175 protein-coding genes, 4 tRNA genes, 2 rRNA genes, 1 pseudogene and 1 riboswitch (1 of these 183 cut by a window edge) are annotated in these 215,853 nt (G+C 62.6%); of the genes and pseudogenes, 87 read left to right on the forward strand and 95 right to left on the reverse strand.

The genetic code is table 11. The features are described 5' to 3' along the window. Nucleotides 1–96 precede the first annotated feature (96 nt). Nucleotides 97–1,764 (forward strand): formate--tetrahydrofolate ligase, encoded by a 1,668-nt coding sequence (locus NUH88_RS03285; RefSeq protein ID WP_444329685.1) that lies wholly within the window; start codon nucleotides 97–99, stop codon nucleotides 1,762–1,764. 88 nt (nucleotides 1,765–1,852) lie between these two features. Continuing rightward, nucleotides 1,853–2,770, forward strand: a complete 918-nt coding sequence (locus NUH88_RS03290; protein ID WP_257769952.1) for a methionyl-tRNA formyltransferase — start codon at nucleotides 1,853–1,855, stop codon at nucleotides 2,768–2,770. Nucleotides 2,771–2,878: 108 nt separating this feature from the next. On the opposite strand, the gene ggt is transcribed toward NUH88_RS03290, so the two are convergent. Beyond that, nucleotides 2,879–4,576, reverse strand: coding sequence for a gamma-glutamyltransferase (gene ggt, locus NUH88_RS03295; RefSeq protein ID WP_257769953.1), 1,698 nt, complete (start codon nucleotides 4,574–4,576; stop codon nucleotides 2,879–2,881). Nucleotides 4,577–4,794: 218 nt separating this feature from the next. Between ggt and pncA the strand changes: the two genes are divergently transcribed. The 4 genes from pncA (at nucleotide 4,795) to NUH88_RS03315 (ending at nucleotide 6,933) form a co-directional block, all read left to right on the forward strand. Then, nucleotides 4,795–5,424, forward strand: a complete 630-nt coding sequence (gene pncA, locus NUH88_RS03300) for a bifunctional nicotinamidase/pyrazinamidase (RefSeq protein ID WP_257769954.1) — start codon at nucleotides 4,795–4,797, stop codon at nucleotides 5,422–5,424. After that, nucleotides 5,424–5,900, forward strand: coding sequence for a type 1 glutamine amidotransferase (locus NUH88_RS03305; protein WP_257769955.1), 477 nt, complete (start codon nucleotides 5,424–5,426; stop codon nucleotides 5,898–5,900). The genes pncA and NUH88_RS03305 overlap by 1 nt, the downstream gene beginning before the upstream one ends. Before the next feature lie 93 nt (nucleotides 5,901–5,993). Continuing rightward, nucleotides 5,994–6,137, forward strand: a complete 144-nt coding sequence (locus tag NUH88_RS03310) for a hypothetical protein (RefSeq protein WP_257769956.1) — start codon at nucleotides 5,994–5,996, stop codon at nucleotides 6,135–6,137. Nucleotides 6,138–6,192: 55 nt separating this feature from the next. Then, the gene (locus tag NUH88_RS03315; RefSeq protein WP_257769957.1) at nucleotides 6,193–6,933 is read left to right on the forward strand and encodes an SDR family oxidoreductase; all 741 of its coding nucleotides are present in this window, start codon (nucleotides 6,193–6,195) and stop codon (nucleotides 6,931–6,933) included. A 60-nt stretch (nucleotides 6,934–6,993) separates the two neighbouring features. Here the strand turns inward: NUH88_RS03315 and NUH88_RS03320 are convergent, their stop codons facing one another. Beyond that, nucleotides 6,994–8,610, reverse strand: a complete 1,617-nt coding sequence (locus NUH88_RS03320; RefSeq protein WP_257769959.1) for a BCCT family transporter — start codon at nucleotides 8,608–8,610, stop codon at nucleotides 6,994–6,996. A gap of 231 nt (nucleotides 8,611–8,841) precedes the next feature. Beyond that, nucleotides 8,842–9,783 carry a LysR substrate-binding domain-containing protein gene (locus NUH88_RS03325; protein ID WP_257769960.1) on the reverse strand — a complete coding sequence of 314 codons (942 nt, stop codon included), beginning with the start codon at nucleotides 9,781–9,783 and terminating at the stop codon, nucleotides 8,842–8,844. A 120-nt stretch (nucleotides 9,784–9,903) separates the two neighbouring features. On the opposite strand from NUH88_RS03325, the gene NUH88_RS03330 reads away from it, so the two are divergent. Continuing rightward, entirely contained in the window at nucleotides 9,904–10,179 is a 276-nt protein-coding gene (locus NUH88_RS03330) for a hypothetical protein (RefSeq protein ID WP_257769961.1), read from the forward strand. A 79-nt stretch (nucleotides 10,180–10,258) separates the two neighbouring features. On the opposite strand, the gene NUH88_RS03335 is transcribed toward NUH88_RS03330, so the two are convergent. The 6 genes from NUH88_RS03335 to NUH88_RS03360 form a co-directional block, all read right to left on the reverse strand. After that, nucleotides 10,259–11,197: a DUF2806 domain-containing protein gene (locus NUH88_RS03335; protein WP_257769962.1), complete on the reverse strand. Its 939-nt coding sequence runs from the start codon at nucleotides 11,195–11,197 to the stop codon at nucleotides 10,259–10,261. A 29-nt stretch (nucleotides 11,198–11,226) separates the two neighbouring features. Then, complete coding sequence (locus NUH88_RS03340; protein WP_257769963.1) at nucleotides 11,227–11,979, reverse strand: TlyA family RNA methyltransferase; 753 nt, start codon at nucleotides 11,977–11,979, stop codon at nucleotides 11,227–11,229. Between the two features lie 5 nt (nucleotides 11,980–11,984). Then, entirely contained in the window at nucleotides 11,985–13,904 is a 1,920-nt protein-coding gene (gene dxs / locus NUH88_RS03345; protein ID WP_257769964.1) for a 1-deoxy-D-xylulose-5-phosphate synthase, read from the reverse strand. Between the two features lie 20 nt (nucleotides 13,905–13,924). Further along, on the reverse strand, nucleotides 13,925–14,812 hold the full coding sequence (locus tag NUH88_RS03350; protein ID WP_257769965.1) for a polyprenyl synthetase family protein: 888 nt from the start codon (nucleotides 14,810–14,812) through the stop codon (nucleotides 13,925–13,927). 41 nt (nucleotides 14,813–14,853) lie between these two features. Next, nucleotides 14,854–15,108 carry an exodeoxyribonuclease VII small subunit gene (locus NUH88_RS03355; protein WP_372743578.1) on the reverse strand — a complete coding sequence of 85 codons (255 nt, stop codon included), beginning with the start codon at nucleotides 15,106–15,108 and terminating at the stop codon, nucleotides 14,854–14,856. A gap of 73 nt (nucleotides 15,109–15,181) precedes the next feature. Continuing rightward, nucleotides 15,182–16,111 (reverse strand): histone deacetylase family protein, encoded by a 930-nt coding sequence (locus NUH88_RS03360; RefSeq protein ID WP_257769967.1) that lies wholly within the window; start codon nucleotides 16,109–16,111, stop codon nucleotides 15,182–15,184. Nucleotides 16,112–16,359: 248 nt separating this feature from the next. On the opposite strand from NUH88_RS03360, the gene NUH88_RS03365 reads away from it, so the two are divergent. From NUH88_RS03365 to NUH88_RS03385, 5 genes are all read left to right on the forward strand, one after another. Beyond that, nucleotides 16,360–17,481: an efflux RND transporter periplasmic adaptor subunit gene (locus NUH88_RS03365; RefSeq protein WP_257769968.1), complete on the forward strand. Its 1,122-nt coding sequence runs from the start codon at nucleotides 16,360–16,362 to the stop codon at nucleotides 17,479–17,481. Nucleotides 17,482–17,485: 4 nt separating this feature from the next. After that, the gene (locus NUH88_RS03370) at nucleotides 17,486–20,680 is read left to right on the forward strand and encodes an efflux RND transporter permease subunit (protein ID WP_257769969.1); all 3,195 of its coding nucleotides are present in this window, start codon (nucleotides 17,486–17,488) and stop codon (nucleotides 20,678–20,680) included. A gap of 243 nt (nucleotides 20,681–20,923) precedes the next feature. After that, nucleotides 20,924–22,180 carry a pentapeptide repeat-containing protein gene (locus NUH88_RS03375; RefSeq protein WP_257769970.1) on the forward strand — a complete coding sequence of 419 codons (1,257 nt, stop codon included), beginning with the start codon at nucleotides 20,924–20,926 and terminating at the stop codon, nucleotides 22,178–22,180. A gap of 156 nt (nucleotides 22,181–22,336) precedes the next feature. Next, nucleotides 22,337–22,687 (forward strand): hypothetical protein, encoded by a 351-nt coding sequence (locus NUH88_RS03380; RefSeq protein WP_257769971.1) that lies wholly within the window; start codon nucleotides 22,337–22,339, stop codon nucleotides 22,685–22,687. Nucleotides 22,688–22,775: 88 nt separating this feature from the next. Next, nucleotides 22,776–24,026 (forward strand): pentapeptide repeat-containing protein, encoded by a 1,251-nt coding sequence (locus NUH88_RS03385; protein WP_257769972.1) that lies wholly within the window; start codon nucleotides 22,776–22,778, stop codon nucleotides 24,024–24,026. Nucleotides 24,027–24,032: 6 nt separating this feature from the next. Here the strand turns inward: NUH88_RS03385 and NUH88_RS03390 are convergent, their stop codons facing one another. Next, nucleotides 24,033–25,097, reverse strand: a complete 1,065-nt coding sequence (locus NUH88_RS03390; RefSeq protein WP_257769973.1) for a threonine aldolase family protein — start codon at nucleotides 25,095–25,097, stop codon at nucleotides 24,033–24,035. Between the two features lie 101 nt (nucleotides 25,098–25,198). Between NUH88_RS03390 and NUH88_RS03395 the strand changes: the two genes are divergently transcribed. Beyond that, a complete protein-coding gene (locus NUH88_RS03395; protein ID WP_257769974.1) occupies nucleotides 25,199–25,612 on the forward strand; it encodes a DUF4870 family protein in 414 nt (137 codons plus the stop codon). On the opposite strand, the gene NUH88_RS03400 is transcribed toward NUH88_RS03395, so the two are convergent. Then, nucleotides 25,597–26,100, reverse strand: coding sequence for a GNAT family N-acetyltransferase (locus NUH88_RS03400; protein WP_257769975.1), 504 nt, complete (start codon nucleotides 26,098–26,100; stop codon nucleotides 25,597–25,599). The two genes, NUH88_RS03395 and NUH88_RS03400, sit on opposite strands and share 16 nt — an antisense overlap. A gap of 462 nt (nucleotides 26,101–26,562) precedes the next feature. Between NUH88_RS03400 and NUH88_RS03405 the strand changes: the two genes are divergently transcribed. The 4 genes from NUH88_RS03405 to NUH88_RS03420 all read left to right on the forward strand — a co-directional run bounded on the left by NUH88_RS03405 (nucleotide 26,563) and on the right by NUH88_RS03420 (nucleotide 32,504). Further along, nucleotides 26,563–28,215 carry an ABC transporter substrate-binding protein gene (locus tag NUH88_RS03405; protein ID WP_257769976.1) on the forward strand — a complete coding sequence of 551 codons (1,653 nt, stop codon included), beginning with the start codon at nucleotides 26,563–26,565 and terminating at the stop codon, nucleotides 28,213–28,215. A 107-nt stretch (nucleotides 28,216–28,322) separates the two neighbouring features. After that, a complete protein-coding gene (locus tag NUH88_RS03410) occupies nucleotides 28,323–29,258 on the forward strand; it encodes an ABC transporter permease (RefSeq protein WP_257769977.1) in 936 nt (311 codons plus the stop codon). Between the two features lie 14 nt (nucleotides 29,259–29,272). After that, nucleotides 29,273–30,427 carry an ABC transporter permease gene (locus NUH88_RS03415; RefSeq protein WP_257769978.1) on the forward strand — a complete coding sequence of 385 codons (1,155 nt, stop codon included), beginning with the start codon at nucleotides 29,273–29,275 and terminating at the stop codon, nucleotides 30,425–30,427. Between the two features lie 13 nt (nucleotides 30,428–30,440). Next, a complete protein-coding gene (locus NUH88_RS03420; RefSeq protein ID WP_257769980.1) occupies nucleotides 30,441–32,504 on the forward strand; it encodes a dipeptide ABC transporter ATP-binding protein in 2,064 nt (687 codons plus the stop codon). Nucleotides 32,505–32,602: 98 nt separating this feature from the next. On the opposite strand, the gene NUH88_RS03425 is transcribed toward NUH88_RS03420, so the two are convergent. After that, entirely contained in the window at nucleotides 32,603–33,058 is a 456-nt protein-coding gene (locus NUH88_RS03425) for a helix-turn-helix domain-containing protein (protein WP_257769982.1), read from the reverse strand. Nucleotides 33,059–33,569: 511 nt separating this feature from the next. Here NUH88_RS03425 and NUH88_RS03430 point away from each other — a divergent pair. Continuing rightward, a complete protein-coding gene (locus NUH88_RS03430; RefSeq protein WP_257769983.1) occupies nucleotides 33,570–35,123 on the forward strand; it encodes a trimethylamine methyltransferase family protein in 1,554 nt (517 codons plus the stop codon). 51 nt (nucleotides 35,124–35,174) lie between these two features. Here NUH88_RS03430 and NUH88_RS03435 read toward each other — a convergent pair whose 3' ends face one another. Further along, nucleotides 35,175–36,059 carry a fatty acid desaturase gene (locus NUH88_RS03435; protein ID WP_257769984.1) on the reverse strand — a complete coding sequence of 295 codons (885 nt, stop codon included), beginning with the start codon at nucleotides 36,057–36,059 and terminating at the stop codon, nucleotides 35,175–35,177. A gap of 211 nt (nucleotides 36,060–36,270) precedes the next feature. Here NUH88_RS03435 and NUH88_RS03440 point away from each other — a divergent pair, with 211 nt between their 5' ends. The 4 genes from NUH88_RS03440 (at nucleotide 36,271) to NUH88_RS03455 (ending at nucleotide 39,271) form a co-directional block, all read left to right on the forward strand. Continuing rightward, nucleotides 36,271–37,134 carry a helix-turn-helix domain-containing protein gene (locus tag NUH88_RS03440; RefSeq protein WP_257769985.1) on the forward strand — a complete coding sequence of 288 codons (864 nt, stop codon included), beginning with the start codon at nucleotides 36,271–36,273 and terminating at the stop codon, nucleotides 37,132–37,134. Next, nucleotides 37,131–37,934, forward strand: a complete 804-nt coding sequence (locus NUH88_RS03445; RefSeq protein ID WP_257769986.1) for a phosphate/phosphite/phosphonate ABC transporter substrate-binding protein — start codon at nucleotides 37,131–37,133, stop codon at nucleotides 37,932–37,934. Before NUH88_RS03440 ends, NUH88_RS03445 begins: the two co-directional genes overlap by 4 nt. A gap of 72 nt (nucleotides 37,935–38,006) precedes the next feature. After that, nucleotides 38,007–38,711, forward strand: a complete 705-nt coding sequence (locus NUH88_RS03450; protein ID WP_257769987.1) for a glutathione S-transferase N-terminal domain-containing protein — start codon at nucleotides 38,007–38,009, stop codon at nucleotides 38,709–38,711. An 11-nt stretch (nucleotides 38,712–38,722) separates the two neighbouring features. Beyond that, a complete protein-coding gene (locus NUH88_RS03455) occupies nucleotides 38,723–39,271 on the forward strand; it encodes a carboxymuconolactone decarboxylase family protein (protein WP_257769988.1) in 549 nt (182 codons plus the stop codon). 286 nt (nucleotides 39,272–39,557) lie between these two features. Here NUH88_RS03455 and phnE read toward each other — a convergent pair whose 3' ends face one another. From phnE to phnC, 3 genes are all read right to left on the reverse strand, one after another. Then, on the reverse strand, nucleotides 39,558–40,475 hold the full coding sequence (gene phnE / locus NUH88_RS03460; RefSeq protein WP_257769989.1) for a phosphonate ABC transporter, permease protein PhnE: 918 nt from the start codon (nucleotides 40,473–40,475) through the stop codon (nucleotides 39,558–39,560). A gap of 74 nt (nucleotides 40,476–40,549) precedes the next feature. Beyond that, entirely contained in the window at nucleotides 40,550–41,566 is a 1,017-nt protein-coding gene (phnD, locus tag NUH88_RS03465) for a phosphonate ABC transporter substrate-binding protein (RefSeq protein ID WP_257769990.1), read from the reverse strand. A 34-nt stretch (nucleotides 41,567–41,600) separates the two neighbouring features. Then, nucleotides 41,601–42,461: a phosphonate ABC transporter ATP-binding protein gene (phnC, locus tag NUH88_RS03470; RefSeq protein WP_257769991.1), complete on the reverse strand. Its 861-nt coding sequence runs from the start codon at nucleotides 42,459–42,461 to the stop codon at nucleotides 41,601–41,603. Between the two features lie 211 nt (nucleotides 42,462–42,672). Here phnC and NUH88_RS03475 point away from each other — a divergent pair, with 211 nt between their 5' ends. Next, nucleotides 42,673–43,398, forward strand: coding sequence for a tellurite resistance TerB family protein (locus NUH88_RS03475; RefSeq protein WP_257769992.1), 726 nt, complete (start codon nucleotides 42,673–42,675; stop codon nucleotides 43,396–43,398). A 13-nt stretch (nucleotides 43,399–43,411) separates the two neighbouring features. Here the strand turns inward: NUH88_RS03475 and NUH88_RS03480 are convergent, their stop codons facing one another. The 5 genes from NUH88_RS03480 to NUH88_RS03500 all read right to left on the reverse strand — a co-directional run bounded on the left by NUH88_RS03480 (nucleotide 43,412) and on the right by NUH88_RS03500 (nucleotide 48,425). After that, nucleotides 43,412–43,873 (reverse strand): MaoC family dehydratase, encoded by a 462-nt coding sequence (locus NUH88_RS03480; RefSeq protein ID WP_257769993.1) that lies wholly within the window; start codon nucleotides 43,871–43,873, stop codon nucleotides 43,412–43,414. A 10-nt stretch (nucleotides 43,874–43,883) separates the two neighbouring features. Then, entirely contained in the window at nucleotides 43,884–44,942 is a 1,059-nt protein-coding gene (locus NUH88_RS03485) for a tartrate dehydrogenase (protein ID WP_257769995.1), read from the reverse strand. A 137-nt stretch (nucleotides 44,943–45,079) separates the two neighbouring features. Next, nucleotides 45,080–46,336, reverse strand: a complete 1,257-nt coding sequence (locus NUH88_RS03490) for a M48 family metalloprotease (RefSeq protein WP_257769996.1) — start codon at nucleotides 46,334–46,336, stop codon at nucleotides 45,080–45,082. Further along, nucleotides 46,333–46,725, reverse strand: coding sequence for a hypothetical protein (locus NUH88_RS03495; RefSeq protein WP_257769997.1), 393 nt, complete (start codon nucleotides 46,723–46,725; stop codon nucleotides 46,333–46,335). Before NUH88_RS03495 ends, NUH88_RS03490 begins: the two co-directional genes overlap by 4 nt. Beyond that, complete coding sequence (locus tag NUH88_RS03500) at nucleotides 46,722–48,425, reverse strand: CHASE2 domain-containing protein (RefSeq protein WP_257769998.1); 1,704 nt, start codon at nucleotides 48,423–48,425, stop codon at nucleotides 46,722–46,724. Before NUH88_RS03500 ends, NUH88_RS03495 begins: the two co-directional genes overlap by 4 nt. Nucleotides 48,426–48,650: 225 nt before the next feature. After that, a riboswitch (TPP riboswitch) is annotated at nucleotides 48,651–48,753 on the forward strand. A gap of 82 nt (nucleotides 48,754–48,835) precedes the next feature. On the opposite strand from NUH88_RS03500, the gene NUH88_RS03505 reads away from it, so the two are divergent. The 10 genes from NUH88_RS03505 (at nucleotide 48,836) to NUH88_RS03550 (ending at nucleotide 58,766) form a co-directional block, all read left to right on the forward strand. After that, complete coding sequence (locus NUH88_RS03505; RefSeq protein WP_257769999.1) at nucleotides 48,836–49,948, forward strand: ABC transporter substrate-binding protein; 1,113 nt, start codon at nucleotides 48,836–48,838, stop codon at nucleotides 49,946–49,948. 18 nt (nucleotides 49,949–49,966) lie between these two features. Beyond that, nucleotides 49,967–50,860, forward strand: a complete 894-nt coding sequence (locus tag NUH88_RS03510; RefSeq protein WP_257770000.1) for a branched-chain amino acid ABC transporter permease — start codon at nucleotides 49,967–49,969, stop codon at nucleotides 50,858–50,860. Continuing rightward, nucleotides 50,853–52,511 (forward strand): branched-chain amino acid ABC transporter ATP-binding protein/permease, encoded by a 1,659-nt coding sequence (locus NUH88_RS03515; RefSeq protein WP_257770001.1) that lies wholly within the window; start codon nucleotides 50,853–50,855, stop codon nucleotides 52,509–52,511. The genes NUH88_RS03510 and NUH88_RS03515 overlap by 8 nt, the downstream gene beginning before the upstream one ends. Beyond that, a complete protein-coding gene (locus NUH88_RS03520) occupies nucleotides 52,508–53,227 on the forward strand; it encodes an ABC transporter ATP-binding protein (protein ID WP_257770002.1) in 720 nt (239 codons plus the stop codon). Before NUH88_RS03515 ends, NUH88_RS03520 begins: the two co-directional genes overlap by 4 nt. A 55-nt stretch (nucleotides 53,228–53,282) precedes the next feature. Further along, entirely contained in the window at nucleotides 53,283–53,969 is a 687-nt protein-coding gene (locus NUH88_RS03525) for an orotate phosphoribosyltransferase (protein WP_257770003.1), read from the forward strand. Nucleotides 53,970–54,006: 37 nt separating this feature from the next. Further along, on the forward strand, nucleotides 54,007–54,630 hold the full coding sequence (locus NUH88_RS03530; RefSeq protein ID WP_257770004.1) for a glutathione S-transferase family protein: 624 nt from the start codon (nucleotides 54,007–54,009) through the stop codon (nucleotides 54,628–54,630). A 78-nt stretch (nucleotides 54,631–54,708) separates the two neighbouring features. After that, on the forward strand, nucleotides 54,709–56,406 hold the full coding sequence (locus NUH88_RS03535) for a peptide ABC transporter substrate-binding protein (protein WP_257770005.1): 1,698 nt from the start codon (nucleotides 54,709–54,711) through the stop codon (nucleotides 56,404–56,406). A 7-nt stretch (nucleotides 56,407–56,413) separates the two neighbouring features. After that, complete coding sequence (locus NUH88_RS03540; protein ID WP_257770007.1) at nucleotides 56,414–57,382, forward strand: ABC transporter permease; 969 nt, start codon at nucleotides 56,414–56,416, stop codon at nucleotides 57,380–57,382. After that, on the forward strand, nucleotides 57,379–58,302 hold the full coding sequence (locus NUH88_RS03545; protein WP_257770008.1) for an ABC transporter permease: 924 nt from the start codon (nucleotides 57,379–57,381) through the stop codon (nucleotides 58,300–58,302). Before NUH88_RS03540 ends, NUH88_RS03545 begins: the two co-directional genes overlap by 4 nt. Next, nucleotides 58,299–58,766: a hypothetical protein gene (locus tag NUH88_RS03550; RefSeq protein WP_257770009.1), complete on the forward strand. Its 468-nt coding sequence runs from the start codon at nucleotides 58,299–58,301 to the stop codon at nucleotides 58,764–58,766. Before NUH88_RS03545 ends, NUH88_RS03550 begins: the two co-directional genes overlap by 4 nt. Before the next feature lie 39 nt (nucleotides 58,767–58,805). Here NUH88_RS03550 and NUH88_RS03555 read toward each other — a convergent pair whose 3' ends face one another. From NUH88_RS03555 to NUH88_RS03580, 7 genes are all read right to left on the reverse strand, one after another. Next, nucleotides 58,806–59,225: a hypothetical protein gene (locus NUH88_RS03555; RefSeq protein WP_257770010.1), complete on the reverse strand. Its 420-nt coding sequence runs from the start codon at nucleotides 59,223–59,225 to the stop codon at nucleotides 58,806–58,808. A gap of 272 nt (nucleotides 59,226–59,497) precedes the next feature. Beyond that, nucleotides 59,498–60,304, reverse strand: coding sequence for an ABC transporter permease (locus NUH88_RS03560; RefSeq protein ID WP_257770011.1), 807 nt, complete (start codon nucleotides 60,302–60,304; stop codon nucleotides 59,498–59,500). Further along, nucleotides 60,301–60,900 carry an ABC transporter ATP-binding protein gene (locus NUH88_RS03565; protein WP_257770012.1) on the reverse strand — a complete coding sequence of 200 codons (600 nt, stop codon included), beginning with the start codon at nucleotides 60,898–60,900 and terminating at the stop codon, nucleotides 60,301–60,303. The genes NUH88_RS03560 and NUH88_RS03565 overlap by 4 nt, the downstream gene beginning before the upstream one ends. Next, nucleotides 60,893–61,135 (reverse strand): GDCCVxC domain-containing (seleno)protein, encoded by a 243-nt coding sequence (locus NUH88_RS22250; RefSeq protein WP_308220088.1) that lies wholly within the window; start codon nucleotides 61,133–61,135, stop codon nucleotides 60,893–60,895. The genes NUH88_RS03565 and NUH88_RS22250 overlap by 8 nt, the downstream gene beginning before the upstream one ends. Nucleotides 61,136–61,198: 63 nt before the next feature. Further along, nucleotides 61,199–62,371, reverse strand: a complete 1,173-nt coding sequence (locus NUH88_RS03570; protein WP_257770013.1) for a M20 aminoacylase family protein — start codon at nucleotides 62,369–62,371, stop codon at nucleotides 61,199–61,201. 26 nt (nucleotides 62,372–62,397) lie between these two features. Next, nucleotides 62,398–63,669 carry a metal-dependent hydrolase family protein gene (locus NUH88_RS03575; RefSeq protein WP_257770014.1) on the reverse strand — a complete coding sequence of 424 codons (1,272 nt, stop codon included), beginning with the start codon at nucleotides 63,667–63,669 and terminating at the stop codon, nucleotides 62,398–62,400. A gap of 50 nt (nucleotides 63,670–63,719) precedes the next feature. Further along, nucleotides 63,720–64,634: a ribokinase gene (locus tag NUH88_RS03580; RefSeq protein ID WP_257770015.1), complete on the reverse strand. Its 915-nt coding sequence runs from the start codon at nucleotides 64,632–64,634 to the stop codon at nucleotides 63,720–63,722. Between the two features lie 68 nt (nucleotides 64,635–64,702). Between NUH88_RS03580 and NUH88_RS03585 the strand changes: the two genes are divergently transcribed. Both NUH88_RS03585 and bluB read left to right on the forward strand, forming a co-directional pair. After that, nucleotides 64,703–66,130, forward strand: coding sequence for a mannose-1-phosphate guanylyltransferase/mannose-6-phosphate isomerase (locus NUH88_RS03585; protein WP_257770016.1), 1,428 nt, complete (start codon nucleotides 64,703–64,705; stop codon nucleotides 66,128–66,130). Next, on the forward strand, nucleotides 66,127–66,780 hold the full coding sequence (gene bluB / locus NUH88_RS03590; RefSeq protein ID WP_257770018.1) for a 5,6-dimethylbenzimidazole synthase: 654 nt from the start codon (nucleotides 66,127–66,129) through the stop codon (nucleotides 66,778–66,780). The genes NUH88_RS03585 and bluB overlap by 4 nt, the downstream gene beginning before the upstream one ends. 34 nt (nucleotides 66,781–66,814) lie before the next feature. Here bluB and NUH88_RS03595 read toward each other — a convergent pair whose 3' ends face one another. Continuing rightward, nucleotides 66,815–67,402, reverse strand: a complete 588-nt coding sequence (locus NUH88_RS03595; protein WP_257770020.1) for a GNAT family N-acetyltransferase — start codon at nucleotides 67,400–67,402, stop codon at nucleotides 66,815–66,817. 206 nt (nucleotides 67,403–67,608) lie between these two features. Between NUH88_RS03595 and NUH88_RS03600 the strand changes: the two genes are divergently transcribed. Further along, a complete protein-coding gene (locus NUH88_RS03600; RefSeq protein ID WP_257770021.1) occupies nucleotides 67,609–68,226 on the forward strand; it encodes a TetR/AcrR family transcriptional regulator in 618 nt (205 codons plus the stop codon). A 2-nt stretch (nucleotides 68,227–68,228) separates the two neighbouring features. On the opposite strand, the gene NUH88_RS03605 is transcribed toward NUH88_RS03600, so the two are convergent. From NUH88_RS03605 to pobA, 4 genes are all read right to left on the reverse strand, one after another. After that, nucleotides 68,229–69,860 (reverse strand): MFS transporter, encoded by a 1,632-nt coding sequence (locus NUH88_RS03605; RefSeq protein WP_257770022.1) that lies wholly within the window; start codon nucleotides 69,858–69,860, stop codon nucleotides 68,229–68,231. 153 nt (nucleotides 69,861–70,013) lie between these two features. After that, a complete protein-coding gene (locus NUH88_RS03610; protein ID WP_257770023.1) occupies nucleotides 70,014–71,588 on the reverse strand; it encodes a tetratricopeptide repeat protein in 1,575 nt (524 codons plus the stop codon). Beyond that, nucleotides 71,575–73,230 carry a tetratricopeptide repeat protein gene (locus tag NUH88_RS03615; RefSeq protein WP_257770024.1) on the reverse strand — a complete coding sequence of 552 codons (1,656 nt, stop codon included), beginning with the start codon at nucleotides 73,228–73,230 and terminating at the stop codon, nucleotides 71,575–71,577. Before NUH88_RS03615 ends, NUH88_RS03610 begins: the two co-directional genes overlap by 14 nt. 54 nt (nucleotides 73,231–73,284) lie before the next feature. After that, nucleotides 73,285–74,475, reverse strand: a complete 1,191-nt coding sequence (gene pobA / locus NUH88_RS03620) for a 4-hydroxybenzoate 3-monooxygenase (protein WP_257770025.1) — start codon at nucleotides 74,473–74,475, stop codon at nucleotides 73,285–73,287. 156 nt (nucleotides 74,476–74,631) lie between these two features. Here pobA and NUH88_RS03625 point away from each other — a divergent pair, with 156 nt between their 5' ends. Then, nucleotides 74,632–75,537, forward strand: coding sequence for a helix-turn-helix domain-containing protein (locus NUH88_RS03625; protein ID WP_257770026.1), 906 nt, complete (start codon nucleotides 74,632–74,634; stop codon nucleotides 75,535–75,537). On the opposite strand, the gene NUH88_RS03630 is transcribed toward NUH88_RS03625, so the two are convergent. The 4 genes from NUH88_RS03630 to rpe form a co-directional block, all read right to left on the reverse strand. Next, nucleotides 75,534–77,462: a polysaccharide biosynthesis protein gene (locus NUH88_RS03630; RefSeq protein WP_257770027.1), complete on the reverse strand. Its 1,929-nt coding sequence runs from the start codon at nucleotides 77,460–77,462 to the stop codon at nucleotides 75,534–75,536. The two genes, NUH88_RS03625 and NUH88_RS03630, sit on opposite strands and share 4 nt — an antisense overlap. 91 nt (nucleotides 77,463–77,553) lie before the next feature. After that, on the reverse strand, nucleotides 77,554–78,579 hold the full coding sequence (locus tag NUH88_RS03635; RefSeq protein ID WP_257770028.1) for an MraY family glycosyltransferase: 1,026 nt from the start codon (nucleotides 78,577–78,579) through the stop codon (nucleotides 77,554–77,556). 42 nt (nucleotides 78,580–78,621) lie between these two features. Further along, nucleotides 78,622–80,244 carry a heparinase II/III family protein gene (locus tag NUH88_RS03640; protein WP_257770029.1) on the reverse strand — a complete coding sequence of 541 codons (1,623 nt, stop codon included), beginning with the start codon at nucleotides 80,242–80,244 and terminating at the stop codon, nucleotides 78,622–78,624. A gap of 26 nt (nucleotides 80,245–80,270) precedes the next feature. Next, a complete protein-coding gene (gene rpe, locus NUH88_RS03645; protein WP_257770030.1) occupies nucleotides 80,271–80,936 on the reverse strand; it encodes a ribulose-phosphate 3-epimerase in 666 nt (221 codons plus the stop codon). A gap of 128 nt (nucleotides 80,937–81,064) precedes the next feature. Here rpe and NUH88_RS03650 point away from each other — a divergent pair, with 128 nt between their 5' ends. After that, nucleotides 81,065–81,802 (forward strand): phytanoyl-CoA dioxygenase family protein, encoded by a 738-nt coding sequence (locus NUH88_RS03650; protein ID WP_257770031.1) that lies wholly within the window; start codon nucleotides 81,065–81,067, stop codon nucleotides 81,800–81,802. A gap of 4 nt (nucleotides 81,803–81,806) precedes the next feature. Here the strand turns inward: NUH88_RS03650 and NUH88_RS03655 are convergent, their stop codons facing one another. Further along, nucleotides 81,807–83,105, reverse strand: a complete 1,299-nt coding sequence (locus NUH88_RS03655) for an RsmB/NOP family class I SAM-dependent RNA methyltransferase (protein ID WP_257770032.1) — start codon at nucleotides 83,103–83,105, stop codon at nucleotides 81,807–81,809. 177 nt (nucleotides 83,106–83,282) lie between these two features. Between NUH88_RS03655 and NUH88_RS03660 the strand changes: the two genes are divergently transcribed. Then, nucleotides 83,283–84,620 carry a methyl-accepting chemotaxis protein gene (locus tag NUH88_RS03660; protein ID WP_257770033.1) on the forward strand — a complete coding sequence of 446 codons (1,338 nt, stop codon included), beginning with the start codon at nucleotides 83,283–83,285 and terminating at the stop codon, nucleotides 84,618–84,620. Between the two features lie 9 nt (nucleotides 84,621–84,629). Here NUH88_RS03660 and htpX read toward each other — a convergent pair whose 3' ends face one another. Continuing rightward, nucleotides 84,630–85,493, reverse strand: coding sequence for a zinc metalloprotease HtpX (htpX, locus tag NUH88_RS03665; RefSeq protein WP_257770035.1), 864 nt, complete (start codon nucleotides 85,491–85,493; stop codon nucleotides 84,630–84,632). A gap of 121 nt (nucleotides 85,494–85,614) precedes the next feature. On the opposite strand from htpX, the gene NUH88_RS03670 reads away from it, so the two are divergent. Continuing rightward, nucleotides 85,615–85,827, forward strand: a complete 213-nt coding sequence (locus NUH88_RS03670) for a DUF1674 domain-containing protein (RefSeq protein ID WP_257770037.1) — start codon at nucleotides 85,615–85,617, stop codon at nucleotides 85,825–85,827. A gap of 23 nt (nucleotides 85,828–85,850) precedes the next feature. On the opposite strand, the gene NUH88_RS03675 is transcribed toward NUH88_RS03670, so the two are convergent. From NUH88_RS03675 to NUH88_RS03685, 3 genes are read right to left on the reverse strand one after another with little or no spacing between them, the layout of a single operon-like run. Next, nucleotides 85,851–86,813 carry a dimethylarginine dimethylaminohydrolase family protein gene (locus NUH88_RS03675; protein ID WP_257770039.1) on the reverse strand — a complete coding sequence of 321 codons (963 nt, stop codon included), beginning with the start codon at nucleotides 86,811–86,813 and terminating at the stop codon, nucleotides 85,851–85,853. Then, on the reverse strand, nucleotides 86,810–87,970 hold the full coding sequence (locus NUH88_RS03680) for a CaiB/BaiF CoA transferase family protein (RefSeq protein WP_257770040.1): 1,161 nt from the start codon (nucleotides 87,968–87,970) through the stop codon (nucleotides 86,810–86,812). Before NUH88_RS03680 ends, NUH88_RS03675 begins: the two co-directional genes overlap by 4 nt. 5 nt (nucleotides 87,971–87,975) lie before the next feature. Next, complete coding sequence (locus tag NUH88_RS03685) at nucleotides 87,976–88,914, reverse strand: hydroxymethylglutaryl-CoA lyase (RefSeq protein ID WP_257770042.1); 939 nt, start codon at nucleotides 88,912–88,914, stop codon at nucleotides 87,976–87,978. A gap of 137 nt (nucleotides 88,915–89,051) precedes the next feature. On the opposite strand from NUH88_RS03685, the gene NUH88_RS03690 reads away from it, so the two are divergent. Together NUH88_RS03690 and NUH88_RS03695 are read left to right on the forward strand one after the other, a co-directional pair. After that, the gene (locus NUH88_RS03690) at nucleotides 89,052–89,612 is read left to right on the forward strand and encodes a YHS domain-containing (seleno)protein (RefSeq protein ID WP_257770044.1); all 561 of its coding nucleotides are present in this window, start codon (nucleotides 89,052–89,054) and stop codon (nucleotides 89,610–89,612) included. Continuing rightward, nucleotides 89,605–91,137 (forward strand): sensor histidine kinase, encoded by a 1,533-nt coding sequence (locus NUH88_RS03695; protein WP_257770046.1) that lies wholly within the window; start codon nucleotides 89,605–89,607, stop codon nucleotides 91,135–91,137. The genes NUH88_RS03690 and NUH88_RS03695 overlap by 8 nt, the downstream gene beginning before the upstream one ends. Here NUH88_RS03695 and NUH88_RS03700 read toward each other — a convergent pair. Then, nucleotides 91,057–91,668: a LysE family translocator gene (locus NUH88_RS03700; RefSeq protein ID WP_257770047.1), complete on the reverse strand. Its 612-nt coding sequence runs from the start codon at nucleotides 91,666–91,668 to the stop codon at nucleotides 91,057–91,059. The two genes, NUH88_RS03695 and NUH88_RS03700, sit on opposite strands and share 81 nt — an antisense overlap. Before the next feature lie 118 nt (nucleotides 91,669–91,786). Between NUH88_RS03700 and NUH88_RS03705 the strand changes: the two genes are divergently transcribed. Both NUH88_RS03705 and NUH88_RS03710 read left to right on the forward strand, forming a co-directional pair. Further along, entirely contained in the window at nucleotides 91,787–92,719 is a 933-nt protein-coding gene (locus NUH88_RS03705) for an SMP-30/gluconolactonase/LRE family protein (protein ID WP_257770049.1), read from the forward strand. 177 nt (nucleotides 92,720–92,896) lie between these two features. Next, complete coding sequence (locus tag NUH88_RS03710; RefSeq protein WP_257770050.1) at nucleotides 92,897–94,291, forward strand: MATE family efflux transporter; 1,395 nt, start codon at nucleotides 92,897–92,899, stop codon at nucleotides 94,289–94,291. Between the two features lie 5 nt (nucleotides 94,292–94,296). Here NUH88_RS03710 and NUH88_RS03715 read toward each other — a convergent pair whose 3' ends face one another. Next, nucleotides 94,297–95,790 carry an alkaline phosphatase family protein gene (locus tag NUH88_RS03715; protein WP_257770051.1) on the reverse strand — a complete coding sequence of 498 codons (1,494 nt, stop codon included), beginning with the start codon at nucleotides 95,788–95,790 and terminating at the stop codon, nucleotides 94,297–94,299. A gap of 183 nt (nucleotides 95,791–95,973) precedes the next feature. Between NUH88_RS03715 and NUH88_RS03720 the strand changes: the two genes are divergently transcribed. The 3 genes from NUH88_RS03720 to cysE all read left to right on the forward strand — a co-directional run bounded on the left by NUH88_RS03720 (nucleotide 95,974) and on the right by cysE (nucleotide 98,331). Then, on the forward strand, nucleotides 95,974–96,294 hold the full coding sequence (locus tag NUH88_RS03720; RefSeq protein ID WP_257770052.1) for an ArsR/SmtB family transcription factor: 321 nt from the start codon (nucleotides 95,974–95,976) through the stop codon (nucleotides 96,292–96,294). Nucleotides 96,295–96,346: 52 nt separating this feature from the next. Then, a complete protein-coding gene (locus NUH88_RS03725; RefSeq protein ID WP_257770053.1) occupies nucleotides 96,347–97,393 on the forward strand; it encodes a permease in 1,047 nt (348 codons plus the stop codon). 119 nt (nucleotides 97,394–97,512) lie between these two features. After that, a complete protein-coding gene (gene cysE, locus NUH88_RS03730; RefSeq protein WP_257770054.1) occupies nucleotides 97,513–98,331 on the forward strand; it encodes a serine O-acetyltransferase in 819 nt (272 codons plus the stop codon). A gap of 34 nt (nucleotides 98,332–98,365) precedes the next feature. On the opposite strand, the gene NUH88_RS03735 is transcribed toward cysE, so the two are convergent. Next, a complete protein-coding gene (locus NUH88_RS03735) occupies nucleotides 98,366–99,175 on the reverse strand; it encodes an IclR family transcriptional regulator (RefSeq protein WP_257770055.1) in 810 nt (269 codons plus the stop codon). A 203-nt stretch (nucleotides 99,176–99,378) separates the two neighbouring features. Here NUH88_RS03735 and NUH88_RS03740 point away from each other — a divergent pair, with 203 nt between their 5' ends. From NUH88_RS03740 to NUH88_RS03750, 3 genes are read left to right on the forward strand one after another with little or no spacing between them, the layout of a single operon-like run. Further along, nucleotides 99,379–100,440, forward strand: a complete 1,062-nt coding sequence (locus NUH88_RS03740; protein WP_257770056.1) for an NAD-dependent epimerase/dehydratase family protein — start codon at nucleotides 99,379–99,381, stop codon at nucleotides 100,438–100,440. 11 nt (nucleotides 100,441–100,451) lie between these two features. Further along, complete coding sequence (locus NUH88_RS03745; protein ID WP_257770057.1) at nucleotides 100,452–101,714, forward strand: TIGR04372 family glycosyltransferase; 1,263 nt, start codon at nucleotides 100,452–100,454, stop codon at nucleotides 101,712–101,714. Next, nucleotides 101,711–102,589, forward strand: a complete 879-nt coding sequence (locus NUH88_RS03750; RefSeq protein WP_257770058.1) for a DMT family transporter — start codon at nucleotides 101,711–101,713, stop codon at nucleotides 102,587–102,589. The genes NUH88_RS03745 and NUH88_RS03750 overlap by 4 nt, the downstream gene beginning before the upstream one ends. A 7-nt stretch (nucleotides 102,590–102,596) precedes the next feature. Here NUH88_RS03750 and NUH88_RS03755 read toward each other — a convergent pair whose 3' ends face one another. After that, complete coding sequence (locus NUH88_RS03755; protein ID WP_257770059.1) at nucleotides 102,597–103,829, reverse strand: hypothetical protein; 1,233 nt, start codon at nucleotides 103,827–103,829, stop codon at nucleotides 102,597–102,599. Nucleotides 103,830–104,183: 354 nt separating this feature from the next. Between NUH88_RS03755 and NUH88_RS03760 the strand changes: the two genes are divergently transcribed. Further along, the gene (locus NUH88_RS03760; RefSeq protein ID WP_257770060.1) at nucleotides 104,184–104,420 is read left to right on the forward strand and encodes a ChiQ/YbfN family lipoprotein; all 237 of its coding nucleotides are present in this window, start codon (nucleotides 104,184–104,186) and stop codon (nucleotides 104,418–104,420) included. Between the two features lie 90 nt (nucleotides 104,421–104,510). On the opposite strand, the gene NUH88_RS03765 is transcribed toward NUH88_RS03760, so the two are convergent. The 3 genes from NUH88_RS03765 to NUH88_RS03775 form a co-directional block, all read right to left on the reverse strand. After that, on the reverse strand, nucleotides 104,511–106,670 hold the full coding sequence (locus NUH88_RS03765) for a S8/S53 family peptidase (RefSeq protein WP_257770061.1): 2,160 nt from the start codon (nucleotides 106,668–106,670) through the stop codon (nucleotides 104,511–104,513). Between the two features lie 39 nt (nucleotides 106,671–106,709). Next, nucleotides 106,710–107,705: a phosphatase PAP2 family protein gene (locus NUH88_RS03770; protein ID WP_257770062.1), complete on the reverse strand. Its 996-nt coding sequence runs from the start codon at nucleotides 107,703–107,705 to the stop codon at nucleotides 106,710–106,712. Between the two features lie 83 nt (nucleotides 107,706–107,788). Further along, nucleotides 107,789–107,920 carry a hypothetical protein gene (locus NUH88_RS03775; RefSeq protein ID WP_257770063.1) on the reverse strand — a complete coding sequence of 44 codons (132 nt, stop codon included), beginning with the start codon at nucleotides 107,918–107,920 and terminating at the stop codon, nucleotides 107,789–107,791. A 452-nt stretch (nucleotides 107,921–108,372) separates the two neighbouring features. On the opposite strand from NUH88_RS03775, the gene NUH88_RS03780 reads away from it, so the two are divergent. The 6 genes from NUH88_RS03780 (at nucleotide 108,373) to NUH88_RS03805 (ending at nucleotide 114,328) form a co-directional block, all read left to right on the forward strand. Further along, entirely contained in the window at nucleotides 108,373–109,896 is a 1,524-nt protein-coding gene (locus tag NUH88_RS03780; RefSeq protein WP_257770064.1) for an AfsR/SARP family transcriptional regulator, read from the forward strand. 127 nt (nucleotides 109,897–110,023) lie between these two features. Then, nucleotides 110,024–110,824 (forward strand): helix-turn-helix transcriptional regulator, encoded by an 801-nt coding sequence (locus tag NUH88_RS03785; RefSeq protein WP_257770065.1) that lies wholly within the window; start codon nucleotides 110,024–110,026, stop codon nucleotides 110,822–110,824. A 118-nt stretch (nucleotides 110,825–110,942) separates the two neighbouring features. After that, nucleotides 110,943–111,686 (forward strand): hypothetical protein, encoded by a 744-nt coding sequence (locus NUH88_RS03790; protein ID WP_257770066.1) that lies wholly within the window; start codon nucleotides 110,943–110,945, stop codon nucleotides 111,684–111,686. Between the two features lie 67 nt (nucleotides 111,687–111,753). After that, entirely contained in the window at nucleotides 111,754–112,698 is a 945-nt protein-coding gene (locus tag NUH88_RS03795) for a trypsin-like serine peptidase (RefSeq protein WP_257770067.1), read from the forward strand. A 1-nt stretch (nucleotide 112,699) separates the two neighbouring features. Then, a complete protein-coding gene (locus NUH88_RS03800; protein WP_257770068.1) occupies nucleotides 112,700–113,545 on the forward strand; it encodes a C1 family peptidase in 846 nt (281 codons plus the stop codon). A gap of 66 nt (nucleotides 113,546–113,611) precedes the next feature. Then, nucleotides 113,612–114,328 carry a hypothetical protein gene (locus NUH88_RS03805; protein WP_257770069.1) on the forward strand — a complete coding sequence of 239 codons (717 nt, stop codon included), beginning with the start codon at nucleotides 113,612–113,614 and terminating at the stop codon, nucleotides 114,326–114,328. A 115-nt stretch (nucleotides 114,329–114,443) separates the two neighbouring features. On the opposite strand, the gene NUH88_RS03810 is transcribed toward NUH88_RS03805, so the two are convergent. After that, nucleotides 114,444–114,530, reverse strand: a tRNA-Leu gene (locus NUH88_RS03810). A 208-nt stretch (nucleotides 114,531–114,738) separates the two neighbouring features. Between NUH88_RS03810 and NUH88_RS03815 the strand changes: the two genes are divergently transcribed. The 5 genes from NUH88_RS03815 to NUH88_RS03835 all read left to right on the forward strand — a co-directional run bounded on the left by NUH88_RS03815 (nucleotide 114,739) and on the right by NUH88_RS03835 (nucleotide 118,826). Next, entirely contained in the window at nucleotides 114,739–115,164 is a 426-nt protein-coding gene (locus NUH88_RS03815) for a Fur family transcriptional regulator (protein WP_257770070.1), read from the forward strand. Between the two features lie 297 nt (nucleotides 115,165–115,461). Then, nucleotides 115,462–116,208, forward strand: a complete 747-nt coding sequence (gene aztA, locus NUH88_RS03820; RefSeq protein WP_257770071.1) for a zinc ABC transporter ATP-binding protein AztA — start codon at nucleotides 115,462–115,464, stop codon at nucleotides 116,206–116,208. Further along, on the forward strand, nucleotides 116,205–117,074 hold the full coding sequence (locus NUH88_RS03825; RefSeq protein ID WP_257770072.1) for a metal ABC transporter permease: 870 nt from the start codon (nucleotides 116,205–116,207) through the stop codon (nucleotides 117,072–117,074). Before aztA ends, NUH88_RS03825 begins: the two co-directional genes overlap by 4 nt. 26 nt (nucleotides 117,075–117,100) lie before the next feature. Further along, nucleotides 117,101–118,069, forward strand: coding sequence for a metal ABC transporter substrate-binding protein (locus NUH88_RS03830; RefSeq protein ID WP_257770073.1), 969 nt, complete (start codon nucleotides 117,101–117,103; stop codon nucleotides 118,067–118,069). Between the two features lie 175 nt (nucleotides 118,070–118,244). Beyond that, the gene (locus tag NUH88_RS03835) at nucleotides 118,245–118,826 is read left to right on the forward strand and encodes a YqaA family protein (RefSeq protein ID WP_257770074.1); all 582 of its coding nucleotides are present in this window, start codon (nucleotides 118,245–118,247) and stop codon (nucleotides 118,824–118,826) included. 6 nt (nucleotides 118,827–118,832) lie between these two features. Here the strand turns inward: NUH88_RS03835 and mnmA are convergent, their stop codons facing one another. The 6 genes from mnmA to NUH88_RS03865 form a co-directional block, all read right to left on the reverse strand. Continuing rightward, on the reverse strand, nucleotides 118,833–119,993 hold the full coding sequence (gene mnmA, locus NUH88_RS03840; RefSeq protein ID WP_257772132.1) for a tRNA 2-thiouridine(34) synthase MnmA: 1,161 nt from the start codon (nucleotides 119,991–119,993) through the stop codon (nucleotides 118,833–118,835). 125 nt (nucleotides 119,994–120,118) lie between these two features. Beyond that, a complete protein-coding gene (locus NUH88_RS03845; protein ID WP_257770075.1) occupies nucleotides 120,119–121,450 on the reverse strand; it encodes a methyl-accepting chemotaxis protein in 1,332 nt (443 codons plus the stop codon). Nucleotides 121,451–121,559: 109 nt separating this feature from the next. Further along, nucleotides 121,560–122,252 carry a thiaminase II gene (gene tenA / locus NUH88_RS03850; protein WP_257770076.1) on the reverse strand — a complete coding sequence of 231 codons (693 nt, stop codon included), beginning with the start codon at nucleotides 122,250–122,252 and terminating at the stop codon, nucleotides 121,560–121,562. Beyond that, nucleotides 122,249–122,569 (reverse strand): ferredoxin family 2Fe-2S iron-sulfur cluster binding protein, encoded by a 321-nt coding sequence (locus NUH88_RS03855; protein WP_257770077.1) that lies wholly within the window; start codon nucleotides 122,567–122,569, stop codon nucleotides 122,249–122,251. Before NUH88_RS03855 ends, tenA begins: the two co-directional genes overlap by 4 nt. Nucleotides 122,570–122,599: 30 nt before the next feature. After that, the gene (locus tag NUH88_RS03860; protein WP_257770078.1) at nucleotides 122,600–123,721 is read right to left on the reverse strand and encodes a cysteine desulfurase family protein; all 1,122 of its coding nucleotides are present in this window, start codon (nucleotides 123,719–123,721) and stop codon (nucleotides 122,600–122,602) included. 73 nt (nucleotides 123,722–123,794) lie between these two features. Next, the gene (locus tag NUH88_RS03865; RefSeq protein ID WP_257770079.1) at nucleotides 123,795–124,208 is read right to left on the reverse strand and encodes an RrF2 family transcriptional regulator; all 414 of its coding nucleotides are present in this window, start codon (nucleotides 124,206–124,208) and stop codon (nucleotides 123,795–123,797) included. 351 nt (nucleotides 124,209–124,559) lie between these two features. On the opposite strand from NUH88_RS03865, the gene NUH88_RS03870 reads away from it, so the two are divergent. Continuing rightward, nucleotides 124,560–125,228, forward strand: a complete 669-nt coding sequence (locus tag NUH88_RS03870; protein WP_257770080.1) for an alpha/beta hydrolase — start codon at nucleotides 124,560–124,562, stop codon at nucleotides 125,226–125,228. Between the two features lie 9 nt (nucleotides 125,229–125,237). Here the strand turns inward: NUH88_RS03870 and NUH88_RS03875 are convergent, their stop codons facing one another. After that, a complete protein-coding gene (locus NUH88_RS03875; protein WP_372743544.1) occupies nucleotides 125,238–126,350 on the reverse strand; it encodes an anhydro-N-acetylmuramic acid kinase in 1,113 nt (370 codons plus the stop codon). A 123-nt stretch (nucleotides 126,351–126,473) separates the two neighbouring features. Between NUH88_RS03875 and tyrS the strand changes: the two genes are divergently transcribed. Continuing rightward, nucleotides 126,474–127,721 carry a tyrosine--tRNA ligase gene (gene tyrS / locus NUH88_RS03880; protein ID WP_257770082.1) on the forward strand — a complete coding sequence of 416 codons (1,248 nt, stop codon included), beginning with the start codon at nucleotides 126,474–126,476 and terminating at the stop codon, nucleotides 127,719–127,721. A 15-nt stretch (nucleotides 127,722–127,736) separates the two neighbouring features. Here the strand turns inward: tyrS and NUH88_RS03885 are convergent, their stop codons facing one another. Then, nucleotides 127,737–130,859: a YhdP family protein gene (locus tag NUH88_RS03885; protein WP_257770084.1), complete on the reverse strand. Its 3,123-nt coding sequence runs from the start codon at nucleotides 130,857–130,859 to the stop codon at nucleotides 127,737–127,739. 169 nt (nucleotides 130,860–131,028) lie between these two features. On the opposite strand from NUH88_RS03885, the gene NUH88_RS03890 reads away from it, so the two are divergent. The 4 genes from NUH88_RS03890 (at nucleotide 131,029) to bcp (ending at nucleotide 137,751) form a co-directional block, all read left to right on the forward strand. Next, on the forward strand, nucleotides 131,029–134,025 hold the full coding sequence (locus NUH88_RS03890; protein WP_257770086.1) for a bifunctional [glutamine synthetase] adenylyltransferase/[glutamine synthetase]-adenylyl-L-tyrosine phosphorylase: 2,997 nt from the start codon (nucleotides 131,029–131,031) through the stop codon (nucleotides 134,023–134,025). 100 nt (nucleotides 134,026–134,125) lie between these two features. Then, the gene (gene recQ, locus NUH88_RS03895; protein ID WP_257770087.1) at nucleotides 134,126–135,979 is read left to right on the forward strand and encodes a DNA helicase RecQ; all 1,854 of its coding nucleotides are present in this window, start codon (nucleotides 134,126–134,128) and stop codon (nucleotides 135,977–135,979) included. 74 nt (nucleotides 135,980–136,053) lie between these two features. Continuing rightward, the gene (locus NUH88_RS03900; RefSeq protein ID WP_257770089.1) at nucleotides 136,054–137,202 is read left to right on the forward strand and encodes a calcium:cation antiporter; all 1,149 of its coding nucleotides are present in this window, start codon (nucleotides 136,054–136,056) and stop codon (nucleotides 137,200–137,202) included. An 87-nt stretch (nucleotides 137,203–137,289) separates the two neighbouring features. Further along, on the forward strand, nucleotides 137,290–137,751 hold the full coding sequence (gene bcp, locus NUH88_RS03905) for a thioredoxin-dependent thiol peroxidase (RefSeq protein WP_257770091.1): 462 nt from the start codon (nucleotides 137,290–137,292) through the stop codon (nucleotides 137,749–137,751). Nucleotides 137,752–137,799: 48 nt separating this feature from the next. Here the strand turns inward: bcp and NUH88_RS03910 are convergent, their stop codons facing one another. Further along, nucleotides 137,800–138,333, reverse strand: a complete 534-nt coding sequence (locus tag NUH88_RS03910; protein ID WP_257770092.1) for a GFA family protein — start codon at nucleotides 138,331–138,333, stop codon at nucleotides 137,800–137,802. Nucleotides 138,334–138,413: 80 nt separating this feature from the next. Here NUH88_RS03910 and NUH88_RS03915 point away from each other — a divergent pair, with 80 nt between their 5' ends. After that, nucleotides 138,414–139,256, forward strand: a complete 843-nt coding sequence (locus NUH88_RS03915; protein ID WP_257770093.1) for a flagellin — start codon at nucleotides 138,414–138,416, stop codon at nucleotides 139,254–139,256. A 195-nt stretch (nucleotides 139,257–139,451) separates the two neighbouring features. Here NUH88_RS03915 and queF read toward each other — a convergent pair whose 3' ends face one another. The 3 genes from queF to NUH88_RS03930 form a co-directional block, all read right to left on the reverse strand. Continuing rightward, entirely contained in the window at nucleotides 139,452–139,925 is a 474-nt protein-coding gene (queF, locus tag NUH88_RS03920) for a preQ(1) synthase (RefSeq protein WP_257770094.1), read from the reverse strand. Nucleotides 139,926–140,037: 112 nt separating this feature from the next. Next, nucleotides 140,038–142,644: a DUF4347 domain-containing protein gene (locus tag NUH88_RS03925; protein WP_257770095.1), complete on the reverse strand. Its 2,607-nt coding sequence runs from the start codon at nucleotides 142,642–142,644 to the stop codon at nucleotides 140,038–140,040. 621 nt (nucleotides 142,645–143,265) lie between these two features. Beyond that, complete coding sequence (locus NUH88_RS03930) at nucleotides 143,266–144,393, reverse strand: TauD/TfdA family dioxygenase (RefSeq protein WP_257770096.1); 1,128 nt, start codon at nucleotides 144,391–144,393, stop codon at nucleotides 143,266–143,268. A gap of 186 nt (nucleotides 144,394–144,579) precedes the next feature. On the opposite strand from NUH88_RS03930, the gene NUH88_RS03935 reads away from it, so the two are divergent. Further along, nucleotides 144,580–145,482 carry a LysR substrate-binding domain-containing protein gene (locus NUH88_RS03935; RefSeq protein WP_257770097.1) on the forward strand — a complete coding sequence of 301 codons (903 nt, stop codon included), beginning with the start codon at nucleotides 144,580–144,582 and terminating at the stop codon, nucleotides 145,480–145,482. Between the two features lie 67 nt (nucleotides 145,483–145,549). Here the strand turns inward: NUH88_RS03935 and NUH88_RS03940 are convergent, their stop codons facing one another. Further along, complete coding sequence (locus tag NUH88_RS03940) at nucleotides 145,550–146,101, reverse strand: cytidine deaminase (RefSeq protein WP_257770098.1); 552 nt, start codon at nucleotides 146,099–146,101, stop codon at nucleotides 145,550–145,552. Nucleotides 146,102–146,105: 4 nt separating this feature from the next. Next, a complete protein-coding gene (hisI, locus tag NUH88_RS03945; protein ID WP_257772134.1) occupies nucleotides 146,106–146,555 on the reverse strand; it encodes a phosphoribosyl-AMP cyclohydrolase in 450 nt (149 codons plus the stop codon). A 133-nt stretch (nucleotides 146,556–146,688) separates the two neighbouring features. Between hisI and NUH88_RS03950 the strand changes: the two genes are divergently transcribed. Genes NUH88_RS03950 through NUH88_RS03960 form a run of 3 tightly spaced genes read left to right on the forward strand, consistent with a single transcriptional unit; the run spans nucleotide 146,689 to nucleotide 150,531 of the window. Further along, nucleotides 146,689–147,537, forward strand: coding sequence for a ferritin-like domain-containing protein (locus tag NUH88_RS03950; RefSeq protein ID WP_257770099.1), 849 nt, complete (start codon nucleotides 146,689–146,691; stop codon nucleotides 147,535–147,537). Further along, nucleotides 147,534–149,360, forward strand: a complete 1,827-nt coding sequence (locus tag NUH88_RS03955) for an adenylate/guanylate cyclase domain-containing protein (RefSeq protein ID WP_257770100.1) — start codon at nucleotides 147,534–147,536, stop codon at nucleotides 149,358–149,360. Before NUH88_RS03950 ends, NUH88_RS03955 begins: the two co-directional genes overlap by 4 nt. A gap of 13 nt (nucleotides 149,361–149,373) precedes the next feature. Then, nucleotides 149,374–150,531, forward strand: a complete 1,158-nt coding sequence (locus NUH88_RS03960; protein WP_257770101.1) for a M20 family metallopeptidase — start codon at nucleotides 149,374–149,376, stop codon at nucleotides 150,529–150,531. 134 nt (nucleotides 150,532–150,665) lie between these two features. Here NUH88_RS03960 and NUH88_RS03965 read toward each other — a convergent pair whose 3' ends face one another. Continuing rightward, nucleotides 150,666–150,950: a GIY-YIG nuclease family protein gene (locus NUH88_RS03965; protein ID WP_257770102.1), complete on the reverse strand. Its 285-nt coding sequence runs from the start codon at nucleotides 150,948–150,950 to the stop codon at nucleotides 150,666–150,668. A 152-nt stretch (nucleotides 150,951–151,102) separates the two neighbouring features. Then, a complete protein-coding gene (locus tag NUH88_RS03970) occupies nucleotides 151,103–154,687 on the reverse strand; it encodes an ABC transporter ATP-binding protein/permease (protein ID WP_257770103.1) in 3,585 nt (1,194 codons plus the stop codon). A 165-nt stretch (nucleotides 154,688–154,852) separates the two neighbouring features. Here NUH88_RS03970 and NUH88_RS03975 point away from each other — a divergent pair, with 165 nt between their 5' ends. Further along, nucleotides 154,853–155,764: a LysR family transcriptional regulator gene (locus NUH88_RS03975; RefSeq protein ID WP_257770104.1), complete on the forward strand. Its 912-nt coding sequence runs from the start codon at nucleotides 154,853–154,855 to the stop codon at nucleotides 155,762–155,764. A gap of 154 nt (nucleotides 155,765–155,918) precedes the next feature. On the opposite strand, the gene NUH88_RS03980 is transcribed toward NUH88_RS03975, so the two are convergent. The 7 genes from NUH88_RS03980 to NUH88_RS04010 all read right to left on the reverse strand — a co-directional run bounded on the left by NUH88_RS03980 (nucleotide 155,919) and on the right by NUH88_RS04010 (nucleotide 162,063). Further along, a complete protein-coding gene (locus tag NUH88_RS03980; protein ID WP_257770105.1) occupies nucleotides 155,919–156,530 on the reverse strand; it encodes a pyridoxamine 5'-phosphate oxidase family protein in 612 nt (203 codons plus the stop codon). 57 nt (nucleotides 156,531–156,587) lie between these two features. Continuing rightward, nucleotides 156,588–157,655, reverse strand: a complete 1,068-nt coding sequence (locus NUH88_RS03985) for a Rieske 2Fe-2S domain-containing protein (RefSeq protein ID WP_257770106.1) — start codon at nucleotides 157,653–157,655, stop codon at nucleotides 156,588–156,590. Between the two features lie 43 nt (nucleotides 157,656–157,698). Further along, nucleotides 157,699–158,034, reverse strand: coding sequence for a TraR/DksA family transcriptional regulator (locus NUH88_RS03990; protein WP_257770107.1), 336 nt, complete (start codon nucleotides 158,032–158,034; stop codon nucleotides 157,699–157,701). Nucleotides 158,035–158,053: 19 nt separating this feature from the next. Continuing rightward, complete coding sequence (gene fliG, locus NUH88_RS03995) at nucleotides 158,054–159,076, reverse strand: flagellar motor switch protein FliG (RefSeq protein ID WP_257770108.1); 1,023 nt, start codon at nucleotides 159,074–159,076, stop codon at nucleotides 158,054–158,056. Nucleotides 159,077–159,371: 295 nt separating this feature from the next. Next, a complete protein-coding gene (locus NUH88_RS04000; protein ID WP_257770109.1) occupies nucleotides 159,372–160,184 on the reverse strand; it encodes a putative universal stress family protein in 813 nt (270 codons plus the stop codon). Between the two features lie 200 nt (nucleotides 160,185–160,384). Next, on the reverse strand, nucleotides 160,385–161,254 hold the full coding sequence (locus NUH88_RS04005; protein WP_257770111.1) for a DUF547 domain-containing protein: 870 nt from the start codon (nucleotides 161,252–161,254) through the stop codon (nucleotides 160,385–160,387). Then, the gene (locus NUH88_RS04010) at nucleotides 161,254–162,063 is read right to left on the reverse strand and encodes a 2-keto-4-pentenoate hydratase (protein ID WP_257770113.1); all 810 of its coding nucleotides are present in this window, start codon (nucleotides 162,061–162,063) and stop codon (nucleotides 161,254–161,256) included. Before NUH88_RS04010 ends, NUH88_RS04005 begins: the two co-directional genes overlap by 1 nt. Before the next feature lie 283 nt (nucleotides 162,064–162,346). On the opposite strand from NUH88_RS04010, the pseudogene NUH88_RS04015 reads away from it, so the two are divergent. From NUH88_RS04015 to NUH88_RS04030, 4 genes and pseudogenes are all read left to right on the forward strand, one after another. After that, nucleotides 162,347–162,583 (forward strand): annotated as a pseudogene (locus NUH88_RS04015) (formate/nitrite transporter family protein); the annotation flags it as partial. A gap of 188 nt (nucleotides 162,584–162,771) precedes the next feature. Further along, the gene (locus NUH88_RS04020) at nucleotides 162,772–163,161 is read left to right on the forward strand and encodes a ParB N-terminal domain-containing protein (protein WP_257770114.1); all 390 of its coding nucleotides are present in this window, start codon (nucleotides 162,772–162,774) and stop codon (nucleotides 163,159–163,161) included. A 66-nt stretch (nucleotides 163,162–163,227) separates the two neighbouring features. Next, nucleotides 163,228–163,304 (forward strand) — tRNA-Arg (locus tag NUH88_RS04025). Nucleotides 163,305–163,323: 19 nt separating this feature from the next. After that, nucleotides 163,324–164,364 (forward strand): GlxA family transcriptional regulator, encoded by a 1,041-nt coding sequence (locus NUH88_RS04030; RefSeq protein ID WP_257770115.1) that lies wholly within the window; start codon nucleotides 163,324–163,326, stop codon nucleotides 164,362–164,364. Here the strand turns inward: NUH88_RS04030 and NUH88_RS04035 are convergent. The 7 genes from NUH88_RS04035 to NUH88_RS04065 form a co-directional block, all read right to left on the reverse strand. Then, on the reverse strand, nucleotides 164,312–165,148 hold the full coding sequence (locus NUH88_RS04035; protein WP_257770116.1) for an alpha/beta fold hydrolase: 837 nt from the start codon (nucleotides 165,146–165,148) through the stop codon (nucleotides 164,312–164,314). The two genes, NUH88_RS04030 and NUH88_RS04035, sit on opposite strands and share 53 nt — an antisense overlap. 40 nt (nucleotides 165,149–165,188) lie before the next feature. After that, nucleotides 165,189–165,944 (reverse strand): methanethiol S-methyltransferase, encoded by a 756-nt coding sequence (gene mddA, locus NUH88_RS04040; protein WP_257770118.1) that lies wholly within the window; start codon nucleotides 165,942–165,944, stop codon nucleotides 165,189–165,191. A gap of 136 nt (nucleotides 165,945–166,080) precedes the next feature. Continuing rightward, nucleotides 166,081–166,971 (reverse strand): NAD(P)-dependent oxidoreductase, encoded by an 891-nt coding sequence (locus NUH88_RS04045; RefSeq protein ID WP_257770119.1) that lies wholly within the window; start codon nucleotides 166,969–166,971, stop codon nucleotides 166,081–166,083. 47 nt (nucleotides 166,972–167,018) lie between these two features. After that, entirely contained in the window at nucleotides 167,019–168,122 is a 1,104-nt protein-coding gene (locus NUH88_RS04050) for a CaiB/BaiF CoA transferase family protein (protein WP_257770120.1), read from the reverse strand. Nucleotides 168,123–168,129: 7 nt separating this feature from the next. Beyond that, on the reverse strand, nucleotides 168,130–169,287 hold the full coding sequence (locus NUH88_RS04055; RefSeq protein WP_257770122.1) for an acyl-CoA dehydrogenase family protein: 1,158 nt from the start codon (nucleotides 169,285–169,287) through the stop codon (nucleotides 168,130–168,132). Between the two features lie 11 nt (nucleotides 169,288–169,298). Beyond that, complete coding sequence (locus NUH88_RS04060) at nucleotides 169,299–169,883, reverse strand: thiamine pyrophosphate-dependent enzyme (RefSeq protein WP_257770124.1); 585 nt, start codon at nucleotides 169,881–169,883, stop codon at nucleotides 169,299–169,301. Next, nucleotides 169,883–170,419: a phosphonopyruvate decarboxylase gene (locus NUH88_RS04065; RefSeq protein ID WP_257770125.1), complete on the reverse strand. Its 537-nt coding sequence runs from the start codon at nucleotides 170,417–170,419 to the stop codon at nucleotides 169,883–169,885. Before NUH88_RS04065 ends, NUH88_RS04060 begins: the two co-directional genes overlap by 1 nt. Nucleotides 170,420–170,526: 107 nt before the next feature. On the opposite strand from NUH88_RS04065, the gene NUH88_RS04070 reads away from it, so the two are divergent. Further along, nucleotides 170,527–171,447 (forward strand): LysR family transcriptional regulator, encoded by a 921-nt coding sequence (locus NUH88_RS04070; RefSeq protein WP_257770126.1) that lies wholly within the window; start codon nucleotides 170,527–170,529, stop codon nucleotides 171,445–171,447. A gap of 72 nt (nucleotides 171,448–171,519) precedes the next feature. On the opposite strand, the gene katG is transcribed toward NUH88_RS04070, so the two are convergent. Continuing rightward, nucleotides 171,520–173,676 carry a catalase/peroxidase HPI gene (katG, locus tag NUH88_RS04075; protein WP_257770127.1) on the reverse strand — a complete coding sequence of 719 codons (2,157 nt, stop codon included), beginning with the start codon at nucleotides 173,674–173,676 and terminating at the stop codon, nucleotides 171,520–171,522. Between the two features lie 368 nt (nucleotides 173,677–174,044). Here katG and NUH88_RS04080 point away from each other — a divergent pair. Continuing rightward, nucleotides 174,045–174,120, forward strand: a tRNA-Ile gene (locus NUH88_RS04080). A 25-nt stretch (nucleotides 174,121–174,145) separates the two neighbouring features. Here the strand turns inward: NUH88_RS04080 and NUH88_RS04085 are convergent. The 7 genes from NUH88_RS04085 to NUH88_RS04115 all read right to left on the reverse strand — a co-directional run bounded on the left by NUH88_RS04085 (nucleotide 174,146) and on the right by NUH88_RS04115 (nucleotide 180,038). After that, nucleotides 174,146–174,946, reverse strand: coding sequence for an SDR family NAD(P)-dependent oxidoreductase (locus NUH88_RS04085; RefSeq protein WP_257770128.1), 801 nt, complete (start codon nucleotides 174,944–174,946; stop codon nucleotides 174,146–174,148). 30 nt (nucleotides 174,947–174,976) lie between these two features. Further along, nucleotides 174,977–175,846 (reverse strand): amidohydrolase family protein, encoded by an 870-nt coding sequence (locus NUH88_RS04090; protein WP_257770129.1) that lies wholly within the window; start codon nucleotides 175,844–175,846, stop codon nucleotides 174,977–174,979. Nucleotides 175,847–175,861: 15 nt separating this feature from the next. Next, entirely contained in the window at nucleotides 175,862–176,407 is a 546-nt protein-coding gene (locus NUH88_RS04095; RefSeq protein ID WP_257770130.1) for a carboxymuconolactone decarboxylase family protein, read from the reverse strand. Nucleotides 176,408–176,424: 17 nt separating this feature from the next. Beyond that, nucleotides 176,425–177,033, reverse strand: a complete 609-nt coding sequence (locus NUH88_RS04100; protein ID WP_257770131.1) for a glutathione S-transferase family protein — start codon at nucleotides 177,031–177,033, stop codon at nucleotides 176,425–176,427. 45 nt (nucleotides 177,034–177,078) lie between these two features. Then, nucleotides 177,079–178,389 (reverse strand): TRAP transporter large permease, encoded by a 1,311-nt coding sequence (locus tag NUH88_RS04105; protein ID WP_257770132.1) that lies wholly within the window; start codon nucleotides 178,387–178,389, stop codon nucleotides 177,079–177,081. Continuing rightward, entirely contained in the window at nucleotides 178,386–178,922 is a 537-nt protein-coding gene (locus NUH88_RS04110; protein WP_257770134.1) for a TRAP transporter small permease subunit, read from the reverse strand. Before NUH88_RS04110 ends, NUH88_RS04105 begins: the two co-directional genes overlap by 4 nt. Before the next feature lie 84 nt (nucleotides 178,923–179,006). After that, on the reverse strand, nucleotides 179,007–180,038 hold the full coding sequence (locus NUH88_RS04115) for a C4-dicarboxylate TRAP transporter substrate-binding protein (protein ID WP_257770135.1): 1,032 nt from the start codon (nucleotides 180,036–180,038) through the stop codon (nucleotides 179,007–179,009). A 147-nt stretch (nucleotides 180,039–180,185) separates the two neighbouring features. Here NUH88_RS04115 and NUH88_RS04120 point away from each other — a divergent pair, with 147 nt between their 5' ends. The 6 genes from NUH88_RS04120 (at nucleotide 180,186) to NUH88_RS04145 (ending at nucleotide 186,075) form a co-directional block, all read left to right on the forward strand. Further along, nucleotides 180,186–181,088 (forward strand): LysR family transcriptional regulator, encoded by a 903-nt coding sequence (locus NUH88_RS04120; protein ID WP_257770136.1) that lies wholly within the window; start codon nucleotides 180,186–180,188, stop codon nucleotides 181,086–181,088. 269 nt (nucleotides 181,089–181,357) lie between these two features. Continuing rightward, a complete protein-coding gene (locus tag NUH88_RS04125; RefSeq protein WP_257770137.1) occupies nucleotides 181,358–182,530 on the forward strand; it encodes a tyrosine-type recombinase/integrase in 1,173 nt (390 codons plus the stop codon). Then, nucleotides 182,496–183,458, forward strand: coding sequence for a hypothetical protein (locus tag NUH88_RS04130; RefSeq protein WP_257770138.1), 963 nt, complete (start codon nucleotides 182,496–182,498; stop codon nucleotides 183,456–183,458). Before NUH88_RS04125 ends, NUH88_RS04130 begins: the two co-directional genes overlap by 35 nt. A gap of 105 nt (nucleotides 183,459–183,563) precedes the next feature. Next, nucleotides 183,564–183,806 carry a hypothetical protein gene (locus tag NUH88_RS04135; RefSeq protein ID WP_257770139.1) on the forward strand — a complete coding sequence of 81 codons (243 nt, stop codon included), beginning with the start codon at nucleotides 183,564–183,566 and terminating at the stop codon, nucleotides 183,804–183,806. Next, entirely contained in the window at nucleotides 183,803–184,681 is an 879-nt protein-coding gene (locus NUH88_RS04140) for a bifunctional DNA primase/polymerase (protein WP_257770140.1), read from the forward strand. The genes NUH88_RS04135 and NUH88_RS04140 overlap by 4 nt, the downstream gene beginning before the upstream one ends. Continuing rightward, nucleotides 184,678–186,075 carry a phage/plasmid primase, P4 family gene (locus NUH88_RS04145; RefSeq protein WP_257770141.1) on the forward strand — a complete coding sequence of 466 codons (1,398 nt, stop codon included), beginning with the start codon at nucleotides 184,678–184,680 and terminating at the stop codon, nucleotides 186,073–186,075. The genes NUH88_RS04140 and NUH88_RS04145 overlap by 4 nt, the downstream gene beginning before the upstream one ends. Nucleotides 186,076–186,504: 429 nt before the next feature. Here the strand turns inward: NUH88_RS04145 and NUH88_RS04150 are convergent, their stop codons facing one another. Next, nucleotides 186,505–186,978 (reverse strand): hypothetical protein, encoded by a 474-nt coding sequence (locus NUH88_RS04150; RefSeq protein ID WP_257770142.1) that lies wholly within the window; start codon nucleotides 186,976–186,978, stop codon nucleotides 186,505–186,507. Between the two features lie 332 nt (nucleotides 186,979–187,310). Here NUH88_RS04150 and NUH88_RS04155 point away from each other — a divergent pair, with 332 nt between their 5' ends. Next, nucleotides 187,311–188,825, forward strand: a complete 1,515-nt coding sequence (locus NUH88_RS04155; RefSeq protein ID WP_257770143.1) for a putative sugar O-methyltransferase — start codon at nucleotides 187,311–187,313, stop codon at nucleotides 188,823–188,825. Between the two features lie 129 nt (nucleotides 188,826–188,954). On the opposite strand, the gene NUH88_RS22255 is transcribed toward NUH88_RS04155, so the two are convergent. From NUH88_RS22255 to NUH88_RS04195, 6 genes are all read right to left on the reverse strand, one after another. Continuing rightward, nucleotides 188,955–207,587 (reverse strand): phage head spike fiber domain-containing protein, encoded by an 18,633-nt coding sequence (locus NUH88_RS22255; RefSeq protein WP_308220089.1) that lies wholly within the window; start codon nucleotides 207,585–207,587, stop codon nucleotides 188,955–188,957. 2,165 nt (nucleotides 207,588–209,752) lie between these two features. Then, the gene (locus NUH88_RS04175; protein WP_257770145.1) at nucleotides 209,753–211,426 is read right to left on the reverse strand and encodes an HlyD family type I secretion periplasmic adaptor subunit; all 1,674 of its coding nucleotides are present in this window, start codon (nucleotides 211,424–211,426) and stop codon (nucleotides 209,753–209,755) included. Between the two features lie 73 nt (nucleotides 211,427–211,499). Beyond that, on the reverse strand, nucleotides 211,500–213,671 hold the full coding sequence (locus NUH88_RS04180; RefSeq protein WP_257770147.1) for a peptidase domain-containing ABC transporter: 2,172 nt from the start codon (nucleotides 213,669–213,671) through the stop codon (nucleotides 211,500–211,502). Between the two features lie 492 nt (nucleotides 213,672–214,163). Next, nucleotides 214,164–214,240: transfer RNA gene (locus NUH88_RS04185), tRNA-Met, on the reverse strand. A gap of 53 nt (nucleotides 214,241–214,293) precedes the next feature. Further along, a 5S ribosomal RNA gene (gene rrf, locus NUH88_RS04190) occupies nucleotides 214,294–214,408 on the reverse strand. 96 nt (nucleotides 214,409–214,504) lie between these two features. After that, nucleotides 214,505–215,853, reverse strand: a 23S ribosomal RNA gene (locus NUH88_RS04195) (it continues 1,394 nt past the right edge of the window).

Here is a 215,853-nt window from a genome sequence, read left to right on the forward strand (position 1 = left end):
CTTGGTATACCAATATACCAAGAACAAAGATGACGGGCCTGTTTGAAGGGCCTCGGAAGTCGCATCACGCCAGGGGAGGCCTTACAGACCATGGTCATGTCCGATATCGAAATCGCTCGCGAAGCGAAAATGAAGCCGATCATGGAGATCGGCGACAAGCTTGGAATTCCCGCTGAATCGCTCCAGCCCTACGGCCACACCAAGGCCAAGATCGACCTCGACTACATCAAGTCCCTGAAGGACAAGCCCGACGGCAAGCTGGTGCTGGTGACCGGCATCAACCCGACCGCGGCCGGCGAAGGCAAGACCACGACCTCGGTCGGCCTCGGCGACGCGCTCAACCGGATCGGCAAGAATGCGATCATCTGCCTGCGCGAGCCGAGCCTCGGCCCCTGCTTCGGCATGAAGGGCGGCGCCGCCGGCGGCGGCTATGCCCAGGTCGTGCCGATGGAAGACATCAACCTGCATTTCACGGGCGACTTCCACGCCATCGCGGCCGCGAACAACCTTCTCGCGGCAATGATCGACAACCACATCTACTGGGGCAACAAGCTCGGCATCGACGAGCGCCGGGTCTCCTGGAAGCGCTGCCTCGACATGAACGACCGCGCGCTGCGTCAGATCGCCAACTCACTCGGCGGCGTTGCCAACGGGTTCCCGCGCGAGGACGGCTTCGACATCGTCGTCGCCTCCGAGGTGATGGCGATCTTCTGTCTCTCGACCGACCTCGAGGATATGAAGCGCCGTCTCGGCAATATCATCGTCGCCTATACCCGCGAGCGTAAGCCGGTTTATGCCCGCGAGATCGACGCCAACGGCGCGATGACCGTGCTGCTGCGCGACGCGCTGGCGCCGAACCTGGTTCAGACGCTGGAGAACAACCCGGCCTTCATCCATGGCGGCCCGTTCGCGAACATCGCGCATGGCTGCAACTCGGTGATGGCGACCAAGACCGCCCTCAAGCTCGGCGACTATGTCGTGACCGAGGCCGGCTTCGGTGCGGATCTCGGCGCCGAGAAGTTCTTCGACATCAAGTGCCGCAAGGCGGGCCTGAAGCCGGCCGCCGCGGTGATCGTCGGTACCGTCCGCGCGCTGAAGATGCATGGCGGCGTCTCCAAGGACGATCTCGGCACGGAGAATATCGCCGCGGTCGTCAAAGGCACCTCGAACATCAAGCGCCACGTGGTGAACACCAAGAAGTTCGGCGTCCCGGTCGTGGTCGCGCTGAATCGCTTCATCACCGACACCGACGCCGAGGTTGAGGCGATCCGCAAGGAACTGGCCTCCGAGGGCGTCGAGGCGATCGTCTGCACCCACTGGGCCGACGGTTCCGCCGGCACCGAGGCGCTCGCGAACAAGGTCGTCGAGCTGGTCGAGGGCGGCAGCGCCGACTTCAAGCCGCTCTATGACGAGAATCTCGGCCTGCTGCAGAAGGTCGAGGCCATCGCCAAGAACATCTACGATGCGGCGGGCGTCACGGCCGACCAGAAGGTGCTGAACCAGATCAAGGACTTCGAGGCGCTCGGCGCCGGCAAGTTCCCGGTCTGTATCGCCAAAACCCAGTACAGCTTCTCCACCGACCCGAACGCGAAGGGCGCGCCGAGCGGCCATACCCTTCCGATCCGCGAGGTGCGGCTGTCGAACGGTGCGGAGTTCATCGTGGCGGTCTGCGGCGACATCATGACCATGCCGGGCCTGCCGCGGGTCCCGGCGGCCGAAAAGATCACCCTGAACGATCAGGACCAGATCGAAGGTCTCTTCTGATACATCTTGAGGAGCGGGGGCGACCGTCCCCGCTCCGTCAGTCAAACATACCCGTCCGGAGCGCGCCGGGCGGTGGGGAGGGAGCGACATGCGCATTATCCTGAACGGGCAGCAGGCCTTCGGTAAGGCCGCGCTCGAAGCCATTCTGGAAAAAGGCGAGGACGAGGTCGTCGCCGTCTATACCGCACCGGACAAGGAAGGCCGCCCGGTCGACCCGGTCAAGGAAGCCGCTCTCGAACACGGTCTCGAAGTGCGCCAGCCGGCGGACTATTCGGATCCGGCAGTGATCGAGGAGCTGAAGAGCTGGAACGCCGATCTGATGATGATGGCCTATGTCATCATCTTCATCCCGGAAGAGGCGCGGAACGTGCCGAAGCACGGCTCGCTCTGCTTCCACCCGTCCCTCCTGCCGCTGCATCGCGGCCCCTCCTCCATCAACTGGCCGATCATCTGGGGCGCCGAGAAGACCGGCCTTACGATCTTCTATCCGGATGACGGGCTCGACGAGGGCGATATCTGCGTCCAGAAGGAAGTCGAGATCACTCCGGACGACACGCTCGGCTCGGTCTATTTCGACAAGATCTTCCCGCTCGGCATCGAGGCGGTGCTTGAGAGCATCGACCTGATCCGCGCCGGCAACCCGCCGCACACCCCGCAGGACGAGTCCAAGGCGACCTACGAAGGCTGGTGCCGCAAGGCGGACGGCCAGATCGACTGGAACCGCAGCCAGGTTGAAGTCTACAACCAGATCCGCGGCTGCAACCCGCAGCCGGGCGCCTGGACCACGCTGGACGGCAAGGAGCTGCAGATCTTCGACAGCCAGCCCGCCGAGGGCGCCGGCCGCACCGGCCGGATCTGCGCCATCACCGATGACGGTTTCGTCGTCAATGCGGGCCGCGGGGGCATCCTCGTCCAGCGCGTGCGCTACGACGGCGGCAAGAAGGTCTCGGCCAAGGAATTCGCCGCCGAGATGGACCTCAAGGTCGGCTCCAAGCTCGGCACCTGACACCCTGATCTACCCCCCGGGCCACTTACCAGCCGGCCCGGAGATCCCTCTGGCCCCGCTACGGCGGGGCCTTTTCTTTTGTGGATCGCGATCCGCGGGAAAGCGATCTCAGAAGACCAGCGCCTGCCCGTCCCGGCGCGGATCGGAGGCGGCGAGGTAGCTGCCGAACGCGCCGACCTGGATCGCCCCGGCGCTGGCGCCGCCACCCCAGGGACCGACCGCGCGCACCGGCTGCCCGCGCGCCCCAAGGTCGGCGAGGACATCCTCCCCGAACCGGGACTCAGCGGTCATGTCGTCCTTGTTCTCGTGCGGATATTTGGAGCTCATGCCCGCCTGCATATGGGTCCAGCGCGGCGCGTGGATCGCCTCCGTCACCGAGAGCCCGTGATCGTAGATCGCCGAGATCAGCTGCATGTTCACCTGGACCTGCATGTCGGCCCCGGGCGTGCCGCAACAGAGGTTGAGGGCGCCGCCCTCTTCCGCCGGTCCGTCGAAGACCATGACCGGGTTCATCGTATGTCGAACACGCTTGCCGGGCGTCAGGAGGTCTGGATGACCGGCATCGAGATGCCAGTAATTCATCCGGTTGTTCAGCAGCATTCCGGTTCCCGGACACACCACCTGCGAGCCGAAATGCCCGGAGAGGCTTTGCAGTCCGTCCACCGCATTGCCCCAGCGGTCGACGACGCAGTAATGCGTGGTTTCGGAACGCGTCTCTCGCAGCCCGCCTCCCGGCGCACCGGCGGATCGGGGCGCTGCGCCCTGAAACGCCCAAGGATCGCCTGCGGCGACCTTCCCGGCTGCGCGTTCGGGGTCGATCAGCCTGCCCCGCTCGGCCGCATACTCCTTCGACAGCAGTCCCTCGATCGGCACATCGACGAAATCGGGATCGCCGAGATAGGCCTCGCGGTCGGCGAACGCGAGTTTCTTCGCCTCCGCCATGACGTGGATCGCCTCCGCCGAATGGAGACCGAGCGCGGCCATGTCGAAATGCTCGATCAGATTCAGTTCCTGCAGCAGAACATGGCCGGACGAGTTCGGCGGCGCTTCGTAGACCGTTCTCCCGCGGTAGGTCGTCGATATCGGCTCCTGCCATTGCATCCGGAACGCCGTGAAATCCTCCTTCGTCAGGAGGCCGCCGGCCTGCTCCGAAAAGGCGACGATGCCATCTGCCAGCGGCCCTTCGTAGAAGACGTCCCGTCCGTGCTCTGCGATCAGCCTGTAGGTCTTCGCGAGATCCGGATTGCGCCGAATCTGCCCCGGCTGCAGGGGCACGCCGTCCGGAGCGAAGATCGCCGCCGATGCAGGAAAGCTGTGAAGAAGATCATGGGACGCCGCGAGGCGGCACTGGAAATGGCTTTGCGGAACGCCCTCGAGGCAAAGTTCGATGGCGGGCTGGATGCAGTCGGCGAGCGGCAGGCGCCCATGACGGTCGTGCGCCGCGAGGAGCGCATCGCAGACGCCGGGCACGGAAACGGAGAGGATGCCGCTATCGACGATCCCGCCGGCGAAGCGTTCCGGCGTCGCGCCGAGCGGCGCGGTCCCGGTGCCGTTGGCGATCGAAACCGACCTCTCCTCCTTCATATGGACCATGAGGAAACCGTCGGACGCGATGCCGGAGCCCTGCGGTTCCGTGACACCGAGCGCAAAGCCGATCGCGACCGCCGCGTCGACCGCATTGCCACCATTCGTCAGGATCCGCATCCCCGCAAGAGAGGAGAGCGGATGGTTAGTCACCACCGCGCCCTGCGCGCCCATCCGCACCTGTTCCCAGGCCGCTGCATTGATCCCGGCCGGTGTTTCCATTGCGCGATCCTCTCGCCTGCAAGACTGCTATCGGATTTACCTATACCTTCCGGCACGCTCTCTTAATCGAGCGGAATGCGAACGAGTTCGGTCGAACGGACGAAATACCCTCTTTGTGACGGCTTGCGGCAACAGCCGCTTTCCTCCAGCGCTCGGAAGCCTGTAAATATAGTCCCTTCCGTACTCCCTCCCGGCTATTCAGGCGGAGACATTCAGATATGACCGGCCCCGATACAGCGCTGATCCTCATCGACATCCAGAACGATTTTTGTCCCGGCGGCGCGCTCGCCGTTGCGGACGGCGATGCCGTCGTCCCGGTAGCGAATGCGCTGATCGACAAGTTCGAGACAATCGTGCTGACCCAGGACTGGCATCCGGCGGACCATTCCTCCTTTGCCTCGAACCATCCGGGCAAGGATGCCTTTTCCCTGATAGAGATGCCCTATGGCCCGCAGGTCCTCTGGCCGCCCCATTGCATTCAGGGCTCGGAGGGCGCCGCCTTCCATAAGGACCTCGTCACCGACAAGGCGAACCTGATTGTCCGCAAGGGCTTCCGCAGCGCAATCGACTCATACTCGGCCTTCTTCGAGAACGATCATGAGACGACCACGGGTCTCGCGGGTTATCTGAAGGATCGCGGGATCAGCAAACTCGTCATGACCGGTCTTGCGACCGATTTCTGCGTCCGCTTTTCTGCCGTCGACGCGGCGAAACTCGGCTTTTCCGTCACCCTCGCCGAGGACGGCTGCCGCGCGATAGATCTCGACGGCTCTCTCGACGCTGCGAAGGCGGCGATGCGCGAGGCCGGCGTCACTCTGACCACCAGTGGCAACCTGACGTTCGGCTGATGCGCGTCCTCATCGTCGAAAATGTCGCCGGCACCGACATCGGCCGTATGGGCAAGACCCTTGCGCGGCGGAATGTCGAATTGGATATCCGCCAGGCCTTTGACGGTGCGACCCTGCCTGCCACGCCGAACGGGCATGACGCGCTGATCGTACTCGGCGGCCCACAGGACGCGCTGGACGATGCAGGCTCGCTCTGGTTCCCGGAGCTTCTGGAACTGATGCGCACCTTCGACCGTGCGCGCCGTCCGGTGCTCGGGATCTGCCTCGGTTCCCAGCTCCTCGCCCGTGCCCATGGCGGCCGAAACATCCTGGCCCAGCCGCTCGAGTTCGGTTACGAGCCGATCACGCCGAGTGTGGCAGGGCGCGACGATCCGCTGATGTCCCTGCTTGACCCCGGGGTGCCGATCTTCCAGTGGCATTCGGACACGTTCGAGTTGCCGCCCGGCGCCACTCTGCTCGCTACCGGCAATAACTAGGAGAACCAGGCCTTCCGCGTCGGCGCCGTCAGCTATGGCACGCAGTTCCATTTCGAAGTCGACCGGGAGCTCGCCGAGCGCTGGAGCTCCGCCGTGCCCGATTATCTCGACGAGTGCGTTCCGGACTGGCGCACCTCCCTCCCTGCAATGCTGGAGCGCCATGAGCCGGATGCCCTCGCATTCTGCGACCGGTTCACCGACCGTTGGATCGACCTCGTCGCCACTGAGCGCTCTTGACCCCCCGTCCGGGCTTCGCGAAGCTCTCTTGAAACGGGAGAAGGTTTGCAGACGGATGGAACGGTTCGATCTGAAGGACAAAATCGTGCTGGTTGCAGGCGCCAGTTCCGGCATCGGAGCGGCAACGGTGGAGCGCTTGCTTGCCGAAGGCGCACGGGTGATCGCCGCGGCCCGGCGGATGGACCGCCTGCAAGCGCTTGCGAAGGACCGGCCAGGCCATTGCCTGCCCCTTCAGCTCGACGTCGCCGATCCGGACTCGACCTCCTCGATGGTCGAGCGCATGCCCGAAGGTTGGCGCAATATCCACGGTGCCGTGGTCTGCGCGGGTCACGATGTCGGCGGGAGGGCACGCTTCGATCAGGCGGATGCGGAAACCTGGGCGAATATCATCGAAACGAACGTGAACGGCACGATCCGTGTCTGCCGCGCGGTGATCGACCGAATGACGGCCCGCGGCACCGGCCATATCGTTACTCTCGGCTCGGTTTCCGGACTGATCACCTATCCAGGCGGCAGCATCTACAGCGCCTCAAAACATGCCGTGCGCGCCTTCACGGACGGGTTGCGCAAGGACTACGGCGATAGCGACATCCGGGTAACGGAGATCCTCCCGGGCCTGACCCGCACGGAGTTCGCGGAGAGCCGCTGGGGCGATGGCAGCAAGGCCGAAGCCTTCTACGACAAGGCGCCAGGCCTGCTGGAGCCCGAGGATATCGCAAGCGCGATTCTCTACGCGATGACGGCACCGGAAAGCGTGAACGTCTCGCAAATCGTCGTTCATCCGACGCGGGTCTGATCACACAGAAACAAACCGCCGGACCAAAGGCCCGGCGGTTGCCGTTAATATCGCAAAAGCTTACTTCGCCTTCGGCTCGCTCATCAGCCCCTTGACCAGCGATACACAGCCGAGCAGCAGCACGACCGCGAAAGGCAGACCGGTCGAGACCGAGGCCGCCTGCAGGGCCCCGAGCCCGCCGCCGAGCAGCAGCGCGATCGCAACCATGCCCTCGAAGGTGGCCCAGAAGACCCGCTGCGGGACCGGAGCGTCGACCTTGCCGCCGGCGGTGATGGTGTCGATCACCAGAGAGCCGGAGTCGGACGAGGTCACGAAGAACACGATCACCAGCACGATCCCGATGAAGGAGGTGATCCCGGCGAGCGGCAGTTGCTCCAGCATCGTGAAGAGCTTCAACTCCAGCTGCGCGTCCGCGACCGCCTGGTAGCCGCCCTCCAACAGGGAAACTGCGGTGCCACCGAAAGCCGTCATCCAGAGCACGGAGACGACAGACGGAATGATCAGCACGCAGAACAGGAACTCGCGCACGGTCCGGCCGCGGCTGACGCGGGCGATGAACATACCGACGAACGGCGACCAGGAGATCCACCATGCCCAGTAGAACGAGGTCCAGCCCTGGGAGAAGTTCGCATCGTCCCGCCCGAACGGATTCGAGAGCGCGGGCAGATATTCGAGGTAGGCGCCAAGATTGCTGAAGAAGCCGGTCGCGATCGCAAGTGTCGGACCGAAGACGATCACAAAGCCGAGCAGCAGGATCGCCAGGATCATGTTGATCTCGGAGAGCCGCTTCACCCCGGCCTCAAGACCCGCGCAAACCGAGATCAGGGCAATGCCCGTGATCGCGCTGATCAGGACGACCTTGGAGGTGTTGTCCGCCGGGATGCCGAAGAGGAATTTGAGGCCCGCGTTGGCCTGTTCCGCGCCGATACCGAGCGAGGTGGCGAGACCGAAAAGGGTCGCAAAGACAGCGAGCGTGTCGATGACATGCCCGGTCCAGCCCCAGACCCGCTCGCCGAAGATCGGATAGAAGATCGAGCGGATGCTCAGCGGCAGCCCCTTGTTATAGGCGAAGAGGGCCAGCGCCAGTGCAACCACGGCATAGATCGCCCAGGGATGCAGGCCCCAATGGAAGATCGTCGCCGCCATGCCGAGGCGTTTCGCTTCCGCCGCATCTCCGGCGGCACCGGCAAGCGGCGCCCAACTGTCCGGCGCGCCCGCCCCCTCGGCGATAGACGAGGAGAAATGCGAGATCGGCTCAGAAACACCGTAGAACATCAGACCGATGCCCATGCCGGCGGCGAACAGCATCGCGAACCACCCGGGATAGGAATAGTCGGGTGTCGCCTCGGTCCCGCCGAGCCGGATCTTGCCAAGCGGCGAGACGATCAGCGCCAGCGTCAGCAGGACGAAGACGTTGCCGGCAAGCAGGAAGAACCAGTCGAAGCCGGAGGTCAGCGTCGGCCGGAGCCACCCGAAAAACGCGCCGGCCTGTTCCGGCAAGGCCAGCGTGTAAAACACCATCAGGATGATGGAACCGGCCGAGATCGCGAAGACCGGATTGTGGATGTCCATCCCGAAAGGACCGACTTGCGGCTGAATGTTGTGCTGGCCGATTTCGTAATCTGTATCGATGACATTCGCATCCCCGTCCGGGGTGCGGTCAGCTACGTCCGTCATTATGCCTCCCCCGACCCGCCGGCGAACCGGCAGGCCTCTCAGTGTCATAGCAGGGCCTGGACACGAAGACCGAAACCAGGCCGACACGCGTAGCCTCGCGTGCACGCGTATTAGGAAACGCGACTGCCTCCCAGAATGTTCCCGGGCAAGAGCGGCCAATGTCCGCTTTGCGACACTTTCTCTAATTCCGACGCCTGATTTACACGCCAATGGCGATTGATCTCGATCAGATCAGGAGGCTGGGTTCGCGGCGCTTGCGGTCTCCGTCGGGACCGGCTGGGCAAGCTCGGACATTACCCATTCATCAAATGCGGAGATCAGAGGATCGGACGCTTTATCTCGCGGATAGACCAGGAAGTACCCCGCATCCTCATCAATCCTGACGTCGGAAAGAGGCACCAGCATTCCATTTTTGAGCTCATCAAGGGCAAGCGCGGGCCGAGCAAGCACGGCGGCTTGGCCCGCGACCGCGACATTCAGGATGGTTGCCGCGTCATAGTAGACGGCCCCGCGCCGGAAGCGCGTCCCCCCGGCACCGGCCGCGTCGAACCAGGTGCGCCAGAAGATGGTCGTGTCCTCGTGATGCAGCGGCAATTGCGCGATCCGCTCGGGCGATAGCGGCAGATCAGAAAGCGATATCCCCTCACGCTCAAGCAGGATCGGACTGGCAAGCGGTTGCGCATATCCCGGCATGAGCAGCTTCGTGACCGTGCCCGGCCAATCGCCCCGGCCGAACCGGAACGCGACATCTACGCCGTCCGTGGTGAAATTCGAGAGCGTGACCGAGTGATGCAGATGCACCTCCACATCCGGCTCAAGTGCCGTGAACCCGGCCAGCCGCGGCACCAGAAGCTTGTAGGCAACGGACGGGGCGGAGGAGACGGTCAGCACGTGCTGGCTTGCGTCGTCGCAGATCTCCTCAACGGCATCGGAAATAGTGTCGAGCGCGGCGGAGACCGGCGCCAACAGCCTCCTGCCCGCGTCGGACGGCCGGATACTTCGTCCCGCCCTCTCGAAAAGAGCGAGCCCGAACCACTCTTCGAGCGCCCTGATCTGGTGACTGACCGCCGCATGGGTGACGTTGAGCTCGTCCGCCGCTTTCGAAACACCGCCAAGCCGAGCCGCGGCCTCGAAGGCGCGTAAAGCTGTCAGAGGGGGAAGATTTCTCGCCATAATATGTAAATATATCTAACATAAAAGGTGAGAATCAATCATTTGTTCTTTTCGCCTCGTGGTCCGATATTCCTAACCAACAACGAGAGTTGGACACCCTGTCAAACGTGAGGATAAATCATGCAAAACGCACTTTACCTGTTTCTGAACGGGGCCGGCGGCCTGACCCATGATGTGACCGTCTGGAAGGAATTCGCCCGCCACCAGACCCGCGCGCCGCACCATGCCGAACCCGTCGACAACGCGCCCGGCAAATTCGCCGGCCTCGGCGATGCCGCCGAACAGCTCCGGCGCCTGTCCCGCAACGCGAAGCTGACCGCTCAGGAGGCTAAGCTGCTCTGCAACGCGCTGACGATCGTCGAAACGGAAGCGGGTGCGCGCCGCCAGCCTGCATGACCGGAAAGACAGTCTTCAAAATCGAAAAACGGGCCGTGCCTCTCGCACCGCCCGTTTTTTCATCTCCGCTTCCGGGCATTCAGCGCTTCAGAGTGCGCAGCTCGCAGAAGGGGGAATGCTTCGAGACGATGGTCTCGGACGTGCGCGACAGGATATCCGCCTGTGCCACCGTGTAGCCCTGGACCTCGACCAGCTTCACGATCTCCAGCAGATAATCCAGATCCGCCTCAACGCGCGAAAGACGCCCCGCCGCACGGGTCAGGGCCGTACCCGCCTCGCTCAGCCTGTAGCAGGGGAGAGTCAGATCCGCCCCCGGGTCGTCATGGCTGATCCTAACGACCTTGTCGGCATAAAGCAGATTGGTGGAGAAACAATCCTGCTTTTGCGAAGAGAAGACCTTGCTGAGATCGCGGTTCGTCCGGAGCAGCCCGTATTCCTCGAGAAGCAGGATGCAGTCTCCCGTCAGTTCCCGCTCGCCGAAAAACTCGTCGGAAAGCCGGACGAGGAAATTATTGATCCGGAATTTCGCGAGGATCGCCACCCAACGGATCATGCTGCGGTTCAACATACTCATCACCCGGAAGGTTACGGGCGGTACGCTGCCGCTTTCTTCCGCCTCAAGCACGAGAAGCGCCGCCCACATTTCCTGGCCGGCCCTGTCGCCGCAATCGGCCGCCGCTTCGATGAAGCGGACGCTCCAGTCCGGGTCCACATGCCCGTCCGGCTCGGCATTGTCCTTCAGCATAGTCATGGCGAGCGAGAAGATCGCCTCGATATTCTTCTGCCGCCGCAGGTCCCGTTCATTGACGCGTGCCGCCGCCCGCTCCGCAAGTCCGTCCTCGTCACGGTCCACGCCGCCCCGCACCGCATCGAGCCAGAGTCGACCGCTCGCACCGAGGCCGTAGGCAAGCATTTCGCTGAATCGCAGGCATGCGGGATCGAAAGTCTGGGCATCCGGTTTTTTCGTCCGGCTTGCCGTCCGACGCGTGGCCGGCGTCTTGCGATCTGCTTCAGTCATACGCGGCGCCTTCCGTTGGAGCGCGAAGCCTAGCACGGTTTCCGCGCTGCAATTAAATATTCCTGATTTCCGTCAGACCCGGAAATCAGAGCATCGGCAGTTCCGACGACGGTCCACTCTGCCTCTTGTTCCAGCCAGCCCACGATCCCGTCCAGCGCCTCGCGCCGGACCGCTTCGTCACGCACGATCCCCCCCTTACCGACACGCCCCGGCCCCACTTCGAATTGCGGCTTGACCAGAGCAACCAGTGTCGCGCCCTCGCTGGCACAGGCAAGCGCCGCCGGCAATGCCAGTTTCAGAGAAATGAAACTGACGTCGGAAACGATCAGGCCCACCGGCTCTCCAAGCTGCGCGGGCGTCAGATCCCGGATATTCAGATGCTCGTAGACTGTGACCCGGGGATCCTCCCTCAGACGCCGGACCAACTGGCCGTGACCGACATCGACGGCATGAACCCGCGCGGCACCGCGTGCGAGTAGAACGTCGGTAAAGCCGCCGGTGGAGGCACCGATATCGAGGCAGATCTGGCCGGCGGGATCGATCGAGAACAAGTCAAGGGCCCCAACCAGTTTCAAAGCAGCGCGCGAAGCCCAGCTGTGGGCCGTTTCGGCAAGAGCCAAGACTTGCTCAGGGGCGACCTTCGCCGCCGATTTGGTCACGACCACACCGTCGACGGTAACCTCGCCACTCTCGATCAGATGCCGCGCGCGGCTCCTGCTCTCCGTCAGACCACGGGCGACGAGCGCCAGATCGAGGCGTTCGGAAGGCGTTTCGGAGGGCATGGGCGTCAGGCGCGGGCGGGAGCGGAAGCCTCGTCGACGCCGAACGCGGCCAGGACCGTGCCGACGATCCCCGCGGCATCGAGGCCGGCCTCGTGATACTGCCTGTCAGGCGCGTCGTGGTCGATAAAGCGGTCCGGCAGCACCAGCGGACGCACCTTGAGACCGGAGTCGAGCAGACCTTCCTCGGCGAGCGCGTGCATCACTTGGGTGGCAAAGCCACCGATGCTGCCTTCCTCGACGGTAACGAGCATTTCATGCTCCGCTGCGAGCCGGCGCAGCAGATCCCGGTCGAGCGGCTTGGCGAAGCGGGCATCGGCAACGGTCGCGGAAAGACCGCGCGCCGCCAGGTCGTCCGCCGCCGCCAGACATTCCTGCAAACGGCAGCCGAGGGACAGTAGCGCGACCTTGGAACCCTCGCGGACGACACGCCCCTTGCCGATTTCCAGCACGTCGCCGCGTGCGGGCAACTCGACACCGACACCCTCGCCCCGCGGATAGCGGAAGGCGCTCGGCCGGTCGTCGATCGCCGCAGCAGTAGCGACCATGTGCACGAGTTCCGCCTCGTCAGACGGAGCCATGATGACGAAGTCCGGCAGGCAGCCGAGATAGGCAAGGTCGTAGGCCCCCGCATGTGTCGCCCCGTCGGCACCGACGAGGCCCGCGCGATCGATGGCGAAACGCACCGGCAGCTTCTGGATCGCGACGTCGTGGACGACCTGGTCGTAGCCGCGCTGCAGGAAGGTCGAGTAGATCGCGGTGAAGGGCTTCATCCCCTCGCAGGCCATGCCGGCGGCGAAGGTCACGGCATGCTGCTCGGCGATGCCGACGTCAAAGCTGCGCTCCGGGAACGCCTTCGCGAACCTGTCAAGACCGGTGCCGGACGGCATCGCTGCGGTGACCGCGACAATGCTCCTGTCCTCCTCCGCCTCGCGGATCAGCGCGCCGGCGAAAACCGAGGTATAGCTCGGCGCGTTGGAAACCGGCTTTTTCACCTCGCCGGTGACGACATCGAATTTCGGCACCGCGTGGTATTTGTCCGCCGCCGGCTGGCCGAAGGGATGGCCCCTGCCCTTCTCGGTCACGACGTGGAGCAGCACCGGGCGGTCCCGATCCATGTCGCGCACATTGCGCAGGACCGGCAGGAGGTGGTCGAGATTGTGCCCGTCAACGGGGCCGACATAATAGAACCCAAGCTCCTCGAAGAGGGTCCCGCCTGTCACCATACCGCGCGCGAACTCCTCCGCCCGGCGCGCGGTCTCCTCCACCGGCTTCGGCAGGTTCTGCGCGATCTGCTTGGCGAAATCCCGGAAGCTCCGGAACGGCTTGGAAGAGATCAGCTGCGAGAGATGGGCGCTGAGCGCACCGACCGGCGGCGCGATCGACATGTCGTTGTCGTTCAGGATGACGATCATGCGATTGCGCAATGCACCAGCATTGTTCATCGCCTCGTAGGCCATGCCGGCGCTCATCGCGCCGTCGCCGATCACCGCGACGACGTTGAAGTCCTCGCCTTTGAGATCGCGCGCGACCGCCATGCCGAGGCCGGCGGAGATCGAGGTCGAGCTGTGCGCCGCGCCGAACGGGTCGTACTCGCTCTCCGACCGCCGGGTGAAGCCGGAGAGGCCGCCGCCCTGGCGCAGGGTGCGGATGCGATCACGGCGACCGGTCAGGATCTTGTGCGGATAAGCCTGATGGCCGACATCCCAGATCACCTTGTCGCGCGGCGTCTCGAAAACGTTGTGGATCGCCACCGTCAGCTCGACGACGCCGAGTCCGGCGCCTAGATGGCCGCCCGTGACGGCGACCGCGTCGATGGTTTCGCGGCGCAGGTCTTCGGCCAGCTGCTTCAGCTGGGCGTCGGAGAAAGATCGCATGTCGGCGGGAACGTCGACACGGTCCAGAAGCGGTGTTCTGCGGTCAGGCATATCCAAATCAGCGCGCTGGCTTAATGGGTGCGATCAACGACATAAGCGGCGACCTGCTTCAGAAGGTCTGCCCGTTCGCCGAATAAATCAAGGGCACGGGCCGCCTGATCGGCCAGCAGCTTCGCCTGGGAACGTGCCCGCTCCGGACCGAGAATGGAGACGAAGGTGGACTTTCCGGCCGCGACGTCCTGTCCCACCGGCTTGCCCGTGGTGTTCGAATCGCCCTCGAAATCCAGCAGATCGTCGGCGATCTGGAAAGCGAGACCGAGCTCCTGCGCGAAGGAATGCAGCGCATGGGTATGACGCTTTGAGCCATGCCCCATGATCGCGCCGGACGTCGCCGCAAACGCGAAGATCTCGCCGGTCTTCATGCGCTGGAGGCGGGTGATCGCTCCGATATCGATCTCCTTCTCCTCCGCCAGCAGATCGATCATCTGGCCGCCGACCATTCCGGTGCCGCCCGCCGCCCGGGCGAGCCCGGCGACGAGCTGCGCCCGGACCCATGCGTCCGAACTCGTCTCCTCCGCCGACAGCACCTCGAAGGCCAGCGCCTGTAGCGCGTCGCCGGCGAGGATGGCGGTCGCCTCGTCGAATTTCTTGTGACAGCTCGGCCGCCCGCGGCGCAGGTCGCTGTCATCCATCGCCGGCAGATCGTCGTGGATCAACGAATAGCAATGCATGAATTCGAGCGCCGCCCCGACGCGGTAGGCGCAACGCGGGTCGACGGCGAACAGCTTGCAGGATTCGACGACGATGAAAGGCCGCAGACGCTTGCCGCCACCGAGACAGGAATAGCGCATGGCCTCGAAAAGGCGCGCCTCGGCATCGTCGGCCTCCGGCAGCAGGAACTCCATCACGCGCTCGACTTCGCGGGCGCAGCTCGCGATCGCGTCTTTAAGCTCGGTCATGTCCGATATCGATCCTGCTCAGTGTCGATGGGAAAAGCGGGTCAGGCCTCGAACGGCTCGGCGGAAACCGCCCCCTCGCCGTCGGGACGCCGGATCTTTTCAACCTTCATGCGCGCTTCGTCCAGCTTCTTCTGACAATGCGCCTTCAGTTCCGCCCCGCGCGCATAGGCGTTGATGGCGTCGTCGAGCGTTCCGTTTCCGGATTCAAGCTTGCCGACGATCTCCTCGAGCTGCGCCAGCGCTTCCTCGAAGCTGAGAGCGCCGATTTCGGCGGATATGTTTTCGCTCACATGCATCTCCTCGGGACCATGCCAGACCATAATTCCCGCCCGGCTGAGAGACAAGTCCGGGCGGGCGAAAGCGCCTGCCTCAGGACGCTTTCATCAGCGTGCGGACATGCGCCGCCGTCGACTGCGCCAGCGCCTCCAGGTCGTAACCGCCCTCAAGCACGGAAACGATCTTGCCGTCACAGACAAGATCGGCAACGCGCATCAGCTCTTCGGTAACCCAGGCGAAATCCTCTTCGGTGAGGCAGAGCGACGCCAGCGGATCGTCGATATGAGCGTCGAACCCGGCCGAAATCATCAGCAGCTCCGGATGGAACTCGATCAGCTTCGGAGAGATGATCTCCGAGATCGCCGCCCGGAACTCCTCGCTACCGGCCATCGGCGGCAGCGGTACATTGACGATATTGCCGACGCCGCGTTCGTTGGCCTTGCCGGTTCCGGGAAAGAGCGGCGTCTGATGGGTCGATGCATAGAAGACACCACCGTCGGCCTCGAAGATCGCCTGGGTGCCGTTGCCGTGATGCACGTCGAAATCGACGATCGCGACCCGCCGCAGGCCGTGCGCGGCGCGGGCATGGTCGGCCCCGACAGCGATCTGGTTGAAAAAGCAGAACCCCATCGGCGTACGCGGCTCGGCATGGTGTCCCGGCGGACGCATGGCGCAAAAAGCGTTCTTCGCCGCGCCGCCGAGCACCGCATCGACAGCGGCGCACACCGCCCCGGACCCGCGCAGGATCGCATCGCCGGTCCCGGGCGTCATCACGGTGTCGCCGTCGAGATGCCGCTCGCCGCTCTCCGGAACCGCGGCAAGGATCGACTCGACATAATCCTGCGGATGGGCGCGCGCGATTTGCTCGACCGTCGCTTTCGGTGCCTCGCGCCGGTCCAGGCTCGAAAACTCATCGGCGGAAAGCGCGTTCAGGATCGACTTCAAGCGCGCCGGATGCTCGGGATGCATCCGCCCCGGGTCATGCCCGAAACAATCCGAATGGGTGTATAAGATCGTCCCCACGCCAGTCCCTCCCCAACATTTTATCTATTGCGGCGCCGCATTCTTCGCCTTCCCCGTTCTTAGCAAGAAGCGCGGACGACCTGCCAGAGTCATCTTGCCGCGCTGCGGCATGGCACCATCTTAGAATTGATTGCAGTCGGGATCGGTGCCCGGCAAAATGGCGTTAATTTTGTTCGTCGCCCCGCTGCTCTCGACGCGCTTACCGCCACGGATCGTTTCACCAAATATTGTCGGAAGGCATGTGCTCAATGTCGGCTGTCCTGATGTCACTGCGCTGCAATATTGTTCCAGCGCTCCTGCTGGCCATGATAGCCGCCGGTTCTCCGGCGAATGCACAGAGCAAGGCCAGCCCCGTCGAGGCGGACGAGGTGCGCGAGGAGCCGCTGACCCAGACCGCGCCGGCGACCGGCCGTTTCGTCGCCATCGAACTCGGTTCCGTCGCAACGCGGGTCTCAGAAAGGGTCGAAGCCGTCACGGTGCGTGCCGGGGACCGGGTCGAGAAAGGCGATATCCTCGCCCGCCTGTCCGATCGCCGGCTCCGGGCCGAACGGAGCCTCAGGGCAGCGGCGCTGAAAAAAGCCGACGCCCAACTTGAGCGCGCGCTCGCCAACAGGGCGAAGGCGGAGCAAGCTCTCGCCCGGACCGAGCAGTTGCGTGGCTCGAACGCATTCCGCAAGAACGCCCTGGAAGATGCCCAACGGGATCTGGAAGCGGCGAGTGCAAGCTTCGCCGAAGGCGAGGCGGAGACCGCGCGCGCCAGGGCCGAGTTGGATCTGGCCGAGATCGCTCTCAGCGACGCGGCGATCCGGGCGCCCTATTCCGGCGTAATTCTCGCGCGGCACGTGGTGGCCGGAGACCATGTCCAGATCGGCGAAGCGATCGTCACCATGATGAATGACGAGGCGCTCGAGATCGAAGCGGACGTCCCCGCAAATCGCCTCGCCGGACTCGCCCAGGGTGTTCTGGTGGAGGCCGAACTGCAAAACGGCCAACGCATCGAAGCAGCCGTCAGGGCCATCATTCCGGAAGAGAACCCCCGCACCCGCACCCGCGCCGTGAGGTTCACGACAGACCTCCCGGACGATGCGGTCCACATTGCGGAGAACCAGGGCGTTACCGTCTTCATTCCGGTCGGAACCGTTCGTCAGGTGATCAGCGTCCACAAGGACGCGCTCCTCCTCGACCGGGCGAAACCACGTGTCTATGTCGTCCGGGACGGCAAGGTCGAACCGCGCACCATCGTGATCGGCGAATCCCTCGGCAACAGGTTTGAGGTGATTGAGGGCCTGGCCGCGGGAGATATGGTTGTCATCAAAGGCAATGAGCGCCTGCGTCCCGGGCAGCCTGTCGCCGTCCAGGTGAAGGGGTGACGTCATGGACGGCCTGATCCGCGCCTCCATCGAGCGTCCCGTCGCCGTCATCGCCGTCGTCCTGATGGTCGTGATGTTCGGCATCGTCGCACTGGTGAATATCCCGATCCAGCTGGCACCGGACGTCAACCGTCCGGTCATCACAATCACAACGAACTGGGGAGGTGCCGCCCCGGCGGAGATCGAGCGGGAGATCATCAACCGGCAGGAAGACGAACTCCGCGGCCTGGAAGGATTGGAGTCCATGATTTCGCGCGCGGAAGACGGGCGCGGCCGGATCGAGCTCGAATTCACGCCCGGCAACGACATGGACAAGGCGCTTCTGCTGGTCGCCAACCGGCTCGACCGGGTCGGCGGCTATCCCGACGAAGCCGATGAGCCGACCTTCCAAACCTCCGGCTCCGAGGACAACGCAATCGCCTGGGCCGTCATCCTCCGGAACGACGGGAACGACACGCCGATCCACACTTTCGGCGATTTCGCGGAAGACTACGTAAAGTCCCGGATCGAGCGCATCCCGGGGATCGGCGAGGCCCGTGTCTATGGCGGGGCCGAGCGCGAGATGCAGGTCATCGTAGACCCACAGCTGCTAGCGCAATATCAGCTCACCATCCCGGACGTGCTGCAGTCTCTGCGCGAGGCCAACGCTTCAATCTCCGCAGGCGCTGTCGAGGAAGGCAAGCGCCGCTATGTCGTTCGCACAGAAGGCGATTTCGAAACGATGGAGGATGTGCACCGCGTCGTGCTCCGCTCCGTCGAGGACCCGATGACAGGGCGCGTCGCCCGGGTCACGGTCGCGGACGTCGCGGACGTCCAGATGGGCTACAAGGAGCCGGTGGCGCGGATCCGGCAGTTCGGCGTACCGGCGCTCGCCGTCCCGATGTACCGGGAGACCGGCGCCAACGTCATCGAAGTCATGGAGGAGGTGCGCGCAACCTTGCAGGAGCTGAATGACGGCGTCCTCGCAAGTCGCAGCCTCCGCATCCTGCAAGTCTACGACGAAACCACCTATATCGATTCCGCGATCGAGCTGGTGCGCCAGAACATCTGGGTCGGCGGCATGCTCGCCGCGCTGGTGCTTTACATTTTCTTGCGCAGCGGCAGCGCAACCCTTGTTGTCAGCCTCGCGATCCCGGTCTCGGTCATAGGCTCCTTCGTCGCCATGGCCGCACTCGGGCGCTCCATCAACGTAATCTCGCTTGCCGGTTTCGCCTTTGCCGTCGGCATGGTGGTAGACGCCGCTATCGTGGTGCTGGAGAACATCTTCCGGCTGCGCCAGAACGGCTTCGACCAACGCGAGGCCTCGTATCTCGGCGCGCAGCAGGTCTGGGGCGCCGTTCTCGTCTCCTCGCTCACCACCGTGATGGTCTTCATCCCGATCCTCGTCATGGAACTCGAAGTCGGCCAGCTTTTCCGGGATATCGCCGTTGCCATATCGGTCGCGGTCTGCCTTTCCCTCCTGGTCTCCGCGACGGTCGTTCCCGCGCTGGCGAGCCGCCTGCTCAAGAAAGACGTGGCGGAGATTTCAGCCTCCCGGCGGATTCCGCTGATCGACGGCTTCGCCAGCTTTTTCGTTGATGTGGCGCTGCGCCAGACCAGAGCCGTGGTGCGGAACCGGATGTTCGCCATTGCGGTCATCGCGGGCATGACCGGTGGGGGTGTGGCTGTGACCTGGGCCATGCTTCCCGAGCTCGACTACCTTCCGGACGGCAACCGGAATCTCGTGATCGGCTTCGTGCAGCCGCCACCGGGCTACAATCTCGACACCATGGCCGGTATCGCCGAAAAACTGGAGAACGCGACCAAGCCGCTCTGGGATTTCGAAGAGACACGGACCAACGCGGAAGACGGCACGCCGATGCTCTCCCGCTTCTTCTTCGTCGCCTTCCGGGCCAACGTGATCGTCGGCGCCGCCGCGGTCGACCCGCTGCAGGCAAAGGGACTGATCCCGGTCCTGCGCCGCTCCCTTTTCTCGGAACCGGGCACTTTCGGGTTCTTCCGGCAGACTTCCCTTTTCGGCCGGGGCATCGGCGGAACCAGCGCAATCGACCTCGACATCTCAGGTGGCGAACTCGAAGAACTGTCCGAGGTGGCGCAAACAACATTCCTGAGGGTCAACCAGGCATTCCCGAGAGAGAGCGGTACACAGATCCGGCCACAGCCGTCTCTCTCTCTCGGCGCACCGGAAGTGCGGGTTCTGCCGGACCGCACCCTGCTCGCCGACAACGGCGTCACCGCCCGTAATCTCGGCGTCACCGTGGATGCTTACAATGACGGGGTCAGGGTCGCGGAGATCACCGTGCAGGGCGACCGAATTGACCTCACCCTGCAGGGACCGGACAAGCATATCCTGGAAACTCAGGGGGTACGCGACCTCCCGGTCGTCACCAGCGAAGGCAAGATCGTCCCGGCGGGTTCGCTCGCCGACGTCATCGTCACGACGGGCCCGACAGAAATCCGCCATGTCGAGCGGTTGCGCACGATTACACTCGTCGTCTCGCCGCCGTCCGGAATGCCCCTTGAAGCTGCGCTCAACAAGATGCGCGACGAGGTCATCGCACCGATGCGGGAGGAAGGACTACCGCCCGGCGTCAACATTCGTATGTCCGGCACCGCCGACAAGCTGGCACAGACCTGGAATGAGATGGTGCTCGATCTCGTTATGGCCCTCGTCATTGTCTATTTGGTCATGGCGGTGCTGTTCGAGAGCTTTTTCTATCCGCTCGTGATCATTTTCTCGGTCCCGCTCGCGACCGCAGGCGGCGTGGTCGGCCTCGCCTCCCTCAATCTCTTCACACGCCAGAATCTCGACATGCTGACGCTGCTCGGGTTTGTCATCCTGATCGGTATCGTGGTGAACAACGCGATCCTGCTGGTGCATCAGACCTTGCATCATATCCGGGAAGACCGGATGGATCCCGGTGCCGCGATCATAGAAGCGACGCGAAACCGGATCAGGCCGATCTTCATGTCCACACTGACAAGTGTCCTGGGAATGCTGCCGCTCGTTATCTTCCCGGGTGCCGGCTCCGAACTTTACCGCGGGCTCGGCTCAGTGGTGATCGGCGGACTCGCGCTCTCCGCGCTCCTGACGCTTGCGATCATCCCGCCATTGCTGTCCCTGACCGTCGGGTTGCTCGAAACCGGTCACCAGCCAGCGTCCAAACCGGAAGCAGCCGCCAAGCCGGCGGGCGAATAGAGGATATGGGGCGGCGACAGCAGCCAACCGGAAATATCGGTTCTCATTAATCAATTATTATGTGCTGGCGCTATAATGTATTCCGGGTTCATTTTGTTGGGATCGCAGTCTTTTTCTTGAATGCTGCCACCTTCTTCGTGCTTCCACCCGGATCACGCGACCGCTATTGTTCCGGATGAAAATCGAAGTAATTAAATTGCGCGGTCAGAATGACTGCAAGGAAATGGGACATGGCTCTCTGAGATGACGCCGCAAGAAATCGCAAATATTCTCGACGAGCATGAAAAGTGGCTCAGTCGTGCGCAAAGCGGTGCGCGGGCCAATCTCGCGCGGGCCAATCTCGCCGGCTTTACGCTTGAGAAAGTCAACCTGAAGTCGGCCAAGATGTCCGGCGCGAACCTCGAGAAAACGATCCTCTCGGGCAGCAATCTCAGCAATACGGATCTGTTCTGCGCCGTGCTCGACGGCGCAGATCTGCGAAATGCCGATCTCCAGAATGCGGATCTGAGGGGCGCGAGCATCCGCAATGTCGCTTTCAAGGGGGCCAATCTCGTTGGTGCGGATTTCCGCGGCGGCACCCTGATGTTCGGCGCCGATGACGAAGACGGCACCCGCGACAGTCCGACCTCGAACCAGCAGGGCGCCGATCTCAGCTATTCGAACATGCCGAATGCAAGCCTCGCGGGAGCGCACCTTGCCGGCGCCAACCTCTCTGGCGTGAACCTGCGCAAATCCGATCTGAGGGGCGCAGATCTGTCAGGCTGCATTCTGGTGGAAGCGGATCTCTCCGGTGCAGACCTGCAGGACGCCAATCTGGCAGGCGCCGTGCTCGACAATACGATTCTCAAGCACGCCAATCTCTCCGGCGCCAACCTGGAAGGCTGCGATCTGGCCGCCGCCGACGTAACCGGGGCGAACATGGTGCGGCATGAGGATTCTCTGCCTTTCGAAGTCCGGGAAGTGCTCAACATGCACTATGTCTGGATCCGGGAGGACGGACGCCTCGGCGACCGGGCCATTCTCAAAGGCGCGGATCTGAGCTTTATTGACCTTTCCGCGGTAAACCTGTCCGGCGCGGACCTTCACGGCGCCGACATCAGCGGCGGCAATCTCTCGAACATCCTGCTCGTCATGTCGGACCTGTCCTCGACGAACCTGAAAGGCACCAACCTGAGCGGAGCGACTCTCGAGGGGATCAATCTGGCCAAGGCAGACATGACGGAAGCCGATCTGTCCAACGCCATCATTGCGCCGGTCGACCTCAAGGACTCCCAGGGCAATGTCACGGGACGAAAGTGGCCGGCCAACCTATCCGGAGCGAAACTGGTTCAGGCCAACCTGAAAGGCGCGGACCTGCACAACGCCAATCTCGCCGGTGCGGACCTGACGGGGGCAAACCTCTCCGGCGCCGACCTGCGCGGAGCGAACCTTACAGACGCGGTGTTTCAGACGGATCAACTCGATGCGGCGAAAACCGACGACGAAAAGGTGGCCACCTGAAATGATCACCGCATTCAACAAGCCGGTATCCGCCTCTGAACCCGTTCAAGATGGAAAAACCCTTGACCCGTCGCCCCTTCACCATGCGAATGCAGACAGCAACATGAAACCCCGTCATGCGATCGCACGGTGCCTATTGGGGATCGCCCCATATTGATGAGTGAAGAGCAAAAAGCAGAGCAGCTTGCGCATTTGAGCGGCGAGATCGAGCGTCTCATCGACCGCGTCGCCACGGATGTGCGCGAACAGCGGGGAGACGGTTACAGGCAGCGAGCCAGCGGTTTTGTAATTTACCTGCTGCACAATTCCGACAAATCGCCCGTGGAAAGCGTCTGCCTGCGGGAAGCTGGCATCGCACCGGACGACATCACGCAGACCAACGGATTTTCGGCGCTCAAAAACTATTGCGAGCGGCTGAGCCTCCACGCCCGCGTGGAGGACACCATCCGGCCGTCCCGCGGAATCGCCAATCCATGTCTCGGAATCATCGTGGATGGATGGCCATGATGACCTATGACTTGCTAGAAGCTTTCTACCAATCACAGCCGTGCCCCTTCGGTCGCGGCACCGCAGACCTGGAAAGTGGCCGGAACCGATGACGCCGGACGATATTCTCAAAGCGATCGAGAGCCATGAGCAATGGCTGAAAAGGAAGCCGGGCGGCGTCCGGGCCGACCTGTCCGGCCTCGACATCACGGGCTTCCAGCTCGCGCGCGTGAATTTGCAGTCCGCACGCCTCTCCGGCACGAATTTCTCGAACACGTTCCTTTCCGGTGCGGACCTCAGCTATGCGGACCTGTTCTGCGCCAATCTCGACAACACGGACCTGACGAACGCCGTGCTGATGCGCGCGGATCTGCGCGGCGCCACCATCCGAGCCTCCAACCTCGGCGGCGCCAATCTTAAAGAGGCCGACATGCGCGGCGGTGCGATCATCAACGATCTCTCCGGCGATCGGCCGACCTTCATCCGCTCGGACATGTCCTCGTCGACGATGGATGAGGCGGACATTAACGACGCCAACCTTTCGGGTACCGACCTAAGCGATGCCAGCATGATCGGGGCCAACCTCGAGAACACCCTGCTGTGCGGCGCCAATCTTTCCGGCGTAAATCTGGAGAGCGCGAACCTGACCGGCGCGGACCTGTCCGGAGCCAATCTCGCGAAGGCGCGGATCGTCGGCGCCAACCTGAAAGGCGCCAACCTGCGCGGCGCCCTGGTGTCGGAAACCAGTTTCGCCAATTCCGATCTCAGCAGCGCAATCCTGGAGCGGGTCAATCTCTCGACCGCCGATCTCTCCGGTGCGCAACTGGTGACCGAAAGCGGGGATCGCAGCCGCTCGCTGCGAGATATCGTGCACGACCACGAACTCTGGATCAAAGAGCAGGGACGCGGCGGCACGCGAGCGCAGCTTTCCGGCGCCACCCTGAAAGATGTCGACCTCAGCGACATCAATCTTTCGGGCGCCGATCTCCGGGACGTCGACCTCACCGGCGCGAAGATGCGCCGGACCCAGCTCGTGATGGCCGATCTCACCGGCGCCAAATTGACTCGGGCCGATCTTAGGGACAGCGATCTCTCCGGCGCCAAGCTGATCGGTGCCGATCTGAACGACGCGCAGTTGAACGGCGCCCTGCTCTATCCAGTGGAACTGAAGGACGCCAACGGAAATCCGACCGGCCGGTTCTGGCCGTCTGATCTGGAAAGCGCGCAGCTCCGCAATGCGGATCTTTCCGGCGCGCGCTTCAAGGAGGCCAATCTCGCCGAAGCGGACTTGAAAGGTGCCCGGACGGTCGGGACCCAGTTCACCGACACGGCGCTCGACCGGGCTCTGACCGATTCCTGACCGATCTCAGGCTGTCTCCATCGCCGACTTGAGAGCGCCGAGGGCGGCCTCGATACCGCTACGATCAATATCGATATGCGTCACGGCCCGCATCCTGCGCGGTCCCATCGCACCGATCCGAACCTTGTGATCCTGCATCAGGCGCGCTGACAGACCGGCCGCGTCGAGCCTGCCGGTCTCGACATCGAAATAGACCATGTTGGTCTCGATCTCGTCGACAGCGACCGAAAGACCGCCGATCGCGGCGATGCCTTCCGCAAGATAACGCGCATTGGCATGGTCTTCCGACAATCTTTGGACATGATGGTCGAGGGCATAGAGACCGGCCGCGGCAAGTATGCCGGCCTGGCGCATGGCCCCACCGAACTGGTGTTTGAAGAGCCATGCGCGATCGATGAATTCGGCGCTTCCGGCCAGCACTCCGCCGACAGGGCATCCCAGGCCCTTCGATAGATCGATCCAGACCGAGTCACAGAGTTGCCCGTAGGCCGAGGCTAGGGTGCCCGAGGCGACGACAGCGTTGAGCAGCCGGGCGCCGTCCATATGGACCTTCAGGTTATGGCTGCGGGCACATTCCGCGACCTCCGCCACGGCCGCCAGCGGCCAGACGGCGCCGCCGCCCAGATTGGCCGTGTTCTCCAGATTTACCAGCGCCTGCCGCTGCCCATGCTTGCCGCCGCGCGTGCGTATCACGGTTTCCAGATCCGCAGCCGAAAAAATGCCCCTTTCCCCCTTGAGCGTGCGGCACATCGCGCCGGCGAGGGCCGCCGGACCGCCCGCTTCGAAATGCAGAGCGTGGGCTGTTTCCTCAAGGATGATCTCCTCGCCCCGGTCAACCCAGACACGATACGCAATCTCGTTGCACATCGTACCTGACGGCAGGAAGACGGCCGCCTCCTTGCCCAGCAGCTCCGCCACCCGGTCGCAGAGCCGGTTGACCGTCGGGTCCTCCATTGCCTGCTCATTGCCGACCTCCGCCTCCGCCATCGCGCGGCGCATGCCGTCCGTCGGACGCGAGACTGTATCGCTGTAGAGATCGACTGCCGGAACCACGATTTCGTTCGCTGTCATTGCTGCTCCCCTCAGGCGTAGGATGACCGGGCTATTGAATGATCGCCCCTACGCGCCAACCTAAAAGCGGCTGGCGAAAGAACAAAGAGGCAGAACTGCACATGGCCGAAACAAATCCGAACAGCGGGCGCGAGATGACGCGGTCGCGCGCCATTCCCTTCTCTCTCGGCCTTTCGGAGAACGACCGGCTTGCAGTTCACATCGTCTACGGCCTCTACGGCGCGGCGATCGTCTTCGGCCTGCCGTCGGTCCTCGGCGTCATCCTTGCCTATCTGAAGAGAGGCGACCTTGAAGGAACGGAACTGTCGGGCCACGTCGCCTGGCAGATACGGACTTTCTGGATTCAGGTCATCACGATCGTGCTCGCTGCCGCCTTCACGGCAACTTTCATCCTGATCCCTCTGGCGTGGCTCGTCGGCGGCGCCGGCTGGCTCTGGTTTGTCTACAGGGTCGTGAAAGGCTGGATCCGCCATTCGAACGATCAGGGTATCAAGGATCCCTACGCACTGTTCTGAGCGTCACCGGTCGCCTTTGCCAACAGAGAGACTTCCTTGGTGCCGCCCTCTGTTTCCTGACGGCCGACCTCCTCGAAGCCGTACTTCAGATGAAACCGCATCGATGTTTCATTCGCGGGGCGGAGATTGACCTCGCAGGTCAACCGGTCGGCCCGCCCCGTTGCGAATTCCGCAAAGTCGTCATACAGCAGCCGCCCGACGCCGCGCCCACGCACGGCCGGGGACACGACAATGCGGTCGATATAAAGGAAAGACGGAAACTTCGACTCGAACCAGCGATAGTTGAGACTGTCATACGGCCGTCCAGGAAGAAACCCGATCAGGAATCCTGCGACCAGCTTGCCGTCGCGGACGAGGCGAAAGTAATCCGCCGTCTCCAGGAACCAGGAAAAGCCGTCGGTATCGATGCTGTTCACATGCGGTACCTCCGCCTCGTTGAGCAGACGCACCGCTCCCATGTCTTCCCTCAAAGCGTCCTCGACCCGCATGGAATGTCCTTTTTTGGATAGTTTCGACAGTCTGGAAATCCCTTCGATATCAGCCCGGAACGGTCGGCGCATTGGCTAATGTCGCATTCGGATAAAATCTTTGACATCCCCATGACCACTTGCCCATGATGACGGCCGATTGAATGAAAAGCAGCATCCTGGCGGCACGCGAACGAAGCTTCCGTGTCTCGTTGGAGAAGTAAAAAGCTGCGTTGAAAGTCGAACGGCGGGAACAATAACAAGCTAACAAAGCCCGCGCAGAAGTTCGATTTCCAGGGAACTGCTTCGGAGGCGATCAGCCGGTAGGAATGTTCATTCACCCTTGAACATCCACCACCGCGTCACGTTTCAACATTCACCGGGCAATGTCCTAAAATCGACACTTTATGCGTCGCTTTTAGATCATTACGATCCAGCCCGGATCAATTCGAAACGCGCGTTTGCACAACAGGGAGACTTGCAATGAACAGGGATTTGAAGGATCGGGCAGGACGCCCGCTCAACCCAGTCGTCAGCGATTGGGCCGTCGAGACCCGCGAAGGGAAAATGGACCGGCGCGAGTTCCTCGCGCTCGCCAGCGCATTCGGCGCGACCGCCGCGACGGCCTACGGCATGCTCGGGATGAGCGCTCCGGCCGCCGCCCAAGGCACGCCCAAGAAAGGCGGCACCCTCAAGGTCTCGATGAGTGTTCGCCGAGTGGTTGACCCGCGTATCTTCGACTGGTCCGAAATGGGCAACGTCGCGCGCCAGTTCTGCGAGAACCTGGTCTCTTATACCTCCAGCTATACGTTCGAGCCGGCCCTTCTCGAAGGCTGGGAAGTCAATTCCGACGCGACGGAATACGTGCTGAAGGTCCGCAAGGGCGTCACCTGGACCAACGGCGACGAGTTCAACGCCGACGACGTCGTCTACAATATCGAGCGCTGGTGCGAGAAGGAAGTCGAAGGCAACTCGATGGCCGGGCGCATGGCGACGCTGATCGATGCAAACACCAACAAGGCGCTGGCCGGTGCGATCACCAAGGTCGACAGCCACACCGTCAAGCTGACGCTGCCGAAGCCGGATATCAGCATCATTCCGGGTATGGCCGATTACCCGGCACTCATCGTGCATCGCGATTTCGACAAGAACGGCGCGGATCTGTCGAAGAACCCGGTCGGCACCGGTGCCTTCGAACTCGATAAGCTGGAAGTCGGCGTCTCCGCGCGATGCGTGCGCCGTACGAACGGTAAGTGGTGGGGCGGTGAAGCCTATCTTGACGCCATCGAGTGGACCGATTACGGCACCGATCCGGCAGCCGAGGTCGCGGCCTTCGAGGCCGGCGACGTCCACACCAACTACCAGACCACGGCGGACTTCGTCGAAATTCTCGACAGTCTCGACCTGAAGAAGTCGGAGGCCGTCACCGCAGCGACAATCGTCGCCCGTATGAACATCGCCAACAAGCCGTATGACGACCAGCGCGTCCGTCAGGCCCTGCAACTCGCGGTCGACAACTCGGTAGTCCTGCAGATCGGCTACGGCAATGCCGGCACCCCGGCGGAAAACCACCATGTCGGCCCGATGCACCCGGAATATGCCAAGCTCCCGGCGATCAAGCGGGATCCGGACGCCGCGAAAAAGCTGCTGGCGGACGCAGGTGCTGCCGATTTCGAGCATGAGCTGATCTCGATCGACGACGACTGGCGCAAGAACACCACCGACGCCATCGCCGCCCAGATCCGCGATGCGGGGATCAAGATCAAGCGGACGATCATCCCCTCGAGCTCGTTCTGGAACAACTGGACGAAGTACCCGTTCTCGACCACGAACTGGAACATGCGCCCGCTCGGCGTCCAGGTCCTGGCGCTGGCCTACCGTTCCGGCGAGGCCTGGAACGAGGCCGGCTGGTCCAACGAGGAGTTCGACAAGAAGCTCGACCAGGCGCTTGCCATCGCCGACGCGGACAAGCGCCGCGAAGTGATGGCCGAACTGGAGAAGCTCCTGCAGGACTCGGGGATCATCATCCAGCCCTACTGGCGCTCGCTCTACAAGCACATGGCCGAAGAGGTGCAGGGCGACAGCATGCATCCGACCTTCGAGATGCACTTCAACAAGGTCTGGCTCGACGCCTGATCGACATCCAGGGCCGTCCCGCGACATGCGGGACGGCCTTTTAACTTCCCCGAAGGAAGAACCAAGGGCCCGCAAGAGCCCGCCCGCACAAGGCAGTTGGGGGCGATATGCTGCAATTCATACTGAGGCGTCTGGCGGTCATGATCGTGACGATGATCTGCCTGACGCTGGTGGTCTTCTATCTGGTCAATCTCGAGCCGAATCTGAAAAAGCTCGCGCTTGAGCAGAACAACAACCGCATGACCGAGGAAGCGGTCGAAAGCTGGCTTGTCAAGGAAGGCTACCGGCGACCGCTGCTGGAACGCTACGCCGAGTGGATGGGCAATGCGGTGACCGGCGATTTCGGCCGCTCGACGCGCTTCCGCAAGCCCGTCGCGGAAGTTCTCGGCCCCCGCATCGGCTATACTGGCACGCTGATGTTCTGGGTGATGATCACGATGGTGCCTGCGGCCCTGCTGATCGGCGTCCTCGCGGGCATGCGGGAGGGATCGAAAACGGATCGAAGTCTCTCGGTCGTCTCCATCGCCTCAACGGCAACGCCCGAATATGTCTCGGGCATCCTCTTCACGGTGCTGTTCGCCTCCTGGCTCGGCGTCCTCAAGGGCGTCTCGAAAGCCGGCGGCATCAATTTCAACAATTTCGCCCTGCCCGTCATGACCATGGCGATCTACGGCATGGGCTACATCGCACGCATGACCCGGGCGTCCATGGCCGAGGTGATGACGGCGCAATATATCCGCACTGCCCGTCTGAAAGGACTTTCGTTCCGGGCCCAGGTGCTGCGTCACGCGCTTCGGAACGCGCTGATCGCGCCTTTCACGGTGATCATGCTGCAGTTCCCGTGGCTGCTGACGGGCGTCGTAATCGTCGAGAAGCTGTTCAATTACAAGGGGTTCGGCTGGACACTGGTGGAAGCGGCAGACAATAACGATATCGACCTGCTGCTCAGCTGTTCCCTCGTTTCCGTCGTCGTCGTGCTGCTCACCCAGCTCATATCCGACATCGGCTATGCCTACCTCAACCCGCGTATCCGCGTGAATTAGGCGGGAGAGTTCTGATGTTGGAATATATCGGTTTCTTTGAAATCTGGGCGACCGTGATCGGCCGCTTCTGGCCGGTCTGGCTCTCCCTCGTGGCGCTCCTCGGTGCGAGCTACCATTTCCGCCGCAGCCTCAGCCTCTACGGCCGCCTGTTCGACAGCCGGATCGGTATGATCGGCCTGGTCATCGTGCTGTTCTGGATTCTGACGGCTCTCTTTGCCGACATGGTCGCGGTGTTCGACCCGCTCCAGCAGTTCGCGCTGCTCAAGCGCAAGGCGCCGGGCGTCATCGACGCCGAGACCGGAAAGGCCCTTCTGTTCGGCGCCGACAATCTCGGCCGCGACCTGTTCAGCCGCATGGTGCACGGCTCGCGCTTCGTCCTGGTGATCGCGCCGGCGGCGACGCTCTTCGCCTTCATCGTCGGCATCACCATCGGGCTTCCGGCCGGTTATTACGGTGGGAAGATCGACGCGATCATGTCGTTCCTCGCCAATCTGGTGCTCGCCTTCCCGGTGATCCTGCTGTTCTACCTGCTGGTCACCCCCGGGATCCGCGAAACCCCGATCCCCGTCGCCATGGCCGGGTTTTTCTTCATCTTCCCGATCATCTTCTTCGGAGTCCTGTTCTACAGCCGCTACGCGACCCGGCCGACGCTGCTGATCGTCCAACTCATCGGCGTGTTTCTGATCGGCGGCTGGCTCTATTCCGGTCTTGTGTTCAATTCCGATCCGCTCGGGATCATCACGCTGGAGCCGAACGAGCTGAACATCTTCGCCTCGGTGGTCTTCGTGAACTCGCCGACCGTGTTCCGGATCGTCCGGGGCATCACCATGGACATCAAGACGCGGGACTATGTCGCGGCGGCCCAGACGCGCGGCGAGAACGCCTGGTACATCATGCTCTGGGAGATCCTGCCGAATGCCCGCGGGCCGCTGATCGTCGATGCCTGTCTGCGGATCGGCTACACAACGATCCTGCTCGGCACGCTCGGTTTCTTCGGACTCGGCCTCGCCCCGGAGAGCCCGGACTGGGGATCGATGATCAACCAGACCCGCGCCTTCATCCGCATCGTGCCGACGATCGCCCTGCCCCCGACACTGGCGCTCGCCATGTTCGTCCTCGGCCTCAATCTGCTGGCCGACGGACTGCGCGAGCAGTCGCTGAAAGACTGAGGAGGAAACGGCCATGACCGAACCGATCCTCGAGATCAACAATCTCTCGATTTCCTTCTTCGTCCGCGCCGGAGAGATCCCGGCGGTGATGGATTTCTCATGCAAGGTGATGCCGGGCGAGGCCATGGGGCTGGTCGGCGAGTCCGGCTGCGGCAAGTCCACCGTGGCGCTCGGCATCATGCGCGATCTCTCGAACCGGGGGAAAATCACCGCCGGCTCGATCAAATTCAAGGGCCGCGACCTGACAACGATGAGCGAGGCGGAACTTCGCAGGATCCGCGGCTCCGAGATCGCCATGGTCTATCAGGAGCCGATGGCGAGCCTCAATCCGGCGATGCGGATAGGCCGCCAGCTGATGGAAGTGCCGATGCTGCATGAGAAGGCCTCGGTCGACGAGGCCTATGACCGTGCGCTCGAAATGCTGCAGGCTGTGCGGCTGCCCGATCCCGAGCGGATGATGGATTCCTATCCGCACCAGCTCTCCGGAGGCCAGCAACAGCGCATCGTCATCGCCATGGCCCTGCTCTCGAAACCTGCCCTGCTACTGATGGACGAGCCGACCACCGCGCTCGACGTCACGGTCGAAGCCGGGATCGTCGAGCTGGTGAAGGAGCTCGGCCAGCGCTTCGGCACCTCGATGCTCTTCATCTCGCACAATCTCGGCCTGATTCTGGAGACCTGCGACCGGATCACGGTGATGTATTCCGGCGAGGCGGTGGAAACCGGCAGCGTGAAGGACGTCTTCGACCGGATGCGGCATCCCTACACCCAGGGCCTCTTCCGCTCGATCCCGCTACCGGGCGCCGACAAATACGCTCATCCCCTCGTCGCCATTCCCGGTCAACTTCCGCTGCCGCACGAGCGGCCTCGCGGCTGCAATTTCGGGCCGCGTTGCTCCTACTTCGAAGCAGGAAAATGCGATGCCGGTGAGATCCCGATGATCGATACCGGCATGGAGGGGGCGCATTTCACCAGATGCGCCAGGGTCTCCGAGATCGACTGGGACGCCCCGCTGGTGCACGAGAACGTCGTCGAGGCCACCGAGCCCGGCGAGACCATCCTGAAGATCCAGGGTCTCAAGAAATATTACGAGGTCGCGGCCAACAAGATGTTCGGCGGCGGCGAGACCCGGGTGGTGAAAGCCAACGAGGAAATCACCTTCGATGCGCGGGAAGCGGAGACGGTCGCCATCGTCGGCGAGTCCGGCTGCGGCAAGTCCACGCTTGCGAAGATCCTGCTCGGCCTGGAAACAGCAACGGACGGCACGGTTTCCCTCGGCAACAAGGAAATCGGCAGCACCGATATCGGCGACCGCGACACCAATACCATCAGCTCGATCCAGATGGTGTTCCAGAACCCTTTCGACACACTCAATCCGAGCCATTCGGTCGGGTCCCAAATCGTCCGCACGCTCGAGCGTTTCGGCATCGGCAAGACGCCTCAGGAACGCGAAAACCGGATGCTGGAGCTGCTGGACCTGGTGAAGCTGCCGCGCGAGTTCGCGAAACGCATGCCGCGTCAGCTCTCCGGCGGACAGAAGCAACGGATCGGCGTCGCCCGCGCCTTCGCCGGCGCGCCAAAGGTCGTGGTCGCGGACGAGCCGGTTTCCGCCCTCGACGTTTCCGTTCAGGCAGCCGTGACAGAGTTGTTGATGGATATCCAGCGCTCGTCACGGACGACCATGCTTTTCATCAGCCACGATCTCTCGGTCGTCCGCTATATCGCGGACCGGGTGATCGTAATGTATCTCGGCCATATCGTGGAACAGGGCACGACCGAGGAAGTCTTCGCGCCGCCTTATCACCCCTATACGGAAGCCCTGCTGTCAGCCATTCCGATCGCGGACACCAAGATCTCGAAGAAGCACATCGTGCTGGATGGCGATATCCCGTCAGCCATGAACCCGCCGAGCGGCTGTCCGTTCCAGACACGATGCCCTCACAAGAGCGAGGTGCCGGGGAACCGATGCGAGACCGAGCTGCCGGCAACCCGTACCATTGAAGGCGGGCACCGGATCAAATGCCACCTCGCGGACGATATCCTGAAACGGATGGAACCGGTCGTCGCGCTGGCCTGATCGGGGCCATCCGGTCCGCACAAACAAAAAGGGCGGTCTTCGCAGACCGCCCTGATCACTCCTTCCATGAGCCCCGCGAAGAGCCCCTGGAAGAACCCTTAAGCGTCGCCCGGCAATGCCTGGGAGACGGACTTCACCATTTCGGTGATGCGCTTGCGCACACCGACATTGGTGATGTTGTAGTACGCGCGGACAAGTTCCAGCGTTTCACGCCGAGCCATCGGGTCGTTCGGCTTCTCCTCGTACTCCGCCGTCGTCGTTCCCGCGCGCACCTTGCGCGGGGAATTGGCAGCGGTGTCGTCCGTCATGTCGTCGAAGAAGAAGCTGACGGGGACATCGAGGATCTGTGCGATGTCCCAAAGACGGGACGCGCTGATCCGGTTGGAACCGCGTTCGTACTTCTGGACCTGCTGAAAGGTAATATTCAGAGCCTCACCCAGCTGCTCCTGGCTCATGCCAAGAAGGGTGCGGCGCAAACGGACCCGCCGTCCGACATGGACGTCGATCGCGTTGTTGTTGGTCACGCGAAAGTTCGGATCGTCATTACCATTCATTGCTTGCTTTGCTGCGGCCATTATCAGTCTCTAGCAGTTTCAGTGAAGTTGATGCCCGGTCGGAAGAATCAAACATAAGACCGAGCGTGGCGGGTTTCTACAACGTCCCGGTGTTTTTTCCAACAAAAACTAAAGGATTCGTAGAATATTATCTGGTGACAACCAAGTCAATATTAATTTTCGTTAACTAATATTTTTCTCTCGACTCAAATAAAACAAAGTCTACATCAAAAATAGGTAAAGTTATTTTTAATTTCTTCTTGAATTGTCACGTTAACGTAATGAATGCGTCCTTATAGCCTGATTTCGCGGGAAGAATAAGCAAAATCAAAGAGCGTTTTTTGGCAGGGATTTTCGGAATGGCGCGGGCGCGCGCGGCACACCCCGGCAGCCTCATCTCAAAACCGACGATGCAGCCATGACTTCTGTCGTCGCTCGGCTAGACAAGAAGCCCCCCAAAAGAGGCACCATTACGGCAACAAAAAGGTCATTTCGCAGAAGGAAGACGGACATGGCAGAGGCCGGGCGCCGCACGAGACGGCGGGAAAGAACGCGGGACCGCGCTGCCAGCGAGAGCCCTAAGCAGCGGATCAAACAGAGTGTTTGGCGCCACCTCCGCTCGCCATATCCGCCGCTGCCACTGGTCTCCGAGGACGAACTTGAGGCCATTCACACCGCCTCGCTCCGCATCCTCTCTGAAATCGGCATCGATTTCCTCGACGATACAGCCCGGACCATTTTGAAACAGCACGGCGCCGAAGTGAGGGGCGGGTCCGAACGCGTTCGCCTCGACCCCGAGATGGTTTTGGAATACGTCGCCAAGGCCCCGTCCGAATTCACACTCCATGGCGGTCGCCCGGAGCGGGATCTGACCTTCGGCAGCAATCACGTCAATTTCTGCTGCATCGCCAGCGCGCCCTTCTGCAGCGATCTGGAAGGCGGACGCCGGGACGGCAATTATGCAGACTTCAACAACTTCTGCCGCCTGACTCAGAGCGCAAACATCCTCCACATGTTCGGCGGCTATCCGGTCGAGCCGATCGACCTGCCGCCGGACACGCGGCATCTCGACTGCCACTATTCCTTCCTGACACTGTCGGACAAGGTGCACCACGCCTATTCGCTCGGCCGCCAGCGCCCGTCCGACGCCATCGACATGCTCTGTATCGCCCGCGGCGAGACCCGCGACAGCATCGCCGAGCGCCCGGGCATGCACAGCATCATCAACACCTCCTCGCCGCTCCGGGTCGATATCCCGATGCTGCAGGGCCTGATGGAGATGAGCGCGCACGGCCAGGCGATCTGCGTCACCCCATTCACGCTCTCCGGCGCCATGAGCCCCGTCACCATTGCCGGTGCCCTCGCCCAGCAGAACGCGGAGGCGCTGGCGGTCATCGCCTTCACCCAGATGGTGCGCGCAGGCGCACCCGTGATCTATGGCGGTTTCACCTCCAACGTGGACATGCGCAGCGGTGCACCCGCTTTTGGAACCCCGGAATATGCCAAGGCCGCCCTCGTCGGCGGTCAGCTGGCACGGAAGTACGGCCTGCCGTACCGATCCACCAACGCCAACGCCTCGAACGCGCCGGATGCGCAGGCGGCCTGGGAATCCATGATGTCGCTCTGGCCGGTCATACTCGGCCATACCAACATGGTGATGCACGCGGCTGGCTGGCTGGAGGGCGGGCTCACCGCGTCCTTCGAAAAGTTCGTCATCGATCTCGAGCTGCTGCAGGGAATGGCGTCCTTCATCGAGCCCCTGGAGATCTCGGAGGCGAGCCTCGCCATCGACGCGATCAAAGATGTCGGGCCCGGCGGACATTTCTTCGGCACCCCGCACACGCTGGAGCGCTACGAGACCGCCTTCTACGAGCCGCTGCTCTCCGACTGGCGGAATTTCGAGAGCTGGGAGGAAGCCGGCAGCCTCGACGCCACCGCCCGCGCGAACCGGCTCTACCGCGCCATGCTGGATGCCTACGAGGCGCCGAAAATCGATCCGGCCATCGACGAGGAACTGAAGGCCTATATGGCCAAACGCCGCGAGAACCCGGGTATTCAGCAATAAAGAACGGCCTTCCCCGAGGGAGAAGGCCGCGAGAGTGCACGCGGGGAGGATCTAGAGGTGCGGATGCACCGGGCTCTCCTTCGCCCGGAAGAGCCAGTGGCGGGCGATTTCCCGATACCCTCGATAGATCCGCTCCGAGGGACGCGCGGTATTGAGCCGCCGCACCGCCTCGTAGCGTGGCAGGCGGTACCAGGGCACACCCGGCTTGTCGTGATGGGCGACATGCAGGTTGTTGTTGAGGAACAGCAGCGCGAAAGGCGGTTCCGCCTCGACGATGGCGGTCCGGTCCTCCGGCTCCGGCGCGGCATGATGCTCCGCGAAGGAGCGCAGCAGCAGCAGGCTGGTTCCGGGATAGGCGAAACAGAGCAGATAGGTCCAAAGAGACATCTCGCAGACCAGCAACACCCAGGAAAGGAGCAGCCCTGCGCCAGCCGCGTGCATGGCCCAGGCTCTAAGATCCGCCCGCCCACGCACAACCTTCAGCGCCTCCCGGCAGAGAAACAGCCCGGCCACGAAAGCGGGACCGATCAGCAGGCGCCCGGCAAGCGCGTTGACGACCCGGTGCAGAACCCGGCGCGGTGTCGAGTAAAGCGCCCACTCCCCTGGCGTCACATAGAAGGATTCCGGATCCTCGATCGGATCGGTCAGATACTCGTTCTCGTGATGTTTGAGATGGCTGTCCCGGTAGATGCCATACGGCACCCAGAGCATCAGCGGGAGCCCGGCGAGCGCGGCATTGAGCCAGCCGACCCGGGTCGGGTGGCCGTGGATGGCCTCGTGCTGGTAACTCGCATGCCAGCAGACCAGAGGCGCTCCGATCAGCGGCAGCAGCCACGGAGGCACCGCGGCATGCCACCAGGTCGCGGCTGCGAAAAGGCCGTGAATGGCCAGCCACAAGCCGACGGTCGGCCATTCCACGGCGGGTACGGATTGCAAGGAAACGGTGCGTTCCTCCCCGAGGGAACGGGCCGCTTCAGTACCTCCAAGAGGCATTCGGTCCACAGATCGCTCAAACATGCGGGCAGGCTAGCGTCCGATATTGCACCGCAACAACGAGCGTTTGCGCCATTATTGCCACAAATGTTGAAATTTCACTCTATATGCTGATAATTCAAAACATCGCTGAATTTTTACCTTGAGTGCCTCCTTGGACCGCAGAGACACAGTCGAGATCTTTCGGACCCGGCTCGCCGAGAGCATGGAGCGCGCCGGCGTGAATCGCTCCGGCCTGGCAAAACGTGTCGGTGTCGACCGTTCGACGCTTTCCCAATTGCTCTCCGCGGAGAACGACCGTCTGCCCCGCGCCGATACGGTCGCGGCGATCGCCGCTGCGCTCCAGGTCAGCCTCGACTGGCTCCTCGGGCTCACCCAGCAGGAGCAGCTCGGCGCGGAGATCCTGCAGCGTTCGATTCATGTGACCGAGGCCTCGCGCGCTGCGACGGACCGCAACATCGCCGAGTGGCACGCCGAGGCGGCGGGCTACAAGATCCGTTACGTGCCGTCCAACCTGCCCGACCAGATAAAGACGCCGGAAGTCGTCGCCTACGAGCATGGCGCCGTCGAGGATTTCGAACGCGAGAGCGCGATCGAGCGCACCCAGGACCGCCTCGCCTATACGAGACGGCCGGATACCGACATCGAGATCTGCATGTCCCGCCAGGCACTCGACGATTTCGCCGCCGGCGCCGGGATCTGGCATGACCTCGCCCCTGACCTCCGGCTAACACAGCTCGAACAGATCCTCCGGCTGCACGAGGAGCTCTACCCGCGCATGCGGATCTATCTCTTCGACGGGCGCATGGTCTATTCCGCGCCGCTGACGATCTTCGGCCCTCTGCGCGCCTCGCTCTATCTCGGGCAGAGCTTTTTCGTCTTCAATACGACCGAGCATATCCGCACGCTGACCCGTCATTTCGACCAGCTGATCCGCGATGCCGTCGTGCAAAGCCATGCCTTGCCGGATCATGTCCGGAACTTGATCCGGACATTTCCGAAAGGTGCCCCCGAATGATCGCCACGCTCGACATGTACGATCTGCCGGAGATCCGGGAGGCCACCGACGCATGGTGGCAAGCGCTCGCGCGCGGCTTCGAGGCAGAGGGTCTTACCGGTGTGCCGCAAACGCGCACCCGGCTGGCCGAGGAGAGCGACGCCTGGTCCCGGCCGGATCTTTTCTTCACACAGATCTGCGGCTATCCCCTGCGCAGGTTCCACAAGGACGGACTGACCGTCCTCGGCGCGCCCTGCTACGAGGCCGAAGGCTGCAACGGGCCGCGCTACAGGAGCGCCGTTATCGTGCAAAGCGGCGCCGGGATCACCTCGATCGAAGGTCTCCGCGGTCAGAGACTGGCCTATAACAACTCGTCCTCCCAGTCCGGGATGAGCGCGCTGCGGGCTCTGCTGGCGGAACAGGGTGCCGGCCCCGGGTTTTTCGGCGATGCGATCCGCAGCGGAGGACACCGGATGAGTGTCGCCCTGGTCACATCCGGCGAAGCCGATGTCGCGGCGGTGGACTGCGTGACCTGGGCGCTGCTCCGCAAGTACGCACCGGAGGAATGCGCCGCCGTCGAGATCCTCGCCTGGACGCCGGACGCGCCGGGCCTTCCCTATGCGGTTCGGGCGGGCGCCGCCCCAGCCTCGATCGCGGCGATGCGGCGGGGAATAGAGCGCGCGCTTGCCGATCCGTCCGCCAAGGAAGCGCGTGCCGCCTTGCTGATCGATGGCTTCACGCCGCTCGCCGATCACAATTACGTGGAAATCGACGAAATCGAGACCTTTGCCGTCGAACGAGGACTGCCTTCCCTCTTCTGACCTTGTTGCGCCCTTTCGCGCGCGGCAAGATCCGCGCCGAAGTCGATCCGCCTCAAGGGAAGGAAAGCCAACATGGCCATTACATTCTACGATCTGTCCGCGAAGAACGGCGCCCGCTTCAGCCCCTATGGCTGGCGTGCGCGCATGGCGCTTGCACATAAAGGCCTCGAAGAGGCGGCAACGGTCGAGCATGTGCGGTTCGGCGAAAAGGAAAAGCTGGAATTCAGTGGCCAGAAGCTCGTCCCGGTCCTGAAGGATGCCGACACGGTGGTCTGCGACAGCTGGGACATCGCCTGTTACCTCGAGGATACCTACCCGGACGCGCCGAGCCTCTTCGGCGGCGAGGCCGGGCGGGGCGGCGCGCTCTTCGTTACGGAATGGGCCAACCGCACGATCACCCCGCTGATTGCCGGGCTCATCGTCCACGATGTGCTGCTTGCCTGCGACGAACGCGACAAGGACTATTTCCGGGAGTCCCGCGAAGCCCGTTTCGGCCGGAAACTGGAAGAGGTCCAGGCCGGCCGCGAGGAGCGCCTGCCGGATCTGCACAAGGCACTCGCACCCGCCCGCGGAGTGATCGAGAAGCAGCCGTATCTCGGCGGCACCGGGCCGAGCTATGCCGACTATGCGTTGTTCGGAACCCTGATGTGGGCACGAATTTCCAGCCCATTCGAACTGCTGTCGGAAGAGGACCCGCTCTGGGGCTGGCGCGAGCGCCTGCTCGACGCCCACGGGGGCGCCGCACGCAAGGAAGCGCCCGTCTCGGCCGCAGCGTGAGGAACCGAGACATGGCACGAGTCCCCGCCCTCAAACCCGAGGACATGAACGACGCACAGCGCGTCATCCACGATGCGATCGTCAGCGGCCCGCGCGGGAAGGTCGAAGGCCCGCTCAAGGTCTGGCTGCACAGCCCCGCGCTTGCAGACAAGGCGCAACAGCTCGGTCAGTTCGCCCGCTACGACAGCTCGCTGGAACCCCGGCTCTCCGAACTGGCGATCATGGTCACGGGGCGCTTCTGGGGCGCTCAGTTCGAGTGGTCCGTGCACAAGCCCTTCGCGTTGAAGGCCGGTATCTCGGAAGCCGTGCTCGACGCGATCCGCGACCGCCGCACACCGCCTTTCGAGAAAGAAGATGAGCGTGTCGTCCATGACGTCTCGTGCGCCTTGCACGAGACCCACAAGATCGGCGATGCGCTTTATGCGGAAGCGCTTGAGGTGCTCGGCCAACAGAAGCTGATCGATCTGGTCGGCGTGCTCGGCTACTACACGCTGATTTCCATGACCATCAACGCCTTCGATGTTCCCCTGGAAGGCGATCAGGTCGCAGAACTGGACTAGATTCAGATACTTGACCTGCAACTTTTGAGACCATGCCGGATGACCAGATAAATTATTTTCTGAAATTCGGCATGGTTAATATTGTGTAAACGGCAGCCTGCGGGTACCCTGTCACCATTAGATAGGAGACGCGTATGACTACCGTATCGCTTGTAATCGTTGGGTGGTGCACCGTCGCTGTAATCGGCGGTATTCTTCTGGGCCGAGGCATTCGCGAGAACTGAGCCGCTTTCAACCCATTGTGTACGCGCACGTGTAAGTAGCGTTTATTTTGCGAATTCCGTTATCAGACCGGTCCGGTTCTCAGGACTATTTCAATCCCGACAATGATCGCGACCATGAAGGCTAGATAGCCGACGAACTGGGCGTGCTCCTCGCCATCGATCACCACCTTGCGCAGCCGCGCGCCGAAAATATCGAACAGCGATACCGTCAGCAGGATGATCAACAGGATCGAGGCGCCGGCCGCGTAATCGAAGCCGCGCAGCGCTTCCGAGAGCGACATCCCGATCCCACCGGCTCCGACGATGCCGAGCACGGTCGCCGAGCGAACATTGGCCTCGAAGCGATAGAGAGAGAACGAGATCCAGAGCGGCAGGACCTGCGGGATGACGCCGAAGATGATCTCCTGCAGCCGCGTGGATCCCGTGGCGCGGATCCCTTCGACCGGCCGCGGATCGATCGCCTCCACAGCTTCGGAGAACAGCTTGGCGAGCGTGCCCGTGGTGTGGATGGTCAGCGCCAGTACGCCGGCCAAGGGTCCGAGACCGACGGCAGCGACGAAGATCAGCGCGAAGACCAGCTCGTTGATCGCCCGGAAGGCGTCCATAAGACGCCGCACCGGGAAATGCAGCCAGGATGGCACCAGGTTGGCCGAGGACATAAGGCCGAACGGTACCGCCAGAATGACCGAGAGGAACGAGCCCCACACCGCCATCTGGACGGTTTCGAGCATCAGGTCGAGATAGCTCCGCCAATAGCGGAAATTCGGCTCCAGAAAATCCCCGAGCAACATCGCCATGTTGCCGCCGCCCGAGAAGATCTGGTCGATCCGGTTCATCTCGGCCGGCGCGAAACTCCAGACCAGCATCACCAGGAACGCGCCCCAGAGGATCATGTCGAAGACCTGTTCCTGGCGGGTGCGCCCCGGCACCTCGATATCCTCGAGGCGGGCACGGTGGTTGTTGGCGGCGATGTCGGTCATGGCTGGCTCCGGAAAGAAAGCGGGGGCCGTATGGCCCCCGCCGAGGACTGGCCCGGAAAACCGGGCCGGTCGGATTACTTGCGCGGGCGGGCAGCCGCCGCGGCGCGGATCTCTGCGATCTTCTTGTCGATCGCGGCGATCTTTTCCTTCTTCTCACCCTTGGACATGGTCGCGTCGCCCTCAATGGACATGCGCTGACGGATCTGGTCCATCTCGTAGAACGGCCAGAGCTGGGCGTTGGAGGACGGCACGAACGGCCCCATGTCGATCACCGCCAGGGTTTCGCGGGCATTCGCAACCTCGGCATCGGTTCCGTGACGGCCATAGGTCATGAAGAAATAGACGATCTTGGCCTTAAGGTCCTCGTTCAGCTCCGGGCGCCAGGCCATCGGATCGGAAGCGATCAGCGGCGAGCGCCAGATTTCCTTCAGTTCCGCGAAGAGCTCCGGCTTCGCCTTCTTCAGGCGGGAATACATGCCCGTCGAGGACGCAACGGCGGCATCGACCTGCTTGGTCGCAACCGAGATCAGGTTGGTCTCGTGGTTGGCGTTGCGGACGGTCTTGAAGCAATCCTTCGGGTTCACGCCTTCCTTGGCGAAAATGAAGGTCGACGGCACCAGGAAGCCGGACGTCGAGTTCGGATCGCCAAGACCGAAATTCAGCGTCTTGCCGCACTTCATGACGTCTTCGTAGGTCAGCGGCGAGTCCTTGTGGACGACCATCACCGAGTGATAGCCGTTGCCGCCCTTGCCTTTGGTGGTCTGGGCGAAGATCTCGGCGCCGGCGCGGTCGACCGCGACCATGGCGGACTTGTTGCCGTACCAGGCGATGTCGACCTTGTCGAAGCGCATGGCCTCGATCACGCCCGCGTAATCCGAAGCGAAGAACGGTTTCACCGGCATGCCGAGCTTGTCCTCGAGCGCCTTCAGCAACGGGCCCCATTTCTCGCGCTGGGCCGAGCTGGACTCAGTGGCGATGATGCCGAAATTGATCTCTTTCGGGTCCTCGCGGTCGGCGAGAGCCGGCAGGGCGCTCGTCGCGAGGCCGGTGGCCAGGACCGCGGCGGCGGTCAGGCGGGTCATGATGGTCATGGGCTCAGCTCCTCTTGGCTGCTGGGGGCAAAGGTCAGGCGGAAGCGATGAGTCGCTTTTCCGCCTGCTCATGGGCCTCGGCGAAATCCTCGGCATCGGGGAGGATCAGTTCCTCGCTCGCCTCGCCATAGATTTCGCGGAGGAAGTCGGTGGTCAGGTCGTGCGACGGGCCGTCGAACACGACGCGGCCGTCGCGCATCGCGATGGTGCGCTTGCAGTAACGCCGCGCGTACTCGACCTGGTGCAGGGAAACGAGCACCGCCGTCCCCTCGCTCCGATTGATGTCGGAGAGGATCTCCATCACCCGGCGCGCCGAGGCCGGATCGAGCGAAGCGATCGGTTCGTCCGCGAGGATCGCCTCGGACTCCTGAACAAGGCAGCGCGCGATGGCTGCACGCTGCTGCTGGCCGCCGGAAAGGGTCGAGGCGCGCTGGCGCGCGGTGAACTCGATCCCGACGCGCGACAGCGCCTGCATAGCGAGCTGCTTCTCGAGATGGGAGAACTGCATCAGCGTGCCGCGCCATTTCGGCATGCGGCCGAGGCGGCCGGCGAGCACGTTGGTCAGCACAGTCAGCCGCGGCACAAGGTTGAACTGCTGGAAGATGACGCCGAGCCGGCGGCGCATATGCGCGACGTCGCGGGAAAGTTTCCCGCCCGATTGCACCCGCTCGCCGAGCACGGTGATCTCGCCGCCCTCGCCGCCTTTATCTGCGACGACGAGGCCGGCGATATGACGAATGAGCGTGGACTTACCGGAGCCGGACGCGCCGATCAGCGCGACCATCTCGCCGGCGCCGATCTCGACCGAGACATCGATCAGCGCCCTGCGGACATTCCCAAAGGTCTTGGAGACGTTCCTGACCTGGATGACTGGCTGTATCTGAGTATCTGACATGCGGCCCCTTCCCGAAGGCCGCGAAATTACTCAGAAGCGTTGACCAGCACGCCGCAAGGGGATGACGGTTTTAAGACTCAGAAGTTACGCAATACCCACAAATTGAAACGGAAGAGTCTCCGTTCGGTCACCGTCCGAACGGGCGCCTCCCCTATTGAGAGCCGGCGCGCTACTTCCTATCTGAGTTCAGATATCAACATAGAGGTCAGGTATGAACGCGCAGAACCTTCTTGAACAATTTCTCGGCACCGGCGCGGCGCAATCGGTCGGGACGGCGGTCACGGTCGCGAGGGACAAGGTCGCCAACAACGGCATGGCTGGTGTTGCAGGGGGGCTCGCCGCGGGCGGCCTGCTCGGCGTCCTTATCGGCAACAAGAAGATGCGCAAAAAAGCCGGCAAACTCGCCGGCGGAGTGGTCGGATATGGCGGCGCCGCCGCGCTCGGAGCCCTCGCCTACCGGGCCTACCAGAACTGGCAGAGCGGCCAGCAGCCCGTCGCCGCGCCGACGGCAGCCTCCCCCGCAACTACGGAAGCACCGCCCGCGGACTCGGCCTTTCTGCCGGCAAATGCGCCGGCGAGCGACGGCCGCCCCTTCGAGCTTGCCCTGGTCCTGGCAATGATCGCGGCGGCCAATGCCGACGGGCATATCGATGCAGAGGAACAGAAACGGATCTTCGAGCGCGTCGGCGCAGCGGAGCTTGGTGCCGAGGACAAGGGTTTCGTCTTCGACGCGCTAAGCAAGCCGCCGAGCCTGCAGGATGTCGCCTCGCTGGCCGAGGGCCCGGAGCAGGGTGCGGAGATCTATCTCGCATCACGCCTATCCATCGACACGGATCACCCGATGGAGCAGGCCTATCTCGATGCGCTGGCAGCACGGCTCGCGCTTCCGGAAGAACTCGTCGCGCATTTGGAGGCGCAGGTCGCGGCTACCGAATAACCCGACGCCTTGATCACCCCCTGGCGGCCTCCTTGCGCCCAACGATCTGCGGACACTCCATTGTCATGACCGCTTCGTCGTCCTGGTTGTAGGTCGTGTATTTGAAGCGCACAAAGCCTCGGTCCGGCTTGGAGCGGGACTCCCGCTTCTCCAGCACCTCCATCTCGACGCGTAGCGTGTCGCCCGGACGCACCGGCTTCAGCCAGTGCAGCTGTTCGATGGTTCCGGCGCCGAGATTGGTCGCTTGAAGACCGTTCGCCTGCCAGGCGAGGCGGAAGCTGACGGCGAGGGTCTGGAAACCGCTGGAAATCACCCCGCCGAAATGGCTCTCCTCGGCGTCCGGGACGCTGATGTGGAAGGGCTGCGGATCGTACTGCCAGGCAAACTCGATGATCTCGGCCTCGGTCATCGTCTTCCGCTGCGAGCCGAGGACCTGGCCGATTTCCAGGTCCTCGAAATGTACCGCCTCCTGCATGGCCCGCTCCTCAGATCGCCGCGGCGATGGCGTCGCCGAGATCCTTCGTCGAGGCCTGGCCGCCAAGATCCGGCGTCTTCGGCCCGCCGCCCGAGATCACCGCCTCGCAGGCCGCGACGATGGCGTCCGCCGCTTCCTGGTGGCCGTGATGTTCCAGCAGCATGGCGCCCGACCAGATCTGCCCGATCGGGTTGGCGATGCCCTTGCCGGCGATGTCCGGGGCCGAGCCGTGCACCGGCTCGAACATGGAGGGATATTTCTTCTCCGGATTGATGTTGGCCGACGGCGCGATGGCAATGGAACCGGCCACCGCCGGACCGAGGTCGGAGAGAATGTCCCCGAAGAGATTGGAGCCGACCACGACATCGAACCAGTCCGGGTGCAGGACGAAATTCGCGGTCAGGATGTCGATATGATACTGATCGGTCTTTAAATCCGGATATTCCTTCGAGACCGCCGCGAAGCGCTCGTCCCAATAGGGCATCGTGTGGATGATGCCGTTCGACTTGGTCGCCGAGGTGACCTTCTCTTTCCCGGTGCGGCGGCAGAGCTCGAAGGCATAACGCATCACCCGGTCGGTGCCGAGGCGGGTGAAGACGCTCTCCTGCATCGCCATCTCGCGGTCGGTGCCCTCGAAGAGCCGGCCGCCGATGGCGGAGTATTCGCCCTCGTTGTTCTCGCGCACGACGTAGAAGTCGATATCCTCCGACGTCCGCCCCACGAGCGGGCAGGTCATGCCTTTCAGCATGCGGATCGGGCGCAGGTTCACATACTGCTCCATCTCCCGGCGGATCGGGATCAGGAGGCCCCAGAGCGAGACATGGTCCGGCACGCCCGGAAAGCCGACGGCGCCGAGGAAGATCGAGTCGAAAGTCTTCAGCTGCTCGATGCCGTCTTCCGGCATCATCTGGCCGGTCTTGTGATAGCGCTCGCAGCTCCAGTCGAACTCGGTGAATTCGTACTCGATGCCGAACTTCGCACCCGCCGCCTCCAGCACCTTGATGCCCTCCGGGATCACTTCCCAGCCGATCCCGTCCCCGGGAATGACAGCGAGCTTCAATTTCGACATTTGGGCCTCCTCCGCCTCATCCATTTATTTGGCCGGCATGATAGGCGGAGGGCGGCGGCTCCCGAAAGCGTCTCCTTCGGGCGGGCTGTCGTTCCGAGCAGGAACAGCGGGGCGTTGCCGCCTCCCGCCGGAGAAGTCTATTTCCCGGTAAATTCCTTGAGCGTCTTTTTTGCTTCCGCGCTCGCCATGAACTTGCGATAGAGCTTCGCGTCAGCGTCCGGCCCTTTCTTCTTCGGCTTTGCCCCGAACTTGGCCTTGGCCCCGGAACTCGCCGCGGCGCGCTTATAATGAACGGAGAAGTAATTCACCATGAATTGCCCGCGCGCGGCGCCCGACCGGTGCGTATGGCGGGTTTCCTCTTCCAGCGCCACGACGCTGTCCTTCATCGCGCCCCCAAAACCGTAAGATTCCTTGTCACCGTCCTTTTTGTCGTCCGATCCACCGCCCGTGAAGAAGCTGACGAAGGAGGTCGCCGACTCGGACGCGGTCTCCGCATTCGTTTCTTCCGCTTTCTCCGATTTCGCAATTCGCTGGTCGGCATTCTCCATCGACCGCCGGACCGCCATGAAAGACATTCCCTTGGTCTCCCATGCGCTGACGGACTTGAGCGCGCCCGTTACATCATTGGCGCCATAGCCGCAGCCCCGCATGATATCCGCGCCCAGCATATCGGCTTGATCTTCCTGAAAGCGGAGCGCGGCATTCTTCATCCGGTCCCCGCCATCCATTCCGATGCTGAGCGCCTTGTTCACGGAGTTCAGGCCCGAGAAAAGATTACTGCCGACCGTGCTCAGGAAACCGCCATTGTCCACTTTCTGGATTTGCTCCTGCACATCCTTGATGGGATCGGCGTCATGCTGCATGACCACATGCGCATATTCATGCGCAATGAAGAAGAGAATGTGCTGCGGCTCCTTGATCCTGACGAAGAGCCGCGGATCGACCAGAATGAGCCCGCTCTTCCGCGCCTCGAGCACCAGACCGTCGCCCTCGTCCCGTGGCCGGTGCGCGATCCTGATATTGACCGGCACCCGCGGCAAATCCGCCTCCAGCCTGTCGAGACAGGAATTCAGCAGGCTGTCGAGAAACCGCACGGCAGCGGGCTTGTCGAGGAATACGTTCCCATTCTTCACAGCATCGATTTCATCCTCGGTCCGCATGCCGACGAGTACCGAAGGATCGAGATTCACGTGCGAGAACTTGGTCTTGTAAACGCGGATCAATCGGTCGTCCGGTAACTCCTGATCGAGCAGTTCCCAATCCTCCTCTCCGTTTTTCAGGACCTTGACCCATCGGTCGCCGGTATTCTCGTCGACCCAGATCTCTCCCTCTTTCGACAGAGCCGCACCGGCCATGCCGAACAGAATGGCGCATGCCAGGAGCGCGGCCCTCATTGCGAGCACCCTGCGCCGAAGCCGCGCCCGGTACCGCTCGCCGCGGCCGACGCCGACGTAACCTGGGTTCGGCATTTCTGCTGAAATTCCGCATCCAGATTGGTCTCAACATCTTCCGCATAGATGAGATATTTGCCCTGACCGGGTATCCGGATCACATAGCCGGCGCCCTCCTCGACCACTTTTTCGATGGCGATGTTCGTGCCTTCAAGGTCGACGCGCAGCACGGTCTTGACCGGGTCATAGGTTTCCGGATTGAACAGGTTCAGCTCCGGCGGGATGATTTTCGATACGCTGGAGGGCATTTTTTCAGCCGCCGCGGCGCTGAGGCTCAAGGTGAGGAAGGCGACGGCAAAGGACGCCTTTCTCAAGACGCGATAAATCGTCATTGAGAGTCTCCAAATGTCTGGCGAAGGGTTCGGCGGTCCGGCGAACGCGCATAGATGCGGACCAATTTGTTCTCGAGCAGGAAAAACCAGTAAGAGCCGGTTGCGCCGCGCACGACGGCGATCAGTCCAAACAGGCCGAGCAGATTGAGCGGCGCCAGGCGGAACGCCCAGATTTGCAGTGCCGCGATCGCGAACAGGGCACTCAGGTAACCGCCATTCGCTGTCAGGAGGACAACGAGACGCCGAAGGATCGGATCGCCACCCGACTTGAGAAAGTGTGTGGTGGAGAAGGAAGTATAGGAATGAACCGCCGCGAAGAGGATGAACACGGCGTAGGAAACCGTCGAGGAGGCAAAAACGAACGGCGGTAGCCCCAGATGCTCGAACGGCGACGGCACGGTGATCTTGGAGCGCAGATAATCCGCCCCGGCCGTGTGGAGGTTCTGAAGCGCCATTGCATGCCGATAGCCTGAAGACACTGGCGGATTGGTCGGGGACTGCACGAAAGCCGACACGGCGGAGAGCGCCTGGCCGTATACGACGTCCTTGCCCTTGATCCGGTCGCCCAGCTCCTTTTCGAAGTCCACCCCACCCTGCACCCCTTCCATCAGCAAATTCGAGACCGAGATGAGCGGCATGTGCGGACAAGGCTCCGCCGCTTCGCTCATGCCTCCGGAGAGCGTTGTCGCCGCCACATCGAGAAAAATATTCGCGGACTGCGGTAGAACTCCTCGGATCGTAGACGAAACTTGTCCGAAGAATGAAAGGCCGGACGGGTCCGATCCGTCCTTTTCAGTGCTCGGATCCGGGTCGTATTTGCAGGAGGTCAGAAAATGATTCCGGTCAGAGCGAATGAGCCCCCACTGGATCTGAAGGGGCTCGGCAAATGCGTCGTCGAAAGAGCCGCCATGAAAACTCTCAAGACAGTCACCCGATTGGGCGCACCGGTCTTTGTAAAGGGCATATGCCGGCGACAGATGTCTGCGTTTGCCGAACTTTGACGCACTGCCTGTGTAGAGAAAGTAGCTGTCCTGCTGGAACGCGTTGACATCAATCTTCGTGAGGACCGGCCGGGTCAACACGTGCAACTCTTCGATTTGCCGGCGGCGCTCCTCGACCGGAACGAAGACCGGTACGGGTTTGCCGGAGACACCGCTCAGATCTCTCGTTTCGCAGTCTAACCCGGCCCGCCCCCCGCCTTCTGTCGAGCGATCCACGACACGCTTCGCCGGGTCTTTATATCGCTCCAGCGTCTTGATCAGGCACGGGAACTTCGCGTCATCTCGACTGTCGACGAAGAGGAAATCGACAAAAACCGCGCGCGGCTCGAACTGAAGAATTCGCTCGAGGACCTTTGCGTGAATGGCATAGGAAACCGGCCATTTCCAGCCCTGCCCTTTCAGATCGGCGTCGTCGATCAGAACAAGCGGGACTTCTTGATCCTTCGGAACGGAAGAATAGAACGGAGCGGAAAAGAGGTTGTAGACCCAGTAGGAATAGCGTGCGCTCACCTCCTTCAAGCCGAAGAGGTCGGTCGCGAAAGCGAGAGATCCGAATGCGAGAGCGATGCCAAGGCGGATGATCCGCTTTTCAAGCCAGTTGGGGTCTTCCGCGACTTTCTTGAGCCGATATCCCGCGAGCTGCTCCCTGATCAGCGCTCCGAATTTCCGGATCCAAGACTTTCTTGAAGCAAGCGCCATACCGTGCGCACCCCTTAACGCGTGAGAATCGCACTCTCCACAATTTTTACGCGACACCAAAGTTAACGAAATTGCTTAAGATCGAAAGAAATTCGATTTTGTTTTTTTGAATATCCATTCTTTATGGAGACGAACTCCAACTGAGGCGTTCGTTCCGGTGGTAGCAATCCCGGGTCTTGTCGTACCGTTCTTGACAAAGCGGAAACCGGTCCGCAGGTTGGACTGATCGTGATGCTGGGGTGTTTCGGGCGTCGTACCGGAACTGAGAGGATACCCATCGAACCTGACCCAGGTAATTCTGGCGCAGGGAGACGTCACCGGACCCGCCGAGCGGACCGTTCGTTGAATCTCCTCTCTCCCCGGCCGTGACTTTCGCCGTTCGAACGAACGGGTCAATTGGAGTGCCGGGAATGTTCCTGAAGAAAACCGCCCTCGTCGTCCTCATCTTTTCCGCCATCGGAACCGCCCGCGCAGAGACCCTGCCCGTACTGGTGCCGATCACCGGCTTCCTCTCGCTGGAAGGCACGGCGCAGCGCAACGGTGCGGTCATGGCCGTCGACATGCTCGGCAAAGAGCTCGGTCTCGAAACCGAAGTGACCGACACCGGCACCTCGCCGGAAGGCGCAGTCACCGCTCTCCGTCGCGCGTTGGGCGGAGCGCCGAGCGCAGCCGTAGCCTCCATGCTGGGGACGCAGATGCTGGCGATGATTCCGGTTGCGGACCGGGCAGGCATGCCGCTGCTGACCGTTTCCGGCACAGCGAAGATCACGGAGCTCGGCAGCGGCAACGTCTTCCGCTTCTTCCCGGGCGACAGCGTGGTCAAGGTCGCGCATGCGAAATATGCGGTCGAGGAACTGGGCGCAAAACGCCCCGCCCTGCTCTACCAGACGACCGCCTACGGGCAGAGCGGCGCGGCGCATTTGAAGAAAACCCTCGCCGAGCTCGGCGCGCCGCTGGTCTTCGAGGAAGGCATCGACATCTCGGTCAAGGACATGCTTCCGGCGCTCACCCGCATGCAGGCCGCAGAGCCCGACATCCTGCTACTGCACCTGCATTCCGGCTCCACCGCGCTCGTCATCCGCCAGGCGCGGGAGACCGGTAATCCGCTGCCGGTGGTGGCCGGGTCCGCCATGCATCAGCCGACCACGGCAGCACTGCTGAATCCGGAACAATTGAAGGGCGTCTGCGCCGAAAGCGCCTCCTCGCCGGTTTCCGAGCAGTCCGGACCGGTCGCGGACTTCACGGCGGCCTACCGCAAGCACTTTGGCACGGAGCCGGACGCATTCGCACTGGCGCAGTATGACGGGACGGCGATGCTGATTGCGGCCAAAAAAGCCGGCGCACAGAGCGCGGACGACGTGCGCGCCTGGCTAGCCGGCAACAGCTATGACGGCCTCGCTATGACCTACAAGTCGGACGGCAAGGGCAATATGGCGCATGACGCGGTGGTGGTTTGCTATGATGGCGCCAGCCGGGTTCCGGCCATCGCCAAGCGCTACGAGAATGTCGACGGCATCCGCTGACGCGGCCATGCTTCCGATATGACCAGCCTCGCCCTCGCGCAGATTCTGCTGAACGGCCTCGCCCTCGGCGCGGCCTATGCCCTGATCGCGCTCGGCTTCGTCATCGTCATCAATGCCGTCGGCGCGGTGAACTTCGCGCAAGGCGAGCTGGTCATGGCAGGCGGCTTTCTCTCCATCGCGCTGGCGCCGTTCGTTGGCGACGCGGCGGGCATTCCCGGCCTGCTCCTCCTGCCTCTGGTCATGGCGCTGATGGGCCTGTTCGGGATCGGATTTGCCCATCTCGCCTATTTCCCGCTGAAGAACCGGCCGCCGGTCGCCGTCTTCGTCAGCACCATCGCCATCGGTCTGGTCCTGCAGCATCTGGCCAACGCCATATTCGGGGCCGCACCGCGGGCGGGACCGCCGCTGATCGCGGGCGACGGCCCGGCGCTCGGCGGCCTTACCCTCTCCCTGCAACAGCTCGCCGTTCTCGCGAGCGCGGCCATTCTCGTCTCCGCAACCGGCCTCTTTCTCGGCAAGACACAGACCGGCCGGCGGATGCGGGCGGTGGCGCAGGACCCGGAAATGGCGGCGGCTATCGGCATCCGCCCGGCGCGAATGATCGCCCTTTCCTTCGCCCTCGCCCTCGCACTCGCGGGGGCTGCGGGCCTGTTGCTCTCGAACCAGTTCTTCGTCAGTCCGAACGACGGCGGGCTCTTCATGCTGAAGGCCTATATCGCGGTCACCATCGGTGGCTGGGGCCGGCTCGACGGCGCCGTGCTCGGCGCTCTGCTGATCGGCCTCTTCGAGACCTTGGTCGCGGCTTTCACCTCCTATCTCGCCGCCGAGGCACTGCTCTATGCCATGCTGCTCGCCATGCTCGCCTTCCGGCCGGGAGGATTGCTGCCGGAACGGACCCGCTCCCGTGTCTGACCGCCGTTCCCAGTTGCTGCTCGCCGGGGCTGTCGCTCTTGCGATCTACGCCGTCTTCTTCGCGGGCGGCTATGCCCATGACGTCCTGGCGCGTGCCGGGATCTATGCCATCGCCGCGATCGGTTACCAGCTCGTCTTCGGACGGCTCGGCGCACTCTCGCTGGCGCAAGGCTGTTTTTTCGGCCTTGGCGCCTACGCCGCCGCCCTGACGGCCCTCAAACTCGATTTCGGCTTTCCACTCACCCTGCTTGCCGGAACCGCGCTCCCGGTTCTGCTGGCCGCCGTCATCGCCGTCCCCGTTCTCCGGCTCTCTTCGCACTATTTCGCCCTCGCCACCCTCGGCATCGCCCAGCTCGCCGTGCTGGCCGCGACCAACTGGACGGACGTGACCGGCGGTGCAAACGGGCTCTACGGCGTGCCGCCTTTGGCGTTCGGCGGAATGCAGATCGAATTCGGCCTGCCGCTCACGCTTCTCGTCTGGACCTGCGTCGGTATCGTGCTCCTGTTCTCGCGCCGCCTGACTGCTGGACGGAACGGTCTCCGGGTCGAGACCTTGCGCGAAGCCCCGAAGGCCGCCGCCGCGCTCGGGATTGACGGGACTGCGATCCGCTTCCGCTTCTTTCTTGTGAGTGCCGCTTTCGGCGGTTTCGCCGGCGCGTTGCAGGCCCACGCGGTCGGCGTCGTCTCGCCGGACGTGCTCTCTTTCCACATTCTCGTGCTGCTGCTGGCGATGACGGTGATCGGCGGGCGCGACTCCCCGCTTGGGGCGGTCCTCGGCGCATTGCTGCTTGTTCACCTTCCGGAATGGTTCCGCGATTTCGCGGATTACTATCTCGTCGCCTACGGTGCCGCCTTGCTCGCCGCGATTATCTTTCTTCCCAGGGGGCTTGCCGGGCTTCTACCGAGTTCAAATCGAAGCGCGTTGCCGGTCCCCGCAACCGCTGTCCCGGCGCGGCGCAACGGCGATACCCTGTCGGTCGAAATGCTTTCCAAGAGGTTCGGCGGCATCGATGCCCTGAAAGACGTTTCGCTGACCGTCGCCCCGGGAGAGATTGTCGGACTGATCGGCCCCAACGGTTCCGGCAAGACGACCTTGGTCAACGTCGTGACCGGGATGGAGAAACCCGACTCAGGACGGGTCCGCTTCGGTCATGCGGACCTAACAGGATTGCCGCCGGAGCATATCGCCAGGGCGGGGATCGCCCGTACTTTCCAGCATCCCCAGATCGCACCGGATCTCACAGTTCGAGAAAGTCTGGATGCGGTCGGTGACGGAGATGCGGAGACATTGCTCGCCCTGGTCGGCCTCGAAAGCGGAGCTGAGACGCGCTCCGGCGCGTTGCCCCCCGCCGGGCAGAAGCGCCTGGAGATCGCCCGGGCTCTCGCCGCCGGCGCCTCCCTGCTCGCGCTCGACGAGCCTGCCGCCGGATTGAGCGATCCGGAGCGGGCGCAGCTTGCGTCCCTTCTCAAAAAACTCGCCGCGGACGGACATGCGATCCTGCTGATCGACCATGCGATGGATTTCCTCCTGCCTCTGGCAGACCGTGTCCTCTGCCTCAGCGCGGGACGGGTCGCCGCCGAGGGCGCGCCGGACGAGGTCGCGCGGGACCGGCACGCCGTCGAGGCCTATTTCGGGGAGAGTCCGCTATGAGCGCGACGGTCCTCGATTTGAAAGGCGTCAGCGTCCTGCGCGCTGGCGCACCGGCGGTCTCGGACCTCGACCTCACGGTCTCGGCGGGCGAGATCGTGGCTCTGCTCGGCCTCAACGGCGCCGGAAAGTCGAGCCTGCTGCGCGGAATCATGGGGCTCGAGCCGGTAAGCGCAGGGATAATCCAGTTTCGCGAACGCGATATCGCGGCCCTCTCCACCGCCGAACGTGCCCGGACCGGGATCGGCTATTGCCCGGAAGGACGCAGGCTCTTCCCCGGCATGACTGTATCGGACACCTTACACGCGGCCTCCGGCGCGCCCACGGCCGAGCGGGTAAAGCGGATCGCGGAACTGATCCGGCTCTTCCCCCTGCTCGACCATATTCTGGAGCAGGAGAGCTGGAGCCTCAGCGGCGGCCAGCAGCAGATCGTCGCCATCGCCCGCGCGCTCATGGGCCGCCCGGAAATCCTGCTGCTCGACGAACCCTCCCTCGGGCTCGCGCCGGTGATCTGCCGCGATCTCTTCCCCGCGATTCGGCATCTCGCGGACCGTGGCGGGGCCATCCTGTTGGCCGAGCAGAGCCTCTCCCAGGCGCTTGCTGTCGCGGATCGGATTGCCGTGATGCACAGAGGCAAACTGGTGCTCGCCGCACCGGCGCCCGAAGTCTCTCACGACCGCTTGAAACGCCTGATGCTTTCGGAGGGTGAACCCGGCTGAGGCATCGTCTATGCTCCCGGCGTTTTCAATCGCCTGCCTTGGGAGATCCCCGTCGATGGACGAGAGCCCGACCCCCGACTTCCGCCAGAGCATCGCCGAGACCGCAGCCAATATCCTGCTCGAGATCGAAGCCGTGCATATCCGCCCGGAAGAACCTTTCACCTTCACCTCCGGCCGCCTCAGCCCGGTCTATGTCGATTGCCGCAAGATCATCTCCTTCCCGCGCGCACGAAAGAAGCTGATGGAGATGGGCGTCGAGCTGCTGGCCCAGAGAGCCGGTTTCGAGCAGTTCGACGCGGTCGCCGGCGGCGAGACGGCGGGCATTCCGTTCGCCGCCTGGATCGCCGATCTGCTCGGCCTGCCGATGCTCTATATCCGCAAGAAGCCGAAGGGCTTCGGGCGCAACGCGCGGATTGAAGGCAGTTTCGAGGACGGCGCCCGCATTCTTCTGGTCGAGGATCTCGCGACGGACGGCGGCTCCAAGCTCTCCTTCATCGACGCGATCCGCGAGGCCGGCGGCGAGGTCGCGCACTGCTTCGTCGTCTTCCACTACGGCAATTTCCCGGAGAGCACGGCCTCGATGAAGGAAAAGGGCGTGGACCTGCACGGGCTTTGCACCTGGTGGGACGTTCTCGCCGCGGCCGAGAAGCGCGGCTTCACGCAGGCGCAGCTTGCCGAGGTGCGGCAGTTCCTGCGCGACCCGGACGGCTGGGCCGCGTCCCGCGAGACCATCGAAACCTGATTCAATCAAGGAAGAGCAAGGCACCGGGAGGGCCGATATGCTGAAGATCCTGGGACGGAACAATTCGAGCAACGTGCAAAAAGTGACCTGGCTTTGCGGCGAACTTTCGATCCCCAACGAGCGTGAGGATTTCGGCGGCGCCTTTGCCAATACGAAGGACGAGTATTACCTCTCCCTCAACCCGAACTCCCGGGTGCCGACCATCATCGCGGACGATTTCGTGCTCTGGGAGTCGAACGCGATCGTCCGATATCTCTGCAACAAGTACTCGAAAGGCGATATGGCGCCCGCCGATCCGCGCGATTATGCCGATGCTGACCGCTGGATGGACTGGAAGCACACGACGCTTCTGCCGCTTATCACGCCGATCTTTTGGGGCCTGGTGCGAACCCCGGAAGCCGAGCGCGACCATGCCGCGATCGACACCGCGCGCAAGGCTATGATCGACATTCTCTGGATCCTGGAAAAGCGTCTCACCGGCCGCGACTACATGATGGGCGACAGGCTGACCATGGCGGACATCCCCCTCGGCATGAACATCTACCGCTGGCTGACCCTGGTCGAGGATCGCCCGGCGATGCCGGCGCTGGAAGCCTGGTACGGCCGCATCGCGGCCCGCCCCGCCTTCAAGCAGCACGTTCTCGACATTCCGCTGACCTGATACGGCCGCGGCGCTGGAAAAGACCCGCGCCGCTTCTTATCCTCAAAGGGATCCGTTTCGAAAAAAGAGGTGAGCCAGATGCGGCGCCCGACCCGACTGTTCGTCCTCTGGCTGCTCCTCCTGACCGCGTCGCTCTCGCTTTACCGTCCCGCCGAGGCGCGCGAGCAGCTCGTCATCGGCATGACGCAGTTTCCGTCGACCCTGAACCCGATGATCGACGCGATGCTGGTGAAGACCTACGTGCTCGGCATGGCGCAGCGGCAGATTGCGATCTTCGGCCATGACTGGGAGCCGGTCTGCATCTGGTGCACCGAATTGCCGACCTTCGAGAACGGCCGCGCGAAACGTTTTCCTGTGCTCGATGCGGACGGGAAGCCGGCCGGCAAGGAAGGCGTGCGTACGACCTACACCATCAAGCCGGGCGCCTTCTGGGGCGACGGCACGCCGATCACGACGGAAGACGTGCTTTTCAGTTGGGAAGTCGGGCGTCATCCGGAGACCGGGGTCTCGGATCTCAACTCCTACCAGGAAATCGTCGATATCGAGGTGGAGGACGAGCGCACCTTCACGATCGTGCGCAACAAGATCGACTACCGCTACAACACGCCCGGCGATTTCAATCTCCTGCCGGCGCATCTGGAGCGGGACGCCTTCGCCGTTCCGCGCGATTACAAGACCCGCACGCTCTACAAGACCGCACCCGCGACACCCGGGCTCTATAACGGCCCCTACCGGGTCTCGGAACTCAGCGAGGGCGCGTATATCGTGCTGGTCCGCAACGAACATTGGCAAGGCAAGCCCCCCGCCTTCGAGCGCATCGTGGTGAAAACAATCGAGAAGACGGCCGCGCTGGAAGCCAACCTGCTGTCCGGTGCCATCGATTACATCGCCGGCGAAGCGGGCCTGACGCTGGACCAGGCACTCGGCTTCGAGAAGCGGCACAGCGAAACCTTCGACTTCATCTACAAGCCCGGCCTGATCTACGAACATATCGAGTTCAATCTCGATAATCCGATCCTGGCGGATGTAAGGGTCCGCCGTGCATTGCTGCACGCGATCGACCGGCAGGCGATCTCCGATCGGCTCTTCGCCGGCAACCAGCCGGTCGCGCATGGCGCCGTCAATCCGCTCGACTGGGCCTACCACAAGGACCTGCCGACCTATCCGTTCGATCCGGACCGCGCGGCCGCACTGCTGGACGAGGCGGGCTGGAGCAAGATCGAGGACGGCATCCGCCACAGGCCGGACGGTACACGGCTCAGCCTCGAGATCATGACCACCTCCGGAAACCGCATCCGCGAACTGGTGGAGCAGGTGCTGCAGAATTTCTGGAAGCAGGTCGGCGTCGAGGTGACGATCCGCAACGAACCGGCCCGGGTCTTCTTCGGCGAGACGGTGCGCAAGCGCGCATTCCCCGCGATGGCGATGTTCGCGTGGCTCTCCGCGCCGGAATCTCTGCCGAAGACCACGCTCTACTCCACCTCGGTCCCGACCGAGGCGAACAACTGGTCGGGACAGAACGCGACCGGTTACAGGAACGCCGAGATGGACCGGCTGATCGACGCCATCGAGGTCGAGCTCGACCGGGAGAAGCGCCGCGCGCTCTGGGCAGAACAGCAGACCCTCTATGCGACCGACCTGCCGGTGCTCCCGCTCTACTTCCGCTCCAACGCCTACATCCTTCCGAAATGGCTGAAGGGGCTGCGCCCGACCGGGCATAAATACAGCTCCACCTACTGGATCGAGCAGTGGCGCGACAGCTCGGACGCGAACTGACCGGCGCATGACTGCGTTCCTCATCCGCCGCCTCGGCCAGGCGCTGCTCGTGCTCTGGCTCATGTCCTTCGTGACATACGGGCTGCTGGTCTTGATGCCGGGCGATCCGGTCGACCTGATGCTGGCGGGCGATCCGAACGTGACCGCGGCCGACGTGACGCGGCTGAGAGCCCTCCATGGGCTCGACCGCCCGTTCATAGAGCGCTACGGCGAGTGGCTCGGCAACGCCGTGCAGGGAGATTTCGGCTATTCCCGCCTCTTTGCCGCACCGGTCACCGACATCCTTGCGCCGCGCCTGTTGAACTCGCTTCTGCTGATGGGGCTGGCCTTCGCGCTCGCCGTCGCCATCGCCCTGCCGGCCTCCGTGCTCGCTGCGAGGCATCCGGGCAGTCTGGCCGACCGTGCGATCAACCTCTTCTGCTTCGCCGGCATCTCCGTGCCGCCCTTCTGGCTCGCCCTGCTGCTGATCCTGCTCTTCGCGGTCGCGCTGGGGCTTTTCCCGGCGAGCGGCATGGCGACGATCGGCGACGGCGGGCTCGCCGACCGAGCGGCGCATCTCGTGCTCCCCGTCCTCACGCTGGCCGCCGCCAGCGTCGCGCAATATACCCGGCACGGCCGGGCGGCCATGGTGGAAGTGCTGCGCGAGGACTATATCCGCACCGCCCGCGCCAAGGGCGCCCGCGAGCGCACGATCCTCTGGCGTCACGGCTTCCGCAACGCGCTGATCCCGCTGGTCACCATCATGGCACTCGATTTCGGCGCGCTCTTTTCCGGCGCTCTGATCACCGAGACCATGTTCGCCTATCTCGGCATAGGCAAGACGATCTACGACGCGGTGATGGGGAACGATTTCAACCTCGCCCTCGTCGGCCTGCTGCTCGCCACCGCCGTCACGCTCGCGGCCAATATCGCAGCCGACGTCGCCTACGGCCTGATCGACCCGCGCATCCGGCTCACGGGAAGGAAGTCGGCATGAGCGACGAATATTTCCTCCCGCTCCGCCGGCGCGGCCCGCTCGCACGTCTCCGGGCGAACGGCGCCGCCGCACTCAGCCTCACCTTCCTCATCCTGCTCCTGCTCGCCTGTTTCTCGGCACCGCTGATCGGCGCAGCGCTCGGCCTCGACGCCACAACGCCGGACCTGTTCAGCATCTCCGCACCGCCGTCGGCCGCGCATCCGCTCGGCACCGACGAAATCGGCCGCGACCTGCTGTTGCGCCTGCTGGAAGGTGGCCGGGTCTCGCTTACGGTCGGCATCGCCGCAGCGCTCAGCGCGAGCGCCATCGGCACCCTGCTCGGCCTGCTGGCGGGCTGGCGCGGCGGCATTCTCGACGCAATTCTGATGCGGCTCGCGGACGGGGTGATATCGCTGCCGCTTCTGCCGCTGCTGATCGTGCTCGCCGCGGTGGACCCGGAGAAAGCCGGGGTGCCGGCCTCCCTCGTCCATTCGGAGAGCTTCAGCCTCTACCGGATCGTACTGATCATCGCGCTGGTCGGCTGGACCACGACGGCGCGTCTGGTGCGCGGATCCGTGCTGAGCCTGCGCGAGCGGGATTTCATCGAAGCCGCCCGCGCGCAGGGGCTGCCGCCGTCCCGCATCCTCTTCCGACACCTGCTGCCGAACGCCGCATCGCCGATCCTGGTCGCGGCCACGCTCACCATCGGCAACGTGATCCTGTTCGAGAGCGTGCTGAGCTTCCTCGGTCTCGGCGTACAGCCGCCGATTCCGAGCTGGGGCAACATGCTGACCGGTGCACAAGAGCTGATCGCCGGCGCGCCGATGCTCGCCATCTGGCCCGGCCTGCTCATCTTCGCCGCCGTGATCGCCTTCAATTTCCTCGGCGACGGGCTGCAGGAGGCGCTGGATCCCCGGGCCGGGCAAAGACGAACCCGATGAAACATCGCGCCGCATTGACGCCCCCGAAGGCGCTCTCTAGCTTCACAGCCATGACCCGCTTGCGCGCTCTCACCCTCATGCTGCTCTTCACCGCCACGCTCGGCCTTGCCGCCTGCGAGGAAGAGCAGCCTACCGTGGTCAACCGGCGCGACGCCAAGCCGCCGACCGGACAGGGTCAAACCGGTGAAGTCTGCGTGCTGGTGCGGAACCGCACGCCCTTCACCATCACCGGCCGGGTGCAGTTGAAGACGCGCGAGCGCACCAGCTTCCGGATCGCCCGCAACGGGCGGAACAAGATCTGTCTGGTCGGGACTTTGTTCGGCGGCGACACGGTCTCGCTGGTCGTGACCAACTTCATGACCCTGCCGCTCTTCTCCTGCTATGTGCGCTTCGATCAGTCGATCGACATCTATGCCCGCCCGCATCCCGACGGGGGCTGGCTCTACAACGCGCCCTGTTCGTAAGGAAGCGGGCCGAAGCGACCCGGCCCCGACCAAGAAAATTCAGGAAACCAGTTCCGGCTGCAACGTCTTCACGTGCCGGCGTACCGCCTGGATCACCGGCAGGCCGCCCAAGGCCATGACATCGACCGGGGCCTTGCCGCGGAACGGGCCGTTGGCATTGCCGGTGGTGACCCAGCAATCCGCCTCGTCCTCGTCCAGCGCCTCCTTCATATCGCGATAGAGCGCGACCAGGGAGGATGTCCGCTCGAGCTGATCGACGGAGAGAACGCCCTGCCAACTGCCGTCGCTCATCGCCGCCCAAGTGCCTTCATCGACGTTCATGAGCTTAGCCGCGGTCTTCGCGGGGACCTGCCAGAGATCGAACAAACCCGCGATGGTCCTGACCGCCACCGGTGTCAGTTCCTTGCGCTCTTTCACCCGTTGGAAACGGCCCGCCGACTGGCTGTCACCACCTGACATATTTCTGGTTGTCTCCATCTGAATGGCACCTTGCCTTTTCTGACGCCCGACCTCCCGTCGGAAGGCGCCAAAACACGATATGCCGGTCTTTTCCGATCATTCATTTTTTATCGCGAATTTTAGACTAACGGCGTAACCACCTATTTGAAAGAGAATAATATTTAGCACTTCAGCTACATTTTAACTGATATGCCTTATCTAAAATTCTTAGCTTTTTTTCTTAAATGATTGATTTTTATGAAATGGAGATCTGAACAATAATCCGGTCTCGATCAACGGTCCTTTGGCGCGGAAAGCCGGTCGAGCCGCAGCCGGTCGTGGCTGTCCGTCAAGCGCCGCTGAACGGCGAAAACCACTACCGTCACACCGATTGCCGTCGCGCCGGCGATGAGGAACATCACCAATAGTTGATATTTGACGGCTTCGACGGGATCGATCCCGGCCAGAATCTGACCGGTCATCATGCCCGGCAGGTAGACCAGCCCCGTCGCCGCCATTGAATTCACGGTCGGCGTCAGCGCGGTGCGGAGCGCAGAGCGGGTCATCGGCAGCACGGCCTGCCGGAACGACCGGCCGAGCGCGAGCTGCGCCTCGACCCCCGCCTTGCCATCCACCAGCGCCATGGTGATCGCCCGGATGGCGAGCGCGACGCCGGTCATGCAGTTGCCAAGCACCATGCCAAGCAAAGGCAGCAGATAGCGTGGGTGGTACCAAGGATCGGCCGTGACCTGCGTCGTCAGCGCGAAGCCGAGCATCAGCAGGGCGGCGAAAGACATCGCTCCGGCACCGAGGCCATATCCCCAGAAGCCTTTCAGCTTCCGGTCCTGCCGCGCCATCGCTTCGTATCCGGCAAAACCGAGCATGGTGGCGACGGCGAGACCGGTCCAGAACGGCGAGACCGTAGTCAGCAGAAAGTCGAGAATCAGCCCGATGAGCAGCAATTGCACCACCATGCGCACCGACGCGATGGCCAGGCTGCGGGCGAGGCCGAGTTCGAAGGCGATCGAGACGGCACCGTTGATCAGAAGCAGCAACGCCGCGAGCGCGAGATCCGCATAAGAGAGCGCCTCATAGGTCACGATGCCGCCTCTTCGACAAGCAGGCCGTCCTCCAGCCGGAAGCCCCGCGCCCCGACACGGGCGAACTGACTGCTATCGTGGGTGACGAATAGGCAGCAGCCCCCGGCAGCGCAATGCTCTGAGACCAGCCTCTCGACCGTTTCCGTCGCCGCATCGTCCAGCGCCGCCGTCGGCTCGTCCAGCAGGAGGCAACGAGGTTTGTTCTCGAGCAGCCGGATCAGCCCCAGCCGCTGCCGCTCTCCGGTCGAGAGCCGGGCAACGGACCAGTCGCCCGCCTCGGGGTCGAGACCGAGGCGCTCGGCAAACTCCCGGCAGGCGGACCAATCGCCGAAATGGGCAGCAACTCCGTCGGCCCACCAGCCGGGCTCGGCCGGCAGATAACCCACTTGCCGCCGCCAATCGGGTGCGGGCATTGACCCGCGATCGTTTCCTTCGAGAGCAACGCTTCCGCCGGCCGGATCGAGATCGGCAATGGCACGAAGCAACAGGGACTTTCCGGAACCGGAGCGACCGCGCAGAGCGACGCAGGTGCCGGCTGCGACGTCCAGATCGACTGGTCCGACGTGGAGGCTGGTGAGCCCCCGGATCTCAAGCACCTGCCACTCCGTCCGAACTGCAGCAGCCGTCTCCGAGCTGTATCGGGGGACAGGGGACGGTTCCATAGGAACAGAAGACGCAACAATCTCCCGGCTTCGGCTTCAGCAAAGTCCCACACCCCTTACAATCGTAGAACCACTGGCAGGCATTCAGGGGCATCGCTTCCCGCTCCCGATGCCCGCAATGCGGACAAGTGAGAACCGAATGTGTGACGATCTCTGCCGGATCAACCAACGCCTCTGGTCTCCAATGCGCTACAGCGCGGACAGACCGCCGGGCCGAGAATGCGGCTTGCGGTCAGCTTGCCCGCGGCAGGCGATCCTCGACGAGCTGGCTCCAGTAGCTTGCGCCCCAGGGCAGGGCCTCGTCGTTGAAGTCATAGCCGGCATTGTGCAGCATCTTGCCCTCGCCGCCGCCGCCATTGCCCATCCAGATATAACAGCCCGGCTTCTTCTCGAGCATAAAGGCGAAATCCTCACCTCCCATGCTCGGGGTCGGGTCGCGGACAACCTTCTCGCCGCCAACGAGGCGCTCGGCGACCTCGGCCGCCATCGCGCTCTCGGCATCGGAATTCACGGTCGGCGGATAGCGCTTCTCGTAGCGCAGCTCCGCGGTCGCGCCGAAGCCCGCGCAGACGCCATCGATGATCTGCTTCATTTTCGGCTCGATCATGTCGCGCACTTCCGGTCGGAAGGAGCGGGTCGTGCCGGCGAGCTGCACCATGCCCGGGATGACATTGTAGGCGTCGCCGCCATGGATCTTGGTGACGGAGACCACGACCGCGTCCATCGGGTCGACATTGCGGCTGGCGATACTCTGCAGCGCCGTCACCACCTGGGCGGAGACCAGGATCGGGTCGATGCCGAGATGCGGCATCGCGCCGTGGCCGCCGACGCCCTTGATGTCGAGCTCGAACATGTCGTAGGCGGCCATCATCGGCCCCGGACGGACCGCGACGGTGCCGACCGGCATGCCCGGCCAGTTATGCATGCCCCATACGCTGTCGACCGGGAACTTGTCGAACAAGCCTTCCTCGACCATCACCCGGCCGCCACCCTCGTTCTCTTCGGCCGGCTGGAAGATGAACTGTACGGTGCCGGAAAAATTGCGGGTCTCGGCGAGGTATTTCGCCGCGCCGAGCAGCATCGTGGTGTGTCCGTCATGGCCGCAGGCGTGCATCTTGCCCGGGTTTTCCGAGGCGTATTCGGCACCGGTCTGCTCTGTGATGTCGAGCGCATCGATATCGGCGCGGAGCCCGATCGCCCCGCCCTCTCCGTTGCCCTTCAGCGTGCCCACCACGCCGGTGCCGGCGAGCCCTCGGTGCACCTCGATACCGAAGCTTTCCAGCTTCTCGGCGATGAAATTGCTGGTCCAGTGTTCCTCGAAGGCGGTTTCCGGATGGCGGTGCAGTTCGCGCCGCCACGCGGTCATCTCCTCGTGAAACTCGGCGATCCGGTTGTAGATGGGCATCGGAAGACTTCCTGTACGAGACCTACTCAGAAGGCCGCGTTGGCGGCCGAGGTGAAGCGGAGGACATTGTCCGCCGGGTTGTGGGTCTCGTGCACGCCATCGTCTGTCTTGATGCGGGCCGGGACACCGTTCTTGATCACCATACGGTGGTTCGTCCGATCCGCAACCCGGTCGATATCGGCGATCGGATCGCCGTCGACGATCAGCAGGTCCGCATGCATGCCTTCGGCGACAATGCCGCGGCCCTCCAGCCCCATCAGATCGATGCCGTTCCGGGTCGAGAAAACGATCGCGTCCATCGGCTTGATGCCGATCTCGGTCATGTAGCGAAGCTCGAGCGCGTTTTCGCCGTGCAGGTTGAAGGGCGTGCCGGCATCGGTGCCCATGGCGATCTTGCCGCCCGCCTCGTAAAACATCCTGATCGACTGGATATGCCGCTCCTGCACCCGGACCGCTTTCTCGACCGCCTGCGCCGGGACGCCGTTGTCCCGGTTGGCGACGATATTGCGGACCGCCGCCAGCGTCGGCACGAGATAGGTCCCGGCGTCCAGCATCTCCTTCAGGCACTCGTCGTCCATGAAGATCCCGTGCTCGATGGAGGCGACACCGGCGCGGACCGCATTCAGAATGCCGAGACTGCCCTGCGCGTGGCTCGCGGTGCGCTTGCGGAACCGCAGTCCCTCGGCGACGCCCGCCGCCATCTCCTCTGCGGTGAAGTGCGCATCCTCGGGGCTGACGCCCGGGGTCATGACGCCGCCGGTCGCCATCATCTTGATCAGGTCGGCCCCTGCGTGGATCTGCTCGCGCACGGCCTTGATCACCTCGTCCGCGCCGTCCGCGATGCGGCCGTTGCGGTTGCCGTGGCCGCCGGTCATGCAGATCACCTTGCCGGAACAGAGAATGCTCGGACCGATCTGCACGCCGCTGTTGCAGGCGTCCCGCACGGCGAGTTCGAGGTAATCCTTGCCGCCGCAATCGCGCAGCGCCGTGATCCCGCTCATGAGCGATTGCTGGGCATGCTTGAAGGCCGCCATGGTGACCTGGCCCGGCGTCATGGACGCCTGCGCGGCGGCGGGGTTGCCCTCGCCCCCCATGGTCAAATGCACATGGCAATCGACCAGGCCCGGCAGCAGCGTGCCGCCCGTGAAATCGACACGGAACCCGGTGAAGCCCTGGAAACGGTCCAGCGGCGCCAGTTCGGCGATCCGCCCGTCCCTTACCATCACCCCATGAGCTTCGAGCGTGGCGCCGCTTCCGTCGAGAATGGTGCCGCCTTCGTAAAGGGTTTCTTCGGTCATCAGATATCCTTGGCCGGGCGCGCGAGCGCCCGCGTTGTTCTGCGTCGTATTTAAATATGAACTACGGAAGGCAGGTCGGCCAGAGCCGCATCGATCCGTGCCCCATTCAACACCGGAGACTGGGCGCCGGGCAAGGTACAGATTATACCGCTGGCGACTGTGGCGCGGCACACAGAATCCGGAAGGTTTTCCCCACGGTCGAGCGCTGCCGCCAGCGTGCCGCAGAAGGCGTCTCCGGCGCCGACCGTATCGAGCGGATGGATCGGCAGGGCCGGAACCTGAAAGCAGCCGTCTTCATGGGCGACGACGACACCCTCCGCCCCGATGGTGACGATCCCGGTGCCGCGGCAGAGCCCGGCAAGACCGCGTGCGAGATCCGCATTCTCCAGGCCGGACGTATTGCCAAGAAGGCCCATCGCCTCCTCCTCGTTGGCGATGAGGATATCGACATCCCGCAGAGCCTCTCGCGAGAGCGGACCGAGCGGCGCGTCATTCAGGATCACCCGGCAACCTTTTGCCCGGGCGCGCCGGATTGCATCCTCCGTGTCCGACTGCGGCAGCTCCATCTGCAGAAGCAGTGTCGTCTCCGATCCGAGAAGGCTGTCCGCAAGCCAATCCGACGAGACTTTCATATTCGCCCCGCTGGCCACCAAAATCTGATTCTCGCCGCTCTCCTCGACCGAGATCACCGCAGTGCCGGTGACCGCATCCACCGCATGGACATGTTCGGTATCGACGCCGGCAGCATGCAGCGCCTCCAGGCACGGCGCCGCGTTGGTGTCCTGTCCGACGGCACCGACGAAACGCACCTCGGCCCCGTCTCGCGCGGCGGCAGCCGCCTGATTCGCGCCTTTGCCGCCGGGGCAGAAACTGTAGCCGTCGGTCAGCACGGTCTCGCCAGGCCGCGGCAATTTCCGGAATGAAAAGAACAGGTCGGCGTTTATGGACCCGAAGACGACGATCATGATCTGCTTTCGCCCGGCGCTCTGTGATAGTAAGCCCCTCTAGATACGAAAAAACGTCCGGTCAGCACATGATTTATCCCGTCATCCTCTCAGGCGGTTCCGGCACCCGGCTCTGGCCGGTCTCCCGCGCGCTCTATCCGAAGCAGCTTCTGCCGATGCTGAGCGACCGGACCATGCTGCAGGAAACCGCGCTGCGCTTTCCGGAGGGCGCCGGTTACGGACCGCCTGCGGTGATCTGCAATGCTGAGCACCGTTTCGCGGTCGCCGAGCAGATGCAGGACATCGGCGCGAAACCGTCGGCGATCCTGCTGGAACCCGCCGGCCGCAATTCCGCCCCAGCCGCCGCTGTCGCGGCACTGCATATCGCGGACATCGACCCGGATGGGCTCGTTCTTCTACTCGCCTCCGACCACCGGGTCGAACGGCCCGGCGCCTTTCGTGCCGCTGTCGAGACCGGCGCGGTCGCGGCCCGGGCCGGGCGGCTCGTTACCTTCGGAATAACGCCGGACCGGCCGGAGACAGGCTACGGCTATATTCATCGCAATGGCGCGCTCGACGACATGGACGGTTGCTTTGGCATCGAGCGTTTCGTCGAGAAACCCGATCTCGCGACGGCGGAGCAATATCTCGCCGCCGGCGACTATTTCTGGAACAGCGGCACCTTCCTTTTCCGGGCACGCGATTTCCTCGCCGAGCTGAAACGTCTCGCGCCGGACATCCTCGAAGCGGCGAAAGCCGCACTTGAAAAAGGCATCGCTGATCTCGACTTCCACCGCCTCGACGGAGAGGCCTTCGCGAAGGCGCCGTCGATCTCGATCGATTACGCGGTGATGGAGAAGACTTCGCTCGGCGCCATGGTGCCGCTCGATGCGGGATGGTCCGATGTCGGCTCCTGGAGCGCGCTTTGGGCGGTCCAGGACAAGGACGCGGACGGCAATGCCGTGCAGGGCGATGTCTGGCTGCATAAGAGCACGAACAATCTCGTGCGCGCGGAATCCCGGCTGGTCACAGTGATTGGAGCCGAGGATCTGATCGTGGTCGAGTCCCCCGACGCCGTTCTGATCGCCGCGAAAGGTGCGGACCAGGACGTGAAGCTCGCGGTCGAGGCACTGAAGGAAAGCGGCCGCCCGGAGGCGATCAGCCATGCAACGACCCACCGGCCCTGGGGCAGTTACAGGAATATCGACAGCGGCGACGGCTACCAGGTCAAGCGCATCACGGTCTCGCCCGGCGGGCGGCTCTCGCTGCAGAGTCACGCGCACCGGGCAGAGCACTGGACGGTGATTTCCGGCGGCGCACGCGTCACCCGGGGCCCCGCACTTGACCGGCTCGACGTCATGCATCTCGACCCGGACGAGTCGGTCGACATTCCGCTCGGCTGGATCCATCGCCTGGAGAATCCGGGCACGGTCCCGCTCATCATTGTCGAGGTACAGTCGGGCAGCTATCTCGGCGAGGACGATATCGAACGCTACGACGATCAGTACGGACGATGACCGACGGCAATTGGGATGCCCCCGGGTTCGACGCCCCCTTTCGCGCGCGCTTCGAGGAATTGCTGCGCTGGCGCCGCGACGTCCGCGAGTTTCGCACCGAAGCGCTGCCGGACGGCATCGTCGAGAAGCTGGTCGGTTTGGCGGCGCTCGCCCCCTCCGTCGGCTACAGCCAGCCCTGGCGCTTCGTCTCGGTAGAAGACGAAGCGCGCCGCGCGGCGGTCCGGGAGAGTTTCGAGCAAGCGAACCAGGACGCATTGGAAGGCTATGGTGGCGAGCAGAAACAGCTCTATGCCCGGCTGAAACTCGAAGGCCTCGACCGGGCGCCGGCACAGCTCGCGGTCTTCACCGACCACGGGACCGAGCGCGGCCATGGCCTCGGGCGCCAGACAATGCCGGAGATGCTGGACTATTCCACCGTGACGGCGATCCACACCTTCTGGCTCGCCGCCCGGAGCCACGGGATCGGCGTCGGCTGGGTCTCGATCCTGGACCCGGACCGGGTGACGGCGGCGCTCGAGGTGCCACAAGGCTGGCATCTCACCGCCTATCTTTGTGTCGGATATCCCGAAGCGGAGGAAGACAGGCCGAAACTTCAGCAGGTCGGCTGGGAGGAGAAGGCGGCGGAAAGCCGCGCGCTTCTCAAGCGCTGAGGCCCTCTGCCGCCACGGGCATTTCCGGTTTCCGTCAAAGATCCTTGATCAGAAGCAGGTAATGCTTCGAGTCCGTCTCCCAGCCATCCTTCGCGATCAAGCGATGTTCGGTCTCCCGAAAGCCTTGCTTGCGATAGAGACGGATCGCGCGTTCGTTCAGGTCGGTCACGATGATGCTCATCCGCCGGAACCCGGCGGCACGCGCCTGACGCGCCGCCTCTTCCAGCAGCGCCGTGGCGAAACCGCGCCGCTGGAAACCGTCGTAGGTTGCCAGCACATTGACGTACCAGGTATTGAGCGCCGCATTCTCAAGTTCGATCAGCGGAACGAACAGGGCCGGCGTATCGCGGTCGATCGCCTCCGGTGCACCGCCGATCGGATAACCGACCAGAGCGCCCGCGATATCCTTGCCGGACATCGCGATCGTCGCGTTCCGGTAGGAGAAAGAGCCTTCCTCGCGCCGGGCTCGGCGCTGGCCGACATCCCAGACGCTTTCGCCTTCCTCGGCCATGCCTTGCCAGATATGGAGCGGCAGCCCCTCTCCGGCGAGATTGATGAGCTGCGCGAGCGCCCGCGCATCGTCTTTCCCGGCGCGTCGTAAATAGCGGATCTGTTCCTTCATGGTTCGGTTTCCTTCACTGCTGCTTCCGTTTGAAACGGCGCGGAGCATCAGGGAAAGCCTGCCTGCGGTATAGTGAACGCACCGTACAGTCGCGCCGTCCGGTTCCAGCTTGTGATTTCAATCACTTACAAACATGCCGCGCACGGGTTTGCCTCCCGCCGCGTCATAGCCGTACTTTCGGTACAGTAAATTCGGGAGCGCATCGGATGCGAAAGGGTGAAGCGACACGCGAAAGGCTGATGGATATCGCCGAGACGGCGATCCTCGCCAAAGGGTTCGCGGCGACCTCCATCGAGGAGATCATCGCCGAGGCGCAGATCACCAAAAGCGGCTTCTTCTATCATTTCAAGGACAAGAATGAACTCGCCCGGGCCCTTCTGAAACGCTACGTGGCACGCGAGGACGCTCTTTTCGACAAGCTCTTCGCCAAGGCAGCGGACCTGCATGACGATCCGCTGCATATTTTTCTGATCAGCCTGAAGCTGCTCGCAGACATGATGGCGGATCTGCCGAACGCGCATCCGGGTTGCCTGATCGCCTCCTACTGCTATCACGAGCGGCTGTTCGACGCCGAGGTGAAGGAGCTCAACAGGCAGGCCGTGCTCAAGTGGCGCCACCGCTTTGCCGAGGCTTTCGAGACGATCAGCAAACACTACCCGCCGCGCGACGCCGTCAGCACCGACGCCCTTGCGGACATGGTCTCTAACACTGTCGAAGGCGCGATCATCATGTCGAAAGCCCTGAACGAGCCCAAAGTGTTGGCGGAGCAGATCCTGCTGCTTCGGTCCTATGTGAAACTTCTGTTCCAGCCTCTCCCGGCCTGAGATCAGTCGCGCGTCCGGAACCGGCCTGACTGGATCACGAAAATCGCCGCCAGCGGAACAATCACCGTCAGCGCCGCTACGACGATCAAAAGCATGCCGAGTTCGCTATAATCGGCAGGCACCGTGATTTCACCCGTGGTCCGGTCCTTCACTTCCCGGGTGACCAGGAAGATCTCGTTCACATATTTCGTGCCCATCGCCCGTGCCGAAAGCGCCAGGTTCACGAAGGACGCCATCACCGCGAAAAAAGTTGCCTTCAAGTGTGACGGCGCATTGCGGGCGATCCAAGCCAGCATCGGGATCATGGAGACCTGGGCCAGCGGTGACTCGATCGCGGTGTCGAGGATGGCAATGAACCGCGCATCGACGACACCGCCTGTAAGCGGCGCGGTCCATTCGTGAAGGCCGTAATACAGCCCGATATTCGGCAGCGAGAGAACGCCGGCGAAGACCGTCAGCAGGGCAACGATATAAGCGATCGAGCGGCTCGCCATCAGCGGCCGCAGAACCACCATGCCGACCAGCGCCAGCGCGGCGCTGATCAGGGTCAGCACGGAGATGAACTGCTGGTCGAAACCGAGCATGTCGATCTCGAACCAGGTCGCCCCGGGGCCCGGCCCCGGCACCGCCCTGAAGAAGAAAACGATCGTCGAAGTCCCGATAAGGGCAAGCCTTTGCGCCGGCGCCAGTTCCGGAAGCAGCCGAGAGATCAGGAAACAGACGATCGCCATGGAGCCGGCGAACACGATCTCCTGGGAATAGGCGAGACCGCTGAGGCCGATGGAGACGGTGAAGACACCGAAGGCGAGACTGCCGCCGAAGATCCACCAGTTCGGCGTCGCCTCGCCGTCCGGCCGGAACAGCATGGCATCCACTTCGTGCGGGTCGACGCCTGCTGCCACAAGCTCCTTCGCCCGCCGGCGCAGCATGCCCCCCCCGAGAATGACCCCGGCGATGGAGATCGCGGGAACGGCGAGGGCGATCAGGTGGATATCGGCATAGATCACCGCCTTCTCCGACTCGCTCATCAGCTCGACGCCGTCGAACATGGTGATATTGATGACCGCTACCAGCGCAATGCCGCCGATAAGCGCAAAACGGCCGAGCATCTGCATCGTCGTGTGCATCGCCTTGATCTCGTCCTCGGCGAAAGGCTCGCCATCCTCGTCGAGGGCGGGTACGGCCTCGACCGTCATGGCGTCGGCGACGGCGTCCTGCAGAACGAACCCCATGGGCGCAAGCAGGGTGCTGATCACGAACCAGACGGTGGCCGGAAATATGGCGGTCATCGCCACCGTATGCGCGATCAGGCCGTACATGATCAGCAGGCTCGCCGCGATCAGCGCGGCGCCGAGATAGACCAGAGAGCCTTTCCATTTCCAGATGATGTCGACCAGATGGCCGACCGGCATCTTGAGTGCCCAGGGAATACCCGCCCAAAATCCGAGCCCCGCGAGGAACGCCGCCGACAGATCCAGATACTCCTTCACGAAGAAGGTGCCGACGATCGAGGTCAATCCGGAGATGCCGTAGGCAAGATAAACCATCAGCGGCGGCAGGTAGGACCAGCGCATCTGTTCGATCAGACCGGCGAAGGTCTCGTGCAGCCAGCCCGTACGTGAAGTGATCGTCATCGTCCCTCCTGCCCGTCCGGGACGCAGCGGGCCAACGCCGCCCCCGCATACGCCGATTGAAGAATGAAGCCCGTCAAACCAACCGCCGGGTCCGCCGTTGCATGGTATCGGAAGTTCGGTCGGAATGCCGTATCGCAAACATGCGGATATTCCCTACTCTCCGCTGCGGTGCCTGCTGGCAAGGCAATCCAGTGATCGCGCCACGTCTTCGATAACCGTCGCCCATTGACCGCGCACAAGCTGCCGGAACAGCCTGGCTCCGGGATAGGCCGGGCTGTCTTCCCGCTCCCGGAACCAGAACCAGCTGCAGCCGAATCCCTTGGGCAACAGGACCCAAACAGGGGTCTCCGTGCAGGCTGCGACATGCGCCGTGGTGTTTGCCACTGTGATGACCAGGTCAAGCGACGCCACCGTTTCAGCGAATGAGCGCGTCGTGCCGAACGGATCGAAACCGTCGACACGCTGCACCGCTGGAAAGGCGGCGAGATCCGCTTCAACCGAACCGTATTGCAGCGAGAAGAAGCGGCAGTCCCGGCAATCCAGAATCCGTGCCCAGTCCGCGAGCAAGGTCGATTTGAGCGCACCGGCGAGCGAGGCGTCGGATTTCCAAGAGATCCCCACCCGTAACGGACCGCAATCTCCGTCGGGGCGGCGCGGAGGAACGCGCTTCCTCCGCATATCCGCCATCTGTTTCGGAGTGCCAGAGAAGAACCGCCCGACAAAATCCAACGGATAACCGGCGACCGGGCGCCATTCCGGAGCGCATTCATCGGGCTTCGGAGCCCTATCGCAGAAACGGATCTCCGGATGCTGCCACTGCAGAAGCTCTAAATTTCGCCGGTCGACCACAACGATCACCCGTCCGGCCGCTGCGCGCGCGCGCTCGAGAAAGAGGGAGAACAGCAACTCGTCGCCGATCTTATCCATGCTCCAAAGCAAAAGCGCACCGCCTTCGACAAGGCCTCCATCCCAGCGCGGCAAGTCCATGATCGGCGGCGTCCACTCGGGAACCCGGAACCTCTCGAGGCGGTCCCAGCCTTCCGTCAGAGCTCCATCGGTCAGCAACGCCCGCCCGAGTTCTCCTTGCGCCTCCCGGCTCGACGGATTGACCGCGAGGGCGCGGCGGAACCACCGTGCTCCCTCGGCCGGATCGTCGAGTTTTCGGTAACGCAAACCGAGATTCCGAAGCGTGCCGAAGTCGGCAGGGTCGAGTGCGAGCGCGCGGGCGAAGGCCGCTGCACCGCCGGAGTCATCCGCGATCAGACCCTCCAGCCGGGCAAGCGCGGCATGCGTCGCGCGATCGAGCGGGCGCACGAAGGCGGCCCGGCGAAGACATACCCGCGCATTTCCGTGACGTTCGCCACGCATTTCGGCATTGGCGAGGTTGATCAGACCGGCGCCATCTGCGGGCGCCATCAGGACGGCGCGGCGAAGCGCTGCCGGGTCGTCGCAGGCGACGCCCTCGAGCGTGAAAAGTTCGCGGTGCAACGGAACAAGCAGGTGGCGGGCGATTGCCGCCCTTGCCAGCCGGGCATATCTGCCCGATCGCTCTGGATCTCCAAGCCGCGCCGATGACAGACTGAGGAAATAGGCGCCTATCGGATCAGACGGCGACGCCAGAAGGCATTTCCGCGCCGCGGCCGCGCAGTCGGACCAGGCACCGGTCGCTGCATGCTCGGACGCCTGTCCGCGCCAGTCGTCCAGAAGCCGCGTATCAGGTTCCGCCATGCCCGAACAGCATGGTGATATTGATCCGGCGGTGGATATAGCCGTCTCGGAATGAGAAGCGGTCTGTCTCGTGGAACAGGCGTGAGTCGAAGAGCAAAGCCCGGTTCTCCCGATTGGCGACGCGGATCGGATTGTGCCTGTCCTCTCCGAGCGCGGCATAGATCTCTTCCGCCGGCGCCGTGTTGTAGCGCTCGAATGTCCAGTCCTTCGGGGCCGGCTTGCGGAAGACGAGCAGACCGCCTGTTTCCTTATCCAGATTGGACTCGGCGTGATTGATCCAGAAATTCACGTTCACGGCGGCAAAATCGGCATGCGGGTTAATACCAGACATGTGCTGATCGTACTTGTAGGCCCACATCAGCTTCAGCCCGTGCGGTCCGAGGATGCGGGGCAACCGCTCCCTGAGGCCACGGCCAATGGCGAATAGCAGCGGGTCGTTGAACCCTGAACGGTAATAGGCGCCGAGATACCCGGCCCCCTTGATCTGATGCCAGATCGTTGACTCGAAACAGAAGCGCCGGATCCGGGCCAGCGCCTCCTCGTTGAGCAGCGAGTCGATGGCCACCGCCTTCGGCTCCGCATCGAGATAGCTTTCCTCGATCGCCGCCCAATCGAGATCCGGGTTCATCGGATCCTCATCGTTCCAGCCGCTCGCCGCGATATGGACGAAACGATTGTAGGAGCGTCGGATGCGATCGTAGCGCTTATCGTCGAGCATGAAGGAGACCGCCTCCCGCTCCTCATCGCTCAGACCGTCGAGCAGTTCTCGGTAGGCCTTCCATTCCTCTTCGTAATCGGCCGGAAGGACGCCCCGTTCCGTCAGGTAACGATATTGTTCGGCATCGTGCTTGAGGCGATGGCGCGCACAGACGCGCTCGACAGGCGCAACCGGTTCAACCGGGAGATCGTCATAGTCGGATGCATCGTCCAGCGGCCGTCCATGGATCAGGCGGGCGCGCCGGGCATAAGGCTCGGCCGCTTCCTCAAACCTGTCGGACTCGATTAGCGTAACGCCCAAATTATACCAGAGTTCCTGATCGTTCGGGTGGCGCTCCAGAAGTTCCCGATAGAGCTGTTCGGCTTCGGCACCGAAACCGTTCTTCATCAGCTGATAGGCACTGTTGATCGAGCGAGCGCGGTCGGACGGCTGGGCGGCGGTGAGACGCGCCACGGCCGTCTCGATCCATTTCGCGTCGTCCGCCCTGCGCGCGGCCTCAAGCAACAATCCGCTCTGCGCCGCTGGATCGATGACGAAGGCCTGCAGCGCGGCGCGCAGTGCCACATGCGACTCGCCCTGCTCCGCGGCGGCTTCGGCGCGCAGGACATAGGGCCCGGCCCCCTCGGGCGCGAGGATTGTCGCCCGCCGTCCGGCGAGAACTGAGTCATCGCGCTTGCCTGCGCGGCGGCAGGCAAGCGCCAGGTTGGAATGGACCGCCGCCACGCCGGGCAAACCCTCGGCAGCCACCGCGTAGGCCGCGGCCGCATCGCCGTTGCGCCCCTGCCGAAAGCGGATGATACCGAGATAGAATTGCGCCGCTGGATGGCGCGGATTGGCATCGACGAACGCGACTAGTCCGGGCTCGGCCGCATCGGCCTGCCCGCTATCCACCAATTTGATCAGGCTACCAAGATCTTCGCTCATACCCGGTTCTTAGCGCGGAAGCGGCCGGGCGCCAATGGGCGAAAGACCGCAGCTTCAGACCCCGCCGCTCCAGCCGAACGGAAGCCCGACATAGTTCTCCGCGACATTCCGCCGACCGGTCTCCGTCCCGGTATAGAAATCGAGATCGGCAAACTGGATTTCATGATCGAACGCCGCGCCGTCCGGGAACTTGTGCAGCAAGCTGGTCATGAACCAAGAGAAACGCTGTGCCGCCCAGATACGCTTGAGTGCGAGGGCCTCGTAACCGTCCAGCTTTGCCGTCGATCCGGACTTGTAGAAATCGGCAAGTCCTTCGCTCAACAGCTTCACGTCGCCCGCGGCGAGATTGAGCCCTTTGGCGCCTGTCGGCGGCACGATATGCGCGGCGTCACCGGCAAGGAACAGCCGGCCGTGACGCATCGTCTCGCAGACGAAGCTGCGCATCGGCGTCACGTCCTTGCGGATGATCGTTCCCTCGTTGACGCGGAACCCGTCCTTGGCTTCGAGACGCTTGTGCAACTCGTCCCAGACCCGGCTGTCCGGCCATTCCTCAAGATTTTCGTCCGGGTCGCATTGCAGATAGAGCCGCGTCACTTCCGGAGAGCGCATGCTGAAGAGCGCGAAGCCGTCCTCGTGGCGGGAATAGATCAACTCATCCTGGGCTGGCGCCGCTTCGGCCAATACGCCGAGCCAGGCGAACGGATAAACCTTCTCGAACAGTCTCAGCTTCTGTTCCGGAATACTCTTCCGCCCCGCGCCATGGAAACCGTCGCATCCGGCGATGAAATCGCAGGCAAGGGTTTTCGTTTGGCCCTCATGAGTGAAAGAGAGAGATGGAGTATCGCTCTCGGCACCGTGGATCGCCACATCCTCCGCCTCGAACAGGATCTGCCCGTCGAATTCCTTTTTCAGAAGGATCAGGTCTTTGACGACCTCCTGCTGACCGTAGACGGTGACCTTCTTCCCACCGGTCAGGCTCGGAAAATCGATGCGCCGCTTCTCACCGCGGAACAACAGGTCTATGCCCTCGTGCGGCATGCCTTCCTTCGCGAGCCGTTCGCCGGCGCCCATCTCATGCAGAAACTCGACCGTAGGGTGCTCGAGGACGCCGGCACGGATACGGCTCAGGACATATTCCTCGGATCGCTGTTCGAGGATCACGCAATCGATCCCGTACCCCCGCAGCGTCTGGGCGAGCATCAGGCCGGCCGGCCCTGCGCCGATAATTCCAACTTGGGTCTTCATGGTCGTTTCCCCAGCATATTAATGTTTGTCAGTAAGCTAGTGGAGCAACGGCCGCTCAAGAAGAGCAGGACAGGACAATTTTTTGTACATTTCGGACAAGAGATCAGATATCCTTGTCTCGTTTCGCTTTCGGAACCGGAACCACCGGCGCGACAGATGAACGTTATTCCTTCCTTCACACTCTACGCAGACGGCAAAACGAATGTTGCGCCACAGTTCGTTCACATCGAAACGATTCCTCTCCGCAGCAAGAAAAACGATTGGATTATCCGGCCACACCGGCACCCAGAACTCTTCCAGATGCTGCTATTGACCCGCGGGCGTGCGGAGATGCGGCTCGAAGGGGACGATTTCCAGCTCGACGCGCCCGCTCTCACGGCGATCGCCCCGAATGCGGTGCATGGCTATGCGTTTCAGACCGATGTAGAGGGCTTCGTCCTCAGCGTGTCGGACGCCTATCTGAGGGAACTCCTCGGGGCGACGGGCGACCAGGAGGCAACGGACATTCTCGCCGCGTCCTGCGTGTTATCCCTTGCAGATCTGAAAGATGCCGTGGACGAAATGCGTGCCGCCTGCCAGCGCATCGCAGTCGAAAGCCAGGGCCGGCGCGTCGGAAGACAGGCCCGGCTCGGCGCCGACCTCATGCTCGTCTTCGGACTGCTGGCAGAACTCGGGCCTGACGGGCATGGCGGCAAGGTGGGAGAGTCGAGCGCGGATACGGTGCTATTCGACCGATTCCGGATGCTTGTCGAAAATCGCTACCGCGATCAGCTCTCGATCAGGGATTACGCCTCCGAGCTCGCCACCTCGGAGCGCACGCTGAGACGCACCGTCAAGGCCCGCTCGGGCCAGACCCCTCTCGAAATCCTCCGCCAGCGCATCATTCTGGAAGCGCAGCGCGATCTGCTCTATTCCGCGATGTCGGTTTCGGAAATCGCCTATGGGCTCGGGTTCCAGGATCAGGCTTATTTCTCGCGCTTCTTTGCCGCCGCCACAGGTCAGAGCCCGAGCCGCTTCCGGGAGAACCACAAATCGGGCTGGTCCGGAACCGTCGCCGACTAGGCCTGGCTGCGAACCGCCATTCCCGCGGCGCCTTCCGCGCGCCCTGAGAACTCCGGTACCAACCTGGACAAAAGCGTCAGGACCTGTTCCGCCTCACGCTGCCCGCCGGCCGCCTCGATCTCTTCCAGAGCCCGCGAAATCACGGCGAGATCCGCGGTCCTTGGAGACGCGGTGCGAATGCCGTCGATCGCCGTCGGCCGGAGGGACTCGGCATCGTGGAAGAGCTCTTCGTAGAGCTTCTCTCCGGGACGCGGGCCGGTGAACTCGATCGGAATGTCCTGGTCCGGCATGAAGCCCGAAAGGCGGATCATCTGCCGCGCGAGGTCGACGATCTTCACCGGCTCCCCCATGTCGAGCACGCAGATCGCCCCGTTTTCGCGCGTCGCCGCGTCCAGCCCGGCATCGAAAGCCGCGGCCTGCAGCACCAGCTCCACCGCCTCGCGCACCGTCATGAAATAGCGGGTCATGTCCGGATGGGTGACGGTCACCGGACCGCCGCGGGCGATCTGGCGCCGGAACAGCGGGATGACCGACCCGGTCGAACCGAGCACGTTGCCGAAGCGGACCGTGACGTAACGGGGGCCGCCCTTCTCCGCCTGCTCCCGATCCTTCGCCTGGCAATAGGCTTCCGCTGACCGTTTGGTCGCCCCCATGACGTTGGTCGGGTTCACTGCCTTGTCGGTGGAGATCAGCACCATCGCCTTGACGCCATGCCGCGCCACCGCGTCGGCGACGTTGCGCGTGCCGATCACGTTGGTCAGCACCCCGTCCACCGGGTTGGCTTCCACCAGCGGAACATGCTTCAGGGCCGCCGCGTGAAAAACGATATCGGGAGCGAACTCGGCGAAGCTCGCATTGAGTGCATCGGTATCGCGGACGTCCGTCAACAGCGCGCGGCGCGGCAGGTCCGGGTATCTCTCGGAGATCTCAAGATCGATCTGATAGAGCGGATATTCGCCCATATCCATCAGCGCCAGTTCGGCCGGGCCGAGAGCCGCAATCTGGCGCGAGAGCTCGCCGCCGATCGTCCCGCCCGCACCGGTGACCAGTATCCGCCGGCCGGAGATCAGATTGGCCACGCCCTTGCGGTCGAGCACTTTCTGCGGCCGGCCGAGCAGATCCTCGACGCTGACCTCGCGCACCGTTTCGGCCCGGTGCTCGGCGCCTTCCAACGATGCCATGCGCGGCATCCGCCCGACCGCCAGACCGAGATCGTTCGCCTTGTCGAGCAGTTCGCGCACCACCGCGCCATCTATGGATTGCCGCGTGATCACCAGGCGCTGCGGCGCCGTGTCCTTGCGCCGGAGCTCCGCGACGACCGCGTCCAGTTCGTTCAGCGTTCCCAGAACCGGCACACCGCGGATTGCGCGGCCGACCCGGCCGCCCCGGTCGTCGACGATGCCGACGACACGATATGGCGCGTCGCGCTCCCGCCCCATCTCCCGGATAAAGGCATCGGTCCCGTCTCCCGCTCCGATCAGCAACACCGGCACCCGGCTCGCGGCATTGCGTTCGAAGAGGCTGGAGAATGCCCCGTCTTTCACGAGCCGGTAGGCGAACCGCGGCCCCGCGAGCAGCAGGGTCAGGACGAAGAACTCGATAACCAGGAAAGAGCGCGGGAAATCGTCGAGCCGCGTGGCGAGAAACTGAACGGCGAGAAACAACGTGATGCAGAGCACGACCGCGCGGACGATCCGGCTGAGATCGCTCATCGAAGCGTAGCGCCAGACCGTGCGGTCGAGCCGCATGGAGAGGAAGACCAGCGCGGAAACGCCGGTAAAGGCGGCAAGCCCGAAGACCACGACCTCGCGCGGCCAGATCAGGATGTCCTGCCCGAGCCGCAAGGTCAGCGATATCAGGAAGGAGAGCGCCGCCATCCCGACATCGTGCAGGTAGGTCAGGAGACTGCGTTTAGACCCGAACATCAGCAAAAACTCATCCGTTCCGACGCCCGATCCGGGCCGAAATATCCTGCAAATCTAAACCAGATGAGCGGTCCAGTCTTGCCCCGCATGTTCATGCCGCGACTTGGGCCTTGATCCGGCCGCGGCGAAACATCAGGCAGAGCCCGATCACGGCCGCATATCCGGCAATAACGGCGGGGATCGGATAATCCGTCGCCGCAAACAGGGTTAGCAGGATCAGAAAGGCATTTAGCACGGCGATCAGGAGGCAGGCGCCGGCGTGGCTGAAGCCGCGCTGCGTCGCCTGCTGGTAGAAATGCTGGCGGTGCGCCTCGAAGACGTTCTCCCGGCGGATCAGACGCTTGGCGAGCGTGAAGGTGGCATCGAAGAGATAATAGGCTGGCAGCAGGACTGCCGCCGCCCATCCGGTCAGACCGGACATGCTCCCCGCCGTCTCGAGCAGCATCCAGCCGATCAGGAAGCCAAGCGGGATCGAGGCGACGTCGCCGATGAAGATCCGGGAAGGCTGCCAGTTCCAGACCAAGAACCCGGAGATCGCCGCGACCATGGCCAGCGCCGGCACCTCAAGCGCCGCCGAGACACCGCCGAGCATAACCAGGCCGAACACCCCGCCTCCGATGCTGACGGTCTCGACACCGGTGATGCCGTCGATCCCGTCCATGAAATTGAACAGGTTGACGAACCAGAGCCACGCGAAGCCCGCCACAGGGAGTTCGAGCCAGAGCGGCAACAGGCCATCCGTCAGGCCGTTTCCAGGAACGGTGAACCAGAGCCCCGCCGCAACGCAGAGCGCCTGCACGATCAGCCGAAGTCGGGCCGGCAGGTTCCTCAGATCGTCGATGAAGGAAAGCGCCGCCAGGATCAGCGTCAGACCGGCGATCGCAAACGCAGTCCCGTCGATATTACCAGCAAGGACCAGCCAGCCGATCCATCCCGTGAGCATCACGGCGATAACGGCAATGCCGCCGCCGCGCGGTTTCGGCACGTCATGACTGCTGCGCTCATTCGGCACGTCGATGACGCTCCGACGGGTCAGCAGAGAGATCAGCAGGCGCGTGCCGATCAGAGCGGCAACAAAGAGGACGGAGAAAAAGATAATGGCCGAAAGCGGTTGCATGGGCGCCTTATACCTTCCGGGCCGCCGCGGGTGCCAGCCGCATCAGCCCGCGGCCTTGCCGTCTTCGCGCTGCAGGGCCCAGCGCATCGTGACCTCGCCCGTCGCCCGGATGTCGGTCAGCGGCTCCCGGATCACCAGCTGTTCGCAGCGCTGAAAGGTGCCGTCCTGACCGAAATAGACGCTCTCGTTCAGCGCAAGGCCGCGATCGCAACGCAGACGCCAGCCGGAGCCGCTCGAAAGCCGGATCAGGGCCGCGGAGCCGCTCTGGATGATCGAGGCGCGGACCTTCGGATGCAGATGCAGGCGGATGCAGGCCTCGGCCGGGATATCGCCCGGATCGCCGGTATAGAGCAGCCGGTCCTCGACCCGGAGGTCATCGCCGCTGCGCGAGAGAAAGACCCGCCGGAAATGCTTCAGGCCATGGGTCGGGAGATAGCCGTCATGTTCCGCCTCGACCAGCATGTCGCCATCGTGTTCCGAGCGCACCGCCGACACGTTTTCCGGCCGCGCGCCGACCGTCCCGTCGCTTTCGATCTCGGCGGCGTTGCGGTCGTCCACCACGAGGGTCGAATGGGCCGCCGTCGCCCGCAGCACGTTGTCCCATTTCGGATCGGCCGGGCTGGCGCCGCAATTCACGATCATCCGCTGCTTGCCGACGCTGAGCTCGAAGGACAGAAGGCCCGCATGAGCCGTCTGGTCCGACGCGGACGGTCTGCCGGTATCCATGACAAGGCAGGTGCGCCCTGCGATCAGCCGTTCGAAGCCGCTTTCCGGTGCCGAGAGCTGGGATTTCCGCTTGGTCTCCGCCTGCGCGATCAGGCTGTCGATGAACGGAACCGAGCCTTCGGTCGCGTGGTTGAAGACGGCGAGGCCGCCATCGCCGTGCCGCAGCATGCGCAGCATCGCGGTCATTGCGGAGACCCGATCGTCGAGCCGCTCGTCCGGCTGCCCGGCCAGACGCAGAGCGCGTCGGATCTCGACGAGATCGGCCAGCGCGGAGACCTGCAGCGCCGGAGAGCGGGACACGTGTCCCCCGTCCCGCCGGACCTGCCGCTCGAGCTCCTTGTGCAGCCAGTTCAGCGCCTGGGCGATCTTCGCCTCGCCCTCGCCGACCACCGCCATCGCGGCAAACAGCCCCTTGGCGGCCAGCAGCCGCCGGGCGCCGGGTGCCGAGGCCTCGATATCGCCTGCCAGATGCCGGTATTGCCGTCCGACGGACTCGAAGAAATCCGCCCGGAACGCATCGTCCGCAGAAGCGCCGAAGAAATCGTAATTGCCGATCCAGGCCGCGAGCCGGCCGCCGAGAATGTCCGGACGCCAGAGCAACGCGTCCCATTCGTCATGCCGCTCGAGCCAGCCATCGACGAGTTCACGAGCCCTAAGCCGCGCGGCCTCGCCACCCAGATCGCGGAGATCGCGCAGCCAGGAAAAGCCGTGCAAATGCTCGAGGGCACCCGGCTCACCCGGCTCCCGCGCCCAGGCATCCTCCGCCAGCGCGATCACGCCCTGCGGATAGGGCATCCGCCCTTCGAGCAGCGCCCGGCCGCGATCCGCATCGCCCGGCAGATCGTCCGAAAGCCGGTCCCTGAAACCGTTCAGCGGCTTCGCCGCGAGCCGCCAGCGGTAGATCGGCGAGGCGAAATAGAGTTCCTTCAAAGTGCGCATGGGCGCTCCCAAAGACCGGCTGTCTGTCAGCCGTCTCCCCGGATCGCCGCGATGTTCGCGGCATAAGCGTCGGGCCCGCCCTTGAAGACGGCGGACCCGGCAACGAGCACATCGGCGCCCGCCGCGATGCAGCGCGGCGCGGTTTCCGCCGTCACCCCGCCATCGACCTCCAGATCGATCGCCCGGCCGGTCGCGTCGATCCGTTTACGGATCGCTTCGATCTTGGCGAGCTGGCTGTCGATGAATTTCTGCCCGCCGAAACCGGGATTGACCGACATCACAAGGATCAGGTCGCAGAGATCGATCAGATTGTCCACGACCTCGACCGGCGTTCCGGGATTGAGCGAGATCCCGGCCTTCTTGCCGAAGGACTTGATGCTCTGCAGCGTGCGATGGGTATGGGCGCCGGCTTCCGGATGCACGGTAATGATGTCCGCGCCCGCATCGACGAAGGCCTCGATATAGGGATCGACCGGCGAAATCATAAGATGCACGTCGAAGGTCTTCTTCGTCACCCCGCGCACCGCCTTGGTAACGGCCGGCCCGAAGGAGATGTTCGGCACGAAATGACCGTCCATCACATCGACATGGATATAATCGGCGCCCGCCTTGTCGACGGCCTCGATCTCCGCCCCGAGGCGGGCGAAATCCGCCGCCAGGATGGAGGGTGCAATTCGCGTTTTCTGCTGCATGGCTCTCACCTATCAGGTTGCCTGACGGGGAACAAGAAGTCTGGGCACGCGATCTGATAGCATCTGTGGCGCCACGCACAAGCCGTCATAGCGGCGCATGCACGCAGGTGCGGAGTTCCAATCGTCCGATGTTCGACATCTCCATCTACGATCGCCACGGGTTCGCCGTCTCCGGCCCCGTTCTCAGCGCATCCGAACTCGCAGAAGCGCGAGAGACCGTCGACCTGCTTCATCGCCGGGCCCTCTCGGGCGAGGATCCGGATCTGGCCGCGGAATGCGTCTTCGAACGCGATCAGCCGGATAGCAAAAGGGATGGCCGGAGTTTGCCGGAGGACCGGGACGCGGTCTTCATTCTCGGCGACCCGACGCGATTCGCCCCGTCGCTCCTGGACCTGCTTCGAAACGCCACGCTCCTGGACATCGTCGGCCAGACGCATGGCACACCGGATTTCGTCGTTCATTTCGCCAACATCACCTCGAAGGCGCCATCGATCGGCAGTGGCATCAACTGGCACCGGGACTTTCCGAACAAATATATATGCCCGGCGGAACCGCTGATGGTCCGCACCATGATCTGCCTCGACGGGATGAGCGAGGAGACCGGCGCGACACAGTTCTTCTCGGGCTCGCATCTGCCGGAAACCGGTTCCGGATCGCGCCACCGGTCGATATCCGCCGCCTGCGCGCCCGGCGCGGTCGTCGCGATCCATCCATTGGTGCTGCATGGCGGCGCGCCTAACGCCTCGGAGAGCCCAAGGCGAAACATTATCGTTCAATGGGGTGCCGCGGATTGCCCGCTGGTAACCGAGATGCGCGAATCCCTGACCGGTAAGCATGTCCGAGACCTAAAGGTCCTATCTTCCTAGCGGATCAGACCTTCCGGAACCGCGCGATGAAGAAACCGTCGAAGCCGCCCAGCTCCGGATAGAGATGCGGGCCGGTGCGGACATCGCCGTCCGGCGTGATCAGGTCTGCTAGCCCACCGAGTTCCGCCGCCGTCACCGGATCGCGCTCCAGCTGCAATTCCGCCAGCGCACGGGCGACCTGAGCTTCGCCCTCTTCCGCCTGCATCGAGCAGGTGCAATAGACCAGCCGCCCGCCCGGCTCCAGCATGTCCGCCGCCTTCGCCAGCAGGCGGAACTGTAGGTTCGTCAGCTTGGCGAGATCGCCGATTCCCTTGGCATGGAGGATGTCCGGATGGCGCCGGATCGTGCCTGTCGCGGTGCAGGGCGGGTCGAGTAGGATCGCGTCGGGTTTGTAGGGCGGCGTCCAATCTGTGATATCCGCCGCCGCGACGCGGGCCGTTAGGCCGAGCCGGTCAAGATTGCGCTCCAGCCGTTTCAGCCGTTTCGGCGAGCGGTCTACGGCAAGCACGTCGGCGCCCATGGCGGCGAGCTGCAGCGTCTTGCCGCCCGGCGCCGCGCAAAGATCGAAGGCCCGCTTCCCCTTTATCTCCCCGAGCAATTTCGCCGGCATGGCGGCGGCCGCGTCCTGGACCCACCAGGCTCCTTCATCGAAGCCGGGAAGGCCTGTGACCGCGCCGTCGAATTCGCGCCGGAGAGAACCCGTGGGCAGCAGCTCGGCCTTGAGCTTCTCCGCCCAGAGTTCCGGATCGGCCTTCACCGAGATATCGAGAGTCGGCGCGGTCAGGGACGCTTCGGCGATCGCATGCGCGACCTCGACGCCGTAGGCGCACTGCCAGCTTTCGATCATCCAGGGCTGATAGTTCGTCTCGGCCGGAAACTCCGCGAGCCGTTCCCTGCCTTGCTTCGCCACGCGGCGCAGCACGGCATTCACCAACCCCTTGAATTTCGCATGACCGCGGCTCTCGACCAGGGTCACCGCGCTGTCCACGGCCGCATGCGGCGCGACGTCCAGAAACAACAGCTCGGCAATTGCGAGGCGCAGGATATCGCGGACCGCGCTCGCCTGGCGCGGCAACGGCTTCTCGATGAAGGTTTCCATCAGCGCATCGATCTGGCCGAGACGGCGCAGACAGGCCCCGACGATCGAGCGAGTGAAACCGCGATCCCGCTGCGGCAGTTTATTGAGCCCGTCATGGACCGCGATCGCCTCGTCCAGCGGTGTATTCTTGGTCAGAACAGCGCGGAGAAGATCGAAGGCGACGCTGCGTGCGGCGGAGACGTCCGGTTTCTTTTCAGTATCCATGAGCGACGGATTAAGCAGTTCGCTGTCAGCAGGCCAGTGAAATCGCTGCAGTCCCGCTATGCAGAAACCGGCAGCGCTAACGTCAGAAAATTACTCGCTTTTTCTAAACCGTTCGCACAATTTTAACGAACTCCTTCGAGTATTCAGGCAATCGGGTGCTGAAAAAGCGAGAAAAAAATGTCTGCCGAAACTTTGACCCTAGAGGATGCAACTCTGGCCCCGGACGAATTGGCCGACGCCCTGCTCTCTCGTCGCGCCGACCAGATCGAACCCTATTTCGGCGCGCGCACGGCAGAGATCATCGCAGCGCTCGGCGGGAGTGAGCACTCCGAAGCACAGCTCAAACAGTGGGTCGAAATGTCAGTCACGGCCAACGAAAGCGTGCGTCAGGTTGCCGAGATGACCCGATCAGTGCGGGAGGTCGATTACCGGACGCAGTCAATTGCGTCTGCCGTCGAGGAACTCTCCGCCACGGTACAAAGCATCAGCGGAACATCCGAGCAGGCGGCGAACGAAGCCAAGGAAGCGGTCCAGGTCTCGGAGTCGGGCCGCCGGGCGACGACGGACGCCGTCGCAGCCATGGGAGCAGTCTTCGATGTTGTCCAGTCCGCTGTCGACAAGGTCGAGACCCTCGCGGAAGCTTCCAACAAGATCGGAGAAATCATTTCAACCATCGAGGCGATCGCGAAGCAGACCAACCTCCTGGCGCTGAACGCCACGATCGAAGCGGCGCGCGCCGGCGAGGCGGGTAAAGGGTTCGCCGTGGTCGCGGGTGAGGTCAAGGGACTCGCGAACCAGACGGCCGAGGCGACGGACGACATCCGGACCCGGATCACCGAACTTCGCTCGGAGATGGACGTCATTGTCGGTGTTATGCGCGACGGCGCGGAGAAGGTCGAGAACGGCCGCGAGTCCATCGATGCCGCCGGCACCGAAATGGACCGCCTCGCCGCCGGAATATCCTCCGTGACCGACCGGATGGAACAGGTCGCCGGCATTCTCATCGAACAGGAATCAGCGACCGACGAGATTGCGGCAGGGATATCGGTCGTCGCCCAGATGAGCGGCGAGAATGTCGAGTTGATCGACGGCGCCATCACAACTTTGGAACGTACGGCGCCGATCATCGCGGAAAGTATCAACGGGTTCGTGCAACAGGGTACGGCCAATGCCACCATCCATGCAGCCAAGTCGGACCACATGATCTGGATGCGCCGGCTGGCACAGATGCTCGCGGGTCGCGCCATGCTCAATCCGGACGAACTCGCCGACCATCACAGCTGCCGCCTCGGCAAATGGTACGATTCGCAGACCGACGCTGAACTCACCGGTCACCCTGCCTGGAGCGCGCTTGTCGAGCCCCACAAGGAAGTTCACCGTGCCGGAATCGCGGCCGCTGAGGCATTCTCGGCGGGAAATCTCGACGAGGCCATCCAACTCGTGCACCAGGCGGGAATGGCATCGGACGAGGTCATGCGTTTGCTGAACGAACTCTCCGGCGCCCAATCGAGCTGAGTCCGGCGGTCAGGCCCAGGGGCCCTGCACCGCACCGCGGCTCCCAGCCATCCGTTCCAGCGCCGCGATGCGGTTCCGCGTGTTCGGGTGGGTGGAGAAGAGATTATCCACCGCATGCGCGTGCAGCGGATTGATGATGAACATGTGCGCCGTCGCTGGATTCCGCTCGGCGGCGTTGTTATCGATCAACTGCGCGCCCTTCTCCAGTTTTGCCAGAGCCGAGGCGAGCCAGAGCGGCCGGCCGCAGATTTCGGCACCGATCCGGTCGGCCTCGTATTCCCGCGAACGGCTGATCGCCATCTGCACCAGCATGGCGGCCATCGGCGCCAGGAACATCATCGCCAGCGCGCCGATCAGGCCCATCGGGTTGTTCCGGTTGTTGCCGAAGAAGAGAGCGAAATTCGCCAGCATGGAGATCGCGCCGGCGATGGTCGCGGTGATGGTCATGATCAGGGTGTCGCGATTTTTCACATGGGCCAGCTCGTGCGCCATGACGCCTGCCACCTCTTCCCGGCTCATCGCCTCCAGCAGGCCGCGGGTCGCCGCGACAGCCGCATTCTCTGGATTACGCCCGGTCGCGAAGGCGTTCGGCTGCGCCTGGTCGATCAGATAGACCTTCGGCATGGGCAGCCCGGCACGTTCCGCCAGCTGCCGCACCATGTCATGGAACCAGGGCAGGTCGGCGCGGCCGAGTTCCCGCGCGCCGTACATGCCAAGCACCATCTTGTCGGCATTCCAGTAGGTGAAGAGATTCATGCCGGCCGCGAAGACCAGCGCGATCAGCATGCCCGCCTCGCCGCCGAGCATGTAGCCGACGCCGAGAAACAGCGCCGTCATCCCGGCCAGAAGCAATGCGGTTTTCGCGTAACCCATCGATCCCTCTACTCATTTGCGATCCCGTCCGGAGAAAGTCCCGGACCGCATGAATAGGTGGGAACGGCCGCCTGCCGATCAAGACTTGGCGGAGCGCGCCCGAATGCGCATATAAGCGCCTATGAGCAAGAAGACACGCAGTTTCACCGAAGTGGCCGTCAAAGGCATCCGGTCCGAGCGCAAGGTGCTGGACGCGTCGGAGTTTGTCATTCCGGCGCAATTGAAGCCGGAGACCAAGGGTGCCCCGGGCGAGGACGAGATCGGCGGCTATGACGGGCCGGAGCCGACCCGGTTCGGGGACTGGGAGCACAAGGGCCGCACGACGGATTTCTGAGCCGCGCGACCCGGGTGGTCAGATCAGGCCACGGCCTCGCGCTGAATGACGCCCGTCAGGCAGCCCATGGCGCCCGCGGCTTTCACCAGCTCCGAGCAGTCCACCGTCACACATTCGACGCCGGCATCCTCATAGACCTTCTGCACCGCGTCGTAACCGGCACACATCAGGATCTTCCGCGGGCCGAGCGTGACGATGTTCATCGCCCGGTTCAGCTCCAGGTCCGGGCCTTCCGGCAGCCAGATCACCTTGTAGCCGCGTTCTTCCAGCGTCCTGACCGTCGCATGCGGCGTCCGCCGCCACCAGCAGACCGCGAGATCCTTGTCGATGATCCGAAGCAGCCCCATGAAATGCATGCAGCCGAACGGCATGTCGACGGGGATGGTCTCGATCTCCATATCGGCCATAAGGTCGTCGATCTGCATGGCCGCCTCGGCATTGGTCCGCTGCCCGAGACCGATCATCACACTCTCGGGGTCGAGCCACATCAGGTCCGCGCCCTCGAACAGCGCATCGCCGCGAAGCGTCCGGAGGATCGGCACGCCGATATCGGCGAGACGGCGGGCCACCAGCCGCTCCTCGCCCGCGCGTACGGTCGAGGCCGGGCGGGCCAGGATCGCGCCTTCCGGCGTCATCACGAAAAGGTCGGCGCAGAACATCTGGTTCGGCGACGGCGTCGCCGGCGGGTCGACGTAATGCACCTCGACGCCGTTCGCCCGGTAGGCCTCGGCGATCGCGTCGTGCTGCGCGCGGGCGAGCCCGAGATCGACCGGCGCCAGCATCTGCACCGCGTCCGGGTCGTTGTGCGAAATGTCCAGCTCGGCCCCCGGACGGTGCATCAGCACGCTCTTCAGCGGCGCCCATTCCGTGTCGATCCCGGAGGGCGCCCAAAGATCGCCGATCTCCTCGCGATGGGTACGCTCACGGCCGGACCAGCCGGGTCCGCCATAGGCGGAGGTGTTGAACAGACCCTTGCGGTCGCTCATGCGGTTTCTCCTCTGTCTTCGGGCACCGGGCCGAGAGATGCCAGGACGGCCTCCGTGTCCGCCCCGAGTGCGGGAACGGGATGGCGGAGCCTCGCCGGTGTGTCGGATAGCTTGACCGGGAAACCGGTCATGCGGATGGTGCTACCATCCGGCTGCTCGACATCCAAGACAAGATCCTGCGACAGAACCTGCGGATCGCTGAAAACCTCCTCGAGATTCATCACCCGGCCGCAGGGACAGCCCGCCTTGTTGATCGCCTCGATCCAGTGATCGACGGGTTTGCGCTCCATCACCTCGTTGATCGCCGCGTTGAGTGCCGGACGGTTCCGCATCCGCCGCTCGTTGGTCGCGTAATCCGTCTGCTCGAGTAGCTGTCCGAGCCCGATGCAGTCGAGGAAACGGACGACGAAGGCATCGTTCGAAGGCGCCACCGCGACCATTCCGTCCGAGGCATGGAAGAGACCATAGGGCGCAACGATCGGATGGTCGTTACCACTGCGCTTCGGGACCTCTCCCGTCGCGAAGTACTCCGCCGAGAGATAGCCCATCATGCTGATCAGTCCACCGGTCAGCGAGGACTCAACCCTCTGGCCCCTGCCGATCCGGCCGCGCGCATGCAACGCCGTGACCGTTCCGAACGCGGCGTAGAGACCGGCAATCAGATCGCTCATCGGCGGCGCGGCCCGCATCGGGTCGCCTCCGTCGGGACCATTGACACTCATGAAGCCGCTCATCGCCTGAGCGATGAAATCGAAGGACGGCCGGTCGACATACGGTCCGGTGGAGCCGTAACCGTTCACGCTGGTGACGATCAGGTTCGGATTGAGAGCGTCCAGCCGGGTCTGGTCGAAGCCCATCTTGGCCAGCACGCCGGGCCGGTAGTTCTCGACCAGCACGTCCGCCGTCTCGATCAGACGCGCAAGCGACTTCTTGCCTTCGTCCGTATAGAGATCGAGCACGACGGAGCGCTTGTTGCGGTTGAACTGGGCGAAGTACCAGCTCACGCCCTGCTTCACGATACCCTGCCCGCGGACAGGATCGCCGGACGGGGTCTCGATCTTGAGGACCTCGGCCCCCATGTCGGCGAGAAGCTGGGTGCAGAACGGGCCGGCGAGAATGCGGGTCAGATCGACGACCCGGATGTCGGAAAGCGGCATGCGCGTCAGCCCACCGCCGTCTGCACATCTCCCATGCCATGAAGCTGCAGGCGCGGGCCCGCCTTCATCACCTGCCCCGGCAGCGGATGTCCGACTGCGTCCTCGACCTCGCTTGCGATATGCATCAGCTTCTCAAGATCGATGCCGGTCTCAATACCCATCTCATTCATCAGATAGACCAGATCCTCGGTGCAGATGTTGCCCGTCGCCTTCGGCGCGAACGGACAGCCCCCGGCGCCGCCGAAGGAGCTGTCATAGTGGGTCACGCCCTCATCGAGGCCGGCGACGACGTTCACCAGACCGATGCCGCGGGTGTTGTGGAAGTGCAGATGCACCGGCAGCTCCGGCACATGCTCTTTCAGATAGCGCACGTTGCGGGTGACCAGCGGCGGCGTCGCCATGCCCGTGGTGTCGCCGAGCGCCACGCTCTTGAAGCCGAAATCGACGAAATGCTTGGCGACATAACCGAGCCTTTCCGCCGGGACGTTGCCTTCGAACGGACAGCCGAACGCGGTCGCGATCGCCGCCGAGACAGGGATCTTCGCCTCGTCGGCGATCTTCGCGACCTCGGCGAAGCCGGCCAGCGACTCGTCGGTGGAGCGGTTCACGTTTTTTTGATTGTGGCTCTCGGAAGCCGAGACGAAGACGATCATCTCGTCGACGCCGGCTTCGGCAGCCCGGATCGCGCCTTTCGCGTTCGGCACCAGGGCGGCCAGCACGGCGCCTTTCCTCCGATCGACGCCGTTCAGGACATCGAGCACATCCGCCAGCTGCGGCACGGCGCGCGGCGAGACAAAGGACGAGAACTCCATCCGCTTCACGCCGGCATCGATCAACTCGTTGATCAATTTGATCTTAACTTCCGTCGGCACGAATTTCGGCTCCGCCTGGAGGCCGTCGCGCGGTCCGACTTCCGTAATTTCCACCCTGGTCGGCCTGGCCATTTTTTGACTCCTGTCTCGTGTAACCCAGCGTTTTCCGCTGCCGGCCGCATCCTACCGATTTCCGGCGTCCGATCCAGCCGCTCGACAGGAACAATTGCCGTTCCCGGAACAGGAGACGGGGGCCCTCGGTTTAGGAATTGGTAACGAAATTCGCGGATAGTGGTTTTGCAAATGATTCGCGAGAAGTTTCGATGAAGCGCAGCAAAGCCAAAGCTCAGCAAGTGATTGATATCAGGCCGTTCGTGGCCGCGATTTTCTTCGCACTGCTGCTCGCCTGCACGCAGGCATTCGGTGCGGCTCCGGACGTCAACATAGACGACAAAGGCCTCGCGCTGCGCGGTTACGACCCGGTTGCCTACTTCGAAACCGGGAACGCCGAGCTTGGCGATGCCTCTCATTCGGCGACAATTGACGGCACGACCTACCACTTCACTTCGGCTGAACGCCGCGAAAAATTCCTGGAGGCTCCGCAGACCTACGTGCCGAATTACGGCGGGTACTGCGCCTATGGCGTAGCGGTCGGACAGAAATTCGACGGCGACCCGGAAGTCTTCGCCGTCGTCGACGGAAAGCTCTATCTGCAACTCGATCGGGCGACGCAGACACTTTGGATGTCCGAAGTCGAAAAGAATATCGCGATCGCCGACCGCACATGGCCCGTCATCCAGCAGATCCCTGCGGCGGTCCTGAATGACTGACATCTTCCGGTCGGACCAGGGCGGCACATCGGTTCTGAGGTCCATCAGCGCGCGCTACCTCGCGCGTTTTGTCCCTATCTCGCTCCTGGTCTTCACAGCGGTCATCGCGATCTACGGCACGCTGACCTACATGGAGTCCAAGACCGCCCTGGAAGCCAAGCTCGAAACCCTTATCGCCCGGCAATCCCTTCTTCTGGGTGAGGCCGTGGCCGAACGCCGAGACGGCCGGATCGGCCTGCTCGTCGCGCAGACGATCGCAGACCGGGACGTTGCGACCATCGCCGTCATCGATAATGTCGGCACGGTCCTCAACAGTTACGGCGAAATTCCCGGACATCAGGGCCCCTTGATCCGCCGGGTCGCGATCAACCATATGGGACAGAACAGCTACGACCGCGTCGGCACACTTGTCATCAGCATGAGCAAGGAACGCGCGATCGCGGATCTCACGAACTCGCTGGTCTATATCTCGCTCCTTGGTCTCGCCCTCCTCGCGGCCGCAGCCGTGACCGCCCATCTCGTGCTGCGCGCAATCGTCAGCGCACCGCTCGACAAGATGCTGAATTCCATTCACATCCAGCGCGACAGCGGCGCCCGGATCCCGATCAACTGGCAGAGCGAGGACCAGATCGGACAGGTCGTGGCGGCCTATAACGCGTTACAGCTTCGCCAGATGAAGACTGAAGCGGACCTCACCCGGCTCCATGACAAGGCCGAGAGGGCAAACCAGTCGAAATCCGATTTCGTTTCACGGGTCATCGAGGAACTTCGGACCCCGTTGAATTCCATCGTCGGTTTTTCCGAAATCGTCAGCAGCCGGCGGTTCGGCCCCGATACCATTCAGCGGTATCTGAGCTATGCAGGAAATATCAACCAGTCCGCCCGCCACCTGCTCTACCTCATCGAGAACGTGCTAGAGCTGACCCGTCTCGAAGGTGGCGAAATCGAGCCGTCCTTCGCTCCGACGAACGTCGGTTCGATCATGCGCCGGGCGGAATCCGCCGCATTCGCCATGCCACGTGCAAGCGGCGTGCGGCTCCGAGTGCATCGTCCCGAGCCGAACCTGGCACTGAACGTCGATGGCGAGCTCATGTTGTCGCTGCTCAGCAAGGTGCTGGAAAATGCGCTCCGTCATACCCCGGTCGACGGAGCTGTCGAACTAGCCTTCGAGCTGAAGGCTAGCGGAACGGCATGCTTCACGGTCTCCGATACCGGCCCCGGCATCCCGGAGAACGAGATCGAGCGGCTGCTGATCCCCTTTGCCGCGCCACGTGAGTTCGAGGAACGGCGCTTCCACGGCTCCGGCCTCGGCCTGCCAATCGGCAAGATCCTGGCGGAAATGCACGGCGGCAAGCTTGAGATCGTCAATCTCGCGGCAGGCGGTCTGGCGGTATCCGTCCTGCTGCCACCCTCTCGTGTGATCGAAACGGAACGCTCCGAGCGGTCACCGCGTAACGATGAAAACCCCCGCGCCGATCATGACACTGCCGGCGCCGCGGTTCAGCACCTGCACAGCGCGGGCTGAGCGAAACACCTTGCGGGCCCGCGCGGCCATCAATCCGTAAAAATTGTTCACCAGCACGATCGCGGCGACGACGATACCCGAGAGGATCGCGATATCGCTCGCCACAAGACTGTCCAGATCGACGAAAGTCGGCAGCAGCGCGCCATAGAACAGGATCACTTTAGGGTTGCCGAGCGTAATCAGGATACCGGCCATAACTTCCTTCAATGGCCCCTTGGAAGTGACCGGCCGCGCTTCGAGCGGAACCGGCTTTGTCAGCCAGAGTTTCACACCGAGCCAGAGCAGGTAAGCGGCGCCGACTATTTTCACGACGAAGAAAACCTCTCCCAACAGTTCGGCGACGATCTGCAGTCCGAAAATCGCCAGCATCAGGAAGATCAGATCCCCGATGCAAACGCCGATATTGTACTGGAACCCCGTCCAGAAACCGCTCGCGAGCGATTTTGCGATGGTTGTCAGCATCGACGGGCCGGGCGTCAGGGTCAGGATGACCATGCCAAGCGCGAACGCCAGCGCGGTTTCCAGTGTCATGGGATCAACTCCGTAAGGCGAAGGGAGAAGCGAGAAATTCGCCAATTGCGCGGCTCACCGGCGCTGGCCGATACTCCGCGCAAAGACATAACAGGCGCTTCAGGGGAGGAAAAAGCAAGTGTCAAACTACAGGATTATCACCGACGGCCTGATGTTTCCGGAAGGTCCCATCGCGATGCCGGACGGGACCGTTATTCTGGTCGAAATCGGACGCCAAACGCTGACACGGGTCTTTCCCGACGGCCGCAAGGAAATCGTCGCAGAGCCCGGCGGCGGTCCCAACGGCGCGGCGATCGGCCCGGACGGCAAGTGTTATGTCTGCAACAACGGCGGTTTCAAATTCGTCCGCGGCTCGGAGCCCGGAAATATGCGGTCAATCGGCCAGGCGGACGATTATAGCGGCGGCCGGATCGAGCGGATCGATCTCGATACCGGAAAGGTCGAGGTCCTTTACGATAGCTGCGACGGCCACGCATTGAAGGGACCGAATGACATCGTCTTCGACCGGGAGGGCGGCTTCTGGTTCACCGATCTCGGCAAGGTGCGCGGACGGGAGATGGACCGGGGCGCGGTCTATTACGCCAAAACCGATGGCAGTCTCATCAAGGAGGCAATACAGCCGATACTGACGCCGAACGGTATCGGGCTCAGCCCCGACGAGAAGACACTCTACGTCGCCGAGACCGAAAGCGGTCAGCTCTGGGCCTATCCGATCACCGGAGAGGGAGAAGTATCCAAACTTGGCTTCCCGCCATCGATCAACGGCGGACGCGTGGTCGAAGCGAAAGGCGGGTGGCGACGTTTCGACTCCCTTGCTGTCGAGGCGAACGGAAATATCTGCGTCGCGACGTTAATGAGCGGGGGTATTACGGTCGCACATCCGGACGGGGGCCTCGTTGAGTTCGTCGAAACCGGCGATCCGTACACGACCAACATCTGCTTCGGGGGACCGGAGCTTAAAACCGCCTACATCACCCTCTCCTGGGCCGGGCAGTTGGTCGAGATGGACTGGCCACGGCCGGGACTTCCGCTCAACTTCCTCAACAGCTGAGCGAGAAAGCGGAGCTGCTTTCCGGCTCGGGTTGACCGGCCCGGCCGGGAAGCGTAAAGACAGCTTCATGGATATTCTGCTTCAGGCTCTATCGGCACGACTCTTCGCCTGACGCGGCCGCTCGACGCGGCCCGCGCCCATCGAAATTCGTGCCTTTCTCCTGTCTGAGCTTGTTCCATGTCCTTCTCCAAAGCCTCCCCTGTCCGTTCGCCGTGGCGCAATGAGCTGTCCGCGACGCTGAAGCTCGCCTGGCCTCTGGTGCTGACGCAGATCGCAACAATTGCGCTCAACACAGTCGACGTAATCATGATCGGCTGGCTCGGGCCGGACGAGTTGGCGGCCGCCACGCTCGCCACCTCCCTCGTATTCCCGATGACCTTTTTCGGCATCGGCCTGCTCGCCGCCACCGCGGCGATGTTCAGCCAGGAGATCGGAGCGATCCGCCTGCGCGGCGTGCGCCGCACGCTGCGCCAGGGTTTCTGGGTCGCGATCAGCCTCTGCCTACCCTGCATGGCACTGCTGTGGAACGCCGAAGACCTGATGCGGGCGATGGGCCAGGATCCATGGCTTGCGGCAAAAGGGGCGGAATACACGCGGGTCGCACTCTGGGGCCTGATCCCGCTGATGTGCTTCACCGTGCTCCGGAATTTCGTCACCGCGCATTCCCGGCCGCGATCGGCGATGGTGATCCTGATCCTCTCCATCGGGGTGAACGCGCTCGCCGACTATGCGCTGATCTTCGGCAATTTCGGCGCGCCGGCGCTCGGACTGGTCGGCGCTGCCGCCGCGACCGTGATCGTGCAGTGCTTCATGCTGTTCGGACAGACTCTGTTCGTCGTCACCGACCGGCAGTTCCGGCGCTACAATCTTTTCGGCCGTTTCTGGCGCCCGGACTGGCTCCGTTATATCGAGATCATGAAGATCGGCGTGCCGATCGGGCTGACCGTTCTGGCCGAAGCCGGACTGTTCGCCGCCAGTTCCTTCATGGTCGGCCTGTTCGGGCCGGACCAGCTCGCCGCGCATGCGGTCGCATTGCAATGCTCGGCCTTCGTTTTCATGATCCCGCTCGGCATCAGCCAGGCGGCGACGATCCGCGTCGGCCTGGCCGCAGGCCGCCAGCGGATGGCGGATGCTCTGCTCGCGGGCCGGACCTCCACGACCCTCGGCGTCGGCGTGGCCGCCTTCACCGCGGTGATTTTCTGGCTCGCGGCGGAAACCCTCGTCGGATTCTTCCTGCGCGTCGGCGATCCGGAAAACACGGCGGCCATCGGCTTCGCCGTCACTTTCCTCAAGGTCGCGGCCGTGTTCCAGCTCGTCGATGCGGGACAGGCGGTCGGCGCCGGGAGCCTGCGCGGGATCAAAGACACCACAGTCCCCGCGGCTCTCGCCTTCTTTGGCTACTGGATCTTCGGCTTTTCGGCGGGCGCCTACCTTGCCTTCGTCTACGGGCTCGAAGGCGCCGGTGTCTGGATGGGCCTGGCGGTCGGACTAACCGTCGCCTGTATCGCCCTGATCCTGCGCTTCGAAATCCTGATGCGGAAGGCACTGAGGCCGCTGACGCCCGCCTCCTGACAGGTTCAGGCGGTGCGCCGGCCGCCGCGAAGATAATGGTTCGGCGCCCCTTCGACCTGCGCAACGCGGAGCTCCTGCGCGAAGTCGCCGCGCTCCGCACGGAGCAGCATCTCCTGCCAGAAGGGCGGTTTGCTCTCGATCCGGAAAGCCTCGCCAAGCACCCGCCCGGTCATGCTCGCGGGCGCCTCGACATCCAGCGCCGCCAGCATGGTCGGCACGATATCGACCAGCCCGGTCGGCGTTTCGACCACATGGCCTTGGCGGAACAGGTCTCCGCCTGCCGTCAGCAGGTTGTTGAGCTCGTGCTGGTGCAACCCGCCATGCATCCCGCCGCCGACCGAGATGTCGCCGTTATCCGCATAGCAGAGCCCCGGATAGCCGTGCGCATTCGCGCCGTCCGACGTCCGCAGGACCATGTAGAGATCCGGCGCCCGCGCGCCGGAGACATTGATCGCGCTCATCAGAAGCGCGCCTTTCAGCTCCTCGCGACTGAAAACCAGCCCGCACCAATCCTGCTGCGTCAGCCAGTCGAAGACTTGCTCGGTCATCTCCGGATTGCGGTCGCGGATGCTGATCCCGCCCGCATAGCTACGCTTGACCACGACATCGACATCGCCGCCGATCGCATTGCCGACCCGGAAGCCGGCTTTCGTCAACTCGTCCGCGACATCGATCTGGCCGGTAACCGTAATCTGCCCGTGATCTGACGCGGCGACGATCTGCCAGCCTTCGTCCCTGCCCTCTTTCTCCCACCAGTCGAGAATGCGGCGGAAGGCATCATCGACCGCCTTGATTGCCGCGAGGCTCTCGGGCGAGCCGATCTCGCGGTAATGGAAGCTTAGGTCCGGTTCGTTGAACCAAATCACCTGAATATCCGCATCGTGCTTCGGAATGAATTCGTCGAGCAGGACGGAGGCCGCGTAATCCATCACCGCGACATTCGGAAACTGCTGTTCGGGCACCGGGCCGAAGCGTTCGATCACCTTGTCGAACTCCGCGGCCGGACTGGAAATGTCGGCGCCCCAGATCGAGAAGACCGGCTGGCCCTGCGCTGCCGCATTGAGGTTCAGCAGCCGGGCATTACCGATCTTGCCGGTGGTGACCACGGCATATCTCCGCCCCGCCTCATGCAGGATCTCGCCGATATTGCGGGAACCTTGAAGGCGACCGTAATGCTCTGCCGCCGCCGCCATCTTCGCGTCGTCCGAGGTATCCATCGGTCCGTCGAAGCCGAGCGCCGGATCGTAAAAACTGTTGCCCATGATGCCATGGCCCGGACGCTGGTTGTCGCCCGCCGGATGCAGCGCGGCCTGACCGGGGAAGGATCCGGTCACGAAGCTCGAGACCTGCACCCGCGTCTCCACGGGAAAGACCGAAGCGCTGTTTGGGAAATCCGTCCAGGATTGCCGAAAACCGTGGATCGCCGGCGCCGTGTCGGCCCGGACCATGTCACGGCGCAACCCGTCGAAAAGCACAAAGAGAAAACGCGGCCGCGACATCACATACCCTCATCCACAATCGGCATTTAGCGCCGCATTCTCTTCCCTCCTTCCCCCTCCGGCAAGACGCCACCGCATGAAAGCTGTGTGACGAAAAGCGGCGATTGCGTTGCGTAAATATAACAGTTCGATAAATCTAGAACATTCGTTGACAGCTTCCTCCGGACGCCCTAGATTGCGATCATGGATATCGAAACCGCATCGAAATGCCTGTCCGAACTCGGCAACCCGCATCGGCTGGAGGCCTTCCGCCTCCTGATCAAAGCGGGCCCGGAGGGAGTGTCCGTCGGCGACATTCAGAGACATCTGAACATCCCGAAATCGACCCTCTCGCACCACATCTCGCATCTCGTCTGGGCCGGGCTTGCCCGCCAGGAGCGGGAAGGCCGGGTGCTGCGCTGCACGGCGAATTTCGAGCTGGCCGACCAGCTTGTCGCCTATCTCTGCGCGGAATGCTGCAGCGGCCTCGATGTCGTGCCGATGGAAGAGCAGGAAGAAGCCTGAACTTTTTATTTGCGTCGATAGTTCGACATTTCTGGAAACACGGGACAAGATCATGACCACCGCAGAACTGACACGTTCCCTTTCGCTTCGAATTGGCCGCATCGACCGGGTCTGGATCGCCATCGCCCTGGTCTTCGCCGCCCTCGCCCTCCTCGCCCCGGCCCAAGTGCCCGAGAGCGCCCGCTTTGCGGTCGACGCCCTGATCCATATCGCGCCTTATCTCGCGGTCTCGGTTGCCGTCGCCGCCTTCGCCCGAGCAAGCGGACTCGATCACCAGATCGGCCGCGCCTTTTCCGGCAATGCGGCCCAGGCGATCCTGCTTGCAGCCGCCTTCGGCGCGCTCTCGCCCTTCTGCTCCTGCGGCGTCGTGCCGATCATCGCCGGACTGCTCGGCGCCGGCGTGCCGCTCGCCCCGGTGATGGCCTTCTGGCTCGCCTCGCCGCTGATGGACCCGGAAATGTTCATCCTGATGCTGCCGGTAATGGGACTCGAGTTCACGGTGGCGAAGATGGTCGCCGCCTTCAGTATCGGCGCTGTCTCAGGCTTCGCGACGCACATGCTCGTCAAGGGCGGCGCGTTCTCGGACGCCCTGCGCCCGCAACTGACCAAAAGCTGCGGCTGCAGCGGAACCAGCGCGCTGAAGAACGAGAAGATCGTCTGGGCCTTCTGGAAGGACCGGGAACGGCGCGCGGCATTTGGCGGCGAGGCCAGGACGACCGGCCTTTTCCTGCTGAAATGGCTGGCCCTCGCCTTCGTCATCGAAAGCCTGATGGTGAGCTATGTCCCGGCGGACAAGATCGCGACCTATCTCGGCGGCGGCGAATGGTGGACCGTTCCGGCGGCCATTCTGGTCGGTGTGCCGAGCTATCTCAACGGCTATGCAGCGATCCCGCTCGTCGGCGGTCTTATGGACCTCGGCATGGCACCTGCCGCGGGACTTGCCTTCATGATCGCCGGCGGGATCACCAGCATCCCGGCCTCGATGGCGGTCTTCGCCCTGGTGCGAGGCGGTGTCTTTACCTGGTATCTCGCCCTCGGGCTGCTGGGCTCGCTCGCCGCCGCCTACGGATTTACGCTCTATCTTGCGATTTCGGCATGATATCCTTGCATCCGGCCGGATATTGCTTCAGCAAGCGTCGTGCTTACCTAAGCTGACACCGCCGGGACTTCTGGAAGGCCCGGCAGCCACGGACGCCGCGAGACGGCGGGGAGGACTGAATGGTGGATGTCAACCCGAGACCGAAAGCGGTCCTCGACCCGGTCTGGAGCGACATGCTCAAGGACGCCGCGGACTGGGCGGAACAGGAATCCGCGCTCGCCAGCTGGATGCATGCGAGCGTGCTCGACCAGCAGACCTTCGAAGACGCCCTCTCCTACCTGATCTCGCAAAAGATCGGCGGAACGGAGATGAGCGATCTCTCTGTCTATCAGGTGGTGCACAACGCCGTGCTGTCCGACCGGACGATCGGCGAGGCAGCCAGGGCCGATCTCTCGGCCACCTACGAGCGCGACCCCGCCTGCACCAGCTATCTGGAGCCGTTCCTCTACTTCAAGGGCTTCCACGCCCTGCAGGCCTACCGTATTTCGCACTGGCTCTGGGGCCACGGACGGGAATATCTCGCCAAATATTTCCAGAGCCGCATTGCCAGCGTCTTCGGCGTGGACATCCATCCGGCCGCCACGGTCGGCAAGGGCATCATGGTCGATCACGGCACCGGACTTGTCATCGGCGAGACCGCCGTGGTCGAGGATGGGGTCTCGCTGCTGCACGCCGTCACCCTCGGCGGCACCGGCAAGGAGACCGGCGACCGGCATCCGAAGGTCCGCCGCGGCACGATGATCGGCGCGGGCGCGAAAATCCTCGGCAATATCGAGGTCGGCGAATGCTCAAGGGTCGGCGCGGGTTCCGTCGTGCTGAAAGACGTCGAACCGCACACCACCGTCGCCGGCGTTCCGGCGAAGAAGGTCGGAACCGCCGGCTGCGATCAGCCCGCGCTCTCCATGAACCAGCAGTTCCTGGCCGAAGAATACGACTGACACTTCACTTCGAAGGACCTGAGCGCGAAAGCGCTCAGGTCGCTGTTTTCGGCCAGATCCCTCCGAGGGCGGCCGTCGCCTCCTTGGCGACCGACGTCACGATCTTGCCGAGCTTGTCGATCCGGTCGTCGGTGATCCGGGCCGTCGGGCCGGAGATCGAGATCGCAGCAAGCGGTTCACTGTGGTGACCGAACACGGCCGAGGCGACACAGCGCAGTCCGACCGAATGTTCCTCGTTGTCGATCGCGAATTCGACCTGCCGGACACGATCGAGTTCCGCTTCCATACGCGGCAGCGCGTCGATCGTGCGGCGCGTCCTGTGCTCCGCTCCGACCCGCGCCAAAAGCTTGGAGACCTCGTCCATGTGCAGGCGCGCGAGCAGGGTCTTGCCGACGGCGGATCCCGCGATCGGCACACGGGCACCCGGCTTCGCAAATGCCCTCATCATCTCCCGGCATTCGACCTGCGCCAAATAGACCATCTCGTCATGGTCCCGGACCGCCAGATTGACAGTTTCCCCGCTCTCTTCCATCAGGCGCCGCATATAGGGGCGGGTGATGGCCACAAGGTCGCGCGTGCGCAGAAAGGCATTGCCGACAGCGAAACACTGGACGCCGATCTGCCAGGCGCCGCGCTCGGTATCGAAGCGGACATAGCGCTCCTGCTGCAAGGTCGTCAGCAGCCTGTGCACGGTTGACGGCGGCAATGTGACGGTGTGAGCTATCTCGGTCAGAGTCATGCCGTCCTCGTCCGCCGCGAGCGCGTTCAGCACACTGATCGCCCGCGCAACTGACTGGATCTGGCCTGACCGTTCTGCATCCGATCGCTTCGGAAGTGCGGTCATGTGTCCGGTTTCTTTCCCTGGCTTTGTATACAATTTACCCTGGCGTGACTTTTCGCCATCATCCGCTTTTGAGTCATTCTAAGTTTCCGCATGGTGGGATACAATTGCATTTTTGGAATGAATGGTTCCCCTTTGCATTTGCTCCCTTCGACGGGCTGCGCTAAGCCCGGATGATCAGGAGCCCGGGAGCAGAAGAAATCCAAATGCGTATCCTCGTCACCGGTGGCGCCGGCTTCGCCGGATCGGCTCTTGCTCTGGCTTTCAAACGGGACAATCCGGGCGCCGAAATCGTCGCGGCAGATAACCTGAAACGCCGCGGCAGCGAACTGAACCTGCCCCGCCTCAGAGCCGCCGGCATCCGCTTCGAGCATGCCGATATCCGCGATCCGGAAGATATCGCCGCGCTTGGCCCGATGGATCTGCTTCTCGAATGCTCCGCCGAGCCGTCCGTGCAGGCCGGCTATGCCGGGAGCCCCTCTTACCTGCTGGATACCAATCTGCGTGGAACGCTCAACTGCCTGGAAGCCGCACGGCGCCATAACGCGATCTTTGTCTTTCTCTCAACCAGCCGGGTCTATCCCATCACACCGCTGCGCGACCTGCCGCTCGAAGCCGGCGAGAAGCGACTGATCCTCCATCCGGGAGCGGAAGGGACCGGCTGGTCCGAGCACGGCATCGCAGAGGATTTCCCGCTCGACGGTCACCGCTCGCTTTATGGCGCGACCAAACTCGCCTCCGAGCAATTCATCGAGGAATACAGGGCCGCCTTCGGCCTCAGGGCCATCATCAACCGCTGCGGCGTCCTCGCCGGTCCATGGCAGATGGGCAGGGTCGATCAGGGCTTCATGGTGCTCTGGGCAGCACGCCACCTCTATGGCGGCTCTCTCAGTTACAACGGGTTCGGCGGGCACGGCCATCAGGTTCGCGACGTGCTGCATGTGGCGGATCTCTACGATCTCATCGCCCGCCAGCTGGACAACCTGCCGCGCGCCGTGCAGGGGCTCTGGAACGCGGGCGGCGGGTCCGGCACCTCGACCTCGCTCCGTGAGCTGACGGAAGCCTGCGAGTCACGCACCGGACAAAGTCTGCAAGTGGGCGCGCGCCCCGACACCAACCCAGCGGACATCCCCTGGTTCGTGACCGATGCGCGACGCGCAATGACAACCTTCGATTGGGCACCGAAGCGGGCTCTCGACGACCTGCTCGACGAGATCTTCGAATGGCTCAACGCCGAGCGCGACGCGCTTGCGCCCATACTTTCCTAGGAAGACTGACCGTGTCGGCTGGAGATACCAGAAACCGGATCGATGAAGCGAAGTTGCGGGACCTGTTCAACCCGGAACGCGTCACCCGCCTCATCAAAATCGTCGGCCCGCATCTGGCGGGAAGTCGTAACCCGGTTCTGCATATCATGCCGCTTGCCTGGCGGATCGGCCATATCGCCATGGAACCTCATGCAATCTGGGAACTCTATGGCGGCGAGAAGGACCGGATGGTGCTCCTGTTTCCGCTCAGTTCCGTTGCACCGCACAGCCGCGGTGTCCGCGCCGTAATCGAACCGCACTTCAAAATCGTGGAGACGGACGAGCCCGGCATCATGATCATGGGTCATGTAGATGCGGGTATCCTGTCGCAAGGCGGCTTTACCTGGTACCAGCGCGGTCCGGCGGGAGTGCTTGACGATTACATCAAACTCCTTAGTCACACCGGGCGCCAGCCGCGCCACATGGCCTTGCCGCCGTCAGTTCGCAATGAAGTCGATACCTTCCTCGCCCGGCTCGGGGTCGGAGATACGGACAAGGTGGTGGTTCTCAATGTCCGGGACCGCAACTACATGGCCGACCAAGAGGTGCACTTCTATCGCACCGCCGATATCGCCAGTTACGAAACGGCCCTCCTCCATCTTCTGGATCGGGGTTACTGGGTCCTGAGGCTCGGCGTCGATGGAACGGTACCCGCGTCCATCAAAGCTCCCCGTTATGTGGAGGTTTGGAAAGAACCTGACTATTCCGATCTGCTCGACCCCGGTCTGATTGCCCGCGCACATTTCGGCATTACCTGCTCTTCCGGGCCGGAGGCAGTGTTCCGCATCCTCGGAACCCCCCAACTCATGGTCAATGGCGTGCTCCAGTGCAGCATGTGGATGAATCCTCGCGACCGGCTCCTGTTCAAATCCTACCGGACGAACGAGGGAGTACCCGCCAGCTTGCCCGCCATGCTGGAAAAGGGTGTCGCCATCCGATCGGACTCCGCCAGTGTCGGGCAGTGCGGTTTCACAGCCCAGGACAATACTCCCGCCGAGATCCTCGCCGCTGTCCGGGATATGGAAGAAGCCCTCGGTTCGCAGCCGGCGGAAGCGGATGACCTCGACCGGCGGTTTCTGGAAATCGGCTGCGCTTACCAGAGCTTCCTGACAGAAATCGGCCACCCTCGGGATCCCGCTTCACTCAGTGCCCGCCCAACGCAGTTCGGCTATGCCCTTCCCTGGACCCGGCTGTCTGCCGCGAACCAATCGGCGAACCCGAATTTCCTCGAATGAGCATGTTTTTCCAGGTCGTCGCGCCCATGGTTTTCGTGCTCCTCTGGAGCTCGGCCTTTATCGCCGCGAAGTTCGGCGTCGCCCATGTCGAACCATTTACCTTCCTCGGTGCCCGCTTTGCCCTTGTGACCGCGATATTCACAATAATCGCGCTCGCAGTAAAAGCGCCGTGGCCGCGTTCGATCAGATCCTGGCACAATATCGCCGTCGTCGGGCTCTTCCTGCACGCCTTCTACCTCTCGAGCGTTTTCGTCGCGATCCATGGTGGGATGCCGTCCGGGCTCGTCGCATTGGTGTCGGGTCTTCAGCCTGTGCTGACGGCGATCGCCGCCGGGCTCTTTCTCGGCGAGCCGCCAAGCGCCCGGCAATGGGCCGGCTGCGTCACCGGTTTCGCCGGCATGGTGCTGGTGCTTTCGGATCAGATGAGCATCGAGGGCGTTACGTTTATCGGCATCGGCCTTTCGGTTCTGGCCCTCCTCTCGATCAGTTTCGGCACGCTCTACCAGAAGCGCAACGCAGCCGAAATGAACCTGCTGACCGGCAACGCGATCATGGCAGGGACAGGGTCTTTGGTCACACTCGCCGCGGCCGCCCTGTTCGAGAGTATGGAGATCGTCTGGGCCCCGGCCTTCGTCGGCGCCTTTCTCTGGCTGTCCATCGCGGTTTCGCTCGGCGCCTACTCGCTGCTGATGCTCTTGATCAAACATGGACAGGCAACAAAGGTCGCGAGCCTGTTCTATCTCGTGCCGCCGACCGCCGCCGTGATGGCCTATATCGCGTTCGGGGAGGAGATCAGTCTGCTTGCGGGGCTCGGCATTCTGGTGACAGCGGGCGGCGTGGCGCTCGTGGTCCTGCCGCAGAGGAAGCCGGCCTGACGCCGCGTCAGGAGATCAGGCGCCCCGCCTCTTCCTCTTCGCGCTGCTGCTGGCCCTTTTCGACACGCCGCGCGAGTTCCACGTCCAGGGCCTCGGTCGACCAGGAATGCATGGCGGCAACGATCTTGACCCGGGCCCGCTCGATGCTGGCCTGCGTGTCGAAACCATCATCCGGATAAAGTTCGCGGTGGGGAATGATCGGCAGGAAATTCATCACATAGGCGACCGCCATATCCCGATGCTCGGTACTGCCCGCCTTCTTGCAATCCTCCGCGTCCGCCTCCGTCCAGCGATCGATCAGCGCAGTCCAGCCATCGAGCGCGAAGGCGACGTCGCGGCGCAGCTTGATCAGGTAGGAGACATTGGCGTCCTGCTTGCCGAACACATTGGCGAAGCTGCCGAGCAGCGAGTCCAGTGTGACGATGCGCTCGTCCACATACATGATGGTCTGATCGATCACCTGGAGCAGAACCTCGGCCGTCGCGCCGTACTCGTCCGGCTTCTGATCCAGATAGGCCGCGACCGACTTGCGGAACTCCATCAGGTTCACGTGCTCGAGGAAAAGGTGCCCGTTGGTGCGGTCTGTCTGGGTGCCTTTCACGGTTCCGAACGGTGTGATCAGGCCGACCAGAGGCTCCAGCCAGTCGCGCACATTCTCGACGCTCACACCGCTGCGCTGGGAGGCGAAAAGAAAGACCCGGTCGATCAGCATCTCCAGATCGAAATGCGCCTTGGACTCTTCGGCGGTCATCAGTTCCACGAGAGTTTTCGTATTCGCGTTCGCCATCACCGGATCGCCGCGTTCGATCCCGCATTCCCGCATGAGCTGGGCGATGCAGGACATCCGGACGACTTCCTTGTCCTCCCCGTCCTGCCGCGCCTGAGCCTGCGCCTGGGCGCGGATGTCTGGGTCGTCAGAATGGACCGCGTTGACCTTGTTCACGAGCTCGCGCACCTGGAGCGGGTCGATGCCGTTCTTTCCGACGATGCCAGGAATGCCTTCATGGAGCTGCAGGTCGCGCTCGTTCAACTGCACGAAATCGGGGAGGTCCTTCCAGGGAACCACCATCAGCTCGCCCCGGCGCCCCCCGCCGAGACTCGGCACGACGGCTTCCAGAACCCGGTCCTTGCCATGCTCGTAAACCCGGGCGCGCGCGTGGCGCAACGACTCGTTTGCCGTGAAAGGCACCGTCGTTCCTCGCCGTTCAAATGTCTGCGCGACACTAATATTGTTCGCCATGTGGCGACACCCCGAGCATTGGGCGGTAGCCTTGATTACCGCAAAAATTCGCTGTTTTTGCAAGAATTTAGGCCGATGTGACCATGATCACGTTAATGAATCGTTACCACGCACCTTCATAGTGTGAGACAGCCGGCTAAACCGCACGCTAAGCCATTCTAGAACAAAAGAAACCACGACAGCCCGGCGCAACTTATTTCCATTCCCAGAATAAGGAATTGCGCGGGGCAGACTTCCGGCCTTTCGCCGGAATATCGGAGAGTTGCATTCGCGGACTTGCCAAACATGTACATGGCGGCAACTCTAAGGATCAACTCGGGACAATTCCGGACCATCGCGATGGAGCTCCAAGTCATGCGCCAGTTCACTACCGTCTCGATCCTGCTCGCCGGACTGCTCGCCGGCTGCTCCAGTCCGTCGGAGGACGCCGCCAAGGCCCAGAAGAGCGCCTACGAGGCCCAGGAGGAGGTCGCCCGCCAACGGTTGAAGCTGGTGGAGCAATATCAGAGCTGCATCAAGGAAGCGGAAGGCGACAAGTCGAAGGAAGAGGCCTGCCAGTCTTTCCTGAACGCCGCCGAGGCTCTGAAGTAGCCGAGGTTGCCCTGCAACCAACGGACGTCAGATCCGTCCCGTTGACGGCCTTCAAGCTTTTGCACCTCTACGTCACCCGTTGACGAAAGGTTATTCAGGCTCGATCCGCCGTCGATGATTTGGGGGAGCCGGAGCATGCAAACGGCAATTGCCGAGGCGCGCCTGATCGAGTTCTCCATAAGGCCCATGAGGACCATTTTCGGCACAATAGTCTCCAAAATCATCGCCCCCCGGCGCCATTTCATTCGCCAATGCTCGAACCTTTGCTGGAACCGCTACGCTGGTGCCGTTCTGAGCAAAAACGGATCCGCTGAAGGTTCCAGAAGCAATTACCCCGATGTGGGATGGGCTTTCTTCGCTGACAGCAGCTAAGTCCGGTCCGGTACGAACCATCGTCGGACCGGATCCAGTGTACCAAGACGGCTCTCCATCACTGCGGCGATATCCCCCTACCACGACGATATCGCAAAGATTCGCGTAAGCGTTGAACGAACCTCGGCGGCTGACATGTTCGCCATCGAGTTCGCCGCCTTTTGGCAATCGTCCGGACACCGGGTCGTATTTTTCGTAAGCGGCATCGTCGAAGTAAGACTGACGGCCTTTGGGCCGCTGACCGAGGCGGGGATCGTCACGCTGTACCCGGAGTTCGATTAGGTCATCGCCGCGAAGATCGTCGCAGCCCCCGCTTCTCGCAATTCGGACGCGCCAGTTCCCAGACGGGCAGACCGGCTCATTCCCAATCTCGGGCTCCGTCCCACGCACAGCGATGAGAACATTTTCCCGAATGCGCCCGGGTCCTCGCATATCGAGCCGGTGATAAATGCGGGCCATGACAACACCGTCAACGACCCAATCCAACATCTTGTTGGGTTGGCTATAGAAAGTTTGCTTCGGACCGCCTCGCGGCGGCTCCAGGGAAACCTGGATGCAACCTTCGTTCTCGCCCCGAGATGTGCCCTTTTCGGGGAGCCAGATATCGACGAAACTGGCGGTTCTATCATCCGGTTTAAGCCGCCATTTCAATGTCTGCTCGGGATCGAGTTCCATGACTTTCATCCGCGCAGCGGAGCGGCTGTGGAAGGAATTGCCGGAAGGCAAGACGACGCGACATAGGGCACTCTCGCCGGTTTTGTTCTTGTAGTAGCGAATAAAATTCTGAATCTCACGCTCGACCGGCCCGCCCCCGTCGAGTGGCCCGGCAGAGATACCAAAACTGAAATTCACGACCAGCGGCAACCACGCGACCGATCCATCCGCCTTGGGCGGTGCCCGTCTGGACAAATCGATCGCTCTATCCCCGATATACTGGAGCGCCTTTCGCAAGTAGACCGACGTACCGGAGCCCGATGTTTCGGCTACGGCGGCTGCAGGCAGCTGCACGCCTATGAGCGGCCGCTTTCGGGCGATAGTGAGGTCTTCCGGATTACGCCAATCGTAACCCGAAGCGACGTCCAAAATATGCGTCCCATGGGTCCGGGCGAACATGAGCGATTGTGGGGCCGATCGACCGTAGCGGGTCGTGCTGTCCGGCCGGCCAAAATCGATCAAGCCGGATGCACGATAAACTCTTTCCTCGTCGCCCTCATGCAGCCTGAGCAGTTCGTCGATTTCTAACTTGTCGATCGGCTGGCCGATAATCGTGTGCGGGCTATCGTTTCGCCGCTCGGTGTCCATCGCATAGAAATACTCAAACCGCGTTTCAGTCTCGGACCGGCGAAATCGATCATTCGCGAAAGCGATGCCGTCATCCACGATAGCGACGATCACCTCGTCTCCATCAAGCGCACGCCCCCTGTCCTCGGATTTCTCTTCAACGATGGAACCCGTGCCGACTGTCCGCGGATCCAGTCCGACTCCGAAATCGACTATGGATATGCCGCTCTCAGGCCGCTCGGCCCGATTGAGCAGAGACCGGTATCCTTCGCGCCCAAGCACCACCAAGAGATCAAGACTGCCGTCGCTCTTTTCCTCAACGAAACTCTTCAACTGCGTGTATGAATCGTGGGACATCACAACTTGTTGGGAAAACTCATCCCCTTTGCCTGCGGACTTGGTTGCCGCAGGCGCTCGAACAGCTCCTTGAGCGTACCTCTCGGTATAGGACCGCAGCACCTCTTCCGCCATGGGGGCTGTAAGCCGCAACAAAACCAGCACGGGTCGGTAGTCATCCGACAATTCCTGTAGCCAGTGGTTCTGAAGGTTCGCGCAGGCACCAGAAGGCAAGTCCTTATACTTCCATTCGCTTGTCATTCTTCAGCTCCCATCGCAGGTCGATGTGCGGGTCACGCTCTAAATGGCCCACTCGGAACAGGCTTTTTCCCAAAGCCAATTCAGAGGTCCTGCCGGATCGTTCGGTCCCGGGCTCCTGCCGTGAATGACGCATTTTCCTCGGATATTCAGGAACGGGGTTTGGCATGCTGTGCCGGTCAGGATTCGATCGATGTCCCGCCAATCGAAATCCATGCTGCCGAAGCAGTCTCCGACAAACTTCCAGCTCTCGAACTCCGCGGTTCCTCCGCGAGCCCGGAGAAGGAAATAGTCTGCAATTCTCTTGCCCAGCACTTGCCCCGCAGCGCTGTCGACCGGGTAGTGAACGCCGGCGATCACACGATTGACCGATATCCGTGCAGCCTGACGCAACAATTGTTGACGCCAGATACGCTTGGGTCTGAAGGACGCCTCTTCCTCCTCGCCGTCCGTCTCGGCGATCTGTTTTGAAAGCTGCTCATCCATCGCCTTCGTCAGCTCCGCCAGAACATAAGCGACCATGAAGGCCTCGGTCGCATGGCCGCTTGGAAAAGTGCCGTGTCCCGGTGTCTGGAGCATTGGATTGATTTGCGCGCTCAGTTCCACCGGACGCCTGCAAGCAAGGGAATGCTTGATCCGCATTTCAATGGCAAAGCAGGCGCTCAGGAGCGCCCCGAGCAATTCCAGAGTCCAGCGTGTACGTTCCGGATGCAGGAAGCCAATCCCCGCGAAGAACTCGAGGAACCCATCAACCTGAGAGAGGATTTCCGCAGCCCGATCCCTACGCAGATCCGCATAGTTATGGACATATTCGAGCTGGCAATTCAGGAACGTATTGACCGAGGGACGTTCCAGCTTCACCAGTTGCCCCTTCTTATCGGGAACTGAGCCTTCTTCCCGGGAATTGGCGATGCGGATTTTGACACCCGGGTCGCATGCCTCTCCAGGCTCTCCGCGTCTATTGGCGAAAAATTCGAGATTTTCGAGCAACTCAAAATCGAGGATCAACCCTCGCACGCGGGGCGACCATCGCTTCATGGCGCTCGCGTGGTCCGCAGGAAGCTCGGTTCTCCCCGGTCCCGGCTGATACCAGGGCCCGACGATCCCGTCATAGTTCGAGATCAGAGCGCCGGAAGAAACCGGAGAGAGCAGACGACCGCCATTGCCGCCGTTTCCTCCATTTCCGCCATTGCCACCGTTTCCGCCATTGCCGCCATTGCCGCCATTGCCGCCATTTTCCAACCCGCCGCCATTCTCGAGGCCACCGCCGTTGAAAGGTCCTGCCAACACCATGATTTCGTCCCCCATCTATCAGTCGCAGTGCTTTGAAGAACGCCGGCATCAAGGCGCCTTCACTCTCGCAAAAAGAGAAATGTGATATTGAAATTGCCGATTTGATTTTATGATTTCAATACGACCTGCACATTTACGCATTGAATTCACGCTTTATTCACGGAATAATTGATACCGAATAGAAACAATTTTCTTTGCCTGAAGCGAAAAATTGCCCTCGGACACTTGTTTAGTGATCAGAGATCTTTGAAGAATCTGTTGCCGGGCGAAGACAGTGGGGTCGGTTCAATTGAATATCGACGGCACACGTTCCTCTAACGCTTCCAGGCTCCGAATCTTCGTCGTCGGCCCCCTTAGAATACTTGGAGGCGACGGTAACGAATTGCAGTTGGACTTGCGCCGTGCCCGAGCAATGCTTGCCGTTCTCGCATTGACGCCAAGTCACCGCCGGTCGCGCACAGCTCTTCAGTCGATGTTCTGGAGCCGCAACGGCCCCAGTGACGGAGCACAAAACCTACGAACCGCTCTCCGGCGCATCCGCGTCGCTTTAGGTGATGACGCTGACTGCGTGCATGCCGACAGCACCATGGTGGCATTGCAGTCGGGCCGGTTCGAAGTCGACATTGACACTTACGATTTTGCCGGGGCAGCAAACCTTCCCGAGTCGAACCAGCCTCTGCTTCTGGAAGATCTGGACATCCTCAAAGAGCCTGAATTCGAGGACTGGCTTCGCGATCAACGCTTGGCTTTCGAGACTCGACTGGACGAGGCATCGCGGCCAGCCCCTCAGGCCGCGACCAGTCGGAACAATAGGCTCGCCTTCTGGCTGAGGGTGTCTCCTCCGGACGGATTGAGCGGCTCGTCGGAGTATTTCTATTCCAACCTGGTCGCAACGGCGATCGCCCAGGGTGTTTCGGAATGCGGAGCGGCGGAAATCGCAACCACAGAACGCGATACGCCCGGGATCAATCTGAAGGTTTCCATGCTGACGAAGCAGAATGGGGCCATAGCCTCCGCCTCGCTTTCCGAAGCTCATTCCGACCGAATCTTGTGGACGGGAAACCGGTTCATCCCGACCGGCGGGGAGCAAGTCTGCGACGAAACCGCTTTGATGCGCTTCGTGAATCAGATGGTGGATATAGCCGTTTACTGCTTCCGCAACCTCGGTTCCGACCGCAACATGGAGAATGCCTTCACGTTTGGTTTCGATGCCATCCAGAAGATGTTTCAACTCGGACGCGACGAGCTAATGGAGGCAGACGCCCTTCTCGACACAGCACTCGAACAGGACATGAACGGGCTCACTCTGGCATGGAAAGCGTATTTGCGAACATTCCTGGTCGGCGAGCACAATTACGATCCTGGCCTCGTTTCGGAAGAAGTTCGTGCACTTTCAAGGCGAGCGATCGAATTAGCGCCCCTCAACGCGTATGTCCTCGCGTTGTCCTCATATGTCCACAGCTTCATTCTGCAAGAATTCCATGCAGGCCAAGAACTCGCCGAGCGAAGCACCGAACTGGCGCCGGGCAACCCACTTGGTCATGCCTTTCTCGGCGCCGCGGCCTCATATAATGGCCGCCACGAGCAAGGTCTGGTCCATCTGACAAGGGCCCGGGAGCTATCCGGTCCGGGTCCCTACGCTTTCACGATCGATTTCCTTGCCGGTGTCGCGTCCACCCTCGCTGGCCGGCACGAAGAGGCCGTCTATCTGAACGAAATCGTCCGGCAAACAAAGCCGGACTACAAACCTGCTCAGCGTTTTCTGACCGCTCTCTATCTCAATCTTGGGGACAAGCAAAAAGCAATCGCAGCGATGGAAGAGCTGCGAAAATCCGAGCCGGACTTCTCGATCCGCAAGATGCGTGAACCGTCCTATCCGAGTGCGGCTCTGAAATCGGCAGGCTTGCTCGCGCAGAATGACCCGGACTTCTCCTAGAACGGTCTTTCTGAAGACCTTTTCACCGACTATTCACGGTTTGTAGACGTCCAGTCCACGACCGGTAAACGGCGGTGGCATCAACTTGCTCCCAGTGGCTTCACAGATCCGCAGGGAGGGCCCCGTCATGCGCTTGATCGATTTCACCGCCTACAGAGGCGCGCCGTTGCCGCCACCGGGCGCCGAACGGTATCCGACCGCTCCGAATGTTCTCCTAGTGCCGAGCGGCGACATGCGTCTTGCCGAACAAACGCCCCTCACGACCGATCTTCCGGAATTCTCTCACGTAGCGAAAGTGCAGTTTGCCGCCATGGCCTCAACGCTCGATCAGATGAAAATGGGCATCATTGTCCTTTCCGCGTCCGGCATCACGCTCCTCTGCAACCGTGAAGCAGACAGAATCCTTGAATTGGGCGATGGTCTGAGCATCGACAGCCAAGGCCGCCCGACCGTTGCCCGAACAACAGATGCAGCCCTTCTGCGTGACGGAATAGAAAACGCGCTGAACGAAAAAAACGGCACTCAGAGCCGATACACGATCGTTCCGATCCCGCGACCGTCCGGGGCACCACCATTTCTCGTCCAAATCGCACCGCTTGACGATTCCGACACGGACCTCGCGCGACCGGAAGGTGCTGCCGTCCTTTATATCCTCGACCCCGCGCGAGAAAGCGGGGTCCAGATCGGCGGTCTGACGGCAATGTTCGGCCTCACCAAAGCGGAAGCAGAGATAACGGCCTTGATCGCGGAGGGTCTCGACACAGCAGGGATCGCCGACCGTCGTCATGTGTCCCGCGAAACAGTACGCACCCACGTAAAACGCATCATGGACAAGACCGGGACCCATAACCGGGCCCAGCTTGTTCGGCTGGCACACATGCTTTCCCTGCCAGACAGCGCCGACTCCGGGAACCGCCGGGACAATTAAAGCAAGCAGGTCCCCCAGCCGGGGGACGCGCGTGCTCCGAAAATGAATTGCAATCCAAGAACAAACTCATTCGCGGCCCTGGCTACCAGGGAAGGGTTCAAGTCAAGGAGTAACCCCGATGATCAGCCTTGATACAAACAAGATAGAAATTCAATCGGCGAAAGACGGCACGTCCACCCGACAGCCACGCCGCCTAAAGAAAATGGCTGCAGGTTTGATCTGCGCATCTGTGATGCTCAGTGGATGCAGCACGGTAATGTTGCCGCATATTGAAGAAAAGCCGTTGCCATTTACATGTCCGGCCGTCTCCGAGACGGAAAACCAGCTCTGCTATATTTCGTCACTGGAAAAAAATTACATTGAAGATGCCAAAAAACTCGGTATCGAACGTAGCACCTACAATCTAGCGACGATCGCGGCGGCAGTCGTCGGCGCCGTTGGTCTAACGTTCGACGCTCATACCGATCTGGTTCTAGGCAGCGGCATTTTTGCCGGTGGCATCCAGACCGTGAACGCGTATGCCAGCCCCGCCGCCAAGCAAAAACTACTTCTCACCTCGATTCAGCAGCTCCGGTGCGTCTCTTCAACGACCAGGAGATCGGTCGCCGGGATTGATCTTAAAACAAGCCCGGATGACCCCGCTGCCGCCGTACTGGTTTCGGACTCAGTCGCTTCGATCGAATCGAAGCTGATTGGCGCCTGGCTTGCGACGTCACAAGACGTGTCATACGCCAAAGTTCTCGAGAACATCAGAACAACAGCCAACACTCAACTTGAAAAATCAGACGCGACACTCAAAACGAGAAACAAAATAAATCTCGAAAAATTAGCCGTCGCGCTCGGGAAATGCGTCTCCGCCTAAATCAGGAAACGAAAAAAAATAGTCTCTTGAAATACTAATTATTATCAAAACGAGCAGGAACCAAGACATGACTCCAACAGAAAACAAGACAAAAGAGTCCGAAATTGCCGAAATCTATCATTCCGGAACGGATGCAAGGCATCAGCCGACGTCGACGAACCCACTAGACCGCGTTCTATATGGGGAAGATGATCGCCGCGACGTGCATAATCTCGCCGATGTGCAGGTCGACGCCGCACTCCTGCGGAAACTGATCGCCTCGACCGTTATTCTGACCGACAGAAGCAATTTAACAAAGCAGACGGACGGCTCTTACGAGCTTCGGGTCGAAAGTTTCGAGCGCCCGGATCCTACGACGGGAGTGGCACTGCCGGCATGCTCGGGAGAACGCTTCGGGCATCAATATACAGGGGGCTGGTGCTCCGGCTTTCTGGTCGGCCCGGACGTCATCGTCACCGCGGGTCATTGCAATAAAAGCGCCGACTCCGTGACAAACACGGCCTACGTTTTTGGCTTCAGGGCCCAAACCGCGACCGACCCTGGAACCACCGCGTTCCGGGACGATCAGGTTTACTTCGGCAGAGAGCTTATCGCGCATGACCTTTCGGAAGATGGCGACTACGCGATTGTACGCCTTGACCGTCCAGTGACCGCTCCGGATGCCGAGCCGATGAAGGTTCGCGTCAGCGGTGAGGCAGGCATCGGCAGCAACATCGGTGTGATCGGCTATCCGAGCGGTCTGCCGGTCAAAATCGCTTTTGGCCCGGATACGATCGTGATCCGCCGAGACGACCCATGGTTGCTCGCCAATCTGGACACCTATGGCGGCAATTCCGGGTCGGCGGTGCTCAACAGAGATGGTCTGGTTGAGGGCATCCTCGTGCGCGGAGCCCAAGACTACCATACCGACAGCCGAAACGGATGTTTCCGAAGCAACAGAGAGCTGAATTCAGAGGGCAGGGAAGTTGCCACAAAAGCCAGTGCATTCGTTGACAAGATTCCGCGAGGCTGAGATGACCCGAATCTCCGAAAATATCCGAACGAAGCGCCAAAATCTGGTCCTGAACTGCGTTGAATCACGCAGCACGGAAACCGACTGGGGCATCCAGGACGCGCTGGATGCTCAGAATTGGGAAGCACATATATCAGGTCGTCCACTACAGAAAGATAACGGGCGGCCGATTCCGGAAGAATGCGATCTTCGGGCCGATTGGTGGTCTGTTGGCAACCAGGAGGATTCCGGTGCGTGCGTCGGCTTCGCAACTGCCGATGGCGTGCTGCGATGGCTCTACGCACATAAAGGACTGATAAACCGGGACAACTTCCAAGAACGCCCCTCGCCTCGCTTCATATGGATGGCGAACAAGGAAACCGATGCATTCACGCGATATCCGACCACCTTTCTGGAGCGCGAGGGAACATCGACGAAACTCGCCCTTGGCGTCGCGCAGAAGTTCGGATGCGTACCGGAAAGTATGCTCCCTATGAATGGGGACCTTTCCCGCGACAATATCAGCGTGTTCTTTACTGTAGCGGCGCAGTTCCGTATCAGCGGCTATTTCAACCTCGGCAACAACTTGACCGACTGGCGATCTTGGATCGCCAGCAACGGGCCAATACTGACCCGCTTGGATGTCGACGATCAGTGGTTCGGCTTGTTCGAAAACAATCAGGTTCTTGCCGACTACGTCCCAGGCTCTGCCGGGCAAGGTCATGCAGTTTGTTTGGTGGGATATGACCGCGATCGCTTCATCATCCGCAACAGCTGGGGCCCGGATTGGGGCGATTCCGGCTTTGCATGGGCGACGGACACGTATGTTCAGGCGGCCTTTACCGAAGCGTATGGGGCGCTGATGTAAGGACCTTTTGCCTTCAATAAGCTTTCTTGAACGACTAAGGGCCGGAGATTGAAGAGGAGTTGAAAGATGCAAGGTACGAACCCGGACTCGAAGAGGCTGACCGATCTATCGCAGAGAGTCGGGACCGCACCCAATGAACCAAGTTTCGGACAATACGCGATGCTGGTCAGTGCAATCGGAATCGTCGTTTGCTTGTACGGCATCAACGGGCTGAATGACGCGCCGGACGGCGAATTCTGGGCCATAAGCGAGTTCACCCCTAAAGACAAAGCGGCGGACGGGCCCTTCCGCACGTTTCTCTCCCAACTGGGCATTCTCTATATCGTCGCTGCAATTCTTGAGAGGGCCCTCGACGTCTACGTGAAGGTTTGGCGCCAACCCGTTCGGGAAGCCCTCCAAAAATCCATCGAGTCGCTCTCGGAGGATATGGAGGCACTGCGGCTGAAAGGCGGCGATACGACAGCCCTGGATGAGACGATCCGGATTTCTCGTATAGCCCTTCAACGCTATCGGGCTCGAACCCGCCAGGTCACGATACTCGTGGCAACGGCCGCCGCACTTGTCGTCTCGGCTGTCGGACCAAGAGTTCTTGGCGGGGTCTTCGAGCTTTCCGGCGACTACGCTTCCATGCAGGGGGCTCTGTTTACGTCTCTCGATATTTTCCTGACCGCCGGTTTGGTGGCTGGTGGGACTGCGGTACTGCACCCCATGGTGACCACAACCACGACATTTTTTGCCGAAACCGCCAGTGCGCTGAAGGAACGACCGAAAGCAGGAAGATAAAAGCTGTTCCTGATTGGGCCTCCCTGACCCGAGAAACTCGGTACGGTGTCTTCGGCGCCGTACCTTTTCTTATCTGCCGCCGTGTCCACCAGAAGGCTTCGCGAGAAGTGAAGTATGGTGCCCCCGGGGAGACTTGAACTCCCACTCCGTTACCGGAAACAGATTTTGAATCTGCCGCGTCTACCAATTCCGCCACAGGGGCCCCGCCTCGGCGAGGAGCGCGCATCATAGCCAAACCGCTTGGGCGGTCAATCGGCAAGCGGCGGTGCTACACGCCGTTTCCGGCACCCGATACTTTGGAACGTGGAAGTCCTTTATTGGCATCGTGCATATTGCAAATGTTATGTTATAACATTACATTCTTGCTTCATCGAACCGACCCTGGACCCGCAAACCACTCCCGGTGCCCTATGAGTCTCGCCAATCACACTCCCAAGAAACGCGACACCAACGATATCCTGACCCTGCGCGTTCTCAACCGAGCGAATGGCCCGCTCACCGCCTATCAAATTCTGGATCGGCTCCGGAGCGACGGCGTATCCGGACCGACGACCGTTTATCGCGCGCTTGACCGGCTCATCGCGCGCGGCGTCGTGCACCGGATCGAGTCCCTCAACGCCTATATCCTTTGTACTTGCCCCACACATTCCAGCCCCAGCGTTTTCGCCATCTGCGAGCAATGCGGCGCGGTCTCCGAATATTCGGACCCCACCGTGGAAAAGCGACTGCGAGAAATCGCCGGCGATGTCGGTTTCGACATTCGGGCCGGAAGCGTCGAACTCAAAGGCAGCTGCATAGACTGTAACGAAGGCGCGAGACGAAAGGTCCTGCAGTGACCGAAGCCCCTGTTCCCGCAATCCCGTTTACCGACTTACCCGGCAAAGACAATTCGACCCGGCGGCCACGGATCTTGCGCGCGCTGGGACAGCGATCTCGACGCTCCACAAAGCGAAACCGCCCGATGACCGTGCTCAGCCCCTCATTCTTCCGTCGCAGCAGACAGCGTCTCAAAGCGCGGTCCGAGCACTCGATCGCGAGCGCGCTGACATTCGGCGCCCTTACCCGCCTCAGCATCGCCGGCCTTCTCGCATTGCTCCTGTGGTCCGGCGTCATCTGGGCACTGCGATAAATCCATGGGACCGTCGCTCACATTCGAAAACCTAACGCTCGGCTACGACCGGCACCCGGCCGTCCATCATTTGAACGCGACCATCGATGCCGGTTCGCTAACCGCCGTGACCGGCCCCAACGGAGCCGGGAAATCGACTCTTCTGAAAGGCATCGCACGAAGCCTCGCCCCGTACGAAGGCAAGATCTCGGTATGCGGGCAGGGACACAACCGGATCGCCTATCTTCCTCAACAGTCCGACATCGACCGGAGCTTTCCCGTCACCGTCTGGGATATGGTCGCAATGGGCTTGTGGCGCCGGGTCGGTGCGTTTCGCCGGCTGAAGAACATGGACAAACACCGTGTCGAGGGGGCCTTGAACGCGGTCGGCCTCGCCGGTTTCGAAAAACGATCCATCGGCTCGCTCTCCGGCGGCCAAATGCAGCGGACACTCTTTGCGCGGCTCCTCCTGCAGGACGCCTCACTGATCCTGCTGGACGAGCCATTTGCGGCCATCGACGAAAAGACTGCAGCCGACCTGCTGCGCCTGATCGCGCGTTGGCACGGGGAAAAGCGTACGATTATCGCGGTCTTGCATGATTTCGATCAGGTTCGCGAACATTTTCCGCAAACCATCCTGCTCTCGCGCGAACTCGTCGCAAACGGCCCATCGGCAGACGTTTTGACCGAGCGAAATCTGACGCGAGCGCGCCAACTCTGCGAGGCCTTTGACGAGCATGCCGGGATTTGCACGCGGGGTAGAGCCGCATGATCTACGATCATCTGCTTTCACCCTTCGTCGAATTCGGCTTCATGCGGCGGGCTCTGATCGGATGCCTGGCGCTGTCGCTCGGTGCCACTCCTGTCGGCGTTTTCCTGACGCTGCGCAGGATGAGTCTGACCGGCGATGCCATGGCGCACGCTATCCTGCCGGGCGCCGCGATCGGCTACCTGATCGCCGGCCTTTCTCTCGGCGCCATGACCATTGGTGGAATCATCGCCGGATTGAGCGTTGCCATTATGGCCGGGATCGTGGCTCGCACGACGATCGCACGCGAAGATGCGAGCCTCGCCGCCTTCTACCTGATCTCGTTGGCACTCGGCGTGCTGATCGTCTCGACGCGCGGCAGTAACATCGACTTACTCCACGTGCTCTTCGGCACAGTCCTGGCACTGGATGACGAAGCGATTTTCCTGACGGCGGGGATTTCGACCTTCACCCTCTTCGCCCTCGCCCTTTTCTATCGCCCGTTGCTGATGGAATGCGTCGATCCAGGCTTTCTGCGCTTGGTAAGCCCGCTCAGCCCCCTCGCTCACTATGGCTTTCTCGTGCTCGCCGTCCTTAATCTGGTCGGCGGTTTTCATGCGCTCGGCACGCTGATGTCCGTCGGGATCATGATCCTGCCCGCGGCCGCGGCACGCTTCTGGGCGCGCGAAGTGGCGGGTCTGCTGCTCGTCGGCGGATTGGCGGCCTTCTTCAGCGGCGCCGCCGGGCTGCTGCTCTCCTATCACTTCAGCCTCCCCTCGGGTCCGGCCATCATTCTGACAGCCGGGCTCTTCTACGTGCTCTCGCTCGGCCTGGGCACCTACAGCACTGCAATGACCAAACTCCGAGGTCATTCCCATCTCGAAGCCTGACTCACATCTAAAAGGAACCAGATCCCGTGTTTAACAGACGTACGATCCTCTTCACCTCGCTGGTCGCGGCCGGCGTCGCCCTTGCTCCGATGGTCAAGGCGGCAGAGCAGCCGAAAAAAGTCGTCGCGTCCTTCAGCATCCTCGGCGATATCGTGAAAAATATCGGAGGAGACCGGATCGAGCTCACCACCCTGGTGGGCCCGAACGGCGACGCACACGTCTACCAGCCGACCCCGAAAGATGCCCGTTCCGTCTCCGATGCCGATCTCGTCGTCGTAAACGGGCTCGGCTTCGAAGGCTGGCTGAACCGGCTCGTGGAGGCAGCCGAATATCAGGGTCCAATCGCGGTCGCGACGGCCGGACTCACCGCACTCAAGAGTACGGAAGAGCATGACGAGGCCGCGGCTTCCGACGACGGACAGAAAGAGAAACATGCGTCGGATAGAGAGGACGCGCACCACGGAGATCTCGATCCCCACGCATGGCAGAGCATCGCCAACGCACGCGTCTATGTCCGCAACGTGTTGAAAGCTCTTACCGAAATGGACCCGCACGGGGCCGCAGTCTATGACAGCAATGCCAAATCCTTTCTCGCCGAACTGGACACGGTCGATACCGGGATCCGCAACGCCGTCGCCTCTCTTCCGGCAGAGCGTCGCAAGGTCGTGACATCGCACGATGCCTTTGGTTATTTCGCACATGAATACGGGATCAGGTTTCTCGCCCCTGTCGGCATGAGTACCGAGTCGGAGGCCTCGGCCGGGGACGTCGCCGCACTGATCCGCCAGATCAAGGAAGAGCAGATCCCTGCCGTTTTCGTGGAGAATATTGCCGATGGCCGCCTGCTGGATCAGATCGCGAGAGAGACCGGGGCAATTATCGGCGGAACCCTGTTCTCCGACGCACTCTCCGGACCGGACGGTCCCGCCGGAACCTATGTCAAAATGATGCGGCACAATTCCCGCACATTGGCAGCGGCGCTTTCCACGTCCTGAACTTGAAGACCGGGCGCGCCGGACAGGGAGGTCCGGCGCGCATAGCGCGGCAGAGTACGCGCTGTAAGCCGCTTGAGCGGTCAATCGGCAAGCGGCGCCCTTGCGTGCAGCCGTCCGCGCCTGATACATCCGTGCCGGACAGCCCCGATCCGGCGGCGCGAAATAGCGGGACGACATGCTGCAAGCGACCTATGACCGCCTGATGCGGGCCGCCGCGCACCGGCGTGCGAATTACTGGCTGGCGCTGATATCCTTCATCGAAAGCTCGGTCTTCCCGATCCCGCCGGACACCATGCTGATCCCGATGGTGCTGGCCGACCGGAACAATGCCTGGAAGGCGGCCGGCATTTGCACCATCGCCTCGGTGCTGGGCGGACTCGCCGGCTATGCCATCGGTGCGCTGCTCTACGAGGCAGTCGGTCTGCCGCTGCTCGAGTTCTACGGCTATGCGGAGAAGTTTGCGTCCTTCACCGCGCAGTACAACGAGTGGGGCGCCTGGATCGTGTTCGGCGCCGGCGTTACGCCCTTCCCCTACAAGGTCATCACCATCGCCAGCGGGGTTACCCATCTCGACCTGCTGATCTTCACCGTCGCCTCGGTCCTGGCGCGCGGGATCCGCTTCTACCTTGTCGCGGCGCTTTGCTGGCGTTTCGGGCCGGCGGTGCAGAAGACGATCGAGAAAAATCTGGGGCTTTGGACCACCGCCGCCTTCCTGCTGCTGGTCGGCGGCTTCGCTCTGGTGAAGTATCTCGGCTGAGCGCGATTACGCTGCTTCGGCGCGCTCTTCCGTGCCGGTGATCCAGCCGCCGCCGAGCACCCGGGTGGACTCGCCCGGCACATAGAACACCGCCGCCTGGCCGCGGGCGATCCCGTGCTGGGGCGTGTCGAGCAGCACTCGCCCGCGTCCGTCCGCATCGGTGTAGAGCTTTGCCGAGGCCGGCGCGGAGGCCGAGCGGAGCTTGACCTCCACCGCGACGCCCTCATCGCCGGGCAGGCCGTCGCCGAGCCAGTTCAGATCGCCGACATAGACGGTATCGCGGCCGAGCGCCGCGCGCGGCCCGACAATGACCCGTCGGTTCGCCGGATCGAGCCGCACGACATAGAGCGCTTCGGTATCCGGATTGCCGCCCTCGTCCCGGCGCCCGCCGATGCCGAGGCCTTTCCGCTGGCCGACGGTGTAGTGGATGATGCCCTCGTGCCGGCCGAGCACGCTGCCGTCGAGATGCACGATTTCACCCGGCTCCGCCGCGCCGGGGCGCAGCTTCTCGACCAGTTCGGCATAGCGGCCGTTCGGCACGAAGCAGATGTCCTGGCTGTCCGGCTTGTCTGCAATGGCGAGGCCGAAACGGCGGGCGTGTTCCCGGGTCTCCTCCTTCTCCATCCCGCCGAGCGGAAAACGGAGGAAGTCGAGCTGCTCGCGCGTGGTCGCGAAGAGGAAATAGCTCTGGTCCTTCTGCGGGTCGATCGCGCGATGCAGTTCGGCACCGGCGGCTCCCTCTTCCCGGCGCACGTAATGACCGGTACAGAGCACGTCCGCCTCGAGTTCCTTCGCAGTCGCCAGCAGGTCGCGGAACTTGACCGTCTGATTGCAGCGCACGCAGGGGATCGGGGTTTCGCCGCGCAGATAGCTGTCGGCGAAATCGTCGATCACCTCCTGCCGGAAGCGGCTCTCGTAATCGAGCACGTAATGGGGGAAACCGAGTTTGTCCGCCACGTTCCGGGCGTCATGAATATCAAGACCGGCGCAGCAGGCGCCTTTCTTGGCGAGCGCCGCGCCGTGATCGTAGAGCTGCAGCGTGATGCCGACGACGTCATAGCCCTGCTCGGCCATCAGGGCTGCGGTCACGGAACTGTCGACGCCGCCGGACATGGCGACGACGACCCGCGTGTCCTTCGGGGCCTTGGCAATACCGAGCGAGTTCAGCTTTCTGACGGTCATAATGCGCGCAATATAGGAAGAACGGCGGATCAGGCAAGAGAGCACGGTGCATGTCTCCCCCGCGCAGGAAGCGGCAACCTCGTCAGTCCGAAGCGGATATGTCCGTCTGCTCAGGTGCCCTTGATGTCGCTCAGGAAGGCCTGGACCTTGCCGAAAAGCATTCGCGCCCGTTCGTCCAAGGTCTCCGAAGCGGCGGCCATCCGGTCCGCCACATCGAGGGTATCCGACGATGACTTGCCGAGGCTCGCCGCGACGCTATTGACCTCGTGTGCGCTGTCCGTCGCCTGACGGGTATTCGCCGCGACGAGCCTTGTTTGCTCATCCTGCTCGTCCATCGTTTCGGTGACTTCGCGGCTGTTCTGTTCCATCTGGTCGATGGTGTCGCTCAACTCGCGGATAATACCGACAATGTTCCGGGTGTTGTCCTGGTTCTCGAGAATGTGGGTCTCGATCTCACCCGTCGCGCTCGAGGTCTGGTTCGCCAGGTTTTTGACCTCACTGGCCACAACGGCGAACCCTTTGCCCGCTTCCCCGGCACGCGCGGCCTCGATCGTCGCGTTCAGCGCCAACAAGTTGGTCTGCTCCGCGATGTCGCGGATCAGACCGACCACTTCGCCGATTTTCTGGGAATTGTGTTCCAGCGTGGCGATCGCCTCGTCGGCGCTCCGCGCTTTCTCGACCGCCTGAACGGCGATCCGGCCTGAGGTCTGCACGCTCTCAGTAACCTTCTGGATCGACCGGGAGAGCTCCTCCGCAGCCTGACTGACCATTTCGACGCTCTGGGTCGCGATCCCGGCGGAAGCTTCGAGCTGCCCGGACTGGCTCCGATTGGTTCCAGCCACCTGATCCAGGTTCTTCGCCGTTTGCTGCAAATCGGCGACCGACGCGGTCAGATCGTCCATGAAGGCCTTGATCACCGCTTCAAACTCGTCCGTCAGTTTGGAAACCCGGTGGAACTTCTCAATCTCCTCTTTCTGCAGCCGTTCCTTTTCGGCCCGGGCCTCGCTCTCGCGGCTGATATTCTCCTTGAAGACCAGCATGGCGCGCGCAAGCTCGCCGATCTCGTCCTTGCGGCCGGTATGCTGGACCTCGACGTTGGTCCCGCCACCGGCCAGGACCGATGTCGTCGCCGTAAGCGAGGTCAGCGGGTTTGTGATTCGGAAAAAATAAACCCAGACCGTCACCGCCACACCAAACACCATGAGCGGCGGCACCCCCCAGAAGGCCAGGCCGATAATGTCGCGCAACGCGGAGATTTCCTCGCCGAGACGCGTCACGTTTTCGGGGTTCGTTTCCAGGCTAGACCAGGTTTCCTGAAGCGCACCGATTTCGGCATGTAATGCCGTGACAGCCGCCACAAGGAGCACGCCGAACGTCACCAAGCCGAAAATGACCAGCCAGGCGATATGCTTGATCCGGATTTCCACGATGAGACCCGCCATTAATATATTGATATGAATTAGATTTTTAGAACGTCTACTCTACCTCCAAAGGAAGAGAGGCGCTATATCATTAATATTAGTGCGACTATTTTAGACAGCCCATAGGATGTCAGCGAGCGACGGCGTCCAGCCCCATTTGCCAGAAATCGCGCTCAAGGATAGTTGCTGCCTCGAACGTCCTGGCCAGCTCTGCAAAGCGGGCTTCGCCGCCGCGCCGCGACGCCAGTTCTTCCAGATGCGCCGCGGCTCCCTTGGCGACATCCTGGTATTCTTCGCCGGCATACATCTCAATCCAGGCAAGATAGGGATTGTCGTCCCGCTGCGTTGCCGGATCGGAGGCAAGGCGGGCCCCTATGACGCCGTAACCGACCACGCAGGGCGCGAGCGCGACATGCAGATCCAGCACGTCCCCGGCCATGCCGCGCTCCAGCACGAAGCGTGTATAGGCCATGCAGGCGGGATCTTCCGGCAAAGCCGCCATCTCCGGTTCGGTGAGACCCCAACCGGCACAATATTCGACATGCAGCCCCATCTCGACATCGAGGATGCCGCTGATGACGGCTGACGCCGCCCGCATGTCCTCCAACCGGTCCGATTTGTAGACCGCCAGCCCATAGGCCCGGGCGAAATGGATCAGGAAGAGGTAATCCTGCCCGAGATAATGCCTGAAGGCCGACTCGGGCAGCGTGCCGTCCGCCATGCCGGCAACGAACGCGTGGCCGGTATAGGCCTTCCAGGCCTCCGGGGCGGCGGCAATCAGACGGTCGAGATAACTCCCGGCCGGGACGAGGTCAGCGCTCACGCCGTTCCGTCCGGCGGCAGGGTGACGACGAGACCGTCCAGCTCCTCCGTGATCCGGATCTGGCAGCCGAGACGGGAGGTGTCGGAAAGATTGAAGGCGAGATCGAGCATGTCTTCCTCGTCATCGCTCGGCGCTGGAAGTTTTTCGTACCATTCCGCCGCGACATGGACATGACAGGTTGCGCAGGCGAGACAGCCCTCACAGGCCCCTTCGATATCCACATCGTTCTCGCGCGCGATCTGCAGCAAGGTGTAACCGAGCGGCGCGTCAACCTCCTGCGGGGTGCCGTCGCGGCCGATGAATGTCATGCGGGGCAATGTTCTCTCCGTTCGTCCATCGTTTCTTTTTCAGGCGGACCGCTGCGTCTCGGCGCCAGCGCGGTTGTACAAACCGCGCCATGCCGCGACAAGCCTGTCTATATCATCGTCCGTGCTGTCCCATCCGAGCGAAACGCGGATTGCGGTCTCCGCATCGGATGTACCCGGATCCATCGCATCGAGAACATGGCTGCGGCGAACCTTGCCGGAGGAGCAGGCGGAGCCGGAGCTGACGGCGACCCCAGCGAGGTCGAGCGAGATCACCTGTGTCTCGCCGCGCGTGCCGGTCAGCGAGACGCAGCTCGTGTTCGGCAAACGCGGCGCGTCGGCCGAGAATATCCGGGCGCCTGGCCCCGCTTCCCGGACCGCGACCTCAAAACGGTCGCGCAGATCTCTGACGCGGTCCCAGTCATCCATCTCGGCCATCGCCTGCGCCGCCGCCGCGCCGAATCCGACGATCCCGATCTTGTTCTCGGTTCCGGACCGTCTCCCCTTCTCCTGTCCACCGCCGGTCTGCTGCGCCGACAGATCCAGCCCTTCGCGGACGAAAAGCGCGCCGACACCCGCCGGGCCACCGATCTTGTGCGCCGAAAGCGACAACAGATCGAGACCGGCCGAGATCACATCGACAGGAACCTTGCCCGCCGCCTGAACCGCGTCGCTATGCACCAGGGCGCCATGCTCCTTCGCTACAGCAACGACATCTTCGATCGGCTGCAGCACGCCGGTCTCATTGTTCGCCCATTGTACCGAAACAAGCGTGTCGGCACCGCCTTCCGCCAGAGCGGAGCGGAGCGCGCCGAGATCGAGCACCCCCTCGGCATCGACGGGAATGCGGATGGCATCCGGTACCGCGGCGAGTACCGCCTCGTGCTCGATGGCGCTGGTGACGATCCGGCGGCGCCCGGAGCCCTTCAGCGCAAGGGCCGAGGCTTCCGTGCCGCCGCTCGTGAAGACGATTGTTTGCGAGGGAGCGCCGATCAGCGCCCCGACCTGAGCCCTGGCCTTTTCGATCAACGCTCTGGCCGCACGCCCCGGACCATGTACGGAGGAAGGGTTTCCGACCGCCCGCATCGCTTCGGTCATCGCCGTCACGGCCATCTCCCGCAGCGGCGCGGTCGCGTTGTAGTCGGCATAGACTCTCGAAGCCATCAAAGTCCCAAATCCCGGTCAGACGCACAGCCGAGATAGGCAGACGGAAGAGACGCGTCAAGAAACTCCGGATCTAGTGAGGTATGCGCCCCGAGACGATATCGTCGACGGTGACCTGATCGAGATATCCCAGAACCTGTCGCCCGACCTCTTCCCAGAGCGCTTTCGTAGGGTCATCCGAACAGCCGCGGGAGGCGAACATGCCATCGTCGTCGCTGTTTCCGCGCACCGGATGTTCGATCGCCGTCATTACCTCGGAAACCTTGATCTGATCCGGCTCGATGGCCAGCAGGTAACCGCCCCCGGGCCCCCGGACACTGCGCACGAACCGCGCCTTCCGCAATTGCGCGAACATCTGCTCAAGATAGGAGACCGAGATTTTCTGACGCGATGCGATTTCGGCCAATGAGACCGGACGGCCATCGTCATGTCGCGCAAGATCGCAAACCGCCATTACGGCATATCGCCCCTTAGTACTGAATTTCACTTCTACGACCCCCGTGCCGAACACGTTACCCGTCGCCAGGTCCCCAGCCCGACGATCAATGCAAGAGAACGGAGGTCCCTTCCGCTCAGTAACAAAGGGCAGCCTACATGCGGCCGCTCCGAACATCGACCTATGCTTCCGTTTGGAAGCTGCAATGCTACACTTGTAATTTACAGCCCGAGTAAGCTAAAGCCAGACTCCGACTGTCAGATTGAGATTACAGCCAACGCGCAACGAAAGTAAACCGGGATAGCGGCGATTTAATTAAAGTTCGCCCGCACAAAATAATATGTGGCACTTTCGCTGCCCCGGAACCGAAGATTTGTTGCCCGGCCTTAAGGAACGGATCGAATGCCTGAAGTAATCATGAATGGTCCCGAGGGGCGCCTCGAGGGACGCTATGTCCACAGCAAAAAAGAGAATGCGCCCATAGCCCTGCTGCTGCATCCGCATCCCCAGCACGGCGGCACCATGAACAACAAGGTCGTCTATTCCCTGTTCCAGAATTTCGTCAACCGCGGCTTCTCGACCCTACGGTTCAATTTTCGTGGCGTCGGCAGAAGCCAGGGTGTGTTCGACCGGGGCGAAGGCGAGCTCAGCGATGCCGCCTCGGCGCTGGATTGGCTGCAGACCTACAACCCCAACGCGCCCTATTGCTGGATCGGCGGTTTCTCCTTCGGCGCCTGGATCGGCATGCAGCTGCTGATGCGCCGGCCGGAGATCACAGGGTTCATCTCCATCGCCCCGCCGGCCAACATGTTCGACTTCAGCTTCCTCGCCCCCTGCCCGTCCTCCGGGCTGATGGTGCACGGCGATTCCGACGATGTCGTGCCGCCGGATTCGGTGAAGAAGCTGGTCGACAAGCTCTCAACCCAAAAAGGCATCACCATCGACCATGTCGTGGTGAAAAACGCCGACCATTATTTCGGCAAGCATCTCGGCGATGTCGAGAAGGCGGTCACGGACTATCTCAACAAGTCCCTGCCCGAGACCGAGCAGCTCCCGGAAGCGTCGAAATAGACTTCGGCCTCAGCCCGGCCGGTGCAGCGTTCCGCCCGTGAGCGGTTCGGGTGCGCCGGTCGTTCCGGGAAATGTCAGCGGCTTCCCCTGCAGACTGCGGATCGCGAGATACGCGAAAGCCTCGGCCTCGACCGCGTCGCCGTCCCAGCCGAGATCGTCCGCCGGAATCACCGGCGCGCCAAGCCGCTCGGTAAGTTCTTTCATCAGCGTCTCGTTGTGACGGCCGCCACCGCAGACGATCCATCGCTCGACCGGATGCGGAAACCATTGCGCTGCCAGGGCGACCGCGGCCGCCGAGAACGCGGTAAGGAGTGCGGCGCCGTCCGCGTCCGTCATCCCCTCCACCGCTTGGGCAGCCTTCGCCGCGAAATGATCGCGGTCGAGGCTTTTCGGCGGCTGGCGGACGAAATACGGATCGTCGAGCAACCCAGCGAGCCGGTCGCCGTCGACCCGTCCTGCCGCGGCAAGCGCCCCGCCTTCATCGCAGCGCGCGCCGCGCCGCTCCCGGACGAAGTCGTCGATCAGCGCATTGGCCGGACCGGTATCGAACGCCAGCATTTCCTCCGGACCCGCACCATCGCTTCCGTCTATCCAGGTCACGTTAGCGACACCGCCGAGATTGAGGACCGCCACTGTCGCTCCCAGCATCCGCGTCAGAGCGCGGTGATAGACCGGGACGAGAGGTGCGCCCTCGCCGCCGGCGGCCACATCGGCAATTCTCAGATCGAACACGACCGGGCGCCCCGTGACCTTCGCGAGCAGCTCCGGCGCGCCGATCTGGAGCGTTCGGCGAATTTCCGGCTCGTGCAGGACGGTCTGACCGTGAAAGCCGATGACGTCGATATCGTCGAGCGGCCAGGCTCCGCCCCGCAACAGCCCCTCCACGGCTTCGGCGTGACGCTCCGTCAATTCGCGGGCCAGAACCGTGTGATCGCCCGGCATACCCAGAACCGCTTTCAGACGGCTCCGGAATGCATCCGAATAAGGCAACGAGTAGAACCCGCAACGACGCACCGAGCCCTCGCCGTCACTCTCGATCAGTGCCGCGTCGACGCCGTCCATCGATGTCCCGCTCATCAGGCCAATGGCCTTCCAGGTCCTCTTATCGCTCACTCGATACATCCTTGCCGGTCACGCAACGCCTGCCGCCTGGGACCGCCCCAGCGGTTCCGGTTGTGACCCTCGGGGCCATGTGCTAAGTCCACGCGCCTTGGAATTTGACACATATTCACCGGGAACACGACCATGAGCCAGTTCAAATCGGGCTTCATGCAGACCATGACCGAGCGCGGTTTCGTGCATCAGTGCACCGACACCGAAGCGCTCGACGAGCTGATGAGCAACAAGGTCGTGACCGCCTATATCGGCTTCGACTGCACGGCGGACAGCCTGCATGTCGGCAGCCTTATCCAGATCATGATGCTGCGCCACCTGCAGAAGAGCGGGCACCGCCCGATCGTTCTGATGGGTGGAGGCACCAGTAAGATCGGCGATCCGTCCTTCAAGGACGAGGCCCGCAAGCTGCTGTCCGACGACGACATCGAGCACAACAAGAACGGCATCAAGAAGGTCTTCCAGAAGTTCCTGACCTTCGGCGACGACGCCAGCGACGCCATCATGTGCGACAACGCGGAATGGCTCGACGGCCTCGAATACATCCCTTTCCTGCGGAAGATCGGACAGCATTTCTCGGTCAACCGGATGCTGAGCTTCGACAGCGTGAAGCTGCGTCTCGACCGCGAGCAGTCGCTGAGCTTTCTCGAGTTCAACTACATGATCCTGCAGGGCTACGACTTTCTCGAGCTGCGCCGGCGCTACGGTTGCCAGCTGCAAATGGGCGGCTCCGACCAGTGGGGTAACATCGTCAACGGCGTAGAGCTCACACGCCGGGTCGACCAGCAGGCGGTCTATGGTTTGACCACGCCCCTCCTCACCACGGCCTCGGGGCAGAAGATGGGCAAGACGGAGAAGGGTGCCGTCTGGCTGAACAGTGACCGCGTCTCGCCCTACGATTACTGGCAGTTCTGGCGCAATACGGAGGATGCCGACGTCGGCAAGTTCCTGCGCCTCTTTACCGAGATGCCGTTGGAGGAGATCGCGAAGCTCGAAAAGCTCGAAGGCGCCGAACTGAACGAGGCCAAGAAGATCCTCGCCAACGAGGCGACCGCCCTGCTGCATGGCAGGGACGAAGCCGAGGCGGCGGCCGAGACGGCGCGCAAGACCTTCGAACAGGGGGCGCTCGGCGAAGGCCTGCCGCGGGTGCCGATCGAACAGAGCCAGCTTGACGATGGCCTCTGGATCGTCGATGCGCTTCGTATCGCCGGGCTGGTCAATACCAATGGCGAGGCCCGGCGGTTGATCAAGGGGGGCGGCGCCCGGGTGAACGACGTGGCTGTCTCCGACGAGAATTTAAAACTCGGCGCCGACGCGATTGCCGACGGCGTGATCAAACTCTCCTCGGGCAAGAAGAAGCACATCCTGCTGGAACCCTGACCGCCTCCGGTTCGGTCAGGGACTACGGTCCTGCGCCGGCGGTTCGGCCGGCTCCGGGTCCTTCGGCGGTGCATCGCCGAGCCGGAACAGATTGCGGAAAATCCCGGGCGTCAGCGCGGTCAGCGGATTCACCGTAACCTGCGGCTTTTTCAGCGAACCACTGACGGAGAATTCCGAGGCGAGGAAGCCCTCGCCTTCGCCTCCCGTCAGAAGCGTCCCGAGGATCGGGATTGACCCCAGCACCTCGTTCAGGACATAGGCAGGAACCACCATGCCGGAAAGGTCGGTCTCGTCCTTCACCCGGTCGATCTCGCCAGAGGCCGATATTCCGAGCGACGCGCCTTGCGCGAGCAGCCGCTCAAGCACCAGCTTCTCGTCGCTGACATGCATATTAACATCCATGCGGCTGAAATGGACGCCCCGCCCCTGTACGACGGCGGGGAGTCCGGTCAGCGACATCGCGCTCAGAAGCTGAGCCATGACCGGCGCGTCAACGAGGTCGAAATCCAGCACCGACAGCGAGACGTTCCATCCGGAGAGCCCGTCCCTCTCTTCTAGCTCGCCGGACGCGATGAGCCGGCCGCCGGAAATCGAGTCGAACCCCTCGAAGGCCTTCATCACATTGCCCGCACTCTGCGTGCTGAGATCGAAATGGGGTGTCCCCGAGGCCGTCGTATAGAACAGGTCAACCGGCTCGGCCCCGATCAACCCATTTGCCGCGAGCGAGGTGTTGCCGTCCCCGTCATCCTCCAGCAACAAGGTAACGTCCTGCATCGGCTCAAGCTTGCCGATCAGCACCTGATCGACCCGGGCATTCACAACCAGCGGCACCTTCGACTTCGCACCGTCGTGATCAAGCCCGTCGACCAGTTCGCGCAGGTCCGCGAAGGGGCCTTTGATATTGGCCGTATAGCCGCCTTTCCCGTCGGAGGCGATCACACCGGAGAGATCGGTCTCGCCGAGCTGCAGCCGATCGACCGTAAACCGTGTCGGGCGGCCGTTCTCCGGGGAAAACTGCACCGCGCCCGAAGCGGCGAGGTCGGCTGTCGCCACCTGGAACCGGTCGATCGCCACGACGGCGTCGTCGCGCGCACGGATCTGTGCCCTGAAGGTGCCCGCCGCGCCAGCCGGTTTCTCCCATTCGAGCTCACCGACCCGGAGTTCGGTATTCTGCAAGCCCATCACCAGGTCGACCCGCGTGTCGCCGTCACGCGGTTCCTCGATGGTCGCATCGAGCTCGACCTCGCCTTCCGCAAAGCGCCGCATGTCGAGACCGAGCTGGGCGATTTTCTCCACATCCGGGCGGACGATCACATGGGTCCGGCGCCGGATCTCCGCCTCCTCCTCGAAGGATTGCAGGAAGGCAATCTGGGTCGGCAATCCGGAAAGTTCGCCGGTGCCGTCCAGCAACATGCCGGTCTTGTCGAGATCCATCGCCATTTCGCCGTTCGCGAATGGCAGACGGGTGGTCCGCGACGGCAGTGAAACGCCGGTGAAGCGTCCTTCCGCCTGGAGATCGACCATATCGAAGGTCATAACCCGGAGCAGCGGCATCTCGAAGCGCATGATCCCGGATCCGGTCCCGCCGACCTCCTCCGGTGCCAGTCCGAGTGCGTCCGCGTACCCGAAGGGCTTCGTGTTCAGAACCTTCAGAATGTCGGAAATGGGCCCGTCTATCTCCGCCTCGATAGTGGCATAATCGTCGCTGACAGTATGGATGCCGGTCAGCGACACGTCCGCACGCTTGAGCTGGATATCGTCGAGATAGCCACGCGTGACCGACGCATCGATCCGCTTCTCGGTAAAGGTCGCACGACCACCGACCCCGAGCGCCGGCGCAAGCGGCCTTAGGTAATGAACGGTCACCCCGTCGAACTCCATGAAGCCCTCAAGCGACACATCTGTCAGGCGAGTCGTCTCGCCGATGTCCAGACGCCCGTCGAGGGTGGCCGCCATCTCCGTGATGACGCCGCCCTTGAGGTTTCTCGTGGCCCAATTTCGAGCAAGATCGAACAGCTCAGGCGGCCAGATGCCCTCGACCTCGTCAACCGGCATCGCAGTGACCCGAGTCCGGAGCTCCAGCGCTGGTTCCGCCAGATCCCGAAGACTGCCGCTGAGGGACACCGTCATGCCGTCCCGTTCGAGAACGAAATTGCGCAGCGCGACGGCGTCGTCGCGGGCGTCGTATCCCACCTGGAAACGCAGGCTGTCGTATGGAACCGGGGCCGGCAGCATGGAGCCGAAGGTGACTTCGCCATCGGAGGTCGTCGCGATAATATCGATATTCAGCAGCGACCGGAAATCCTCCAGCGAGAAAGCGACACTTCCGCTGAGATTGCCCGAGACCGCGAGATCGGCCGGGGACTGCGGCACATGCGAGAGCACGAGTTCCGGCGCGAGCCCCTTGAACAGGATGGCGCCGTCAAGCTCGCGGCTGCCGTAGAAATAGTTCCCGTCTCCGCGGATTTCCAAGGTCTCTTCGCCAACCGCGAGATCGGCGCGCGCTTCCACGCGCCATCCGTCACGCTCGCGCTCGAACAGACCGTCGAGCCCCGAGAGACGGATATTCTCGAAAGTGCCCGTACGATCCGTCATCCGGACCGTTGCATTGCGCAGGAAGAACCGCTCCAGCCGTTCAAGTCCGGCCAAGCCGCCGGAGCCATCGGCTCCGGGTTCCTGCAGGACGGAAAACAGGTCGCCCCGGCTCGATTCCTCGCCTGACGGCGCCGCACCGTAGAGCTGGTAGGTTCCGTCGACGCCACGCTCGAGGTTGAGCACCGGCTGATCCACCGCGATCTGCACCGGCGCAATCTCGCCGAGCAACAGGCGCGGACCGGAAAGCGCGATGTCCGCCGACGGAGCGAACAGGATCACCCCGCCCGCGTCATTGTCGAACCTGAGGCTTGTGACCCGCACCTCGAAAAGCCGGCTCCAGCCCCGCCACTCCATCCTGAGTTCACCGATCGTGACGGATCCCCGTCCGGCCGGAACGAGGGCTTCGGCAACCCTGTCTTTCATGAATTCGAGCGGAATCGGCTGTGTGCTGGCGCGCCAGAACACGAGTGCCGAGAGCACGACAACTCCCGCGAAAACCGCAGCGGCGACTTCGAGGGCGATCTTGGTGGTTCTTCTCAGCACGCGGGGTACTCTTGGCTCAGGGTCATTCCGCTTAACATAGGGCTGCCTATAGCGCGACGCTAAAGCGACAGGGCACGGCGTCGTCCCTTTCAAACCGGTTGCACGAGTTGACGCCGGCCGCTCCGGTGCGCACCCTCACGGGAAAACAAACTCGTTGGGGGGGATTCCCGTGTTTCTGGACCAGATCACGTATTTTCCGACGGTCACGGACAGCGAAGCCGCGCGCATCGGTCTAGAGCGCTGGCAGGAACAACCCGGACTGACCGGCGACGATGCGCTGGCAGCCCGCGTCCAATCCCTGGCTGAACATCGGAACGGCAAACCTCTCCTGCAAGGGCTCTTTGCGAATAGTCCGTATCTGACAAGGCTTCTGATCCGGGACATCGGGTTCGCCGCCACACTTCTCGAAGAGGGTCCAGATACGGTCGAGGCAAGCCTGCTGGAGCGCGCCGCCGCGCTCGACCCTATGGCCATGGAGACCACGGAGTTGATGTCTTCGCTTCGTGTATTGAAGCGGCATTACTCCCTCACGACGGCCATTGCGGATATCACCCGTGTCTGGCCGCTGGAGAGGGTAACCGGCGCCCTGAGCGCCCTTGCGGACATTGCGATCGGAGCAGCATGGCGCCATGCGCTTGGCATCGAGGCACGGTCCGGGCGTCTGCCGCTCGACGCGGACGGCCCCGGCGACATTCTCGACGGGTCCGGCCTCATCTGCCTCGGGATGGGCAAGCTCGGGGCACGGGAGCTGAACTATTCGAGCGATATCGACCTGATCGTTTTCTACGAGAACGAGCTGCCGGTTTATCGCGAGGTCGAGGAGCTGCAGAAACACTTCGTCTCAATGACCCGGCTGGTGGTGAAGATCCTCGAGGAGCGAACGCCGGACGGTTACGTCTTCCGCACAGATCTCCGTCTGCGGCCGGATGCGAGCGCCATGCCGCTCGCCGTCTCCGCCGCGGCTGCCGAGATATACTACGAGAGCATGGGGCAGAACTGGGAACGGGCGGCGATGATCAAGGCCCGCGCGATCGGTTCCGACATGAAAGCGGCCGGCGAGTTCCTGGCCCGCATCCGGCCTTTCGTCTGGCGCAAGCATCTCGATTTCGCGGCCATCGAGGACATCCATTCGATCAAGCGCCAGATCGCTGCCCACAAGGGCGGCAACAAGATCAATGTAGAAGGGCACAACGTGAAACTCGGCCGCGGCGGCATCCGCGAGATCGAGTTCTTCGTGCAGACCCAGCAGCTGATCTGGGGCGGCCGCGATGCGCGCCTGCGGGAAAAGAAAACCGGCGCCGCAATGCAGGCGCTGGTCGATCTCGGACGGGTGAAACCCGATGTGGCCAAGGCGATGATGGACGCCTACCGCTTCCTGCGCACGGTCGAGCACAGGCTGCAGATGGTCAACGACGCGCAAACCCATTCCATGCCGGAGTCCGCTGCAGGTTTGGCGCAGATCTCCGGCTTTCTCGGGATCGAGGACCCCGAGCGGTTCCGCCGAGAACTGATCCACCAGCTTTCCACCGTGGCGTACCACTACGGCAACCTGTTCGAGGAGAGCGCGCCGCTTTCCTCGGATGCCGAGGAAGCCGGCAGTCTGGTGTTCACCGGGGTCGAGAACGATCCCGAGACATTGAAAACGCTCGAAGGGCTCGGGTTCGAGGATCCGGAATTCGTCGCCACCAGGATCCGCACCTGGCACCACGGCCGTTACCGGGCAACCCGCAGCGAGCGCTCGCGGCAGATCCTGACGGAGATCGTACCCGCTCTGCTCACCTCCTTCGGCCAGGCCCCGGAACCGGATGCCGCTTTCAGACGCTTCGACCGCTTCCTCGAGGGCCTGCCGGCCGGGGTGCAGCTCTTCTCCCTCTTCCAGGCCAATCCGCCGCTTCTGGAGATGCTGGCGGACGTGATGGGCATGGCCCCCTCCCTCGCCCGGCAGCTCGGCCACCGGCCATCGCTCTTTGAGGGTGTCCTGACCCACGACCCGGCCAGCCGTCTCGGCGACAGAGAGAGCCTGCAGGAGGAGCTCGAACGCGAACTCGCGCCGGCTACCTTTTACGAGGACGTGCTCGACATTGCCCGGCGCTGGATAAACGACCAGCGCTTCCTTGTCGGCATCCAGGTGCTCCAGGGGCGGATCCCGGCGACGCGCGCGGCCGAATGCCTGTCCGACATTGTCGATGCCGGGATCCGTGCGCTGGTGCCCCGGGTCGAGGGCGAATTCGCCGTCCGGCACGGTCGAATCCCCGGCTGTCCGCTGCCGGCTCTGGCGGTGATCGCCTACGGCAAGCTCGGCGCGCGCGAGATTTCCGCCGGTTCCGACCTCGATCTGGTCCTTCTCTACGACGCGCCGTTCGATGCCGAGTCCGATGGTGAGAAACCGCTCGCGGCCAGCACCTATTTCAACCGCCTGGGCCAGCGGCTGATCGCCGCCCTCACCGCACAGACCGCCGAGGGGGGCCTGTTCGAGGTCGATCTGAGACTCAGGCCGAACGGCAACAAAGGCACCATGGTCCCGAGTTTCGCGGGTTTCGCGAAATACCACCGCGAGGAGGCCTGGACCTGGGAGCGTATGGCCTTGACCCGTGCCCGGGTGATCTCGGCTTCACCGGAAATGACCGCAAAGCTCGAGACCCTGTTCTCGGAACTTCTGACGGAACAGCGCGACCAGGAGACACTGCTCCGGGACGTCGCAACAATGCGGGAACGGATTGCCCGGGAACATTCCAGTTCGTCCCATTGGCAGATCAAGCATTGGCGCGGCGGCCTCGTGGACCTGGAATTCATGGCGCAATACCTTCTGCTGAAACATTGCCGGGACAATCCGGACCTCCTGACCGGCAACACGGCCGACGTGTTCGACCGGCTCTCCGGACGAGGACTGCTCGACTCAGCTCTGGGGGACGCGCTCGCGGCAACCACCCGTCTCTGGCGAGCCATTCAATGGATCCTCAGGCTCACAGTCGACGAGAGCTTTGATCCCGAGACCGCACCGGAAGCCCTCAAGGGGCTCCTTGCGATGTCGGCCGGGGTGAAAAACTTCGAGAACCTCGACCGAATCCTCAAGCAACGCGGCGAGCAGGTCCGGGATGCCTTCCGCGAGCTGATCGAAAATCCAGCCGCCGCACTTCCGCCGCTTGAGGCGGGAACGTCGAACTGAGCCGCAGGCGGCTTGCGGGATGGCAAAGGCTCCTGTACCAAGAACACCAGATCTTGGCGTTACCGGCGCCGAAACCCACCAGACTTGGACCTACCGCCCGATGATGCACGCCCTCCGCCCGGATCCGGAAAGCGAGAAGTATCGCGTTCTGAAGGGCGTTTTCGGGTTCGAGCAGTTCCGGCCGGGACAGGAACCGGTGGTCGACGCGATCCTCGCCGGCAACAACGCGCTGGCGGTGATGCCGACCGGCTCCGGCAAGTCCCTCTGCTTCCAGCTCCCCGCCCTTGTACGTGGCGGCCTGACCGTCGTGGTCTCACCGCTGGTGGCATTGATGCAGGACCAGGTGGCTGCGCTGAAGCTCGCCGGGGTCCGTGCCGAGACGATCAATTCGGCGAAGGACCGGGCGGACAATGTCGCGATCTGGCGCAAGGTCGCGGCCGGCGAGATCGACCTGCTCTATCTCTCGCCCGAGCGGCTGATGACGGACCGCATGCTGGCGGCGATCTCCAAGCTGCCGCTCTCGCTGCTGGTGGTCGACGAGGCGCACTGCATTTCGCAATGGGGCGCCTCGTTCCGCCCGGAATATGACGACCTCGCCCGCCTGCGAGCGGTTTTCCCGGACGTGCCCATCGCCGCCTTCTCGGCGACGGCGGATCAGGTCACCCGCCTCGACATCGCGGAAAAGCTCTTCGCCGGCAAGGCGGAGATCTTCGTGCACGGCTTCGATCGCCCGAATATCCGTCTCGACGTCGCGCTCCGCGCCGACTGGAAGAAGCAGGTGCTCGATTTCCTCGAGTCTCACGCCGGCGAGAGCGGCGTCGTCTATTGCCTCTCGCGCAAGAAGACCGAGGAAATCTCAGGCTTCCTGCGCGAGAAAGGCTACAACGCGCTGCCCTACCACGCCGGGATGGAGAAGGAGCAGCGCGACCGCAACCAGGACCTCTTCATGTCCGAGAGTGCGGTCATCATGGCCGCCACCATCGCCTTCGGCATGGGGATCGACAAGCCGGATGTCCGCTTCGTGCTGCATACCGACATGCCGGGAAGCGTCGAGGCCTATTACCAGGAATTCGGCCGCGCCGGCCGCGACGGCGAGCCCGCCCACGCACTCATGCTCTACGGGCTCGACGATATCCGCATGCGCCGGATGTTCATCGACCAGGAGCATGAGGAAGGCGACCGGCGGCGGCGCGAGCACAAACGGCTCGACGCGCTGATCGCCTATTGCGAGGCGGCGGAGTGCCGGCGCCAGTCGCTGCTGCGCTATTTCGGCGAGGAGTCGGAGCCCTGCGGCAATTGCGACGCCTGCCTGGAGCCCGCCGAGCTGACCGACGGCACGAGCGACGCGCAGCTCGCCCTGAAGACCATCCAGGAAACCGGGGAGCGTTTCGGCACCGTGCATATCGTCGACGTGCTGCGCGGCGGCAATACCGAGCGGATCCGCAAGTTCGGGCACGAGAAAGTCTCGACCTACGGGGCCGGTACGGCGCACGGCGCCAAGGACTGGCAATCGCTGATCCGCCAGCTTGTCGCCGGCGGCTTCCTCGATCTCGACATCCAGGGCTTCGGCGGACTCTCCGTCAGCGACAAAGGCAAGGCCCTGCTGCGCGGCGAGGCCTCCTTCCGCTACCGCCAGGACAGCCTCAGACGCGAGCGCAAGGCAAAGACCGCCCGCTCCGCCTCCGCGCCGACAGAGTCGATGAGCGGACCGGAACTTCGCCTTTTCAAGGCTCTGAAACAGCTCCGCTCGGAAATCGCACGCGAAGGCAACGTGCCCGCCTATGTCGTCTTTACCGACCGCAGCCTCGCCGACATGGCCGCCAAGCGCCCGACCTGCAAGGAGAGCTTCGCCTCCATCCACGGCGTCGGCCAGGCGAAGCTGGAGAAATTCGCGGCGCCGTTCATTGACCTGATTCTGGAACAGACCGGAGACGAGGCCGCCAGCGGAGGCTGAACGACGGAAGAACCTCCGCATTTGCTGATACAATGCGCGAACTTCCCCGCGCGGGGGCTTATCGGAGGTTTCATTTGGCCGGCATCGACCATTCAAAACTGTCCCGCATGCAAAAACTGCACTGGTACGGCAGCCCTCTCCTTGTAGGAGCCGCAACTCTTGCAGGCTTCCAGTTCGGTGCGGACGGGCTGCTTTCCGGACTGGACGGTCATCTGCTCGCCGGCCTTCTTTTCATCTGGCTGTTCGGAACGATACTGATCGGCGCATTCGGCGTCGTCCGGCACGCCGACCGACTGGCCGAAGTGCTGGGCGAACCGTATGGAACGCTTATCCTGACCCTGGCGGTGGTCGGCATCGAGGTTGCCCTGATCTCGGCCGTCATGCTCACCGGAGACGGGTCTCCCACACTCGCACGCGACACGATGTTCGCCGTCCTGATGATCGTGATGAACGGTCTATGCGGCGGCGCCTTGCTGCTCGGCGGACTTCGTCACGGCCAGCAGGACTACAATTTGCCCGGCGCCCGCGCCTTTATCGCCGTGCTCGCACCACTCGCCGTGTTCGCCCTGATCCTTCCGAACTTCACCACCTCCACCGCCGAGCCAACCTTCGACAGCTTTCAGGCCGGATTCTTCGCGTTGACGACGGTGCTTCTCTACAGCGTTTTCCTCGGCATCCAGACAATGCGCCACAAGAGCTTTTTCCTCGACCCGGACGATCGGGGAGACGCATCGGAAGAAACGGCGGCGGAAAAAGCGCCTTCGGGCCGGATAACCGCCGCGCTCCACGGGATCCTTCTTCTCGTGACGCTCCTGCCCATAATCCTTCTCTCCAAGCGCATGGCGACCGTCGTCGATTACGGAATCGTACAGGTTTCCGCACCTCCGGCCATCGGTGGCGTGATCATCGCCCTGCTCGTCCTGATACCCGAGGGGATGGCGGCGCTCCAGGCCGCGCGGACGAACCGATTGCAGCGTTCGGTCAATCTGTTGCTCGGCTCGGCGCTTTCGACCATCGGCCTCACGGTCCCGGCGGTGCTCGCCATAGGCCTGCTGACAGGCGAGATGATCACCCTCGGGCTCGACAGTGTTTCGATGATCATCCTCATGCTGACACTCTTCATAAGCAGCATGACCTTTGGCGGAGTCAGGACCAACATGCTTCAGGGCGCCGTCCATCTCGTGCTTTTCTGCGCCTATGTGATGCTGATCTTCCGACCGTGACCGGCTGGTAACGCTTGACGCAGGCGCCGGACGCGCCAGATTGTCTCGCGTCCTATTCAACGCAATCCAGAAAATCGGAGCGGTTTCATGGTCGATGTCGGCGACAAGGCACCTGATTTCAGCATGGCGACAGATGGCGGCGGAACCGTCTCTCTGGCCGGGCTGAAGGGCAGGAAAGTGGTACTCTATTTTTACCCGAAGGACGACACGCCCGGCTGCACCAAGGAAGCCTGCGCCTTTCGCGATTCCATGCCGGACTTCTCCGGGGTCGATGCCGAGATCATCGGCGTCTCCAAGGATCCTGTCGCCAAGCACGACAAGTTCAAGGCGAAGTACGATCTGCCTTTCACCCTCGCCTCGGATGCCGAGAGCGACGTCTGCGAGCGTTTCGGCGTCTGGGTCGAGAAGAACATGTACGGCAAGAAGTACATGGGCATCGAGCGCGCCACGTTCCTGATCGATGGCGAGGGCACGGTCCGCCACGTCTGGCGCAAGGTTAAAGTCCCCGGCCATTCCGAGGCCGTGCTGGAAGCCGCGAAAGCGATCTGAGGCTCAGGCGCTGTCCGGAGCGGGAACGACAGGCCCGCGATCCGTCATCTATGCCTCCTCATACCCCGGCCGCAGCACCCGCATGCGGACACGCGCCTCCTCGGGCCACGTCTCGGCCGGGTTGTAGAACCCGACGAAGCTCGGAACGTTCTCCGGGATATGCACCCACGGAAGTTTCGTCTCCGTAAAGATATGCGCCCCTGGCGCCAACGCCGCCGGATGGTCAAGCGTGCCGACGCGGACGAAATTTACCTTCTCGCCGGCCCCGAAGTAATTGCTCCAAAGCGCGACCCGGCAGTTTTCGCAGCGCCAGATTTTCTGTCCCTTTCCGCTTGCCGACGGAGTCGGAACCATGGCCGGCGCGCCCTTCTGGAGCGTCATGCGCGCGGCTTCGATCAATGCGTTGATCACGAACGCGGAGCCGGTTTCCCGCTGGCACCAGCTGCAATGACAGCAATTGACGAAGAGCGGTGCGGTTTCAAGGCGATAGCGGACGGAACCGCAAGTACAACCGCCTTCGAGCAGCAAGGTGACATCCGGCATGTTGGTTCTCTCGGTGATCGGATCCGGGACGCGCGCCATTCAGGCAAATCCCTGCTCCCGGCGCAACCTCCGGGGAAACGGTATCAAAGAGGCACGCTTATTGCTTACCTCAAGTCGCTATGCTTTCGGTGCTCACAAATCCGCCCGCAATGACGGCGCTCAGAAATCTGACGTCCATCCAAATGCGGAAGGACACGGTCCAGAACCATGTCTCCACCGGCCTGCGCGTCACCGGCGCGGTCGAGGACGCCTCCAACTTTGCCATCGCCCAGGGTATCCGGACCGATCTGAGCGCCTTCGATGCCGTCATGCAGGGCCTCAACAACGCCAAGGGCGTTTCCAACGTCGCGATCGCCGGCGCCACCGCCGTGTCGGACCTGATGATCGATATCCGCAAGAAGATCACCGAAGGCGCGAACGAGGGAAATACGACGCAGCAGCAGCAGATCCTGCAGAACGACTACGATGACATGCTGGCCCAGATGCGCCAGATCCTGGAGAATTCGACCTTCAACGGCGAGAATATCCTGATCGAGGTCGCGATCCCGTTCAATCTCGCGGTCGGTACGGTAAACGACATCAACGTCCTCTCGAATATCGACGGCGGAACCCTGACGCTTCGCGGCCAGCGCATCGACGTCAACTACGCCCAGCTCGTCAACGAAGACATCAGCACGCCAGCGAATGCCCTGAATGCTCTCACCGCGTGGGAAACCGCGATGACGGATATCGGCAACGCGCTCGGAGAGCTTGGCGCCGACGCCCGCGCCCTGAACCTGCAGACAACCTTCCTCGAAAGCACCCGCGACGCCGTCGACGAGGGACTCGGCAACATCGTCGATGCGAATATGGCCCGGGAAAGCGCCCGGCTGACCGCCTTCCAGGTTCAGGAACAGCTCGCCGTCCAGACCCTCGGCCTTGCCAATCAGCGTCCGCAGACGATTCTCGGCCTGTTCCAGTAGGGTTAGCGATCCTCTCCCGGCCCCAGAGCGGCCCGCATCCTCAAGAAATTGCGGATGACCTCACACTCGCAAAGCAACTGTAGAATTAAGTCCATTCGCACGCCGCAATCTCAACTCAGACGAAGAATACCGTTCAAGGTTCCGGCCGTGACTGACCGCGCAGGCTCCCGCCCCGGCCTTCGCCGCGGCCGCGGATTATCCCCGGCCTCTATAGGACGGCACCCCCTGGTCCGGCAGCCATACTCCTTCCGGGACCGGACCCGTCTGGAAAAAGACGTCGATCGGAATGCCGCCGCGCGGATACCAGTAGCCGCCAATCCGCAGCCAGCGCGGTTTCAGCTCATCCGCCAGCCGTTTCGCGATCCCGACGGTGCAATCCTCGTGGAACGCGCCGTGATTGCGGAAGGAGCCGAGGAAGAGCTTCAGCGACTTGCTCTCCACCAGCCACTCGTCCGGCACGTAATCGATCACCAGATGAGCGAAATCCGGCTGCCCCGTCATCGGGCAGAGGGAGGTAAATTCCGGCGCCGTGAAGCGGACAACGTAATCCTTGTCCGCCATCGAGTTCGGCACCTTTTCGAGTACCGCGTCTTCCGGACGGGACGGCAGTTCGGTTGCTCCGCCGAGCTGGGTCAGGCCCGAAAAGCGCTCTTCGGTGTGGGAAGTCATGGGTCGGCTCCGCGTATCATGAAGACGAGCGCGTTCTACGCCCTTACCGCCCCATGTCCAATCCCGGATACGCCGGCAGCGCCGATGCGGGCCCCGATCTCACGGAAGCGCCCTATCCCAGCTCCCATCCGGTGGCGGCGGCCAGTTCGGTCTTCTGAATGCCGATGACCGTCACCGTACCTCCGTCGGAGAAGGTGACGAGAGTTCCGTTCCCGACGTCCGTCCCGCCGGCAATGCCGAGCCCGGCCTCAAGCGCCAGCGTGTCGGTGCCGGCGGCAAAGTCGTTCACCGTATCGTTGCCACCCTCGAAATCGAAGACGAAGATGTCGGCTCCATCCCCGCCGACGAGCGTGTCGTCGCCCTTGTTGCCTCTCAGATAGTCGTCGCCATCGCCACCCTCGAGCACGTCATTGCCCTGACCGCCATAAAGGCTGTCATTGCCGAGATTGCCGGCGAGACTGTCGTTCCCCTGGTTGCCGTAGACAATGTCGCTGTCCTGGCCCCCGTAGATCGCATCCTCCTCGCCGCCGCCGAAGAGCGTGTCGCTACCGCGGTTGCCGTAGAGCACGTCGTCGTCGTTGTTTCCGAGCACGGTATCGCCGTCCTGACCGCCATAGAGCGTATCCATGCCGCCGCCGCCGAAGACGCTGTCCGCGCCCTGGTTGCCGTAGAGAATGTCCTCACCGTAGCCGGAGCCGATCGTGTCGGCGCCGCCGCCGCCGGCCAGCGTGTCGTCCTCGGCTCCGAGCGAGATGAACTGGCTGCCGCTGTCACCGACGACATAGTTGCTGCCCGCTCCGCCGGAGATGCTCGCATTCCCGATCACGGAAGCGAAATCGATATTGTCGAGTGTGATGGCCGTGCCGGACGGCAGTCCCGAAGTATCGATTACCAGCGCTTCCGCTCCGGAACTCGAGCCCGTAAAGCTGATCGTTTCCCCGGAGCCGGTCCCGGAGAAGGTGACGGTCCGGATATCGATCGTCTGGCTGCCTAGCTGTGCCAGGAACTGCGTGCCGTGGCCGGCGAGGAAACTCTGGTCGGAGGTCACGGACTCGGCCGCGTTGATGTGCTGGGTCAGGGTTCCGCTGGAGGCGGAGGCCGCCTGAGCCGCGACGGTTCCGGAATCGGCAACGGAAAATCCGTTCGGCAGGGTGACCGTCACCGTACTGCCGCTGCCGGTATTCTGGATCAGCGCTCCCGTTGCCGAGCCGCCGGAATTGTTGGTCAAAGTGCGGCTCGTCTCGTCCGACGTGCTCTGGTCCGTGATCGTCAACGCGCTTTCGGAACCCGAGCTCCCTGACGATCCGGAAGACGCGTTCGGGTCGCTGCTCACGACGGTCAGAACGGAGTTTCCACCCGACGCCGCGCCGGAAAGGTAGAGTCCGGATCCCGCACTGGTCAGAGTGATGGTGCTGCTGCCGACGGTCAGTGTGCTGCCGACACTTGAGGCATGCAGACTGGTCGCATAGCTCGTGTCGCCCATCACCTGGATGACGTCGCCGGCCGCAAGCCCGGTGATCGTGTCTCCGTCGATCTCTGCGACAGTGCCGACGAACGTGTCGTTCCCGTCGCCGCCGCTCAGGTTGTCGCTGCCGGAGCCGCCGGACAGCATGTCATTGCCGGCCTCTCCAATCAGATTGTCCGACGACGCACCGCCAAGGAGGGTGTCGTTCCCGGCCCCAGCGGTGATGAAGTCGAGGCTGCCGCCGCCGGTGATGGAATCGTCGCCGTCACCGCCATTGATCGTATCGGAACCGATCGAGCCGTTGATCGTGTCGTTGCCGGTGCCGCCACTGACCTCCGCGTTCCCCGCCAGGATGATAACGTCATCGCCGGCGTCGCCGTAGATCGTGTCGCCGCCGTCGCCGGTCGAGATGGTGTCGTTGCCGTTGCCGCCATAGAGCAGGTCGCTGCCGCCCTGAACGTACAGACGGTCGTTCCCGTCGCCGCCATAAACGGTATCGTTGGCGTTGCCGGTCCCGATGAGGTCATCGCCGGCGTCGCCGTAGATCAGGTCGTTACCGCCAAAACCGCTGATCGTATCGTCGCCGGACCCGCCCAGGATGGAGTCGTTTCCGCTGCCCGCCGAAATCTCGTCGTTGCCATCACCGCCGGTGATCGTATCGTTGCCGTTGCTGCCGCTGATCGTGTCGTTACCGCCCTGGCCGTCGAGCGTATCGTCGGATGCGGTGCCGACGATGAGGTTGTCGCCCGCATCCCCGATCGAGACGACCAGCCGCGCGGGATAGGAGGCGAGCGCCGCCGGCGCGACGACCGTCGCGGCACGGGCGAGACCGCGCCAGCCGGCATCGCCGCCGAGATCCGTCTCTGAGGCATGCACCGGAACGCCGAGACCGGCTTCCAGTCCGGCGACGAACATGCGCCCGGCCAGTCCCGCGCCGGTCGAGCAGGAGAGCAGCATCAGGTCGGCATCGGCGGTCAGGCAGGCACGGATTTTCGCCAACGGTGCGCCAGCATTGCGCAGACTCTCCGCGTCGACGCGGCGTCCCGACAGGGTGAAGGACCCCGGATCGCCATGCGCCAGTATAGCCAGCCGGCGGACCGGTCCGTGCCCGGACAGGACGGTAGCGATCTCCGCGAGGGCATCTCCCCGCGGCGCCAGCCGGTGCAGTCTGGTTTCGGGATCGAGACCGTCGATAAGGATCTCGGGATTCTGCACCGACGGATCGATGAACAGGAACGTCACTGGCCGTTTCATGACGTGTTACGCCTCAATATTGTACGCGGAAAGTGAAAGACTGCATCCGACGGGGGAAACGCCGGACCGCATCACACAGCGCCGGGGAACGCTGCCGCGAAAGGGAATGAATAAAAAGTGGCAATTCCCGACATGGGCGGAGAACCGCCGTCAGATCGACTTCGGAAACCTGAAGATGACTGCCTGATCCCCCGGCATCCGAATAAAGCCGGGCCCCAAACGGATTGGGCAACCATCGAAAATGTCATGCGTGCGTTCGAGAGCGCCTCTTCCCCAATATTCCGTCTGTCGGCATCTCGATCTTGTTTTTTAATTATCTCACAACTTGCAGTGAATGTCACACTTTTGATGTGTATAGCTCAGCATTAGATTTCTTGGACCGTAATACCGCGTAATTTTGTGATGAATCAGAAACTTGTCTCACCTGAATATGGGCTGCAATTTAATCAATTTTGAGTTGCTTTAAAGCACTGTATGTTCGGCGCTTCCGATCATCATCATGAGCGCTTCGCGGCGGTCGAGGAAAGTGGCCGGTCCGACGCGGAGATCATGGAACGCTGGCCCCGGAAGCTCAGCTCCCATGCCCGTCCGGCGGAACCGGACCTGCACGGACGCTTCGGCTTAATCGAAGCGGCCTTTCCCGCTCAGGATCCGGTACTTGCTGCGCAGCTCGCCGCGGTCAGTATAGCAGCCCCGCAGGTGCCGCTCGCCGCTGCTCGCCGTATAGGCCTCGCGGCCATGCACTACGCGGTGATTGTCGAAGCAGATGCACTCGCCCGCATTGAGGCGGAACCGCATGACGTATTTCGGATCGCGGAGCGCCCGGCCGAAACGGTAGAAGGCCGGGTAGTAGCGATCGAGGAAAGCCTGCTCCAGATCGAAGATGTCGGCGATATGCTGGCTGATGGTGACGCCCTCGACCTCGCCGTCGCGATCGAGCTCGATCACCCGCTGGCGGGCCCGCATGTCGAATGCGTCATGCTCGCAATAGAACGGCACCTCGGTCTCGGCCAGAAGAGCGAAATCCTCCGGATGGTCACGGCGGAAATCCTCCGCCACCGCGACCGCGTCGACGAAGATGCTGTTACCGCCCTCGACCGAGTTGGCGCGGCAGTGGAGATACTGCACTCCCGGCGCGAATTCCTCCGACGGAAGATCGGTGTGCAGTTCCAGTGCCGCCGCCGTATAGGCGGTGTTGGTCGGATTGATATGGGTATAGACCTCGAACACCTTGCCGAAGAAGCTCGGCCGCACCTCGCCCGCGAGCGAGGCCAGGTCCTCCAATGCTTCCGGCGTGTCCGGCAGCCCGCTCACCAGCGCAACACCCTCGACGAGGAGCGCCTCGTACCAGGCGCGGCGCTTTTCCGGTTCCGCCTCCAGTTCCGCCTGGGTGAAGCGGGCGACCGAAGGATAATGGTCGGCATGCCAGGCCCGGCGCGGCAGCGCAGCCACGTCCGGCCGCGGCGCCCCGCTGCGATAGGCGGCGAGGAAGTCGAGCGGATAGCGGCTCTCGTGACCGGAGCGCCAGATAAGGGACAGCGCCTCGCCATCCATAGCGGCCTCGGCCGGCCGCGGCGCTTCCGCCTCGCCGAAAATGTCGAAGCTCCGCTCCCGCGTCACCGGATCGAACGAAGTCGGGCAATTGTCGCGCAGCCAGAAATAATTGAAATATCCGGAGCTGCCGTCGGGAAAGCCGAGATCGAGACCGTTCTCGCCGAGCGTGACGCTGCCCTGCTGCCGTGCCTGCATGGAAACCCCTTTCCGCGGCGGTGCCGCCTTTCATAAGAAGGTTAATTTTCCTCGATGTCGCATGGAGGCCATAAAGCGGTCCGAATGCGCCATCCAAGTACCTGTTATATATGAAAAACTTGAACCTTCACCGGGCTCCGTGAGAAGCCTTGAAATTCGCATGCTTCGATAAGGTGAAATTATCGGATGTCACGCTATCTCCCGCCGCTCCGCCTCTTTGGCGTGTTCGAGACCGTCTGCCGCTCGGACAATCTGCGCGCCGCCGCGGCCGCGCTGAACGTTTCCCAGCCGGCGGTCAGCCAGTCCCTGAAGCAGCTCGAGGACCATATCGGCGCCCGCCTCATCAACCGCGAGACCCGCCCCGCCTCCCTTACCCGCGAAGGCGAGATCCTGCTGCGTGCCACCGAGGACGGCCTCGCGCGGATCTCCGGCGCCGTCGAGGAGATCCGCCGCCGCACCACGCGCAACGGCTCGGCGGTGACGGTCTCCTGCTCCGTCGGCGTCGCGACCCACTGGCTGATGCCCCATCTCGAGAGCTTCTACATGCGCCATGCCGACATCCAGGTGAACGTGATTACCTCGGAGAGCGGCGCGCCGGCGATCGCGCGCGACATCGATATCGCCATCCGCTTCGGCGACGGCAACTGGAGCGACGGCGCCGTCACCCGGCTTTTCGACGAACGAATAATGCCGGTCTGCACCCCCGAACTGGCCGCCTCCCTCGGTCTCACGAAAGAAACCCTGCACACCGCGCCGATGATCCACGTCGAAACCGTCGACCCGCGCTGGCTTGGCTGGACCGATTACCTCGCGACGCTCGGCCTCGGGCGAGCGACGAACCCGGTGCAGCTCCGCTTTTCCAACTACGTCCAGGCCACCCAGGCCGCTCTCGCCGGCCGCGGTCTCGCGCTGGGCTGGCGCTCGATCACCGGAGGCTACGAGGCGGAAGGACGGCTGGTCGCACCTGTCGCAGCCCCGCTGACGCCGCCAAGCGCCTTCTTCGCGGTCACCGCACATGACCGAGAGGCAGAGGACGCAACGATGAAAATTCTCACCTGGCTTTCTGAGATAGGGGCGATGTTCGATTGACATTGGGCACGCGAGAGTTCGCATTCCCCGGTTCCACCGGAATGGCGTCCTGCGGAAGAGCCTCGGCTTAGAGCCTGAACCCGTAAGGTAGTAGCCGGTCGATATCGAGGATATCCGCGGTAAAATCCGGATCTCCGGTATCGACCAGAATCAAAGCCGCGCCGCCGGACTCGTCCCGGTCGATGAATTCGCGCATGACCTGCCGGCAGATCCCGCAGGGCGAGCGGTCCTGCAACGGGCCGTCCAGGCTGTCCGCGGTCGAGAGGGCGAGGAAACGGATCTTCCGGAAGCCTTTCGCCGCGGCGGCATGCAGCGCATTGCGCTCGCCGCAGACGGCGGCACCGTAGGAGGCATTTTCCACGTTCGCGCCGGTGATCACCCGGCCTTCCGGATCGTCCGCCATGATGACGGCCGCGCCGACATGGAAATTGGAATAAGGCGCGTGAGCACCGCGCGCCGCGTGCCGCGCCGCCTTCACGAGATCGCGCAGAACCGCCGGATCGGCTTTCACCCGCTTTTCCGGGATATGGAGACCGGCGAGGCGAAACGTCCCCGTTTCCGTCTTCAGATCCCGGTCCGCCGCCTCGACTGCCGGCAGCACGATCTCGATCTCGGCCATCCGCTCAGCCTTTTTTGCCGTAGACCGCGTCCGGATCGTAGGCCTTGCCGTCCTTGACCACGGTGAGCACCGCTTTCCCGTCCTCAATAGACGCCGCGCGGTAGAAACAGCTGTCATACCCCACGTGACAGGCCGGACCGGCAATCACGCGCAGCAGCACCACGTCCTGGTCGCAATCGGTTCGGAGCTCGACGAGCTTCTGCACATGGCCGCTGGTCGCGCCCTTGTGCCAGAGCTCTCCCCGTGAGCGGCTCCAGTAGACCGCCTCACCCAGTTCCAGCGTCTTGGCCAGCGACTCCCGATTCATGAAGGCGAACATCATCACCTCGCCGGTCTCGGCATGCTGGGTGATACAGGGGATCAGGCCGTCCGCGTCGAATTTCGGCTGGAAAGACGTACCTTCTTCGATTTCCGCCATGCTGCCGCGCTCGGCAAAGAGACTGTCCGCTGTCATCGCTTTCACTCCATATTTCCGCTCCGGTTATAGGCTGCGCCCCGGCCCCGCCGCAACGGTGCCAAAAATTGGACCGATCCGGCACGGAGCGCGTACAACAATCTTGAGCGAAGTTGAAAGTGACCGGCCCCGCATGCCCGACGTGAAAGAACTCAAGTCCCTCGCAGACGCGGCCGTCGCCGTGCTCCAAACCGGCGACACCCGCGAGAAGGCGACCCTCGGGCGCGCTGTCGTCGCGCTCTGGAATGAAGGCGGTTTCGGCGAGATCGGGACCGCCGCGCCGCCGGACCGTCCCGCCCGTCCGGAGCTCCCTGCCCTGCGGCCGCCCCGCGAGGTCCCGAAACGGAAGATCACGGCAGCCCCGGAGGGCCGGATCGCGCTGCTGCACGCGCTCGCCCATATCGAACTCAACGCGATCGACCTCTCCTGGGACATGATCGCCCGCTATACCGGGCACGATCTGCCGGAAGGCTTCTTCATCGACTGGATGAAGGTCGCGGACGACGAGTCCAAACACTTCCTGATGATCTCCGACCGGCTGGAAGACCTCGGCTCATATTACGGTGCGCTCAATGCCCATGACGGGCTCTGGCTCGCGGCGACCGAGACCGCGCACGACCTGCTCGCGCGCCTCTCCATCGTCCCGCTGGTGCTGGAAGCGCGCGGACTCGACGTGACGCCGGCGATGATCGAGAAGATGCGCGAGGTCGGCGACGATCCGAGCGCGGATATCCTGCAGGTTATCTTCGATGACGAGATCACACATGTCGCGGTGGGAAAACGCTGGTTCGACCATGTCTGCGACCGCGAGGGAAAGCCCCGGGTCGAGACCTGGCAGCACCTCGTCCGCACCCATTTCCGCGGAGGGGTGAAACCGCCCTTCAACATCCCGGCGCGTGAGCTTGCGGGTTTCGCCGCCGCCTTCTACGTTCCGCTCGGCGAGGAATATCTCGCCAAACAGAACGGTGGAAACAGCGCATGAGCACCCTGCTGTCGCGTGAGTTCGTCTACCATTTCGACGCGCCCCGTACGCTTGTCTGGGAGGCGCTGGCCGACACCAAGCGATACAACGAATCCATCGGCCTGCCGAAGCACGAGATCCGCGAGGAGGAGCAGCCGGACGGAAGCGTCCGCTTCTTCGCCACCGCGAAACTCGGTCCGGTCACCCTGCACTGGGAAGACATTCCCCAGGAATGGGCCTCGGGACGCTGGTTCCGACACCGCCGCCTGTTTCTGAAAGGCCCGCTGAAGCAGCTCAATGTCTTCGTCCGCTTCGAGGACGAGGGCGAGGGCTGCGTGGTGCATTACCGGATCGACGTCGAGCCCGCCGGCCTCCTCGGCGGCCTGATCGCCCGCAAGGGTATCTTCGCGACGACGGAACGGAACTTCCATCAGGTCTCGGAAAACGTAGAGGCCTGGGCGAAGGAACAGGCCGAGACGCCCTACCCGACGGAACCGGTCACGCTGGACGAGACCCACAGCCGCCGCCTGGAAACCGCGCTCGGCCGGGTCGACGCCTCGCGCTACGGCCACGGGCTCGGGCGCCGGCTCGCGGAATGGCTGCTCTCGGCCCAGGAGGTCGACCTGATGAGCATCCGCCCGCTGAAGCTCGCGCGGATGTGGGAGGAAGAAGAACGCCACGTCATCGAGCTTTGCCTCGAGGCGGTGAAGGACGGGCTGCTCGAAAGCCGCTGGGATCTGCTCTGCCCGCGCTGCAAGGGCGCCAAGCTGACCACTTCCGGCCTCGACGAACTGCCGGAAGGCGCGCATTGCCCCTCCTGCAACATCAGTTACGACCGCGACTTCGCCCGGAACGTGGAACTGACCTTCCAGCCGGCGGCAGGGATCCGCAAGGTCGTGCACGGCGAATTCTGCCTGTTCGGACCGATGTCGACGCCTCATGTCCGCCTGCAGGTCCGCGTCGCGCCCGGCGGCAGCGAGAGTGTCGAGACAGCGCTCGCGCCCGGCTCCTACCGTATCCGCACCCTGGAACCCGGCCCCGAGCGGATCCTCGACTTCTCGGGCGGCGGATTTCCCGCGCTCTCCATCGGCGAAGCGGAGATTGCCGTCGAGACAGAGGAACCGGAGCTGGGCACGGTCACCCTCCGGAACCGATGCGAGCGCCCCCGCGTCGTCATCGTCGAGGCCCGCGACTGGGCCGAGGACGCACTCACCGCGCACCGTGTCACCACGATGCAGGCTTTCCGCAACCTCTTCGCCGAGGACGTGCTGCGCGGCGGGGACGAGGTGGGGATCGCCCATATCACCCTGATGTTCACGGATCTCTCCGGCTCGACCGCCCTCTACGAGAAGATCGGCGACGCACCGGCCTACGGCCTCGTACGGGAGCATTTCGATTTTCTCTCCCGTATCGTCCGGGACAATGACGGCGGCGTCATCAAGACCATCGGCGACGCGGTCATGGCGGCCTTTACCGAACCGGGAAACGGCATCAAGGCCGCGCTCGAAATTCGCGAGCATGTCGCGGAGTTCAACCGCGCGCACCGGTCCAACCCGATCGGTCTCAAGCTCGGCCTGCATGCCGGCCCCTGCATCGCCGTCACCCTGAACGGCCGGCTGGATTATTTCGGCGGCACAGTGAACATGGCGGCCCGGCTGCAAGGCGAGGCCGGGCCCGGCGAGATCGTGATCAGCGAGGCCATTGCCGCCGATCCCGCGGCGGCGGAGATGCTGAAATCGCAATGGCTGGAGGCGGACCGGCAAGCTATAAGAGGCTTCAAAGATCCCGTCAGCTTCCGGCGGCTCCCGCCGGGCGGCACAGCAATAAAATCAGCATCCGAATGAAAGGCCGCGCGCCATGAGCCCGGACTCCTCCGTCCCGTCCAACACTCCGAAAGTCGATCCCGAAGACATCCTCGAAGGCATCCTCGACTGGGTCGAGGCGGAAAGCCCGACCACCGACGCCGCGGCGGTCAACAAGGTCGCCGATAAGGTCCAGGACCTCTACAAGGACCTCGGTCTCGCGATCGAGCGCACGCCGGGCCGCGACGGTTTCGGCGACATCATCCGCGCGCGCACCGCGAACGCGTCCGGCGAGAAGGGCATTCTGGTCCTCTGCCATATCGACACGGTGCACCCGGTCGGCGTGAAGGACGGCGAGTTGAAGATCCGCCGCGAGGGCGACGAGATCTACGGCCCCGGCATCTACGACATGAAGTCCGGCGCCTACCTGCCTTATTACGCCTACCGCCACCTGCATCGCCTCGGCGGCACGACGAAACTGCCGGTGACCTTCCTCTATGTCTCCGAGGAAGAAGTCGGCAGCCCGATCAGCCAGGAAATCATCGAGGAAGAGGCCCGCAAGGCGAAATACGTGCTCGTCACCGAGCCCGCGCGCGACGGCGGCAAGGTCGTCGTGGCGCGCAAAGGAGTCGGCCGCTTCGTCATGAAGATCACCGGCCGACCGGCCCATGCCGGCGCCAAGCACGAGGACGGCCGCAGCGCGATCAGCGAGCTCGCCAACCAGATCAGGGCGATCGACGCCATGGTCGATTACGAGCGCGGCGTCACCACCAATGTCGGCATGATCAGCGGCGGCACCGCAGTCAACGTGGTCGCGCGCGACGTGGTTGCGGAAATCGACCTCCGCGTCCTCACCAAGGAGGACGGCGAGGAGATGACAGCGAAAATCCTCGGCCTCAAAGCCTTGACCCCGGACGTCAGTGTCGAGGTCACCGGCGGCATGAACCGTCCGCCCTTCGAGGCGACCGAGGAGAGCCTGAAGCTTTTCGAGCACGCGAAGGTCTGCGCCGCCGAAGCCGGCCTCACCCTCGAAGCGACCGAGAGCACAGGCGGCGGCAGCGACGGCAACTTCACCGCCGCCCTCGGCGTCCCCACCCTCGACGGCCTCGGCGCCGATGGCGCGGGTGCGCATACGCTGGAAGAGAAGATCTTTTTCTCCTCGCTCGAGCCCCGCGCCAAGATGTGGGTGCGCTTGCTGGAGACGCTTGAGTAGGGGTCGCACCCGGGCTTCAAATACCACAAGAGGTCGTCATCCCCGCGAACGCGGGGACCCAGAGATCCAAGATCGTCGCTCTAGGCTCACTGGGTCCCCACTTGCGTGGGGATGACGACTTTATATCTGAGTGTTCAGAACAAATCCGGATACAGATCGCGCCAACGCGGGTTCTGCCGTTCGATCAGTTCGAGCTTCCAGCGGCGGCGCCATTTCTTGACCTGACGCTCGCGCCGAACCGCATTTTCCATGGTCTCGTGCAGCTCGAAATAGACCAGCGTCTTGACGCCGTATTGTGCAGTGAAGCCGCCGGCCATTCCACGTTTGTGCTGCGCGACTCGAGCCGTCAGATCCGACGTGACGCCGGTATAGAGCGTCCCGTTGCGTTTGCTGGCGAGGATGCAAAGAAATGGTCCCATGTCCCCTCATTGGGACGAGCAGGCCATTTTTCCCAGCAAACGGTCGTCATCCCCACGCAAGTGGGGACCCAGGGATCGCAGAACGCGGACCTATGTTCCTTGGGTCCCCGCGTTCGCGGGAATGACGACCGTTGTTGAAGCGCGAGGCCTAATTACTCCGCAGCCACCGCGGACGCGAGCTGGTGCGAGACCAGCTTCGCGTAGAGGCCGCCCTTTGCCACCAGTTCCTCATGCGTCCCGGTCTCCATCAGCGCGCCCTCGCTCAGCACTGCGATCAGGTCGGCGTCGCGGATCGTCGAGAGCCGGTGGGCGATGACCACCGTGGTGCGGTCGGACTGCAAGCGGTTCAGCGCAACACGGACGGCGCGCTCGTTCACGGCGTCGAGATGCGAGGTCGCCTCGTCGAGGATGAGCACCGGAGCATCCTTCAGGAAGGCCCGCGCAATGGCGACACGCTGGCGCTGGCCGCCGGAAAGGCTGGTGCCGCGCTCGCCGACCGGGGTGTCGAGCCCATCCGGCAGCATCGCCACCAGATCCTCCAGGGAGGCATGGCGCACGGCCGCCTTCAGTTCCTCCTCGCCCGCGCCCGGCTTTGCCAGCAGGATGTTGGCGCGGAGCGTGTCGTTGAAGAGGTAGGTGTCCTGCGCCACCAGCGCGATCCGGCTGCGCAGCTCGTCGAGCTTGTAGTCGCGCAGATCAGTGCCGTTCATCAGCACCCTGCCCGCATCCGGATCCCAGAACCGCATCAGCATCTGCGCCAAAGTGGTCTTCCCGGCCCCGGAGGTGCCGACCAGCGCCACCGTCTTGCCCGCCGGGATCTCCAGCGTGAAGTTGCGGATCGCGCGGCGGTTCTGCCCCGGATAGCGGAAATCCACCTTCTCCAGCGCGAGCGAGACCGGGCCGCCCTTGGCGTCCGCGCCCGGCCCGTCCGTCACTGGCACAGGCTCGTTCCAGAGACCGTAGACCCGCCGCGTCGAGCCGAGCGTGTCGGCGAGCTGGCGGCCGATCTGCGCGATCTCCGAGACCGGCAGGAAGGCGGCCATGGCGAGGATGGTGAGCAGCGGCAGGACGCCCGCATCGATCATCCCCGAAGCCGCGAGCGCGGCACCGGTGACGACGATGGCGAGGCCGCCGAGGCCAGTCAGCGCCTCCAGAAGGCTCTGCTGCGCCGTCAGTTCCCGGAAGAACGGCAGCCGCAGATCGATATGTTTCTGGCCGAGTGCGTCGAGCTTGTCACCGCGCCGCGCTTCCTGCTGGAAAGCAACGATCTCGCCGAGGCCCTGCACGCTGTCCACCGCGAAGGCACCGAGCTCGCCCGAGGCCTCGCGCGCTTCCGAGCCGAGCCGGTCGACCCGTCGCCGCATCAGGAAGGGGCTGAGCCCGACCGCGAGCAGGAACGGCGTCAGGGTGAGCGCCAGCGCCGGGCTTTCCGCGCCAAGCCAGAGCAGCACGCAACCCGGCACCAGTATGGCGACGAAAGCCGGCGCCACCGTGTGGGCGAAGAAATACTCGACCAACTCGATATCGTGGGTGACAAGCGTCATCAGATCACCGGTCCGGCGCCGGACGAGATACGCCGGTGCCAGCGCGTCGAGCTTGCGATAGGCCTCGATCCGCATCTCGGCGAGCAGGCGGAAGGCCATGTCATGGGCGAGCCAGCTCTCCAGCCAGTGCAGCACACCGGAAAGCGGCGCCACCGCCGCGAGCGCCCAAAGCCAGGGGGTGAAATCCTCCCCGTTCTTCAGAGCCAGCACGACGAAGGCGCTGAGCACGCCGACGCCGATGAAACCGACGACGCGGAGCACGCCGAACAGGAAGGTGAAGATGAGCCGCCCCTTCCAGGGCATGATGACCTTCATCAGCTCGACCACCACCTGGAACCAGGTGAGACCTTCAGCCTTGATGATCCCTTCGGTCGGCGCCTGCACGGCCCCGCCGGGAATGTCCGAAAGCGTTTCGGCGGCAGGCTCCGGCGCCTCCTCGCTCACCACCGGCTCGGCCGTCTTCGCCGCTGCAGCCTCCCGTGCCTGTTCCGCCATCAGACCGGCATAGAGCCCGCCCGCCTTCATCAGGGCGGAATGAGCGCCTTCCTCGGCCACCTTGCCTTGGTCGAGCACCAGAATGCGGTCGCAATCGATCACGCTGGAGAGCCGGTGCGCGAGGACGAGCGTCGTGCGGCCCTTCATCAGCCGGTTCAGTGCGTCCTGGATCACCGCCTCGTTCTCGGCATCGACGGCTGAGAGCGCCTCGTCGAGCACCAGGATCGGGGTGTCGCGCAGCAGCGCCCGGGCGATCGCCACGCGCTGGCGCTGGCCGCCGGAGAGCTTGATGCCGCGCTCGCCGATCACCGTCCCGTAGCCGTCCGGCAGACCCTCGATGAAAGCGTGGATGTTGGCGGCCTTCGCCGCAGCAACGACTGCGGCATGATCCGCCGCCGGGTCGCCCATGCGGATATTCTCCTCGACCGTGCCGTGGAAGAGGAAGGTGTCCTGATTGACGACGGAGATCATCGCGCGGATCTGCTCGAAGGAGAGTTCGTTCAGCGGCTTTCCACCGAGCAGGATGCGGCCCTCGACCGGGTCGAAGAAACGCAACAGCAGGCGGACGACGGAACTCTTGCCGCAGCCGCTGGGGCCGACAAGGCCGATGCGCTCGCCCGGCTTCACCGCGAAGTCGAGCCTGTCATGCACCGTGCGCTGGTTGCCCGGATAGCGGAAGCCGACCTGTTCGAAGGCGATGGAAGGCTCCAGCGTTCCCGAAACACCTGTGGCGGCATCCTCGACATCCGCCTCGCCGTCGAGCACCCGGTAGATGCCTTTGGCGGCGGAGAGGCCGACCATGCCTTCGTGCAACACGTTGCGCAGCTCGCGCATCGGCCGGAAGACCTCGACGCCGAGCATCAGGATGACAAGCAGAGAGGTCAGCTCCAGTTGCCCCTCCACCACGCGGAAGGCACCGAGCCCGAGTGCAGCGGCCGCGCCGCAGGCGATCGCGCTGTCGGTAATTCCGCGTGCCAGGACATTGCCGCTCAGCACCCACATGGTGCTGCGGAACACGTCCCGCGCCTTCACTTCCAGGATGTCGCCGCGTGCCCTGCTCTGGCCGAAGGCTTTCAGCGTGGCGAGGCCCTGCAGGCTGTCCAGAAACTCGGCGGCGAAGGCGGCGTAGGCTTCCTGCCGCCGCCTGGCGCTCTTCTCGTTCGAGCTGTGCCAGAGCGAGGGGGCGAAGACCGCGATCAGGGCGAAAACCAGCATCACCGATGCCACCGGCAGGTCGATAAAGGCGACAAAGGCGAAGATCAGCAGCGGCGCCAAGAGCGAGACCGCGAGCTGGGGCAGGTATTGGCCGAAATAGACCTCGAGCCGGTCGACCGCGTCGGTCAGAGCCAGCGAGATGGTTCCGGAGCGCTCACGACCGACATAGGCAGGTCCCAACGAGGCCAGCTTGTCATAGACTTTGCGGCGGAGGCTGATCTGCACCTTCGCGGCGGTCTCGTGCGCCACCATGTTGCGCCACTGCTCGACCCAGCCCCGGGCAATCATCACCAGCGCGATGCCCGCAATCGAAGGCCAGAGCGCCGCCAGCGTCGCGCCCGCGAAGACCTGCCCGATGAGCCAGCCCAGCAGGCCGAGGCGGGCCACACCGAGACTGACCCCAAGCAGGCCAATCAGGATCGCCCAGGAAATGCGCCCGCGGACACCTTCCGTGAATTGCCAGAGCCGGGTTTCGAAATGCATGGCGGGTCCCTTCCGCGACAGACCGGACGCGCAGAATTCATCGTCCGGATTTCAGATCGGGATCAGATTATCGGAAAGATTATTTTCCGGGACTGGATAAATTTTGCATCGCAGCGAACAAATTTGTACTGCCTATTTGCGATCCGCTCGCAGTATGGTGTCGTCATGCTGACCGATTGGGACGATTACCGGGTCTTTCTGACCCTTGCGCGCGAACGCAGCCTGACGGCCGCGGCGAAGGAGCTGAATGTCAGCCATCCGACCGTTGCGCGCCGTGTGAAGTCGCTGGAGGACGCCATCGGCGCCCGCCTGTTCGACCGGCTGCCCGACGGCTACGTGCTCACACCCGCGGCCGAGCAGCTGCTGGCGGATGTCGAGGCGATGGACGATGCCGCCCAGGCGATCGAGCGCCGCAGCCTAGGCCTTACGGACACCGCGCGCGGGACCGTGCGGGTCTCCGTCGGCGAGCATATGATGCAATTCCTCACCCGCCACCTCGTCGAGCTGCGCGACCGGCTGCCGGAGATCGAGATCGAGTTCCACGTCACGCATTTGATGGCGAACCTGTCGCGGCGGGAAGCGGATATCTCGATCCGCGAGGTGGTGCCGGATGCCGCGGACCTGGTGACGCGGCGGATCGGCCGCTTCCGCTACGCGGTCTACGGCACGCCGCAGCTCATCGGCCAGATCGGCGGCGGCGGAAGCGGCTGCGATCCGCTGAACGGCTCGCTCGCCTATCTGCCCTGGATCGGGTTCGACGAGGCCCACCAGTACATGCCCGGCCAGGCCTGGATCCGCCGCCTGCTGGGCAACCGGACGCCGGCGATGCGGACCAATAACGGCAACAGCCTGCATTACGCAGTCTCGTCAGGTGCCGGCGTGACGGTGCTGCCCTGCTTCATCGGCGACCCGGACCCGAACCTTGTGCGCGCGACGCCGGTGCTCGAGGACGTGATCGCCGACCAGTGGATGCTGGTCCACCGCGACCTCCGCACCCTGCCCCGGGTGCGGGCGATGATGGACGAGCTGGCGCGGCTGTTCCAGACCGCGAAGCCTGAACTGGAGGGGGCAGTTTAACGCCTCTCGAACCGACCTATCCATGCGCCCGTGAATGTCGTCATCCCCATGCAAATGGGGACCCAGGGATCGTAGAGAGAAGACCTGGATCCCTGGGTCCCCGCGTGCGCGGGAATGACGACCTAGAGTTAGGTTCACTCGGGAAGCTGGAAGCTCAGTAGAGCGCTTCCTTATAGCGCGCGACCATCTCTTCCTGGCTCTCCACCTCGACATTGAGATTGAGCTGGTCCTTGATCATCTGACCAAGGGTCGGAAGCGTGGAGCGCTCGATCTGCGCGTCCGGGTTCCAGAGGCGCGAGCGCATCAGCGCCTTGGCGCAATGCAGGAAAGCGAGATCGACGGAGATCCTGAGAACCGTCGCCGGAAGCCGGCCCTTGACCTCGAAGCCGGCGAGCAGATCCGCATCGTCCCTAATCTCGGCGGTGCCGCGAATGCGCAGCGTCTCGTCAACGCCCGGAATCATGAAGATGACAGAGCATGTCGGATTCGAGAGGATGTTTGTCAGCGAATCCAGCCGATTGTTCCCCGGCCTGTCGGGAATGACGATGGTCTTGCCGTCGGGGACGGCGACGAACCCCGGTCCGTCCCCGCGCGGCGTGATGTCAACGACGCCGTCCGCGTTATGGGTGGCCAGCAGGAGGAAAGGCGAGAGTTCGATGAACCGCTTGCAGTGCGGATCAAGGGCGCTCAGCTCTTTCTCGACCGCGCGGCCCGCCGCTGGCTTGTAAATTGCGCGCAGCGCCTCGACAGTCTCGATCTTCGCCATGATTTCCGTCCGGGATTAGGTAAGAAGCGGGCATGCTGCGCCGCCGCTGGGCCGAGGTCAACTCCGCCAGCGCAGGACCGTGTCCCGCACCGGATTGTCGAAGTCGCCGCCGTCCTTGCGCCAGGCCTCGTAGGATTTTTTCAGCCGGAAATACCACTTCGCCTGGATATCCGAGTCGTTGATCAGCATGAGCTGCGGATTGAATGCGAGGCCGCGCTGCTGCTTCACCACGACATCCCGGTCCTGACCGAGGAAGCGTCTCACCAGCGGCTTCAGCACCGGCTTGAGCGGCGTGAGCCAAGGCGCGGTCCAATAGACCATATGATGCACCTCGGTCTCCATCGGGCCGAGCGGGGTCACGCAGGTGAGATTGCAGAGCTGATAACGGCCGGCGATGATGTGCTCGACCCGGACGCCCGGCAGGCGGAAGCGGATCTCCGTGGTGATCTCCCCGCCGAGGATCTTGTAGGCCGCGGCGTTCTTCGAGGGCGGATGGCGCTTCATGGCGAAGCCGAACTCGGACGGGCCGAAATCCTTCGCCTTGTCGTGCATGCTCTTCTCGTCGCGCCAGAGAATGCTCTTGTGCACGTAGGGTCCGTGCGCCGGATCCATCAGGCCGATCACCGCGTGATCGATATGGCAGGGAAAATCCATGCTGACCTGGATATTCGGCGCCTCGGCAAAATCGGGAATGTCCGGCAGGCCCGGATCGGGCAGGTCCGCCGGCAGGCTCTTCGCGTCGTGCCGGGCCATATAGATCCAGAGTCCGCCATGTTTCTCGACCAGCGGATAATTGCGCACCCGGATGCGGGTCGAATCGAAATCCTGCTCCGTCGTGATCGAGGGAATCAGCGTGCAGGTCCCCTCGCAATCGAAGCGCCAGCCGTGGTAGCAGCACTCAACCTCGTCCCCGACCATGCGCCCGTCGGACAGCGGGATGCCCCGGTGCGGGCAGATATCGCGGAGGGCGTAGGCCTTTCCGTCGGCCTGACGGGCGATCGCCACCGGCTCTCCGAGCAGGGTCTTGGCCACCACCTGCCCCGGCTTCAGGGCGGCGGACGGCATGGCGAAATACCAGATGTCGCGGAGGAAACCGTCGTCGGTCTTTTGGCTGAGATCGTTCATGGGCCGGGAGAGTGCCAAGGGCACCGCGTCACGGCAAGCGCCATCATTTTGCAGCGCAATCTACGCAGGTCGTCACCGCCGGATCGAGATCGAGCCGCTTGAGTGGAATCTCCTCGCCGCAGGAAACGCAATAGCCGAACTCTTCGTCCTCGATGCGCTCGAGGGCCGTGGCGATGCGCTGCAACTCGAGGCTGCGGCGACGTTCGGTTTCCTTGGCCATGGCCTGCCCCTGCAAGGCGTCCATACGCGACAGGCGGCCGACCCGCGTCTGGTCCAGCTCGACAGGACGGGCCGACTCGGAGGCCGCCTCCATCACATTCCGGATTTCCGCTCGCCGGGCAAGCAGGCGTTCGCGAAATTGCTCTAGGTCAAAGCCCATTCAGGCATCCGCAGCCGCATCAGTAAACGAGCTGATCGTCGCCCGAAGAACCGCCGATGACAAGTTCGCCGCGGTCGGCGAGATCCTTCGCCGAGGTGACCATGGCGGTCTGCGCCTCCTCGACCTCCTTCAGACGGATCGGGCCGAGCGACTGCATGTCCTCGCGCAGCAGCTTCGCCGCGCGCTCCGACATGTTCGAGAAGAACAGGTCCTTCAGCTCCTCGGACGCGCCCTTCAGCGCGATGGTGAGCTTGTCCTTGTCCACCGCGCGCAGCAGCGTCTGCACGCCCGCCGGGTCGATCCGCGCCAGATCCTCGAAGGTGAACATCAGGCTGCGGATCTTCTCCGCGCTGTCCTTGTTGCGCTCTTCCAGCGCCGAGAGGAACCGGCTCTCCGTCGCGCGGTCCAGGTTGTTGAAGATCTCCGCCATCATCTCGTGCGCATCGCGCCGGTTGGTGCGGGCGAGGTTCGACATGAACTCGGTGCGCAGCACCCGCTCCACATCCTTCTCGATCTCCTTGTTCACCGCCTCCATGCGCAGCATGCGCATGCAGACTTCCATGGCGAAATTTTCCGGCAGGATGGAGAGCACTTTGCCGGCATGGGCCTGGCTGATCTTGCCGAGGATCACGGCCACGGTCTGCGGATATTCGTTCTTCAGATAATTGGCGAGGACCTGCTCGTTCACATTGGCGAGCTTGTCCCACATCGTACGGCCGGCCGGACCGCGGATTTCCTCCATGATCTCGTTGACGCGGTCGCCGCCGAGCACCTTGGTCAGCAGGCGCTCGGTCGAATCCATCGAGCCGACGAGCGAGCCGGTGGAGGAGACCTGCTCCGCGAACTCGACAAAGAGCCGCTCGACGATGTTCGAGCTGACCGTGCCGAGCCCGGCCATCACCTGCGAGACTTCCTTGATCTCCTCGTCGTCCAACAATGCGAAGATTTTTGCCGCCTGCTCCTCGCCGAGCGACATCAGCAGGATTGCGGCTTTTTCCGGACCGGTAATGCCCCTGTAGTCTTCACGGACACGCATACCCATGGCGGGAGCCTTCAGAATCGAATCATGGTTAAAGAATGATTAACCAAACATATCATGAATTCGAGAGCACCCAAACCCAATAAGGGTATTTCCCGACAGGCAACAATCGCGCGTCGACATGCATCGGAGAATGAAAACCGGCGAATATTATCGTGAATTTCGAAAGAACATCCGGGCGGGCTGGCGCTTTACTCGAAACCGGGCACAATCCGTTCCGTTCCACTTCCGGGCCAAACAGAAACAGGCCCCGGGCCAAGCATGCCCCGGAGCCTGTCCGCGTTCCGCCTCGTCCGGATCAGTGAGCGAAAATAACCGGAATGTCCGACTGCTCGAGGACCTGTCGCGTGGCACCGCCGAAGATCAGCTGCGTCAGACGGCTCTGAGTGTAAGCCCCCTTCAGCATCATGTCGGCGCCAAGGTCTCGGGAAATCTCCACCATCTTGGCCCCGGGCCCGCTCGGCGCATCGCTCTTATGGCATTTCGCCTCGATGTCGTTACCGGCGAGATAATTCTGCAGCGCCTTGCCGTCAGGGCCGGCGGTATACCAGCCCTCCAGCTCGACGATGTGAACCGACTTCGCCGCCTTGAGCGCACGCAGGCTCTGGCCGATCAGCCGGGCGGTCTCGGTGCTGCGGTTCCAGGCGATGACGACGGTATCGCCGAAAGGCTTGCTCCAGCCCTCGGGGACCAGCATCACCGGCCGGCCGCCCTCGAAAAGAGCCATCTCGAAAAGGGTCTGCCAGTGCGGGCTCTTGTTCGCCCGCGCAACGACCGTAATGTCGAAGATCCGGGATTCCTCGCCGATCTGGCGCCAGTTCGTGAGCCGCTGCATGTCTACCGCGACGCGCGAGGCAAGATTGGCTTCAAGACCGTCCTTAAGAGCCAGAAATTGGCCTTCGGCCTGCTCCCGCTGGGCTGCCACCTCTTCGTCGATCCCTTCATAAGAGACGACGCCGCCGCTCATCGGATCGACGATCACCGGATCCGGCAGGCGAGGATAAAACAGAGCGGTCACCTGTCCATCGAACCGGCCCGCGAACTGAGCCGCCGCCGCGATCGGCGTCACATCGGCATTGTCAGACCCGAACGGGAGAAGGACTTGTTTCATTGCATGCGTCTCCTTGCCAGACCGATTGCGCTGCGGCGGGGATGCCTCTGGAAAACAGTAGCGCGTCGTGAACGCCCGTGGGGGAAAATCGTGTGAGCGGGCTGATACTCACTGAAGCCGATTAACGCCGCGATATCAAACCCGGACTGAAAATAAGTTCTCGGGAACGGAGGACGCCGCAGAGGCCGGATTGCTCCGCTTCAGCGCCTTCCCTGGCTCCCTGTCGCGTCGTTCAGCGACCAGTCGAACGCATAGTCGAATGCCAGATCGTCGCGCAGCAGAGGCCTCAGTCCAGGTAGTGCGTAAAGCCGCAGATGAGCCAGAATCGCATCGCGCGTACCGCCGAAATCCGCCGCATACCAGTCGAAGATGCTCGATAGGGTCACATTACCGCCTTCAACCCAGACTCCTCTCGGATGATTCACGAAATCCAGGGCCTGGGCGTCCAGAAGACGGTCCACATTTTCCCCGGTGAAGGCTTCGGCGAGCAGGCCAGGCGAGCCGATCGCTCCGTAGCAGAGGCCATAATGCAGCCTCCCGTCCCGCCAATATGCTCGCAGAATCCGATCCCGGATGTCCGCCAGACTCAAGCGCTGGCTCTCGACCTCGACGATAGGACGATGCCACGGCGTGCCATCGCCGAAATCGATATCCCGGATCGAGAGCACGAGATAGGCCCGCTCGATCAGCCGGACTGTGAGCGCATTGTAGAGGTTCAGCCAGAAAGCGTATTGCTCCGGCCGGTCGAGTTTGCCGACCGGGGTCCCGGCGAGCAGTGCGAGATATTCGTCGAGCAGTTCAAGCTCGGCGCTCGCGACCTCCCCGTAAGGCAGTAGCGGCACTCTGTCGGAGCGCACCCGCCGGTAGGTGGCGAGAAAGCGGGTCCACAGCGAGTGGTCGACCAGCCGCTGCGCGCCTGGAACATGACTCTGCCAGTGGGCGAGCGGGCGCACCGGGTCCGGCCGGAACGAGCGCTCCCGGCCGTAGCCGAGCGTGCCGCAGCCAGAGAGTGCCGCAACGGAGAGCGCGCCGGAGATAAACCGGCGCCGGCTGGACCGGACAGCCGGCATCACGGCAGGATCGACAGCCGGACCGCGCCGGCTCCCTCGATTTCGTAGAGATAGCGTTCGCCCGCGGCAGGGAACCGGGTCTTCATGGTGGAGCCGGTCATCACGATCATCCCCGCCAACAGCGGCCGGTCCTGCCGGCCGAGTTCGTTTGCCGCCCAGGCAAGCGCGGTCAGCGGATTGCCGAGCGCCGCTCCGGTGGTCGCGCTTTCCGTCCCCGCATTTTCTTCCAGCCTGGCCGGAAGGGAGGAGAGGTCGAGCCCGCGCCAGTCCATAACAGGTGCGCCCAGCACGACGCCGGCGCTCCAGGCATTGTCCGCGACGAGGGAAAGCGCATCGAAATTCTCGTAGACCGCGTTGCGGTCCTCGACCAGCTCGAAGGCCGGGATCACCGCGTCGACAAAGGGCATGATCGTCTCCGCGCCGTAAGGGTCGGCCGCCGCCGGAACGTCCCGGCCGAGCCGGAGCGCCAGCTCGAACTCGACGCCGACGCGCTGGAAAGCGCCGAGCGAGATCTCCGCCGGCGCCTCGTGAAGCGTGTCGTCGAAGATGGCGCCGAGTAGCGGATGGCCCACACCGACGAAATCCTGCATGGCTTTCGAGGTCAGTGCGATCTTGTAGCCCGCGACTCCCGCGCCGGTCGCTTCCCGGCGCTGCGCGACGAAGGCTTGCTGCGCCCGGTAGGCCTCCTCCATATCGGCCGGCGCGAGTGTACCGGTCAGAGTCGTGTAGGGGGTCCCCGCGGCGTGCTCCGCCAGCAGATGGCGGGCCACCGCCTGTTCCTTTTCCGCGTTCCCGCATGTCCCGGCCATGTCGCGCTCCTCCTCCACTTTCTTGCGGCCGCAGTCTCTTCCATCCACCGCAGCCCCACAAGTCCGGGAGCCCTTGCCCCCGGCACTGTGTGCTTCGGCCTTCGGAGCTCGCACGCCGGCGCGGATCGCCGAACGCGACGAGATCGCCGGAATGGGCGCGATGCCGGAAACGACCGGTCGAATCGCAATTGCGAAATTCGAACTTTCGTTCGAACACAGTTTCCAGCACGGCCTGCTCCACAACCTTCGGGTATCTCTCGCGGTCTGACTCTGCACCGCCGCGCATTCCGTGCCGGGTAAAATTCTCGCCAATCTTTTCCCGGTCGGCGCCTTCGTCGCGATCGGTCTCGAACACTCGATCGCGAACATGTACTTCCTGCCGATCGCCGCGTTCTCCGGCGTTTCCGATCCGAATCTGATGCGACACTTGGGAAACCCGATCCCTGTGACCCTCGGGAACATGGTTGGCGACGGCGTTTTCGTCGCCTTGATTTACTGGTTGATCTATCGCCGCTCTTAGCGATTTTTAAACTCTCTATATGATATGATTTCAGTAACTTGAGGCGAACGTCCGGCTGCAAGTCGGGGCAAGCCTCGCGAACGAAAGCGCAACCAGTGCGCATTTTTTACTGGAAACGGATTTCGTTCGAACTTATATAGATGTCACCGAATTGTAATATTTATTGTGAGGGTACGAGGCAGCCGGTCATGGTCATCAAGGGCAAGGTCAAGAAGTCGATCAAGAAGCAGATCCGCGAGCGCGGTTTTGCAGAGGTCGACCTCACACTCGACCAGATCCAGAAACTGCACCTTGTGAACGACGACCGAGGTACCGATCGCGAGAATGATCGCTTCTGGCGTCTCGTGAACGCAATCCGCGACCACGGTTACGCCTCTTCCGATCCGCTGCGGATCTTCTATCTCGACGACAGTTTCGTACTCGTGGATGGCGGCCACCGCCTTTCCGCCGCCCGCAAAGTGGCCGGCGAATGGCTCTCCAACCTGTTCCGCGAGAAGGTCCATTTCATCAGTTGCCTGGTGACCCCGGGCCCGCTCGACAGCGTACATCACAACGACAACCGGGTCCCGGCAGAGTAAGCCTGTTCGACCTGCGTGCTGCGACATTGGCAAGCGGCCGCTGCTCCTGTATCACTTCGCCCGTGCGGCCCCGTAGCTCAGCAGGATAGAGCAACAGATTCCTAATCTGTAGGTCACAGGTTCGAATCCTGTCGGGGTCGCCAGTTTCTCCGGAGCGCCAAAATGAAAAAACTTAAGGTCGCTTTGGTCTGTCTTCCGGAGACCGAAGCGAGCACGCTATACGGAGTGGCCGACGCGCTGGCGGCGAGCGGCGGTTTGTGGCGCGCCATGGTCGGGGCGGGAGCCGATCCGGAGTGCGCATTCGCCCCGTTCACTGTCGGCACGGAAGCCGGCCAAGTCATGACGAGCTTTGGCTTTCCAGTGGTAGCGCAAAAAAGTTTCGACCAGGCCGAAGCTCCCGACATCGTCTATATCCCGTCGTTGCTAGTCTCCGACATTATGGAGTTCTCCGAAAAATATCGAGCCACCTCGGAATGGATAAGAGAGCAGTATCAGCGCGGGGCGCTTATAGCGGCCGCTTGCAGCGGCGCTCTCCTGCTCGCAGAAACCGGCCTGCTCGACGGAGCCGAGGCAACCAGCCATTGGGCCGCCGCGCCTGCGCTTCGCCAGCGTCACCCAGATATTCGACTTATAGAGCAGCGCATCCTTTGCTTCGCCGGCGACGGTCATCGGTTGGTAACCGCCGGTGGGTCCTCATCCTGGCAGGATCTCTGCCTATACTTGATTATGAGATTTGCCGGCATGGAAACCGCGCGCGAGGTCTCCCGCCTTTTTCTCTTCCAATGGCACCTCGACGGACAATCGCCCTATTCCGTACTGCAACGTAACGTAACGCACGAAGATGCGGTGATCAGTGCGGCTCAAGTCTGGCTTGGCGACAATTACGACCAGCCCGGCGCACTCTCGGACGCAATAGCAGGATCCGGACTGAACCCGCGTACATTCAACAGGCGCTTCAATGCCGCCACCGGCTACGCGCCGTCGGCATATCTTCAGCAACTCCGGACCGAAGAAGCAAAGCAGTTGCTGGAAACCACCGCCATGCCGATCGTGGAGATCGCGGAAAGCGTCGGTTACACGGACGAGACCTCGTTCCGGCGGCTGTTCAAAAAACAGGTCGGCATGACCCCGGCCAATTATCGGCGCAAATTCAAGTTCCCGACGCGCCAACAACTGGAGCGCCAAGGCGGGACGCGCGCTTAAACGCGGCGAGATGCCATTCAAGTGCCAGCGCCATCTCGGCGGCTCTGGTCAGTGGAGCAAGATGCCGTCCCCCTGCAATCTCGATCAATCTTCCAGACGGCAGTTCCGCTGCAACCCGCTCGGACAACCGTCGATACCGAAGCAACGAATTGCTGCCCCGGACAATCGTCACGGGTTGCGATATCAGGGACATTTCCCCGAGCGTCATCCTTGTCGAGGCTATTGCTCCGAGGAGCGGCCGCAAGGTACGGGCATTGCGGGCGATCATCCGCTCGACAGCCCCGTCAAAACCACTCCTGTCCTCGGGGGCCCGGCCATCGACAAAGCGCACGAACGCCATGGCACGCTCCCTATCCGGCAGATCCTCACCCGCCAACAGGACCTCGTTCAGATCCTCGACAAACGCCGCCTCCAAACGCGCATCGCCCTCCTCGCTCATCAGGCCGGAAACCGATGGTTCGAATAGAACCGCGCTCGCGAACAGATTGGGTCTCCCGAGCATGGCGCGCAGCGCTACGGCTCCACCGTACGACCACCCGACCAAATGTACCGGCGGCAGGTTCCTGAGCTCGACGAATGCGATCAGATCGTCAGCATGCGTTTGCGCATCATAATTCTCACCGGGATCCGGCCAGGATTGAGACCCGTGATAGCGCAGCGTAAGCGCGACGAAACGACAGGCCGTCATCAGAGCCTCGCGGCACGGGTCCCACACAGTGCTGTCGCTCAACGCCCCGTGCAAGGCCAGCACCGGCGTGCCGGTCCCCGTATCGCGATAGTCCATCGCAAAGCCGTATCCCCTTGAGAGCCCATCCGACATCGGTCTAGCTCCACTCGCTCAGAGCGTTCGGCTGACGAGGCGGCCATCCAGGCACCAACATTGGCACGCGCTTCCTGTAGTCCGCGTAATCGGACCCGAACTGGCGCTCCAGCGCCCGCTCCTCAAAATAGAGGCCGATGAAAACGTAAAGGGTCATTGCTGTTGCCAGCAGCAAGTGGCCGAGCGTCATGGTCGGTGTCGCCCAGAAAAGGATCAGGGCCCCCAATTGCATCGGGTGCCGCACGACTTTGTATAGACCGGGCGTGCGAAACTCCGGTTCCGGCATCTCGACACCTATGAAATTGCACCAGACCTGCCGGAGACCGAACAGTTCGTAGTGGTCGATGAGGTAGGTCGACCAGAGAACGATCACGCTCCCGGTTACAAATGCCACATAGAACGGAATTGCAGACCAACCGTCGAAGGACCACAAGGCCGAGGGGATCGGATGCCAGACCCAGATCAGGAACGCGAGGCAAGCCGACGCTTGCAGGACATAGATACTGCGCTCCGCCGATAGAGGCACGAACCGAGTCCACCGTTCCTTGAACCACTGCCGCGCCATCAGGCTGTGCAAAAAGCCGAACAGACCGATGGCTCCGAGATCAATCAGAAGTGCCTTCAGCAGGTCGGCATCCCGGCCGGTATTGATTGTTTTCGGAACCACGCATTCCAGCAGGAATGCGGCGAGATACAGGAAAACCAAATTGAAAAACAGGTAACTGGTCCCACCAAACAGCAGGATAACAATGCGCGACATGTCTGAGCCTCCCCAAAACGGGTCCCGTGGACGCCGATTGGCTCTCGATGCCTCACTATGATTTCCTGCGACAGAGGCGTTTCGGACAGGACCAGACCAAATCAGACAGGAAGTCTTCGACGTAGCGTTCGCACGCTCAGAGTCCGTTCAGCCGGCCCAGCACGTCCATCAGCTTCGGCACGTGGGTTTTGCCCTCGCCCTGCGCGTTGGCCAGCGCATAGATCTGCTGCACGGTCGCGCCGATCGGCGCCGTCGCGCCCGCGTCGGCGGCGACGCGGTTATAGTAGGAAACATCCTTAAGCGCGTTCTCGATGGCGAACTGCAATCCGCTCGCATCGCCCTTCAGCGGCCAGTCCATGACCTTCTGGAAGAGCGGATTGTTGAGCGCTCCGGCCGAGATCAGCTCGTGCAGCCCGTCGACACTGACGCCGGCCTTGCGCGCCGTCACCACCGCTTCCGAGAACAGCGCGACCATGCTCATGGACATGAAATTGTTGATCAGTTTCAGGCTGTGCGCCGCGCCGAGCGGCCCGACATGGAAGATGTTCCTGCCGAAACAAGCGATGGCCGGGCGCGCCCGCTCCAGCACCTCCGCCAGGCCGCCGACCAGCACGTTCAGCGTTCCCGCCTCGGCCTCCTTCGGGGTCATGGTGAGCGGCGTGTCCAGCATCGCCACGCCTTTTTCCGCCAGCGCGGCGCCGATGCGCTTGGTCTCCGTCGGATCGGCCGTGGTCGAGTCGGCAACGATCAGACCGTCATGCGCCCCCTCAGCGATCCCGTCCGGGCCGAGCACGACCTTGTCGACCACCGCCGAGTTCGGCAGGCAGAGAAACACGATGTCGGACGCTTCGGCGACGGCGCGGGCCGTCTTGGCCTCCGTCGCGCCGAGCGACACCAGATGGTCGATCGGCTGCCGGTTGCGGTTTCCCATGACCGTCAGGGGAAAGCCCCTCTCGACCAGGTTCTTCGCCATGCCGTGTCCCATCAGACCGGCGCCGATGAAGCCTACGCGCAATTTCTCGCTCATGCCGTCCCCCCTTGTTGATTGGGGGACAGCTTAGCCGCTCCGAACGATCAGTACAGCCCCGGCCGTTCGCCGATGGCGGGCACGGGCCCGTAACTGCGCGGCGCCTCGACGAAGATCGCGGCGGGCGCGGGATAGGCGACCGGGCCGTTCGGCGTGTCCACTGTGATACGGCGGAGATGCGGATGGTTCGAGAGCGCGCCAGTATCGTTGACCCGCGCGAAGGCGATGTCCGCCGCGTCGAGCTTCGCTTCAAGCGCCTCGACCGGCAGTTTTCCGAACACACCAGCGACGAGCGCATCGGTTTCCGTCCGGTTCTGCACGCGCGCCACATTGGTGGCGAAGCGTGGATCGGTGATCGCGCTCTCCGCGTCCAGCACCTTGCGGCACAGCACGGCCCATTCCCGCTCGCTCTGGATCGAGATCAACACCGAGGGCCCGTCCGCCGTCGGGAAGACGCCATAGGGCGCGATGGAGGGGTGACGCAGGCCCAGCCGCTTCGGCGACTTGCCGCCCTCGTGGTTCAGCAGCGGCACCGTCATCCAGTCCGCCATGACGTCGAACATGGAGATCCGGATGTCGGCGCCCTCGCCCGAGATCGAGCGCGCTATCAGCGCTTCGAGCACGGCGGCATGGGCGGTCTGGCCGGTCGCGATATCGACGATGGAGACGCCGACCCGCGCCGGCTCCTCCGGTCCGCCCGTGATCGAACAGAGACCGGATTCCGCCTGTATCAGAAGGTCGTAGGCTTTGCGCGCGGCGAGCGGTCCCTCGTCGCCGTAGCCGCTGATCGAGAGCGCGATCAGCTTCGGATAGGCCTGGCGCAGTTCCTCGACCGGAAAGCCGAGACGCGCCAGCGCGCCCGGTTTCAGGTTCTGCACCAGCACGTCGGCTTCCGAGACCAGTTGCCGGAACTCTGCCTTACCCTCGTCCGAAGCGAGGTTCAGCACCACCGACTCCTTGCCGCGATTGAGCCAGACGAAATAGCTGCTCTGGCCTTGAGCGACATCGTCGTAGCCGCGCGCGAAATCACCCTCCGGCCGCTCGATCTTGATCACCCGCGCGCCCGCATCGGCCAGCCGCGAGGTGCAGAACGGCGCCGCGACCGCCTGTTCCAGCGCCAGCACGGTCAGGCCTTTGAGAGGAAGCGTCATCGTTGCCTCAGAAGGAACGCGGCAGGCCGAGAATGTGCTCGGCGACGTAACTCAGGATCAGGTTGGTCGAAATCGGCGCCACCTGGTAGAGCCTCGTCTCGCGGAACTTGCGCTCGACATCGTACTCGCAGGCGAAACCGAAGCCGCCATGGGTCTGCAGGCAGGCGTTGCCCGCCTCCCAGGAGGCTTTCGCGGCGAGGTATTTCGCCATGTTGGCCTGGGCGCCGCAGGGCTGGTGCGCGTCAAAGAGGCGGCAGGCCTCGTAGCGCATCAGGTTCGCCGCCTCGATCTCGATATGCGCCTCGGCGAGCGGGAACTGCACGCCCTGGTTCTGCCCGATCGGGCGGCCGAAGACGACGCGGTCCTTAGCGTAGGCCGCCGCCTTGTCGACGAACCAGTAGCCGTCGCCGATGCATTCGGCCGCAATCAGGGTGCGCTCGGCATTGAGTCCGTCGAGGATGTATTTGAAGCCCTTGCCCTCCTCGCCGATCAGGTTCTCCGCCGGGATCTCCAGATTGTCGAAGAAGAGCTCGTTGGTCTCGTGGTTCACCATGTTGGGGATCTGCCGGACGGTCATGCCGTTGCCGATCGCCTGGTGCAGGTCGACGATGAAAATCGACATGCCTTCCGACTTCTTCTTCACCTCTTCCAGCGGCGTGGTGCGCGCGAGCAGGATCATCAGGTCGGAATGCTGGATGCGGGAGATCCAGACCTTTTGCCCGTTGACCACGTAGCGGTCGCCCTTGCGCTCCGCCTTAGTCTTGAGCTTGGTGGTGTCGGTGCCCGTGGTCGGCTCGGTCACGCCCATGGACTGCAGGCGCAGCTCGCCGCTCGCGATCTTCGGCAGGTAGAGCTGCTTCTGCTCTTCCGAGCCGTGCCGCAGGAGCGTGCCCATATTGTACATCTGGCCGTGGCAGGCACCGGAATTGCCGCCCGCCCGGTTGATCTCCTCCATGATGATGGAGGCTTCGGTCAGGCCGAGGCCCGAGCCGCCATATTCCTCCGGGATCATGGCGGCGAGCCAGCCGGCCTTGGTCAGCGCGTCGACGAAGGCTTCGGGATAACCGCGCTGCCCATCCACCTCACGGTGATATTCGGGGGGAAACTCGGCGCAGAGCGCGCGCACCGCGTCGCGGATGTCCTGATAGTCGTCGGCGGGAGACATGGGCTCTCCTCTCAGATTGTGGAATGGCCGAGCGCGGCCCGGAAACGATTCTTCACATGCACGGCATCGCGCGGCGGTAACGCCCGCGGCAGTTCGTCCGCCGCGATCTTCAGCGCCGCGAAGGACGTGCCTTCCTTGGCATGGATACGGTCCCGCAATTCGGCGACGCCCGCCATGTCCTCGATCACCCGGGTCCAGGGGAAGTTGGCCGCCTCGGCGAAGCGGGCCAGTTCCAGCCCGTTGCCGGTATGGCTCTTCTGCATCCCGGTCTCGCCGTAATGCCCGTTGTCGAGCACCGCGATGGTAAGGTTCGGCGGCAGTTTCTGGCCGATAGAGGCAAGCGCGCCGAGTCCCATCAGCATCTCGCCGTCGCCGGTCAGCACCAGCACCGGCTTGTCCCGCTGCGTCATGGCCAGGCCGAAACCGACCGTCGCGGCGCTGCCCATGGCGGCCCAGAGATAATAGTTGAGGTCGTTGTCGCCGGCGGCCATGGCATCGTAGCTCGGCGAGCCGAGGCCGGTGACGACGAGCAGGTCGCCGCGATCCTGCAGGAGAGCCGCCGAGGCGGCGCGGCGGTCGAGGAGTTGCTTGCCCATCACTTCACCCACTTCTTCTCGCCGACGAGGCTCTGTCCGAGGAGCACGGCCGTCGCCTCGTCCCCGTTGAAGGCCATGGTGGCCGCCCCGTGCACCAGATGCGGCACGTCGCCAGGTTGGTCGGCCCGGCAGGTGCGCACGCCCATCAGCTTCAGCGCCGCTTCCGTCGCCTGACCCATCGGGTTCTGCCACGGATTGAACTCCGCCCAGTCGCCGCGCATGGTTACCAGCATCAGGAGCGGGAAGCGGGTCATGGTCTGCAGCGCGAGTGTGTTGAGGCAGTTACCGACGCCGCTCGACTGCATCAGCAGCGCCCCGCGTTCGCCGCCGAGATGGGCGCCGAGCAGGTAGCCGATGCCTTCCTCCTCGGTTGTCAGGGCGAGCGAGACGATACCGTTGTCGAGTTCCGCCGCGCGGATCGCGGCGGCGTGGCCCGCATCGGGCACATAGACCAGATGGCGGACATCGAAACTTTTCAGGATCGGCAGGATCTGGTCCTGCCAGGACGGGGCCTCCTCGGCCGGAACTGCACTCATCTCGCCTCCTCGGACGCGATAATTATCGGTTCCAAGTGAGTAGAGCTCTGCCCAGCAAAATACGAGAAGCATGTTTCTTATTCAGATATGCCATGATTGTATAGATTATGGACCTGAAGCAGCTTCGCACCTTTCTCACCGTCGCCGAGACCGGCAGCCTCAGCCGCGCCGCCGAACGGCTCAACATCGCCCAGCCCGCGCTGGGCCGGCAGATCCGGCTGCTTGAGGAGGAGCTCTCGGTCCCGCTCTTCACCCGGCACGGCCGCGGCATGATGCCGACGCCCTCGGGCGAACTTCTGGCGGACCGGGCGACGGCGATCCTCCGCATGGTCGAGGATACCCGTGCGGCGATCTCCGCCGATGCCAACGCGGTGAAGGGTACGGTGAGCCTCGGCGTCCCGCCGACTGTCGGAGAGGTCATCGCCGGGCATCTCGCGGAGCGCTTCCTCACGGACTATCCCGAAGTCACGCTCCGTATCGTGCCCGCCTTCAGCGGCTACCTGCTCGACATGATCCAGCGCGGCGAGGCCGATCTCGCGGTGATGTACGAGACCGGCGCGGTGCAGAATGTCCGCTCCGAGCCGCTGATCGAGGAAACGCTCTACCTGATCGGTCCGCCCGGGTCCGCTCCCCCGGAGCCCGTCGATTTCCGCTCTCTCGCCGGCAGGCCTCTGATCCTGCCCGGCCCGCGCCACGGATTGCGCAAACTGCTGGAGGCGGCGGCACGGGAGCATGACATCGCGCTCCGGGTGATCGTCGAGGCGGACGCGTTGCAGACCCTGAAGGATCTCGTGATGCGCGGTCTCGGCTATACGGTGCTCCCGCTCGCGGCTGTCCATACGCAGGTCGAGGCCGGCGAGCTTTCGGCGATAGATATCCGGGCGCCGGCAGTGACCCGCAAAATGGTCTTGGTCCGCTCTCTCGCCCGCCCGGAGACGAATGCGGTGCGTATCTTCGCAGACACGCTGAAGGCCGAAACCGCGTCGATGGTGCGACACGGGATCTGGGAAGGACAGCTTCTGTTCTAAAAATCCCGGCGCCCAAATAGAAACGGCCCGGCCGAAATGGCCGGGCCGTCCCCTCTAGATGTCAGACCGCTATCAGATGTCGAAGCGGCCCGCGTCCATCACCTTGGTCCAGGCGGCGACGAAGTCCTTCACGAACTTCTCCTTGTTGTCGTCCTGGGCATAGACCTCGGCATAGGCGCGGAGGATCGAGTTGGAGCCGAAGACGAGATCCATACGGGTCGCCGTCCACTTCACCGCACCGGTCTTCCGGTCCTGGATCTCGTAGGAGCCTTTACCCGTCGGGACCCACTTGTAGGCCATGTCGCACAGATTGACGAAGAAGTCGGTGGTCAGCGCGCCTTCCTTGTCGGTGAACACACCGTGCTTGGTACCGCCGTGGTTGGTACCGAGCATCCGCATGCCGCCGACGAGGCAGGTCATCTCCGGACCGGTCAGGCCCAGGAGCTGTGCACGGTCGAGCGTGATCTCTTCCGGGCCGACCACATATTCCTGCTTCTGCCAGTTCCGGAACCCGTCCGCGAGCGGCTCCATCATGTCGAAGGAGTCGGCATCGGTCTGCTCCTGGCTCGCATCGCCGCGACCCGGAGTGAACGGAACCGTGACGTCGAAACCGGCAGCCTTGGCGGCCTGCTCGACACCGACATTGCCGGCCAGGACGATCACGTCGGCGAGGCTGGCGCCCGCTTCCTTCGCGATCGGCCCGAGCGCGGAAAGCACCTTATCGAGGCGGGCCGGCTCGTTGCCTTCCCAGTCCTTCTGCGGTGCCAGCCGGATGCGGGCACCGTCGGTGCCGCCCCGCATATCGGAACCACGGTAGGTCCGGGCGCTGTCCCAGGCGGTGGCGACCATCTCGCCCGTGGAGAGACCGCTCGCGGCGATCTTCGCCTTGATAGCACCAACATCGTAGTTTTTCGGGCCTTCGGAAACCGGATCCATCCAGATCAGTTCCTCGGACGGCACGTCCGGGCCGAAATAGCGGACTTTCGGACCCATGTCGCGGTGGGTCAGCTTGAACCAGGCGCGAGCGAAGCAATCGGAGAAATAGTCGAAGTCATTGAAGAACTTCTCGGAGATCTTCCGATATTCCGGATCCATCTTCATCGCCATGTCGGCGTCGGTCATCATCGGCATCTTGCGCACCGACGGGTCGGACGCATCGACCGGCATGTCCTCTTCCTTGATGTCGATCGGCTCCCACTGGCTGGCGCCGGCCGGGCTCTTGGTCAGCTGCCACTCGTAGTTCAGCAGCAGATGCAGATAGCCGTTGTCCCACTTGGTCGGGTTGGCGGTCCAGGCGCCTTCGATACCGCTGGTGACGGCCATGTTGGCCTTCGCGGTGCCGGCCGGGTTGGTCCAGCCGAAACCCTGCTCCTCGAGAGCGGCCGCTTCCGGCTCCGCACCCAGCACACCCGCATCGCTCGCACCGTGTGCCTTACCGACAGTATGACCGCCGACGGTGAGCGCGACGGTTTCTTCGTCGTTCATCGCCATGCGGGCGAATGTCTCACGGACCTGGGCGGCGGTCTTCAGCGGATCGGACTGGCCGTTCACGCCTTCCGGGTTGACGTAGATGAGGCCCATCTGCACGGCGGCCAGCGGATTTTCCATCGTCGCCGGCTTGTCGACGCTGCCGTAGCGCTCGTCGCTCGGGGCCAGCCATTCCTTTTCGGCGCCCCAGTAGACGTCTTTTTCCGGGTGCCAGATATCCTCGCGGCCGAAACCGAAACCGAAGGTCTTCAGCCCCATGGATTCGTAGGCGATGGTGCCGGCGAGGATGTAGAGATCCGCCCAGCTGACCTTGTTGCCGTACTTCTTCTTCAGCGGCCAGAGCAGACGGCGCGCCTTGTCGAGGCTGGCGTTGTCCGGCCAGGAGTTCAACGGCGCGAAGCGGATGTTGCCGGTACCGGCGCCGCCGCGGCCGTCGGCCAGGCGGTAGGAGCCGGCGGAGTGCCAGGCGAGACGGATCATCAGGCCGCCATAGTGCCCCCAGTCGGCCGGCCACCAGTCCTGGCTCTCGGTCATCAGGGCATGCATGTCCTTCTTCAGCGCCGCGATATCGAGCTTCTTCAGCTCCTCGCGGTAATCGAAGTCCTTGCCCATCGGGTTGGACTTGGTGTCGTGCTGATGGAGGATGTCCAGATTCAGCGCGTTGGGCCACCACTCGGTCGGGGTCATCTTTGCCTCGGTGTTGCTACCGTGCATGACCGGGCATTTACTCATCTCATTCATCAGGGACCCTCCCATACGGTCCAGGGAATTGCCCACGGGGGACGTGAGCGCGAATTATAATCATTCTAAAATGACAAATTCGCAGCCAAGTGCAAGGGCAATTTTGGAGCCATTCTAAATTTGTCGTTGCGTGCACTTCCCAAGCGGCGGAAGACCGGCAGGGCCACCGCCCCGGCACCGGCCGCCGACGCATCTCCGCGCCCTTTATCGAGATAGGTACTTGCGCCGGTTTCTCCAGTGCACCGCGAACGATTCCTCGGGGTACAGGGAAAAGAAAGCAGCAGATTTCCCGGAACGGAAACGGCGCCCCGGTTGACGGCGCCGCCCCGGGTGCGCATAACAGCGGACCGGCGCGGACCGCCGGAGTGGGGCCTGTAGTTCAGCGGTTAGAACGCACCGCTCATAACGGTGTTGTCGGGGGTTCGAATCCCTCCGGGCCCACCACCTTTCCCTCGTGTTCCCACGTGCTTCAGTCGCAGCGCGCGGTCATGCCGCCGTCGACGACAATCTCGGTTCCGGTAACGAATCGCGCCTCGTCGGAGGCGAGATAAACCACGGCGTTGGCCGTGTCGCGACCGTCGCCCATAAAACCGAGAGGGATCCGCTTGAGACGGCTCTGCAGCAACGTGTCTACATCCCCGCCGGCACGCTGCCCGGCCAGCCGTGCCTCGACCATCGGGGTGTGGAGCTGGCCCGGAACGACCGTGTTCACCCGAATGCCTTTCGGGGCGTACTGGACGGCCGTCACTTTCGAAAACTGGATGACGCCCGCCTTGGTCGCGGCATAGGCGACCTGCGCCGAACCGGTCCAGCGCAGCCCGGAGGTCGAGGCCAGGTTGACGATCGCGCCGGATCCCTGCTGTTCCATCCGGGGCAGCACGTGCTTGCAGGTGAGAAACACACTCTTGAGGTTATGGTCGATCTGCAGATCGAACGCCTCCTCGCTGAGTTCGACGGGACCGCCGGCGGCCGAACCGCCGACATTGTTCACAAGGATGTCGATGCTGCCGAAGCGTGAAATGCATGCCTCCGCCATCATGCGGACCGCATCGGTGTCGGTCACGTCGGTCAGCCGGGTTTCGATCTCGCCCCCCGCGTCGGTCACCCGCGCGACGGTCTCCGCCAGCGCCTCCTCGCTGCGGTCGACGGCAAAGACCTTCGCGCCCTCTTCAGCGAACCGCACGGAGATTGCCCGCCCGTTGCCCCAGCCGGGCCCGACACAGCCGGCACCCGTTACGATCGCGACCTTGCCTTCCAGACGACCAGACATTTCAGCTCCTGTTTTCTGTACTAGGACGGCTCACGAGAACCCGTAGAGCCGTGCCGGATTGTCGACCAACAGCGCCTGGCGGGCCGCCTCGCCGGGGGCGATCTCCCCGATCAGGTCCACCAGCATCCCGTCGTCGGGCACCGGCCCGGCGAGATTGGGGTGCGGCCAGTCCGTTCCCCAGAGCACCTTGTCGCCGAACTCGGCAACGAGGCTCCTGGCAAAAGGCACGCCGTCGGCATATGGCGGGCCGTCGCGCGAGGCGCGTTCCGAGCCGCTGACCTTGACCCAGAAACCGGGTGCCTCGAGGATCCGCCGGAGTGCGGTAAAAGCCGGTTGTTCGATACCGAGCGCTGCGTCGACACGTGCCATGTGATCGATCACCACGGGAACATGCGAGCGTTTCAGCTCCGGCGACATTTCTTCCAGCAGTTCCTTTTCCATATGCACCTGGAGGTGCCAGCCGACTTCGACCAGACGCTCCGTCATGGCGATCACGTCCGTGAGCGACGCGCCCTTGCCGAGATGACGCATGAAGTTGAAGCGCACGCCGCGGAAACCCTTCGCGTCGAGCGCCCGCATCGTCTCAAGAGGAATGTCCGTTGGCAGCAGCGCTATCCCAAGATAGCGGCCCGGTCTGGCGGCGATGGCGTCCGCGACAACGGAATTGTCGAAGCCGTGACAGCCCGCCTGAACGATCACGCAGCGCTGCAGCCCCATCGCGTCATGCATGGCGAAGAGCTTCTCCTTCGGCGCCTCGCCCGCGGGAGTGTAAGTCCGGTCCTCGGCATAGGGAAAACTCGCCTCAGGTCCGAAGACGTGACAATGACAGTCGGTCGCGCCAGCCGGCAGCTTCAACCTCGGCGCCGACGGATTCGGGTGAAAACTGGATTTCTGGTCCATCGCGGCCTCGCCGGGTCAGGTTTTCGTACGGAACTGGGCGGGCACCTCGATCTCGAACGCATTCAGCGTCATCGAAATCAGGCTGTAATAGCCAAGCACCCCGACGAGATCGACGAGACGCTCCAGTCCGAGCACCCGCTCGGCCCGCTGGTAGAGGTCATCCGACAGGCGCCGGTCGAGATTGAGCCGGCGCGTGACTTCGTAGATTACGGCCTCTTCCTCGCTCTCGAAGGTCGGCTCGCGGTCTTCCTTCAAGGCGTCGATCACCGCTTTCGACAGGCCCGCTTTCTCCGCATGCGGCACGTGCGCGGCCCATTCGTATGCGGCGTCCCAGATCCGCGCCGTGGTCAGGATCGCAAGTTCGGACAATCGCGGAGAAAGGGAACTGTCATAGCGGCAATACCGGCCGAGAGCCTGCGCCCGGTCCGCCAGCCCCGGACGCCTCAGCCAGACCGCAAGCGGCCCGCGGACGCCGCCGCGCGGCCCCGAGGCGATCTCGTCATAGACCCGCTTCTGGTCCTCCGAGAGCGTATCTGGATCGAGTTCCGGGATGCGCTGCATGGTTCTCTCCTCGACGGTCATTCGGCCGGCGCCGCGGTCCGCTCCCAGGCCGGCTGGCTGCGGGCGAAGGCTTCCATCCAGGCCGCGAGCGGGGGGAATTCGGCGCGCCAGTCGAGCTGCTTGCGCCAATCCGCGTAACCGAGCGCGCAGGCCAGCGTGAGCGCCGCGACACCGGGGTCCCGGTATTCGTCGAGACGGCGGCAAACCTCCGTCAATCCACGGCGGACCTTGCCGTACTGGTGATCGAGCCAGACCTGGCTCGCCTGTTCCGGCTCGCGGAAGCGGCCTTCATAGGTGATCAGCAGCAGCGCGTCGTTGATGCCCTCGGCCAGCGCGGCAAGCGTGAGCTCCCCGAACCGGCGCTCCGGATCGCCCGGAATGATCGCCCCGGTGCCGTGCATGGCCTCCAGGAACTCGACAATCACACGGCTGTCGAACAGCGTCGCGCCGCCCTCCAGCTCAAGCGCCGGGATCTTGCCGAGCGGGTTCGCTTTGCGGAGCGGGTCGTCCGCGTCCAGCGTGTTCGCGTGCCGGACCCGGACCTCGTCCGTCAGTCCCAGAATGTCGATGACCATCCTGACCTTGCGGCCATAGGGAGAGGTCAGGGAGGAATAGAGCGTCAGCATGAACTTTCCTGCATTGCGCCGGGCGGCCTCGCGGCCCGTGCCGGCTTACTGTTTCATCGTGTCCGGAAGAAAGGTCGCGATCTCCGGGAAGACGCAGAGCAGAACCAGCATCACCAGCCCGGCAACGAAGAACGGTGTCAGCCCGCGAAAGACATCCTGCAGTTCCACGCGCCCGTCGGATGCGGCCTGGACAACGAAGCAATTGATGCCGACCGGCGGAGTCACCGCGCCGAGCTCACAGAGCAGCACGACGAAGACACCGACCCAGATTTCGTCGAAGCCGAGCCCCAGCATGACCGGATGTGTAATCGGCAGGGTGATCGCGAGCAGTCCCGGGGCGTCCATCAGCATGCCGAGCACCAGGTAGATCAGCACGATAAAGCCGACGATGACCCAACGGTTGGTCTCCAGTCCGGTCAGGAAGCTGCCGAGCGCGTGGGTGACGCCGGAAAAGGCCAGGAACTTCGAGAACAGGATCGCGGCGATAATGATCGCGAAGATCATGCCCGAGGTCTTCACCGTGTCGAGCAGCGTCTCCTTCAGGGCCACGCCTTTGAGGCCGCGATGCCGGACGGCAGCGAGGACCATGGTCACAAGCGCCCCGACCCCGCCCGCCTCCGTCGGCGTGAAGAAGCCGAGGTAAAGGCCGAGGATGATCACGGCGATCACCAGCAGCAGCGGGCCGACAAGGCGAAGCGAGGCCACCTTCTCGCGCATGGTGAAGCGCTCCGGCATCTGCGGTGCCGCCTCGGGATAGATCAGGACCCAGAAATAGATCGCAAGGCAGAGAATGAAGGCGAAGAGAAATCCGGGGATGACACCCGCGAGAAGCAGGCCGCCGATACTGGTATCGGTCAGGATCCCGTAGACCACCATCAGGGCGCTCGGCGGGATCATCACCGCGAGCGTGCCGGAGATCGCGATCGAGGCCGAGGCGAGACGCTTGTCGTAACCGCGCCCCAGCATCTCCGGCAGCGCCAGCTTGGTGAAGACCGTAGCGGAACCGACGCTTGACCCGGCCGCGGCGCCGAAGGCGGCCGCCCCCATCGTGGTCGAGATCGCCAGACCGCCACGCAGGCCGCCAAGCCATTTCGTCGCCGCATCGAACATGTCCTCGCCGAGCCCGGCGCGCATGGCGAAGAAGCCCATCAGCAGGAACATCGGGATAACGCTGAAATGAAAGCTGTGCGTGGTGTCGAAGAATACGCCGCCCATCAGCGCGGTCGCGACGTTGAAATCGCCGACCACGGCAAGACCGATCGCGCCGACCAGCGCAAGCGCGACCATCACGTTCGCGCCCGACAGGATCGCGACAATCAGCACCAACGAGCCGACCGTTCCGATAACCAGGTTCATTGTCCGTCCTCCGCACCGGCACGCTCGCCATGGGCGATGATCCCGATTTCCAGCAAGTAGCGCAGCGTGAGCGCACCGAGGCCGAAGCAGATCAGCATTTTCACCGGCCAGATCGGGTAAGTGATGGAGCCCCATTCCTGTTCGGCCATAGCGTAGGAATCGAGGGCGTACAGGCCGCTTGCATAGGTCGCCCAACCGAAGCAGACAGCACCGAGAACCGGAGCGGAGAACTCCAAGATCCGTTTCAATGCGCCGGAGAAATGCCGGTTGAGGACGTCGACGGAAATATGCGATCCGACCTTCTGCGTGTAGGCGAGAGCGAGGAAGATCGCGAGCGTCAGCATCGTCTCTGTGATCTCGAAAGCCCCGGTGATCGGCCAGTTGAACAATTTCCGGGTCAGCGTGTTCGCCACAACGAGAAACATCATCAGGAAAAGCACCGCTCCGGAGAGCATCGCCATGAGGTCGAGCAGGCGGTCGAGCGATGCCTCGGCACGGCTCAACGGGCCGGGAACGGAACGCGGTGCGTTCATCGGAAACCCTCGTCGCTAGGTATCGGATATTGAGAGAGTAGCAGGAGGCCGCGCGCGCCGGATGCCGGGCGCGCGGCCCCGGGATCAGAACTTCAGCTCGGCGGCGATCTCTTCGCCCGGCAGCCCGGCGGCATTCGCCTTTTCGATCCAGGTCTTGCGGATTTCCTGAACGCCCGGATTGCCGACCAGGGCGGCGGCCTTATCGACCGGGAATTCCATTACCGTGACACCGGAATCCTTCCAGCCCCTAAGCACCTCGGCGATCTGAATCTCAAGATCGACCGCGTAACGCATGGCATATTCGCGGCCGAGGCCTTCGACAACGGCTTTCACGTCATCCGGCATGGCGTCATAGGATTTCCTGTTCATCGCGACCAGATGACCGAAAGAGGCACCGAACGGGAACTCGACGAAGTATTTCGCCACCTCGTCGTATTTCCAGCCGCGGGCCAGAGCCGGACCGATCGGCGTGCAGTCGAGAATGCCGCGCTGCAGGGCTTCGTATGCTTCCGAAGTGGCGATCGAGACCGGCGTCGCGCCCATGGCCTCGACGATCTTCGGATAGGCGAAACCGTAGGTCCGGATCCGTTTGCCTTTCAGGTCGTCGAGCGACTTCACGGGCTCGCGGCAGAGCAGACCGTAGCTCTCCAGCGGACGGAACCCGACGGCTTTCAGATTGTGTTTGGCCAGCTCCGCGTCGAACTGCGGGTAGACGCGATGCCATTTCTGCATCATCAGCGCGATCTCGATGGTCGAGTTCGGCTGCGGGATGAAAAAGCCGACCGCGTTATTCAGCGGAAACTTGTCCTGGAAGTAAGGCGTGATGATATCGCCGAAATCGCCCGCGCCCGCGGAAAGCGCGTCGGGAATCTCACGGGTCTTGGCAACGCTGCCACCCCAGAACACCTGGATCTCGTGCTTGCCGCCGGTCCGGCGCTTGAACTCGTCGACGAACCACTGGGTGCTGATCGCCTGCGCGTCGTTCGCCCCCTGCGGTTTCGAGGTGATCCACTTGTAGGTGTCGGCCGAGGCCTGGCCGGCGAAAAGGCCGGCACCGGCAAGCACGGCGCCGAACAGACCGGTCGCGGCATAGCGCCGCAAATTGCGAAAACTCATTAGCTCCTCCCATGGCTAAATGCGCGCGGGCATTCCCCGCTCTTATTGCCCGGAAGCTTGACGGCAAATCCACGATACTGCCAATGCATTAATTGTATGTTATTCATGCCAAATTGAGATGCTTTGCCGTCGCAAACCGGAGCGCAAATGTTCGACTACCGGATCCTCAGATATTTCATCACTGTTGCCGAGGAAGGCGGCTTTACGGCGGCCTCCCGGAAGCTCCGCATCGCCCAGTCGGCCATCAGCCGCCACGTCGCCTCCCTTGAGCAGGAGCTCGGAGGCCCCCTGTTTCTGCGCCAAAAAAACGGCATAGAGGTGACCGAGGCCGGCCAGCGCTTCCTCCTGCACGCCCGCGACATTCTGGCTACGATGGGGCATGCGCGGGACGAGATTAGTTCCCTCCTCGGCGAGCCGAGCGGCTCCGTGGTCATCGGCGTACCGCCGACAGCCGGCGAGACCCTGATGCCGGAACTCTTCCGGATCTGCCACGAGAAGTGGCCGGCAATCCGGCTTCACGTTCGCGAAAGTTATTCGGCCGCGACTTACGAGGCGGTCCTACGCAAAGAACTGGATATGGGGCTGGTGCACGATCCGGAGCCGCTGGACGAGATGCTGATCCTGCCTCTGGTCTCCGAGCAGATGCATTTCATCGCTCCGGGCGACCGCCCGCTCCCGGAGCGGGTGCCCGCCTCATGGCTGAGGGACAGGGATCTGATCCTGCCTGACGCCACCTTCGGCCTCCGGGATCTTCTGGAGAGCTATGCCGAACGACACCGGCTCAAGCTGAACATCGCGGCGGCGGTGAACGGCGTCTCGATCACCAAGGCGATGGTCGCCAGCGGGCTCGGATCGACGGTACTTTCTAAAAGCGCCGTCACCCACGAGATCGCCCGCGGCACCCTAGCTTCCCGCCCCCTCGCACCGGAACTGACCTGGAACCTCTGCCTCATCATGCGCGCGGACCGAGCCGCCAACCGGAGCTTTTCCGAGCTGCACCGGATCTTGGTACAGGTCGTCCAGACGCTGTCTGGAAGGGGCGTATGGTAAGAACGTCCGGCCAACAGTGCACAACCAACAAAGCCCCCCAGAAGACTGGAGGGCTTTGTTGGTTGCGGGGGCAGGATTTGAACCTGCGACCTTCAGGTTATGAGACACAGGGCATGCATTTTCGCAACTGATTATTTGTTGACAAGAAATCTCATTCGCCCGACTCTCTCTTTATATTCATCATGTTATTTGGTGAAACCTTCAGAAAAATGACGACATAGGGCGTCATGCCTTGCAAAAACAGACGCTGACAAGTTGTTGACAGACAAATGGCTGAGCTACTGACAGATCAAATCGTTCGGCGCGCAAGCGCTGGTTCCCGGGCACAAGCATTTTTCTGGGATGACCAGATCAAGGGTTTCGCGCTTCGGGTCACCAATCGAGGCACCAAGGCTTTCGTTCTCGACTACCGGATCAAGGGTCGGCAACGTCGCATTACCATCGGCAACTATCCGGACTGGACGGTCGCCGCCGCTCGCGATCGTGCGAAAACGATGAAACGCGAAGTCGATCTGGGTGGCGATCCCATGGGCGCGCGCCATGAAGATCGCCAGGCAGCGACGATGCAGGACCTCTGGGATCGGTACCGGGACGAACACCTCGTACATAAGACCGACCGAAGCCGGAAAGATGAGGCCGCGATGTGGGAGAGTTTGATCCTTCCGGCCCTCGGCCGAGAAAAAGTGCGGGATATGTCCACCGACCAGATCGAACAATTGCACTGGGATATTTCCGAGAAACGCGGAACCCCTGTTCGCGCCAACCGGGTTCTTGAGGTCGTACGGAAATCCATGAACCTAGCAATCCGGTGGGGATGGCGATCCGAGAACCCCGTCACAGGAATCAAGAAAAACCCCGAACAGAAGCGCGAGCGCTATCTGTCTTCTGATGAAATCGCGCGGCTGAATGCAGCGCTGGAGGAACACCCAGAGCAGGTGTCGGCCGACGCAATCCGCATACTTATGCTGACCGGCGCTCGCCGTGGCGAAGTACTAAATGCGACATGGGACATGTTCGACCTGGAAAAGGGCATCTGGACGATGCCCAGCGCTCACACCAAGCAGCGCCGCTCCCACCGCGTCCCGCTCGCTACATCTGCTGTGGAGTTGCTTCGCCGTCTCAGGGAGACGAGCAAGGGCCGCTATGTCTTTGCCGGCAAATCGCCCGATCATCCGCTGACAGACATCAAGCGCACATGGAAGTCGCTTTGCCAAAAGGCCGGTATCGAAAACGCACGGATCCACGATCTCAGACACTCGTTTGCTTCGATTCTCGTCAGCCAGGGCGCATCGCTTCCACTTATAGGTGCCATGCTGGGCCACACACAGGTCCAAACCACACAACGCTACGCGCATCTGTATGATGAACCTCTTCGAGGTGCAGCCGAGTTAGTAAGCAGAGCGATCAATGGCACGTCCGAAAAACCCGGCAGAGGAGAATGAACGTCAGGTTCGCGTTCGTGCTGTCGCAGACGATGAGCGATCTGGACGTTTCAAAACCGGTGATGTGTTTGAGATGCCGTTCGCGAAGGCGCTGCTACAAATGCAGCTGGGTAAAGTTGAGCCGGTAATCGAAATCTCCGACCGGCGTGCAACAGTACCCGAAGCGGGTTGCACATTAGAGGAAGCATATCGTGGCCATATGCGCTCTTACCCGGAGATCGCGGAGGCCATCGACACCACGGCCCGCACCGTTGGCGGTTTGAAGTTTGGTCTCCGTTACTGTCGTCACCTCCCCAAGTGGCCGAAGCTAAAGCCGCCGACATCCAAGGGGCCAAGTGAATGGGACTGGAGAGAGGCCGCGAGGAACGGGGAGTCCTATCCCAAGATGCGCCGACGGTTGGGACAAGCCATCCCATCACTAGAAGTGCAATTCGAAGACGCCATGCATGAATACCGGCTCCAGCATGCAAGGCATCGCTTTTTCAAGTTGCTAAGCGACGATGGGTTGAGAGCTGAAGGCATCCCCGAGGATAAACGTTACGAAGCAACGACTATCGCAATCCCGTCGCAGTGGTGGTCCTGGGACATCGCCGTCAATATCAAAAAGGGCGAGATCCATGAGATTTTGTCAGATGGCAAAGGCACCAAGCGAGCCTGGGTGGCAGTTCAAATATTTCCACCGATCAAGCGTAGGCAGACCGGCCGGAAACAAGGTGGGCGTCCATCCTCGAAGACCCTAATTATGAAGCAATTCGAACGTCGAAAATCGGAGGGGAAAGTACTTCCCACGCTGTCCGAGGAGGCGGAAGAACTGGAAAGCTGGCTTGCGAATCACCATCCAGATGAACCGCAAGCAACTGCCAAGACCATTGCTGCACACATTCGAGCGGCTTACAGGGCCTTCCAACCCGAAGAATCAAAAGCCTAAAACCCAGGTTTCGGGCGAGTTTATAGGGGCTTTTTCCGGCCTGTTTAAACTCGTCTCATCCAGCGCTGACGGCAGCGAAAGCTGCCAAAGCGATGGAGGACAACTATGGAAACCAAATCGGGCCCTCCCGTCTTTGACGGTTACATCTCCGAGGCGGAATATGCGGCCCAGAGGGGCGTCAGCATCCGGACCTGTCAGCGTGACCGCGCGATGCGCAAGGCACCGCCGCACGTCCTGATCGGCAAGGCTATCTATTACAGGGTCGAGGCGGTCCGCGACTGGCTCCTGCGACGGGAAACAGACTTCGATCAGCATCACTCCTCGCGCTCGCGCGGGAGGGCCCGATGAACCGCCAGGCGGTTCTGAAGCATGCTCTGCAATTCGCAGATCTCGATATGGCGGTGTTTCCGGTGAGCCGGCCTATTCGAACTGCCGGCGGTTGGCGGTGCGGTTGTGGGCGGCAGGACTGCTCGTCCCCCGGAAAACATCCCGACGGTCGACGGGCACCACAGGGTTTCAAAGACGCATCCAGGGATCTCCATCTTCTCCACGAATGGTTCCCGGGTTCGGACAGCCTGAACATCGGTATCGCGACAGGCGCTGTCAGCAGCATCTTCGTGCTCGATATTGACGAACGGCATGACGGGTTCACGACGCTGTCCGAGTTGGAGGAGCGTCATGGCGAATTGCCTCCGACCTGGAGGTTCCTCACCGGTGGAGGCGGCGAGCACATCCTCTTCAGGCATCCCGGAGGCAGAGTTCCGAACAGCGCTTCGGCCATTGGTCCAGGGATCGATGTCCGTGGCGACGGTGGCTACATAGTTGCGCCTCCGTCCCTGCATGTGAGCGGGCGCCTCTATACGATCTCGGTCGACCACCACCCGGACGACGTTCCCCTCTCCCCCGCTCCGGATTGGCTGATCAGTTTGGTTCGCCCGAGTGGTGCGTCCAAACGAGATACTCCCGCGCACGGAGACTGGCGTGACCTTATCAGGACCGGCATTCCAGAAGGCTCCCGGAACCAGACCTTCGCCCGGATCGCCGGATATCTGATCCGGAAGTCGGTGGACCCGCATCTCTGCCTCACTGTCCTGCTGGGGCTCAATACCCAGGCCTGCAAGCCACCGCTTCCAGAAGAAGAAGTTCTTGCTGTTCTCAAGAGCATTCTGAAACGCCATGCCGAGAAGCGCGTGCTGAGGCGCGGCAAGGACCGGGTGTCATGAGCAATCTGCATGACGAACTCGACCTTGCCTTGGCCGTGTCCTCGAACCCCTTGGACCATTTGCCACCGGCCTACTCGGACGAGGCCCTGACTCGCCGCTACACCGAGGCTTTCAAGGACAAGCAGCGCTGGGTCGAACTTTGGGGCAAGTGGATGATCTGGAGCGGTACGCACTGGCAAGAGGACGACACGCGCCTCGCGCTCCACCGTGCCCGTCAGATTGCGACGCAAGCAGCTGCAGAGTTCCTGGGGGAAGTCCCGAATTCAAAGAATGGCGCCGAGAAGATCGCCAGCTCAAAGACGATCTATGCCATCGAGCGCCTCGCACGATCTAGCCGGGAAATCGCGACGAGGACTGGGGACTGGGATGCAGATCTCTGGCTGTTCAACACTCCAGGCGGTACAGTCGACCTGCGTACAGGGGAAATACGCCCCCATGCGCCGGCAGACTTGATCACCAGAGTAGCGCGGTCGGCGCCGGACGGAGACTGTCCGAGGTGGATTGCGTTCCTTCAAGAAACCTTTGGCGATGATGAAGAGACCATCGGCTTCATCCAGAGGCTGCTGGGCTATGCGCTGACCGGCATCTGCCAGGAACACATGCTCGCGTTCTGCTACGGCACGGGCGGCAACGGCAAAGGCGTGCTGTTGAATACGGTTCAACGGATCTTCGGCAGCTACGCCGCCACCGCGGCGGTCGAAACCTTCACGAGCAGCACCTATGAGCGCCACTCTACGGACCTGGCCATGCTCCGCGGACGCCGGCTGGTCCTGGCGCAGGAGACGGAGGACGGCCAGCGATGGGCGGAGGCCAAGATCAAGCGCATTACCGGCGGCGATGAAATCACCGCTCGCTACATGCGCCAGGACAACTTCACCTATACGCCGCAGTTCACACTGATCATCGCCGGCAACCACAAGCCGTCACTCCGGAACGTGGATGAAGCGATCAAGCGGCGGCTGATCATGATCCCGTTCGAACGCACAGTTCCTGCCGACCGGCGCGATCCGAAACTCGCCGAAGCGCTCGAAGCCGAATGGCCCGGGATCCTCGCCTGGATGATCGAAGGATGCTCCGAGTGGCAGAGAGAGGGCTTGAAGCCATCCAAGGCGGCGCGTGCAGCAACCAACGACTATCTACTCGAGGAAGACGCTTTAGGTCGATTTCTCGAGGAGAGATGTCAGCCGATCGAGCTCTTCGACGGGGAAGAAACGCCGACCCGTACGATCTTTGGTGATTGGCAGGAATGGTGTGCGACGACCGGTGAGTACGCGGGAACAGAGAAGAGCTTCAGCCAAAAACTGGCTGATCGGGGCCACGAAAGGGCCAAGCACCCGAAAACCCGAGTATCAATTTTTAGGGGACTCCGGCTTAAGACAAACCAATCCGATTAGGCGCCGCGGAAATTTCGGGGGCTACGTCAACGTCCGCTCTTGGCCTTTAACGGTCTTTCGTCGTTCGCTGGCGCTTCGCCTGCCGGTCCCCTGCGAAGGCATCGAAGGCGCTTCTTGCATAATCCGTTCGCGCGCACGCGTGCGCGGGGTAGCTCCATGGAAAAACGCTTCGATCCCTTCGATACTAAATCGCGGGTCCTTCCGAGAGCTTTGGATCGATATGCGGGGCGGTAGCGCATTGGTCTTTCGGGAATGCCCCGAAAACTCAGGACCTTTTTGTTGTTATTGATTTTGTCTATTCGAACTCTCGGCACTCAATTCACCGCCAGACCACAGACACCGAATTCGCCAATAGCCAAAGGTGCACGCTAGAAAAACACGCGCACGTTTCTGCCAAACATGAACGGGGAAGCATCGGCGAAGCGGTCATCAGACGCCATCTGAAACCGCATTGTTTACCCTCGGAGGTTGGGCAGCGGCTCCGAGGTCTGTTCCTCGGTCATACTCGCCACCCACGACAAACACCTCCATATCGCCAGCACCCTGATCCACATATGCCGCGTCCCCCTCCCCGTCTCCGATGAAAAGGCCACGGCCCAAGCCAACATAAAGAACGTCATTTCTGGTACCGCTGTAAACGACACCCGCGCCCTCGGCATAATGGTCACCGCCGCCAGCCGACGGGACATCGGTACAGGTATCGCCAAAAAGCGCGTCATAACTTGCGCCGCCAATCACCGAGTCCGCATCAAAAGTGCCGTAAGGCGTGTCGGAGCCTTCGCTCCCCTTGAGCGGGTCGTTGCCGGTACCGCCATATACGGCGTCGTTGCCGGAGACCGTGACGCTCCCGGCAACGCCATAGACAACATAGCCTTGTGGCAGGCAGACAGAGTGGCGCGCCAACAAATTTCAGCAGCAGATGAAATATCCCCGCTTACTCAAAAAATGGGAAGTGACTCAGCTGTCAGAGCTAGTCATAGAGGTCGGGATAGCGTATCTGATGAATTGATGAACATCGACATGCGCTGCGTTTTTCGTTAAATCCGGAAGAGAGTTAATCTGCCTTGAACCGTAAGCGGTTGCCCCGCTCTTTTCGGGATTTTCGGTTGAGTAGAATTTTATGTCTGGTGCGCTAATCGGAAGCCGCGATCACGGTATTTTGCTTGCCAATAAAACCAAGATTAAACTATTGGCTGCAAATTTTGTTTCGATGTCAATTTGGGTTGGATAGATACGTGACAGTAAAATGGAAGTTTGCGATTGAGAAAGAGTCTGCTCAACAATTGGCTGACTTGGCAAAGATGCCACTCTATTCGCAAGAACGGTACCCTGCAATCCTCGCGCTTGCAGAAAAGGGTGTCACCTCGTATGCGCTGAAGTATGAAGCATTTAGAAATCTTCGTGGCCTTATCGAATTCGCGTTTGACGTAGAAGATGAGGAATTACGGAAGCATTATTTTTCATCAATATTTAAATTGATGCCCGAGTCACCGTCTTTGCCTACTACACTTTCCGACGAAATCAAGAAAGAGATCGTTGCGTTTGCAAAAAACACCATATTTGATCAGGACAAATCCAAAGGCTCAACAGTCCATTGGACGAGAAAGAAGGAAATTTCCGAATATATAATACGACACTTTCAAAATCCTAATCATTTAATCTACTATGCTCAATCCAATGCGTCTGGATTTGACCACAGATCCATTTCCGATGAGGACGCAAAGAAAAATATCGATTTCAAAGTACGGTTTTTTTCTTCCGATTTTCAAATACAACCAGAACTACATGAAATAATATCTGATACAGAATTCTGCCTTCCTTTCGGTCAAAAATTTTGGAAAGGCCGAAAATACAGCACAACATCGTTTTGGCATGGACATTTTTACTTTAGCATCCTCAAAGGGCTTCAAAAAGCATCCGAATCTCCAAACAACTTAAGTATTGTTGAATTTGGCGGTGGATACGGCAATCTAGCCCGAATTCTACTTGGGGCTGGAATAGCAAATTCCTATGTAATTGTAGATCTCCCAGAGTCATTGATTTTTTCCTATACTTTTTTACGTTTGAATTTTCCAGAGCTTAAAGTTTCCATGCTTTCTGATGCAAGCAACATTGATAATGAAGAATACGATATCCTGCTAGTACCGTTCGAGTTCCGGAGCGTCATTCTCTCTAGAAGCGTAGATATCGTCATAAATACCGGCAGCCTTCAGGAAATGCCGCGCAGTACAGCTGAAGAAATAATGCGATTCATCGAACAAGATATTTCATGCAGATACTTCTTCAGCGTGAACTACGCGTTCAACGCGGCCGGAAGCCGCAAAGAGCTCATTCAGTATGAGCCGAGAGAATTTAATTTCCTGGCGCCGACTCTTGATACTGGGTGGGATGTTGTGGATTTTCAGATCAATCCTAGAGATATTCTAGTTGATAGCTCAAGAAACTGGCTGAAAATTTTTGTTAAGAGGAACCTTGATGAGACGCGTGCGCTCCCAGAAGTCCCATCTTCGGATTGGACGGAGGAAAAAGAAGCGCAAGAGTGGTTCGGGTCTGTCTGGGGGCGGCTCTGGAGGCGCCCGGATAGCGAACTGATAGACCAATATTTGGATTGCATTGGGAAATTGATGCAGGGGAATTATTATATTCCGTTCGTAATTCATAATACGAGTGCTCCACCAGAATTAGACGATATTGGCGAAGTGAGATATTGGAGGGAAGTAAAGAAAGAGCTGATGACACGTAGTGCGTAGTTCTAGCAGCTACATAATTGATTAAGACGGACTGACTTTTTTAGGCGGCTGAATACCCAAACCAGCGAGGCAGCGCCTTAAGGCAGGGCTGATTGTCATATTTGGCTAGACAATCATTTCCGGAACCGGTTAGGCCGCCACGCCAAGATCCGTCTCATCCGTCTCTTCTAACACGACCGCGATATCCAGAACCGGCTCGGTTTCTTCCTCGGAAAGCTTTGCCTCTGTGTCGAAGGCCGACATTGCATCGACCATCTGACCGGCGAGACTTGCGGCTTCGGAGGCATCCGCAACGTCTTCCGTTCCACTCTGACCAGAAAGCTCTTCATCCACCTCTGTGGCGTCGTTTTCATCGATGTCCACTTCGCTCGTTTCCGCCTCTAGAGTTTCCGAACCGTCTCCGAGGACGCCCACATCTTCGCCGGCATTCTCGTCGCTTTTGGACTCGGCCACCTCGCCGCCGATTTCCGTGCTTTCACCGGCATCGGATTCCGGTGCCCCGCCCGCGTCGTCACCGTTTTCGAACGCGAAACGTATGTCCGCGGCAATCCCGCTATCACCGACATCATTGAGATAGGTTCCGACCGTCTCTATTGTGTTCCCTTCGATATCTTCTCCCACGATCTCGGTTTCCAGAGAGATCTCGATCACGCCCGCGTCCTCGATCGATTGTAGCTCGCCCGCCTCGCTCTGACCGTTCTCGTTGAGGTCCCGCCAGAGAAGAAGGCCCGCATAATCGGAATCGGCTTCGTTGATCGCGCCATCGCCATTCTCGTCGAGGGTGGCGAGAGCCGTGAAACCGGTCGAGGCCTCGTCCGGCGCAAAGGCCTCGGAGAACAGTTCGGAGAGATCGTTGATGATACCGTCACCGTTCCGGTCGAGGGCGAGCAACGCATCGTCGCCTGAAATCCACCCGGTCCGCTCCGCGATTCCGTCGAGGTCCATATCGAAATATGCCGAACTCTCCGCGAGCGAGATCAACTCGACTCCGTCGCCGTCCAGATCCAGCACCAGCGGATCGACCTGGTTCACCGCGGTCACCAGATCCGCATAGCCGTATGTGACATCGGTAAACTCGATGCTCTCCACATCGCTCGAGATCGAGACGGAGTCGCCGTCGCCGAAATCGATCGTCACCGACGTGCTGTCGCCGCTCTTGCTGACGGCCGCGGCAAAAGCGTGACTGACCTTGATCACGTCATCGCCTGCCCCGCCGAAGAGCGTGTCGGCTCCATTGCCAGCATGCAGGACATCGTTACCGGTACCGCCGGACACGATGTCCGATCCCGCATCGCCGTAGAGCGTGTCGTCGCCCTGATCGCCATAGAGCGTATCGTTGCCGGCACCGCCATAGACAATATCGTTGCCGTCAGAGGTCAAACCGGCCTGGCCGCCATAGACAACGTCGTCGCCGGCATCGCCGTAGACCGTATCGTCATACGTATCGCCATAGACGATATCCGCGCCGTCGCCGCCGTGAACCGCGTCGTTACCGTGCGAGCCGTGCAGCGTGTCCGAACCCTCGCCGCCATAGACGACATCGTCATCCCAGGACGCATCAACGGCATCGTTGCCCGTGCCGCCATAGATCGTGTCGTCGCCGTAACCGCCATTGACACTGTCATTGCCCGCTCCGGACGCAATCGCCTCCGTATCCGTACCGCCCGTAACGGTGTCATCGCCCGCCGTGCCCGTAACCACGACTGTCCCGTCCTCGAGACGCACTTCCTCCACCTCATGGAAACGCGTCAGGTCAGACCCGTCAGACGTCACCACAGTGTCGATGCCGTCGCCCCCGTAAACCACGTCAAGGCCGTCGTCGTAAATGATGTCATTGCCGGTACCGCCGTAAACGACATCCGCACCATCGCCGCCATAAAGCGTATCGTCGGCCGCTTCGCCATAAAGCGTGTCGTTACCCGTACCGCCATAGAGCACGTCGCTGCTATCGGATACCACGCCCTGGCCGCCATGGACCTCGTCGTCACCGGAGCCGCCATAGACCGTGTCCGAGCCCTGGTCGCCATAGACGATGTCCGAACCCTCCTCGCCGTGAACAACGTCGTTGCCGACAGAGCCGTGCAGCGTGTCCGAACCCTCACCGCCGTAAACCGTGTCCTGATCGTAGGACGCGTCGACATAGTCCGCGCCGGACCCGCTATAGATCGTGTCGTTGCCGGAACCGCCATTCACGCTGTCGTTGCCGGCTCCGGTCGCAATCACCTCCGATGCCCCATCACCAACAAGACTGTCACCGCCCGCCGTGCCCGTAACCACGACCGTCCCGTCCTCAAGCTGGACCTCTGTGACATTGTAAAAACGCGAGATGTCCGACACGTCGGACGTCACCACAGTGTTGGAACCGGAACCGCCGTAAACAACATCCAGACCATCGTCATAGATGATGTCGTTACCGGTGCCCCCATAGACCGTGTCCGAGCCCGCGCCGCCATAAAGCGTGTCGTCGCCGGCATCGCCGTAGACCATGTCCTCGCCGGCATCGCCATAGACCGTGTCGTTGCCGTCATTGCCCGCGACCGTATCGTTGCCGTCACCGCCCTCGGCATAGTCATCGCCGGCGCCGCCGGACACCAGATCGTTGCCAACTCCACCATAAAGCGTGTCGTCGCCAGCGCCGCCATCCAGCGTGTCATCCTCAGCGCTGCCGCTCAGCGTGTCAGAACCCGCACTGCCAACGAGAGAGTCGTCGCCCGACGATAGCAGCACCGTCCCGTCCTCGAGACGCACTTCCTCCACCTCATGGAAACGCGTCAGGTCAGACCCGTCAGACGTCACCACAGTGTCGATGCCGTCGCCCCCGTAAACCACGTCAAGGCCGTCGTCGTAAATGATGTCATTGCCGGTACCGCCGTAAACGACATCCGCACCATCGCCGCCATAAAGCGTATCGTCGGCCGCTTCGCCATAAAGCGTGTCGTTACCCGTACCGCCATAGAGCACGTCGCTGCTATCGGATACCACGCCCTGGCCGCCATGGACCTCGTCGTCACCGGAGCCGCCATAGACCGTGTCCGAGCCCTGGTCGCCATAGACGATGTCCGAACCCTCCTCGCCGTGAACAACGTCGTTGCCGACAGAGCCGTGCAGCGTGTCCGAACCCTCACCGCCGTAAACCGTGTCCTGATCGTAGGACGCGTCGACATAGTCCGCGCCGGACCCGCTATAGATCGTGTCGTTGCCGGAACCGCCATTCACGCTGTCGTTGCCGGCTCCGGTCGCAATCACCTCCGATGCCCCATCACCAACAAGACTGTCACCGCCCGCCGTGCCCGTAACCACGACCGTCCCGTCCTCAAGCTGGACCTCTGTGACATTGTAAAAACGCGAGATGTCCGACACGTCGGACGTCACCACAGTGTTGGAACCGGAACCGCCGTAAACAACATCCAGACCATCGTCATAGATGATGTCGTTACCGGTGCCCCCATAGACCGTGTCCGAGCCCGCGCCGCCATAAAGCGTGTCGTCGCCGGCATCGCCGTAGACCATGTCCTCGCCGGCATCGCCATAGACCGTGTCGTTGCCGTCATTGCCCGCGACCGTATCGTTGCCGTCACCGCCCTCGGCATAGTCATCGCCGGCGCCGCCGGACACCAGATCGTTGCCAACTCCACCATAAAGCGTGTCGTCGCCAGCGCCGCCATCCAGCGTGTCATCCTCAGCGCTGCCGCTCAGCGTGTCAGAACCCGCACTGCCAACGAGAGAGTCGTCGCCCGACGATAGCAGCACCGTCCCGTCCTCGAGACGCACTTCCTCCACCTCATGGAAACGCGTCAGGTCAGACCCGTCAGACGTCACCACAGTGTCGATGCCGTCGCCCCCGTAAACCACGTCAAGGCCGTCGTCGTAAATGATGTCATTGCCGGTACCGCCGTAAACGACATCCGCACCATCGCCGCCATAAAGCGTATCGTCGGCCGCTTCGCCATAAAGCGTGTCGTTACCCGTACCGCCATAGAGCACGTCGCTGCTATCGGATACCACGCCCTGGCCGCCATGGACCTCGTCGTCACCGGAGCCGCCATAGACCGTGTCCGAGCCCTGGTCGCCATAGACGATGTCCGAACCCTCCTCGCCGTGAACAACGTCGTTGCCGACAGAGCCGTGCAGCGTGTCCGAACCCTCACCGCCGTAAACCGTGTCCTGATCGTAGGACGCGTCGACATAGTCCGCGCCGGACCCGCTATAGATCGTGTCGTTGCCGGAACCGCCATTCACGCTGTCGTTGCCGGCTCCGGTCGCAATCACCTCCGATGCCCCATCACCAACAAGACTGTCACCGCCCGCCGTGCCCGTAACCACGACCGTCCCGTCCTCAAGCTGGACCTCTGTGACATTGTAAAAACGCGAGATGTCCGACACGTCGGACGTCACCACAGTGTTGGAACCGGAACCGCCGTAAACAACATCCAGACCATCGTCATAGATGATGTCGTTACCGGTGCCCCCATAGACCGTGTCCGAGCCCGCGCCGCCATAAAGCGTGTCGTCGCCGGCATCGCCGTAGACCATGTCCTCGCCGGCATCGCCATAGACCGTGTCGTTGCCGTCATTGCCCGCGACCGTATCGTTGCCGTCACCGCCCTCGGCATAGTCATCGCCGGCGCCGCCGGACACCAGATCGTTGCCAACTCCACCATAAAGCGTGTCGTCGCCAGCGCCGCCATCCAGCGTGTCATCCTCAGCGCTGCCGCTCAGCGTGTCAGAACCCGCACTGCCAACGAGAGAGTCGTCGCCCGACGATAGCAGCACCGTCCCGTCCTCGAGACGCACTTCCTCCACCTCATGGAAACGCGTCAGGTCAGACCCGTCAGACGTCACCACAGTGTCGATGCCGTCGCCCCCGTAAACCACGTCAAGGCCGTCGTCGTAAATGATGTCATTGCCGGTACCGCCGTAAACGACATCCGCACCATCGCCGCCATAAAGCGTATCGTCGGCCGCTTCGCCATAAAGCGTGTCGTTACCCGTACCGCCATAGAGCACGTCGCTGCTATCGGATACCACGCCCTGGCCGCCATGGACCTCGTCGTCACCGGAGCCGCCATAGACCGTGTCCGAGCCCTGGTCGCCATAGACGATGTCCGAACCCTCCTCGCCGTGAACAACGTCGTTGCCGACAGAGCCGTGCAGCGTGTCCGAACCCTCACCGCCGTAAACCGTGTCCTGATCGTAGGACGCGTCGACATAGTCCGCGCCGGACCCGCTATAGATCGTGTCGTTGCCGGAACCGCCATTCACGCTGTCGTTGCCGGCTCCGGTCGCAATCACCTCCGATGCCCCATCACCAACAAGACTGTCACCGCCCGCCGTGCCCGTAACCACGACCGTCCCGTCCTCAAGCTGGACCTCTGTGACATTGTAAAAACGCGAGATGTCCGACACGTCGGACGTCACCACAGTGTTGGAACCGGAACCGCCGTAAACAACATCCAGACCATCGTCATAGATGATGTCGTTACCGGTGCCCCCATAGACCGTGTCCGAGCCCGCGCCGCCATAAAGCGTGTCGTCGCCGGCATCGCCGTAGACCATGTCCTCGCCGGCATCGCCATAGACCGTGTCGTTGCCGTCATTGCCCGCGACCGTATCGTTGCCGTCACCGCCCTCGGCATAGTCATCGCCGGCGCCGCCGGACACCAGATCGTTGCCAACTCCACCATAAAGCGTGTCGTCGCCAGCGCCGCCATCCAGCGTGTCATCCTCAGCGCTGCCGCTCAGCGTGTCAGAACCCGCACTGCCAACGAGAGAGTCGTCGCCCGACGATAGCAGCACCGTCCCGTCCTCGAGACGCACTTCCTCCACCTCATGGAAACGCGTCAGGTCAGACCCGTCAGACGTCACCACAGTGTCGATGCCGTCGCCCCCGTAAACCACGTCAAGGCCGTCGTCGTAAATGATGTCATTGCCGGTACCGCCGTAAACGACATCCGCACCATCGCCGCCATAAAGCGTATCGTCGGCCGCTTCGCCATAAAGCGTGTCGTTACCCGTACCGCCATAGAGCACGTCGCTGCTATCGGATACCACGCCCTGGCCGCCATGGACCTCGTCGTCACCGGAGCCGCCATAGACCGTGTCCGAGCCCTGGTCGCCATAGACGATGTCCGAACCCTCCTCGCCGTGAACAACGTCGTTGCCGACAGAGCCGTGCAGCGTGTCCGAACCCTCACCGCCGTAAACCGTGTCCTGATCGTAGGACGCGTCGACATAGTCCGCGCCGGACCCGCTATAGATCGTGTCGTTGCCGGAACCGCCATTCACGCTGTCGTTGCCGGCTCCGGTCGCAATCACCTCCGATGCCCCATCACCAACAAGACTGTCACCGCCCGCCGTGCCCGTAACCACGACCGTCCCGTCCTCAAGCTGGACCTCTGTGACATTGTAAAAACGCGAGATGTCCGACACGTCGGACGTCACCACAGTGTTGGAACCGGAACCGCCGTAAACAACATCCAGACCATCGTCATAGATGATGTCGTTACCGGTGCCCCCATAGACCGTGTCCGAGCCCGCGCCGCCATAAAGCGTGTCGTCGCCGGCATCGCCGTAGACCATGTCCTCGCCGGCATCGCCATAGACCGTGTCGTTGCCAACTCCACCATAGAGCGTGTCGTCGCCAGCTCCGCCATCCAGCGTGTCATCACCAGCACTGCCGCTCAGAAGAACCGCGCCGTTGGTCCCGACATGCACGACAGTGCCGTTCTCAAGGCGCAGTTCCTCGACATCGAGGAAACGCGACAGATCGGAATAGTCGGTCGTGAAGACGACGTCCCAGCCGTCGCCGCCATAGACCTGATCCTGGCCGTCGTCATAAAGGAAGTCGTTCCCGGTACCGCCATAGAGCGTGTCTACGCCTGCGCCGCCGCGGACGGAATCCTCGCCGTCGCCACCCGAGACAACATCGTTGCCCTCGCCGCCATCGACGAAATCGTTCCCGGAACCGCCGTCGATCTGATCGTCCCCGGCCTCACCGGAGATATCGTCGTTACCGGCGCCGCCAACGGCCCGGTCGGCCCCGTCGCCGCCGAGGATCACGTCCGCGCCGTCGCCGCCATAAAGCGTGTCGTTGCCGGACTCCCCGATCAGCGTGTCCTCGCCGTCGCCACCGGAAGCAACATCGTCGCCTTCCGCACCGGCCAGGCTGTCATCGCCGCCGGCACCATAGAGTGTGTCGTTACCGTCGCCGGCGAGCAGGGTGTCTCCGCCTTCGGCACTGAAAAGAATCCGCGTGCCATCGTCGAGATGGATTTCCTCTATGTCGTGGAACCGGGACAGGTCGGATGCAACAGACGCAAGAACCGTATCCTTGCCGCTGCCGCCGTAAACCACATCTAGCCCATCGTCCAGGATGACATCGTCTCCGGAGCCGCCATAGACCGTGTCCGCACCCGCTCCGGCGTCGATCGTGTCGCTGCCAGCACCGGCGCTGACCACATCGTTCCCCGACGTTCCGGAGACAGAGTCCGCCCCCGACGAACCGAGCAGAATACGGCTGCCGTCAGTCGTCCGGATTTCTTCGATATCGACGAGGCGCTCGAATTCGAGCTCGGTATCCGTATAGACCACGTCATAGCCAGCGCCGCCATCGACCACGTGATCAAAACTGTCCGCATAGAGCGTATCGTCGCCGTCGCCGCCGCTCAGCGTGTCGGCACCTTCACCGCCAGAGAGAACATCGGCACCGGCTCCGCCATAGAGCGCGTTGGCAGCGCCGTTCCCGATCAGCGTATCGGCATAGGCTGAACCGATCACACCCTCGATCCCGGACAGCGTGTCCCCATCCGCGTCTCCGCCGGAACCCAACCCCGTCGAGAGATCGACCAACACGCCTTCCGAGGAGTTCTCGTAAGTGACCACGTCGTCTCCCGAGAACCAAACCGGAAGCGCCGGCTCCAAGACACCCGACTCCACCTGGAAGTCACGAACCTCGAACAGAACCTCCCCGCTGCCCGCACGCGGCCAAGACTCCGTCGAGGGATCCCACGCAACAAGATTCATTGTCGGATTGCTGATGCTGACCGGTGCCGTTACCCAAACCTGCTGCCACCCGTCGCCAAGATCCTTGATCCCGGACGTGACACCGCTCACACCCAGATCGTTCATGCTGCCGTCCGACAGATCGAACGTCACATCTCTCGGGTCGCCGTCGCTCAGGTTCAGGATCAAGGTCGAACGCGAATCCGCGCGCACGACCACCGACACAGTGACATCCTCGCCAGTGTCGAGACCACTCAGTCCATGAGACAGATAATAATACTCACTCGTCGTACCGTCCTGGACGGCATACACGCCATCGTCGGATCCGGTCACCAAAAGGCCGCTTGCCGACCAGCCCGTAAGATCGCCCCCGCCGGCCGTCAGATCCCCGTAATCGTCACCGCCTCCATGAAGCGCGTCCGAACCCGCTCCACCGTCAAGAGTATCATCGCCCAATCCACCCAGAAGCGTGTCAGATCCATCACCACCGGAGAGAACATCGTCACCGGCTCCGCCGGACATCAAATCCGAACCAGCGCCTCCAACAAGCGTGTCCGAACCAGATCCGCCCACCTGGACGCGCGTCCCATCCTCAAGCTGGATAACCTCCACTTCGTGGAAACGCGACAGGTCCGACACGTCGGACGTCACAACAGTGTCGACACCGGAACCGCCGTAAACAACGTCAAGACCGTCGTCATGAAGAACGTCGTTCCCCGTGCCGCCATAAAGCGTGTCCGAACCCGCACCGCCATAGACCACGTCGTCACCGGCATCGCCCCAGACCGTGTCCTCGCCGTCGCCGCCATGGACCGTGTCGTTACCGTCATTGCCCGAAACCGTGTCGTTACCAGCCCCTCCCGAGAGCAAGTCGCCGCCGTCGCCTCCATCCACGGCGTCATTCCCAGCGCCGCCCGAGACAGTATCGCCGCCGCCGCCGCCGCTCAGCGAGTCGGAACCGTCGCCGCCGGACAGCACATCGTCGCCCAAACCGCCCTGCAGATAATCGTCGCCGCCGTCGCCCTGAACGACGTCATCGCCGTCGCCGCCACTCAGCGTGTCAGTACCTTCACCGCCAGAGAGAACATCACTCCCCGCGCCGCCGGACACAACATCATTCCCGGTGCCGCCAAGGAGCGTATCGTCGCCGTCGCCGCCGCTCAGCGTGTCGGCACCATCGCCGCCCGACAACACGTCGGCTCCGGCTCCGCCATAGAGCGCGTTGGCAGCGCCGTTCCCGATCAGCGTATCGGCATAGGCTGAACCGATCACACCCTCGATCCCGGACAGCGTGTCCCCATCCGCGTCTCCGCCGGAACCCAACCCCGTCGAGAGATCGACCAACACGCCTTCCGAGGAGTTCTCGTAAGTGACCACGTCGTCTCCCGAGAACCAAACCGGAAGCGCCGGCTCCAAGACACCCGACTCCACCTGGAAGTCACGAACCTCGAACAGGGCCTCACCGGTACCACCGCGAGGCCAAGGCTCCGTCGAGGGATCATACGCTACGAGATAGATTGCGGGATCGCTGTTGCTCGGATAAGCCCGCATCCAGACTTGGAACCAACCATCGCCAAGATCGTTGATACCGAACCCCGACGGGCTCGTGTTCAAAGATCCGGAAACGCCAGTGGACAAGTCGAATGTCGCCGTCTGACTGAGGTCGTCTTCAAGGCTGAGCGCAAGTGTCGTGCGCGACAATGAACGGACTGCAAGTGAGATCGTTAGCTCTTCACTGGTGGAGACTCCACTCAAACCGTAATGGGTCTGGTAGTAAGCGGTCCTCGTATCATCGGAAACCGTATACACGCCATCGTCGGATCCGCTCACCAAAAGGCCGCTTGCCGACCAGCCCGTAAGATCGCCCCCGCCGGCCGTCAGATCCCCGTAATCATCACCGCCTCCATGAAGCGCGTCCGAACCCGCCCCTCCATCGAGAGTATCATCGCCCAATCCACCCAGAAGCGTGTCAGATCCATCCCCGCCGGAGAGAACGTCGTCACCGGAACCGCCGGATATCAAATCCGAACCAGCGCCTCCAACAAGCGTGTCCGAACCAGATCCGCCCGACAACATGTCATCGCCAGCGCCTCCAATATGCACCAAAGTTCCGTCCTCAAGGCGCAGCTCCTCAACATCGTGGAAACGCGAAATGTCGGAATAATCCGTTGTAAAGACGACGTCCCAGCCGTCACCGCCATAAACTTGATCCTGACCATCGTCATAGAGGAAATCGTTCCCAGCACCGCCATAGAGCGTGTCTACGCCTGCGCCGCCGCGGACGGAATCCTCGCCGTCACCACCCGAGACAACATCGTTGCCTTCGCCGCCATCGACGAAATCGTTACCTATGCCGCCGTCGATCTGATCGTCCCCGGCCTCACCGGAGATATCGTCGTTACCGGCGCCGCCAACGGCCCGGTCGGCCCCGTCGCCGCCATGGACCACATCATCGCCGTCGCCACCGTCCAGGAGGTCGGCTCCGCCACCGCCCCCCAATGTGTCATTGCCGGCTCCGCCAATGAGAGAGTCGACATTCGAGCCACCGACTAAGCTGTCAGACAATCCCGTGCCGAAGGTCACAATACTGCCATCGTCGACCCGGATTTCCTCCACGTCATGGAAGCGGTCGAGATCCGAGGCATCCGACGTGTAGACAGTGTCCGAACCGTCACCGCCATAGACCACGTCCAGACCGTCGTCGTGGATCACGTCATTGCCGATACCGCCATAGACCGTGTCGGTGCCACTGCCTCCCGACACCGTGTCGTCTCCGGCGCCAGCATCCAAAATGTCGTCACCCCCCAGACCCAGAACCAGATCCGCATCGGACGTCGCCGTCAGGTCATCGGATGTGTCCGTTCCCGCGACGACAAGCGCTCCGTCCTGGAGCCGGATTTCCTCCACGTCATGGAAACGCCCCAGATCCGTGGCATCGCTCGTATAGACGGTGTCCAAACCGTCGCCGCCATAAATCGTATCGGTACCGTCGTCATGGATCACGTCATTGCCGGAACCTGCCGAGACGATGTCAGCACCTGCACCACCATCAAGACTGTCATCGCCGTCGCCACCGTCCAGGAGATCGGCTCCGCCACCGCCCCCCAATGTGTCATTGCCGGCTCCGCCAATGAGAGAGTCGACATTCGAGCCACCGACTAAGCTGTCAGACAATCCCGTGCCGAAGGTCACAATACTGCCATCGTCGACCCGGATTTCCTCCACGTCATGGAAGCGGTCGAGATCCGAGGCATCCGACGTGTAGACAGTGTCCGAACCGTCACCGCCATAGACCACGTCCAGACCGTCGTCGTGGATCACGTCATTGCCGATACCGCCATAGACCGTGTCGGTGCCACTGCCTCCCGACACCGTGTCGTCTCCGGCGCCAGCATCCAAAATGTCGTCACCCCCCAGACCCAGAACCAGATCCGCATCGGACGTCGCCGTCAGGTCATCGGATGTGTCCGTTCCCGCGACGACAAGCGCTCCGTCCTGGAGCCGGATTTCCTCCACGTCATGGAAACGCCCCAGATCCGTGGCATCGCCCGTATAGACGGTGTCCAAACCGTCGCCGCCATAAATCGTATCGGTACCGTCGTCATGGATCACGTCATTGCCGGAACCTGCCGAGACGATGTCAGCACCTGCACCACCATCAAGACTGTCATCGCCGTCGCCACCGTCCAGGAGGTCGGCTCCGCCACCGCCCCCCAATGTGTCATTGCCGGCTCCGCCGGAAATCGTCTCGTCTGAATTACTTCCGATAACTTCATCACCGGCGGCCGAGGCCGTCACGATCTCGACATCCGAGATAACGTCACCCTCCGCGGCGCCACCGGTCCCGGAACCGTTTTCGAGGTCTACCGTGACCGAAGATGACGACTGGGAGTAATCGACGGCGTCCGTACCGTCCCCGCCGAGGATCGTGTCCGCTCCGGAACCGGCCTGCACGGTGTCGTTGCCGCCGCCACCGACAATGCTGTCATTTCCGTCGCCGTCACTCAGGAGATCGTCGCCCGCCCCGGCGAGTAGCGTGTTCTCACCGGCACTGCCAAAGAGCGTGTCGTCTCCGCTGCCGCCCACAACGCCTTCGAAACCGTCGATGCTGTCACCGTCCGCATCCCCGCCGCTGGCCGTATTCGCGCCGAGATCGACGGAAACGCCGATCGTGTCATTCTCGTAGGAAACGAAGTCGTCCCCGGCACCGCCGATAAGCGTGTCCGCACCGCCGTTCCCTTCGAGGAAATCGTCATCATTGCCGCCATCGAGACTGTCGTCGCCCTCGTTTCCGATCAGGCGGTCGCCGCCCGCCAGACCGAAGAGCGTGTCGTTACCGCCGGCGCCGGACATGAAATTGGCTCCGGCATCGCCGGAAAGCAGATCGTCGCTTTCCGTGCCGGTGACCGCCTCGCCCAGCATGTCATCGATCGTTATTTCCGCCGAAGCGCCTTCGATGATCCCCAGAACGGCATTTGTGAGCGCGACGGTGAGCATCACCGACTGTCCGTCGATCCGCCCGTTGTCCCTCAGATTGACGGAGACAGTCTTTGCCTTCTCGCCTTTCGCGAAACTGAGCGTCGTGTCCGTCGGGACATCGTAGTCAGTGCCCGCAACGGCGGTGTTCGAACCGTCCGAGAAATCGAGATCGACCGACGCTTCGCGGCTCGCATCGCCCTCGCGGCGGATTATGAAGAACGCCTGCCCATCGTCTTCGGAGACGGTGTCGGAAACGGCTTCGATGGTGAAGCGCCCGAAACCGAAATCCTCCGTCGTGAGCGCGCGCCCGACACCGGAGACGGTCTGAAGCGCACCGCCGACATCGAACACGGCATCGTCATCGAACAGGGTCTGGTTGGCGACGATATCCAGAACGGCGTCGGTTTCGGCGGTCGCATCCGCCATATCGAGGGCGAGACGGTCGCCGGCATCGGCATCGAAATCCGTGATTTCGGTACTGCCGGAACCATCCGCCGCAAGTAGGAACAGGTCCGCACCGAGCCCGCCCGTAGCGAGGTCGCTGCCGGTCCCGCCGGCAAGCGTGTCGTCCCCTTCGCCGCCGTCGAGCGTGTCGTTGCCCGCGGCGCCGGAAATCAGATCCGCGCCGGCCTCGCCGGAGATTTCATTCGCGCCGCCGTCACCGGCAAGCGTGTCGTCGCCGCTGCCGCCGATCAGATTCTCGATGCCCGAAAGTACGTCCCCGTCGGCCTCGCCGGCAGTTCCGGCACCGGCCGCGAGATCCACCGAAACGGCGGAGTCCGCCTGCCGGTAGTCCGCGGCATCGACACCGTCGCCGCCTTCCAGCGTGTCGGCGCCCGCGCCGCCATCGAGCGTGTCGTCGCCGGAGCCGCCGATCAGGCTGTCCGCGCCCGCGCCGCCAGAGAGCTCGTCATTGCCGGCTGCGCCGTCGAGCACGTTGTCGGCGTCGGAACCGATCAGTGTGTCGTCATTCGCCGATCCGTCGACATTCTCGACATTCGAATAGCTGTCCTCGTCGGCATCGCCGTAAGTGCCGGTGCCGCTCGCGAGATCGACCTCCACCGCTTCCTCGGAAGCCGAATAATCGACGAGATCCGTGCCCTCGCCGCCGTCGATGGTATCGCCGCCGCCGCTGCCGACCACGGTATCGTCGCCGGAACCGCCGGAAATCAGGTCCGCGCGCGCGCCGCCGTCGAGCAGGTCCGCGCCCTCGCCGCCGTCGAGCGTGTCGCGTCCCTCACCGCCGAGCACCGTATCGGCCCCGTCACCGCCTTCGAGCGCGTCGTCGCCCTCGCCGCCGTCGATGATGTCCGAACCCGCGCCGCCATCGACGCTGTCCGCGCCGCTCGCGGCCAGCATCACGTCGGCACCGCCGCCGCCGACGAGCGTCTCGTCCCCGCTCGAGCCGTAGAGGCTGTCGTCGCCGTCCGCGCCCTGAAGCTGCGTAAAGTACTCGCCCGCATGCAGCTGCGAATTCTTTCCGGTCGCCGCGGTGACCGTATCGCCGTCGGCCGTGCCGGCGTAGTCGATCAGATCCATATCACCCGAAAGCATTAACTTCAGGTGCTCCGCGAAGATTTGGGTTGTCTTGCCGTCCGCCGCGTAGACGTTCGCCATGTTCGTCACATAGCCTTGCGACAGATTTCTGTATGTCGTCTTACTGAAGTCGCCTTCCGGCGCCGTCTTTCCGGCATTGTAATCGTCGATGAAGACGATGTGCTCGACCTCGTAATTCTGCAGGATCGTCGTGCCGCGGCCGAGCGTGCTGGCGACCACGAGATGGCCGTCGCCGTTCTTGTAGATGTCGTAATCGCCGCGGGAGCCTTCGAACTGGACGATGTCGTAATCGTCCACGCCGCCGGTGTCCTGGATGACGTCGACACCGAGATCGACGCCGCCGCCGGTCACGAAGATCAGGTCGCTGCCCGCACCGCCGTCGACCGTGTCGTCGCCGAGACCGCCCGCCAAGGTATCGTCGCCGGCATCGCCGGAAACCCGGTCGTCCCCGGCGCCGCCGAAGACGGTATCCCGGCCGTCGCCGCCGCGGACCGTGTCTGCGTCCGCATTGCCGTAGACCATGTCGTCGCCGGCACCGCCCGAGACGAAGTCGGCGCCGTCATTGCCCTGCAGGATGTCGTTGCCCGCGCCGCCATCGACATGGTCGGAGTTCTGGCCGCCGAAGATGGAATCCTGACCATCCTCGCCATGCAGCGAGTCGTTGCCGAGATTACCGTAGATGCGGTCGTCGCCGGCACCGCCGCCCGCCCAGTCGTCGCCGCCCTCGCCATGAATCAGGTCCTGCCCGTTGCCGCCGAGCAGCGTATCGCTCGTATTGTCCTCCCAGGTCCCGGTGCCGAGCAGCGTGTCGTCGCCGTCGCCGCCGTCCATGTAGTCCCGGCCCTGATTGCCGAGCAGGAAATCGTGACCCGCTCCGCCATAGAGCTGGTCGTCATGCTGGCCGCCATAGAGCGTGTCGTTCCCGCCGACGCCGTAGATCGTGTCGTTGCCCTGGTTGCCGTAGATCAGGTCGGCGCCGCTGCCCGCGGTATAGTTCTGATTTCCCGACCCCAGAAGGGTTCCGCTGCCGCTCGCGTGCGGGACGCCGCCGCTCGGCATAGAGGGGAAGGCGCTGAGTTCGTAGGGATCGAAGCTCGGCAGCGACCCGTTGACGATAGCCCCGCCGAGATCGTTGCCCGCCAGGTCGACGAAGCGGATCTCCTCGATCGTATTGCCGATCAGTTGCAACTCGCCGCCGGCGTCGGTGAAGATCGTCAGGACGGAATCGTCCTGATAGAGCGTCACGTCGTTGCGGTCGAAGCCGACCAGTTCCAGCACGTCGGTGCCGCCGTTCACGCCGGAATCGTAGATGACCAGCGCCGCCTCGTCGCCGACCGCGAAATCGGCCGTGAAGCGGTAGACATCGCCGTCGTCGCCGCCGTCGAGGAAGGAGAAGCCCTTGCCGCCGACCAGGGTGTCCGCCCCCTGCTGGCCAAGCACGACATCCTCCTGCTGCCCGCCATAGAGTTCGTCGTTGCCCCGGTTGCCATGCAGCCAGTCCTCGCCCTGGTTGCCGTAGACCACGTCGTCGCCCTGGCCGCCGAAGATCGTGTCGCTGGACGTGTCCACGTTGAAACCGCCGCCGACATAGCCGCCGTAGAGCGTGTCGTTGCCCTGGTTGCCGTAGATCATGTCCGCGCCGGTGGCGCCGCGCACGATGTCGTCGCCCTCGCCGCCGGACAGAAGGTCGTCGCCGTCATGGCCGATGATGTTGTCGGCGCCGCCGCCGCCGAGGATCCTGTCGTCCTGGTCGCTGCCGTCGAGCTCGTCGTTATGGCCCGAGCCTTCCAGTTCCTCGATCCCGATCAGCGTGTCGGCCTCGCCGTCGGTCCCGCCGTATTGCGCCCCGAGCCCGGCCTTCACGCCGCTCGTGGAATAGGCGTAGCTCACCCGGTCGATCCCGGCCCCGCCGTCGATCAGGTCGCTGCCCGCGCCGCCGATCAGCGCATCGTTGCCGTCGCCGCCCTCGAGCGTGTCGTCGCCCTCGCCGCCGAACAGCGTGTCGTGACCGAGATTTCCCTGCACGAAGTCGGCGCCGTTATTGCCGTAGACCACGTCGTCGCCCTGGCCGCCGAACAGCGTGTCGTTCGCCGCGTCGCCGCCGCCTTCGCTCGCGCCGCCATAGATCGTGTCGTTGCCGTGGTTGCCGTAGATCTGGTCGGCCCCGTCGCGGCCGACGAGCAGGTCCGCATGCTCGCCGCCTTCGAGCGTATCGGCGCCGCTGCCGCCGTCGAGCGTGTCGAAACCGCTATTGCCCTGGAGGAAGTCGTCGCCCTCGTCGCCGCCGATCAGGTCCTGGTCCGCGCCGCCGAACACCGTGTCGTTGCCGGAACCGCCATTGAGGGAATCGCTGCCCTCGTTACCGTAGACGATGTCGTTGCCGAGATTGCCCGCGGCCACGTCGTTGCCCTGGCCCGCATAGAGCGTATCGTCGCCCGCATCGCCGTGCAGGAAGTCGTCGTCCTGTCCGCCATAGACGGCGTCCGCGCCGGCGCCGCCATAGATGAGGTCGGCGCCCAGATTGCCGTAGAGCACGTCGTCGCCGTCCTGGCCGGCGAGATGGTCCGCGTGATCGCCGCCGGAGAGCGTGTCGTTGCCGAGACCGCCGTCGAGCGTGTCGAGACCGTCATTGCCGACGAGGAAATCGTCGCCCTCCCCGCCATGCAGCAGATCCTCGTTCTGCCCGCCGAACAGCGAATCCGCGCCCGCGCCGCCATCGAGGAAGTCGTTGCCCTGGTTGCCGTAGACGGCGTCGTCGCCCGCCTCGCCATAGAGCGCGTCGATACCGGCGCCGCCGGAGAGAATGTCCGCGCCCGCGCCCGCATAGACGAGATCGTTCCCCGCCCCGCCATTCAGGCTGTCCGACGCCCCGTCGTCGGCGCCTGGATCCTCGACGATGAACCCGCCATAGATCGTGTCGTCGCCGGCCCCGCCCTCGACCGTATCGGCCCCGCCCCGGGTGAAGAACCGGTCGTCGCCATCCCCGCCTTCGAAATGGTTCGCGTCTGCATTGCCATGGAAGGTGTCGTCGAAGCCGGAGCCGACCGCGCCTTCGATGTCGATCAGGACATCGCCGGCGGCATTGCCGCCGATGGCTTCGTTGGTTTCGAGATTTACATAGACGGCGGTGTCGTTGTCGGCATAGGAGGCCGCATCGACGCCCTCGCCACCGTAGAGCATGTCGGCCCCGACGCCGCCCTGCAGGGTATCGTTGTCCTCGCCGCCATAGAGCGTGTCATTGCCGTCGTCGCCCGCGACCAGGTCGTTCTGCTGGTTGCCGTAGAGGATATCGTTGCCGTCACCGCCGGAAACGGTGTCGTCGTCGTATTCGCCGTAGAGCGTGTCGTCTCCGAGTCCTCCAAAAACCTTGTCCCCGCCCATTCCGCCATAGGCAAGGTCGTCGTCGGCCATGCCGTCGATCCAATCCCCGTCCTTGCCGCCATAAAGCGTGTCGTTGCCGTTATTGCCGAAGAGATCGTCGGAGCCCTGGTTGCCGTAAAGCAGGTCGTTTCCGTCACCGCCCGATACCGTGTCCCAATCCGCGTTACCGAAGGCCGTGTCATCGCCATCATCGCCGATGATGATGTCCATCCCCTGGCCGCCATACAACAGATCGTCACCGAGGTTACCAAAAAGGTCGTCGTCCCCGACATTGCCGTAGACAACATCGTTGCCCTGCCCGCCGTAGAGCGTATCAGCGGCACCATTCCGGAAAGAATCTCCTGTATCGCCATAGAGCGTGTCGTTCCCGAGAGTACCGTAGATGATATCCCGGAGGTCTCCACCCATCAGGCTGTCGTCCCCCGCCCAACCGATGGTTTCCGTCAGTGCGAGGTCGAGGTCGTAATCGCGCTGGGGCACGCGGAGAGAGGCTGTCGCCCACCAGGTGAAAGCGTCCTGCATCGAGACATTGGTAAGACCCAATTGTTCGGCATGCTCGATGACACCTTCCCACTGTTCGGCGAGTTCGGTTCCGGCATGGTCGCGCCGGATGGCATCGATTTCGGCCTGATTGAGAAGGTAATTCTCGAAGAGCTGCGTGGTTTGCAGATTGATCATCAAACCCGCTATCGACGCGTCCGACGGCGTCGACTGGAGCATCTTCAGGACGAACGGACTGCCCGTCGTGTAGTCCAGGTTCTGCAGCACACCGAGAACCATGCTGTCGACGACGCTGATCGGTTCGTCGTCCGGATCCTCGTGATCCTCGCGCTTGATGGTACTGCTGCGAATAATATCGAAACCCGGGACATCGTTGTCGCCGTTCGTGGTCTTCGCGGCATTGTACTCTTGTTTGTAGATCTCGTACTGCTGCTCCGCCGCTTCCTCCAGCGCAGTCTCGCCGACGACATCGTCGCCGGTCTCGGGATCCTTGAGGAAATATTTCCGCGTGACGAAGGGGGTTCCCTGCGCGTCATCGTTCTCGTTCGGTGGAACGTAGTCCGGGTTCTTGACGAGATCGCCGGGGCGTTCGTAATGCCCTTCGGTTCCGTCCTCGTTGGTGGCGACGAAGACGAGTTCGTCGTAGAAATCGTCGTGACGCGTAAAGGTCGCAACGTATTCGTCTTTGTCGAACTGAACTTCCAGATCGTAAAGATGAAGATTCGCCGCTTCGGCATGCGCGACGCCAAGCACCTGGTTGATCACGCTCGAGACCGAGATCGCCATATTCTCGACCGTCTCGACCGGACCGCCCTCGATCGACCAACTGTCGGTGACAAGCAAATATCCGTCATCCTCGAAATCTAGGATTGCCCCTGCGCGAGGCTTGTCACGGAATGCGGCTTGGGCCATCAAGGCCGCAGTGACAGCGAAAGTGAAGCCCGCCGTGGCGAGAGAAAGAGAACCGGCTGCCGCAGCTTGACCCGCAACTTGAGTCACCGCAGCGGTGTAGCCTTTCTCAACAGCCGCGGCTATTGCGGCATCCGCTGCAAAGTTGGCTCCCAGGGCCGTCGTTGTCGCGGTTGACGCGAGGTGCGAGAGAACTGCGCGCGCCTCAGTGGGAATATCGACCGCTCGTCCCAGTTCTGAGACGATAAGTCCTACAGCTGCGCCCGCGGCGCTAACTTGGAGATTCGTTGTATTGACCAGCGCCTCAGTGAACGCTTGATCGGCAATAAGTGACCGCGCAACGTGCCCGGCGGCAGTGCTACCAACTATACGACCAACTTGTTCGCCATATTCGCCGAAGAGCTCTTCGCCGATCTCCGCGCCTAGCCTACCTCCGACATAACTCGCGCCGGATAGCGCTGCGGATTGAAGGAAAGCCTGACCGAATTGCTTAAAGGCTTGATCAAGGGTAGGATTATTTTCGAGATTGTTATCGAAATTACGCTCAATTGCGTCAGATACGACCCCTTCAAACGATCTAACAGCCGCATTAAACGCAATCTCAGTTGCTGGATCAGAAAAATTAACCACTGAAGTAATAAGGCCCGAAGCGAACCCGACAGAGAAATTAATAACATCAGATTCGGCGCCTAAAAGAGAATATTCTTCCACGTCGCTCGTTTTTACCAGAACACCGTCAACTCTCTCGTATTTTGTTTCTTCAGATATATTTTTTCCGTCGTTTATTTTGTAACCAGATACAATATCGCCATTTTCATATCTTACCCCAATTATTTTTGATTCTCCTCCTGCGGAAACAGGGAGACTCATTGCAGTATTTTCTTTCTCCCAAACAGTTTTTCCATTCTCTAAATTTCCTGCATTTCTGAATTTCGTTATTGCTGTAATTTTTCCATATAGAGGGTGGTCAATAGTTGATGTTTGAGCAAGAAATTCCTGCCCTCTATTATCTGTATAAATTTTTGTGCTAATTATTTTTATACTACCAGAAGGCAGATCACTACCATCGAAGGCCGAAAAATATTCAATTAAAGAGGTTTCCAGACTTGGCTGCTCGGGAGCCCCAACTAAATTTGTACTCTGGAAACTCCCATCTACATATTGACTCCCCCCCCCAACAAAATGGCGTGTTGCGTTGTTGTTTTCCGTCGCCCCGCCGAAAGAAAAATCAAACAAATCTCTCAAATTTGGGATTGCAGGTGGCGTCACCACATCGCCCTGTATGATTTCTGTTAGCTCTCCCGAAACGACAGCAGCAATATCATTTGGCGTCGCACCATTCACTGCCGCCTCAGCTGCATCAGCCAGACGCTCTACAACTGGGACATACTCAACAAGTATGTCTGCCCAAAGATCAGGCAATCTCCACGTATGATTTCCACCCGCAATCGAGCCAGCCCCTATGCTGACGCCAAGCGCAACCCCTACCCCCTCAATGAAATTGTCACCGAATCCAGCACTATCTACCTCGACACCAACCGTAAACGGGGTCGGACCTATATTGACACCCACACCAACTTCTGAGGAAAAGCCTTCAAACTCGTCGACGGTTGGAGGCTCTCGACCGTCGAGATTAGGCCGGTCCCAATTTTGGACAACAATCTCGCCGCTGAAGCCGACGCCGACGCCAGCCCCAAGGCTGAAAAATAATGCATCGTTACCCAAGTAGTCCTTCACATACGTAATCTCAAATTGACCACCGCCGCCAACCAAAACTTCAGCAGAAAACGAAACAGAAGTTGTCCTCGAAAGGATCGTCATACCTCACCCCTATGAAAAAATTACTTCTATTGCGATTAAAATTATCGCGTTAGAAAATATAAAAATATTAAATATCCATGCCGAACGAATTAATTTTAACTCTTTTTCACTCATCTCTCTTTTTGGCGTGCAGTATATTTGAAACGCTGTTTTATCTTTACACTTAAATCTATTAAACATAACGACAAAAATGAAATATGACATAGAGATAAGTGAAATTATTGCTATGTAAATACTTTTCATTGCTTCCAAAGACCACAATGAATTAATTAAGCCGTTCATCGTTCCCGCATCCCTTCGCTTGCATAGCGCAGCACCGGTTGCAGCACATATTCCAGCACCCGTCTTTCTCCCGTCAGAAGGTCCGCCGTCACCGACATGCCCGGCACCAGGCGCACGTCCTTGCCGTCCACGGCCAGATGTTCGTGTTCCAGTTCGATCTTCGCCGTGTAGGACAGCATCTGCGGTGCCGCCTGCGGGCCGCTGGTCGCCGCGCCCGGGGCGCCGGCGGCCTTGTTCGCGTCCTGCGGCACCACGGCGTCGGCGCTGAGGGCGACGACGCGCCCCTCGATGCTGCCGTAGCGCATGTAGTTGAAGGCGTCGATCTTCACCGCGGCCGACTGGCCGACCTCGATGAAGCCGATATCCCGGTTGGTCACCGTCGCCTCGACCGTGAGCCGGTCCTCCTCCGGCACGATGCGCATCAGCGCCTCCGAGGGCTGCACATAGCCGCCGAGCGTGTGCACCGAGAGGCCGGTGACCGTGCCTGCGACCGGCGCGGCGAGGGTGAGGCGGCCGACCCGGTCCTCCGCCTTGATCCGTTCCTGGCGCGCCGCGCTTTCGAGCTGGCGGGCCTTGTTCAGGCTCTGCTGGGTCTCCGCCTCGAAGGCGAGCAGCAGGTTGGCGGCGGTCGCCTCGGCGCTGGCCAGCGTCGCGCGCGCCTCCTCGATCCGGCTTTCCAGCACCAGCGCCTGGTGCTGCGTCTCCAGCAGCACCTGCTCGTGCTCCAGATAGACCGATTTCTGCGTCAGCTGCTTCTCGTAGAGGATGCGCTGACCCTCGACCCGCTCGGTCAGCAGCGGCAGCACGGCGCGGACCTTGGCCTGCTCGGCGCGGAGCGAGGCCAGGGTGGCGCGGGACCGGGCCGCGTCCTTCGCCGCCCGCTCGCGCTCGCCCATCAGCGCCGCCCATTCCGCCCGCAATACGCCGAGGCTTTCCGCCACCTCGTGCTCCGCCGCGCCGTCCGGCGCCGCGAAGATCTCTTCCGGCGCCAACGGCCCGCCGCCGCCGGCGAGCGCCACGGCGCCGATCAGCGCCTCGTGCCGCGCCACGTCGAGCCGGGCCGCCAGCCATTCCCGCGTCAGCTTCTCGAGATCGGCGCCGCTTTCCGTCGGGTCGAGCGAGAGCAGCGGGTCGCCCGCCGCCACCCTGGCGCCGTCCTCGACATGGATCGCGCGGACGATACCCGGCAGGCTGCTCTCCACCACCTTCACCTTGCCGCCGGGCACGATCTTGCCCGGCGCCGCGACGACGATATCGAGATGGCCGAACCAGGCCCAGATCCCGGCCAGCACCAGCATCAGCGCCATCAACGCCGGCAGCGCCAGCACCAGGCGCGAGGGCGGCGCGACCGCCGCTTCGACGCGGCTCGCGAGGAAAGCGTCGTGCAGGTCTTTCAGATCGTCATGGCCGAGGGAGCCGTCGCCGCCGGAGGCGGGCGCTGCGGCGATTGGGATATCGGATGGTTCTCCCTGATCGTCATGCCGGCGAAGGCCGGTACCCCGGGATCGCGCATCCCGCGCGCCGCTCCCCTGGGCCCCGGCCTCCGCCGGGGTGACGGTGGCGGGATGATCGGCAGACGCATGCACGGAAGCATCGCCCTCCGCCGCGCCTTCGCGGGCGAGCTCTTCCGCCGAGATTCGTTTTGGCACTATGCGGGCGAGTTCCGCCATGCCGTCCCCAACTTAGCCGCCGCCCTCCCGGAGCCGTCCGGGCGGGAAACGGGGTTACCCCAAATGCGCGGCGCTAGGACTGTGCGCCTTGCCGCTCCGTCTGCCGGTTCTGCAAGGCATCCATCCTCGCGTACCAGCCTTTCCCCCGTTGCAGCTCTTGGTGGCTGCCCTTTTCGGTAATCCTGCCGTCCTCCACCACGATAATCCGTTGCAGATGCCGGACGGAAGACAGGCGATGTGTGATTATTATCACCGTCCTTCCCTTGCAGATCTCGCCCATCCGCTCCTGGATCAGCCGCTCGGCCTCGAAATCGAGCGCCGAGGTGGCCTCGTCCAGGATCAGGATGCGCGGGTTCGTCGCCAGCGCCCGGGCCAGCACGATGCGCTGGCGCTCGCCGCCGGAAAGCTTGGCCCCGCGCTCGCCGATCACCGTGTCGTAGGCGTTCGGCAGCGAGAGGATGAAATCGTGCGCGCCGGTCAGCTTCGCCGCCGCCATGACCTGCTCCATCGGCATGGTCGGATCGGCGACGGCGATGTTCTCGCGGATCGTCCGGTTGAAAAGGAACGGGTCCTGCAGCACATGCGCCACCTGGCGCCGCAGCCAGGCCGGGTCGACCAGCGCCAGATCGACGCCGTCCACCAGGATCTTGCCTTTCTGCGGCCAGTAGAGCCGCTGGATCAGCTTGGCGATGGTGCTCTTGCCGGAACCGGACGGCCCGACGATCGCAGCGACCTCGCCCGGCGCGAGCGTGAAGCTCACCTCCTCCAGGACCTCCGGGCTGTCCTCGCCGTAGCGGAAGGAGACATTGCGGAACTCGACCCGGCCGCGGATATCCGGCAGGGCGGCGGAGCTGGTCGTCTTCGGCTCCGGCACCGCGTTCATCACCTCGCCGAGGCGGGAGACCGCGAGCAGCACCTGCTGCAGCTGGTTCCACATCTGCGCCACCCGCTGGGCCGGCGCCAATGCCCGCATGGTCATCATGTTGACGGCGACGAGCTGGCCCGCGCTGATCGACCCGTCGATCACGAAGCGCGCCCCGAGATAGAGCGTGACGACCACGGCGACCCGGTTGATCAGGGTGACCAGCTGGTTGGCGTTCTGTGTCAGTTTCTCGCTCTTCTCGCCCCAGAGGGTCTGGTCCGCCATCTGGCGCTCCCAGGAGCGCTGCAGCGCCGGCTCGACGGCAAGGCTTTTCACCGTCTCCATCCCGAACACGGTCTCGACCAGAAAGCCTTGGTTCTCGGTGAGATTGGTCGCGCGCGCCATCAGGCGCTTCTTCAGGATCGGCGTGACCACGCCGTAGACGACGAAGATCAACGCCATGCCGATGCCGACGACGAGCGCCAGGAAGGGCGCGAAATAGGCGATGACGCCGAGGAACACGACCGAGAACAGCAGGTCGATGATCGCGGTCGGGGCCGAGCCGGTGAGGAAGGAGCGGATCTGCTGCAGCTCCTGCGCCCGCTGGGTCGTCCGGCCGGTCTGCCGGCTGGCGAAGAAGCTCGCCGGCAGGGTCGAGAGATGGCGGAAGAAGCGGCCCGCCAGCTCGACGTCGATCCGGTGCGTCGCGAAGGACATCAGGCGGCCGCGCAGCACCCCCATGACGAACTCGAAGATCCCGACGGCCAGCAGGCCGATGGCGAGGATGTCGAGCGTGGTCAGCGCGCCGGTGCTCAGCACCTTGTCCATGATCAGCATGAAGAAGAGCGGCGTCGAGAGCGCGAAGATCTGCAGCAGGAAGGAGGCGATCGCCACCTCGGCGACGAGGTGCTTGTATTTCAGCAGGATCGGCACGAACCAGGAAAGCCCGAAGGGGCGCCGCTCGTCCGCCTCCTCGGTGCGCGGCGGCGAGATCTCGAGCAGGCGTCCCGAGTAAAGCCTGTCGAATTCGGCGATATCCCAGGTCGCGGGCTTGCCGCTTTCCGGGTCTGTCAGCAGCACCTTTTCGGCGCTGGCCCGCCCGACGAGCACGAATGCTGTCGCCTCGCCGCGCTTCAGCTCCGCGATCGCGGGAAGGCGCGCTTGCGAGAGCTTCGCGGATGCCACAGACCGGATCGCCGCTTCGCAGCCGAAGTGCCGTGCGACGGCAACAAAATCCTCAGCCGCCGCCGCCGCTTCCGGCATCCCGAGCTCGTGGCGCAGCCGGTGTGCTGGGACCGGAAAACCGATCAGCGCAAACAGGGCAGCCAGGGAGCGGATTCCCCCAACCTCCTCCCCGTCATTTCCTGCGCCCGGTCCCGCCACGATACCCTCAAAATAGATAAATTTTTAGATGTATCGTCACCAATACATACAAATACAGAGCTATGACGATTCCAGATTTTGGGTCAAGGCAAACGCTTCCGAGATTCGCATAATAATTCGTAGCTATTTTGAATCGTCCCTACGACGAAGCGCTATGTCTCTGATATATTTATATTTTACGAAACGGCGCGACCAATTCGCGTAACTTGCGATATCATCTTGTGCATTGAGAGAAAGAAATTCTCGGTTGGCCTATGAGAGCATCGGGATCATAGAAAACTCGAGCATATAAATTTTTAGTTGAAATTATGTGGCGTAAACTTCCGTAGCCGCGGCGACACAATGGCTTCAAGAGCATTCTCAGGAGCAGGTCTCTCGACCGGACCGCTGTAGGGCGAAATATTCTTGCTGACATTATGTTGACATGACAAAAGCGCCCGAGCGGGAGGCTTCGGGCGCTTGATGTATTGCATTGACATTATGTGATATTCTTGGTTGCGGGGGCAGGATTTGAACCTGCGACCTTCAGGTTATGAGCCTGACGAGCTACCGGGCTGCTCCACCCCGCGTTATGGGTGTGTTGATTGTGAGAGGTTAAGCTTTTTTATTTTTCGCATAGATGACCTGGCGGCGACCTACTCTCCCGCGGCTTAAGCCGAAGTACCATTGGCGCGGAGGGTTTTCACGGCCGAGTTCGGAATGGGATCGGGTGCGGGCCCCTCGCCATGACCACCAGGTCATCGATGCGAAGAATGGAACGGGGTTCGTGTTGGATGTCTGCTTTCGGCGAAGGGCAGTGCCCTTCGGTCCGGTATTTGGTTCTGTATGAGTTATGTATCAAGCCGATCGAACGATTAGTACCGGTTAGCTTCACATGTTGCCACGCTTCCACACCCGGCCTATCGACGTGGTGGTCTTCCACGGTTCTCGGCGAGACCTGGTTTCGAGGGGGGCTTCCCGCTTAGATGCCTTCAGCGGTTATCCTTTCCGCACTTAGCTACCCTGCTGTGCCGCTGGCGCGACAACAGGTCCACCAGAGGTGCGTCCATCCCGGTCCTCTCGTACTAGGGACAGCTCCTCTCAAGTCTCGAACACCCACGGCAGATAGGGACCGAACTGTCTCACGACGTTCTAAACCCAGCTCACGTACCACTTTAATCGGCGAACAGCCGAACCCTTGGGACCTGCTCCAGCCCCAGGATGTGATGAGCCGACATCGAGGTGCCAAACACTCCCGTCGATGTGGACTCTTGGGGAGTATCAGCCTGTTATCCCCGGCGTACCTTTTATCCGTTGAGCGATGGCCCTTCCACGCGGGACCACCGGATCACTATGACCGACTTTCGTCTCTGCTCGGCCTGTCGGCCTCGCAGTCAGGCAGGCTTATGCCATTGCACTCGTCAGCTGATTTCCGTCCAGCTTGAGCCTACCTTCGCGCGCCTCCGTTACTCTTTGGGAGGCGACCGCCCCAGTCAAACTACCCGCCATGCAGGGTCCCGGACCCGGATCACGGGCCGCGGTTAGATATCAAAAAACAAAAGGGCGGTATTTCAAGGGTAGCTCCACCCTGGCTGGCGCCAGTGCTTCAAAGCCTCCCGCCTATCCTACACATTCATTTCCTGATACCACTGCAAAGCTGTAGTAAAGGTGCACGGGGTCTTTCCGTCTGACCGCGGGTACTCCGCATCTTCACGGAGAATTCAATTTCGCTGAGCCAACGTTGGAGACAGCGGGGAAGTCGTTACGCCATTCGTGCAGGTCGGAACTTACCCGACAAGGAATTTCGCTACCTTAGGACCGTTATAGTTACGGCCGCCGTTTACCGGGGCTTCGATTCAAAGCTCTCACCTCTCCTCTTAACCTTCCGGCACCGGGCAGGCGTCAGACCCTATACCGCGCCTTGCGGCTTCGCAGAGCCCTGTGTTTTTAGTAAACAGTCGCCACCCCCTACTCTGTGCCACCCCCCACTGGTTGCCCAATGAGAGGTCCCCCTTCTCCCGAAGTTACGGGGGCATTTTGCCGAGTTCCTTCAACGTTGTTCTCTCAAGCGCCTTGGTATGCTCTACCAGCCCACCTGTGTCGGTTTGGGGTACGGTCTATATGGCAGGGCTATTTCCCGGAACATCCAGGCCGCACGCACAATCCAGTAAGCGCGCACGACTTCCGATATTCGTCACATCCT

Source organism: Nisaea acidiphila, assembly GCF_024662015.1.
In the GTDB taxonomy this organism is placed as follows: Bacteria; Pseudomonadota; Alphaproteobacteria; order Thalassobaculales; family Thalassobaculaceae; genus Nisaea; species Nisaea acidiphila.

Excerpts from the sequence above, each read along its gene's own strand:
- NUH88_RS03315 (WP_257769957.1), top strand. The coding sequence starts at position 6,193 with ATGGAACGGTTCGATCTGAAGGACAAAATCGTGCTGGTTGCAGGCGCC.
- NUH88_RS03330 (WP_257769961.1), top strand. The coding sequence starts at position 9,904 with ATGCAAAACGCACTTTACCTGTTTCTGAACGGGGCCGGCGGCCTGACC.
- NUH88_RS03425 (WP_257769982.1), bottom strand. The coding sequence starts at position 33,058 with ATGAATGGTAATGACGATCCGAACTTTCGCGTGACCAACAACAACGCG.
- NUH88_RS03915 (WP_257770093.1), top strand. The coding sequence starts at position 138,414 with ATGCTTTCGGTGCTCACAAATCCGCCCGCAATGACGGCGCTCAGAAAT.
- NUH88_RS03475 (WP_257769992.1), top strand. The coding sequence starts at position 42,673 with ATGAACGCGCAGAACCTTCTTGAACAATTTCTCGGCACCGGCGCGGCG.
- NUH88_RS03845 (WP_257770075.1), bottom strand. The coding sequence starts at position 121,450 with ATGGCGGGTCTCATCGTGGAAATCCGGATCAAGCATATCGCCTGGCTG.
- NUH88_RS03530 (WP_257770004.1), top strand. The coding sequence starts at position 54,007 with ATGCTGAAGATCCTGGGACGGAACAATTCGAGCAACGTGCAAAAAGTG.
- NUH88_RS03860 (WP_257770078.1), bottom strand. The coding sequence starts at position 123,721 with ATGGCTTCGAGAGTCTATGCCGACTACAACGCGACCGCGCCGCTGCGG.
- NUH88_RS03545 (WP_257770008.1), top strand. The coding sequence starts at position 57,379 with ATGAGCGACGAATATTTCCTCCCGCTCCGCCGGCGCGGCCCGCTCGCA.
- NUH88_RS03980 (WP_257770105.1), bottom strand. The coding sequence starts at position 156,530 with ATGGCGAAGATCGAGACTGTCGAGGCGCTGCGCGCAATTTACAAGCCA.
- NUH88_RS03585 (WP_257770016.1), top strand. The coding sequence starts at position 64,703 with ATGATTTATCCCGTCATCCTCTCAGGCGGTTCCGGCACCCGGCTCTGG.
- katG (WP_257770127.1), bottom strand. The coding sequence starts at position 173,676 with ATGAATGAGATGAGTAAATGCCCGGTCATGCACGGTAGCAACACCGAG.
- NUH88_RS03925 (WP_257770095.1), bottom strand. The coding sequence starts at position 142,644 with ATGAAACGGCCAGTGACGTTCCTGTTCATCGATCCGTCGGTGCAGAAT.
- mddA (WP_257770118.1), bottom strand. The coding sequence starts at position 165,944 with ATGTCGCGCATTGTTATCCTGCTGTTTGGTGGGACCAGTTACCTGTTT.
- NUH88_RS03550 (WP_257770009.1), top strand. The coding sequence starts at position 58,299 with ATGAAACATCGCGCCGCATTGACGCCCCCGAAGGCGCTCTCTAGCTTC.
- NUH88_RS03790 (WP_257770066.1), top strand. The coding sequence starts at position 110,943 with ATGATCAGCCTTGATACAAACAAGATAGAAATTCAATCGGCGAAAGAC.
- queF (WP_257770094.1), bottom strand. The coding sequence starts at position 139,925 with ATGACTTCCCACACCGAAGAGCGCTTTTCGGGCCTGACCCAGCTCGGC.
- tyrS (WP_257770082.1), top strand. The coding sequence starts at position 126,474 with ATGAGCCAGTTCAAATCGGGCTTCATGCAGACCATGACCGAGCGCGGT.
- NUH88_RS03610 (WP_257770023.1), bottom strand. The coding sequence starts at position 71,588 with ATGGCGGAACCTGATACGCGGCTTCTGGACGACTGGCGCGGACAGGCG.
- NUH88_RS03370 (WP_257769969.1), top strand. The coding sequence starts at position 17,486 with ATGGACGGCCTGATCCGCGCCTCCATCGAGCGTCCCGTCGCCGTCATC.
- phnC (WP_257769991.1), bottom strand. The coding sequence starts at position 42,461 with ATGTCAGATACTCAGATACAGCCAGTCATCCAGGTCAGGAACGTCTCC.
- NUH88_RS03970 (WP_257770103.1), bottom strand. The coding sequence starts at position 154,687 with ATGCATTTCGAAACCCGGCTCTGGCAATTCACGGAAGGTGTCCGCGGG.
- NUH88_RS04125 (WP_257770137.1), top strand. The coding sequence starts at position 181,358 with ATGGCTGAGCTACTGACAGATCAAATCGTTCGGCGCGCAAGCGCTGGT.
- NUH88_RS03985 (WP_257770106.1), bottom strand. The coding sequence starts at position 157,655 with ATGAACGATCTCAGCCAAAAGACCGACGACGGTTTCCTCCGCGACATC.
- NUH88_RS04020 (WP_257770114.1), top strand. The coding sequence starts at position 162,772 with ATGGTCATCAAGGGCAAGGTCAAGAAGTCGATCAAGAAGCAGATCCGC.
- NUH88_RS04060 (WP_257770124.1), bottom strand. The coding sequence starts at position 169,883 with ATGGGCAAGCAACTCCTCGACCGCCGCGCCGCCTCGGCGGCTCTCCTG.
- NUH88_RS03450 (WP_257769987.1), top strand. The coding sequence starts at position 38,007 with ATGGCCATTACATTCTACGATCTGTCCGCGAAGAACGGCGCCCGCTTC.
- NUH88_RS03935 (WP_257770097.1), top strand. The coding sequence starts at position 144,580 with ATGTCACGCTATCTCCCGCCGCTCCGCCTCTTTGGCGTGTTCGAGACC.
- NUH88_RS03805 (WP_257770069.1), top strand. The coding sequence starts at position 113,612 with ATGCAAGGTACGAACCCGGACTCGAAGAGGCTGACCGATCTATCGCAG.
- NUH88_RS03290 (WP_257769952.1), top strand. The coding sequence starts at position 1,853 with ATGCGCATTATCCTGAACGGGCAGCAGGCCTTCGGTAAGGCCGCGCTC.
- NUH88_RS04055 (WP_257770122.1), bottom strand. The coding sequence starts at position 169,287 with ATGTCTCCCGCCGACGACTATCAGGACATCCGCGACGCGGTGCGCGCG.
- NUH88_RS03340 (WP_257769963.1), bottom strand. The coding sequence starts at position 11,979 with ATGCCCTCCGAAACGCCTTCCGAACGCCTCGATCTGGCGCTCGTCGCC.
- NUH88_RS03350 (WP_257769965.1), bottom strand. The coding sequence starts at position 14,812 with ATGACCGAGCTTAAAGACGCGATCGCGAGCTGCGCCCGCGAAGTCGAG.
- NUH88_RS03325 (WP_257769960.1), bottom strand. The coding sequence starts at position 9,783 with ATGGCGAGAAATCTTCCCCCTCTGACAGCTTTACGCGCCTTCGAGGCC.
- htpX (WP_257770035.1), bottom strand. The coding sequence starts at position 85,493 with ATGGGTTACGCGAAAACCGCATTGCTTCTGGCCGGGATGACGGCGCTG.
- NUH88_RS03755 (WP_257770059.1), bottom strand. The coding sequence starts at position 103,829 with ATGGCGAACAATATTAGTGTCGCGCAGACATTTGAACGGCGAGGAACG.
- NUH88_RS03710 (WP_257770050.1), top strand. The coding sequence starts at position 92,897 with ATGTCCTTCTCCAAAGCCTCCCCTGTCCGTTCGCCGTGGCGCAATGAG.
- NUH88_RS04145 (WP_257770141.1), top strand. The coding sequence starts at position 184,678 with ATGAGCAATCTGCATGACGAACTCGACCTTGCCTTGGCCGTGTCCTCG.
- NUH88_RS04000 (WP_257770109.1), bottom strand. The coding sequence starts at position 160,184 with ATGAAACAAGTCCTTCTCCCGTTCGGGTCTGACAATGCCGATGTGACG.
- NUH88_RS03400 (WP_257769975.1), bottom strand. The coding sequence starts at position 26,100 with ATGCGGGTCGAGGACGCTTTGAGGGAAGACATGGGAGCGGTGCGTCTG.
- NUH88_RS03520 (WP_257770002.1), top strand. The coding sequence starts at position 52,508 with ATGAGCGCGACGGTCCTCGATTTGAAAGGCGTCAGCGTCCTGCGCGCT.
- bcp (WP_257770091.1), top strand. The coding sequence starts at position 137,290 with ATGGTCGATGTCGGCGACAAGGCACCTGATTTCAGCATGGCGACAGAT.
- NUH88_RS03305 (WP_257769955.1), top strand. The coding sequence starts at position 5,424 with ATGCGCGTCCTCATCGTCGAAAATGTCGCCGGCACCGACATCGGCCGT.
- NUH88_RS03975 (WP_257770104.1), top strand. The coding sequence starts at position 154,853 with ATGCTGACCGATTGGGACGATTACCGGGTCTTTCTGACCCTTGCGCGC.
- bluB (WP_257770018.1), top strand. The coding sequence starts at position 66,127 with ATGACCGACGGCAATTGGGATGCCCCCGGGTTCGACGCCCCCTTTCGC.
- fliG (WP_257770108.1), bottom strand. The coding sequence starts at position 159,076 with ATGGGTATGCGTGTCCGTGAAGACTACAGGGGCATTACCGGTCCGGAA.
- NUH88_RS03815 (WP_257770070.1), top strand. The coding sequence starts at position 114,739 with ATGAGTCTCGCCAATCACACTCCCAAGAAACGCGACACCAACGATATC.
- NUH88_RS03355 (WP_372743578.1), bottom strand. The coding sequence starts at position 15,108 with ATGCATGTGAGCGAAAACATATCCGCCGAAATCGGCGCTCTCAGCTTC.
- NUH88_RS03635 (WP_257770028.1), bottom strand. The coding sequence starts at position 78,579 with ATGCAACCGCTTTCGGCCATTATCTTTTTCTCCGTCCTCTTTGTTGCC.
- NUH88_RS03650 (WP_257770031.1), top strand. The coding sequence starts at position 81,065 with ATGTTCGACATCTCCATCTACGATCGCCACGGGTTCGCCGTCTCCGGC.
- NUH88_RS03595 (WP_257770020.1), bottom strand. The coding sequence starts at position 67,402 with ATGAAGGAACAGATCCGCTATTTACGACGCGCCGGGAAAGACGATGCG.
- NUH88_RS03630 (WP_257770027.1), bottom strand. The coding sequence starts at position 77,462 with ATGTTCGGGTCTAAACGCAGTCTCCTGACCTACCTGCACGATGTCGGG.
- pncA (WP_257769954.1), top strand. The coding sequence starts at position 4,795 with ATGACCGGCCCCGATACAGCGCTGATCCTCATCGACATCCAGAACGAT.
- NUH88_RS03760 (WP_257770060.1), top strand. The coding sequence starts at position 104,184 with ATGCGCCAGTTCACTACCGTCTCGATCCTGCTCGCCGGACTGCTCGCC.
- NUH88_RS03285 (WP_444329685.1), top strand. The coding sequence starts at position 97 with ATGTCCGATATCGAAATCGCTCGCGAAGCGAAAATGAAGCCGATCATG.
- phnE (WP_257769989.1), bottom strand. The coding sequence starts at position 40,475 with ATGACCGACATCGCCGCCAACAACCACCGTGCCCGCCTCGAGGATATC.
- NUH88_RS03625 (WP_257770026.1), top strand. The coding sequence starts at position 74,632 with ATGAACGTTATTCCTTCCTTCACACTCTACGCAGACGGCAAAACGAAT.
- NUH88_RS03395 (WP_257769974.1), top strand. The coding sequence starts at position 25,199 with ATGGCCGAAACAAATCCGAACAGCGGGCGCGAGATGACGCGGTCGCGC.
- hisI (WP_257772134.1), bottom strand. The coding sequence starts at position 146,555 with ATGACAGCGGACAGTCTCTTTGCCGAGCGCGGCAGCATGGCGGAAATC.
- NUH88_RS03955 (WP_257770100.1), top strand. The coding sequence starts at position 147,534 with ATGAGCACCCTGCTGTCGCGTGAGTTCGTCTACCATTTCGACGCGCCC.
- NUH88_RS03960 (WP_257770101.1), top strand. The coding sequence starts at position 149,374 with ATGAGCCCGGACTCCTCCGTCCCGTCCAACACTCCGAAAGTCGATCCC.
- NUH88_RS03580 (WP_257770015.1), bottom strand. The coding sequence starts at position 64,634 with ATGATCGTCGTCTTCGGGTCCATAAACGCCGACCTGTTCTTTTCATTC.
- NUH88_RS04095 (WP_257770130.1), bottom strand. The coding sequence starts at position 176,407 with ATGCAGCGCATCCCGGAACTCGATCCAGATACGCTCTCGGAGGACCAG.
- phnD (WP_257769990.1), bottom strand. The coding sequence starts at position 41,566 with ATGACCATCATGACCCGCCTGACCGCCGCCGCGGTCCTGGCCACCGGC.
- NUH88_RS04100 (WP_257770131.1), bottom strand. The coding sequence starts at position 177,033 with ATGCTGACGCTCTATTCCTCCCTGACCTCTCCCTATGGCCGCAAGGTC.
- NUH88_RS03835 (WP_257770074.1), top strand. The coding sequence starts at position 118,245 with ATGCTGCAAGCGACCTATGACCGCCTGATGCGGGCCGCCGCGCACCGG.
- NUH88_RS03510 (WP_257770000.1), top strand. The coding sequence starts at position 49,967 with ATGACCAGCCTCGCCCTCGCGCAGATTCTGCTGAACGGCCTCGCCCTC.
- NUH88_RS03685 (WP_257770042.1), bottom strand. The coding sequence starts at position 88,914 with ATGGCCAGGCCGACCAGGGTGGAAATTACGGAAGTCGGACCGCGCGAC.
- NUH88_RS03405 (WP_257769976.1), top strand. The coding sequence starts at position 26,563 with ATGAACAGGGATTTGAAGGATCGGGCAGGACGCCCGCTCAACCCAGTC.
- NUH88_RS04120 (WP_257770136.1), top strand. The coding sequence starts at position 180,186 with ATGTTCGACTACCGGATCCTCAGATATTTCATCACTGTTGCCGAGGAA.
- NUH88_RS03410 (WP_257769977.1), top strand. The coding sequence starts at position 28,323 with ATGCTGCAATTCATACTGAGGCGTCTGGCGGTCATGATCGTGACGATG.
- NUH88_RS03770 (WP_257770062.1), bottom strand. The coding sequence starts at position 107,705 with ATGAAGCGATGGTCGCCCCGCGTGCGAGGGTTGATCCTCGATTTTGAG.
- NUH88_RS03785 (WP_257770065.1), top strand. The coding sequence starts at position 110,024 with ATGCGCTTGATCGATTTCACCGCCTACAGAGGCGCGCCGTTGCCGCCA.
- NUH88_RS04030 (WP_257770115.1), top strand. The coding sequence starts at position 163,324 with ATGAAAAAACTTAAGGTCGCTTTGGTCTGTCTTCCGGAGACCGAAGCG.
- NUH88_RS03765 (WP_257770061.1), bottom strand. The coding sequence starts at position 106,670 with ATGACAAGCGAATGGAAGTATAAGGACTTGCCTTCTGGTGCCTGCGCG.
- NUH88_RS03600 (WP_257770021.1), top strand. The coding sequence starts at position 67,609 with ATGCGAAAGGGTGAAGCGACACGCGAAAGGCTGATGGATATCGCCGAG.
- NUH88_RS03570 (WP_257770013.1), bottom strand. The coding sequence starts at position 62,371 with ATGCCCATCTACAACCGGATCGCCGAGTTTCACGAGGAGATGACCGCG.
- NUH88_RS03455 (WP_257769988.1), top strand. The coding sequence starts at position 38,723 with ATGGCACGAGTCCCCGCCCTCAAACCCGAGGACATGAACGACGCACAG.
- NUH88_RS03490 (WP_257769996.1), bottom strand. The coding sequence starts at position 46,336 with ATGAGGGCCGCGCTCCTGGCATGCGCCATTCTGTTCGGCATGGCCGGT.
- NUH88_RS03965 (WP_257770102.1), bottom strand. The coding sequence starts at position 150,950 with ATGGGACCATTTCTTTGCATCCTCGCCAGCAAACGCAACGGGACGCTC.
- NUH88_RS03445 (WP_257769986.1), top strand. The coding sequence starts at position 37,131 with ATGATCGCCACGCTCGACATGTACGATCTGCCGGAGATCCGGGAGGCC.
- NUH88_RS03750 (WP_257770058.1), top strand. The coding sequence starts at position 101,711 with ATGAGCATGTTTTTCCAGGTCGTCGCGCCCATGGTTTTCGTGCTCCTC.
- NUH88_RS03870 (WP_257770080.1), top strand. The coding sequence starts at position 124,560 with ATGCCTGAAGTAATCATGAATGGTCCCGAGGGGCGCCTCGAGGGACGC.
- NUH88_RS03720 (WP_257770052.1), top strand. The coding sequence starts at position 95,974 with ATGGATATCGAAACCGCATCGAAATGCCTGTCCGAACTCGGCAACCCG.
- NUH88_RS03725 (WP_257770053.1), top strand. The coding sequence starts at position 96,347 with ATGACCACCGCAGAACTGACACGTTCCCTTTCGCTTCGAATTGGCCGC.
- NUH88_RS03715 (WP_257770051.1), bottom strand. The coding sequence starts at position 95,790 with ATGTCGCGGCCGCGTTTTCTCTTTGTGCTTTTCGACGGGTTGCGCCGT.
- NUH88_RS04005 (WP_257770111.1), bottom strand. The coding sequence starts at position 161,254 with ATGCCGGCTGTCCGGTCCAGCCGGCGCCGGTTTATCTCCGGCGCGCTC.
- NUH88_RS03485 (WP_257769995.1), bottom strand. The coding sequence starts at position 44,942 with ATGTCGAAATTGAAGCTCGCTGTCATTCCCGGGGACGGGATCGGCTGG.
- NUH88_RS03495 (WP_257769997.1), bottom strand. The coding sequence starts at position 46,725 with ATGACGATTTATCGCGTCTTGAGAAAGGCGTCCTTTGCCGTCGCCTTC.
- NUH88_RS03335 (WP_257769962.1), bottom strand. The coding sequence starts at position 11,197 with ATGACTGAAGCAGATCGCAAGACGCCGGCCACGCGTCGGACGGCAAGC.
- NUH88_RS04050 (WP_257770120.1), bottom strand. The coding sequence starts at position 168,122 with ATGACGCTTCCTCTCAAAGGCCTGACCGTGCTGGCGCTGGAACAGGCG.
- NUH88_RS03740 (WP_257770056.1), top strand. The coding sequence starts at position 99,379 with ATGCGTATCCTCGTCACCGGTGGCGCCGGCTTCGCCGGATCGGCTCTT.
- NUH88_RS03380 (WP_257769971.1), top strand. The coding sequence starts at position 22,337 with ATGAGTGAAGAGCAAAAAGCAGAGCAGCTTGCGCATTTGAGCGGCGAG.
- NUH88_RS03700 (WP_257770047.1), bottom strand. The coding sequence starts at position 91,668 with ATGACACTGGAAACCGCGCTGGCGTTCGCGCTTGGCATGGTCATCCTG.
- NUH88_RS03365 (WP_257769968.1), top strand. The coding sequence starts at position 16,360 with ATGTCGGCTGTCCTGATGTCACTGCGCTGCAATATTGTTCCAGCGCTC.
- NUH88_RS04105 (WP_257770132.1), bottom strand. The coding sequence starts at position 178,389 with ATGAACCTGGTTATCGGAACGGTCGGCTCGTTGGTGCTGATTGTCGCG.
- NUH88_RS03910 (WP_257770092.1), bottom strand. The coding sequence starts at position 138,333 with ATGGCGCGCGTCCCGGATCCGATCACCGAGAGAACCAACATGCCGGAT.
- NUH88_RS03385 (WP_257769972.1), top strand. The coding sequence starts at position 22,776 with ATGACGCCGGACGATATTCTCAAAGCGATCGAGAGCCATGAGCAATGG.
- cysE (WP_257770054.1), top strand. The coding sequence starts at position 97,513 with ATGGTGGATGTCAACCCGAGACCGAAAGCGGTCCTCGACCCGGTCTGG.
- NUH88_RS03320 (WP_257769959.1), bottom strand. The coding sequence starts at position 8,610 with ATGACGGACGTAGCTGACCGCACCCCGGACGGGGATGCGAATGTCATC.
- NUH88_RS03420 (WP_257769980.1), top strand. The coding sequence starts at position 30,441 with ATGACCGAACCGATCCTCGAGATCAACAATCTCTCGATTTCCTTCTTC.
- NUH88_RS04010 (WP_257770113.1), bottom strand. The coding sequence starts at position 162,063 with ATGGCCGGGACATGCGGGAACGCGGAAAAGGAACAGGCGGTGGCCCGC.
- NUH88_RS03680 (WP_257770040.1), bottom strand. The coding sequence starts at position 87,970 with ATGCCGCTTTCCGACATCCGGGTCGTCGATCTGACCCGCATTCTCGCC.
- NUH88_RS03990 (WP_257770107.1), bottom strand. The coding sequence starts at position 158,034 with ATGGGCTTTGACCTAGAGCAATTTCGCGAACGCCTGCTTGCCCGGCGA.
- NUH88_RS04035 (WP_257770116.1), bottom strand. The coding sequence starts at position 165,148 with ATGGACTATCGCGATACGGGGACCGGCACGCCGGTGCTGGCCTTGCAC.
- dxs (WP_257769964.1), bottom strand. The coding sequence starts at position 13,904 with ATGCCTGACCGCAGAACACCGCTTCTGGACCGTGTCGACGTTCCCGCC.
- NUH88_RS03605 (WP_257770022.1), bottom strand. The coding sequence starts at position 69,860 with ATGACGATCACTTCACGTACGGGCTGGCTGCACGAGACCTTCGCCGGT.
- NUH88_RS03950 (WP_257770099.1), top strand. The coding sequence starts at position 146,689 with ATGCCCGACGTGAAAGAACTCAAGTCCCTCGCAGACGCGGCCGTCGCC.
- NUH88_RS03390 (WP_257769973.1), bottom strand. The coding sequence starts at position 25,097 with ATGACAGCGAACGAAATCGTGGTTCCGGCAGTCGATCTCTACAGCGAT.
- NUH88_RS03695 (WP_257770046.1), top strand. The coding sequence starts at position 89,605 with ATGACTGACATCTTCCGGTCGGACCAGGGCGGCACATCGGTTCTGAGG.
- NUH88_RS03660 (WP_257770033.1), top strand. The coding sequence starts at position 83,283 with ATGTCTGCCGAAACTTTGACCCTAGAGGATGCAACTCTGGCCCCGGAC.
- NUH88_RS03555 (WP_257770010.1), bottom strand. The coding sequence starts at position 59,225 with ATGTCAGGTGGTGACAGCCAGTCGGCGGGCCGTTTCCAACGGGTGAAA.
- NUH88_RS03775 (WP_257770063.1), bottom strand. The coding sequence starts at position 107,920 with ATGGCGGCGGGTTGGAAAATGGCGGCAATGGCGGCAATGGCGGCAATG.
- NUH88_RS03525 (WP_257770003.1), top strand. The coding sequence starts at position 53,283 with ATGGACGAGAGCCCGACCCCCGACTTCCGCCAGAGCATCGCCGAGACC.
- recQ (WP_257770087.1), top strand. The coding sequence starts at position 134,126 with ATGATGCACGCCCTCCGCCCGGATCCGGAAAGCGAGAAGTATCGCGTT.
- NUH88_RS03875 (WP_372743544.1), bottom strand. The coding sequence starts at position 126,350 with ATGTATCGAGTGAGCGATAAGAGGACCTGGAAGGCCATTGGCCTGATG.
- NUH88_RS03535 (WP_257770005.1), top strand. The coding sequence starts at position 54,709 with ATGCGGCGCCCGACCCGACTGTTCGTCCTCTGGCTGCTCCTCCTGACC.
- pobA (WP_257770025.1), bottom strand. The coding sequence starts at position 74,475 with ATGAAGACCCAAGTTGGAATTATCGGCGCAGGGCCGGCCGGCCTGATG.
- NUH88_RS03540 (WP_257770007.1), top strand. The coding sequence starts at position 56,414 with ATGACTGCGTTCCTCATCCGCCGCCTCGGCCAGGCGCTGCTCGTGCTC.
- NUH88_RS04115 (WP_257770135.1), bottom strand. The coding sequence starts at position 180,038 with ATGAGTTTTCGCAATTTGCGGCGCTATGCCGCGACCGGTCTGTTCGGC.
- NUH88_RS03415 (WP_257769978.1), top strand. The coding sequence starts at position 29,273 with ATGTTGGAATATATCGGTTTCTTTGAAATCTGGGCGACCGTGATCGGC.
- NUH88_RS03655 (WP_257770032.1), bottom strand. The coding sequence starts at position 83,105 with ATGGATACTGAAAAGAAACCGGACGTCTCCGCCGCACGCAGCGTCGCC.
- NUH88_RS04175 (WP_257770145.1), bottom strand. The coding sequence starts at position 211,426 with ATGGCGGAACTCGCCCGCATAGTGCCAAAACGAATCTCGGCGGAAGAG.
- NUH88_RS03670 (WP_257770037.1), top strand. The coding sequence starts at position 85,615 with ATGAGCAAGAAGACACGCAGTTTCACCGAAGTGGCCGTCAAAGGCATC.
- NUH88_RS04045 (WP_257770119.1), bottom strand. The coding sequence starts at position 166,971 with ATGAGCGAGAAATTGCGCGTAGGCTTCATCGGCGCCGGTCTGATGGGA.
- NUH88_RS04090 (WP_257770129.1), bottom strand. The coding sequence starts at position 175,846 with ATGGACCAGAAATCCAGTTTTCACCCGAATCCGTCGGCGCCGAGGTTG.
- aztA (WP_257770071.1), top strand. The coding sequence starts at position 115,462 with ATGGGACCGTCGCTCACATTCGAAAACCTAACGCTCGGCTACGACCGG.
- NUH88_RS03675 (WP_257770039.1), bottom strand. The coding sequence starts at position 86,813 with ATGAGCGACCGCAAGGGTCTGTTCAACACCTCCGCCTATGGCGGACCC.
- NUH88_RS03825 (WP_257770072.1), top strand. The coding sequence starts at position 116,205 with ATGATCTACGATCATCTGCTTTCACCCTTCGTCGAATTCGGCTTCATG.
- NUH88_RS03430 (WP_257769983.1), top strand. The coding sequence starts at position 33,570 with ATGGCAGAGGCCGGGCGCCGCACGAGACGGCGGGAAAGAACGCGGGAC.
- NUH88_RS03500 (WP_257769998.1), bottom strand. The coding sequence starts at position 48,425 with ATGGCGCTTGCTTCAAGAAAGTCTTGGATCCGGAAATTCGGAGCGCTG.
- NUH88_RS04140 (WP_257770140.1), top strand. The coding sequence starts at position 183,803 with ATGAACCGCCAGGCGGTTCTGAAGCATGCTCTGCAATTCGCAGATCTC.
- NUH88_RS04130 (WP_257770138.1), top strand. The coding sequence starts at position 182,496 with ATGGCACGTCCGAAAAACCCGGCAGAGGAGAATGAACGTCAGGTTCGC.
- NUH88_RS03930 (WP_257770096.1), bottom strand. The coding sequence starts at position 144,393 with ATGCAGGCACGGCAGCAGGGCAGCGTCACGCTCGGCGAGAACGGTCTC.
- NUH88_RS04070 (WP_257770126.1), top strand. The coding sequence starts at position 170,527 with ATGGACCTGAAGCAGCTTCGCACCTTTCTCACCGTCGCCGAGACCGGC.
- NUH88_RS03640 (WP_257770029.1), bottom strand. The coding sequence starts at position 80,244 with ATGCGCACTTTGAAGGAACTCTATTTCGCCTCGCCGATCTACCGCTGG.
- NUH88_RS03780 (WP_257770064.1), top strand. The coding sequence starts at position 108,373 with ATGCTTGCCGTTCTCGCATTGACGCCAAGTCACCGCCGGTCGCGCACA.
- NUH88_RS03375 (WP_257769970.1), top strand. The coding sequence starts at position 20,924 with ATGACGCCGCAAGAAATCGCAAATATTCTCGACGAGCATGAAAAGTGG.
- NUH88_RS03480 (WP_257769993.1), bottom strand. The coding sequence starts at position 43,873 with ATGCAGGAGGCGGTACATTTCGAGGACCTGGAAATCGGCCAGGTCCTC.
- NUH88_RS03615 (WP_257770024.1), bottom strand. The coding sequence starts at position 73,230 with ATGAGCGAAGATCTTGGTAGCCTGATCAAATTGGTGGATAGCGGGCAG.
- NUH88_RS04110 (WP_257770134.1), bottom strand. The coding sequence starts at position 178,922 with ATGAACGCACCGCGTTCCGTTCCCGGCCCGTTGAGCCGTGCCGAGGCA.
- NUH88_RS04065 (WP_257770125.1), bottom strand. The coding sequence starts at position 170,419 with ATGAGTGCAGTTCCGGCCGAGGAGGCCCCGTCCTGGCAGGACCAGATC.
- NUH88_RS03575 (WP_257770014.1), bottom strand. The coding sequence starts at position 63,669 with ATGACCGAAGAAACCCTTTACGAAGGCGGCACCATTCTCGACGGAAGC.
- NUH88_RS04135 (WP_257770139.1), top strand. The coding sequence starts at position 183,564 with ATGGAAACCAAATCGGGCCCTCCCGTCTTTGACGGTTACATCTCCGAG.
- NUH88_RS03940 (WP_257770098.1), bottom strand. The coding sequence starts at position 146,101 with ATGGCCGAGATCGAGATCGTGCTGCCGGCAGTCGAGGCGGCGGACCGG.
- rpe (WP_257770030.1), bottom strand. The coding sequence starts at position 80,936 with ATGCAGCAGAAAACGCGAATTGCACCCTCCATCCTGGCGGCGGATTTC.
- NUH88_RS03795 (WP_257770067.1), top strand. The coding sequence starts at position 111,754 with ATGACTCCAACAGAAAACAAGACAAAAGAGTCCGAAATTGCCGAAATC.
- NUH88_RS03800 (WP_257770068.1), top strand. The coding sequence starts at position 112,700 with ATGACCCGAATCTCCGAAAATATCCGAACGAAGCGCCAAAATCTGGTC.
- NUH88_RS03505 (WP_257769999.1), top strand. The coding sequence starts at position 48,836 with ATGTTCCTGAAGAAAACCGCCCTCGTCGTCCTCATCTTTTCCGCCATC.
- ggt (WP_257769953.1), bottom strand. The coding sequence starts at position 4,576 with ATGGAAACACCGGCCGGGATCAATGCAGCGGCCTGGGAACAGGTGCGG.
- NUH88_RS03735 (WP_257770055.1), bottom strand. The coding sequence starts at position 99,175 with ATGACCGCACTTCCGAAGCGATCGGATGCAGAACGGTCAGGCCAGATC.
- NUH88_RS04085 (WP_257770128.1), bottom strand. The coding sequence starts at position 174,946 with ATGTCTGGTCGTCTGGAAGGCAAGGTCGCGATCGTAACGGGTGCCGGC.